This window comes from Akkermansia sp. BCRC 18949 (genome assembly GCF_045011645.1).
In the GTDB taxonomy this organism is placed as follows: domain Bacteria; phylum Verrucomicrobiota; class Verrucomicrobiia; order Verrucomicrobiales; family Akkermansiaceae; genus Akkermansia; species Akkermansia massiliensis.
Map to the genome: position 1 here is coordinate 861082 of NZ_CP123619.1, position 230686 is coordinate 1091767.

Consider the following 230686-nt stretch of genomic DNA (forward strand, 5'->3'; position numbering starts at 1 on the left):
CCGGAAAGGCGCTGGATGAAGTTGAGCGCAGTGCGTTCCGCTCCCAGGATGGAGCGGGCGGAGCCTTCAATGAGCATCACCACGGCGCCGGGCGCCACGGCCTCCCCGTCATGCAGGTAGACTTCCACCTTCAGGGAGGGGTCCACCTTGCGGAAGACTTCCGCCGCCACGTTGACGCCGGAAAGAACGCCCTTTTTCCGGGGCGTCAGAATGGCTCTGGCGGTCAGGTGTTCCGGGACGAAGTATGTGGAAGTCACATCCCCGGGGCCGAAGTCTTCGGCCAGCGCCAGATTGATCAGGGTTTCCACGTTGTCGGATACGGTTTCTGCGGGCATGAAAGAAAATGCGGCTTAATATTCGCGGTTGAGGAGATAGTTGGCCAGTTCCACCAGGCGGGTGCGGCGTTCTTCCGGGAAGATCATCAGGGCGTCCAGGGCCGCCTGGGTGCGGCATTTCGCTTCGGAACGGGCTCCGTCCATGCCTATCAGGGCCGGGCAGGTGGATTTCTGGGCGTTCACGTCCTTGCCGGCGGTCTTGCCGAGCTTTTCCGTGGAGGCGGTCAGGTCCAGAATGTCATCAATTACCTGGAAGGCGAGGCCAAGGTTGTAGCCGAAGTCCGTGACGGCTTCCAACTGGGCTTCCGTGGCGTTCGCGGACATGGCGCCGAAGCGGAGGGCCGTGGTCAGCAGGGCCGCCGTCTTCCCTTCGTACACGGCGCGCACTTCCGGTTCGGAGAGCTGCTTGTGCTCCCCTTCCAGGTCCAGAATCTGGCCGCCGATGAGCATCGTGCTGCCGCCGGTAGCCGCCAGTTCCCGGACATAATCCCGGACAGTGTAGCGCTCCGTGTCGTCCACCTGGGCGATCACGGCAAAGGCTTCCGTCAGCAGGGCGTCTCCCGCCAGAATGGCTACCCCTTCCCCGAAGGCCTTGTGGCTGGTGGGCTTGCCGCGGCGCAGGTCGTCATTGTCCATGGCCGGCAGGTCGTCATGAATAAGGGAATACGTGTGCATCATTTCCACGGCGCAGGCGGGCACCAGGGCGTTCACCGCCAGACCGCCGCAGGCTTCCGCGGCCGCCAGGCAGAGCACGGGGCGCATTCTCTTGCCGCCCGCGAACATGCTGTAGCGCATGGCCTTGTGGATGGTTTCAGGACTTTCGTCCTCTGCGGGCAGAAGCCTGTCCAGCGCGGCGTCAATCAAGGCGCACTGTTCTGTAATGTAGTCGTTCAGGGATTGTTCTTCACACATGACGTTAAGGAATGGGTGCGGGGATAGTAGATATAATTCAGCGGCCGACCAGAAGTTCCGCAATCTGTACGGCGTTCAGGGCTGCCCCTTTCCGGACCTGGTCGCCCACGACCCAGAGGGTCAGGGCATTGTCGATCGCCATGTCCATGCGCATGCGCCCCACGTAGCAGGTGTCCCCGTTGGTGCTGTCCAGCGGGGTGGGCCACACGCCTTCCGAGGGATTGTCCATCACGGCGACTCCGGGTTTTCCGTCATAGGCGCGCCGGGCCGTTTCCACATCCACGGGCTGCTCAAACTGGGCAGTCACGGAAATGGAATGGGAGCGGTACACGGGCACGCGCACGCAGGTGCACGTCACCTTGAGGTCGGGAAGGGAAAGGATTTTGCGGCCTTCATTGAGCATTTTAAGCTCTTCCTTCGTGTAGCCGCTTTCCGTGAAGGAGTCGATCTGGGGAAGAAGGTTGAAGGCGATCTGGTGCGGATAAACGTTTTTCACCACGGGATGGCCGTCCACCACGGCGCGCACCTGGGATTCCAGTTCCGCAATGCCGTGCTGCCCGCTTCCGGAAACCGCCTGGTAGCTGGAGGCGATGACGGTTTTCAGCCCGAAGCGCTGGTGCAGGGGGAAGAGGGCCATCAGCGTAATGATGGTGGTGCAGTTCGGGTTGGCGATGATGTTGCGGGGGTGGTTGAGGGCCGCTTCCGGGTTGATTTCCGGCACCACCAGGGGCACGTCCGGGTCCTGGCGGAAGGCGGAGGAATTGTCGATGACCACGCAGCCCGCGGCCGCGGCAATGGGGGCGAACTTCAGGGAAATGCCGCCGCCTGCGCTGAACAGGGCGATGTCCACGCCGTCAAAGGATTTTTCCGTCAATTCTTCCACAGTCAGCATTTCTCCCCGGAAGGCGACCTGTTTTCCGGCGGACCGGGCGGAGGCCAGAAGCTTCAGGGAGCCTACGGGAAAGTTGCGTGTTTCCAGGCAGGACAGGATCTCAACGCCCACCGCTCCGGTGGCGCCGACGATGGCAACATGGGGTGCTTGGTTCATGGTTGTGTCAGAAAATGGCGGAATTCGGTCCGCATGGGTATGATGATAAAGGTTTTTTCCCGGAAAGGCAATACGGGATCGGCAGCAGATGAACAGCGCAGGTCAATATGCAAGGTATAAACAATATTAACTATTTACTGTTAACTATTACATGCCTATTTAACCCATTTGCCCACGCCTTCCGGCAGCCTGCCGTCGGAGACAGGGCCGTAGCGGGTGGATTCCGTGTTGCCCCAGAGGGGAACGCCCACGATGCGCTTCCACCAGCCGGACATACTGGCCCCCGTGTAGCAGCCGAAGCTCCAGCAGTCGGACCGCGGGGTGAAAATGTCCCGGCGGATGCGGTTCAGGTCTGTTTCATGAATCCATTCCGTGGAGACGGCCATGATGTTGTTGCCGTAGTCCAGCATCCATGCAAAACAGTTGGAATGGCCGAAGTAGTAGAAGGATTCCACGAAGTCTCCGCGGAAGCGCGGGGAGGAATTCAGCGCCCGGATGGCCTGGTCCGCGCTGTCCACCCAGACGAGCTTGATCTTGTACTTGGAAGCCAGGTCGGCAATCCAGCGGGTATAGGGCTTGCCGTCCTCCCTGCCCCGTGTCGCATAGCCCGGACGGTAAACGATCCAGGTGATTCTGGCGGAGGGGTCCTTCTGCTGGATCTGGGCGATGCGGATGGTGGAGGCCCTTACAAAGTTGGCCCACCAGTTGTCATGCCTGTCAGGCTGTATTCTCAGTCCTTCCCATTGTCTGAGGGCGGGACCGCCGCACATGACGACGTGGACGGCCTGGGACAGTCCCGTGCCGCCCGCCAGCAGGGCCAGAGCGAGAAAAAGGCGTGAAAACATGCCCGCACCCTACCTTTGCTCCCCGTGTCTGTCAACCCGCCGGAGTGTTTTTTACCGGAACAGACGCACATGGAATCCCATGGGATGATTTCCGTTTCCCTTTAGCAATTCACCACGTTCACGGCCAGGCCGCCCTGGGCGGTTTCCTTGTATTTGGACTGCATGTCCCTTCCGGTGTCCAGCATGGTGCGGATGACCTTGTCCAGAGGGACGAAGTGGGCGCCCGTGCCGCCCAGGGCAATGCGGGCGGCGTTGATGGCCTTGATGGCGGCGATGGCGTTGCGTTCAATGCAGGGTATCTGGACAAGCCCAGCGATCGGGTCGCAGGTGAGGCCCAGATTGTGTTCCATGCCTATTTCCGCGGCGTTTTCCACCTGGTGGGGCGTTCCTCCCAGGTACTCCGCAAGCGCGGCCGCAGCCATGGAGCAGGCCACGCCCACCTCCCCCTGGCAGCCGACGTCCGCGCCGGAGATGGAGGCGTTTTTCTTGTACAGGATGGCGATGCCACCCGCGGTGAGCAGGAAGCGGTGCACGGCGTCCGGATACGGTGAAACGCAGAATTTGGTGGCGTAGTTGAGAACCGCCGGAACAATCCCCGCCGCTCCGTTGGTGGGGGCGGTGACGATGCGGCCGCCGGCCGCGTTTTCCTCACTCACGGCAATGGCGTACAGGTTGATCCAGTCCATGATGGAGAGAGGGTCTTTCAGGGCCGATTCTCCATGCACCAGAAGGGATTTGCGGAGCGTCTTGGCGCGGCGGGGCACTTGCAGGACGCCCGGCAGGTTGCCGCGCGCGCTCATGCCGCTGGAAATGGATTGCTTCATGGTGGCCCAGATCAGGTCCAGCTTTTCACGGACTTCCCGTTCCGGAAGCAGGGCGCATTCATTGGCCATGACGATGGAGGAGAGGGGGCATTCCCGTTCATCCGCCATGCGCAGCAGTTCTTCCGCGGATTCATAGGGGAGGGGGAACGGTTCTCGGTCCGGTTCCTCCGGATGCAGAAGCTCCTGCTCGGAAGCGACGAAGCCGCCCCCCGTGGAATAAAACACGGCGTCTTCCACCGGTTCTCCCTCCTGGTTGACGGCGGTGAACAGCATCCCGTTCGGGTGCAGGCGCAGGGGCTGGTAGTGGGAAAGGTCCAGGTCCCGGGTGGGGGAGAAACGGACGGTTTTTTCCTCCGTGACAGGGAGCGTTTCCTGCTGGTGCAGGCGGGCGATTTTTCCGGGAATGCTGCGCGGCTCCACCGTGTGGGGCTCTTCCCCCAGCAGGCCCAGCATGATGGCCGTGTCCGTGCCGTGCCCGTGGCCGGTGGCCGCCAGGGAGCCGTAGCATTCACAGCGGATGCCCGTAATTTCCGGCAGTCGCGGAGAATGGCGTATCTGTTCCAGAAAACGGTGCGCCGCCCGCATGGGGCCTACGGTATGGGAGGAGGAGGGGCCTATCCCGATGCTGAAAAGCTCAAAAATGCTGTAATGGTGCATGTCCGTTTTCCTGTAGCGGGGCGGGGCGGGATTTCCCGCGGAAACTCCGCCCCGTTCCGGAAGATGGGCTTACAGCCCCAGCAGGTAGCGTTCCGCTTCAATGGCGGCGCCGCAGCCCATGCCGGCGGAGGAAATGGCCTGGCGGTAATGAGGGTCCGCCACGTCTCCGGCGGCGAACAGGCCCGGCGTCTTGGTCGCCATCAGGCCGGGGTCCCGGATGATGTAGCCGGCGTCGTCCCGGTCCACCAGATCTCCCAGGAAAGACGTATTCGGCGTGTGGCCGATCGCCATGAAGACGCACTTGACGGGCAGTTCCGTTACATCCCCTTCCACCAGATCCTTCAGCATGACGGCTTCCAGTTCTCCCTTGTCGTCCGTCTTGTAGCTCACGATGGTGGGATTCCACATGGGGAAAATCTTTTCATTGGACAGCGTGCGTTCCGCCATGATTTTGGAGGCGCGGAGCGTGTCCCGGCGGTGGATCAGGTACACTCTGGAGGCGAAGCGCGTCAGGAACATGGCTTCTTCACAGGCGCTGTCTCCGCCGCCCACCACGCACACGGGCACGTCCCGGTAAAAGGCTCCGTCACAGGTAGCGCAGGCGGTGAGGCCGTGGCCTACCAGCCCTTCCTCCCCGGGTATGCCCAGGTAGCGGGCGGAAGCTCCCGTAGCCACGATGATGCTGCGGGCTTCGTAATTCTGGCCGCTGGTCTTCACGGTAAACAGCCCGGTGGCTTCATCCCTGATGACGCTCTTGACGTCTTCATACGCAAACCGGGTGCCGAACTTTTCCGCCTGCTGCTGCATCAGGAACATCAGGTCCGGCCCCATCACGCCGTCCGGAAAGCCCGGGAAATTTTCCACCTCCGTGGTGGTGGTCAGCTGGCCGCCGATCTGGGAGCCCGTAATGAGAAGCGGAGAGAGATTGGCGCGGGCGGTGTAAATGGCCGCCGTGTAGCCTGCGCAGCCTGCGCCGATGATAATGACTTGTTCGCTCATAATATGTGTAAGTGATCGCCGCAAGGTTAAAGGAACGGCGCCCGTTTTGCGAGTAGATTTTGCGCTATGCGGCAGCAGAGCGGCGGCCTATGGTCCGGCGGTTCCGGGGCGGCTTCCGGCAGAAGCGGAAAAGAGCTGTTTGCACGTATCCCTGGCGACGGTTTGCAGGATTTTGGCCCTGTCTGCGGGAAGGCTGCACAGCCGCACTCCTTTCAGGGACAGTTTGGCCGGGAGGCCCAGCGGAGACTTTCCGAACAGGGTGCAGTACATCACGCAGGCCGCCAGGTAGCTTCCCGCCTCCGTTGGGTGCTGGCCGTCCGCCTGGTACAGGGCAATCCCCGGATGGCGTCTGAGGCAGTTTTCCCAGGCAATTCCCACAGGGGCCACGGCGGCTTTTTCCTTCCGGGCGAGATTCAAATACGTGGCGAGGAGGGCTTTTTGCTCCTGCGGGTCCGGAACGCTGGAGGCGTCCTTTCTTCCCCACGTCAGCATCAGGACGGGCGTTCCCTGGGCGGCGCGTACCTGGGAGCACCATTTGCCGCCGAATTCCATGGTCCGCTCCGGGGCCACGACGGGAGTGGCGCTCTGGTCCTGGAGAATGACGAAGTCCCAGGCCGTTCCTTCCAGCTTTTCACGGGCGCGCCCGTCATTCCAGTGGGACTGGAAGGAGGCTGCCGGAGCCGCGTGCATGTGCACGTCCGGCCGCAATCCTTTGGTGTCAGCCATGGCCTTGACCATGGCGGGCATGCGGTTGAAAAACGTATAGCTGTTTCCCAGGAAAAGAATATGGCTCCCGGAACGTGCAGGGGCACAGCGCGGCCAGGGGCTTTCCCCTTGCGGTTTTTCCTGCGCCTGGAGGGTGCAGGGAAAAGCTGCCCAGGTGAAAAACAGCAGCGGGAAAATTTTCATGGGCGGCATCATGGCTTTAGCTGAATTCTAATGTTTCCGGAATGAAACTTCAAATGGATTTCATGAAGCACGCCACTTCTCTTTATGCATCAGGTAAAACGTGAATTGAATGGAGATGAAGGGGAAGCGTTCAATCCTTCCGTTTCGGCAAACCCTTGTACAGGTACCGGGCTTCAGGAATCCTGCCGACGGTCCTGTCAAGGAGGGCGGGGATATCCTTGTCGCCGTAGCCGGCCATGCGGAGGTATTTTTTAACTTCCATCGCTTTGGTCGGGAAGCACTGCATTAATTCGCGGACGAATATTCTTTCCCTTCTGGGTATGATGTTCTTAAGTTTATTGTTTCTTGCCTCGTTGGTCGCGAGCCTGTTGGCGAATTCGCCGGCTGCTTCCCGGTCGCCGGTGAGCTGGGGGGCATGGTCCAGAAGCATTTCCGAACAGATCCAGGTGGCCTCAAAGGCGTGATCGAAACTGCTCCGGAATTGCTGGAGAACCAGTGCTCTCGCTGTTAGAAAAAACCGCAGCGCTTCCTCCTTTTCCGGCAAGGTGGAATGCTTGTCCGTTAAGGCGGCTAGCGGCATGCTCCGGGACATGAAATCTTTAACTTTATAGTCCAGGTTAGTGTGGTTCATCAGCCACATGACGTTGCTGTGCCGGTTAACGTCGATGAATGGCGCGGTCGCAATCAGGCGGCACAGGAAGAGGCCGTCGGTCAATTCCTGTGGAGTGACATTTTTTTTTCTGTAAAGGCTAGCCTCCTTCAGCATTTTGTCGGCTTCCTGGTAGAAGGGAATGATGCTGTCCTCGTCGAGCAGTCTTTTAAGTTGGAGCAGTTTCGTGTTCTGCTTGTTAAGGTTCCTGGTGGCTGAGGGAATGGGCAGGCGGATATCGGAGAAAGCGGGAGAATGGAACAAAAGGAGGGCCGTCCAAGCCAGGAGAATAGGTACATAAACAGGGTTCATGGAATGATATGGAAAAGGATTATTTATGAGTTGGTATGAAGCGCTTTGCCTGCCGTACTGCGTGTCACGGTGCGGCGGAATTTGGAGACGGTTACTTTGACGTTTTGTAATCCTTTGGTTGGAGAATTCTCATCGGTTTCTTCTCCGTCATAAGTAAAATTAAAATCCTGGGGATAGGGTTTGCCATGAATCAGAAGGCAGTCCTTGTCATCGGAACGGACATACCAGCCGCATGCCCATGAAAAGGGCTTGGGAAGATTGGAAGCCTGCAATTGGGGCAATCGAATTCCGGGTTTAAACTTCCATCCGATATAGTCACTGGGAATTGCCTTGTTTTTGGCGTTGGGGCGGAACAAAACGGCGCCGGGATCATGTTCCGGTTTGAATCCTTCCGGATCATTCGCCCGTTCAATGAAGGCGATATTACTGAAACTCACTTTTAATGGATGCAGGGTTAAATCCAGGACGGTGGATGCTCCCGCATGGTCTTTTTCTCCATCTGCTGCACACTTGGGCATTCGTTTCCCCGTATGTACTGCCATGATTTCAGATGGAATAAAAATATGAAGAATCAGAGGTTTTCTCTCCGGCAGCTCTTCGTCGAGATTTGTTTTGACTCGGATTGTAAGAATCTTGTTTTCAGTAATATCCTTGTTGATGGTTAGAATTGCCTGATTATCTCCATCCTCCGATTTTTCAACGGTGGCCAGATTATCCGGTTCCATGGTCCATTCTATGGAATCCAAATCCACCTCTTTTAACCGCTTCCCGGTCAAGGTCAGTTCAACTTCTTCTCCAATACCCACATCAGTCCGTTTTTTGTCGTCTTCCTGGTTTCCTCCGTCAATCATGCATTGGGCGGACGCCACATCCGTCTTTGATTCAATATACAGGGAGCAGTCGTCCATGTCTGGAGTTTCTTCCGCATGAAGAACCGTATTGGCGCCTCCCGGAAATACCAGGAACAGCAGAAGAAATAAAAGGCGGAGAATCGGTATAAACATGGAGGATGGATGAACTATTTTTGCACTCTTATCACTCTATCTTCTTATTTTATTTATTGTCAACGGTTTATATAATATGTTAGAAAAGTAGTGAATCGTCTGGAAGGTGAATGGGTTAAGTCTGGCCGTGTTGTTGCATGACTGGGGAAGTTTTTCCGGGAGCCTTGCCGAAGGAAGACGGGTGTGGTTGGATATGGGGCATGAAGCCTGAATCGCTGACCAAGCACCGTGTGACAGGAGTGGATGATCCTCTATTCCTGGATTCCCTGGATATTTACCGGACAAGTTTTCCGGTGCACGAACAGCGGCGCGTCCAGGATTTTCCGCTGGCGTTTCAAGACCCGGGTTTTTGTTATGAGGTATTTTTAAACGGGGCAGGCCGGGTGGTTGCCATGCTGGTGAGCTGGCAGCGTGAGGCATTCGTGTATCTGGAATATTTCGCCGTGGATGCCTCCCTGCGCGGACAGGGCGCCGGCCAAAGGATTCTGGAAGAATTGAGGGACGCTTTTCCCCACAAGGTTATTCTGGAGATTGATCCTCCGGAGGACGGGATTTCACGCCGCCGCCTGGGGTTTTACCAGCGGCACGGCTTTGTGCCCAATCCCCAGTTTGATTACATTCATCCCCCTTATACGGATGAAGGGAAGCCTTTCCCCCTCCTGCTGATGACGCATGAAACCTTGCTGGACGAGGAAACGTACCGGAGCTTTGTTGATTTCCACCACAATCACGTGGTGGCGAGGTAGGCGCATTTCCGGGAAAAGGGCCCGCCGGAAAAAGAGCTGTTGAATCCGGCGTCTTCTTCCTTTCCGTTTTAGCGTATTGGTTTTTATTTCCTGATCCTGTCACATCGTTTCCGTGCGTTCAAAATGCCGGGAGGATTGAGTATGATGGGAAATGATTTGCCAACGGATAACAAATCCGGTGTCAAGCGTGTATTTTTGATAAGTAAAGATTTATATTTCTCTTTTAATAGAGCGGCGGCCTTCCTTAAAACCGCTTCTTTAAGAAAAAGAACAGGCGGTTCCTTGTTCTATTTCAATTTATTTCATCATTTACTGCTTGTTTTTTTCAAATACCGGATTTGTTATCCGTTTCAGTGGACGCATGTTCAATCCCCATGGCCATTTAACTTTCAAGGGAACGGCAGTGGCGGCAGCCTTATGCCTCATTTCCGGCGTACAGGCTTCTTCCCTGTTGTACGGACTGGATTTCAACCAGCTTGGGAGCAATCAGAATTTCATCAATCTGGGAAGCGGTTCCACTGCCATTTCAAAAACGACCGGGTACATCAATTGGAGTAATAGTATTACACCCATGACGGACGGCGGTTATTCCCACTGTCCCAACGGTGGAACGTTCAACATCACCAGCACCAATGGCATTGACGGCCTGAATTTTGCCACCGGTTTCAGCGTGGGCATCCACATGTATTACAGTTCTTCCAGTGCTGACTGGAAGGATGCTTTTTCCATGACGATAGCGGGCACGACGATCAGGGTGGAGATGACGGCCGCCAATAAATGGGTGATTTACAACGGGGGGAATATCGGATTCCCGGACGGAACCGAGTTGTTTGCTGCTTCTGATGATACATGGAACTACCTTGGACTGACGTTCAAGGGAAATGAGATGCAGGTTTACCACGATGGCGAGCTTGTCAAAACGGTCACGACGAGTCTTTCCGGTGATTCCAAGGTTACCAGCATCAAGGGGAGCGGGGATCACAATCCTGGGGCCAACGGCCTTTTCGTCGATAACCTGGCTGTGTACGACAGCGTGTTGAACGGAAACGATTTTGCCTACCTGGATACGCACGGCATGCCCTTGTCCATCCCGGAACCGGCCACCGCTACGCTGGGGCTTCTCGGGCTGACGGCGCTCCTGGTGCGCCGCAAACGTGCCTGAGCTTGGTTTTTCTGAACATTAAAAGAGCCGTTCCTCATTTCCGTGGAACGGCTCTTTTAATTTATAAACGAAGTGGGCCTTGGTCCGCAGGGCGCGGAGAATCAGCTCCATGCCCGGTCAACGGCTTCCTGTTCTTCCGGTCCAAGGCGCCTGGAAAGCCGTTCCCTCATGCGCAGCCGGTATTCGGGAATGCTCCAGGAATGGAGCGGCTGAACGGCGGAGTTGGTGAATTGCCAGGAGGGGATGGGCACCACCACATCCAGGACTTCTCCGGCCCTGGACGGCATTCCGGCCAGTACCGCTGCAATGGCGGAGGAAAGCTCCGGACGTTCGTCCAGAACATCCAGCAGCCATCCGCAGCCCAGGTCCGTGGGAATGGCTTCCGTTCCGGCCAGCAGGTCCGCGAGGCGTTCGGAAGGAAGTTTTTTGGAGATGGAGGCCAGATAAGGGGCAAACCGCATGTCGCCCAGGCTCATCAGGGCGTCCAGCGCTGGGGCCATGCTCGCTTGGCCGGGTAGCGGATTCGCACAGATGATGTCTGCCAGCCCGGCGATTCCGGGAAAGCGTTCCTCCGGTTTGGGGGAGGCCAGCGTGTAAATCAGGAAGGAGGCCTGACGGCGGATGTCCGGGGCCTCATCCGTCATGGAGAAGGGCAGGAGGGCCCGCCATCCGTCCCCCTTGCGCTGGCGGATGAAGGTGGCCAGTTGCAGCGCGCATTTGCGCCGCGCGTCCGGTGCGCAGCAGGACTGGAAGATGTTGTAAATGGTGACGCCTTCTTCTTCCCTGCCCATTTCATTGCAGGTGACCAGCCCATAGGCGATCATGGCCAGGGGCCACTGGTCCGGACCGATTTCATCCCTGCGCGAGGGATCCATGACGAGGGCGGCAAGCCGCTTGATTTCCGACAGAGAACTGGTTTGATCCTGAAAAAGGCCCATGCCCGCATGATAGCCGGCGGCAGGAGCCTGCCAAGGAAAAAAGCCGCTGTTTCCTGCCACCCGCGTTCCGGCAGGGCGTTGCGCCTTCCGGCGGCTAGCGGGCGGAGATTCTCTCCATATTGTCCGCAACCAGGGCGGCCAGTTCTTCCTCTTTCATGGAGAGGGCTTGCGCGGCGTTCCGGTAAAGCTCCGGCAAGGCCTCCGGGTGTTCGTCCGATTCCAGCGCCAGCCGATGGAGCGGGATGGAGGAAAGGAGGCCCGGGCGATCCATTTCACGAGGCCCCACGGAGAGAAGCCAGTTGCCGGAAGGGAGCTGCGCGCCGGGGTTCAGGGCACCCGTCCAGCCGTGCAGCACGGCTTTCAGCCGGGGATATTCCTTCAGCATTCCTGCCAGCGTGCCCCACGCGCGGCAGCAGTGCAGGGCGGCGGGGCGGTTCAGGCGCGCGGCCAGCTCCAGGTGCTGTTTCAGCGCTTCCCGCTGTAGGGGCAGCCCCGGAATGCCGCGGCGGCACTTGTCCAGCCCCGTTTCCCCAATGCCCGCACGGGGGAATTTTTTCAGGAAGGATTCCAGCAGGCGCATTTCCTCCTTCCATGCAGCCGGGTTCAGGCGCCAGGGATGAATGCCGAAGAAAGGCGTGACGTTTTTATCCCGTTCCGCCAGAAGGGCCACCTGCTCCCAGTCCGCCGGGGAGGTGCCGCAGATGAAGCGCGGCGCCGTGCCGGGTGCGGCAGGAGCGGGGTGGGTGTGGGCGTCCGGAAGATTCGTCATTGTTTAATGGGACAGCGTGGGCGCGTCTGCGGGTTCAATAATATCAAAGCTCAGCTTTGCCAGGCGCACCGCGGCGGCGCCCGTTTCCATTTCATCATGGATGACGTTGGCGATGCCCGCATGATGCAGGGAAGCCACTTCCGAACGGAATTTGGCGCGGGCTATCACCGTGATGTTCGCGTTGGCGCCCTTGATCTGCATGTAGGTGGACAGGGCCGGGGCGGGGTCCGGGAACGTGAAGGCGATCAGCCGTGCGGTGCGGATTCCCGCCAGGTCCATGGTGATCTGGTGCTGGATGTCCCCCAGGAAGGCCAGATGGCCGTCATTGAGCAGGGTCTTGACGGTGTCCGCGTTCAGGTCGATGATGATGCAGGGGATGCCGTACTGGGACAGGCTTTCATGCAGCCTCCTGCCTACGGGACCGTAGCCGCAGATGATGGCGTGGTTCTTGATTCCCTCCACGCGCGTGATCATGGTTTCCACGCTGAGGCGTTCCCTTTTTGTCTTCAGGCCCGGAATGCGCACCAGCAGGGGGGTGAGCTTCCGCGCCGCCTTCATCAGCAGGGGCGTCATGCCCATGGAGACGGCTGCAATGGCGTACACATTGGTGGTCACCAGCGCCGGAATGGGGGTGATTTCCTGCATGAAGGGAATGAGCACCAGGGAGAATTCCCCCACGTTGGTCAGCGCGGTGGAGGCCATGATGCCCATGCGACCGGGGATTTTCAGGAAGCTTGCGGCCACGATGCAGGCCACGAATTTGATCGCGAGGACAAAGGCGGCGAAGGTCGCCACATGGCCGATGTGCTCCCACAGGTCGTCAATGTCAATCAGCAGCCCGGCGGAAACGAAGAAGATGGTCAGGAAAAGGTCCTTGAAGGGGAGCACTTCACTGAGGACGCGGTGGCTGTAGTAGGAGCTGCTGACGAAAAGCCCGGCGGTGAAGGCCCCCAGCGCAATGCTCAGGCCCAGCAGGCTGGCGAGCATGGCGATGCCGGAACAGATGGCGAAGACCATCAGGGTGAAGAGCTCCCGGCTCTTGGTCCGGGCCACGGCCAGCATGATGCGCGGGAGCAGGTAGTGGCCGATCAGCCATGCGGCCCCCAGGAAGACGAGCCCCCGCAGGACGGCCATGCCGATGTTGAGAGCGGTTTCCCAGGAGTCGGGCGTGGCGGCGAAGATCTGCGGCATGATCGCTACCAGCATGATGGCGGCAATGTCCTGGAACAGGGCGATGCCTACCGCCATTTTTGCCCCGGAGGTGCCGCTCAGGCCGAATTCCTGGAAGGATTTCAGCGCCACCGCCGTGGAGGAAAGGCCCATGATGGCCCCGACTGTCAGGGAATGGCTCATATCCATGCCCGTGGCGTAATGGAGCCCCAGGCCGAAGGCGGCGGTGCAGATGAACATCTGAATGCCGCCGCCGACCAGGGCCGTTTTCCGCAGGTGCTTGAGCTCGTCAATGGAAAATTCCAGGCCCAGCGTGAACATGAGCAGGATGATGCCCACCTCGGAAAGGGCCTGGATGCTGACGTCGGAATTGGGGATGTGGTCCAGGATGCCGCAGTTGGCCAGAATCACCCCGCAGATGAAGTAGCCCGCCAGCAGGGACTGCCGGAAATGGGCCAGAATGAGGGCAATCGCAATGATGCCCATGAAGACGACGGTGAGCAGGGTGAAGAAGGGAGGCGCGGCGTTGGGGCCTCCGGAAGCCAGCAGAGAGAGAACCATGGCGGTCGGGAAAAGGGGCTACGGAATGGTGATGAGGTTGATTTCCGGCGGGCAGTTGAAGCGTCCCGGCCCTATGTAGCCTATGCCGCGGGTGACGAAGACCTGCTTGTCTTCATAAGGATGGAAGCCGGAGTACATCGTTTCCCCCTCTGACGTCAGCAGGGGGGTGGAAAAGAAGGGCAGTTTGATCTGGCCGCCGTGCGTATGGCCGGAGAGCATCAGGTTCCAGTGATAGCCGCCCAGCAATTCCCTCCCCTTGGGGTTGTGGCTCAGGACGATGGTGGGCATCACGGATTCTTCCCCCAATTCCCGCGGACTCATGCACCGGTCCGGAAAGAAGTCCCCCTCGCGCAGGTCTCCCAGTCCCACCAGCTTGAACTCCGCGTTCCCCAGCCTGGGGATGGTGACGAAGGCTGCGGGATTCCTCAGCAGGGTGAAACCGCCTTCCTTCAGGATGCGCTCCACGTTGTCCACCAGGGCCATGTCATGGTTGCCCAGGCACGCGTAGGCCGGGGCGATGGAAGAGAGCCGTTTCATCTGCGTGATGTAGTCTCCTGCGTGGGTGGCCCGCAGAAAATCCGTGTACAGGTCTCCCAGGAACACGATCATGTCCGGCCTGGCCTGTTCCGCCATGGCCGCCGCTTTTTCCAGCAGGGGAAGATTGGTGTGGACGTCTGACAGCACCAGGATGCGCAGTCCGGAAAGTCCCGGAACGCAGCCCGCTGGAGCGGTGTTTTCACTGAATTCCAGATGGTTGGCCTCCCAGTTCATGTAGGAGGCCAGCAGGGAACCCAGCAGAATGACTGCCGCGGCTGCGTACAGGAGTTTGCGGAGCAGGGAGCGTTTTTTGGAGGGGGTGGAGTCCGTAGTCATGATTGGGCGGGATTGAGAATAGCCAGTTCCGGCATGGTGAACAAGCCGTTGCGGCGCACCAGGACGCCGTCCAGGTAAATATCGCCTCCGCCGGCTGCTGCCGTCTGGATGCATACCATGTCCCAGTGGATGCGGGACTGGTTGCCGTTGTCCGCCACGTGGTAGGCCTGTCCCGGCGTCAGGTGGAAGGAGCCGGAGATTTTCTCGTCAAACAGGATGTTGCGCATGGGGCGGGTGATGGCCGGATTGACGCCAAAGGCGAATTCCCCCAGCCGCCGCGCGCCGGGGTCCGTATCCAGAATGGAGTTGAGCTCCGCGGTCTTGTCCCCCGCCTCCGCATGCACCACCAGGCCGTTTTCCAGCGTCAGGCTGATGTTGTCAAAGGGAATACCCTGGAACAGGCTCGGGGTGTTGAAGGAAATGCGGCCGTTGGCGCTGTCAATGACGGGTGCGGTGAACACCTCCCCGTCCGGCAGGTTGCATTCCCCCGCGCACGGGATGGCGGGCAGCCCCTTGATGGAAAAGGAAATGTCCGTTCCCGGTCCGGTGATGCGCACGTGTTCCGCCGCCTCCATCATGGCGGCCAGCTTCTGCATGGCGGGGCGCAGGGCGCCGTAATCCATCAGGCAGGTGCGGAAATAGAAATCCTCAAACTCTTCCGTGCTCATGGCGGCCTGCTGGGCCATTCCCTCTGACGGCCAGCGCAGCCCGCACCAGCGCGTGTGGCGGATGCGCCTCTGGGAGACGGGGTTCAGGGCCTTCATGGCAACGGCCATATTCTTCTGGGGAACGGCGGACAGCTCAAAGGCGTTCCCGCCGCCGCGTATTTCTATATAGGCGTCCATCTCCTCCATTTCCGCCAGGCGGTGGCGGCCGATGATGCCGTATTGCTCCTCCGTGGCTCCGGAGAGCATTTCCCGGTTCAGCCGGGACTGGTTCAGGCGAAGGAAGGGCATTGCGCCTGCGGCGCGCACCTCCCGGATAAGGGCTATTCCCATTTCCTCCGGAATATCCGTTAATTCCAGCAAAACCCGGTCTCCGGGACGCAGGGTGGTGGAATACCCTGCAAGCTGGGCCGCCAGGGCCTGAAAACGGGTGTCTCTCATGCCTTTATTAGGCGAATACCGGGGCCTTTTTGTCAAGCCGGAGACTTGCCACGGGCAAAAAACTGTGGTTTCATCCCCCGGATGTCCAAGTTGCCCAAATTAGGAATACTCGGTTCCGGTTCCGGTTCCAACTGCCAGTCCATTTATGACGCCATCCGGTCCGGCTCCCTCCGGGCGGAAATTGCCGTGGTGATGTCTGACAATCCGGACGCCTACATTCTGGAACGCGCCCGTTCCTGGGGCATCCCGGCGGAGGTGATCGACTGCGGGGGATTTAAAACCAAATTCCCGGAGGCGTCCCAGGCCGCCGTCGCCGCGCGCCTGAAGGAATACGGCGTGGACTGCGTTTGCCTGGCCGGATTCATGCGCCTGGTGAAGCATCCGTTGCTGAAGGAATTCCCTTCCCGCATTCTGAACATTCATCCTTCCCTCCTTCCTTCCTTCCCCGGCCTTCATGCCTGGGAGCAGGCCGTGAAGGCCGGTGCGGCGGAAAGCGGCTGCACCGTTCACTACGTGGATGACGGCATGGACACGGGCCCCATCCTGGGGCAGGCGCGCGTGCCCGTGCTGCCGGGGGATACGCCGGAAAGCCTGCACGCCCGCATTCAGGTGCAGGAGCATGCCCTTTATCCCGCCATGATCGCCCGCGTTCTGGAAACGCTCGCATAACCCGCTGCGTCTTTTGACCGGAGGACGTTCCGCCGCTCCTGGAGGAACGGATGACAGGATGACTGATTCTCTTGTCTTGTTCTGTGAACGGAATCCGTTAAAAAGGAGTCCTCTTTTCAAACAAAGGATAAAAAACAACCATGAAGATGAACCCTTCCATCGCCCTGTTTGCCGTTTCCGCCCTTCTGGCGGGTGTGGCGGGCGCGCAAGAAAAGGCTGCCGAAGCTCCGGCGGCCGACCAACCCAAACAAGAGAAAGAAATTACTGTGTCTCCCGAACAGATGAAAAAGGACCTGGGCTATTTTCTGGGTTTCCAGAGCGGACAGCAGCTCGGCTCCATTCCCACCCTTACCTTTGACGACCTGGACCAGGAATCCTTCCTTCAGGGCATCAAGGACGGCATGGTCCGCAAGCCCGCCAAGGACCAGGAACAGCTGAAACCCGCCCTGGACGCGTTCCAGAAGCAGATTGACGAACGCATCTCCGCCAAGGCCAAGTCCAATCTGGAAGCCAGCAAGAAGTTCATGGAGGAAAACGGCAAGAAGGAAGGCGTGACCACCACGAAATCCGGCCTCCAGTACAAGGTGGTGAACAAGGGCGGCGAAGAAAAATTTGACGAGAAGAAGTTCAAGAACCCCATGTTCAAGGTGAAGTACAAGGGCACGCTGCTGGACGGCACCGTGTTTGACGACACCAAGGGCAAATCCGTGGAACTTCCCCTCCAGGTCATCCCCGGCTTTGCCGAGGCGCTGACCACCATGCCCGTCGGCTCCAAGTGGATCGTGTACATCCCTTCCGAGCTGGCCTACGGTGAAAACACCCCCGGCGCTCCGATCGAGCCCAATTCCCCGCTCATCTTTGATCTGGAACTGGACGGCATTTCGGAAGCCCCGGCTCCCCAGGGCGGTCCCATGAGCATTTCCCCGGAACAGCTCCAGGAGATGCTCAAGCAGAGCGGCGCCCAGCAGCAATAAGGTAAGATTTCCAAGCCAGGGCCGTTCCCGTGAGGGGACGGCCTTTTTGTTTTTGCAGGTACCGCCTTCATCAGGAGGGTGAACGGTCAATCTGGGAATTTATAATCCGTTGGCAAGCCTATTTTCGTTAATGACTCTTCTTAAGCAAATCATGAAGGGGAATAAAACAGGCTTCTTTAAACTATCTCTCCATCCATTTCAAAAATTATTAATGCAATACTTTTAATACAAGCAAGATATGGAAGTTTAAAGAAGAAGAAGGATTATAAATCCGGGTATTACTGGTCATAATATCATTGATACAATATGAGACTTCATCTCCCCCCTTCTTTGCGTTCCGCCCTTCTTGCATCCCTGGTTTCCTTCTCCGGTTTTTACTCTTACTCCCATGCCGCCACATCGGCGGATTTCTGGCAGGCTCCCGCGTTTGGCGGTCCTGATTTTACGTGGACGGGGGCAGGGGAAGGCGATGCCGTAGATACGGCGGGCAACTGGGAAGGGGACGCCGCCCCCTCCCGCCAGGAGAATAAGGGCCCGCATTTGATTTTTAATGATGTAGACGTTACGGTTACGGGCACTCCTCCCAACACTTCGGATGGCGGCGGCATCTCCGTGACGGGGAACAGCAATGTGTCCGTTAGCCTGGGACAATGGGGCGGCAGTGTTTACGTAGGCGCCGGATCCACTCTTTCCAGCACCTTCAGCAACCAGATCAAGAGCATGGAGGCAGAGGGGCACGCTAATATTTATGTGGACGGCACGCTGAACCTGACCACTCCGGGAGGCAATCTCAACTTTGACAACGGTACCGGTTCCGGCAGCCACTACTGGCACATCGGGCTTGACGGGATGATCAACCTGTCAAATACCACTACAGTGACCAAGAATGACCGGACGTGGAATGTAGAGGTAGTGGTTGCGGGCGCCATGGAAGCGCTGACGGTTACCAACCGCGAGCTGGTGGACGATGCCCTGCTGACCCGCTATTTCATGTCCACCGGGGCTGATCTGGGGGCTTCCCTGGATTCCCTTCTTATTTGGAAGCAAACCGGGGAGGACACCTATGAGGCATTGACGAGAGTCGATTCCGCCGACCAGCTGGGAGCCGGCAATTTCGTGCTTGTCTCCAACGGTTCCGGCATGTCCGTGCAGTATCAGGGAACAGGCTACAATATGGAAACGCTTGTCTGGAATTCCACTACCGGCACCTGGAGCAACACTGGAACGGGCTGGTACAAGAGTGGAGATGGAGGCAAGACGGATACTTCCTTCCTGAACAATGACTCCGTTATTTTCACGGCTGCGGAAGGGGTTAAAACCATTGCGTTGACCGGCAACATTATCGCCGGTACCGTAACGTTCCAGGACGGGACGAACTACACCTTGAACATGGGAGCCGGGGATTCCCTTCAGGCGGAAGCCCTTTCCCTCGGCAGCCAGGCGACGCTTACGCTTGGGGACGCCGCCATTACGGGGGGAACCTTCACGCTCGGCAATAATGCGGGCCTCCTCGTTTCCGAAGGGAAGACCGCAGCGATCGCTTCTTCCATCACCTTCGGCACGGGCAATACCTTCACGCTGGGGAACAACGCTTCCCTGACGCTGGGAGACGCCACGCATCTCATGGAGTCCTTCTCCTCCACCGTCATGGGCGGGACGAACTCCTCCCTTTCCGTCTGGCTCGGCAATACGGACGGGAGCGTCACCCTTTCTCCTGGATCCACGCTGAAGGACATCACCGTATATGGCAATTACGCCGCCAATACGGCCAGCCAGCCTGCGGCGGACACGCTCAACGGAGCAACCCTGCATATCGGCAACGGCGCCAATTTCATCATTCGCCCCGGAGCGGGAACGATTCGTCCTTCGGACCGCATCGTCGTTGAAGGCGGCATGTACGTCCTGATGAACCACAATGCCGCGGATACGGTCACGATCGCCTCCGACATCGTAGGAGGAGCGGGCGTCACCCAGGATAGTTCAATCACCTTCCGCCGCAGTGAAAACCTCAACCTGAATATCTCCGGCAACGTTGACTATGCAGGAACCATGCAGCTGGACCAGGCTTCCGGCGGTTACGGTCCCCGTGTAACCTTCCTGAACAATACGGTTAACCTGGGCGGCCTGGCCGTCAATTACTGCATCGGGGGCTTCACCCTCACCAATTCGCAGGCCACCATCGGAACCCTCAGCATGTCGAGCAACTGGGCGAGCAGTTCCATTCAGGTCAACTCCGGTTCCGTCGTCAACGCTACGAACGTGCGGCTCCTCAAGAACGGGACCCTTTCCATCAACACCGGCGCCGAGTTGAATGTCACGGGCACCAACAGCGACCACGGAACCGGCCGCAGCTTTATCGTGGACAACGGCAGCACCCTTACTCTTAACGGGGGGCTTCTTACCGGCTCCGCTGCGCTGAACCTCGGGTACAGCGGAACGGGGACCTTCCTTGCTTCCAGCGGCACGGCCAACCTGGGCGGCCTGGACTTCTGGGCCAATGGCAATGGAGTATTCCGCGGGAGATTCCAGTTGGGAAGCGCAACGGCCGGAACGGCCCGCGTCAACTTTGGCGGCAACATCGTTAACTTTGCCAGCGGCAGTGAAATTACGCTCGGCATGGGAACGCTGGGAGCCACGGCCAACTGGTCCGTGACCTACAATAACGAGTTCACTCCCTCCTATATCACGCTGGCGGCTTCCAACGGAAGTTATGTGGATACCCTGGACGCCGGGGACAAGACAACCGGAAGAACCATTACCTTTAATACCGGCCTGACCGGCAGCGGCAAGCTCACGAAGATCGGCGCCGGCACCCTGGTGCTCAATGGAGCTGCCAAGGTTCCGGTTCCCGCGGAAGGTGAAACCGCCGCCGTTCCCGGTTTCACCGGCACGGTGGAATTGAGGGAAGGCGCGCTGACCGTGAAGGACTCCAGCGTCATCGGGCAGGGGACCCTTCTTATCAACGGCGGCCTGACCGTAGCCGTGACTTCCGCAGACGGTTATTCCCTGGATGCCGGCTCTACGCTGGGAACCATCAATCTTGACGGGGGCACCGCTACTTTGGCGGCTGCTCTGACCCTGAACGGAGGCTCCCTGAGCTTTGGAGCCCTGAGTACGGATACCGCGGCATTAACCGTCAATTCAGTGGCGGGCACCGGCGCTACGGCTCTCCAGATAGGCCTTTCCTCCGTCACCGCCAATACGGAATATGCCCTCCTGCACGGAACGGGCATGACGGATACGTCCATGTTCACGCTCGGCGGCTCCGCGGCTGAACTTTACAAGGCTACATTCACCGTCAGCGATGATACGCTGTACGTCTCCCTGTCCGACAAGGACGGCCTGCTGAGATGGAAGAGCGGCAACTGGAACACGGACACCTCCAATACCGCCTGGGACCTTGACGGCACTCCCACGGCTTACGCCGATGGACAGACCGTGTATTTCTCCGATGGTGCGGACGTGAACAAGACTGTAACGATCGTCGGGAATGTTGCTCCGGGTAAAATTAATGTTTCCGGCACGGATTTCATTTTTGCTGGTGACGGCTCCATTACCGGGGATACGACGCTGAATCTGCTGGACGGAGCTTCCCTGACCATCAACAATGCCAACTCCTATAGCGGAAACACCGTATTGTATAACGGCAGCAAGCTCGTCGTCGGCAATGCCGGCGCGCTGGGCACAAGCACGGTTCTCCTCCAGGGCAATTCCATTCTGGAGCTGACCACGGGCACGTGGAACGGCTTGGGCACGCGCCTGAATGCCAATTCCACGGGTACGCTGAAGCTGAGCGGGAATGCCTCCGGCACGACGACGGCCGCGCTGACTGGCGTCAAATATGATGTGGGCGCGGGAACTACCCTGACGCTTTCCGCCGGAACTTACGGAAACACGATCACCGGCGCCGGTTCTCTGATATCTGCTGCCGGCACAACGGTTTTACAGGGTGATGTCAATATAACGGGAAGCTATACTTTGATGGCGGGTGCGAATGCGGCTGCTTCCTGGACGCTGGATTCCGGCGCTTCCCTGACGGCTGGAAGTTTCATCGGCCGTAATGAATACAACGGGACGACGACGCTCACTGTCAAGAAGGATGCTTTCATGAACATTACCGGCACCCTGCGGATTTCCCGTGACGGGAAGGGGGTCATGAACATTGAACAAGGCGGCATGGTCCTGGCTCAGACGCTGGATCTGGGGCAGAATTGGGCCGGAGCCGCCGCCAAGGGCGCCACCATTAATCTGAATGGCGGTTCCCTGCTTCTCGGAGCGGGAGGCATGACTGCGTCCGGCAATACCAATACGATTGTCCTGAACATGAATTCCGGGACCCTGGGAACGACGGCGGCGGAAGGCTGGTCCTCCGCCTATAACATGAATCTTGCCGGCAACGTGACGGTTGATACCCGCCAATACGATGCGGGAACCAAATCATACAATGACCAGTCTTCCACCAACATCACCCTCGGGGGCGTCCTTTCCGGCGCCGGCGGTTTGACGAAAGTCGGTTCCGGCACGCTGACCCTCTCCGGACAGAATACCTACACGGGCTTGACGAACGTCCAGGCCGGCACGCTGGCATTCACGAATGCGAACGCCATGACCCTGGGCAGCATCTCCATGGGCGCGGGCGCCAAAATGACCACGGCCTCCGCCCTGACGCTGAACAGCGGCGCTACGCTGACCTTTGACATGACCGGAGTCGTGGCAAACGGCCCGATCATCAATATCCAGGCAGGGGCCCTGGCTCTGACGGATGCCAACTGCACGCTGACCATCAACAACTATGGTGAACTGGAAGCATCCGACTACGTCCTGGCCCAGTGGGCTGCGGCGGGCAGCCTGACTACGGATTCCTTCACCTGGACGCCGGACATCACCCGGGAAGGCTTTGAATACTCCGTCGTGGTGGAAAACAACCAGCTCGTGTTGAAAGTCGTGGACGTCAGCGGAGACAACGGTTTTGTCTGGGACGGCGGAACGGACCGCAAGTGGATCAATACCAGCATTGACGGCTGGACCACCAAGCTGACGGGCGTGGACACGCTGAACGACCAGGAAATCTATTTCTCCGCTGCGGAAGCGGGTGAAGTGAAGGTCTCCGGTACCGTGACTCCTAAGAGCGTCGTCTTCAACAGCGGCACTTACACGCTGGTCAGTGATCCGGACAACGCGGGTTATATTGCGGACTCCGTTGCCCCCACTACGCTCACCGTGAACGGCACGGCCAACGTCACCCTGAACCTGGCGAATACCTACACCGGTGGCACAGTGCTCAACGGAGGCACTCTTACCATCGGAGCGGACGACGCGCTGGGTACGGCGGGTGACATTACCTTTAACGGCGGTACGCTGGCTTATGCGGACTCCGCCGCCGGTAGGGACGTGACGGGATATGACGTTTCCAGCCGCGTCAAGGTTGGAGACGGAGGCGCCCTGAACGTTTCCGTAATCGGGGCAGCGGACACTGTCTCCTGGGCCGGACTGACGGCTGACGTCATGGGCGCGGGCACCACGCTGACCAAGACGGGGGACGGCACGCTGGCGCTGGGATACTCCGGGAATACCCTGGCCCACCTCACCGTGGAAGAGGGAACGCTTGCCTTCACGGGCGGAGCGACCATCGGCGTGAACCCCAATAACGCCACCATCGTCCGCGTAAGTGAAGGCGCCTCTCTGGCCCTCTCCGGCGGAACCGTCAACCTGCACGCCCAGCTTAACGGCGCGGGCACCATCACCATTGGGACGGCGGATGCCGCGGGACAGGTCAACATCTCCAATACGGGCAATACCAATTTCACCGGCCGTCTGGAACTGCTCGGAAACGGGGAAAATATGAGTACCAATGCCAACTGGGCGGCTTTCGGCGCGGGAAATACGCTGGGAGGCGGCACCATTTTCATCGACGGCAAGGGCTTCCATTTCTCCGCGGGCACGACGGCGGCCAACTTTGAAATCGGCGCAACCCACGGCACGTTGCAGAACGGTTCTTCCGGCGCCACGTACACCTTCTCCGGGAATCTTTCCGGTTCGGGCGCATGGGGCATGTCTGCGAACGTGCGGATGACCAATATCCTCACGGGCTCCCTCAAGGACTTCTCGGGAACCCTGTCCACCAATGAAACCTCCGCCAACAACAGCCGCCAGGTCTGGAACTTCGGCAACGGCGGCGAGAGCGTCACAGGCGCGGGGAATACCGTCTTTGGAGACGGCGCCATCCTGGCGGGCAACACGGGCTCCACGGACGCCTCCCTGGCCGCGCAGTACAACGTCAATTACAACAATGCGGAACTGGTGCTGAATGCGCTGGTGCAGGGCAACTCCAACCTGACGCATGCGGGCACGGGCACCCTCATCCTGGATCAGGCCAATACCGCTACGGGTGCCCTCGGCATCACGAATGCCGGCGCCGTGGTCCAGCTTGGCACGGCGGACAAGGCCGGCCAGTGGGCCGGTACCGTGCTGAACGGAGCGGGAACGCTGAAAATCGTTAACGGATCACTGACCTCCGCTATGACGCGTGGTGAGGGCTCCACCGCGGGCATCGTGGTGGATTCCGCCGTCAGCATCAATCTGGGCGGCACCAATGGTGACATGCTGAAGGGCATCACCCTGGCTGCCGGAGGCAAGCTCACCAACGTCTCCGGAGACATTACGGTGGGTGCGGGAGCTACGGAAACGCTGAACCTTACCCTGGGTGCGGACAACGTCAACCAGGGCGCGGCCGGCACGGCCATCATTGACCAGGGGGCCGGCAAACTCGTCATCAATGATTCCGCCACGGTCAATCTGGATATTGACGCCATTGTGAACACCCTCGTCGTCCACAAGGACGCCGGGGTGGAAAGCTGGCTGACGCTGACGACCGGAACGCTGGAATGCGCCAATCTGGGCGACATCCAGTTCAGCAAGATCCTCTCCAACTACGGCATCCGCGTCACGGGCACCGACGGCGGCAGCCTGGTCCTCAGCGGACAGGTCAGCGGCCTTTACATGGTGGACGGTACCGCCTCCTCCGATCCCGATACGGTTACGAACTACGGCACGCTGGGCATGTACGCCGGCGTGGTGATCGCCCAGGACAAGACGCTCACCGTCCAGTTAGCCGGCGCCCCCGGCGATACCGACGGTGACGGTGCGGTCATCAACAACCTGCTGGGCGCAACGGGAAGCACGCTGAAAGTGGAAAACACCAATGCGGACGGAGGCAACGCCGTGGTCATCCTCAACAATGAACGCCTGGAAACGGGACTGCCCGCACCGGATGATTACGCCGGGGCGGACTCCATCATGGGCGGCAGCATCGTCGGGGAAAACGGAGTCACCTTCATCAAGCAGAACACGGGCAAGCTGACGGTCAACGGCTCCTTTGTGACGGACACCCTCCGCATGGAAGGCGGCACGCTCACCCTGAACGGTGACGGCAGCAGCTTCAACCATGTGGTTCTGGCGGGCACGGCGGAAGGCGTGGTTCTGGACGTCAACCGGAATACCGTCATGGGAGACCTGACGGACAGCGGCGAAGGCGCGGACCTCAACATCGGCAGCGGGGCAACCCTCGCCATTAATGACGCCAGCAGCCTTTCCGCCAGCACCATCCAGGGCAGCGGAACGCTGGCCCTTCATGATACGCTGGCTCTTTCCGGCACGGCAGCCCTCCAGGGCGGCGTACTGCTCAACCTGGTGAAGGATGATGACTCCACGGGCACGCTTGACCTGGGCGCCACCACCGGGAATACCGTTGGCGGCATCAGCGGGCAGGGTACCCTGAAGAGCAATGGCGGCTCCCTGGCGGTCAATACCGGGAACTCCGGAAGCGGTTCCGTCTTCAGCGGAACGCTGGAAGGCCGCGGTCAGCTCAACATCTCCGGCAATGCGGGACAGACCCTTGACAACGTCATCACCGCCGCGGGCAGCAACTGGGCAATCAACAACACCGGACGCCTCAATATCAAGATGGGCGGCACGGTGGAAGACCCGAGAGCCAATACGGCCCTTACCCTCAGCAGCATGACGCTGGGTGAAGGTTCCAGCACGAACTTCACCTTCAACACGGACTACGCGGGCCCCATCATCAGCGTGACCGGAAACATCAGCATCAGCCAGGGAGCGGAAATCACCCTCAGCTCCACCGGCAGGAATGAATTGACGCTTGGCGCGGACGGCAGCTACACGCTCATGCATGCGGACGGCACCATTGACCTGGGCGGAAGCGACCGGCTGGCTATCCTGCTGGATCCCTCCTCCTCCGCTTTCAAGAAGTTTGAAAACAATGCGTACCTGGTGATGGAAAACGGCAACCTCGTTCTGGTGGCTACGGCTTCCAAGGACAACAAGTACGCCCGTATTGCGGATACCGTCAACTCCAGGGCCGGTGCGGAACTTCTCTGGAACCTGCCCGGGGACCTGGCCGCAGACTCCATCCTCAAGAAGGTGGATGACGCCGTGGGCGCCCTGACGTCTTCCAACCCCTCGGAAGCGAAGCGGGTCATGGCAGCCGTGGCCGGGGCTACGGTCAACGCGCTGGGCACGGCGCAGAAAGACGCCCTGCGCGACCAGATGGGCTGGATCAGGAACCGCACCACCCTCATGGGCGTCAACCCCGCCTACATCAACGAAGACCTCCCCTACTTCCACATGTGGATGGAAGGCACGGGTTCCTACGCCAAACTGGACACCAAGGGGGATGAAAGCGGCTACCAGCTCACCACCTGGGGTGGTACCGTGGGCATGGACGTGGACCTCAGCGACCACTTCACGATGGGAGCGGCCTTCACGGCCAACTACGGGGACCTGACGGCCAGTGCCGCGGACACGGCAGACGGCCACCTGGACAGCTACTACGCCAACCTCTTCGGGCGCTACCAGAGCAAGAGATGGGCTCACACGCTCATTCTGACGGGAGGGTGGAACGACGCCAAGCTCAACCGCACGGTCAACTACGGAGAAGGCAGCTACAGCACGCAGGGCAACACCAACGGGTGGGGCTTCGGGGCGATGTACGAACTGACCTACGACGTGTACCTCAACGAAGACAAGAGCAGCGTCCTCCAGCCTCTGGCCAACGTCTCCGTGGTGACCACGCGGATGGACGGGTACACGGAAACGGGAGCCGGGAACGCGGGCCTGAATGTAGGCAAGCAGGAATGGACGACGGGAACGGTAGCACTTGGCGGCCGCTGGATGGGGCTCATTGGCAGCAACATCTTCGGGCGTGAAGCGCTGGCGGAGTTCCGCGCCAACGTGGCCCAGGACATGGGCGACCGCCGCGGCGAGACGGGAGTGGGCTTCCTGGCCAACCCCGGCTACACGCAGACGGTGAGAGGCGCGAAGGTTGGAACGACCGCGCTTCAAATCGGAGCGGGGATCAGCGTGCCCGTGGGAACGCAGGGAACGGTGTTTGTCAACGGGAACGCGGACTTCCGCGACGGAGCCAGCTCCGTGAACGGAAGCGTGGGCTACCGGTATGACTTCTAAGGAGAGTTGAAGTTTGAGAGTTGAGAGTGGAGCGGAGACGCTCTGCTCTCCAAACCAGCAGGGTCGTTCCGGCATTGTCCGGGGCGGCCCTGCTTGTGTAAGGAAATAGCGTCCTCCGGAGTAATAGGCCGTGTGGGCTGAAAGGACAGAATGGAAAAAAGAAAATGGTGTCCATCCTGTCCATCAAGTCCATTTTGTCCACTACTCTCCCCGTGCCGCTCGCCGCCCTCCACACGGCACGCCCCTTCCGATTCTATAAAACGGCGCAGAATACTCCTGCGCGCCCTCGTCCGCTGTCTGATGTCAGAAAAATCCGGAAGGCGTGGAATAGGGCCTTTTTTATGCGATTGCGGCGGCTTTTCGCGGGGGTTGCCCCTACGCGCGCGCACGCGTTTTCTAACATTAGTCTTGCAAAAAATTAAGATAAGCGTAGTATATTTCAGTTATGTCCGAAGATACCAACGAGGTTGTTGAAACCACCGTTTCCACGACGGCGCAGCATGAATACGGCGCCGCGCAGATTGACAAACTGGAGGGCCTGGAGGCCGTGCGGAAGCGCCCCGGCATGTACATCGGGGACCCTGACGAGAGAGGCTTGCACCACTGCGTATTTGAAGTGCTGGACAACTCCATTGACGAGCATCTGGCCGGCTATTGCAGCAAGATTGACATTGTGATCCATGTGGACGGCTCCATTTCCGTGGTGGACAACGGGCGCGGCATTCCGGTGGATATCCACCCGAAGTTCGGCATCCCCGCCGTGGAACTGGTGCTGACCAATCTGCACGCGGGCGGCAAGTTCGGGCAGGGAGCCTACAAGTACTCCGGCGGTTTGCACGGGGTGGGCGCCAAGTGCGTGAACGCCCTGTCCGACTGGTTCCGGGCGGAAGTGCGCCGCGACGGCAAACGCTACCAGATCAAGTTTGAACGCGGCAAGACGATCGAGCCCCTCCGCGCGGTGGGCGCCTGCGCCTGTGAAATCACGGGTACGACCATTACCTTCTTCCCTGACGCCACCATCTTCACGGATACCACGGAGTTCAAATTTGACCGGATGACCACGCGTCTGCGTGAGCTTGCGTTCCTGAACCCCGGCCTGGTCATCGAGCTGATTGACGAACGGGAAGCCCCGGTGCGCCGGGAAACCTTCTTCTATAAGGAAGGCATTGTGGAATTCGTGCGCCAGCTGGGCCGGAACAAGGAATTGATCAATGAGGAACCCATCTCCATCTCCGGCGTCCGGAAGGTGGAAGTGGAATACGACGGCAAGAAGATGGAGGATGACGTCCTGGTGGACGTGGTGTTCCAGTACAACAATACGTATGAAACGAACATCCTCTGCTTTGCCAACTCCATTTACAACGGGGACGGCGGAACGCACCTTTCCGGTTTCCGCGGCGCCCTGACGCGCGTCATCAACGGCTACGCGAAGGCGAACGGCCTGCTGAAGGAAAAGGACCCCTCCCTGAGCGGGGAGGACGTGCGCGAAGGCCTGGTGGCGGTCATCTCCGTCAAGATGCCCAACCCGCGCTTCTCCTCCCAGACCAAGGACAAGCTGGTGAACACGGAAATTGAAGGCGTGGTGGGCAACGTCGTGTACGAAGAGATCAAGACGTACTTCGAGGAAAACCCGGCGATGGCCAAGAAGATCATTGAAAAGAGCATCACGGCCGCCCGTGCCCGCGAGGCCGCGCGCAAGGCGCGTGAAACGGTCCGCAAGAGCGCTCTTTCCATCGGCGGCCTTCCCGGCAAGCTGGCGGACTGCTCCGACCGGGACCCCGCCAAGTGCGAACTCTTCATTGTGGAAGGTGACTCCGCCGGCGGCTCCGCCAAGATGGGGCGCGACCGCCGCACGCAGGCCATCCTGCCCCTGCGCGGGAAAGTGCTTAACGTGGAAAAGGCGCGGCTGGACAAGGCCCTGGGCAGCCGGGAAATCCAGAACATGATCACGGCCATCGGTGCCGGGATCGGAGACGGGGATGATGAGGCCTCCTTCAAGCTGGACCGGGTGCGCTACCACAAGATCATCATCATGACTGACGCGGACGTGGACGGCGCCCACATCCGCACCCTGCTGCTCACCTTCTTCTGCCGCCACATGCCGCAGCTGGTGCGCGCCGGGTACCTGTACATCGCGCAGGCTCCCCTGTACCGCATCATCCGCAGGAAGAAGGAGGAATACGTGCAGGATGACGTGGCCCTGAACCGCAAACTGATTGAACTGGCCGTCAATGACGTGACCCTCCGCTTTGCGGACGGTTCCCGTTCCTTTACGCCGGACGAGCTCTCCGCCATCCTGGAAACGCTGGTCAACCTCCAGCGCTACACGGAATCCATGCAGGCGCAGGGCGGCTCCCTGGAGGACCTGCTCAACCACCGGGAGGCAAACGGGGATTTCCCCGAATTCCTGGTGAAGGTGCGCAGCGGCAATGAAGAGGAAATCCTCTTCTTCCATGACATGGAAGCCCTCACTGCCTTTTCCGAGGAAAACAGGGACCTCTTCATCTTCGGCATGCCCACGGAAGAGGAACTGCTGGAAAACCCCCTCCCGGACCGGGAAGGGCCCAGCCGCCGCTCCATCACCCATGAACTGCATGAGGCGAAGGCTATTGCGCGCGCCCTGACGCGTCTGGCTGAACTCGGCATCCCCGGGAACATGCTCGTATCCATGGATACGCCCCTGTTTGAACTGGTGGAAGGGGAAGGAGACAAGGAACGGACCACGGCCCTCTTCTCCGTAATGGACATTCTGGAATCCGTCATCACCATCGGCAAGCGCGGCGTGGAAATCACGCGATTCAAGGGCCTGGGTGAAATGGACGCCAAGGACCTGTTCAAGACGACGATGGACCCGGAACGGCGCGAGCTGCTCCGCGTCATCCTGAATGACGACAACGCCGTCAGGGCTGATGAAATGTTCACCATCCTGATGGGGGACGTGGTGGAGCCCCGCAAGAACTACATCGTGGACCACGCGCTCAACGTCCGCAACCTTGACGTTTAATTCCTACACTTTCTCCCAGAACCATGGAAAACAATAGAATCAAACCGGTGGACGTAGCCAGCGAGCTCTCCACTTCTTTCCTGGACTACTCCATGTCCGTCATCATCTCCCGCGCCCTGCCGGACGTGAGAGACGGCCTCAAGCCCTCCCAGCGGCGTATTCTGTACGCCATGAAGGAACTGAACCTGTCCCCCGGCGGGAAGACCCGCAAATGCTCCAAAATCGTGGGTGACACCATGGGTAACTACCACCCGCACGGGGACGCCGCCATTTACGGCACCCTGGTGAACATGGCGCAGGACTGGTCCATGCGGGACATCCTCGTCATCGGGCAGGGCAACTTCGGTACGCCGGACGGGGACCCCCCCGCTGCCGCCCGATACACGGAAGCCAAGCTCTCCGGCATGGGCGTGGCCCTGATGGCGGACCTGGACAAGGACACCGTGGACTTCGTTCCCACGTACGACAACGAGCACACGGAACCCACCGTGTTCCCCTCCGCCTTCCCGAACCTGCTGGTCAACGGCGGCACGGGGATTGCCGTGGGGATGGCTACCAACATGCCCCCGCACAACCTGGGGGAAGTGGTGGACGGCATTTGCGCCGTGATTGACAACCCTCTCATGACGGTGGATGAACTGCGCCAGTACATCAAGGGACCGGACTTCCCCACCGGGGGCGACGTGCTGGGCTTTTCCGGCATTGACAGCTACTTCCGCACCGGGCGCGGCTCCGTGCGCATCCGCGGGAAGATAGACATGGAAATGACGGACTCCGGCAAGGACCTCCTCATCATCCGTGAAGTGCCGTACGGCGTGAACCGCGCCGCCCTCCAGGAACGCATCGCGGAACTGTACAAGGACAAGATCCTGACGGACATTTCCGGCATCCGCGACCTTTCCGACGAGAAAACCTGCATTGAAATCGAACTCAAGCGGGACGCCCGCCCGCAGGTGGTCATGAACCAGCTGTACAAGCTCACCTCCATGGAGACCTCCTTTGCGGTGAACATGCTGGCGATTCACGACAACCGCCCCAAGACGCTCGCGATGCTGGACGCCATCAACTTCTACATCGAGCACCGCCGGGAGGTGGTCGTGCGCCGCACGCGCTACCTGCTGGGGGATGCGGAAAAGGACGCCGAACGCCTGGAAGCCTTCCTGCTGGCCCTGCACCACATGGATGACTTCATCTCCATCATCCGCGACTCCAAGAACAGGGAGGAAGCCCGCGAACGCCTCCAGAACTACACCTTCTCCACGCAGACGGCGGAAAGCCTGGGCATCCTGATCCGTTCCCAGGCCTCCGTGCAGGGGGACCGCTACATCTTTACGGAACGCCAGGTAAACTCCATCCTGGACCTGCGCCTGTACCAGCTCACCGCTCTGGAAAACGACAAGATTTCCGGGGAATACGCGGAACTGCTGGTCCGGATCAAGGACTATCTGGACATCCTGGCGAACGAATCCCGCGTGCTGGGCATCGTGAAGGATGAACTCATGGCCATCAAGGACAAGTACGCCACGCCGCGCGTCACGCGCATCATACCCTTCTCCGGGGACATGGCCATTGAAGACCTGATCCCGAACGATACGATGATCGTCACCATCACGCACAGCGGCTACATCAAGCGCACCAACTCCGCGGAATACCGCGTGCAGGCCCGTGGGGGCAAGGGCGTGAAGGCCGCCACCACCAAGGGGGCCAGAAAGGATGCGGAGGCGGACTTCATCGAGCACCTCTTCGCCGCCCAGAACCACGACTACCTGATGTTCTTCACGAACACCGGGCGCGTGTACGTGGACCGCGTGTATGAAATTGACGAGGCCGCGCGCAGCGCGCAGGGCCGCAACATCAAGAACCTGCTGGACCTCCAGCCGGAGGAAGCCATCGCCGCCATCCTGCGCCTGGAACGCCGGGTGGATGAAAAGGGCAATGACATCACCTTTGCGGAAGGCAGCGGCAACGTGGTCTTCGCCACGAAGGACGGCACGGTGAAGAAAACCAGCCTGAACGACTTTGTCAACTACCGCAAGGCCGGTATCATCGCCATCAACCTGGAGGAAGGCAACACCCTGGTGAACGCGGAACTCACCACCGGAGAAAATGAAATCGTGCTCGTCACGCATGACGGCATGAGCATCCGCTTCCCGGAGGAAGCCCTCCGCACCCAGGGCCGCAACACCATCGGCGTGCGCGGCATCCGTCCGCGTGCAGGGGACTACGTCGTGGCCCTGGCCATTGTGGACCCGCAGAAAACCCTGCTGGTGGCCTCTGAAAACGGCCTCGGCAAGCGCACCTCCTTTGACGAATACCGCACGCAGGGCCGCGGCGGCACCGGCATCAAGACCATGAACTGCACGGACAAGACCGGGAAGGTGGTATCCGCCACGGTCGTTTCCGAGGAGGATGAACTGATGCTGATGACCACGGCGGGGCAGTCCGTCCGCATCAAGGTAGCTACCGTGCGCGAAACGGGCCGCGCCACCCAGGGCGTGAAGCTCATGACGCTGAACGACGGCGAAGCCATCCAGGACATCTCCATCGTCATCCCGGATGATGAAGACGAGGAAGGCCCGGAGGGAGCGGAAGACGCGGAGGCCGGGGAAGATTCCGGTGAAGCGGAAGCCCCTGCGGAAGAATAAAAACTCAAGGAACCCCGCTCTGGAATCATGCCGGAGCGGGGTTCTTCATCCGCCTTTTTTATGGAAGAAACCCTTTCCCTGCAAAAGTGCGCCGAACGCCTGGAACGGCGCGGATTCAGAAGCTTTGTAGTTCCGGGCCTGAAGGAAGCCGCAGACGTGATGCGCAGCCTGGTGCGGGAGTTTCACCCGGCGTCCGCCTCCTACGGGGACTCCATGACCTTGAAGGCCACGGGAATTCTTGACGATCTGCGGGCCAATCCGGACATTCAATTTTACGACGGCTTTCTTCCGGACATGGACCGGGAGGAAAAATGGGAAATCCGCCGCCGCGGCATGACGGCGGACCTGTTCCTGACCGGAATCAACGCCGTCAGCATGAAGGCAACCCTGCACTGGGTGGACATGGTGGGCAACCGCGTGGCACCCGTAGCGTTCGGCCCACGGCACGTCATTCTGCTGGCCGGAGCCAACAAGCTGGTGGCCACGCCGGAGGAGGCGCGGGAACGCATCCGCCGCATCGCCCCGCTGAACGCCAAACGCCATGAAGACTTCAAGACGCCCTGCATGTACACGGGAACCTGTGCGGACTGCAACTCCCCGGACCGCCTGTGCAATATCCACATGTCCATTGTCAAATGCTTCCCCAAGGGAAGAATCACCGTCATCCTGACGGAGGAATCCGGAGGACTCTGAGCCGTTCTGCCATGCCTGTTCAATCCCGGATAGAAATCATGGCCCCGGCGGGGTCGTTTGAATCCCTGGCCGCTGCGTTGCAGGGCGGGGCGGACTCCGTCTACTTCGGCGTGGGGAAGCTGAACATGCGTTCCCGCGCCACGGCCAACTTTTCAGAGGAAGACCTGCCGGAAATCGTGGCGCGCTGCCATGAGGCGGGAGCTAAGGCCTACCTGACGCTGAACATCATCGTGTATGATGAAGAGCTGGAGGCGGTGCATGCCCTGTGCGGCGCCGCCCGGAAGGCCGGAGTGGACGCCGTCATCGCCTCGGACCTGGCGGTGATCGCCCATGCCCGCTCCATCGGGCTGGAAGTCCACATGTCCGTGCAGGCCAACGTCTGCAACATGGCCTCCGTCAGGTTCTACGCGCAGTACGCGGATGTGGTGGTGCTGGCACGGGAACTCACCCTGGCGCAAATCCGGCACATCATTGAATCCATCCGGAAGGAGGACGTGAGGGGCCCCTCCGGGGAACTGCTCCGGGTGGAAATCTTTGCCCACGGGGCGCTGTGCGTGGCCGTGTCCGGCAAATGCCACATGAGCCTGGCGGCTTACAACTCTTCCGCCAACCGGGGCGCCTGCTTCCAGAACTGCCGCCGCGCCTACCGCGTGACGGATGAGGAAACGGGCAATGAACTGGTGATAGACAACAAATACGTGATGTCCCCCCGGGACCTGTGCACCGTTCCGGTGCTGGACCAGCTTCTGGACGCGGGCGTCTCCGTGCTGAAGCTGGAGGGGCGCGGCCGCTCCTCGGATTACGTCAGAACGGTCACCTCCGTGTACCGGGAGGCCGCCCAGGCATGCCTGGACGGAACCTTTTCCGCAGCCAGGGCGGAAGCGTGGATGAAGCGGCTGGAATCCGTCTTCAACCGCGGATTCTGGCAGGGCGGGTATTACCTGGGCGTGAAATGGGGGGAATGGAGCGGTTCCGCCAACAGCCGCGCCGCCCTGCTGAAAATCCATATAGCCAAGGTGGAAAACTTTTATAAAAAGAACGGGGTGGCGGCCCTTTACCTGGAAGCCGGCGGCTTGTCCGCGGGACAGACCATCCTCATTGCAGGCCCCACCACGGGAGCCGTCCGCGTGGAAGTGGAATCCATGCGGCGGGAGACGGCGGCGGGCATGGAACCCGTGGACGCCGCTCAAAAAGGGGAAACCGTCTACCTGGCGGTTCCGGAACAGGTGCGCCGCCGGGACAAGGTGTACCTGCTGCGCCCCCGCACGCTGGAAGACTCCTGAACTTCCTATTCCGCAGGAATGTAACAACAAGGCCGCCGGAAGAAAGGCAAACGGCTGTTCCCTCTTTCTCCGGCGCTTGTTTTTCCCGGATGCCGGGGATGAACGGAGAAATGCCGCTGCTCATTCTCCCGTTCCCTGTCCGGGAAGACGTTAATTCCCGTCGTCAGGCAGTTGGAGCAATGGAGGAATGAATTCAGGCCTGCCATGAAAAAAATCCTGGGCATGGAGGACGGGGGTAGGATTCCCCATGCCGCTTTCTGCCGGAGCCGTTTTTCCACAACCTCCTTCCCTTAAAATCAGATATTGAATTCCGGAATTGAGAGTCCGGAGGGATTAAATGATGGATTCACCCTCTGCTGATTAGGTAGAAAATTAATCGGTACGGAAATTCCCGTTGAATGAAAAAGAATTTCTCCTGCGTACTAGTGTAAAACTGTACGCCATGTTTGACTCATGTTCCATCCTGCGCCTTCTCTCCTGCGGCTGTGCCGTACTGGGAGCCGGAATACTCCACGCTTCCGGACTGCAGCCCTGGCTGCGGGAATTGTCCGGAATCCCGCTCGCGGCCTCCGCAGAGGGAAGAAACCAATGGATGCAGCAGGTGTGGGCGCGGACGGCGGAGCATGTATCTTCCCTTTCCGATCCGTCTGCCGCGGATGACTGCGGGGATGCGATGGCGCTGCTGGCTCCCGTGTTCCAGGCATGGCCGGACGGGCAGAAAGCCGGGGCCGCGCTGGCGGAAATCCTTTCCGTTCCGGCGGAGCGGGTGGGAGCCGTTTCTTCCTGGGACGGCCTGATGAAGCATCAGGAAGCCATTCTGGAAAAAGTCCGCTTCCTCCGTCTGAAGAAACTGGCGGCTTATTATGATGCGGCCGCCATCCGCCGCGCGGTGAAGCGCAACCGGGAAAAATACGGGGAACGGTACCCTGATGCTGAGGTTTTCCTGTCCCGGCTGGATGAATGGGAGAAGAAGCTGGGGCCGCTGGACCGGTGGGTGGAACAGGCCGGGCCGGAGCAGGCGGACCAATTGCGTGAACTGGTGGAACTGCGGAAAAAGGCCCTTATTGAATCCCTGCCGGAACAGGACTCCCTGCGGGAATGGGTGGGCGTGCGGCGTTTCAACCCGTCCGGAAAAAGCTCCTTCAATCATGACCGCCCGGCCAACTGGCAGGGAATTTCCAGCATGCCGGGTCCGGGCCGCACGTACCGCAGCGGCATCGTGAAATTTAACGGCATCTCCTCTTCCTCCCCCGCGGCGCAGCTGCTGGGGGACGACCGCTGGATGGGGCATCTGGAAGTGGACTTTTCCGGGAAAAGGCTCATGTTCACCGGAAACCGCTTAGGCAAGAAGGAAAACAGGCCCTGGGACGTCTTTGAACTGGACCTGAAAACCGGGAAAACGGAAGCCCTCACCGCCCACATGCCGGCGGATACGGACAGCTACAACTCCTGCTACCTGCCGGACGGCCGCGTCATCTTCGTCAACACCTCCGGCATGCAGGGCGTGCCCTGCGTAACCGGGGTGGACTACGTGGGGAACATCCACCTTTACGACCGGGAGAGGAAGACGACCCGGCGGCTCACCTTTGACCAGGACAACAACTGGTTCCCCACCATGCTCCCGGACGGGCGCGTGCTGTTCCTGCGCTGGGAATACACGGAAAGCGCCCACTACTTCAGCCGCGTGCTGATGCACATGAATCCGGACGGCAGCGACCAGAAGGAATACTACGGCTCCAACTCCTACTGGCCCAACAGCCTGTTCAACGCCCGCCCGCTTCCCGGCAGGCCGGGCATGTTCGCGGGCATTGTCAGCGGGCACCACGGTGTCAAGCGGCTGGGGGAACTGGTCATCTTTGACGTGAACCGGGGCCGTACCGCCACGGAGGGCGCCGTGCAGAAAATCCCGGGCTACGGAAAACCCGTGGAAAACGTCACCAGGGACCAGTTGGTGGAGGGGTTGAAAACTCCCTATTTTGCGGAACCGTATCCGCTGAATGAGGAGACCTTCCTGGCCGTCTCCTCCCCTTCCGGCAACCAGGGCGTGACCAATGTGGTCTGGTGCGACGTGTACGACAACATCGTTCCTCTCACGGCTTCCTCCTATTTCATTTATGCGGACCCTGCGCCGCTGCGCCCGCGTAAAAAGCCGCCCGTGCTCCATGACCGCGTGAAGCCGGAGAGCAAGACGGCCACGGTCTATATCTCCGACGTGTACCGGGGCCGCGCCATGGCCGGAGTGCCGAAGGGGGAGGCAACATCCCTGCGCGTGTTCATGTCCGAGTACAGCCCCCGCAACACCGGAAGCCACTATGCCATGGGCATGGAAAGCAACTGGGACTTGAAGGTGCTGTACGGCACCGTTCCCGTGAATCCGGACGGCTCCGCCATCTTTACGGCACCCGCCAACCAGCCGCTGACCCTCCAGGTGCTGGATGGGGAAGGGCGCGCCCTGGCGCTGATGCGGAGCTGGTTTTCCGCCATGCCGGGGGAAACGTTAAGCTGCATCGGCTGCCATGAACGGCAGAACTACGCGCCGCCCGCCAAGGCGGTCATGGCCTCCCGGCAGAAGCCTGCCGCCATCACCCCGTGGTACGGTCCGGCGCGCACCTTCTCCTTCATGAATGAAGTGCAGCCCGTGCTGGACCGCCACTGCATCCGCTGCCACACCGCGGAAGACAAGGCCCGCGCGGGAGTCCCGGACTTCATGACATTGGAGGCCGTCAAGGGTGCGCCCGCTCCCGGGTCCGTCGCGTACTGGAACCTGCACCCCTACGTGCGCCGCAACGGTCCGGAGGGGAACTACCTGGGGCTGGCCCCCACGGAATTCTTCGCGGATACGTCGGAACTCTACCAGCTCCTTAAAAAGGGGCACCACGGCGTGGAGATGCCGCAGGAAGACTGGAACCGCCTGGTCACGTGGATGGACATGAACGCCCCCTACCTGGGCGAATGGCCGGGAGAGCGCAATGAAGGATTGCTGAAACGCCGCTATGACCTGCACAGGCAATTCTCCGGAGCGGAACGGAATTACGTGACCATGAAGGATTCCCTGTTCCGGAGAAACGCCAGCGGCGTCATCGTTGACGGCGGCAAGTCTGTCCCCAGCGTCAGGGAAAAAAGCGTGCCCGTCCCGGAACCGCGGAACGAAACGCTGTCCGTGGATTTGGGGGGTGGCGTAAGCATGACGTTCCGCCGCATTCCCGCGGGAAAATTCAGGATGGGAAGTGAACGGGAAACCCCGGCGGAAAAACCCGTTTCCCCGGTGGAGATTGAACAACCGTTCTGGATTGGAGAGGCGGAAGTGACGCTGGAGCAATACCGCCGCTTTGACCCGGAATACCTCAACGGATGGTACGACATGCATTACAAGGACCAGGTGAGGCCCGGCTACGACATGGACGCCAATCCGCGTTTTCCGGTCATCCGGGTGCCGTGGACCAGGGCCATGGAATTCTGCCGCTGGCTTTCCGGGAAAACGGGGAAAAAGGTGACGCTGCCCACGGAAGCGCAGTGGGAATACGCGGCCAGGGGCGGAGCGGATACGGACTTCTTCTTCGGGGAACGGGATGCGGACTTCTCCGCATACGCCAACCTGGGGGACGTGACGCTGAAGGAGCTTGCCGTCTCCGGCGTGGACCCCAAGCCGATTAAGAATCCCAACCGTTTCTGGGACTTCGTGCCGCGGGATGAAAAATACAATGACGGGAAGCTCCATCTGGCCCCCGTCAAGAGCTACAAGCCGAATGCCTACGGACTGTACGACATGATCGGAAACGCCGCGGAATGGACCCGTTCCGAATACAGGCCCTATCCGTGGAAGGAAGGGGACGGGCGCAATGAAAGCCTGGACTCCCGCGTTCCCCGTGCCGTGCGCGGCGGTTCCTGGTATGACCGCCCCCGGCGGGCCACGTCCTCCTGGCGCTGGGGGTATCCCGGCTGGCGGCCCGTGTACAACGTGGGGTTCCGCGTGATGATAGAAGACTGACTCTGAAATGGCCATGAAACTGACAAAAACGCTCTGCGCCTCCGCGGCTGCCCTCTGCTGCCTGCTGGCCTTCGCCTCATGCAGGCAGGAACCGGATTCCGTTGCCGGTCCTGCCGCTCCGGTGGATGTGAAGGTTTTTAATCATCTGGTTGCCGTGCTGGGGCATGAAAGCCGGACTCTGGAACTGGTGGACCCCGCTTCCGGAGAAAAGGTGAAAAGCATCCGGCTGGGCCAGCCGCCCAACGGCATGGCGCTTGACGGTGCCACCGCCTATGTGGCGGAAGGCGGACCGCGCGGCGTGGTGGAGGTGGTGGACCTGGAAAGCGGAGCGCTGAAAGGTTCCTTTCCGGCGGGGCACACGCCCATGGCCCCCGTGCTGCGCGGAGGTAAGTTGTATGTGGCGTGCCGGTTTGACTCCCAAATTCTGGAAATGGACGCCGCCACCGGGAACGTGCTGAATTCCTGGAACGTTCCCCGTGAACCGGTGGCGCTGGCCGTCTCTCCGGACGGCAGGAAAATATGGGCCGCCGGCCATTTGCCCGCCGGGAAGGCGGACGGGGATTTCACGGCGGCTGCGCTGACGCTGGTGGAAGACGGGAAGGCGGCTCATTTCCCGCTTTCCAACGGGACGCAGGGCGTGCGCGGCATGGCGATGAGCCCGGATGGCCGCTATCTGGCCGTGGCGCACGTGCTGAGCCGCTACCAGGTGCCCACCACGCAGCTGGACCGCGGATGGATGAACACGAACGCCGTGACGGTTATTGATACGGAACAGCCGGACAAGCCGCACCCCGTCCTGCTGGACGACCCGGATGCGGGGGCGGCCAACCCCTGGGGCGTCGTCTTTTCCGGGGATGGCGGAAAGCTGTTTGTGACGCACGCGGGAACGCATGAGTTGTCCGTGATTGATTTTCCCGGCCTGCTGGACCGCATGAAGCGGGAAGACCGGGAAAACGAACCCGTTTCCGAAAGGCTGGGCTTCCTGCATGGCCTCCGCACCCGCATTCCGTTGCCTCTGAATGGTCCGCGCGCCCTGGCTTCTGACGGGAAAAACGTTTATGTGGCCGGATACTTCTCGGACACGCTGGCGCAAGTCCCTCTCCAGGGGGAAGCGCAACCCCGGAAAATCGCCCTGAATGAAGGGTTCCAGCCCTCACGGGAAAAGCTGGGGGAACAGTACTTCAACGACGCTTCCCATTGCTTCCAGGGTTGGCAGAGCTGCGCCACCTGCCACCCGGACAGCCGGGTGGACGGCCTGAACTGGGACCTGCTGAATGACGGCATGGGCAACCCGAAAAACACGCGCACCATGTTCCTCTCCCACCGGACAAGCCCGGTGATGACGCTGGGCGTCCGCGCCTCCGCGGAGGTGGCCGTGACGGCGGGCTTCGTTCACATCCAGTTTCTGGAACCTTCCGGGGAATTGGCGGAATGCGTGAATGAATACCTGAAAAACATGAAGGAGGTTCCCAGTCCGTACCTGATGGCGCATACTCCCTCCAGGCAGCAGACGCGGGAGGCTGCCTGTGTCCAGTGCCATGCTCCCGGCGTGGAGCGGGGCGTCTTGTCCGAATCCGCACGCAGGGGGAAGGATGTCTTTAAAACGGCCGGGTGCGTGCAGTGCCACCCGCACCCGTACTTCACTACCAAGGAACTGGTGGCTGCGGGGACGGCCACGGGGCTGGATGAAGGAAAAAGCATTCTGGTGCCCTCCCTGGTGGAAGTGTGGCGGACCGCCCCCTACCTGCATGACGGCCGGGCGAAGACGATCCGGGAAGCCATTACGACGCACAATCCGGGGGATATCCGCGGGAAGACAAGTTCTTTAAATGACCGTGAGCTGGAGGACCTGGTCAATTACGTACAGTCCCTGTAAAGGAGGACACCATGGCGGCTAATTCACCGGAAAAAATGGAATGGCGCGGGCAGGGCGGGGCGGAAGAACGTTTCTTCTGCATGACGGCGGAACCGGGCGCGAGCTTTGAGGCGGAACTGCGTTCCCTGATGGACAGGTACCGTGAACTGGGCGGCGGAGGGGAAGATGAATTCCTCCTGCGCTTCCACGTCAGCGATCCGGTGCACCAGTCGGAAACGCTGCGCCGGATGGCGGGGGAGCGGAACTCCTACGTCTCCGTGGTGGGGCAGCCTTCGGCGAACGGGGCCCGCGTGGCCCTTGAAGCATGGCACATCAGCGGAATGCTGGAAAAAAGACGGAAAGAAGACCAGGGGGGAACGGTGGTGACGGCCCGGCGTCCGCATTACCGGTTGTTTCTGGCGGGCAGGAAGGAAACCTCCGCTCCGGACAGCCACGGCCAGATGCGGGAGGAATTCCGCTGGCTGGACCGCACGGCTGCCGCGCAGGGAGGAACCGTGCCGGAGCTGGTTCACCGCACGTGGATTTACTGCCGGGACATTGACAACAACTACCGCGGACTGGTGGAAGGCCGCAATGAATGCTTTGACCGTTACGGACTGACCCCGGAGAGCCATTTCATCGCCAGCACGGGCATTGAAGGCTGTACGGAAACGCCGGGGCGCCTGCTGCACATGGACAGCCTGGGAATCGTCGGGCTGAAGCCGGGTCAGGTCCGTTACATGGAGGCTCCGGATTACCTGTCCCCCACGCACCTGTACCGGGTGGCCTTTGAACGCGGCACCCGCATCGTGTACGGGGACCGCTCCCACTACTTCCTTTCCGGCACGGCCAGCATTGACGCGCAGGGAAACATTGTCCATCCGGGAGACGTGGCGCGGCAGACGGACCGCACCCTGGAAAACATGAATGCCCTGATGGAAAGGAGCGGCGGAAGCCTGTGCGACCTGAAGCAGGCTGTGGTGTACCTGCGCGACTGGGCGGACCGGGAAACGGTCGGCCGCCGCCTGATGGAATCCCCTCTGGCCGCGGTTCCGCATGTGATGCTGAAAGCCCCCGTCTGCCGCCCCGGCTGGCTGGTGGAAATAGACGGCATTGCCGTCAATGGCGCCGGAGACGGGGCTTTTGCCCCGTTGTAAAAGGGCTGTTCCGGGAACAGGCGCACCTGGCCGATTTCACTTGTTATCACATGCACGGAAATGGTACCGTACCCCCGCATGACCTATCGCCTCAATACGGACCGCCTGGTATTTTTTTCCGTTCTGTTGTGGGTGTTGCTGCCGCCGGGCGTTTTTGCCTGGGAAGGTAATCCCCCTAGCCCGGATAATGTGCGGTGGCTGGAGCAATTCTGTTCCAGTTATATGCAGTTCCTCACCATGGGCGGGGTGTTGTGCGTGGTCATTGGCTTTGTATGCGCAGCCTTCATCTGGCTGGTGAACCGCCAGGACTGGGCGCGGAGCCTGAAAATCGGAATCCTGTTTATCGTCTCCGCCCTGTGCCTGGTTTTGTACGGCGGCTCCCTCTCCTTTGCCGTGTTCTACCTCCCTCTGGCCCTGATCAATCCCGCCGTGTACTGCTTCAGCGTGAGCAAGGTGGAATAATCGTGCGGGGAAAGACGCGGTTTATTTCTCTTTTCCGTGGCGGATGTCCGTGGCTTCCTTCAGGAAGACGACGGTGGCGGCGATGGTTTTGGCAATGTCTCCGATGCGTTCAATGGAGCGGATGATGAAGAGCAGGTTGACGTTGAGGGAGGGGTGGTCCTTCCTGTCAGGGGAGACCAGCAGGGATAGTGCCTTGCGGTGGGCCTTGTCCAGCTTTTTGTCCCGCAGGCGTATTTCCCGTGCGGCGTCCGCGTCCTGCGTTTCCAGGCACCGTGCGGCGTCCCGGAATTCGGAAACGGCCATTCCCAGCAGGGGGAGCACTATATCCGGGCACAGGGGTTCCTGGCGCCTGATGGATGCCTTGGCGTGCCTGGCGATGCCTGTGACTTCCTCCATGCATTCCTGGAGCTTGTCCCCGCAGCGGGAAAAGGTGAGCACAAGCCGCAGGTCGGACCCCAGGGGATGGAACTGGGTGAGCACGGCGGCGCAGAGGGAGAGAGCCTGACGGGTTTCTTCGTTGAGCGGTTCCCCGTCCGCAATGATGCCGTTGGCTCCGTCGCTGTCCGGGCCGGAGATGACCCGTTCCAGAACGTCCATGTGTTTCAGCAGGCTGCCGCAGATGGCGTTGACGCGGGTGCGGATGGCGTTCAGGGCCGCGTCATAGTGGGGGAGGATGTGGTTGCCGGGAGGTGTCATGAGGTGAATGGCTTGGAAGTTGGGCTTTTTAGCTGAAACGGCCCGTGATGTAGGCTTCCGTTTCTTTTTCCGCGGGGTTGGTGAAGATTTGGGACGTTTCCCCGTATTCCACCAGGCGGCCCATGTACATGAAGGCGGTACGGTCCGCAATGCGCGTGGCCTGCTGCATGTTGTGGGTGACGATGACGATGGTGAGGTCTTTTTTCAGGTCTTCCATCAGGTCTTCTATTTTCAGCGTGGCGATGGGGTCCAGGGCGGCGCAGGGCTCGTCCATCAGCAGGATCTGGGGGCGGTTGGCGATGGCGCGGGCGATGCACAGCCGCTGCTGCTGGCCTCCGGAAAGGCCGTAGGCGCTTTCATGCAGCTTGTCTTTCACTTCATCCCACAGGGCGGCGCCTTTCAGGCTGCGCTCCACGGTTTCATCCAGTTCCGCGCGCCTGCTGCGTCCCGCCACGCGGAGGGGAAAGACGATGTTTTCATAAATGCTCTTCGGGAAGGGGTTGTATTTCTGGAAGACCATGCCCACGCGCTTGCGCAGGGAAATGACTTCCACGCGCGGATCGTACAGGCTGGCGCCGTCAATGCGGATGTCCCCCCGGTGGCGGACGTCCGGAACCAGGTCGTTCATGCGGTTGATGTTGCGGAGCAGGGTGGATTTTCCGCAGCCGGAGGGCCCGATGAGGGCCGTCACGCGGTTGGTTTCAAAGGTCATGCCGATGTTGAAGAGAACCTGTTTGCTTCCGTAAAAGAAGGAGAAATCTTCCACTTCAATGATGGGATCGTCGTCTGGGGCGGCTGGTTCAGTCATGGGATGGTGAAGGAGAACGGGGTTAGAAGCTGGAGGCCGCGTATTTTTTGCGCAGGCGGTTGCGGATGAGGATGGCCGTGAGGTTCATGACCACCACCAGCAGGATGAGCAGCAGCGTGGTGGCGAAGACCATGGGCTGGGCGGCGTCCGAATCCGGGGACTGGAACCCCACGTCATAGATGTGGAAGCCCAGGTGCATGAATTTGCGCTCCAGGTGGATGAAGGGGCCTTCCCCGTCAATGGGCAGGGAAGGGGCCAGCTTCACCACGCCCGTGACCATGAGGGGGGCCACTTCCCCCGCGCCGCGGGCCATGGCCAGGATGAGGCCGGTCATGACGCCCGGCAGGGCGCTGGGCAGGATGATGCGCTTGATCATCTGCCATTTGGAGGCTCCGCAGGCCAGGGCCGCCTCCCGCAGCCCGCGGGGGACGGCGGAGAGGGCCTCTTCCGTGGAGACGATGACCACGGGCAGCGTCATCAGGGCCAGCGTGAGGGAGGCCCACAGGATGCCGGAGGTGCCGAAGGTGGGCGTGTTGTCCACGGCCAGCTTTTTCCAGTAGAAGAGTTCGTCAATCGTTCCGCCCAGGTAGTAGACGAAGAAGCCGAGGCCGAAGACGCCGAAGACGATGGAAGGCACGCCCGCCAGGTTGTTCACGCAGATGCGCACGGCCTGCACCAGAGCTCCCTGCCTGGCGTATTCCCGCAGGTAGATGGCGCCGATGACCCCCACGGGCGTGACCAGCGCGCTCATGAGCAGGGTCATGATGAAGGTGCCGAAGATGGCGGGGAAGATGCCGCCTTCCGTGTTGGCCTCCCGCGGGTCATCCATGATGAAGTGGTACAGGTTGTGGAGGAAGACGCCGCATTTGCCGAAGAAGCCCAGGTCGTTCGGCTGGTAGCCGTAAACGATTTTGTCCATGCCGGTTTCCTTCTTCTCCCCGTCTCCCAGGGCATACACGAGCGTGTCCCGGCCCTGCTGTTCCCTCAGCCTGTCCGATTCTGCGGTGTACTGGGCGTATTCCGCGTTGAGCTGCTCCACCCTGGCGCGGAGCCGGTCCAGTTCCCCCGCCGGGTCATCCATGTTTGTGAGGATGGGGTTTTCCCTGGGCGTGGCCGTGCGCCGTCCGTTTTCCTCCCGGATGTCATAGGAGCGTTCAATGGCCTTGATGTCCAGCTTGGCGTCCGCCAGCCGGGTGTTGACGGCGCCGATGTCTTTGGCGTCAATGGCCTTGATGTCGTCCCGCAACTCCGCTTCCCGGTCCAGCGCGCGGCGGAAGGCCGTCATGAATTCCGGGGAGGAGGCCGGGACGGTTTCTCCGGAGGCCAGCTTGAGCTCCAGCGGTTTGACCAGGGCTTTTCCTCCCTCCATGCGTTCCAGGCACAGGAGCCCTTTTGGGGTGGAGGAGGCGGTGACGTGGTGCGCGTCCACGTAGCGGTAGGATTGCCCGTAGGCTTCCTTGCTTCCGGTGAAGAGCTGGTATTCCCGCACGTCCCTCGCCACGGAGCCGGGGAGGGCGGGGTCCGCGGGCATGTGGCGCGTCTGGTCCTTCGTGATGCCGGCGTACAGGACGAGCGGCTTTTCCCCTTGTGAAGCGGGGGCGATCGTCAGTTCATGGACGGTTTTGGGCCAGAAGGCCTCCAGGCCGTTGAAGACGATGATGCCCAGCAGGCCGAAGATCATGATGAGGCCCAGGGAGAGCCCGATGGAGGTGAGCCAGATGTTGACTTCCCCCAGGGGGCGTTTGGGGGCGGGCGGAAGGCTGAAGTCCTGTTTCATGGAAGATGGATTGGAAGAGGGGGGAAGTCTCAAACGACGTTGAAGCGTTTGCGGAGCCGCTGGCGCACGATTTCCGCCAGGGTGTTCAGGATGAACGTCATGGAGAAGAGGATGAGGCCGCCCAGAAAGAGGACGCGGTAGTGGGTGGAGTCCTGCGCCGCCTCCGGCAGTTCCGTGGCGATGTTGGCGGAGAGGGTGCGCATGCCGTTGAAGATGTTCCAGTCCATGATGGGGGTGTTCCCCGTGGCCATCAGCACGATCATGGTTTCCCCCACCGCGCGGCCCAGGCCGATCATCAGGGCGGAGAAGATGCCCGCGGAGGCCACCGGAAGGACCACGGTGCGGACCATCTGCCAGCGGCTGGCCCCCAGGGCTTCCGAGGCGGCGATGAGGGAGGGGGGACGTTGCTCAGGGCGTCCTCGGAGATGGTGAAGATGACGGGGATGACGGCAAAGCCCATGATGAACCCCACCACCAGGGAGTTGCGCTGTTCATAGGGCATGCCGAAGCCGTTGCGCCACAGGTCCGCGAAGCTGGCAGCCTGGAAGTCCCCCGCGCCCCACAGGCCCATGACGCCGCGGCAGAGGCTGATGAAGGGCTGCTCCAGCCAGTAGCCCAGGTATTCCCAGCAGAACCAGGCGCAGAGCAGGATGACGGGAGTCATGACGATGTATTCCACGCCGCGGCTGAATTTGTTGCGCCAGGCCGCGGGCCGCGTGGTCCAGAACCACGCGATCAGGGCCGCCAGGCCGGGAATGAGGACGGCCATGCAGAGCAGGGCGGGCACCTTGTCTTCCATTCTGGGGGCCAGGTAGAGGGCGCCGAAGAAGCCCAGCACCACGGAGGGAAGGGACGCCATGATTTCCATGACGGGTTTTACCACCCGCTTGACGGAGGGGGCCATGAAGTGAGCCGTGTAAATGGCGGCCATGACCGCTACCGGAACGGCGAAGACGAGGGCGTACAGGGTGCCTTTCAGCGTGCCGAAGACCAGGGGCATCAGGGAGAGCTTGGATTCATAGTCGTCCGTGCCGCCCACGGATTGCCAGAGCCATTTGGGGGAGTCATACCCTTCATACCAGATTTTCCCGGCCAGGGCTTTGGAGCCTGCTTCCGGGTGCCTGTCTTCCATGGAGAAGAAGTGGACCTTTCCCCCGGCGTCCACGGCAATGGCGGAGTTGAATTCCGTGCTGGCCGCCAGCTGGACGGGGGTGAATTCCAGCGGGTCGCTGCTCCAGCGGACGTCAGCCGTGGTTCCGTAGCAGAGCCTGAGTTCCCGCGGAGTGGAGACCAGGAAGGAACGGTTGATGCCGGAGGCGGCGTAATGCTGCACCGGGCCGTCCAGGGGGGGGAACTGCCTGGTCTGCCCGAAGAGGCGCAGGGCGGGGCCGTCCGGGCGGGGGTGGGGATACAGGCTGAAAATTTTAAGGCTTCCCTTGTCGCCGCCTATCACCAGGGACATGTCCCCAAAGAGCCAGTTGACGGAGGTCATTTTTTCTCCGCTTCCCAGGGGGGACGGAATGGTTTGGCGCTTGACCCACGTTTCCCCGTCTTCATCATAGGAGAAGTAAAGGAGTTTGTCCGTGTCCGTAGCGATGACGAGGCTGTCTCCGGAGGCGCCGGGCAGCAGGGCGGCGGGGCGGCCTTCAAGCTGGTCCGTCAGGTCATGGAAGCCGGAGGGGGCCAGCTCCCCTTCATGGAGCAGGGAGCGGGATTCCTCCAGCGTCATCAGCAGGAGGCGCGGACCCTGTTCCGTCTCCGCGGTCGCGGTGAAGATTTTCCGTTCCCCCGCGTCCGCGTAGGCTATGCGGGATATTCTGCCGGGAACGGAGCCGCTTTCCGTCAAGGGATAGAGCGGGCTGGTTTCCGTTCCGGCCTTGTCCGGGCCGTGCGCGTTCGCCTGGCCGTGGATGTTGAGCCCGGAATGGACGGAGATGAGGCCTGCCTTGCCGGATTCCGTGGCGATGGCGTAGGCCGCCAGGGATGAATCATAGGAATGGGCGCAGACGGTTTCCCCGTCCGGCAGGGATACGGGAGCGGGATTCAGGTTCCCGGTTGCCTTGTCCAGAAAGAAGACGTTTTTGCCGTTGTCATAGACGAAGGGGAGCGTGCCGGAAGGGTCCAGGCCCCAGGTTCCCTGGACAGGGGCGGACGGCGCGAGGTGCTGCCGTTCTTCCACGTCCGCGCCCTGGAAGAGGGGAATGGTGACGGCCAGCAGAAAAAAGAGGATGCCGAAAACGGCTACAATGACGGTAAAACCCCCGCCGATGATGGTTTTAGTCATGATGCGGTCAAACCACAGCGTGGTTTTTGCCACCTGGAAGCGTTCCGGAACGGGCTTGGGCTTCTTGGGGGGCGCGGGAGAAGGGACTTTGGCGCTCATGACGGCAGGCGGTGGAGAGGGGAGTTGGGGGCAGGACTCCGGCGGGAAGGCCGCAGTCCTGCCCCGGCATGTGTTGATGGCGTATGGAAGGGGTGTTTATTCAATGCTCTTGAGGACATCCGCGCTGACCTTGGCGGGAATCGGGTAATAGCCGTCCTTGGTCACGATTTCCTGGCCGTCCTTGGAGACGATGAACTTGATGAATTCCCTGGTCAGGGTGTCCAGGGGTTCGCCGGGCTTCTTGTTGACGTAAATCAGCAGGTAGCGGGAGAGCGGGTATTTGCCGCTGATGCAGTTGTCGTAAGAAGGCTGCACGGCCACCTGGCCGCCTTTTTCCGCCAGGGAGAGGGTTTTCACGCCGGAGGTGACGTATCCGATGCCGGAATAGCCGATCCCCTGTTCGTCGGAGCTGATGCCCTGCACAACGGCGGAGGAACCGGGCTGTTCCTTCACGGAGTTTTTGTAGTCCCCCTTCTTCAGGGCGATTTCCTTCACGAAGCCGTTCGTGCCGGAGGCGCTGTTACGGCCGTAGATGGAGATGGCTTTTCCCTTCATGGAGGGGACGCCCGCATCGCCCCAGTCGGAGATGTTGGAGCCCCCGCGCTTGAAGGTGGAGGAGAAGATGGAGTCAATCTGCGACAGGGAAAGGGCCTGGATGGGATTGTTCTTGTTGACGAAGAAGGCCACGGCGTCCAGGGCCACCTTGATTTCCGTCGGCTTGTAGCCGTATTTGGCTTCAAAGGCGGCGATTTCCTCCCGCTTCATCTGGCGGCTCATGGGGGCGAGCTGGGCCGTCCCTGCCGTGAGGGCGGGGGGAGCCGTGGAAGACCCTTTGCCTTCAACGCCTATTTTGACGCTGGGGTACTTCTTGCTGAATCCTTCCGCCCAAAGGGTCATCAGGTTGTTCAGCGTATCGGAACCGACGGCGCTCAGGTTGCCGGAAACGCCGCTGGTGGGCGCATACGGCTTGATGCTGCTGTCAACGGTTACTTTCTCGGCGGCCATGCTCAGGGAGCTGAGAGCGGCTGCGATGGTCAGGATTTTGGCGACAAATTTCATGGCGTCTTTTCTGTTGTGTTGCGTCTTCCGCTTCCCGGACTGTGGCGCCGTTCATGCCGGAAGACGGGGAAGTGATACCCTCCCGCCCCCATGGTGAGGAAGTGAAACCTGGTTAAGAAATCGTCACAAACTGCAAGGATGTGGTTGTGGGGGCTGTCTTTGGGGGTGATAGGGGTGATAGGGGTGATAGGGGTGATAGGGAAGGCCCCATTACCCCTATAAACCTTATAACCCCTATCTTGCCTTCCCTTCCTCCCCGGAGCATAAAAAGAGCCGCTCCCCGTGGATGGGAAGCGGCGCTGGCCGGGAAGAAGAAAAAAACTCTCTCTCTCTTTTATTACACCTCCTCGGGAGACAGCCAGCGGAAGGAGACGATGTTGAACTTCCTCCCGAACGCCTTGTTCACCGCGCTCAGCTCCGTCTCCTCCAGCGCTCCGCTCTTCATGTTGATCTTCTTGACCGGCGTCTCCGGGCTGTCCACCGGGTCCACGTAGTTGATCCCTCTCTGCACCACCGCCTCGCACCACGCCCGCGACAGCACCACACCCTCGCGGTTGGTCAGCTCCCCGTAGGCCCGGATCGTAAACGTGTCGTCGCGCGTCGTTAAAATATTGCCCAGCACCGCCAGCACGTCGGACTGGATCAGGTAGCCGGGAGCCGCCGTGTACACCGATCCCTTGGCCGCGTCCTGGTTCGGGTACCCTCCCTTGGGCGTGATGACCATGTCGGAGAGTTCGTCAAAGGTGCTGTTGATGGAGCTTTCGTCGATGGCCGCCTGAAGCGCCCCCTTCACCCCCATCTCCCCGCTCTGCAGGCGGCGGTTGACGAAGTCGGACATGTTCAGGAAGGGACCCCTCTTCTTGACCTCCTGGACCATGTTCCGGGCCAGGGACTTGATCTGCGAGTCGCTGAGCGTTCTGAGGTCGGACCACGCCATGGCCTCCCCGTCCGGGATGCCCTGGGTTACGCCCACCGAGCCGTAGTCGTCCACGTGGGACTTGTCGCTGCTGGCCACCCCGAAGCGGGAGAAGGCCGTCTGGCTGTTGTTGAGCACGGAGGGAGTCCCGCTCCGGGAGTAGAGGAGCTTGCGCTTTTTGAGCCCAAGCAGGGTGGCTTCCCAGGCGCGCTGGGAGGTGGAGTTGACGTTGAAGCCCCCGGCCACGGTGAGGTACTTGGAGGCGTGCTTGTAGCCTTCGTCGGTCTTGGAGAGTTCTTCGACGACGGCCTCGGAGGGCTTGCCCTGGAGGTCGGGCACGAAGCGCCTGTTGGCAATGCCGGCGGCCCTGTTGGAGGAGGCGTCCGTGGAGAAGGCCTGTTGAAGCACGGTTTTAAGTTCCTCCCTGCCCGTGCCTCCGATGCTGGAGGGGCGCGCGGCCAGGGAGGAGGCGAACCAGGAGTCCCAGAGGGCGTCGTTGACCATCAGGCCGTGGTCCCAGAAGTCGCCCAGGGAGGCGTCTCCCATGATTTCATTGTGAGAGAAGACCTTGTCGGGCGGGAGCATGGGGTCGGCAAAGGCGTTGCCGATCCCCACGCCCGGCACGCCGGACTGGTAGGCGAAGCGCTTGGCGACGGCCGCCTTGGAGTCGCTCCTGTACCATCCCGGGGTGAGGCGGCAGCCTGCGAAGCCGGCGAGGCTGGAGGGCTGCTGGAAGGGGAGTTCCGCGGCCACGATCTTGTTGACCTGCTCGGCGCCCGGTCCGCCGAAGGGGGAGAGCCTGGTGCCGTCGTTGGAGAGGATGTTGGAGATGGTGATGGGGAAGAAGTCGCTGTTGGCGTTTTTGACTTCAAACTGGTAGGGGCTGTAGAGGCGTCCGAGCTCAGAGGCGGTGGGCATCTGCCCACCCCAGAAGAGAGGGCTGGAGTGCTGCCATGTCTTGGCGCGGTAGTCCTTGCCTTCCGGGTAGGCTCCGATCACCGGGGGCTTGCCCCATTTGACCGATACTCCGTAGTAGGCCACGAACGTGGAATCCTGGGCCGCAGAGCCGTATTTGCCGCGGCGTTTCAGGTTGTCGTCCGGTCCTTCATTGTCCAGGAACATGTCCGCAGGCAGTTTGACCTGGTCAAGCAGGGGCTTTTCCCACGCGCCCCAGTTCAGGTTCAGAATAGAGGGCATGGCTTTGGAGAAAACATTCATGTCTGCTCCGGTGTTTGCGGTTAAATTCCCTGCTTTGCCAATTTGCTTGGGATCCATGATGCCGGAAACCATGACGATGGAGCCGAGTTTGTTGGAACTGGAGAAAAATTCGTCTGTATACTTGGTGCAGAGAACAACGCTGTTAGGCGTGTAATTGAGATCATCCAGCGTTTCCGCAAATTTGATGGACATCATGGCCGTCCCCCTGTCTTCATAACCGCTGCCGGAAAGATACTGGTACTGAATGCCGTCAGCCTGGTTGATAGCATAGGAACTGACCTGTCCGGGGCTCTGGTCCCAGCCTTCCTTGAAAGCAAAGTTGTCCACGCGCACATCGTTCTTGTTTGCCTTGGATTGCGTGACCATGTTGCCGTGTTCGATCCGTTCGACGACGGGATGGGCGAAAATGACGATTTCGCCCGCTTTGAGCGTGGAAGGCTCCCCGGCTTTTCCTACCCCTCCCGACGTTAATTGCGACGTTTTCCGGAAGGAGGCTCCAAAGTCGGCAATCTGGCGGTTGTTATAGCCGTCGTTGGGGGAATACGGGGAAAAGGGTGATTCTGAGTAGGTGGCCGTAGAGGGATCCCAGTTTTCGATCAGATTGCCTTGCATGCGGCCATAATTATTGGTCTGCATGAGCGGCATGTAGCGGTGCTCTCCGAAGAAAGAGCCCCAGGGACCGCCTTCCGCTCCCTGGAATTTCATGTCCACGTTGTACGGGTTCCACCAGACATACACCGGGATCACGGAAACGCGCACGTCAATATGGCCTCCGCGGGCTCCGTGCTGGGCCTCGCGTTTGACGTACTGAATCCCTACGAAGGAGTAGAAGCGCAGCAGGATGGGATGGCGCATGTACGTGTAGCGGTTGTCCATCATTTCCATGTTTGCGGCGGCATCAGCCGCAATCAATGTGCTGGGGGAGCGGCCGTCCCATTGCAGGGCGGCGGAAGTGTCCTGGCCTTCCCTCTTCGTGGAGGAGTCCCACACGTTGGCCCACAGGTAGAGCTGGTTCCAGGAACCGATCGGGCGGTTCTGCTCAGTTGGGCTGCCGTCCTCTGACGTGTACGGGCGGAGGCCGATATCAGAGGTGTCTCCACGGAAATCTTCAGGCAGTTTTTCCTGTGAAAACATGATGTTCAGGTCTTTTTTCAATCCACCGAATTTAGAATCCGATTTTTCTTATAAATACCATAATATAAGATTTTAAGAACTGATTATCATAAAAATGCATTCTCCCCGCTTCCTTCCTCCTTCCAGATGGTTTCTCCGTCAATTTATTCTGCCTGCAATGCGCTTGTTTGAAGCAATTTTGAGCTTGCATGGACTGCCTCTTTTTTGTATTGACTAGAGTTAAGAATTGGCTCTTCGCACCTTCGTGACAGTGGGGATTTTTATATCCTCAAACTTGAGCGGAAAAGTGCACGCCGGAACCCACCATTTTCATGAAGATTAAACATTTCACTAAACGTCCTATCAGGCATGTCAGCAAAGGTTTTGCCCTGATTGCCACCATCACCCTGATGATGCTCCTGGCCCTTCTCAGCGTTGGCCTTCTCACCATCGCATCCTCACAGGTCCGCATTTCCGAAAAACAGCTCTTTGCCGCGGAGGCCAAATCCCTCGCCAGGTTTTCCTTGGAAGTGGCCCTCGGGCAGCTCCAGTGTGAGCTGGGGCCCGACCAGCGCGTTTCCGCCAACTCGGGCATCCTTTCCTCCGGCGCCAGCGAAGGCAACGCCCCGTACATCCTGGGCGTCTGGAACAGCTGGGATACCTGGCTCAACAAGACTAACTCCCAGGGCATGAACATTTCTTCCACCTACGATACGGGAAGAAAGTCCATGTTCCGCCGCTGGCTCATTTCCGACCCGGACCTGCGCAGGCTCAGCACGCTGGAAGCGGGCAAAAGCCTGCTGGGCAAACGTTCCCTTACCAACCAAAATTTCCGCAGTGTCGCCTTGGTGGACCATGGCACGGTGGGAACGCCCGTAGGCGCCAAGAACCAGGACAAAAAGGAAATCTACGCCCGCATGGTGCGCGTGGACGATTCCTCCAAGACCATGGGGCTGAAAAAGAACGCTAACTCACGTAAATACATTGCGTGGTGGGTAACGGGAGAAAACCAGAAGGCGCGCATCAACCTGATGCCGCATGCCTCGGAAGAAAGCACGGATGCCCTGACGGTGATGCGCTCCACGTGGGACACGCCCGGTCCTGATTTGGAGCCCCTCAACCTTTCTTCCATGATGGCATCGAGTTCCGGAAACGACATGTCCACAGTCAGAAAACTCATTTCCCTTGATTCTCTGCTGGCTAACAGTAAAAACGGCCGGCTGAAAGACTTGGGAGAGGTGTACCATGACATCTCCCTGGTTTCTTCCAGCCTGCTGACGGATTCTAAATTCGGAGGTCTTAAAAAGGACCTCAACATTATGTTTTCCCAGGAAAAGCTGCCTGAGGACTTCCGCGGAGACACCTCGGATATCGGTCTCCGGCCGTATACGTCCGAGGACGGAAACCCATCGGAACAGAACCGCCCGATCGGTTCCTGGAACCAGCTCTACCTGTGGGCCAACGTGTGGGACTCCTCCACGAAGAGGGACGGACAAGATTCTTCCGCCACCCTGCAATGGAATGGGCGCTCCCCCAGCACATTGATTGCGGCGGACTCTGCGGCCAGTATGGAAATGATGGACAACCGCTACACGTACATGCGCCATCCCATCCTGCTGCGCTTTTATTCTTTCGTGGGACTTAACTATGTCAAACACGGCAACAAGCATCCCAACCGCGGTGGATGGATTGACTTCCGTATCGCCGTCATTCCGGTGTACGTCTGGTGGAACCCCTACAATGTGGATATGAAACTGACCGGAGCCGACGGCGGCGTCTGGGGCGCCTACTTCGGCGAACATCGTTTCATGCCCCTGCTGCTTTCCCACAATATCAAATTCGCATGGAACCAGCTGGATGAAGGCCAATTGTCCAATTACGGGGAATCCTGCCTGGTCCCCTACTTAAACGCTTCTTATAACAACCGCCAGGTAGCCGACTTTGGCGCCTCTTTCCGCACCACATCCAAACTCAGTGGAGATGGGGCCACGATCAAGGGAGAACCTTCTACCTTGAAGGCTGGAGAAATCGTTGTCTTTGCCCAGCCGGTCGTTTCCAACATTGCCAATGGCAATGAGGTTTATAAGACAAAACCCAACAGCGGTGATTTCAAACCGGACAGGTTCCCGCTCAAGGAAGGTTGGTCCCAGGAGCCTGGCCAGGTCAGCTCCTATGCCGTCAACCTGACGGACGGTGTTCGCTACGAACTGCTGGACGGCAGTGGATATAATCAGCAGGGCATCGCCAAGGCTTCCATTATCTTCGCGGAAGATACCAGCCAACTCAATGGTACGCCCGATAATCATGTCCTCGCCGTCAAATACGGGGACAAGGGAGCATCAAAGGCCTTGGGAACCTTCGTCATGGGGGCCGGTCTCATGAATCCCAACAAGATGAACAGCTCCTCCTCCCTGAATGGGAAAAACACGGCTGAAATCGACATCTTCGCCAAAACCATGCCGGCTATCCTCAACCTGAACTGGGGCGCGTGGGAAAAACCTCTGGTCGACCAGATTAAACTTCCGGCGGAAATGTGGGAACATAATGAAGGCACCAATGAAGAAGCCAAGAAGGCGGGCGAATACGGAACTCCCTCTTTGGATTCCACATTCATCGCCTACTACGGGGTATCGGTCAAATGGGGCAAGCCCCCGGTGATCGGAGCCTACCCGGAAGGCAAGGACTACCGCGCCAAGACATGGCAGCACTCCAGCCCTCTCTTCTGGGGTGGGCAGATGCCCACCGCCTCTGAGCTCGGACGCCTCTACAGCCCCTACCAGTTTGAAGTCAAAAACGCCAACAGCGACTTCTTCCCCATCACCATCTCCAACATCCTCTCCAACGACGGCACCAGGCTCTCCCCCTTCGGCGGACCGGGCGCCGAGCAGGTCAACAAGATCGTGGCCGCGGAACTCCCCTTCCAGCAGCCCTCCAGCCTCGCCGGCTTCGCAGGCTGCCGCCTCACCCCGGGATGGTACAGGAGCGACTCCAAGGCGGCCGTCGCCAAGCGCTTCGCCTACCAGTCCGGCGTGCCGGGCGTGGGGATCGGCAACGCCTTTGCCGACCCCATGCTCCCGCCCGACAAGGTCTTCTCTCACAATGAAATCATGGGAGACGCCTCCCTGGGCGACTTCTGGGACCACGGCCTGATGGTCAACGACGCCCTCTGGGACTCCTGGTTCGCCTCCTCCCTGGCCGCGCGCCCCTCCAGCATCGGAGGCACGGGCAGGGAGGAACTTAAAACCGTGCTTCAACAGGCCTTCTCCACGGACGCCTCCTCCAACAGGGCCGCCGGCATTGCCAACAGGCGCTTCGTGCCCGACCTCCAGGGCAAGCCCTCCGAGGCCGTCGTCGAAGAACTCTCCAAGACCGACGAAGGCTACAAGCACGCCTCCAAGTACCTCACCGTGGCCGGGGGCTTCAACGTCAACTCCACCTCCCAGCGCGCCTGGGAAGCCACCCTGCTTGGGCTCAAAAAGCGCAAGCTCCTCTACTCCCGGAGCGGGACTCCCTCCGTGCTCAACAACAGCCAGACGGCCTTCTCCCGCTTCGGGGTGGCCAGCAGCGACAAGTCCCACGTGGACGACTACGGCTCGGTGGGCGTAACCCAGGGCATCCCGGACGGGGAGGCCATGGCGTGGTCCGACCTCAGAACGCTCAGCGACTCGCAGATCAAGTCCCTGGCCCGGAACATGGTCCAGGAGGTCAAGAAGAGGGGTCCCTTCCTGAACATGTCCGACTTCGTCAACCGCCGCCTGCAGAGCGGGGAGATGGGGGTGAAGGGGGCGCTTCAGGCGGCCATCGACGAAAGCTCCATCAACAGCACCTTTGACGAACTCTCCGACATGGTCATCACGCCCAAGGGAGGGTACCCGAACCAGGACGCGGCCAAGGGATCGGTGTACACGGCGGCTCCCGGCTACCTGATCCAGTCCGACGTGCTGGCGGTGCTGGGCAATATTTTAACGACGCGCGACGACACGTTTACGATCCGGGCCTACGGGGAGCTGACCAACCGCGAGGGTGTGGTGCTGTCGCGGGCGTGGTGCGAGGCGGTGGTGCAGAGAGGGATCAACTACGTGGACCCGGTGGACAGCCCGGAGACGCCGGTCAAGAAGATCAACATGAAGAGCGGAGCGCTGGAGGAGACGGAGCTGAGCGCGGTGAACAAGGCATTCGGGAGGAAGTTCAACATCGTCTCCTTCCGCTGGCTGTCTCCCGAGGAGGTGTAATAAAAGAGAGAGAGAGTTTTTCTTCTTCCCGGCCAGCGCCGCTTCCCATCCACGGGAAGCGGCTCTTTTTGCGCTTCCGGGGAGGGAAGGAAAGAAAGATAGGGGTTATAAGGATTAGAGGGGTAATAGGGATAATGGGGACGGGATGGAAGACGGGAAGTGGGGGTGTTGCACAACTGTAATTCTGCCAATGCGTTGCTGATTGTGACGATTTCTTAACCAGGTTTCTTTTCCTCTCCTTGGGAGAGGATAGGTGCCGTTGGATAGAAGGAGGGGGCCTTCCTGGAAAGATAAAAGCGGTAGTTTATTCCACAGCCGGTTTCATATGTTGGAGACTTGCAAAGAATACCTTCATTTTTGCTTTTCTGTTCCGGTAACGGGAAGAGCGCTGCTGGAGAATGCATTTTTTATGGGCAAAGGAGTGGTGGTCAACATGCCTTTCAGAAGAATGAGGCGTCGAATGGATAACGGGATGTCCTGAAACTGCAATAAGGTTTCAAGTTTCCTTAATAGGGGAAAGCCGGAACGCAAGCCGGGTAACGGCGGATGCCGTTCAGCGTGCGGAGATGTGGCGGCTCCTGAAACCGAAGCCGACGGCAAAGGTGACCAGGGTGCCGATGGTTACGCGCCATGGAAAGGCTATTTCCGGAATATATTGCCTCCAGTCGGCGGGCAGGGGGATGAGTTCGGTCAGCAAGGCAATGACCAGGAAGCCTGCCGCCATGGCAATGATGTTTCCTGAATCGTTTCCTCTGGTGCGCGTCAGCATCCCGAGCAGGAAGATGCCAAGCAGCGAGCCGTAGGTGTAGCCGAAGATGCCCAGGGCGATTTGAATGATGCGGACTTCCGGGTGGTGCACCACGTACCACGCCGTGATGGAACCGACGAGGATGAGCAGCAGGGAGAAGCCGGCCGTTCCCCAGCGCACGCACCGGAGGAGCTGACGTTCCGTGGCTTCCGGTTTGAATACTCCCTGGTACCAGTCCTTGGTGGCGGTGGTTGCCAGGGAGTTGAGAGCGGTGGACAGGGAACCCATGGCGGTTGCCAGGAGCCCGGCGATCAGCAGCCCCCGGATGCCGTTGGGCAGTTCATGGATGATGAAGTAAGGGAAGACATGGAGCTGCGGCGTGTCTGCGGGGAGGGACGCCGGATTGTACTGGTAGAAGACGTAGAGAAGAATGCCCGTGAAGAGGAAGACGATGACGATGGGGAAGTCCAGCAGCCCGGATACGATGACTGCCCGCGTTCCCGCCTTGCTGCTTTTTGCGGCCAGCATCCGCTGCACCATGTCCTGGTCCGTGCCGTGTGTAGCCATGGTGATGAAGGTCGCTCCCAGAAAGGCTGCCCATACCGTGTATTCCTGACCCAGGACATGGGCGCATTGCTGGAGGAAGTCCAGGCCTTCCTTGGTGCCCCACGAGAAGAATTTCCAGTCGTCCCCTCCGTTCATGGCGGCTGAGATGGAGTTCCACCCTCCGGGAATGTGGGAGAAGAGAACCCACAGGGCGGAGAGCATGGAGACGCCCAGCACGACGGCCTGGAGGACATCCGTCCAGACGACGGCTTTCAAGCCGCCGATGGCTGTGTAAATAGTGGTGGCGATGGAGATGACGACCAGCGCGGCAATGTAAAGCAGGACAATTTGGTTGGCGTCCGCCGTGGTGTCCGTCATGAATTGGTAGGCAATGACCAGCAGAATGCCTGCAAAGTAAAGTCTTGTTCCACTGGCGAGCACCCGGCTGACCAGGAAGACCATGGAGGCCGTGCGGCGCGTCAGGAGCCCGAATCTTTTTTCCAGGTATTCATAGATGGAGACCACCTTGTAGTCATAGTAGGGTTTGAGGAAGAGCTTGCCGACGATGATGCGGCCCAGGATAGTGCCGATGCAGAGCTGGGCGTACGTGAAGTTGCGGGTATGGTAGCCTTCCCCCGGAGCCCCCAGAAAGGTGGCCGCGCTGATTTCCGCCGCCAGGATGGAGGCCAGAATGGCCCACCAGGGCAGGGAGCGGTTGCCCAGGGCATAGTCCGTCAGGGAGTTCTGCCTGCGTCCCGCATAGATGCCAATGCAGAAGATAGCCAGAAAGTAGACGACGATGACAAGGAGGTCCGTGAACATGCCTGGAAAGAGAAGGCCTTTTCCGGAACAGGGTTTCCGGAAAAGGCCCCGGGCTTGGTGAAGGGTCAGGAGCGGCTCTTGTGTTCCAGCGCGGCTGAAACCAGACCGGAGAAGAGCGGATGAGCCCGGTTGGGTGCGGACTGGAATTCCGGATGGTACTGGCAGGCAATGAAGAAGGGATGGGAGGGAAGTTCCACGACTTCCACCAGGCCGTGTTCATCATTAACGGCGCTGATGACCATGCCTGCGTTTTCCAGTTCTTCACGGTAGGCCGGGTTGAATTCGTAACGGTGGCGGTGGCGTTCCGTGACGCTGTCCTTGCCGTACAGCTTGTGCGCCAGAGTTCCGGGCTGGATCAGGGCTTTATAGGAGCCCAGGCGCATGGTGGCCCCCATGGCTTTGATTCCTTTCTGCTCTTCCTGAAGGCTGATGACGGGGTGGGTGGATTTCTGGTCGAATTCCGTGGAGTTGGCATCGTCCATGCCGCAGATGTGGCGTGCGTATTCAATGACGGCTACCTGCATGCCCAGGCAGATGCCCAGGAACGGGATGCCCTTGGTACGCGCATATTCCACTGTTTGTATTTTTCCTTCAATGCCGCGGTCTCCAAAGCCGCCCGGCACTAGAATGCCGTCCACGGAACCGATCAGGGCATCCGCTCCTTTTTCTTCAATTTCTTCCGCGTCTATCCGGAGGATTTCCACGCGAGTGTCATTTTCAGCACCGGCATGAGTGAAGGATTCATAGATGGATTTGTAAGCGTCCTGAAGGGCGATGTATTTGCCGACTACGGCAATCCTTACGGAGTGGCTTGGGCTGATGACGCGCCCCACGTAACGCTGCCAGTCCGCCAGGTTGGGAGCGGGAACGTCCAGCCCCAGGCGCTTGGTGACGATGCGGTCTATTTTGTCCTGGCTGAGGTCCAGAGGACATTCGTAAATGGTGTTTTTAACGTCGCGGAAGGCGATGACATTTTTGGCTTCCACGTTGCAGAACATGGCGATTTTCCTCCTTTCGTCTTCGCTCATATCGTATTCCGTCCGGCAGATGATCACGTCCGGCTGAATACCGATTTCCCGGAGCTTGGCGACGGATTGCTGGGTGGGCTTCGTTTTCATTTCCCCGGCGGCCTTGATGTAGGGGAGCAGGGTGACGTGGATGAAGCAGACATTGTCGCGGCCCACTTCCAGCGCGAACTGGCGCAGGGCTTCCAGGAAGATGTGGCCTTCCATGTCCCCTACCGTGCCGCCGATTTCCGTGATGATGATGTCCACGTCCGATTGTTCCGTGACTTCATAAAGGCGGTTTTTGATTTCATCCGTGACGTGCGGAATGTATTGAACCGTTTTACCCAGATAGTCTCCCCGGCGTTCCTTATGCAGCACGCTTTCAAAGACCTGGCCGGAAGTAAGGTTGTTAAGACGGGAGAGGTTGCAATGGACGAAGCGTTCATAATGGCCCAGGTCCAGATCCGTTTCCGCCCCGTCGTTCAAGACGTACACTTCCCCGTGCTGGAACGGGCTCATCGTGCCGGGGTCTACATTCAAGTAGGGGTCAGATTTTTGAAGGGTGACCTTGAGACCGCAGCGTTCCAGCAGAGTACCGATGGATGCCGCCGCCAGTCCTTTGCCGAGAGAGGAGACAACACCACCTGTGACGAAGATGTATTTCATGATTATGGTTCTTAATGTATGTTTAATAAGATTTGTTCCACCTGGGCCGCCTGTTCCGGCGTGTCTACGCCCACGCTGACATGGTCCGTCAGAATGACTCTGATTCTGGCGCCGTTTTCCAGCGCGCGCAGTTGTTCCAGGGATTCCGTTTGTTCCAGGGGGGTGGGTTCCCAGCGCACGTAGTTTTCAAGGAAGTCCCGGCGGTAGGCGTAAATGCCCAGATGGCGCAGCGGGGGGGTGACGCGGGGATGGCGGGCATAGGGAATGACGGAACGGGAGAAGTACAGGGCGTCGCCGTTGCCGGCCAGGACCACTTTGACGATGTTCGGGTTGTCCAGGTCTTCCTGCGCGCTGATGGGGCAGGCCACGGTAGCCATGGACAGGGCCCCGTCAGAAACCAGCGCGTCCGCCAGCCTGTCAATCAGGGCCGGGTCAATGAGGGGTTCGTCTCCCTGGATATTGACCACATGAGTGGCGGAGGGGAAGGCTTGCACCGCTTCCGCCAGGCGGTCGCTGCCGCTGGGATGGTCCGGAGAGGTCATGATCGCCTTGGCGCCAAAGGCCACGGCGGTGTCGAAGATGCGCTGGTCGTCCGTGGCGATGGCGATGTCGTCAAGGCGGGAGCAGCGGGAAACGCGTTCCCATACGTGCTGGACAAGCGGTTTTCCTGCAATGAGGTGAAGCGGCTTGCCCGGAAATCTGGAGGACCCCCAGCGTGACGGGATGAGGCCGATGATATGATGAGGAGAGTCTGCTGCCATGAGAAGAGGAAACGCATCGAAAGGTAGCAACTCCCCTTGAATTAGTCCAGCCTCAAGCATCAGATACGCCCGTTTTTCCGGAGTAGGGGCGGAACGGTCAGGCGGAAATGGCGGGCGCGGCGGCAGGCTGCGGTTTTGCCTCCGTCTTCCGGATAATGAGCGGCATGTATTCCTTGCGGATGTGGAGGGATATGTACAGGCCTTCCTTTTTGGCGCAGGAGAAGAGCACCTTGATGATGGCCAGGGAGATGATGTCCATGGAGATGGTGGTACTATCCCCGAAGATCAGCAGAAAGGTGAGCGGCTTGATGAAGTAGACGGTTGAAACGTAAAGAATGCCCAGCTTGTATTTGTGGTTGCGGTAGATTCTGCTGACGATCCATGCATAGGTCATGCCGATGACGGACAGGATGAGGTACAGGGAAAGCCCCACGTAGCCGAGCGTTTGAATGGTGGAAATGGGGCCGCTGTGCCATAGCCCGTTCCAGGCAAAGGATGACTGGTCCTGGCTGAGGTTGTAGGCTTCCTCATAGATGTTGGCTTTCACGATGCTGATATCCCGTGAAAAGCCGTCTCCGAATACCTTGTCCTGAATGAAGTGTTCGCGGTCGTCCAGAGCCCATTCCCACATTTCAAAGCGCCAGTTCATGGACGCTTCCGCGTTTACTCTGGCTTGCATGCTGACATCCAGGAAAGGAAGGGCTGAAAGTGTGCGCTGGATACCGTAAGGAAAGGAATGGAGCATTCCTGCGGAGGAGAGGAGCAGAAGCAAAAGCATTCCGAAGATGGGAACCAGGATGCAGAAGAACCATCTTTTGTAGATCAGAGATATTGTGAAAAACAGGAGCAGAAGCTGCGCAATAAAGGAGCGGAATCCGCTAAACAGGACTCCGATGGTTCCAAGGACAAGAAGGGCGCCCCACCAGGGACGTTTGATCATCTGCCATACGGAGTAGTTGATGATGAGTAGTTGAACCGCCAATAGGGAAATTTGGAGGAAGGTCGATTGCCGCGTGTCTTCGGAGGCGGCGCTTGCCGAGACTGCGGCGGCGGCCGGGTTCGCTCCGGCAGAATTCGGTGAAAGGATGCCCTGGGCGGTTGAGATCAGCGTGAAGATAATGGTCAGAAAAACGGCCCATTGAAGCACCTTTCCCAGTTCATTGCTGGTGGTTTTCAGGGAGGAGAGGCAAAGATAGGCAAGGAGCGCCTGAAGGAAGAGGACGTATCCCTTGCCCCCGTAGTAGTCTTCCAGCACATTCAGGCCCAGGCCGAAGGGGTGGCTCAGGAAGACGTAGCCCACATGCATGAACAGCACGAGAATGACAGCGTCCAGGAGAGGGGCGGCATTCCATGTCAGGGTTGAACGCTTGAGCATGGCATTCCACAAGTAGAAGGGAATGGTAATGCCGTAGGCGAAGAGGGGTGCGTAGTCCTTTAGTTCCGGTATGGGCAGGAAGAGCAGGGGAAGCCATATCCACAGGTACCATACCTTTTCCTTCATCAGGAAAAGGACGGCCAGGAGGAAGGGGGAAACAGCCAGGGCGATGGAAAAGGGGTCTCCATCCGCCGACATGACGCCGCCTATGATGGCTAGGAGAATGGCAACTACTGAAATCAGTACAATTTTAAATAAATTACCATTCATAGGGCTGCCCGTGATTCCCGCATAAAAGACAATGGCGGGAAAGAGAGATGGATGGTGGAGTATAGGGGATTCGAACCCCTGACCTTCTCATTGCGAACGAGACGCTCTACCAACTGAGCTAATACCCCGTGGAAAATACCGGGGGGAATCTATTCCATCCGCCGCCTGAAAGCAAGAGGAATTCGTCAGGCAACGCAAATAAGATGGAAGATTTCGTGTTCCTTCTCCGCATGCCGCCGTTTCCTGTCCGGCGGAAGTCTGCCGCACGGGGGAGATTCATTTTTCCGGAAAGGGCCGGGAGGCGGCGCAATACGGGAACCGGGAAAAGGAATGCCTGTATTCCCGTAGAAAGCGGACGGCAGTTCAAAGAGCGGTGAATTTGATGTTCCGGACTCTGGCAAAGGCACGTTTCAAGCGGGAGGAAAGCCATTTTCCGCATGGTTGTTCAATGCCGTAATGCATGGCGGCTCCCACGGCAATCAACAGGAGCGCGGCGCATATCCAGAAGAGGATGGGACGGGTTCCGTACCGGTCCTGCGGCCAGATGTACTGCATGAATTGCAGGAGGGGAACATGCAGCAGGAAGACGGCATAGGTCAGGAGGCTGGCCCGGTTGGTCAAATGGATGAGCACCGCTGGAATTTTAACAGCCGGCGGCTGAGGGGATTTTGCCAGTGAGCACGCGCTGGCGACGGTCAGCACGGCAATCAGCGTGTCGGGAAGGAGGAAGGCCAGGGAGGCAACTTTCCCGCCGGAGCCCCACAAGGCGCCGATGAAGGTCTGGTAGAGAAGGTAGAGCACCCCGAAGGAGAACACAGCCGGGCTCCACCGGAAGAAGCGTTCGTGTTTTTTATAGAGCCGTGCCGCGCAGCAGCCGGCGAGAAATTGCCATAAACGGTAGGGCGGGAAGAAGTAAAGGCGTGCGACGGGTTCCAGGAACGTGCAGGCGACAGCGGTTACAAGGCCCAGCGCCAGCAGCAGGGGAAGGCGTTTCCTTCCATAGGCCACGAGAGGGAAGATAAGGACGAAGAGGATTTCCAGCTTCATGTACCATAAGGCATAATTGTCTCCCGTGTGCAGGTTCATGAATTGATTGCCGCCGAAGGAAACCAGCAGGACGCCGAGCAGGTTGTCCAGCTGGAATTGCTCCTTGTAGGAGACCAGGCTGGACAGGAGGATGGCCGTGAACAGGAGCGGCCACAGCCGCGCAAATTTGGAGATGTAGAAGGAGGGCGGACTGAACGAATTTTCTTTCAGGGTGAACGTCATCAGGAATCCGGAGAGGACGATGAACCAGTCCACGCCCACGGAGCCCGCAACGGGCGACCAGCGCGCCCAGTGGAAGGCGCAGATCATCAGGCAGAGGATGATGCGGATTAATGAGATGCCTGTAATGAAGGAGGAAGGGGCGCTCATTGGAACTGGAGCATCAGCGGTCCGGTTTGTTTTTAATGCGGCTCCTGAGGTGGGCTTCTTCAAAAAGGCCCTCCATGTACAGCCCCACGGCCTGCGCTTTTCTGAGGCTTTGGGCTGCATTCCTCAGGGCCGGAAGCGCTTCTTCGTAGGAAGGGATACTTCCTTTTTTGAGGGGGGAGGCTTCTACAAGGTGCCATCCCCACCGGCTTTTAAGAAGCACCGGCTTGTTGTCGGGAACGTTTGCCAGCTCCAGGCCCAGGGTTTCCCGTGCGCGGGCTGGGCTGACCCAGCCAAGTTCCCCGCCTGCGGGCGCGGAACGCTCGTCCTCACTGAATTCCCTGGCAAGCCGGGAGAAGGTTTCCCCGCCTTGCAGGCGCGCCAGCAGCGTTTCCGCCGCCTGTTTGACCTGGCTTTCATCCTTGTGCAGGGTAGCCAGGAAGATGTGCCTGGTTTTCCGGAGGTCAGGGGTTTTAAGCTGGTCCCGGATCAAATCATAATAGGTTTTCAGGTCTTCGTCGGACGGCTCTGCCGCCTGGGCGGTCGCCCGGTAGAGCTGTTCCGTCTGCTTGAGCCGCGCCGCTATTTTTTCCTGGAATTGCTGCTGCGTGAATTTCTGGTCATGCAGGGTTTTCAGGTATTGTTCCGTGTTCCCGTCAAAGCGGGAACGGATTTGTTCCGCGGCGCGCGCGGCTTCCGCATTGCGGTTGGGAAGCTGAAGGTCGTTGACGCTGGTTTTCAGGCGCAGGAGGGAGGAGCCGATCAGATCGTACCTGGCCCGCGGAGCCAGGTCTCCGGCTACGTCCAGTTCATGGGTGAGCCTGATGCCTCCGTCCATGTCCAGCACGGGAGGCTGGCGCAGGAGCCGGAGTTCCGCAACCCTCCGGGAGAGCTGGTTGGCGGTGACGGGTTCGCCGTAAACTTCCGCAATCCGGGCGGAGTTGTCTCCGGGCGGTCCCGGCATCGGTTTCAGGTAGGCGTCCATCCTGCCGGCCAGGAAGCCGTGCCAGAGAAACAAATCCCCCACCAGATAGAGCAGGAATGCTCCATAGATCACGAGCTTGAACGTGAATTTTCCAGTGGGGAACATGGGAGGGACAGGGAAGGAGCAAAGGGCCTAGTTTCCACCGCCGGAGTCTGCCAGACGGACGGATTCCGGGGGAAGGAAGTTGCGGAACCTCTTCTTTTCAATGCACTTCATGTAGGCTTCCTCCGGAGAGACGACGCCCTGCTGGAGTTTTTGCCAGATGGCGTCATCCATGAATTGCATGCCCATGGCCTTTCCGCCGACGATGACGTCAGGGATTTTCTGCGTGGCGCCTTCACGGATGATGGCCGCCACGGCGGGCGTGGCAAAGAGGATTTCATTGACGGCTACGCGTCCCGGCTTGTCGCTGCGCTTCATCAGGAGCTGCGCCACGACGCCGCGGAGGGAGCCCGCAAGCATGGTGCGCACCTGGGACTGCTGGTCGGACGGGAATACGTCAATGATACGGTCAATGGTTTTGCTGGCGTTGTTCGTGTGCAGGGTGCCGAATACCAGAAGGCCGGTTTCAGCCGCCGTGAGCGCCAGGGAGATGGTTTCCAGGTCGCGCATTTCACCCACCAGCACGATGTCGGAGTCTTCACGGAGGGAAGCCCGCAGGCCGTCTGCGAAGGAGGGTGTCTGGAGGGGCACTTCCCTCTGGGTGACGATGGATTTTTTATTGGGGTGAACGAATTCGATAGGTTCCTCCACTGTGATGATGTGCCTCGCCTGGTTGCTGTTGATGTAGTCAATGATGGCGGCCAGGGTGGTGGATTTACCGGAGCCCGTGGGCCCCGTGACCAGCACCAGCCCTGATCTCATGTGGGCGAATTCCTTGACGACCGTGGGCACGCCCAGTTCTTCCAGCGTGGCGATTTTTGTGGGAATGAGACGGAAGACGGCTCCCAGGCCGTGCTGCTGCCTGAAGTAGTTGCAGCGGAAACGGGAGGTTTCATCCATTTCATAGGCGAAGTCCAGATCCCCTTCTTCCAGGTATTTCTGGAAGGCCTGGGAGTCGCATATTTCCGCGAGAAGGTTTTTGAACGACTGGCCTTCCAGGTTTTCGTCGGAGATGGCGGAGATGGTCCCGTTGACGCGGATTTTCGGAGGCTGGCCTTCGCTGAGGTGAAGGTCGGAGCCGCCCGCTTCTACGAGGTATTTGAAGTATTGGTCGATAACAGCCATAACAGGAGTGTGTCAAAGTTAAAGGTTACTTGATTCCCAGGAAGGATTTCATGATGGTTTTGTCTTCCGCGCGGAAGATGCAGTCTTCCGTGGTGATGAGACCCGCCTGGTGCAGCGCCCGGAGGGAGTCGTCCATCAGGATCATGCCCTGGGCCTTCCCGGTCTGGATGCAGCCGGGAATCATGAATGTCTTTCCTTCGCGGATGCAGTTGGCGATGGCGGGTGTATTGACCAGCATTTCAATGGCCAGGGCGCGGCCGTTGCCGTCCGCCCTGGGAACGAGCTGCTGGGAGATGATGCCGCGCAGGGATTCACTGACCATGATGCGGATCTGGTCGCGCTGCTCCACCGGGAAGACGTCCAGCACGCGGTCCACCGTGCGGGCTGCGGACCCCGTGTGCAGGGTGCCGAGCACCAGGTGGCCGGTTTCAGCCGCCGTGAGCGCCAGGGAGATGGTTTCCAGGTCGCGCATTTCACCTACCATGATGACGTCCGGGTCTTCACGGAGGGCCCCGCGGAGGGCGCGCGCGAAGGATTCCGTGTGCTTGTGCACTTCACGCTGGTTGACGTGGCAGTTTTTGGAGGGAATCAGGTATTCGATGGGGTCTTCAAGCGTGATGATGTGGTCGTGGCGGTCCTGGTTGATGAAGTCCACGATGGAGGCCAGGGTGGTGGATTTACCGGAACCCACGGAGCCCGTCACCAGAATGAGGCCGTTGGTGTAGCGGGTGAGGGGCACCACGTATTCCGTCGGCAGGCCGATTTCCTCCATGGTGCGCACCCGCGTGTTGATGATGCGGAAGCAGATGTCATAGCCCAGGCGCTGCTTGACCACGGAAGCGCGGTAGCGTCCGAAGTCGTTGGCATAGGCAAAGTCCACGTCCCCCTTTAATTGAAGGCGGTTCCATTCCGGGTCTTCCAGAAAGCCCCTCGCCAGAACTTCCGTGTCCTGGGGCGTGAGATTGGGCGCTTCCTCCCAGATGGGGAGAAGCTGGCCGAACCGGCGCCAGGTGGGGCGGCTGTTGACGGCAAGGTGGATATCGGAACAGTCAAAGTCCTGTCCAAGCTTAAGATATCCGTCGACGTGGGGCAAAATGTATTCGCTCATGTTGTGAATGCAGCAAACTGATAAAGCTACATACTAACGAAAACGGGGCTTTTTTGACCAGCAAAAAATGTTTGGGAAATGATTTCTGTGCAGGCGGCCCTGTGCCGTCCCGTGGCGGGGGAGGATTTTTGGAGAGAAGCCTTGAGGAAGGCTCGCAAAAGTTTATTTCCGGGAGCGGGAAAGAGCATTTATGTTTTTCTGCCGTTTCGGGAACCGGACCCTGAGGAATCGCGGTTTTTCACGGACTTTCCCGGCAGAGGCATACGTTTGGCATGGCGGAAAGAGCCGACAGCAATCCCGCTGCTGTTTTCATGGTTAAATGTGAAATGGCGGCATTGAGGACAAGTCTATGGCGCGGTTGCATTTTTGCCTCCGGGGGAAAGGTCGGGATATTGTTTTAAATGACTTTCTTCATCAATTTTTCCTGTTCCTCCGAACGGGGACACGGACGGAACATTTCCAAATTCCCCGCCGCCGCGATGACTGGGAAGGCCATGTTTCCGCCATGATGGTCGTCTTCCTATATTGGGGCCTCCCTTTCATGGCCAGGTAGCTTTTTTCCTGATTGCGCCCTGTTATTTTTGGCAGGAATTGTTCATGGCGGAAAGCGCTGGAAAGGGGAATTGAGCTGCCGATGCCTTTTTGGGGTCAGGCATGCCCTGGTCTCCTGTTTCATTCCAATATCGCCGCATGGACCATGCCGAAATGCCTGTCCAGCCTGGCGAGGTACGTATGAACAAAGGGGCGTTGTTTTCTTTGGCGGCAGGTCGTTATTTTATGAGGTATCGCGGCCGTCTGCATGAAGAGTTGTCCTGCAGGGGGGGACGATATTCCCGGAACGGCGCGCATCTGACGCCGCAAGGATATGAAGACATTTCTCCCGCAACAGCGGAATTCCTGAGTTCTTTTTTAAAGCAGCGGCTTGAAAAGGCTGCGCCGCATCGACCGGAAAATCCTGTTACTTGAACAGGTTGAAGAATTTCTTGCCTGCCAGGTCGAAGCCCATTTTTTTCAGGGACGGGAAGGCGAGGGTTACCAGGATTTCAATGATGAAACGGAAGATAGGGGAATTGATCCAGCTTCCGGAAACATGCGGACGCGGGGGCGCCGGATGGCTTTTTTTCCCCGTAAACATGCGGATGAGCAGAATGCCTCCCACCGTGCCGACAATGGAGCCGATCACAGGCAGGGACATGGCCTTTTTTTTCAGCTTCCGGAAGTGGTCGGCCTGCTGCTGCGTCTTCTGGACCAGGGTATCCGTCTCATTGACGATATCCAGCCGGGAGGAAGCCACCCGCATCAGGAGTGCGAGCTTTTCTTGAGAGCCATTTGCAGACATGATAAATCCGTTTTAAGTTCTTCCGCCGTCGCCGGGGCGATGGGCGTTACATGGGTTCGGCTGAAAAGGATGAGCGCCACGGCAGCCGCCACCAGATGAATGCCGGTGGTTACGGCAAGTCCGGCAATGATTCCCCAGAAGTGGGCCATGACCATGGTCAGGAAGCACCACAGGAACAGATAGCCGAAGATGGCCATAAAGGCGGCCAGCAGGAGCAGGGCCATTTTCCTGCCCAGCCTTTTGGACGCTTCCTCCAGTTCCAGCTTGAGCAGCGCGGCCAGGGCTTCCACATGGTCAAGCGCCGCCGCTCCGGTTTCCCGGAGGGACCGGACCATGGCCGCTCCTTCTTCCTTTTCCTCCACAATGGGGGCGACGAAGGTGCGTTTGAGTTTGTCAATCAGTCCCATGGCTCGGTTTGAAGGGGTGAGGGCGCCATGCGCTTGATGCGCATGGCGCGGAATGAGGGTTAACGGCGGCGGATGAGCATGCCGATCAGAAGGCCCACGCCCATGGCGATCAGCACGGACTGGGTGGGTTTTTCCTTCACGTATTCTTCGCCCGCTTCATGGAACTTCTTGGCCTTGTCACGGATGACTTCTCCTTTTTCCTGGGCGTAGTCACGGATGGTGCTGGCCTGTTCCGTAGCCGCCTTGCGGATTTGGTTTACTTTGGCCGCGGCGAAGGCCCTGGCCTGTTGAAATCTGGTTACGGCAAGCTCGCGGGCGGAAGGGCAGGAGCAGGCGGTGTCGTTTGCTGCTGCGGTCGGTTCAAGTTCGGTTTGGTTGTCTTGCATGGTTGATTAGAGTGTTAAGGGTTGGTTCCTGTTGAAAAACATGTCGGCTTACATGTTTTCGCCTCTCACATTGGGAATTATTTAGCACGCTTCCCTCTATTGGCAAGTGTGTAAAGCGGCTTCACCCGGAATTGTGCGCGTTCCTCAGCGGCGGCTTCCTGAAAAACCGCCGCGGGGGTCTGGTTTGGCCTGGGGCTCGTTCGGGTTCCGGTACCGCAGAATTCCGTAGTCCCTCAGGTTACGGATGAATTCCTGGGCATTGGCGCGGAAGCGCGCATCGTACATGAGCAGCCCCAGGAAGCCCTGGTTTTTCCGGGCGTCCGCCGTGACGGAGGCGATTTGCTCGGAAGCCTTGCGCAGGGCGGTCAGCGTGGGGGGGATTTCCTTGATGGCGGGGTCCAGGCTGTTGAGCTTTTCTTCCGCTCCGGCGATGATTCTGCGGGCGTCACTGACGGTGTCTTTCATGGCCGCCATCGTCGCGGGGAGCTGTTCGCCCGCTTTGTTCATTTGAGCCAGCACGCTGTTGAGGTGCCGGAGGTTTTCCCGGCTCAGGATGCCTTCATTGATCAGCTTGGTGGTCTGGGCAAGCCCTTTGGCCGCTTCCCCGATGTTGAGGATGGCCTCGTCAATGTTGTCCGAATTTTTTTCAATCTGCTTGAGGATTTTCAGTATTTCCTCCGTGGCGCCCACGGCGTTGTTCTTGATCTTGCTGAAATCGCTTTCAGGCTGCCCGATGATGGTGGCATGGGGCGGGATGTATTCGTGCGTGGGGCGTGCCGGGGGAACGATGTCGATGTACTTGTCTCCCAGGATGTTCTGCATGTCCACGCGGAAGACGGAGCCTTCCTGGATTTTCACGTCGCTCAGGATGCTGGCTTCCAGCATGACTTCATTGCCGGAGGGCAGGAGTTCGGGCGCCTTGGTGACCTTTCCCACCGTAACGCCGCCCAGGCGGAGCTGGGAGTCCTTGATGAGGCCCGCCGCGTCCTTGAAAATGATGTTGATGGGGTAGGTTTGCTCCTTGGAGGTCTTGATGTTGCCGAACCCCAGGATGACGCCGATGATCATCAGGATTCCGGCAATCAGGAAGATGCCCACCCAGGTTTCCGGCTTAAGTTTCTGCTTCATGGCTCTGTGGTAAGATGGTTATTGTTTCCGTTCACGTTCCGCCCGTTCCAGCAGAACCCGTTGAAAGTTTTCATGCCTGCCGGTCAGGGAGGCCCAGTCTTCCCCGGAATCCCCGTACAGGAACCTTTGCAGGTTTTCATCCCTGGAATGCAGCAGCTCCTCCGGGGTTCCCGTCCAGTAAACTTCCCCGTTCCTGAGATAGACGATTTTGTCCGCAATGCGGATCACGCTGGGCATGTCATGGGAGACGATGACGGTCGTGATTCCCTTGTCCTTGCAGATTTGCCGGATGAGGAAGCTGATGCTGTCCGTGACAATGGGGTCCAGGCCTGCGGTGGGCTCGTCATACAGCAGGCATTCCGGCGTGGTGACGATGGCCCTGGCTACGGCTACGCGCTTGATCATGCCTCCGGAGAGGCTTGCCGGCATTTTTTCCTGCTGCCCCAGCAGGTCCACGGAGTCCAGGGCGGCGGAGATGCGCGCGTCCAGCTCCTCTTCATTCCGGATTCCTTCCTCGCGCAGCGGGAAGGCGACGTTTTCCCCTACGCTGAGGGAGTCGAAGAGTGCCCCCTGCTGGAACATGAAGCCTATTTTACCGCGGATTTGCTTCTTGATTTTTTCCGGCGCTCCGCTGATGCGCCTGCCGTCTATTTCCACATAGCCGTCCAGCGGGTCCATCAGGCCGTCCAGATGTTTCAGGATGACGCTTTTTCCAGCCCCTGACCCGCCGATCAGAGCCATCAGCTCTCCCTTTCCCACGTCAAAGCTCACGCCTTTCAGCACTTCCTGGGTGCCGAAGCTTTGCTTGAGCTGGTGGACGCGGATGAATGGCTGCATGGCGGCGCGGAAGGGTTATCTCATGAATCCCATGGGGAAGATGGAATTGAGAATCATGGTCAGAATGAAGTTGGCGATGAGCAGGGCCACGGAGGCATACACCATGGCCTGCATGGTGGATTTGCCGACGCCAACGGCTCCGTTCGTGGTGTTCAGGCCTTCCCGGCAGGAGATGGTGGAGATGATGAGGCCGAAGACCAGGGCTTTGACCAGGGCCACGATGATGTCCCCCATGGTGACGAATTTGCTCATGAAGTGCATCCAGTAAGCCTGGTCCACGTTAAAGGAGGTGATACTGACGATGTAGGCGGAGGCGATGCCCACCAGCACGGCTTCCATCATCAGGATAGGCATGGAAATGAGCATGGCCTGGATGCGGGGCTTCACCAGGTAGTCCACCGGGTCCACGTTCATGGAGTTAAGGGCGTCTACCTGTTCCGTGACTTTCATGGTCCCGATTTCCGCTGCCATGGCGGACCCGACGCGGCCCGCAAGCATCAGCCCGGTAATGACGGGCCCCAGTTCCCGGAACATGCCCACGGCGACGACGGCGCCCCCCATGGTTTCCATCCTCACCGTCTGGAGCTGGAACAGGGTCTGGGCTTCCAGCACGGCTCCGGTGAACGCGCCGGTGATGATGACCACCGGCTGGGACTGCACCCCGATTTTTGCAATTTGCTCCACAAGAACGCGCATCCGGAATTTGCCGGACCACATGCATGAGGTCACTTGGTAAAGCAGCAATCCGATTGACCCCAGGCGGTCAACCAGCCTTAGAGCGGCGCGGCCGATCATGGTGGCTACATAGAATTGCATGGCTTCTACTAATCACTTCTTCCACTTCAAGAGCAAGCGCAATGTACGCCACGGGAAGAAAAGCAACGCGCCGCGTCAATCCGTCAGCCGGTGGACATAAGGCGTTTCCGGTGCACCGGGAATGGAGCGCAGCGTGAGGCGCGGCGGCAGTTTCCGGCGCATCCATTCGGAGGCGCGGGCCCGGCGTTGCCAGCGGCGGATTTCAAGCTCCGATTCCGGGAAGAGGCCTGCCAGCGGCGTGGCGGATTCATGCGCGCGGTGCAGACGGATGAGGAGGCTGTCGCGCATGGCCGCATCCGGCGCGGGAGAAAGGAAGCCGGGGAACAGGTCCGCCAGTTCCGTTTCATATAAATCCCCCAGCGGCATGAAGTCAGCGGCCAGGGCCGGCGGAAGGAGGCGGGGAGCGGTCATGATGTCCGTTCCGGTCAGGGCGGACAGCAGCAGGGCACCTTCCTCCTGGGTCCATTGGCGCATGAGCCATGCGGCCGTGAACAGGTCATCCGGTCCTCCGGCCGCCGCATCTGCGGGGAGAGGCAGCATCCGGGCCTGAATGCCCAGCTTGTCCGCACAGGCTTGCGCCCGGGCAGTGTCTTGTTCCGGAATGCCGGGGAGGCGGGGGATAAAGCCCGTCAAGGGCAGGGAAGGCAGTTCCTCTTTTAACAGTTGAGCCAGCAGGAGGGATGCGGAGCTTTCCAGCAGGTTCAGGCAGGCGGCGCCATGCCCGCTTTTCAGGATGAAGTCCGCCGTGCCTTTCCGGAGGGCGTGCCGGAGCTGTTCTTCCGGAGCGGGAAGCGGAGAAGACGCCTCCATGGAATTTTCCGGAGAAATGACGGCGGAATCCCGTTCAAAAAGACGCAGCCGTTTGAGGAGAATCCCGTGGGCGGACCATGCGGAAGACGCGCCGGGTAACAGAAACGGGCCTTCTCCCCCGGCCAGGCGGGCAGTGAGGACCGGCAGCCTTGTTTCCCGCGCCAGCCGGCAGGCTTCCTCCTCATCCTGCTCCAGCAGTCCTTCATGCCACGCGCCGGAATGGGTGCGGAGCAAGAGGCAGGGTACGGAAGAGGAGGCCGGGGAAGATTCCGGCCATGAAATGATGGAAAAACCCGCTTCATCCGCCGTCCGGCAGATGCCGAAAACGGGAACGGCCTCCGTTCCGTGTGCGGCTGGGGAAATAACGGCTTGCCGTGGAAAGGAAAGGCCGTTCCGGAGCATGTGGAAGCGGCTGCCGTCCGCGTCCGCCGCTGCCAGCAGCAAGGGGACGTCCGCTATTTCCCGGGCCAGGTAGGCCAGGGCCGCCTTGTGCTGGGACCGGAAACCGCTGCGCAGGGCCAGTTCCCCGGTGTGCGCGCCACTGAGGGCCAGCGGCGGACAAAGAACGAGCTCCGCCCCGCCGTCCACGCAGGAACGGTACAGTTCCACGATGGTTCTGAGGTTCCTGGGGAAATGGCCGGGGATGGTCTCCGGCTGGATTAATCCTGTCTTCAGCATGCGCCGGCAGGGTAGACCATTCCGGGGAGGCGGGCAAGCCGGGATGCCCGGCGGCTTTCCCTCCGGGCGTTTCCTGAGGAGTTTTTATCGCAAGGAGCTTGTCATCCGCGGTCTTCATGGTATGATCTGCACCGATTGCGCGCCGTCCGTTCCCGGGCGCATCAATCCGGAATTACTTATGAGGAAACAGTCAACAGAGGGGCAGGAATCCTCCATCCAGCGTGCCGTAGCATTATGGCGCGAATATCTTCTCCCCTATAAGGGCACGCTGGTGTGGGCTGTGATCGGCGGCATGGTGGCCGCTGTTTCCAGCGGCTTCGGCATACCGGTGATTTTACAGGAAATGTTCCCCGTGATCTTTGACGGGAAGCCGCTGCCCCCGTGGGCGGAGCGCGTGCTCCTCTGGTACGTGAGTCCGGAAAACCTGCCCTGGGTGACGGTGTGGGCCACGGCGGCCATGCTCCCGATGGTAGTGGTGGTGCGCGGCCTCTCCTCCTTCGTCAATGTCTACCTGCTTTCCAAAATAGGGCTGGGCGTGCTGGAAACGCTGCGGCTCAAGGTGTACAGAAAATACCAGGATTTGTCCCTGGCCTTTCATGACCGCCAGCAGAAGGGAGACCTGCTGAGCCGCCTGATGCAGGACACGCAGTTCCTGCAGGGCGGCCTGGTGCAGATTGCCAATGACCTGATTATCCAGCCCCTGACCCTCCTGGCCGCGCTGGGATTCCTGATTTACAGGGCGTCCGTCAGCCAGCAGTTCCTTATTTTGCTGGCGAACATGCTTCTGGTGGGCGTTTGCGTGATTCCCATCCGCTATATCGGCAAGAAAATGCTCGCCCGCGCCCGCGTGGTGCAGTCCAGCCAGGGGGATCTTTCCTCCACGCTTCAGGAAAACTTTTCCTCCCAGCGGGACATCCGGGCCTTTGAACTGGAAGAGCAGCAGACAAGTCTGTTCAGGAACAGGATTCACCGTTACATCCAGGCTTCCATCAGTGCGGTCAGGTGGCAGAGCCTGCTGACGCCTTTGATTGAATTCGTCAGCGCCATCGCCATGGCGGCCACTCTCTTTGTCGGCAACATGAACGGCATGAACATGGGGGACTTCGCCGCGCTGGCTACGGCCATGTACCTTTGCTATGAACCGGTCAAGAAGTTGGGGGCGGTCCACAACAAGGCGGAAACCCTGAATGCCGGGCTGGAGCGCATCAACCATGTGCTGGACGCTCCGGACGACGTTCCGGAACCGGAAAACCCGAAGAGTCCGGAATCCTGGAAGGGGGAAGTGGAGTTCAGCAATGTGTGCTTCGGCTACCAGCAGGATGCTCCCGTCATGAAGAACATTGACATCCGCATCCCGGCTGGCCAGGTGGTGGCCCTGGTAGGCCCCAGCGGCGCCGGGAAAACGACCTTCATCAATCTGCTGTGCCGTTTTTACGACGTACTTTCCGGCAGCGTGAAGGTGGACGGCATCGACGTGCGGGAGATGGCCAAGAAGGACCTGCTTTCCCATATCGCGCTGGTTTCCCAGTATCCCGTGCTGTTCCGCGGATCCGTGGCGGACAATATCCGCATCGGCCGTCCGGACGCTTCCGACGCGGAGGTGGAGGAAGCCGGGCGCATGTCCGCCGTGGACAGCTTCATCAATGAGACGGGGGAAGGCTATTCCCGCATGATCGGAGAAATGGGGGAAGGGCTTTCCGGCGGCCAGCGGCAGCGCGTTTCCCTGGCGAGGGCCTTTCTGAAAAACGCGCCTATCCTGGTGCTGGATGAAGCCACGGCTTCCCTGGACATGAAGAGCGAGGAACTCATCCAGAAGGAGATTGAAAAGCTTGCTTCCGGACGCACGGCCTTCATCATTGCCCACCGGTTCAGCACCATCCGGATGGCGGACCGAATTCTGGTTCTGGAAAAAGGGAGCGTCATTGCGGATGGCACGCATGAGGAGCTGATGGCCTCCTCCCCCCTGTACAGGGAACTTTACAACAAGCAGCAGATGGTTGCGGAAGAGGAAGGAGGCGCTTCATGTTAAGACAGTTTTTTGAGTACGCGCGGTATTTGAAGCCGGTGATGAAGCTGTTCATCGCCGCGCTGGCCGCCGGGGCGCTGGCCGCCGCCGCCAGCGGTTTCGGCTTCCCGCTGATGATTGCCAAGGTGTTTCCGGTGGTGTTTGACAATACGCAGATTCCCCCGGAGCTTCAGAACATCATCGCCCATCTGGTGGCCCCGGAGCACATGCACACCGCTGTGCTCGTGGCCGTATGTTCCCTGCTGCCGCTGGTTTTTGCCATCCGGGGCATAGGCACGTTCTTCAATGTGTACTGGATCAGCATCGTCAGCATGAAGGTGCTGGAGGAAATCAGGCTGGACGCCTTTTCCAAACTGCAAACGCTGCCCCTCTCCTTCATTGACCGCCAGAAACGGGGGGACCTGATCAGCCGCCTCATTAATGACGCGGCCAACGTGCAGGGAGGCCTGGTAATAGCGGCCAATGACATCATCAAACAGCCCCTTACCCTGCTGACCGCACTCGCCTTCCTGGTGTACAAGGTCTTTGTTGACCCGAACACGGCGGTGGTGCTGATGAATCTGGGGCTGGTTGTGCTGGCGATATGGCCCATCCGCTTCTTTGGCCGCCGCGTGATGAAGAAGGCCAAGCAGGCTCAGGACGAGCTGGGCAATATCACGGCCGCCGCCCAGGAAAACCTGGCGGCCCAGCGTGAAATCCGTTCCTACGGCATGCAGGAACAGCAGGTGGGGCTTTTCCTGGGGCTGATCCAACGCTTCTTCAAGATCAATCTGAGAACGGTGAAGTACAGGCACTTCCTGGTGCCGGTGCTGGAAATGGTGACGGCGCTGGGCCTGGGCATTCTGCTGGTGAGGGGTCATGAAATGGGAATCACCAAGGCTGACTTCACGGCCCTGGCCGCTGCCCTGTTCATGTGTTACGACCCCCTCAAGCGCCTGGGCGTGACGCTGACCAACCTGAAAAGCGCGCATGCCTCCCTGGAACGCATCAACTACCTGCTGAAGGAGCCGGACACCATGCCGGAAGCCGCCAATCCCGTTCCCCTGGGGCGAGCCTCCGGGCGTCTGGACTATGACGGCGTTTCCTTCTCCTACGACGGCGCACGCAAGGTGCTGGACGGCATTGACGTTCATATCAGCCCCGGGGAAGTGGTGGGCCTGGTAGGCCCCAGCGGCGCCGGGAAAACCACGTTTGCCAGCCTTCTGCCCAGATTTTACGACGTCAGTTCCGGCACCCTGCGCATGGACGGCGTGGATGTGAGAGACGCCTCCCTGCACGATGTGCGCAAGAACATTGCCTTCGTTTCCCAGCATCCCGTGCTCTTCCACGGCACCATCATGGAAAACATCCGGCTGGGGCGGCAGGACGCCACGGATGAGGAAGTGATGGCGGCGGCGCGCGCCGCCGCCGCGGACGGCTTCATCATGGGGATGCCGGACGGCTACCAGACCATGCTTGGCGACGGCGGCAGCGGCCTGTCCGGCGGCCAGCGCCAGCGCGTGGCGATTGCCCGCGCCTTCCTGAAAGACGCCCCCGTCCTGATTCTGGATGAAGCCACCGCCTCCCTGGACGCGGAAAGCGAGGCCCAGATCCAGCAGGAGCTGGACCGCCTGGTGGAGGGAAGGACGGCTCTCATCGTAGCCCACCGCTTCAGCTCCATCCGCGTGGCGACGCGCATTCTGGTGTTTGAGGGCGGCCGCATCATCGGGGACGGCACTCATGCGGAACTTTATGCCTCCTGCCCGCTGTACCGGGAATTGTATGACCGCCAGTCCCTCTAGGTGAAAAGGGGACGGGGACGGAAGGCTTTTCCCGCGCCCGTGCCGGGGCGCACATGGCGGTTTTTCTCAGGCCATGGTGGAAAGAGCTATTGTCAAACAAGGGCCATGATGTACTATTCCGCCAGCATGAATACACTGGATGAATCCCTGACGAATGCCGTTAAAGAGGGGGAGCTTTTGGAGTCTTCCCTGACCAATATCCGCCTTTTGCTGGCCGGAACCAAATCCCCCATAGCGCGTGAGGCCGTAGAGGAACTGGCCGCCGCCGGGGAGTGGCAGGAATTGAATGACCGTTTTTACAAGACCCTGGCCTTCGGTACGGGGGGGCTGCGCGGCCGCACCATCGGCAGCATCGTGACCCGGGCGGAGCAGGGGAACGGCGGCGTGAACGGCCGCCCGGAATATCCCTGCGTGGGAACCGCCTGCATGAACTACTTCAATGTGGGGCGAGCGATGCGCGGCCTGATCATTTACGTGAAAAAGCATGTGGAGGCCACGGACCCGGGCAGGAAGCCCCGGCTGGTCATTGGCCATGACACGCGCCACTTCTCCCGTGACTTCGCCGAATTCTGCGCGAAAATCGGCACGGACCTGGGCTGTGACATTTACCTGTTCGACAGCCCCCGGGCCACCCCTGAAGTTTCCTTCGCCATCCGTGAACTCAATGCGGATTCCGGCGTGGTGCTGACCGCCAGCCACAACCCCTCCCACGACAACGGCTTCAAGGCCTATTTCAACGACGGAGCCCAACTGGTGCCTCCGCATGACAAGGCCGTGATTGAGGAAGTGAACTCCCTGACCTCTGAGGAATATGAACCGCTGCCGGAAGACCGGCGCGGCACCCTTCACGTGCTGGACGCCTCCTTTGACCGTGTCTACATGGACCGCCTGAAAACCGTGCTGCTCCGTCCGGAGCTCTTCAGCAAGGGCGGCGCCAAAATCGTTTACTCCAACCTCCACGGCACGGGCGGCCATATCATCGTTCCCCTGCTGAAGGAACTGGGCTGCAACGTGCAGACCGTGGCGGCGCAGGACGTGCAGGATGGCCGCTTCCCGACGGTGGCCTCCCCCAACCCGGAAAACCCTCCGGCCCTGGCCCTGGCCATTGAGCAGGCGGACGCTTCCGGCGCGGACATCGTCATCGCCACGGACCCGGACGCGGACCGCATGGGTGTGGCCGTTCGCGGGGAAGATGGGAAAATGCACCTGCTGACCGGCAACCAGATCGGCTCCCTGCTGGCGTGGTACCGCTGCATGAGCATGTCCGGGCTGGGCATCATCAATGACTCCAACCGTTCCCGCGCCGTGATGGTGAAAACCTTTGTGACGACGGGCCTTCAGGACGCCATCGGCCACCACTTCGGCTATGAAGTGGTCAACGTGCTCACGGGCTTCAAGTACATCGCCCAGAAGCTCGGCAAATATGAAGAAGCCATTCCTGCGGAAAAGCGGGAAGGCTACCGGAAGATGAGCGAGGAACAGACGCGCGCCCTGCGCCTGGAATACAGCCGCTACTTTGTCTTCGGCGGGGAGGAAAGCTACGGCTACCTGGCCCAGGACTTCGTGCGCGACAAGGACGCCAACTCCGCCGCCATCATCTTTGCGGAGCTGGCCGCCTATGCGGAAAGTGTCGGCAAGAGCCTGCTGGAACTGCTTCATGAACTCTTTGAACAATTCGGCGTGTACCTGGAAATGGGCAAATCCCTGGTCATGGAAGGCGCGGACGGCGCGGCAAAAATCGCCGCCCTCTCCGCCTCCTATTCCGCCAATCCTCCTACGGAACTGGACGGCGTGGCCGTCAGCGGCATCCGGGACTTTTCCAAGGGTGACATGGTGGATGCGGAGGGCGACCCCATTCCGGCGGAAAAAATGATCTTTGTGGATATGGCGGACGGCCGCAGCTTTGCGGTGCGCCCCTCCGGAACGGAACCCAAGATCAAGTACTACCTCTTCGGCCACGGGAAACCGGGCGCTCCGGTGAAGGAAGCCCTGCCGGCGGTCCAGGCCTCCCTGGACTCCCTGTGGGCTGCCGTGGAGAAGGACGCCCTCGCCCGTTCCAACGGCTAAATGTTGTTGATTTCTTTCCCCCGTCTACCATGTAATGTGGACGGGGGAAATTTATTTTCTTGCCAAGGAGGCCGGAATTCCGCAGTTTATAATTCTTATGACATTTGCGGTCCACAAAACTCTCTCCGTGGCCGGTGCCCTTTTGGCCGGTCTTCTTCTCTCCTCCTGCTCCTCCACCTCCCAACAAGTGGAAGCCCCGGCACGGCTCCCGGCCTACCACTTTGTTCCCGGCAAGACAGCCGTGCTGCACAACGGGAAAGCCATTCCCCCCAGGAATGCCCCCCCGCAGGTCAAGCGCGCCATTGCGGCCGCCAATTCCCTGGTCAACAAGCCCTACCGCCTGGGCGGCGGCCACAGGAAACACTATGACTCCCACTATGACTGCTCCGGCAGCACCTCCTTTGTACTGAAGGAAGCCGGCCTGCTCACTTCCACCCGCCATTCCAAGCTGTTCCTGAACTACGGGCAGAAAGGCGCCGGGGACTGGATTTCCGTCTATGCCAAGAACGGGCACGTATTCATGGTCATCTGCGGCCTCCGGTTTGACACCACCGGAAGCGGCCGCCGCGGCGAAGGCCCCCGCTGGAGGGTGGACGGCCGCAATGCTCGGAACTTCCTGGTGCGCCACCCCACGGGTCTCTGATCCGGGCCTGCGCGACGGAAAACCGCGTTTTTTGCGTATGTTCGCGCAGGCTTTCTTGAACAATGGAAAGTAATGTGCTATCAGGTGCGAGGACGTTGATAGTTCCTTGACTTTCATGGCTAAGACAAAAATTCACGTAGGGCTTGAGATAGGGACAAGCAAGACTTGCATGGTTGTGGGCGAAGTGAAGCCCGACGCAACCGTGACGATCATCGGCGTGGGTGAGGTTCCTAGCGAGGGCGTGGTCCGCGGCGAGATTGAAGACACCTCCAAGGTCATCCAGTGCATTTACGATGCCTGGAACATGGCCCAGGACCATGCGGACGTGGACATCATGACCGTCTATCTGTCCGTGACCGGAGCCCACATCGTGGGGCAGAACAACCGCGGAACCTTCCGCCTGCCTCCGGATGAAAGCATCATTTCCCAGGAGCACATGGACGAGGTGACGGAAATCGCCCGTGACATCGCCCTGGGGCCGGAACAATTCGTCCTGCACCGCGTGCCCGGCCTTTTCTCCGTGGACGGGCAGGAAAACCTGACCAATCCCGCCGGGCTGACCGGCAGGACCCTGGACATCGACTGCCACATCATCCACGGCATCAAATCCCGCATCACCAACTCCTTCCGCTGTGTGCGGGAAGTTCCCCTGGACATCGCGGACGTGGTCTTCGCCCCGATTGCCACGGCCCAGTTCGTGCTCAACAGGCAGGTCAAGCAGGCGGGAGCCCTCCTCATAGACATGGGGGCGGGCACTACGGATTACGTTCTCTACCTGGACGGCCAGCTCGTGGCCTCCGGATGCGTGCCCCTGGGCGGCGACCACATTTCCAATGACATCACGCTGATGACCGGCATTCCGCTGGCACAGGCGGAACTGCTCAAGAAAACGGAGGGGGATGCCAACAGCTTTTCCGGAAAGACCAATGAAATGGTGCGCGTGCGCGGGGAAGGAAACATGAAGGATGCCGCCATCGAACGCAATGTTCTGAATGAAATCATCCGTTCCCGCCTGCTGGAAATCTTCAATCTGGTCAAATCCTCCCTGCCCAAGGACACCTTCAAGGGCAACCGCTGCCACGGCGTCTACCTGTGCGGGGGCGCCAGCCTGATGCGCGGCGTGGGGGAACTGGCCTCCCACGTGTTCGGCGTGGCGATCAGCCGTCCCACGCTGGTCAAAAACGGAGCGCCTTCCTATCTGGATGACCCGCGTTACTGTACGGCCATCGGGCTGATACGGTATGCCCAGATTCTGGATGCCGAACTGCCGCAGCAGCGGAGCTGGCTGGGGCGCGTGCTGGGCCTCTTCGGCAGGAAGAACTCCTGATCAATCTCTACCCCAATTAAAAACCATGCTGGAATTTTCTCCCCAGGACCCGTCCGGGCTATCCGGAAAAATCTGCCTGTGCGGCATTGGAGCCGCAGGCGCCAAGGTGATGGAGGAGGTTCTGCTGCTGGCTCCGCAGGCGGCTTCCGTGTGCGCCATGAATCTGGATGCCCGTTTGCTGAACGCCTCCGCTGTTCCGTGCAAGGTCCATCTGGGGGCCAGGCTTACCCGGGGGCTCGGCTCCGGAGGGGATGCCTCCGTGGGGGCACAGGCCGCCTGTGAAAGTGAATCCTCCATCCTCCGGGCCCTGGAAGGCAGTGCGCTGACCGTCCTCGCCGCCGGGCTGGGAGGCGGAACAGGCTCCGGCGTGGCGCCGGAGGTGGCGCGGCTGGCCAAGGAGCAGGGCTCCTACGTCGTCAGCGTCGTCATCCGCCCCTTCCGGTTTGAAGGGGACCGCCGCGCCGCCCAGGCGGACGAGGCGCTGTCCCGGCTGGCCCTGTATTCCGACATGGTGCTGCGGTTTGACAATGACGCCATGGAAAGCCTGATTGATCCCGACAAGGGAGTGTTGGAAGCCTTTTCCGTGGTCAATGCCCTCATTGCCCGCGCCGTGCTCATCGTGCCCTCCCTTCTCAACTCTTCCGGAAGCCTGCTCCGCGTAGGGCTGGATGACCTGCTCCGCGTGGCCGGAACGGGGAAGGGAATTTGCTCCTTCGGCGTAGGGGAAGCGTCCGCGGACGTTTCCACGGCGGACATGCTGGACCAGGTCCGGCACTCTCCCCTTTTCCTGGAAAAACGGCTGGGGGAAGTGGACGACGTTCTGGTGCTGGTGCGCGGCGGCAATTCCCTGACCCTGAAACGCCTGGAAGCGCTGGCTGGCGGAGTGGCGGAAATCCTGGGGAGCGGCGTGCGCCTCCATATCGGCGCTTCCGTGGCGGAACAGCCGGAAGACCGCCTGTCCCTGACCGTGCTGGGCGTTGTGCCCGTGAATGAACCGGAAATTTCTCCTGCTCCCGTTTTCCGTAGGGAACCGGAGCTCCAGACAGTTCTTGTGCCGGAGGAAGAATCCTTCATCGGGGATGGGAAAACCATCATTCAGCCTGTGGCTCCCGCCGTGGTTCCCGAACCGGAACGGCGTCCGGAGCCGGAACCTCCCGTTTCCATTCCCTCCGTCAGAAGGGATGACCATGAACTGGAAGAGGAACTGGTGCCTGTAAGGCCTGTTCCCTCCGTGCCGGACGTGGAGGAAACGTTCCCGGAACCCGCGCCTGCAGCGCAGGAACTCGGAGCGGATGCGGAACAGGAATTGGACCCGGTTCCCGACATCAAGGAACTGGAAGAAGGAACTCCCCCGGAAGAAGGAGAGGAAGAGCGCGCGGGACACGGACTCTTTGCCCATGTACGCCCCCTCATTCTGGACGGGGAAGACCTGGACCTGCCCCCGGCGCTGCGGAAGAAGAAACCGGACCCGAGCTGATGCCGTCTCCCCGTACGTCCAGGGTATGGTTTTGGGCGCTGGTTGCAGCCGCCCTGCTGTATGTGGCGTTGCTTAGCTGGTGGAGCCCCTTCACCTCAGACACGTACCATCACGCCTTGACGGGCATGGAACACCGTTTCTCCCTCAGCCTGGTCTGGGAACGCTGCGTGACCTCCTACATGAGCTGGAACCCCAGAATCGGGGAATACCTGGCCTTTGCCGTGGCGACAGCGGGCAAATGGCTCTTCATTCTGCTCAACCCCTTTGTACAGGTCTGCCTCGCGCTGATGATGTTCTATCTGGCCTCCGGGCGCAGGGTGGACCCCCGTTCCTGGCCGGACGTGCGACTCTTCGGATTGGCGCTTCTCCTGCTCTTCACCTGTACGGCCCGGCCCGGCGTCACGATTTACTGGCTCTCCGGCGCTACCAACTATTCCTGGGGAGCCGCCCTCTGGCTCGGTTTCCTGTGCCTGTACCGGGGATTGCTGGAAAATCGGGAAAACGGGGAAAAAGGAAAGCCTGCTAAAAAGGGTTTCGGGCAGTGGGCTGGCGTAGTGGTACTGGGATTGTTGGCAGGCATGACTAATGAAAACAACATTCCGGGAACCTGGCTTCTGCTGGGAGCCTTGTTTGTCTTCGTCCGCCTGGTCCGGAAGGAAAAACTTCCCTTGTGGTTTTATGCGGGCGTTGCGGCGCAGATAGCAGGTTCTCTGTGCATGTTGCTTGCGCCCGGCCTCTCTGCGCGGATGCACTCCGCCACTCCCGGCTGCGCGGAACCCCTCTCCGGCGTTTGGGACAGATGGGAAGCGGTCCCCGCGCTCCTGCTCCGGATGCATGAATACCTGGTCCTTCCCCTGCTGTTGGGTGCGGTGGCTGCCTGGATGCTGTGGAGAAGCTTCCGCAGGAACCGGAATGCCTTCCGGCCATGGAAAATTTTCATCGGAACAGCGGCAGCATACATTCTGACGGCGTATGCCATGGCTCTTTCCTTTGCCGCCGCCGTCGTTCCGGCGGACCATGCCATGTTCTCCGCCACCCTGCTGTTCGGCATTGGCGTTTTGGCTCTTCTCCGTGTGTGGTACGGCATTCCCGCCGCGGAGCCCCGTCCGCGGATGACTGTGGCTGTTTTTCTGGCGCTGTCCGGAATATGCGTTCTTTCCACCCTTCACGATCACCTGCTTCTGTTCCGGCAGCATGAAAAGCGCGTCCGCCTGATTCTGGAACAGAAAAAGGCCGGCTTTCGGGAAATTGTGGTTCCTCCCCTCGTTCCACCCTCCCCGTGGTGCTCCTTCATCTTCTGGGTGGACCTGTCGCAAAACCCGGAAGACTACGTCAACCGGGGCGCGGCTGTGTATTACGGGGTTCACAGCATTCATCTTCTATAGGTTCCTCACTTTCATACCACGTATTTTTTTGCCGTTGGTGGCAGAAATACGATGAAGGGAAGATATTTTTCTGCCTATGGAATGTACTGACGTCTGACAGGTGATTTATTGTTGATTTTGGAGAAATATTTCATTATGCTGTAAGGAGAAGGCAATGTGAAATTTTTATCAATACCCTATGATAAAAAAGGTGGCATTCTACACCGTTCACAACCAACAGTATCTGATGCCATGATCGGAATTTCCAATGATTTTTTGTCCAACGTGCTTCATTGCACCGCCCTGATCTCTGCAAAGTCTTGTGAAGGTGCGGAATTCACGGCAACAGGATTTTTTTATACCAGTGCAACCAAAGGGTTATTACTGGTTACAAACGCACACGTCTTGGAAGGTGTTGAGAAAATGAACATCACCCTGACGCCTAAAAATGAAATGGGGTTTCCTGATTTTGGATATAAGGAGGAGGTAGTTGTAGATTGCTCGGCGGAGAATATCTTCTTTCATCCTGACTGGAAAAAGGACAAGGGGCGTTCTGTTGATTTGGCCGCTGTAAGAATCAATGAACCTCTGGGGTTGAAATTTTATATATCATCTACCAGTAAAGATTTTATTCTCCAAGAGTCGGAGAAGGAATTCGTAGGATGCATTGAGGATGTACTAATGTTGGGATATCCCAGAGGCCTCATTGACGTGGAAAATAATCTTCCGATAGTCCGAAGGGGAATTACCGCAACATCAATCCATGTGGATTATTGCGGAGTGCCCTCATTTCTTATTGATGCAGCATGTTTTCCGGGGTCCAGCGGATCACCTGTGTTCATCATTGTTCCTCCTTTGCGCGTAGATGCCACCAGAATGAGTATCAATACCCAGGGGACAGTCAAACTTGTGGGTGTTCTTTCGCAGTGGATTCCAGATGTTAGTGAGTACCGTGGGAATGTTTATATTCTTCCTGATCCTCCCCCCGTTCCTGTAGCCGGGGGACACGACGCAAGAAGCGAGATGTGTGTTAGAGTGGGGATTCCTCTTAATTTGGGGAAAGCCGTTAAAGCTAAGGAAATCATAGAACTTGAAAAGCAAGCGGCTCATGATGGAAGAAAAGTCTCCTGGTCTCTCTGAAAGTCAGGAAAAGGAAAAGCTGGCGGTTCCCCTTTCGCGCAGGAAGAATATCCTGTACGCAGGAGCTGATGATTTAGACAAAAGCCGGGAGATTAAACTGGAAGAAATCGATCCTAAAAAGTTGTTGGAAAAGGCTCAGCTCGTCCGGTTGTCAGACTCCAACAAGAAAAATTATGTTGTCATTAAATTTTCCTATGTTCTTTATGACGTTGCTGCCGGGAAAGTAGGATTATTCTCTAGAGAAGACGTCAACCATCATTTTGAAAAAGCCAAGCACTCTTTATTGCTTTCTTCGGGACTGGAACAATTTTATGGAGCCATTTACAGTGGGAAGAAGATTGTTTTAAATGCGTATCACCCTTTTACACAAAAGATAGGAGCTTATGTGAACTGTTTTTGGTTGCCGTTCGTTTCCTACCGTGAATTTCCCTTTCCGGTAAGATTCAACGCGTTGGCTTTCCGTAAAAAAGAGGGGAGGCATTACGCCTTTTATATTCATTATGCGGTATTGAAACCGAATTCCTTGTTTCCCAGACGTCCATTTGAACTTCATTATCCTGGTTTTAGACCTGTCAAAGATAAATTCCTTGGATTTTATTCACTGGCCCAAGCCGAAAAAAAGTTAAAGGGAAGCACACTTGAGGCTGATAAATTTGCATTACGCCTTCTTTTAGGAAAAGAAGATCATTATACTGTTAGCTCGGATCATTTTTTTGGGAGAGGTTTTCATAAGGGCTCCATTTCTTCCACGTCGGAGGGTGTTATTTCATTGTGAGAGGAATTATCCCTCTCTATGTTTTAATTCATCGGAATGGCGTAAGAGTGCAGTTTTTTGAATTCGCTTCCTTGCGGGCCTTGGTCCGTGATGCCGTTGTTGGGGGCGGCATAGGTGTCCAGAGTCATGGAGTCCGGGTAGATGTTCAGGATGTAGTAGGCCGTGATGCCGGAGCGGTATTGCAGGGTTTTTACGCGGGATTTTGCGGGCAGAAGGAAGGGGATGGGCAGCACCTTGTTGCCCGCGGGGGCGCAGATGAGGGAGGTGAGGGTGTTTTTCCCGTCCGGGGATGTAATCATGTACAGGTCGTGGGCATGCAGGTGCCCGGTGACGACGAACCGAACGCCGGCGTCCCGGAGGTTGCGGTAAAAGATGTTCTGCTGTTCCGCCGCGCTGTCGTTGTAGCGGCCCCACAGGCATTCCCGGAATTGCATGGGAGTTTGCAGGGTGCGGTGGGTGAAAATTAGGCAATGGAGCGGAACGGTGTTGGCCTTGCTCCTGTTACGTTTAACCCACGCGCTGAAGTCTACGAGCTGGTCCGGGGTCAGGTCAATGTCCATGAAGTACAGGGAGGCGTTTTTATGGCGGATGCCGTAGTTCAGTTTTCTGGTGGCCAGCCCTTTGGCGCCCTGTTTCCGGGTAGGCAGGAAGAGTTCCCTGAATTGTTCCGCGCGGAAGGGCAGCGATTCATGGTTGCCGCGCACGGCGTAGAAGGGGATGCCTTTTTCCTCCAGCATCTTGTTGAGTTCCTTGCGCTTGGCGAGTCCGTTGACGGGGGCGCTTCCTTCAATGTCCGCCATGTCCCCCACCTGGACGACCATGTCCACCTGGTGCTTCAGGATTTCCCCATAGAGGGTTTTGATGAAGTTGACGGCTACCCCTTCGCTTCCTTCCATGCGTTTGGGGGAGTCATGCGTGTCGCCGATGATGGCGATTCTCCACGGAGCGGGTTCCTCCGCGTGCGCCGCTTGAAACAGAAAGATGAGAAATAGCGCAAGATATTTCATGGCACCTCGTTTTTACCGCCCGCCTGCTTTCCAGGCCAGAAAATTATGCATGCGCCGGAAGAAGGCCGGACGGGTGCTTCTCTTTTTCCTTTTAAAGGTGGCAGTTCGGGGCTGGCCAGAAAAGCTCCACAGCAGTTAGAATCATGAGAGGGATACTCTTTTTCACCGGAGAAACAGGTCCTTTGACGGATTTTATTGGCGGAGGAATGAGCCATTGTGAAGATCGGCTTGCCGGGCTTCCGGAAGGTTTTACCCTCTTTTCAGTGAAGAGGCGTTTTTCTATTCCGGTTGCCGCTGCCCGGAGGGGAGGGCCGTCATCCCCTTGCAGGGAATGCTTTTCCGTTTTTTCCCATCAGTGGGAAACGGAGTTGGAAAAGATATTGATTACCAATACTCCGGCAATGATGAGCGCCAGACCTGAAATCGCCGCCAAGTCCAGGTGCTGCTTGAATGCCACCCACCCGATGGCGGAGATCAGCACAATGCCCATTCCCGACCAGATGGCATACGCAATGCCCACAGGGATGTTTTTCAGCACCAGGCTGAGGCAGTAGAAGGAGCCTGCATATCCGGCTACGGTTATGATGGTGGGCAGGAGCCTGGTAAATTGTTCGCTCTGCTTCAGGAAAGAGGTGGCGATTGTTTCCAGAACAATCGCCAGCAACAGGATAAGATATGCTTTCATGGATTCGTTCCTGCTAAGGCATCGCCCGGGAACCGCCAATGATTATGGGCATCGTGAAGATTTGAGAGAGTAAAAGCCAGGCATTTGAGAAGTCAATGCCCGGCTTTTGATGGAGCGGACGGCTTCGGCCGGAGGCTGCTGTCAATGGACTTGCAGGGCTTTGGCCTGTTCTTCCGTGAGTTCCACGCAGTGCCAGGGAAGGCCGCGCTTGTTGAGTTCGTCCATGAAGGGGTCCGGATCGTTCTGCTCCATGTTGAAGACGCCAGCGCCGGACCATTTGCCCGTAAGGATCATTTCCGCGCCGATCATGGCCGGAACCCCCGTGGTGTAGGAGATGGCCTGGGATCCAACTTCTTCAAAGCATTTTTCATGGTCGCAGATGTTGTAGATGTACACGGCCTTGAATTGGCCGTCCTTGGTTCCGGTGATGACGTTGCCGATGCAGGTTTTTCCTTTCGTGGTCTTGCCCAGGTCCCCCGGGTCCGGCAGCACAGCCTTGAGGAATTGAAGCGGAATGATTTCCACTCCATTGTACATGACCGGGTCAATCCGGGTCATGCCCACGTTCTGGAGCACTTCCAGGTGCTTGAGGTAGTTCGGGGAGAAGGACATCCAGAATTGGGCCCGGCGGATGGTGGGGATGTGCTTGACCAGGCTTTCCATTTCTTCATGGTACATGCGGTAGATTTCATAGGTGCCCACTTCCTGCGGGCAGGTGAAGCTCCGGTGCATGCTCATGGGGGCGGTTTCCCGGAAGGCGCCGTCTTCCCAGTGGCGGCAGGGGGCAGTCACTTCCCGGATGTTGATTTCCGGGTTGAAGTTGGTAGCGAAGGCCTTGCCGTGATTGCCGCCGTTGACGTCAATGATGTCCAGCGTATGGATTTCGTCAAAGTGGTGCTTGAGCGCCCATGCCGTGAAGATGTTGGTGACGCCGGGGTCAAAGCCGGAGCCCAGCAGGGCAAAGAGTCCGGCCTTGCGGAATTTGTCCTGGTACGCCCATTGCCAGGAGTATTCGAATTTGGCTACGTCCCGGGGTTCATAGTTGGCGGTGTCCAGGTAGTTAACGCCGGTTTCCAGGCAGGCGTCCATCAGGTTCAAATCCTGGTAGGGAAGGGCCACGTTGATCAGCAGCTGCGGCTTGACTTCCCGGATGAGGGCCACGGTGGCGGGCACGTCGTCCGCGTTCACGGCGTGGGTGGTGATATTGACGCCCGTTCTGGCGCGTACATCGTCCGCAATGGCGTCACATTTGCTTTTCGTGCGGGAGGCCAGATGAATGTTTTGAAAGATGTCCGGCAGTTGGGCGCATTTGTTGGCTACCACATGTCCGACGCCGCCTGCTCCAATGATTAAAACCGTGTTCATGATATGCCCAGTACATAAGTGAAAACAGTTTGAAAGGCAACCCCGGATTTGGTGCAATAATGACACTGCCTTCCCACGGTCCAAATGGCCGTTCCTGTCGGCTGCCGGACGGCGTTTTCCTTGCGGAAGGCGCGGCCTTTTGGAAATTTTCCAAAAATGATTGAACAAGAGATTGACGCTGGATGTCGGACTCTTCAATATTGAACTGTAGATATGATTAGACAAATTCTGCCAATAGTTGTTGCCGCCTGCGTCGCTCCCTGTTTTGCCGCGGAAGGATGGATTACCGATATGGATGCCGCCAAGAAGCAGGCCGCCGAACAGAAGAAGGACCTCATGATCGAGTTCACCGGTTCCGACTGGTGCCCGCCCTGCATGCAGCTCCGCGCCAACGTGTTCAGCAAGCCTGATTTCCAGAAGGACGCCCAGAAGAATTTCGTGCTCGTGGAGCTGGATTATCCGCGCGGCAAGGAACAGTCCAAGGAAATGAAAGCCGCCAATGACAAGCTTGCCCAGCAGTACGGCGTGCAGGGATTCCCGACGATCGTGTTTGCGGACGCTTCCGGCAAGCCCTTCGGGGGATTTGTGGGCGGCCGTTCCAAGGATGACGTGATGAAGGCCATGCAGGACGCCTTGAAGAACAAGGAAGCCCTGAACGCCGCTGAGGCAAATGTAGCCAAGGCCACCACGGATGAAGCGAAGGTTGCCGCCCTGATGGAAGTGCTCAAGCTGGCGCCCCAGGAGTATGTGGACAATTTTTACGGCGACGTGAAGGCGGAAATCAAGAAGCTGGACAAGGATGACAAGTCCGGCTTGAAAGCCGCTGACGCGCACGCCGACCAGCTTAAGAAGGAACAGAAGGACGTCCAGGATTATCTTGCCGGCAAGCTGACGGACAAGACCACGCCTGCGGAAGCTCTCCAGGTGGTCAAGGCTTATCCCGACCGTGACAAGCTTCTGCCGGAAACCCAGCAGGATTTGCTGATGATGGAGTTCGGGACCTACCTGAATTCCACTGGTGACGTAGACGGTGCCGTGCTGATTCTGGACAAGGTGGCCGAATTGATGCCGGGTACGGAAGCCGGGCAGCGTGCTCCCCGCATCAAGGCCGGCATTCTTGCCAACAAGGACCAGATCAAAACTCAGATTGAAGCAGCCAAGAAAGCCCAGAGCAAGTAAGTAAAAGCTCCCTTTCCTTGATCCCCTGATTTTGGAAAACGGCCCCGCAGCGGTTCATGCCGTTGCGGGGCTTTTCTTTTTTTCGCCATGAGCTGCTCGCTTAAGCGGCTTCCGTTGAGAGGGTGCCCGTCAGTTCCCGCCGGGTGCAGCCTGCCTTGAAGGCGTCTGTTCCTCTTTTACACGCGGCTGCGGAGAAGGGAGCATCGCGCCGCGCCGCTCTTTCCGCCAAGCCCGGTTATGGAAGAGAAAGAAATCCTGTGGAGCATGCATGCCTGTTTTGCGGAATAAAAAAACCGGCTCCGGCATGATGCCGGGCCGGCTGGCTGCATGCTCTCTCCGTGGGAGAAAAAGGGCGTTATTGAAGCTTGATGACGGTGTCCAGGCTGTCCCAGGCCACGCCTGCGGGCAGCGTGATTTTGTATTGGGCGCCTTCCTTTTCAAGCTTGGCGGCTTTTCCGTTTCCACTGCCGTTCACGATGACGGTCGCTTTTGTGAATTTCTCGCCGATGTCCTTGATGAAGAGAGGTTCGGAGCCTTTCAGCTCTTTTCCTTGTTGAGCAATCAGCGGGCTGACATGCAGGTAGACGGTTTTTTTGCCGCGCCGGTCCGTCTTGTAGCAGCTGCCGCCCCAGGGCTGGTCCTTGTAGGGACCTCCGCGGGTGTTGTAAATGGCTTCCCGGTAGGGGGCGATCCACTTGCCCATGGCCAGGAAGGTTTCAGCCTGTTTCGGGTCGAACGTGCCCAGCGGCGTGGGTCCGATGTTGTAAAGCAGGTTGCCGTCCTTGACGGTGTTGTTGATCAGGAATTTGATGGAGGTTTCCACGGGCTTGGCCTTCGCCTTGGAGGTGTAGGACCAGTTGCCCGTCCAGCGGGTGCCGGGGATGTCCGCCACGGTCATGCAGCTTTCCCAGGGCGTTTTGTCATTGAACGGCCCCAGCTTGCATTCCGGCGTCAGGAAATCTCCTTTCAGGTCGTCGGGCAGCGGACCCTTGTTGCCTCCGCGGGTGCCGTTCATGCGGTTGTTGACCAGAATGTCCGGCTGGTACTGCTTGATGCGGCGCATCATGGTGCGGGGATCCCACTGGTTGAGGGAGCTGTTGCCCAGGCTGTCGAACCACAGCACGTCCACCTGTCCGTAGCGGGTGAGCAGTTCACTGATCTGGCCGAAGTAGTATTCCAGGTAGCGGTAGTGCTGGTCGGTCAGGTAGTAGGGATTGTACCAGTCCCGCCCGGAGTAGTAGAAGCCCAGCCTGAGCCCTGCCGCATGGACCGCCGCCGCGAATTGCCCCACGATATCCTTGCCGTAGGGGGTATTGGCGATGGTGAAGGTGTCGTAGTCGGAGGGGAAGTTGGAGAAGCTGTCGTGGTGCTTGGTGGTCAGCACGGCATATTTCATGCCGCTTTTTTTGGCGACGGACATCCACTTCCGGGGATCGTATTGTTTGGGATTGAAGCGGCGGTGGGCGGAGTCATATTCAAAGTCCATGATGTTTTTATGGCCGCTTGCGCTGTCTTTGGGGCGCGCCGCATTGCGTTCCCAGCTGATTTCCCGTTCCAGCAGGGAAGAGGGGTTCCAGTGGACAAAGAGGCCGAATTTGGCGTCCCGGAACCATTTTAACTGTTCGTCACTGGCCTTGAAGTCGAAGAGCCTGTTGACGGCTTCATTGATCAGGTCGCGGTCCGCGACCGGGGAAAAGACGTTTTTTTCAGGGGAAAGAACCACCAGTCCTTCCGCCATGGGCTGCATGCGGAAGTTCGGGAGGGGAGCCTTTTCCTTGTCTCCCAGCCAGAGGTTGAGTTTCAGCGCCCTGGCCACGTTCCCTATTTCGTAGGCCTTCTGGCCGCCCGCTTCCTCCATGATTTCGTCCGGCAGCTCCTTCTTGAAAACGGCCTGCACAAAGGGGTGGTTTACATAGATTTTCCCGTTTTCCCGGAAGGGCCTGATGTCTTCCGGCAGGGCTATCCGTTCGTTGGCCGCCATCGCGTAGGGGGCACCGTGGAGTTTGTCCGTGTCCACGGTGAAATAAACGGCGTCCTTGAGCTTTTCAGACAGCTCCTTCTGGAGTGCGTCCACGTTTTCCTGATAGCTTTTTCCGGGGTCAAAACGATTGTTGATGCTTTCCGCCTGCTTTTCCGTAATGACCGGGCCTATCCACGGGCTGGCAATCGCATCCTTCGTGCCGCCGCCCACGATGATCCGGAAATATTTTCCGGCGTCCTTGTCCGTCAGGGTGTAGGATTCCGCGTCCTTGCCCTGCTGCACCAGCACGGGCTTTCCGGTCCGGGAATCCGCTTTTTCCCATTGGATGACAGGGCTGGCGGGTTCGTCCTCAGGAGTGCTGTAGCGGCTCTCCAGCGTGGTTCCGACCACTTCCTCCCCGTTAATGTAGGCTCTGAGCCACGGAGCTACGGGCTCTCCCCAGGCCGGAGTGAGGAGCATCCCCCCAAATGCGGTCAGAAGACAGAAGGCATGGTTTTTGAGTTTAAACATGGGGGAAAAATTAAGGGAGGAACAGTTGGGAAAACAGGATAAAAAAGACTGTTTCAGAAAAGACCAGTGGAGGCGGTTTCCGGGATTTCCTTCCGGTAGAATCCTGTGGGGGATGGGAAGGCGGCACGTCATGCATCTGAGGCGGGGGAGGACAGGCGGCGTATTTGCCCAGGCTTCCCGGCGCGCAAGCGTCTCTTTTAGACGGTTTTTGTGAAGATATCCTGCGGCGGCCGGTTTTTCCCTCGGGAAGTGTTTCGTGCCCGTTGTTGGTTTGGTTCAGGAGAGGAACCGCCTCCCTGCCGGCAAAGGAATGTCCACAAGTACGGGCCGGCCGTGAACGGAGCGGCATGATGCCCGGCAGTAGCGGAGGGAGGGATTTCCGGGAAGATTCCGTGAGCCGCGGAGCGGCGGTTGTATTTCTTGAGGTGAAGCCTTGCGCGGGGGAAGGAAACCTGACAGAATCCCGCCATGCGCCTGTTCATGATGTTCTGTGTGATGCTGCTGCTCGCCGGATGCGATACGCGTACCAGCGTGGAACGGGCGCAGGAGGAAGGAGTGCTGATCGTGGGCAATAATGCGGAACCGCAGAGTTTTGATCCGCATATTGCCACCTCCGTTTCCGATTTCAAGATTATCAATGCCGTGATGGAAGGGCTGCTGCGCGGGGATTCCAGGGATGACGCCGTTTTTCATCCAGCCGTGGCGGAGTCCTGGACGCATAATCCGGAGGCGGACAAGTGGCGGTTTTCCCTGCGGAAGGACGCCGTGTGGAGCGACGGCGTTCCGGTGACGGCCCATGATTTCGTTTATGCCTACCACCGCCTGCTTCATCCGGAGTTTGGCGGAAGGTATGCGGACATGCTTTATCCGCTGAAGAATGCGGAGGCTTACAACCGGAACAGGCGCAGCCTGCTGCTGTGCGGCCCCGGTTCCCGGCTGGCCGGGGAAGCGGGTCTGGATGGAGAGGCTCTGGCACGGGTGGATTGGGAGAGGCTGGACGGCATGGGCGCCCGGGAGCTGGAGGCGCTGCGGAAGGATATTTCCCGGATGGAGTGGCCGGACGGAATGCCGGAGGAAGGCGCGCGGAGAATCGCGGCCCGGATGCTGGAGGATGTCCGGGCCGGAAGACCGGATTTGTGGGAGGAGGCCCGTGTGGGCGTGCGCGCCGCGGACGATCATACCCTGGAGCTGGAAATGCGTTCTCCGATGCCCCAGCTTCCCCTGCTGCTGCTTCATTGCACCTGGTTTCCGGTTCCCCGCCATGCGGTGGAAGCCCACGGCGGCATGCTGGACAGGACGGGGGGCTGGACGCGGCCCGGCAAGGCTGTGGGGAATGGTCCTTTTCTGATGGCGGAGCACCGTTTCAATGATTATGTGGAGGTGCGGCGCAATCCCCGCTACCGGAACGCCTCCTCCGTCCGGCTGAACGGGGTCCGTTTTCTACCCACCGTGAACGGCTTTACGGAAACCCGCATGTTTTTCAACGGCAAGCTCCATGTCACCAATAACGTTCCCCCGGAAATGACGGCGTACGCGCGGGAGCGCGGCGGCGGTGATTTCTGCCAGGATGATTATTACGTGACTATTTTTTACCGGCTAAATACGTCGCGCGCGCCGCTGGATGACGCCCGCGTCAGGCGTGCCCTTTCCCTGGCCGTGGACCGGGAGACCCTGGTGCGTGACGTGGTGTGCGGGGGCGGCCAGCCGTGCTTCGGCTTTACGCCGGACGGCGCAGGCTACAAGACGCCGCACGGGGTGGAGTTCAATCCGGAGAAGGCGCGCGCCCTGCTGGCGCAGGCGGGTTTCCCCGGCGGAAAGGGGTTTCCGCGGCTGGAGTTGATGACCACGTCCAGGGAGGTGCAGAAGACGATGGCGGAAGCCATCCAGGGCATGTGGAAGAGGCACCTGGGCGTTCACGTGGATATCCGTTCCTGTGAATGGACGGCCTACAAGTTCGCGCAGAATTCCATGCAGTATGATTTCAGTTCCTCCTCCTGGTCCGGGGATTATCTGGACCCGTCCAGTTTTCTGGATTTGTGGAGCTCCGCCTCCGGGAACAACAACACGGGCTGGTCCCGCCCGGAGTATGAGCGCCTGCTGGCGGAGAGCCGCGCCACGGGAGACCAGGAGAAGCGCATGGCCCTGCTGGCCCGTGCGGAAGCGCTGATGCTTTCGGAGTCTCCGGTGATTCCCCTGTACTGGGCCAGGCGGTCCTATTTGAAGAGTCCGGAGGTGCGGGGATGGCATCCCCTGCTGCTGGACAACCATTTGTTTGAAGACATCAGCCTGGGCGCGCCCAGGGAGCAGGGGAAGGAGGCCGCGCCTTGACCAGGATGATTTTGAAACGCCTGGGGCAGGGGCTTCTGGTCCTGCTGGTGCTGGAGACCGTGACGTTTTTCCTGATACGCCTGCTGCCGGGCCACCCCTTCATGGGGGAGAAGAAGCTGCCGGAGCACGTCCTCCAGCAGCTCCAGACCAGCTACGGGCTGGACCAGAGCTCCCTGGTCCAGTACGGGCGCTACTGGTGGAACATGCTGGTCCATGGCGACCTGGGGCCGTCCCTGGTGAAGGAGGGCATCAGCGTGGCGGACATGATCGGCCAGTCATTCCCGGTATCCCTCCAGCTTGGCGTCATAGGCATGGTGATTTCCATTCTGGTGGGCATTCCCGCCGGGATCGTGGCGGCCCTGTACAAGAACCGGTGGATGGACTGGTGGGTGATGCTGGTTTCCATGGCCGGCATCTGTATTCCCGCCTTCGTGGTGGCTCCGCTGCTGGGTGTGGCGCTGGGCATGCATGTGCCCGGCCTGAGCGTTGCCGGATGGGATTCTCCCGGCTGCGTGGTGCTGCCTGCGCTGACGCTGGGATTGGTGAATGCCGCGTACCTAGCGCGCCTGACGCGCGGAGGCATGCTTGAGGTGCTGGGACAGGATTTCATCAGGACGGCCCGCGCCAAGGGGGCGGGCCCCTTCCGCACGGTCTGGAAGCACGCCCTGCGCGGCGGCCTGATTCCGGCCCTTTCCTATCTGGGGCCGGCCTTTGCCGCCATGATTACCGGCTCCTTTGTAGTGGAGACCTGCTTCCAGGTTCCCGGCATGGGCCAGCATTTCGTGAACGCCACCACGGACCGGGATTATTTCCTGATCCAGGGGCTTGTCCTGTTTTACGGCATCCTGATCGTAGCGGCCAACCTGGCCGTGGACCTGGTGCAGATGGCCGTCAACCCCAGATTGAGGGCGGAGTCATGAAGAACAGGGAATGGAACAGCATGGAGGAGCAGGGCTCCTCCCTGTGGAGAGACGCCTTTCTGCGGCTTTCGCGCAACCGCGCGGCCATGTTTTCCCTGCTGGCGCTGGCGCTGATTGTGGCGGCCTGTTTTCTGGGTCCGCTGCTGCCGTGGCTGCCGCACCCGAATGTGCAGGACCTGTCCCGCATTGCGGAAAGTCCTTCCTGGCAGCACTGGTTCGGCACGGACCAGCTCGGGCGGGACCTGCTGGCGCGCGTGCTGTACGGGGGCCGCATTTCCCTGCTGGTGGGCGTGGTGGCCACGGGCGTTTCCCTGGTCATCGGCGTGACGTACGGGCTGGTTTCCGGTTATGCCGGGGGCAGGCTGGACGCCCTGATGATGCGCCTGGTGGACGTGCTTTTCGCCCTGCCGTTCATCGTGCTGGTGATTATTTTCTCCCTGTCCGTGGAGGAACCCGCCCAGCAGCTGACGCAGTGGGTTTCCGGCGTCACGGGCTGGTCCGTGGAGATGGTGAGTCCCATGACCGGATTGATTCCCCTCTTCATCGCCATCGGCGCGCTGGGCTGGCTGACGCTGGCGCGCATCGTCCGCACGCAGACGCTGGAGCTGAAGGGGCAGGAGTTCGTGGAGGCGGCCCGCTCCCTGGGCATCGGGCACATGAAGATTCTGTTCCGCCACATTGCGCCGAATTTGTTCGGGTCCGTCATCGTGTACACGACGCTGGCCGTTCCCGGCATCATGCTGCTGGAGGCTGTCCTGTCCTTCCTGGGCCTGGGCGTGAAGGCTCCCAATTCTTCCTGGGGCACGCTGATCAAGGAGGGGGCGGACCGCATGGAGGTGAGCCCGGAACTGCTCCTGTTCCCGGCACTGCTGTTTTCCGCTACCCTGCTGGCGCTGAATTTCCTGGGGGACGGGCTGCGTGACGCCCTGGACCCCAAGTCTTCCAAGGATTGACGCTTTTGAATAAAAGACAATGAAGGTTGCTTTAACGATTTCCATGCTGGTGGTCTCCAACGTTTTTATGACGTGGGCGTGGTACGGGCATTTGAAGAAGGGTTCCGCGGCGGACGACAAGCCCCTGCTGCTGATTATCCTGATGAGCTGGGGCGTGGCGTTTTTCGAGTACTGCTTCATGATTCCCGCCAACCGCCTGGGCAATGCGGGAGGCCTTAACGTGGCCCAGCTCAAGATCATGCAGGAGGTGATCACCCTGTGCGTGTTCATCCCCTTCGCCCTGTTCTACATCGGGGAGAAATGGAAGTGGGACTACCTGTGGGCTTTTTTATGCGTGCTGGGGGCCGTTTTCTTTGTCAATAGGGAGCGTTTGCTCGGGTGACAGACTTTTTTCGTTCGCATTCCTCTTTCAGGGTGGTCTTACCATTTAGAAAGATGAATATGAAAATAATACCTATTCTTGCAGCATCAGCCGTAGCCGTCCTGGCCGCAGGCTGCCACCATCGCCATAATAATAATGATTATTACCGCCCCGGTCCGTCGCACCATTATAACCATAATGATTATAACAACGGCTGGCATCACGGGCAGAACAGGCCGGGTCCCAAGCCCCGCCCGCATTACGTGACCGCCAACCAGGCTTCCTATCCCCGCCTGTACCAGCTCATGTAGTTTTTGCGGTTCCGCAGGAACGCCGCCGCTTGCGGAAAAGGGCAGCGTAAACCATGGAGCGGCGTTGGCGGGAAGGGCGTGTGAAGGGACGCAGTTTTGGCATGCCGTTCCCTGCGTGGCACGGATACCACCTCCGGGCCGCCCGCTTCCCGGTACCGGCACGGGCTCCGGAGGGCCCTTTGCCGGGCCTGATGCTTCGCGCACAGGATATAAGCTTGAAAAGGCGCGGTGCCCCCGGCACTCTATGCGCCAGATCAATGACTATAGATGAGCAATTAGACATATTGATGGGCGGTACCGCCGTCGTGATCAGCCGTGAAGAGTTGAAGGAGCGCCTCAAGCTGGGCCGTCCCCTGCGCGTGAAGCTGGGTGTGGACCCCACCGCGCCGGATATTCACCTGGGCCATACCGTGGCTATTGAAAAACTGCGCCAGTTCCAGGAACTGGGCCACCAGGCCATTTTGCTCATCGGGGATTTCACGGCCACCATCGGGGATCCCTCCGGCCGTTCCGTCACGCGGCCCCCTCTTTCCCGTGAACAGGTGCTGGAGAATGCGGAGACATACACCAAGCAGGCGTTCAAGATTCTGGACCGGGACAGGACGGAGATCGTCTACAACGGGGACTGGTTCCGCAAGATGACGTATGAGGAAGTGCTTAAGCTCAATTCCCGCGTGACCATGCAGCAGATGCTGGCCCGGGAGGATTTCAAGGCCCGCGTGGAGGGCGGCAAGGAGGTGCGCCTGCACGAAATGCAGTACCCGATCATGCAGGGCTGGGATTCCGTGGAAATCCGGTCGGACGTGGAACTGGGCGGCACGGACCAGCTTTTCAACATCCTGGTAGGGCGCGACCTCCAGAAGGAGGAGGGCATGCTGCCCCAGATCGCCATGACGATGCCCCTGCTGGAAGGCCTGGACGGCGTGCGCAAGATGTCCAAGTCCTACGGGAATTACGTGGGCGTGGATGAAGCGCCGGAAATGATGTTCGGCAAGATGATGAGCGCCAGCGACGAGCTGATGGACCGCTATTACCAGGTGCTGCTGGGCGAGAAGCGGGACATGGGACTGCACCCGATGGAAGCCAAGAAGCTGCTGGCCTGGAAGATTACGGCCCGCTATCACGACTCCGCCGCCGCGGACGCCGCCCGCGCGGACTGGGAAACCCGTTTCTCCAAGAGGGACCTGGCCGCCGCGGATTTGCCGGAAGTGGAGATCGCCTCCCTGCCTGCCGGCATGAATGCGCTGGCCCTGGTGGCCTTCCTTTTTGAGAACGTTTTCCAGGTGAAGAAGTCCAACGGCGTTTTGCGCAAGGAGCATTTCACGCCCGGCGCCATCCAGTTGAACGACGCCAAGGTGACGGACCCCGCCGCCGTGCCGGAGCTGGCCCCCGGCAGCGTTCTGCGCCTGAGCAAGAAGCACGCCGTGCGCTTCAAGTAGGGAGCCGGAAACGGCGTTCACCTTTCTTCCTTCCTCCATGCCGGGATTCCTTTCCAAATTGGACCGCTTTACCGTCGGCCTCATCGTCAGCGTGAGCGCGGGGATTCTGATTCCCTGTTCCGGCGTGTGGGATACGGTGTTCAGCCGCTTGAGCGATGCGGCCATCATCCTGCTCTTTTTCCTGTACGGGGCCAAGCTTTCCCGCCGCTCCGTATGGGAGGGGCTGATGCACTGGCGCCTCCAGGGCCTGGTGGCTGCAAGCACCTTCGTGATTTTCCCCCTGCTGGGCATTCTGAGCATGCCGCTGTGGAACAGCGTGCTGGGGCCGGATTTGTGCATGGGCATGCTGTACGTGTGCATGCTGCCTTCCACGGTGCAGTCCAGCATAGCGTTCACCTCCATGGCGGGCGGGAATGTGGCCGCGGCCATCTGCTCCGCCTCCGTTTCCAGTCTGCTGGGAGTGTTCCTCACGCCTCTGCTGGTGGGGCTGGTGTGGTCCCGCGGAGGGGAGGGAGGCGTGGATTTTTCCACCTTCCTGAACATCTGCTATATTATTCTGGTGCCCTTTGTGGCCGGGCAGGTTGCCCAGCGCTGGATCGGCAAATGGGTGGTCACGCACCGGAACATTACTTCCTGGACGGACCACAGCACGATCTGGCTGGTGATTTACACGGCGTTCAGCCATGCGATGATTAACGGCGTGTGGAAGAACCTGCCCTGGCTCTCCCTGGTGGAGGTGCTTGTCTTCTGCGGCATTCTGCTGGCCGCGGCCCTGTGGCTGACGGCCTTCCTTTCCCGCAAGTTGCATTTCTCCCGGGAGGACCGCATCGCGATTATTTTCTGCGGCTCCAAGAAGAGCCTGGCCACCGGCATCCCGATGATGAACGTGATTTTTGCCGGAGCGCCCATCGGGCTGCTGGTGATTCCCATCATGGTTTTCCACCAGCTCCAGCTGATGGTCTGTTCCTTCCTGGCCCGGAAGTGGGCGAAGGACGTGGGAAAGGGAGACAAGCTGTAAGGCAGCCTCCGCTTGCCGGTCAATGCCCGGCCAGGCGCAGGACTCCGTCGCACTGCATGTCCCGGCCAGGAACGACTACATGGCTGCCGTAGGAGGGGATTTTGGCCGTGACGGGCTTGTTGCGGGATTTGGACATGAACCGCTGGAAGGGCTCCATGTCCTCCGGGATGATCTTCACTTCCGTATAGGCGGGGTTGGACGGCATGTCCGTGATTTCCACCCGGAAGGAGCCTACGCCGTTGCCGTCCGGCGTGTAGAATTCCAGGGATTCCTCCGGGGTGGAGGGGTGCATGAAGAACAGGAAGAGCATGATGCCCAGGGCCGCCAGGGTGACGACGGTCAGCGGAATGTTTTTTCTGAGGGGACTGATGTGCATGCCTGCTTTTCCTTTCTTCCATAAGATTATGGGTTTTACTGGGACGTGTCAACCCCTCCGGAGGAAAGCCATGACGCGGAGCCGCTCCATGTTCTTTTGGCGGAACGGGTTCCGGCGGAGCAAGGGTGGACGGAAAAAGGATTGCGTCCGCGGGACAATGTGGTAGCTTGTGCGGACAAAGGGAGCCCTATGACCGTGCCCGTAAAGATACTGTCCGTATTGACAGGACTGAGCCTGGCCGGAAGCGTTCAGGCGCGCATCTGGACGAATGACCGGGGCGCTACCGTCGTAGCCGTGCTGGTGGCCGTCCGTGATGCGGAGGTGGACCTGAAGCTTCAGGACGGCCGGATAGTAGCCGTTCCCAAGAACGTTTTTTCCGGCGCCGACCAGGCGTATATCCTGGAATGGGTGAAGTCCGGCGGCACGCTTCCGGATACGGATGTGGGGGCGGAGAACCCTCCCGCGCAGGGTGCGTCCGGCGGACGTTACGTTCCCCTGGAGCCGAATTGGGACGCTCCGTGGCCGGAGAGGGCGGCCGCGCCCGGCTATCTGCTGGTGAAGGCCGTGCAGGAGACGGATGAGCTGAGCGTGTATGAAACGGACCATTTCGTCATTGAGTCCCCCGGAAAATTGCCGGAAACGGAACATATGGCCCTGGCGCGGCGTTTTGAAACCATTCTGTCCGCCCTGGCGGCCGTTCCCATGAATCTGGCGGTGGCCCGCCGCCCCTCCCGCAAGTATCTGGTGAGGGTATGTTTTCAGGAAGAGGATTTCAACAAGGCGCCGGGCCTGCGGAACGGGAGGCTCAAGTTTTCCCCCACCAGTTTTACGGCCCTGCTGCTGCGGGATAAAAAGGGAAAGCCGCTGAAGCTGGACGCGGTGGATCCGCGCTTTGCCGTCACCCACTGGGTGGCGCAGTCCATGGATTTGGAACACTGGCTGGTGGACGGTTTTTCCGCGTACATGGCTTTTCTTCCCATGGAGAAGGAGGCGATGGTATTCCGGAAGCTCCCGGGAAGGCTGGCTGCCATGCTTCCCCGCGCCGTGCGCACGGGCAGGGAGCCGCTGCCTGCCCTGGCGGACCTGCTGGCGCGGGATTCCGTTCATTCCGCCGCAGGCCATGGCCTCCCTTCAAAGGGGGACGCGTCCCGGTACTGGGCCGATCTGTTATGGACGGTGTACTGGTGCCATCTGGAAGGGGACGGCAAGGCGGAACGCCTCAGGCGTTACCTGGAAGCCTGGGATGCGGAGGACGTCAACGGGGCGCACGCCGTTCTGCTGGACGGGAAGGCTCCGGAAGAGGTGGAGAGGGAAATGGCCGCAGCCTGGAAAAAACTGGGCGTGAAGCTGAAGTTTTCACCGTCCGCCCCTTCCGCTGCGGACGGGAAAAAGGCGGCGGAGAAATGACGGAAGGAGGGGTGGAAAAGCCTCCGGTTTCCGGAAAATCCGGAGCGCACCGGGTCAGATGGTGCCGTTGAGTTTTCTGCCTATCCAGAACAGGGTGAGCAGGAAGAGAAGGGCCGCGAGCGTGTACGGGCTGCACCAGAGCAGGATGCGTGTTTCCATGGGCGGCGGCACGGGCAGCTCCTTGATTTCCTTGATGAGCTGCTGTATTTCCTCCGCCTTCACCATGCGTCCGCGCGTGATGGAGGTCATTTCCTCCATCAGGGCGGTATTGACGGGCTGGCCGGTTTTTTCCAGCGTCTCGCCCATGGTGATGACCGGAAGCGTGACGGATTTGTCCGGTTCCGCGGAGGATGAGGCGGTCAGCTTCCAGGTGCCGGGGCGGTTGATTTTGACGGAGGCGGTGAAGGAACCCCAGGTGTGGTCCATGTTGTCCATCTGCACGCGGCTGGTGGTGCCTTCCGGGGCGGTGATGTCCAGGAAGACTTCCCCGTTCTGGAGAGGCGCCCCCAGTTTGTCGGAGACCATGGCGTTGACGGTCAGCGTATCCCCCAGGCGGGGGCGTTCCGGGTTGGGAATCAGGCGGATTCTTTCCCCGGCGGCCATGTTGCGCTGGTAACTCATCCAGCGGGCCACCTGGCTCCAGAAGCGGTAGTGGTATTTGTCCTCCACGCCGCGCCGCCAGCGCCAGGCGGAGTCCGTCCCCATGAAGAGGACTTTTCCGTTGCCGTAGGACTGGGTGACGATGAGGGGAATGCGGCCGTAGGCGTTTTTGTCTGCCGCATGCACGGCCAGGACGGTGGTTCCGGCCTTGGGCCGTTCCACCGGGGCGTACCAGTTGAAGCCCGGCAGGTTGCGCCACACTTCCTCGTTTTCACCCTCCGTATCCGCCAGCATGGTAAGGAGGGAGCCGCGCCCCTCCGGCGTCAGGATGAGGGGGGAGGGGGCTGGCTGGGTGGTTCCCTCCGGCTTGGCGGTGAGGAACGTGACGGGCATCAGGTCTCCCAGCTCGGATTTCAGGAGTTCCATCTGCTTGCCCTGGTAGCCGGGCAGGAAGACGATGCCGCTGGCCTGGTTTTTCACCATGCCCTTGAGCAGGGCGGCCTGTTCCTCCGTCAGCCCCTTGGGGCCCAGCCCCACGTCTCCGATGAAGATGACGTCATACTGGGCCAGGTCTTCCATCCTGTCCGGGAATTTGACCAGGTAGCCGGGGCCTTCCCCCATTTCCTCCAGCCCCGGGTGAAAGAGCAGGGTATGCACGTCCACGCCCGGGTCGCGGTACAGGGCGTTCCGGATGAAGCGGTACTCCCAGCGCGGCAGCGTGTCGATCACCAGCACCTTGATGGATTCCCTCCTGCCGGCGATGCTGAAGGAGGAGGCGTTGTTGTTGTGCATCCGTTCCTGGGGCTGGACGGGGAGCTTGAGCTCCAGCGTTTCCGCCCCTTCCTTTTCTATCTTCCACAGGACGGCGTCGGACACTTCCCCCTGGGCCGGGATGGTGACCGTGCGGGTGACGGTTTTTCCGGTGTCCCTGGAGGCCAGGGTGAGCGTGGTGCGCGTTTCCTTGCCCAGCGTGCTTTTAATGGTGAAGGGGATCTGCACCGTCTCCCCGATGATGCCGTAGGTGGGGGCTTTCACGTCCTGGAGGGCCAGGTCGGGCAGGGGGTACGGACTGCCGGCGGGAATGATGAAGAGGGGAATGCCCCTGGTGCGCATGCGCTGGGCCTGCGTCAGCACGGAGGAGGAGGCGTTGTGGCCGCCGTCCGTGAACATGATGACCGCCCGCAGGTTGTCCGAGGATTGCATGGCGTCCTCCAGCGGCTTGGCCAGGTCCGTGCAGGCCATGGCGTAATCCGGGGAATCCGGCGGAGGGGGGGAGCCGAAGGCGGCGGATTCCACCACGTGCGTGTCTTTCAGGGATTCCGTGCTGTTGCCCTTGATCAGCTCCTGCGCGTAGGCCGTGCGGGTAACGACGTGCTGGGGGGTGATTTCCACGTCCTGCGTTTCCATGGAGCCGGAGCGGTCCTCCAGGATGGAGACCTTGGGCTTCTCCTGCGGGGCGGAGGTGACGACCCATTCCGGCTGGAAGAGCAGGAAGCAGATGGCCCCCAGAATCACCAGGCGCAGGAGTTCCAGCTTGAACGTCAGCGGACGGCGGTTGCGTTTGCAGGCGGTGCGGCTCATCCAGACGCCGGCCGCCATGACCAGGACGGCCAGGAGGACGCTTAAAGCGGTAGGTTGAAGGCTCAGGCTCATGGGCGGATGGTGGGGGAGGGACGTTTGGCCGTGTGCCTGGGCAGGCACAGGAAAGCTTCCAGCAGCAGGCAGGCGAGGGAAATGATGAGAAAGAGTTTCCAGGCCTCCTGCACCAGGGAGGGCGTTTCCGCCGTGCTCTGCATGGAGCTGATGGAGGCCTCCGGCAGAAGGAGGCGGAGCTTTTCATCCGTAATCTGGTCCGGATTGTCTTCCGACCAGGGGCGGTTCACGGCATAGGTCTGCGCTCCCAGGCGGTACACGCCTGCCGTGTCCGCCGGAGAGCCGGAGGGGTGGCTGCCCTGGGCGTTGTCCATGCGCACGGGGATGTCCGTGGCGGATTGCGGCAGGGCCGGGTCATTCACCCGGAGGGAGATGGAAGTGGAGAAGCGTTCCGCCCCGCGGTCCGCCATGCGCTGGAGCAGGGGGAGCAGCAGGTGGCCGTCCGCCAGGTTGGACCAGGAATATCTGGGCAGAGTCCCCAGGAACAGGGCGGAACCCGTTCCGGCCCTGACCTGGGCCAGGGCGCAGGTGCCGTCATCCCAGGAGGCCAGGGTGCGGTATTTGCCCAGCAGGGGCTTCCGGCGCACGGCGCGGAGCCGGTTGGCGGGAATGGCCGCCTGGTCGGAACCGTCCCGGAGGAATCCGCGCTGGCGGTCCCATGTTTCCAGGCGGTAGTACTCCTCGGGCGGGGCCGTTTCCATCGCTCCCCAGGAGACGCCCAGGAACGGATGCCGCGTGCCGTGGGCCGTATCGTCCGGCAGGAAGAGGACGATTCCCCCTTCTTCAATAAAGGCCAGTAGCTTTTCTTCCATTTCCGCGCGCGGCGGCGGTCCGTACCAGGCGACCATGGACTGGGAGGCCAGAGCGGCCTGCGCCGCCCGCGTGTTGCCGGGCATCGTGGCCTTCCTGTTGGGCAGGCCGGGAGGGGCGGACATCAGGGAGAGGGTTTTCCCCACTTCTCCGGAAGGGCCGCAGATCAGGATGTTGGCGAGGGGCCGGGGGGCGAAGGTGAAGAAAGAAATGTCATCCCTGGTGAAGTCGTCATGAGGCAGGGAAACGAAGCCGAAGCCGGATTCCTTCCCCTGCGGCAGCGGAATTTCCTTCCTGATGGCGGTGCTTTCCCCGGCCAGTTGCAGCGTGGCGGAGGCGGCGGCATTATCCACGGAAAGGTGTACCGGCACGTCCTCCGGCTGGTTGGGGTTGAAACCCTGGCGCAGCACCTCCAGGTCCAGCACCAGCCTGCCGTTGTTCACCTGGGCCTGCCTGACCCTGATGCCGCGGTTGCTTTCCGGCCTGTCGCGGAGGGCCATGATGCGGATGGAGGGGGGAATGGCCAGAGCGGCCAGCCGCTGGCGCACGCCGGGCCAGAGGGGGGAATCCGGCCTCCAGGAGGAGGCCTGCATGTCTGAGGCAATCCAGATTTCCGTCTTTCCGGAACCGGACTCCTCCAGATACGGGATGGCTTTTTGCAGCAGGGCCGGAATATCTGCGCCGCCGTCCGTGGTTTTGCTGACAGTCAGGTCCGCCAGGGCTTCCGGGGCGGGAATCTGGGTGACGGTTCCGGTGGCGGAATCAAGCAGGGACAGGCGGCAGTGGCCAAGCTGCGCAAAGGTGGATTCCACCAGCGGCGGGATGGCGTCCCGCAGGGAGTTGGTTTTGTCCGGCCGTGCGTCCATGGAGGCGGAACGGTCCAGAACCAGCAGGACTTCATTCAGTCCGGAACTCCCCCAGCCGAAGAAGCTGCTGAGCAGGGGCCGCGCAAAGGCCGTCACCAGCGCCGCCACGGCCAGGACGCGCAGCGCCAGAATCAGGTAGTGCAGCAGTTTTTTCGTCCCGCGGGTTTCCCTGGCGGCGCGGAGCAGGAATTCCATGGCCGCCCAATGGACGGAGCGGTGCCGCCACCTGTTGACCAGGTGAATGATGATGGGAATGGAGGCTGCAAAGAGGGCCCATAGCAGCCAGGGAGAGGTGAAGGACATGGGAGGATAGGGGTAGTTGGGGATTCAGGCCTGGTTGTCAGGTAGAGGGCGGGTCGGGCAGCAGCTGGCGGAGGATATGCAGGGTCATTTCTCCGGTTTGCTTGAAGGATTTCTCACCCAGAATGCCTATGTTGTCCTTGGACGTGTGCCACCAGTTGCCGTCCTGAAAATCGTCGATGATGTTCAGCGTATCCATGCCGAGGTCCATGAAGGGGACGTGGTCGTCCAGAATGGCGTAGCCGGAGACCCCCCATTCCTCCGGTGAATAGCCCAGTTCACGAATGGCGCGGGAATAAACCCGGTACATGGACTGGGGCGTCATGACCGGGATGCGTATCTTTTTTCCCTGCCGCCCCACCATGTCCAGGTTGATCATCCACTTGGGCAGCGGCTTCCGCATGGCGGCGGCATAGTGCTTGGAGCCGTACAGGCCGTCGTCACTGTCCATGTGTTCCGCAAAGCTCTCTTCTCCGTCAAAAAACACCAGCTCCAATTTCCCGGCGCGCGCGGGTTCCCCGGCCAGGATGCGGGCCGTTTCCAGAATGGCCGCTGCGCCGGAAGCCCCGTCATTGGCCCCGGTGAAGCCGGCGATGCCCTGCTTGGTGTCGATATGGCAGGTCAGCAGTCCCCGGACCGGAGCCTGGAAATCCGGCGCCTTGCTAAAGCGGGCCCGCAGGTTGACGAACTGGATGGGGCCCTTGGACGTTTCCTGTTCAAAGGACTGCTCCTGACAGATCCAGCCGTGTTTGGCCAGTTCCTTCTTCAGGTAGTCCAGTTGCTGGCGGTAGCCTGGAGTGCCGGAACCCCGGTCCCCCATCTCCGTCATCCGGGCAGCGTGGAACATGGCGTTTCCTCCGTTGAAGTGGGTTGTTTCCTGGAGCCGGGCGGGAATGGTTTCCGCACCCGGAAGGGGCGTTTCCACGGGATTTCCGCACTGCATCAGCAGGGCCGTGAGCAGGATGAGTCCGATGCGGGGCGTCATGGGAAAAAGACGGAGTGGAAGGTTTACTTGGAAGCGGACCATTCATCCTGGCCCAGAAGTTCAAGAATGCGGACGAATTCGGCCTTGCTGGAAAAGGTGATCTCAATGGAGCCCCGGCTTCCCTGTCCGGAAATATTTACCGGCGTGCCGAATTGTTTGGCGAGCACGCTGGAAATCTTCTTGTACTGCGGGGAGGAGGGCTTTCTGGCGGGAGCCGCCGGTTCCGGAGGATTGAGAAGCTTCTGGATAGCTTTCTCCGTCTGGCGCACGGTGTAGCCCTTGTTGACGATGTCGCGCCCGAGCTGGATTTGCTGGTCCTGGTTCTTGAGGGACAGGAGCACCTTGGCATGCCCCACGCTGATGAAGGCGTTGCCCAGCATGTCCTGGACCGCCTGGGGAAGATCCAGAAGCCGCATGCTGTTGGCTACGGCGGCGCGGGATTTGCCTACCCGCTTGGCGATGTCCCCCTGCTTCATGCGGAATTCCGTTTTCAGGCGCATGTAGCCGGAGGCCTCTTCCAGCGGGCTGAGGTTTTCACGCTGGAGGTTTTCAATCAGCGCCAGCTCCAGCACGTCCTTGTCGGAAGCCTTCCGGATGATGGCGGGCACGGTGGACAGGCCCAGGATGCCGGAAGCGCGCCAGCGCCTTTCCCCGGCAATGAGCTCATACTTGCCGCTTTCCGTTTTCCGGACGATCAGCGGCTGGATGATGCCGTGCTCCTTGATGGAGTCCACCAGCTCCGCCAGTTGTTCCGGGGTAAAGATGGCGCGCGGCTGGAGGGAGCTGGGAATAATAGAGGCATGGGATAATTGATGCACAACGTCTCCCGCCTGGGGAGCCGCCAAGGATTCACGAGACAGATTTTGATTGATAAGGGCGTCAAAGCCTTTCCCCAGAGCCGGTTTTGCCATAGCAGGGAAGAAACTAGCATGAACCGGTTCCGTTTTCAACAGGGTATTTGTTATCCGCAGCGGAAATTCCCGCGTGTGCGGCCGGTTTCATCCTCCATGTTCCCGGACGTGTCAGGCGTGTTGCGCCCCACCCCGCGGGCAGGTCAAAGATGGCGGTGCCTTGAACGGCCCGCTGCCGCCGCGCTGGTTTCCGGCAGGCTGCGGATATCCTGTCCTGTGCAGGGCAGGGGGCGTTTCAAGGCCATGAACCAACAAATGAACGAGATGAACAGCAATGAACAATCCTGCCATGGCGCGGGCTTTCCCTGTGGAACCGCTGCGGCGCAGCGCGCACCTGAATTCCTTGAACCCCTTGCCCCCGCCCGCCGATGAAGCTCAATCTGACGGAAGAACAAAAGAAAGCCGCTCTGGAAGCGGGAAAGCAGGGCATGAAAAACGCCTATGAGAAAAGCAAGTACCGGCCCGGATTGACGTGGTGGGAACGCCTCCTGTGGGTGGTTCTGGCGGGAGCGGCCTATGCGGCGTCCTCCCTCCTTTCAGGCTGCGGGCATACCATAGACGTGACTGCGGAGCGGACGGAGATATGCAGGGACGGCGCGTGCCTGGTGCTGGAACCGGGGCGCCTGTCCTATTCCCAGGCCCAGCCGGAGACGGAGGTACAGCCTGTGATCCAGAGAATCCGGAAAGGCAAATGATTCCGTGCCGTCCGGTCCGCAACCTGTCGGGACAAGCGGTTCTGCATGAGCCGTCCCGGCGGGAATTGCGGAAGTGAATGGCCTGTGGCGAAAGGGGGATGGCATGAACGCTTTATCAGCCGCCGCCGCCTATTATCTGGCTGCGGGCAGGAGGGAAGAAGAGATGGATGAGGATGGGCGCTGCCAGGATGTCTATGTCCGTACCCCGGAGCTTGTCCTGATGGCGCGCCGGGTGGATTCCTCCGCTCCTTTCGGCAGGATTATCGATGTCCGCTGCCGGTTTGAACCGGAACGGTGCGACGCCTGGCATCTCCATTTTCTGGCGGGAGAGGTGCGGGAACTGTTGACTTATGAACGGGAAATTCTTTCCCTGCCATGGATTCTGACCCAGCATGGCAAGCGCGGGGACGGGCGGCTGATGAAGTTGTCTTCTTCCCGGTTCTGCCGCCTGCTGGCGGCGTCTGCGGTTGCCGGACCGCTCTCCTGACCCTGTTGAAGAAACGGAAGCATCCATGCGGAAAACCGCATGGATGCTTTTGTTGCCTGCTGGAGGACGCCCTGATGAAAGCGTGCTAGGCATTCAAAGGCGCCGGCCGCTTCCCGGTTCGCGGCATTTCTGGTGAAAGTCCTGCTAGGCCAGGGCGGCGGCGAACTCGTAGGCATTTTTACAACGGTTCCGCCAGCCATTACCGAAGGTGCTGAACTGCCTGCATGAACAATAAAACGACTCGCGTCGCTCGTAAAGGCTGTCAAGGAGTTTGCGTTCTCCGGATTCTGCAAGAACGGTTTGCAGCGTTTGCCGGGTTTGTTTTCCGGGAATGCCGTCCACGGCAATTCCGGCGCCGTGGTCGTTCAAGGCTCGCTGCAATATCTTCCCGGTGTTCTTGCTGCCGGAATTGAAATAATGGTCCCGCAGGAAGAACTCAATGCCCGGATGGGCGTCAGAACCAATCCAGGAACGGACGGCGGCGGTATTGTCCAGAATATATTGAAGACAGCCTTCCCAGGCTTCTTCCTGTTTTCCGGCGTCAAGCAAGGCTTTGAGGCGGTTGAATACGGCAGGTTCAATGACGTCGCAAATGCCGCAAATTTCCCACTTGCCGCCCTTGTCAGCGGCAGGGAGGCGGGAAACGCGCAGGGAGGCCGGCCCGGTGACGCGATCGTCTTCAAAGCGGAGAATGGCCGCAGCCATCTTTTTTTCTGTAGTATTCATAGGTTCCAATAATGGTGGAGGTTCGGCGGACCTGCAATGAATGCGTCTTCAAGGGGAAAAATGGCTTTTTGACCTGCCGTTTTCCATCAATGAACGGTCCGCCGCTTGAGCTGCATGCACGGCTGCCGGGAATAAATGAGGCGTCTCCGGAGCGGTTTGATGCGTCCCTGCATGGGGGTGCCGTTCTTTCCCCGGCGGCGCTGGGCCCTTTATTCCTAGGCTATTCATGAACCATTGAAAACAAAAAGCATAACGCCTGAAATTCACAAAACCCGGTGAGGGATAGTGATTCCTTCCATTTCCGGAGATTGGCGGCATTAAAGACGCCGTGGAATCGTTTCCGGATATTCCCCGGACTCTGGGAGCCATTCAGGAAAGTGGCGCTCCTCTCCGAAGCATGGCACAGGGGTTTTCCGCGACTGCTTCGGTGCACCCGGAATTTATTATGCGCAAAAAGGATGATTAAGTCTTGCGTCCCGTTGGGAATGGTGCCACAGTCAAAGGACTTTACGTTAGGATACTTCGCCCCTTGGCCTCCGTGCCAGGGGGCTTTTTTATGAATGCGGCCCGTCGTGTTCCGGATACTGCGGGCGGTATGAACTCCTGCCTCCGTTTCCGGTTCAGGATGGGCGTAATCGGAAACGGCATGCCGCGCATTCCCGTTTCAGGACAAATCCGGAGGGAACGGCCTTTTCCGTTTTGACGTGCGGCCTGACGTGGGACTGGGTTCTCCCTGGCAAGAAAAAGAAAACCCCTCAAGCGGTGAACTTGAGGGGTTTATAATGGAGCCGCTTGTCAGATTTGAACTGACGACCGTCCGCTTACAAGGCGGGTGCTCTACCACTGAGCTAAAGCGGCGTGGTGAATGAGGTGGCCCATATCTACAGAAGATGGCCCATGGTGGCAAGCCGAAAATGGGGTGGCAGGCATGGCGCGCCTCATTTTAACCGCTTCAGGAGTCAAACAGGGAGCCCTGCTCCAGTGCCGGTCCGGCAGGAGGTTCCTCCGGTCCGGGAGATGTTCCGGCCTGCGGCGTCTCCGTATCCGGAACGGACGTGTTTTCCGCCTGTTCCGTGGCAGCGGAAGGGGAGGGCGTTTCTTCCTCCGTTTCCTCGTCTCCGGTTTTCGCCGGGGGCATGATGCGGGAGACGCGCTCCACGGGATGTTTGGTAATGATGTTGCCTTGGACCCCGCGGTTTTTAATCCTCAGGTCCGCGAAGTGGAAGGGCCTGACCAGGTTGCGGAGCTTCAGCACGGCCTTCAGATAGACGTTCACGCTGATCTGGGAGCTGTTTTCCTCCGTTTCATGCACGGAGAAGTGGAAGATGCGCGTTCCCTTCGCGCCGCGGGTGAGCGGGTATTCCTTGTCCCTGGTGAAGCCGCCTATGCGGAAGCGCTTGGCGTACACGGGGCCGTCCCTTCCGTCCCGGTAGATCAGGTTGAACACGGGGTCATCATCCTTCTTGATGACGGAAATATAAAGGGGGTTCTTACCGGCGAAGAATTTGTCCTGAATCCGCACGATCTTGAGCACGCCCGCGCTGTCGATGACCAGCACGTCGTCCAGCGTGGAGCATTTGCAGACGGGGTTTCCCTTCTTGACGCCGTACCCGGCGAAGCCTTCTTCGTCAATATACAGCGTTTCATTGGCCACGGCCACCTGGGCGCGGTCCACGGAGCCGAAGGAGGAGATTTCCGTTTTCCTGGGATAGGCCGCGCCGTACTTCTTGCGCAGGGCTTCAAACCAGCGGATGGTGAATTTGGTGAGCTGGCTGAGGTTCTTCTGCGTCTGTTCAATGTCCGCTTCAAGCTGCCGGATGTGCTGGTCCGCCTTGAACGCGTCAAACTTGGAAATGCGCTTGATTTTAATTTCCGTCAGCCGCACCAGGTCGTCCCTGGTGATGGGCGCGCGCAGCTGGGCGGCAAACGGCTGCAATTCCCGGTCAATGGTGCCGAGGACTTCCTCCCACGTCTCGGAATCTTCAATGGAGAGGTAAATGCGGTTTTCAATGAAAATCTTTTCCAGGCTTGCCTGGTGCCATGCCTCGTTCAGTTCCTTGAGGCGTATTTCCTGTTCCTGGCGCAGGATTTCCCTGGTGGAGTCCGTGTTGTAGCGCAGGATGTCGCTCACGCACATGAACCGGGGCTTTTCCTCCACGATGACGCAGGCGTTCGGGGAGATGCTGACCTCGCAGGCGGAGAAGGCGAACAGGGCTTTCCTGGTCTGCTCCGGGTCCGCTCCGGCCGGGAGATGCACCAGGATGTCCACGTGCTGGGCCGTATTGTCCTCGATGCGGGCTATTTTGATCTTCCCCTTTTCCGCGGCGGAGACGATGGTATCAATCAGGATTTCCGTGGTGACCCCGAACGGAATTTCCGTGATGCGGAGAAGCTTCTTCGATTCCGTGAGGATGCGCGCCCGGATGCGGACGCGCCCTGTGCCGCGTTCCCCGTCCCGGTAGTTGGTGGCGTCCATCACGCCTCCGGTCGGGAAGTCCGGCAGAAGCTGGAAGGGCTGGCCGCGCAAGTGCGCGATGGAGGCTTCAATCAGTTCGTTGAAATTGTGGGGAAGAATTTTGCTGGAAAGGCCTACGGCAATGCCTTCCGCTCCCTGGGCGAGGAGCAGGGGGAATTTGACGGGAAGGCTGACCGGCTCCTTGTTCCTGCCGTCATAGGAAAGCTGCCATTCCGTGACCTTGGGGCTGAAGACGACCTCACGGGCGAAGGAGGTGAAGCGCGCTTCAATGTAGCGGGAGGCCGCCGCGGGATCCCCGGTCAGGATGTTGCCCCAGTTCCCCTGCGTGTCAATGAGCAGCCCTTTCTGTCCCAGCCCCACCAGCGCGTCCGCAATGGAGCGGTCGCCGTGCGGGTGGAATTTCATCGTGTCCCCCACGATGTTCGCCACTTTACTATAGCGCCCGTCGTCCAGCCGGTCCATGGCGTGCAGGATGCGGCGCTGCACGGGCTTGAACCCGTCATTGATCTTGGGTACGGCCCGTTCCAGGATGACGTACGAGGCGTAATCCAGAAAGTAGTCGGCATACATGCCTTCCACGGACTGGCTCGCGGGAGCAATGTGGGCGGGTTGAGTCACGGGCGCAAATATTAAAGGAATTGTTCCGGAGGGGCAAGTGCGATCTCCGGAAAGAAAATAACCGGCCTTCCGTTAAGGAAAGCCGGTTACCGGAAAAAGGAATGGCTAAACGCAATCAGGCCTGTTTGGCCGTAAGTCTGTTTTTGAGTTCCTCCGCTTCGGCGCGTAGGGTGTCGAGCTTGGTTGTCTGGGCTTCAAGGTCGGCGATTTCTTCCAGGACTGCTGCCAGGCGGCGCAGGTCCGCGGGCTGGGCCGCAGCGAGAGGCTGAGCTTTGGGAGCGGCTGTATTTTTGGTGCCGGGCTTGCGGCCGCGCTTGGCCTTGGTGGCCTTCATCCAGCTTGAAATGGTTACCGTGCTGATGCCGAAGCGTTCAGCGGCTTCCTTCTGGGCGCCTCTTTTGTTCTGAGTTTTCCGTTCAGCGATGAAGTCAAGAACGGATTGTTTTTCTTCAGGCGTATAGCGCCTCTTGTTTTTGGTGCTGTCGTTGGAGTTCATGATATTGACGAGTGGCTATTTGTTTAATCAAAGGTCCGTAGGGTAGCAAGCAAAAAGAGCAAGTATTTTGACATAATTTAAAAGACTGTTTAAATATAGGGGGCATATTGTTGACGTTCAGAGGTAATATGCTTATTTTATTCATGATTTTTATTATTTAAAATTTGAATTGTTTAACATTCCGTGCAAGGGCGCTTGCGGGATGTTTAAACGCTTTTTCATTTTCTGCGCCGCATGAAGTCTTTTTCCCTGAATTCCTTGTTGAATCAGGAGTTCCGGAGAATTTCGCGTCCCTTCGTCAGTCCGGATTTTGAGATTGCAGGAGCCGGAGGGATCGTGTAAAATCACCCCAATCTTCCAGCCATTTTATCATCATGACCGACCAGCCAGAAACCCCGTCTTCTCCAGAGGCTCCCAAATTACGCCGCCGCCTGGTAACGGCAGCCCCTGCGGCAGCGCCCAAAGTAAAGTTTGCTTCCCCCGCCGCGGAAGGCGTGGAAGTTGCCAAACCGCGTTTCCTCACTCCTGAATTGCAGGCCAAGCTGGCCCAGGAACAGGAGGAAGCCGCGCGCCGTGCCGCAGAACAGGCGGAGGCGGACAGGATTGCGGCGGAAAAGGCGGCAGCCGAGCAGGAGGCCGCCCGCATCGCTGCGGAAAAAGAGGCGGCCAGAATAGCCGCCGAGGAGGAAGCCGCCAGAATCAGGGCGGAGCAGGAGGCCGCGGAAGCCGCTCGCATTGCCGCGGAGAAGGAAGCGGCCCGTGTGGCGGCGGAAGAGGAAAGGGCCCGTCTTGCGGCGGAACAGGAGGAAAAGGAAGCCGCTTCCCAACCATTGCCAGATCCGGCGGTGGATGCCCAGATTCAGGATGCCCTTGCCAAGGTGGCGGAGGCCCAGAAAGCCCTGGCGGACGCGCAGGCCGCTGCCCTGGCGCAGGCCGCCGGCGTGGCTCCCGCTGCCGTTCAGGCGCCTGAACCGGCTGCTCCGGCGTCTGCCGCGGCTTCCACAGGCTCCATTCCCAAATTGAAAGTTTTAAAGACTTCCCCGGCTCCTGCCCCGGCGGAGGAAGCTCCTGCCGCCGCCCCGGCGGAAAGTGCCGTGCCCCGGTTGAAGGTGCTGAAATCCCCTGCGGGGACCGCGCCCGTTCCTTCCGTGGCGTCTGCCGCGGCTTCCCAGCCCGTGGCTGCCGCATCCGTTTCTCCCACCGCCAGCGTTCCCCTCGCGGGCACGGGCGGCATCCAGCCGCCTGCCGGCACGGAAACCACCCGGGAAATGGTCGCCTCCGTGGATAAATCCAAATCCCTGCTGAGGGGCGTCATTTACGGGGTATGCGCCCTGGTGCTTGCCGCTGCCGGGGTAGGGATTTATGCTTGGCATACCAACAGCAAGAAAGACCAGGTGGAAGGGGAAAACGCGCGCCTGAATGCACTGGTGGTGGAAGGCGGCAAACTGGGCCGCAGCCGCCTGTTTGATTCCAAAAATCTCAGCCGCGTTCCGGACGTGAAGGTGGTGCCCAATGCGGAGGATGCCGCCCTGCTCCTAGCCAATGTGAGGGGAGCCAAGGGAAACCGGGAAAACTGGCCCGGCGCCGCCCACCTGGTTTCCATCATGGCCCAGATGGATGACAACATCGCACGCCAGGTGGTGGAAGACATGAAGAAAAACGTCGGCAGGTACAGCAAGGAGAAATACTCCATGATGGTGACGCTGCTGGCCAAATCTTCCAGTCCCGCCATGCGCGACATGCTGAAAGACCTGTACGCCTCCATCAGTGATAGCAAGAACAAGAAAATTCAGGACAAGCAGGCCGTGGTGCTCAAGTACATGCGCTTTGCCATGAAGCTGGACGACCTGGACGACGTCATGAAGATTCTCCAGCAGAAGGATGCTTCCCAGGATCTGGTTTCCTCCGCCTTCCGCACGGCCCGCTACCTGATTGACGAAGCCCCCCCGGCCAAGCGCATGGCACTCTCTTCCAAGCTGCTCCAGTACCAGAAGAACATGCCGGAGGAAAACGTCAAGGTCCTCTACAAGCTGCTGGCCCGCACCGGCGATCCCAAGGTGCTGGACATGATGGAAAAGAGCTACAAGGAAGACCCCAAGAAGGCGCTCGCCATCATCACCGCCTGGGGGGACTGGAACACGGATGACGCCGTTCCGTACCTGTTCAAGGCGTGGAAGGATGAATCCCTGCATGAACGCGTGCGTTCCCAGGCCCATGATTCCATTCTCCGCGTGCTCTCCGTGGACCGTGACCGGGATGACAACGCCACGCTCAAGCTGTTCGAGCCCCTGATAGCGGACGCCAAGACGAGCGAACGCCGCCAGTTCCTGGTTTCCGCCTTCAAGAGGCTCAGCAACCGCCCCTATGTGATCCGCCTGCTGGGCCGCATCAAGCAGACGGCGGAAGACCACAGGAATGTGGTGGAACCCAAGTTCCAGGCCGCAGAGGAAGCCCTGTTCAAGGCGGAGGACAAATTCAAGGCCAACCCGAACGATGCCGCCGCCAAGGCTGATTATGAAGCCAAGGAAAAAATCTATAATGAGCTGGCCAGCCAGAAAACCGGGGAAGACAAGGTAATTACGGCGGTGGACAAGGCCCTGGAAAAGGTCAGGAAGACGCCTGTGCCCACCAGGAAGGCCGCTTCCTCCGATGACAGGGAGGAGGACGAATCTTCCGTCATCAAGACGATTTAAACGGCTTCATTAGCCGTATTCGGAACCGGAGGGAGGACATCCCTCCGGTTTTTGTATGTAAGGGAATTCCCTTCGCTGCCGGAAACGAGGTTTCCTTGTTCCCGGTACACGATGGGCTCCTCCCTGGGAACAAGTGGCTCCTGCTCCTTGCCAGCGGTGGCAAAAAACGGAAGAAGGAAAGCTCTCTTCCGTTGACTGTGGAGCCAGACCGAATCCGAAGGCCGGATGGCCTTCGCTCCCAGGAGGGGGGGCAGTAGCGTTGCCGGGAAGGGACGGACTTTCCAGGGGCGTATGGCATTTCCCCGCCATTCCGGCCTGCCGGAAATATTTCCTGCCGCCGTTTTTTCCGCATCCGGCTCTTACAGGAACAGTCCTGTTTGGTACACCAGCGTAGCTGTCAGAAACCCCAGCAGGGTCAATCCACCGAATTGCGCCAGAGCAAACCACCAGGTGCCAGCTTCCCTTTTGGCGACGGTGACGGTGCCGATGCAGGGGAGGGCGATCAGGCAGAACATCATGATGCTGATGCCCTGGAGGGGGGTGTAGCTGGCTTTAAGGCGGGCGTTCAGGGTCTGCTGGGCTGCCGGGCCGGAGTCCCCGTCCTGCACCGCATAGAGAATGCCCATCTGGGTGACGAAGATTTCCTTGGCCGCAAAAGCGCCCAGAAGAGCGGAATTGATCTTCCAGTCAAATCCGGCCACTTGCGTGACGGGTTCCATCCAGTGGCCTATTTGTCCGGCGTAGGAATGTTCCATGGCCGCTGCCGCATTCGGCGCGGTTCCTTCCTCCGGCCTGGGGTAGGTGTTCAGGAACCACAGGATGATGGAGGCCCCCAGAATGAAGGTTCCCGCCTTCCGGACGTACATGAAGGCCCGCGACCACATCAGGGCGCCCACCTTCCGCAGGGAGGGGAGGCGCAGGCGCTTCATGTGGTGGAGAGAGTCCCTCTGGGCGGTCTTGAAGAGCGTGTTTTTCAGGAGCCGGGCGCAGCACAGGGCCAGAAGGACGCCGCTGGCGTAAATCCCGAACAATACGGTGGCCTGCAGGCGGGAGGGAAACAGGGCGGAGACGAACATCATGTAAATCGGCAGGCGACCCGCGCAGCTCATCATGGGCAGGACGGCGATGGTGACCAGGCGGTCGTTGCGCGCTTCAATCCTCCGGGTGGACAGGATGGCGGGAACCGAGCAGCCGAAGCCCAGCAGGAGGGGGGCAAAGCTGCTGCCGTTCAGGCCCATGATTTTCATGATGCGGCTCATGAGGCGGGAGACCCGCATCATATATCCGCTGTTTTCCAGCAGGGTGATGGCTCCGAAGAGCAGCACCACGTTGGGAAGAAAGGCCAGCACGCCGCCTACGCCGCCCACCACGCCTTCCCCCAGCAGGGATTGCAGGCGGGGCCACGGTTCCAGCATGCGGCAGGCCCAGATGCTGAACATCTGCGTGCCTGTCTGGATGAGCCTGACCAGAGGGTCGCCGATGGCGAAGCTCAGGAAGAAAATGATGTAAACGATGCACAGGAAGATAAGGGAACCCCATATCCTGTGCATCAGGACGGCGTCCAGCCTGGTTCTCCACCTGTTGTCCTGCGCCTCTGCCTCCCGTTCCATAAATTACCGGGGAGTAACTTAGAACCTGCGAATTTGACAGGCAAGCTTAAAATCCCGGATTTGCGGGAAGGCGGCCGGGCCGTTTGGCCGGCTTTGAGCCGGTGCCTGTTCCGGATTGTTTCCCAGGGAACTGCGGAAGCCCGGCTTCTGCTAGCGGCGCATGGCCGCAAGCCCCTGAATGAACAGAATGGCCGCCGTGCAGCCGAAGACCATGGAGGGCAGGCGCTGGAGCATATATAGCGGGTCCGTGGAGTCGTTCCCGTAAGAGGGGAAGATGAAAGCCATGACCAGTGCAATCAGGGCCAGGCCCCATGCCAACCAGGACACGGCGGGGACGGCAGTGCCGGAGCCAGCGGCAGTGAGCCGGGAGCGGCTTGTTTCCCTGAGGTCGCGCCCATCCGCGTCCCGTCCGGAAGAAGCCGGCTGCTTTTTCTTGACGGGGGGCAGGGATGCCGGTGTTTTTACGGCGTTTTCCGGTTTCTGCCCGGAGGGGGAAGAGGGGGCTTCCCCAAAGGGAAGCCCCGTTTTAACGTGAATCAGTACGCCGCACGCCGTGCAGTGCATGCCGGCTTTTTCATCCAGCCCGGCCGGGTAGGTATACCCGTGCCCGCACAGGGAGCATGTGGCGGATTCTCTCATGATTCAGGCTGAATGGGTGTTAGTCGTCCAGCGGAAGGAGGTCCGCCCTGTCGGCCTTGGTTTCCGGCCTTTGGCGGATTTCCTGGAGCTTGGCTTTCATCTGCTCGCAGATGTCCGGATGCTGGGCTGCTACGTTGTTGAGTTCCTTCGGGTCCTTTTCCAGGTCGAACAGGCTGCCGCCTTCCGGGGACTTGGTCATTTTCGCTCCCAGTCCGTTGATCCCGTCGCGGATGGCTACGCCGGCGGGAATGAACTTCCACTTGCCGTGGCGGATAGCCAGAGCCTTGCCGGTGCTGTTGATGACGTGGTAGTCGCGTCCCTTGGCGGATTTGCCCAGGAGGGCGGGGATCACGTTTTCAGAGTCGCGGAAGGAATTGGCCTTGCCGGGTTCCAGAAGCTGTTCCAGGGAGGCGGCCAGGTCCATTTGGTTGAACAGGGCCTTGCTCGTCGCTCCGGGTTTGACTACTCCGGGCCATTTGACGATGAACGGAATGCGGGAGCCACCTTCCAGAATGCTGTATTTGCCGGCGCGGAAGGGGCCTGCCGGGGAGTGGGTGGCGTTGTCCCGGACGGCAAAATCCTTGTAGCCGTCGTCCAGCACGGGGCCGTTGTCGCTGGAGAAGATCACCAGGGTGTCCTTTTCCAGTCCGGCTTTTTGTAGGGCTTCCGTGATGCGGCGGACGCAGTCGTCCAGTTCCACGGTAACGTCCCCCCGCACGCCATGCTGGCTCTTGCCCACAAAGCGTTTTTCCGGGCAGCGCGGCACGTGGATGTCATGCGTGGCGAACATCAGGAAGAACGGTTCCTTGGCCTTGGCGCTCTTCTGGATGTATTCAATGGCCTTGTTCGTGATCACATCCGCGTTTTCCTCATCCTTCCACAGGGCGCTCTTGCCGCCCTTCATGAAGCCGATGCGGCCGATGCCGTTGATGATGGCCTGGTTGTGCCCGTGGCTCCACATGAGCTTGAGCTGGTCCTTGTTGTCCTTCCCGTTCGGAAGACCGGGGAAGTTGTGCTGGTAGGACACTTCAATGGGGTCGTTCGGGTCCAGGTTGCGGACGTTGCCGTTTTCCAGAATCACGCAGGGAACGCGGTCGCCCGTGGCGGCGAAGATGAAGCTTTCATCAAAGCCGATTTCGTTAGGGCTGGGGGCGATGTGCTTGTTCCAGTCAATCTTCTTTCCCTTTTCCCCCAGGCCCAGGTGCCACTTGCCCACCATGTAGGTTTTATAGCCGTGGGATTGGAGCATCTTGGGCAGCGTGGGCTTCTTGGTGTCAATAATCAGGGCGGCGTCCCCCGGCAGAATGCCCGTGCCTTCCTTGCGCCAGGGATATTCCCCGGTGAACAGGGCATAGCGGGAGGGAGTGCAGACGGAGGTGGTGGAATAGGCGTCCGTAAAGCGGACGCCCTGCTTGGCAAGCTTGTCAATGGAAGGGGTGGGAATCCCCTTGGCTCCATAACAGCCTACGTCTCCATAGCCGAGGTCGTCAGCGTAAATCATGACGATGGCTTTGGGCGGCTTGACCTGGGGCGTGGTGGCGGCCGGGCAGGCCGCCGCCGCCGCCAGGGCAAGCATCAGGTGTAATGCGGGTTTGTTCATGTTGTCAGGTGTGTGTGTTGTTGCGGTTGATCAAAAGATGGTTGGAAAAATGCCGGGATTCTGCCGGGGGAAGGGCCGCGCGGTCTTGGCTGGCGCTTTTAATGAGGTTCCTCCGGCGGCGGCAGGGGCTCCGTCATGGGGCGCATGCTGGCATTCTGCCAGATGTAACGCTTGTAGAGAACCTTGATGGCGGCCGTCAGCGGGACGGCCAGCAGCGCGCCGATCAGGCCGCCCAGGATAAGCGTCCAGATCAGCACGGAGAACATGACCGTGAGCGGATGAAGCTCCACGGAATCCCCCACGATTTTCGGCTGGATGACCCATCCGTCAAACTGGTTGACGGCCAGGAAGATGCCGGAAACGATCAGCACGTGCTGGAAGTCTCCCCACGTAAACCAGGCCAGCAGGACCGCGGGAATGAAGGCGGTGATAATGCCCAGGTAGGGCACGATGCCCAGCACGCAGACCGCCGCGCCGATGGTGACGGCGTACGGCAGGCCGAGCAGTTTCAGGCAGATGGCGATCAGGATGCCTTCAATGATGCTCACCAGCATCTGGCCGCGGAAGAAGGAAATCAGGTATCCGTTGATTTCCTCCATGGTGTCCACCACGTCCTTTCTGAATTTGGAGGCCTTCAGCGGCAGGATGCTGGGCCATTTCTCCCTGATCTTATCCGCTTCCAGCAGAAAATAAAAGGCGAAAATGGGCGTGATCAGGATGCTCACCATGATGCCTATGGTGCTGTAAAGGGCCCTTCCGCCGGAAGTGAGCCAGCTCATCAGCTTGTCCTGGTAAAAGGAGGAATTGATGGTCATGTACGCCCCCAGTTTTTCCCGGGCGGTCCGGGCGTTTCTCAGGTCGTGGACCTCCGCGTCCGTATAATGGCCGGTATTCAGTTCCCGCAGGCTGGTGCTGTAAACGCTGTCAATGGTGCGGGAGATGAAGGGAATTTCAATGGTGGAGTCAATCAGCTCGGAGGTCTTGTCCCAGAGCTCCATCCGGTTGTCGATCAGCTCATCCGTCTGCCGGATCAGGGGAGGGAGGATAGTGGCGCCGAAGCCCACCAGGACGGCCAGAGCCGCGAACATGACCGTGACCACGGCCCAGGGGCGGGAGAATCTGAAGTGCACCAGCCAGGAGACGATGGGTTCCAGCAGGTAGGCCACCACGGCGGCAATCAGGATGGGCAGGAGCACCGGTTCCAGAAAGCCCAGGAGTTTCACCACTTCAAAGATGACGAAGGCCGCGATGCACAGCATCACCAGGATGGCGACGCCCGTCAGGGCGTACCAGCAGGTTTTTTTCTGGAAGGGTGAGGGAATGCGGCAGTCGCCGGCGGCTTCCTGTGAATCCTGTTGTTGTGCGTCGTTCATGCCGGTGGTAGAGAGATGGCTGGATAGGGGCTGGCTCAGGCCGCGGGGGTCTTGTCCGTTTTCCCGTCAGGCGCGGGGGCGGCCTCCTCCGGAGTTTCCGTCGCAGCGGGCGCGGGCTGCTGGTCTCCCGCGGCATCCTGGGGCTGTTCCTTTTCCTCCTGCTGCTTGACGTGGTTTTCAAACTCCTGCTCCGTAATGGCCTGGGGCGTGGGGTAATAATCCCCGGCAGGGGGCGCGGCCGGAACTTCCCAGTGAATGCGCACCAGTCTGTTCCTGCGCTGGACCACAACGCTTGCCTGTGCCCCCCGCTGGGTGGTGACATATTCTACGAGGTCCGGATACGGATTCTTTCTCCCATTGATGGAAACGAGCACGTCCCCCGTTCTGAGGCCGGCGTCCCACGCGGGCGACCATTCGGCTACGTAAGCCTTCATGGGGCCGTTCCCGCTGCGGTCCTGGATGAAGGTGCCCCCCATCAGGTTGAAGGAGGAGGGCGCGGGCATCCGATGGCTGGTGGAGCTGAAATAAAGGGCATTCCCCGGGCCGTCCAGCCAGAACTGGCGCGCGGCCAGCGCGCCGTAGCCCAGGATGATGTCGATGTCGTCGGGAATGCCCATCACTTCCGGATTGGCGAAGCTTTCACAGAGCAGGATGTTCTTCAATTCCAGGGGGCCGAGCTGGAAGGAGCTCACGTGCATGCATTCATGGGCGTAAAAGCCGCCCGCGGCGGGGCTGTAGCCGGAATAAACGCTGACGAACGCGTCCGGGTAGGCCTGCTTGATGGCGTTCCAGCGTTTCTTGGAGATGTAGACGGCATGGGGCGCGCCCGTATCCAGAATGATGCGCCGGCCGTGCTTGTCCGCAATCTGCGGGTAGTCGGAACCGGGTATCAGGGAAAGCTTGTGCCAGCTCCGTATTTTGGAGGGCAGTTTGTTGAAAAAGCGGTGGGAGCGTTTGGGATAATTGATGTTCCACACGTACTTCCGGATGCACTCCCAGCCCAGCAGTCCGTCATACGGCGCCTGGTCCACCATCACCACGTCCTGCTTCCGGGAAATGGGTTCTCCGTCATCCTTCAGGGAAACGGGCACATTGGCCGTGCGCATGGCGCCCCTGCCGCGCAGGCGGGCGCCGATGGATTCCACCGCGGGAGAGAAAAGCAGGGACGTCTGGACCGCTCCCGTGTCCACCCCCATCATCAATTGCGTTCCGGAGCTCCACGCCAGGGCCACGGGGGTGCCGTCCAGCGGGTTGGCCGCGTCAATGGGCGGAGAACTGCTGTCCTGGATAGGCCGGTGCGATACGCAGGAAACGCACAGCATGGTTGCCAGAAGCATGATGGAGGAACGAAACATAAAGCATTCCATTCATAACAAACGGACCAGAGGCTGGCAAGGTTTCCTTCCTGCTTATGGAGCTTTTTGGCGGCATCAGTCCGTAAAACTTGCCACGATGTATCTATCTGATAAGGTAGAAGTATGATATTCAGGTCTTTGGCATATGTGTTTCTTCTGGGCTCCGTGTCATGGGCGGATATTCCGCCTGCTCCGTCTCCCGGTGTTTCCGCTCCTCCGGAGCTGCGCCTGTTCCGGGCATGCATGGAGAAAAGCGGCGGCAGTGTCATGATTTCCCCTTTTTCCCTGTATGAAGTTCTCCGTTACATGCTTCCGGGAGCGGCGGGGGAAACGGAGAAGCAGATGGCGGCCGTATTGCCCGGAGACGGAAAAACCAGGAGGGACTGGACTTTTCTGTCTGGTGATTTTTCGCGCTCGCTGCGCTGTTATTCCGCCAACCGCATTTTTGCAGACCGGTCCGTGGAATTGAAAGACGCCTATAAAAAGGCCGTGGGGCCGGATGCCGTGGCTCAGGCGCCCTTCCGGGAAAACATGGCGGAAGCCGTGCGGCAGGTGAACGCCTGGGCGGCAACGAATACGGGAAACCGCATCAGGAATCTTCTGAATCCGCAGCGGATGAGTGACCGGACGGTGCTTGTGCTGGTGAACGCCATGTATTTGAGGGCGTTCTGGGACAGTAAATTTGAAGGGCGGGACACCGCGCTGCGGACCTTTGTCCGGGAGGACGGCGCTGCCTGCCAGGTGCCCATGATGAAGCAGCAGGTATTCACGGAGGGGAGGTCATGGCCCCGGCAGGGAGGAATGTATTATGAAAAGGACGGCGTGCGGGGGGCAAGCCTGTTTTTTACGGGAGGGAAGGGCGCGCCCGTTTTCATGGCCGTTCTTCCTCCGGAGGGGAGGAAGATGAAGCAATTCATTGACGGGATGACCGCAGAGGACTGGAACGGCATCCTGTCCTCCCTGTCCGCCCGGGATGCCGCGGAAGAAACGCGGAAGCCCGGCGGAAAGCCCCTGGAGCAATATTCCAGATACCATCTGCGGCTGCCGCGTTTCTCCCAGTCTTCCCCCACGCTTTCCCTGAAAAAGGCCCTGGAGGCGCTGGGAATGGAGGACGCGTTTACCGGCCGCGCCGATTTTTCACGGATGGGGAGCTGCGCGCCGGAGCCGTTGAAAATCCATGGCGTGTACCAGAAATGCGCGGTCAGAGTGCGGGAGGAAGGGCTGGATGCGTCCGCTTCCACTGCCGGGGAGATGGATCCATTTGCCGGCGCTCCTCCCCGCGGCAGGGGGCCGGAGATCGAATTCAACCGTCCTTTCCTGTGGCTCATTTACAGCCCGGAGGACCGGGCCGTGCTGTTCATGGGAACTTATGAAGGGCCGGAATGCGGGAAAAAGGAAGGAAAGCCGTGAAGTTTGCGCGCTCCCAAAAATCTTGATTTTCACAGGGGCCCGTATAGGGTAGGGGTGAGCCGTTATGACCACCCCTACGTTTGAAGATGCCGTGAGCCGCATTGTGCGGAAGGATCCCCGTTTTGCGGAACGGGCGTATTCCTTTCTGAAAGATGCGCTGGATTTCACCATGCAGCGCATTGAAGAGCAGGAAAACGGCTCCCAGCGGCATGTCAGCGGGCAGGAATTGCTGGAAGGCTTCCGGGATTACGCCCTCGCCCAGTTCGGCCCCATGGCCTCCACCGTATTAAAGGAATGGGGGCTGAGAAACGGGAAAAATGTGGGAGAGATGGTTTTCCTGCTGATTGAGGAGGATGTGTTTTCCAAGCAGCCGGAGGATTCCCTGGACGATTTCAAGGGGTTCATGAGTTTCCGCAAGGCCTTTGAAGAGCCTTACGAATTCCAGGAGCAGCCCAGTTGACCCCCCGTACCGCCATGAGCAAGGAACCCGATGTACGCTGGCCCGCTGAATGGGAACCGCAGGACGCCGTCTGGCTCTCCTGGCCCCACCGCAGGGATTTGTGGCAGGGCGGCCTGGATGAATTGCAGCAGACCTACGGGCGCGTAGCCGCCGCCATTGCCCCGCATGCCCGCGTGTGCGTGAATGCCGCGGAACCCCTTCATCCGGGCATCAGGCAGGCGATGCAGGCCGCCGGGGTGCGGGAGGACCAGTACCGCCTGTTCAATCATCCGGCCAACGATGTCTGGTGCCGGGACCACGGCCCCGTCTTCGTGCAGGGCGTGGAGGACGGCTCCCTGATGCTGGCGGACTGGCAATTTAACGCCTGGGGCGGCAAATTTGCTCCGTGGGACCTGGACAACGGCATTCCCTCCCTGATCGGCGCTTCCCTGGGGCTTCCCGTGCGCAGCTCCTCCATGGTTCTGGAAGGGGGCGCGATTGAAGGCAACGGGGACGGCCTGCTGGTGACGACGGAATCCGTGCTGCTGAATCCCAACCGCAACCCGGAATGGAGCCGCGCCATGATTGAGGAGGAATTGCGGCGCATGCTGGGCGCCAGGTCCATTTTCTGGCTCGGTTCCGGCATTGAGGGGGATGATACGGACGGGCACATTGACGACATGGTGCGCTTTGTGTGCCGGGATGCCGTGGTCTCCATCGTGGAGACGGACTCATCCTCCCCCCATTACCGCGCCCTGGCGGAAAATAATGAACGCCTGCAGGATTTGAGGGGCGTGGACGGTTCCGGCGTGGAGGTGATTCCCCTCCCGATGCCGGACCCCCTCCATGCGGAGGACTGGCGGCTGGACCAGCTCCCGGCCAGTTACGCCAATTTCCTCATCGTGAATGAAGCCGTCATCGTTCCCGTGTTCAACCAGCCCCGGAATGACGACCGCGCCCTGGGCATTCTGCGGGAATGCTTCAGCGGAAAACAGGTAGTCGGCGTGGACGCCCGCAAGCTGGTGCTGGAAGGCGGAGCCATCCACTGCATCACGCAGCAGCAGCCTGGGCCGAGGAAGGAGGCCCCATGAACGGAGAGGAAGGCGTAACGGTGGATGTGATTCTGCCGATGGAGAAGGCCGGCGACGACCGCGCGCGCCGCGCCGCCGTGGCGGAAAAGCTGGGCATTTCCCCCTCCCGCATCAGGGAATTGCGGCTGGTGAAGGAATCCATTGACTCCCGGCAGAAAAACATTTTGTTCCAGCTCCGTCTGCTGGCGGGGGTGGACGGCCCTCTGCCTCCGGAAGAACCTCTTTCCCGGGACTATCCTCCCGTCAGGCCCGGCGCCCCGGTGGCGCTGATTGTGGGATTCGGACCTGCCGGAATGTTCGCCGCGCTCCGCTGCCTGGAGCTGGGGATGAAACCCGTGGTTCTGGAACGGGGGAAGGACGTCTCCTCCCGCCGGTTTGACCTGGCCCCCATCCTGCGGCAGGGCACCGTGATGGAGGATTCCAATTACTGCTTTGGGGAAGGCGGCGCGGGCACGTTCTCGGACGGCAAGCTGTTTACGCGCGCGACCAAGCGCGGCCCCGTGCGGGAGGTTTATGAAATTTTCGTGGCCCACGGCGCGCCGCGGGAAATCCTGACGGACGCCCATCCGCACATCGGCTCCAACCTGCTGCCCAACGTCGTGAAAGCCATCCGGGAATCCATCCTGAGCGCGGGCGGGGAAATCCATTTCAACGCGCGGGTGGAGCATTTGCTCCGTTCCGCGGACGGCCGCCGCATACGCGGCGCGGTCTGTGCGGATGGCCGGGAATTTGCGGCGGACGCCGTTCTGCTGGCTACCGGGCACAGCGCGCGGGACGTGTACCGCATGATGCTGGCGGAGGGGCTGGCCCTGGAACAGAAGCCCTTTGCCGTGGGCGTGCGCATTGAACATCCCCAGGCGTTCGTGGATGCCCGCCAGTACCATCTGCGCCCGGACCGGAAACGCCCGGAACAGCTTCCGGCGGCGCGCTATTCCGTGACGACCACCATTCGGGACCGCGGCGTCCACTCCTTCTGCATGTGCCCCGGAGGCTTCATTGTTCCCGCCGCTACGGAAAATGACGAGGTGGTGGTCAACGGCATGTCCCTGGCCCGGCGGGATTCCCCGTTTGCCAACGCCGGCTTTGTGGTCAGCGTGCATCCGGAAGATACGGAATCCTTCCGCAGGGAGCACGGCGTGCTGGCGGGCGTGGCGTACCAGAAGGCGCTGGAGACCGCTTCCAGCCGCGCCGGCGGAGGCATGCAGAAGGCCCCGGCCCAGAAAGTGGAGGATTTCCTGAAAGGGCGCGTCTCCTCCTCCCTGCTTCCCACCAGCTACCACCCCGGCATTACATCCCACCCCCTGCATGAACTGCTTCCGGGGGAAATCGTCTGGCGCATGCGGGAAGGGCTGCGGCAGTTTGACCATAAATGGCGCGGTTTTGCCGGGGCCTCCGCCCAGCTCATCGGCTGCGAGACGCGCACCAGTTCCCCCGTGCGCATTCCGCGGGACCCCGCCACGCTGGAGCATCCCGGGCTGGAAGGGCTGTATCCCTGCGGGGAAGGGGCCGGGTATGCCGGCGGCATTGTTTCCGCCGCCCTGGACGGCCGCCGCTGCGCGGAGGCCATGGCGCGGCAGATGTCCCGTTGAGGGATGCGGCGCTCCATGAATCCCTTTTCAAGCTTTGCCGTGCAAATTCCGGCATCCCCGCCGTTGGCCTTGTAAAAACAGCCTTTCGTTCCGGAAATGATTGGGGCGAGCAAGACGGTGGGGAAGCGGCTGGAGGAACGGTATTGCCGGAATACATGTTTGTGGTATGGTGTCTTCATGGGTAAGATGGTTCGTTTTCTGATCGTTTTAAGTTTATCGGGAATGGCGGCCGCCCAGGATATTGCTCCTCCCGCCGTGCCGGACTTGAACCGGGATACGGAGGAAGGAAGGGTGCGGGAAAGGAATCGTAAAGAAATTCGGAGCTTTCTTGCCCAGTTGTGCCTTGTCCGGAACCTTCCTTCCTTTGAAGTAATAATCAGAGGCGGCAACGGACTGGCTACGGAATTTTATCAGGTAATCCTGGAGGAATTCCCGGAAAATGCCCTGAAACGCTGTCCTGCGGATTTTCAGGAACTGGTCGTTGTAAAAAAGAGCAAGATACAGGAATTCCTGGACGGGCTTGAAAAGAATATTGTCTGGCCTTACGTGGCGGATGAAGAAGTGGCCGCCTTGCTGTTCAAGTACGGCTTGAAGGATGAAGAGGAACGGATTGCACTCTGGGTAACTTCCAGGCTCGGTTTCAGGAAAAGTGACACTCCCGCGTTTAAAGCCCGGCGAATCCGTGAACTGAAAGAGGAGATGGAGGCCGGGAAAGTCGTGGTTCCCGAAAATATTGGCGAGGCTGAGGAAATGGAGGACGGGGAGGTGATGGAAGATGTTTGAGAAGAAAGCCGTTATCTTCCGTTTTGCCTCCTGCCCGGTGGCGGAATCTGCCCCTGGTGGAGCGAACGTGCGGAAAGCCGTGGAAGGGATTGATTGCTTTCCGCGGCTCCCATTCCGCAACGTGGAGGTTTTAAGTTTTCCCGGTGAAGACGTCCCGGAAACGTAAAATATTAAAGGAACAAGGGATTACCGCAGATTTCGAACGATCGGGAAGCCCCGCTGTCCAAAAGTGAACCATGAGAATGCCCCTGAACTTTTTATTGCTGTGCCCCGTGCTGTTTGCGCTGTCCGGTGCCGCCCAGGATGTCGGGGCGCCCGGAATGCCGAATGTGGATTTGGAAACGCCTTCCGGGCAGAAGCTGGCGGCGGAGAAGGCGACTATCCGCAAATTCTTCGTGCTGCTTTATTTAGCCGTTCTCCTGCCGGTCGTGGAAAACCAGGGCGAGGTATTCAGGGAAAAGGACCTTTATCCCCTGATACTGGCGGCTTTTCCTGAACAGGAATTGAAGGAATGCCCGCAAAAGCTCCAAAAGCTGATGAATGCCAGGGTTCAGGCTCTGAAAGAGGCGGCGGACGGAAAAAGGGATTTGCAGTCCGAGCCGTTTAATCCGGAAGACCCGGAGGTTCTGGCCTTTCTGGCGGAATACGGCATGGAGGACATGTGCCGCCAGGCCTTGAACTGGATGGAGCGGGAAGTCAACGCCCGCGGCAACATGGACCAGGACTCGTTTGCCCAAGCGTTCAAGCAATTTCGCGATCATGTCCGTTCAGGGCGCCTCGTCATGCCGGAGACGGTGGAGGAATAAGTCCGGTAGTTGTTCCGCTCCGGCGTTTTTCCGGAAGAAAGGGCAAGCCTGTTGCGGCGGATGCCCGGAATCCACGGCATCCGGCGTATGGGCGGCTGTGCGGGAAGGTCCATGAATGGGAAAAGAAGCGGCCCCGGCACGGAATGGCGGAAAACTTATTGCCCGCGGACGGTCCCGTGGTATGCTGTGAATATGGCTGGCATGAGTCGCTTTTTATTGATTGTTTTATTATTATGCGGGGCGTTCCCTCTTTTCTCCCGTGCTCAGGATATTGCTTCACCGGGAATGCCTGTCGTTGATTTGGATTCCGAGACCGGGAAAAAAATTCAGGAGGAGCGTGCCGTCATATGCGGTTTTATGGTTGTACTGGTTTTGAATCAGATGATTTTAATGCTGGAAGAGGATCCTGCGGAGAAAATGGATGATGAACAATTCGACAAGGTTTTTAAGGAATATTGCAACCGATGCAATGAAATGAATGCTCCCATGATGGAAAAATACCGTTTGAGGGAACGCAGTTCTCTTTTTTTCCGGATGCTGGAAAGCAAGGTGATAGGATTGAACAGGGAGGAGCGCATGAAGGCGCTTCAACGAATGAAGGACGACCTGATTGCCGGAAAGCTGAAAAATTCAGGGGAAAATGAAGGAATGGAAGAAGAAACCGGATTGATAAGATGATGCTGAATGTAGTTTTCTGTGCAGTTCTGGCATGGGCATGCTGGCTGGGAATGGTGCGGGGGCAGGATGTTGCTTTTACGCAGGAACCGTCCGTGCGGGAGGCGCAGAGTGCGGAGGAAAAACTGTTCAGGGACCGGGACGCCATTATCCGGCTCATGATGTGGAGCATGCTGTATCTGGAGAAAAGGGCGCCGCTGCTGGACCGGATGCCGATGGAGGGCGTGCACCGCGCTTTTTTGGAATCGTACATAGCCGTTCCCGTCAGACTGGTGGAGGAATGCCCCCCGGATTACCGCAAGGTGTTTTGGCTGGTGGATGCCATGAGCAAGGCCTTTCTTCAGCGTATGGAAAAAGAGAAGCTGGCGGGAAAGGAATTGATCCGGGAGTACGGCGTTTATGTTAAGGCATGCAATGAATTGCTGCTTCCCGTCGTTTCCCGGTATCCGCTTTCCGAAAGGTTTCAGCAGGTGGACCGGGAGCTCAGAAGGCAGATGAAAGCGGCCACAGACCGGGAAGCGCTCATCACGGCCCTGATGGAGCAGATGGAGGATGTGGAACGCAGTCTTCCTCCTCCGGAAAAAGAAGGGGCTGTCTCTCCGGAGAAAAAGTGTGGGGAGAAGGTGGAATAAGGATGGACTTTATCCCCGGCAGATGCTCTTATCAACTAATGATCAAGCTGATTTTAGCCGCAGGCTTGGCGGGCTGCTGCCTGGGAATGGCGCAGGGGCAGGATGTGGCGTCACCCTTCATGCCGAATGTGGACGGGTACCGGCAGACGCCGGAATTTGCCCGGGAACGTGCCGCCGTTGCCAGGTACATGTTTTTCTGGACCTTGTGCGGGCGGATTGCCATCCTGGAATCTGATATTAAGGGAAATGTTAATGCGGGGCTGCTTTGCAAGCGGCTGCTGAACCTGCTTCCTGAAAATATTTCAGCCGGGTGTCCGGAGATGTTCCGGAAAGAATGGATGGAGCATGTGGAAAAAATAAAAGCCGCGTTGAATGAAAATCCCGAATGGATGGAGACGCCGCAAGGGAAAAAGGAATGTGCTGCGATAGAGGCTGTGATGAAACGCCTGGATGAGCGGTATGGAATAGAACGAGCGATTTATTTGTCCAATGAATGGCTTGATAAGCGGTTGGAGACCGGGAAAAGGAATGATGCCCCTGAAATATTCCTGAAGGATTTGCTCCGGTTGAAGAAGGACTTTGAGTCCGGGAAACTGGCTGTTCCTGTGGAGTTTATATCCCAAGAGAGGAAGGAAGGATGAGAAGGCTGAGCTTGTTGCTGTTTCCGGTGCGGGAAAGAAAAAAGGTTTTCACCGCTGAAAAGGCGATGAAATTATTCAAATGGTTTTCCCTGGCGGGTATGGCATGGGGATGCGGTTGTGGCGTATTGAGCGGACAGGACGTTGTGGAACCGCTCATGCCGAATGTGGATTTGGAAGTGCAGCAGTTCAGGAAAGCCAGCGCGGCTATCCTCAAGTACCGTGTCATGCTTGAATTGTGCTGTGAAATTATTTCCCTGGAACGGGGAACTCCGTCCGGCGACAGGAGTAAAAGCATGTTTGACCTCATGCCGGAACGGTTTGAGGCGGAATGTCCGCCTGATTTCCGGGAGTCGTATATTGACGTCCTGAAGATGGTGGATGAATACTGGAAGGGAGATTTTTCCCGGAAAGACATATCCGTTGTGCAGAATCTCATGGCCAGTCTGGACGAGGCCAGGGAACGGTTTGACCATCAATATGATTTGGGCCGCTCCATGAATGCGTTGATTGACTGGCTGGACCGTGGGACGATGAAGAGGGAGGGGGAAAGCGCCCCTGACCTTTTGAAGCGCCTTTACCAGTGGAAAAAGGACCTTGAGTCAGGCAAGGCGGTTATTCCGGAGGATGCGGGAGACCCTTCCGGAAGCTCCGGGCAGTGGAGACGCGGAACAGGGGAAGAGGCGGTTTCACAGGCAGACCATGAAAGAGATGGGTGAAATGGGGGAAAAGGCGTGTGCCCGGTGAGGCCGTTCCGGAGTTTTGGCGCCTCCGTCCGGGCATCCTTCACGCCCGCGGCCCCCGCCGTTTTTTTTGAAGGTTAAGTCTTGCCAGGGCAGGGGGCTTGGGGCCATAATCTGCAAGTTTCACAACCGCACACACAGCCATGAAAGTCATCGTCATCTACGGCAGCCCGAATGATAAGCCCTTTATGGAACCCGCCCGCGAGTATTTTGCTCAGGAGAATGTTCCGTATGAAGAAACCGTCCTGTCCGCCCACCGCGACCTCCCGGAGCTGGTCAAGTTCCTGGGTGAGCTGGAAGCCAGCGGGGAAAAGGCCGTCATTCTGGCTGTGGCCGGGCTGTCCGCCGCCCTTCCCGGCGTGGTGGTGATGAGCTGCTCCCTTCCGGTCATCGGCGTGCCCGTTCCCGGAGGCCCCCTGAACGGCATTGACGCCCTGCTGGCGATCGCCCAGTGCCCGGGCGGAGTGCCCTGCACCACGGTGGGCCTGCACAAGAAGACCCCCGTCAACGCCGCCATGGCCGCCCACCGCATCCTGAAGCTGGCCGGCCTGTAACGTTCACTCCTTTCCCATCAGATGACTCCTCCTCCGTCACAGGAAATCGTGTTGGACGGCCCGGGGATTTCCCGTGCGCTGGAGCGCATGGCCCACGGCATCGTGGCCCGCTTTCCCGGGGAACCGCTCGCCATCGTCGGCCTGCTCAGCCAGGGGGACGTCATCGCCCGGAGGCTGGTGGACAAGGTGAAGGAGCTGGGCGTGGAAGCCCAGTACGGCGCCATTGACATTTCCCTGTACCGGGATGACATTTTCAAGCTGGAGGTCCGCCCCTCCCTCCGTTCCTCCAACCTGCCGTTTTCCACGGATGACATGAGGGTGGTGCTGGTGGACGACGTCCTCTACACGGGCCGCACCGTGCGCGCGGCCCTGAACGCCCTCTTCGACTACGGCCGCCCGGCCCGCATTGAACTGGCGTGCCTGATTGACCGCGGAGGGCGGGAAGTGCCCATCCAGCCGGATTACACGGGCCATGTGCTGGACCACGCCGGAGCCAAGGTCATCGTGAGCATGAAGGAGGCCGACGGCGAGGACCGCGTAATCATCTCCTCCCACTAGACACTTTTCAATCCATTACCCGTTTTCCATGAATCCCCGCAAGGACCTTCTCAACATCTCCTCGTTGACTGACGAGGAAATTCATACGCTGCTGGATTCGGCCGGTCCGATGAAGGAGCTCTTCACCAAAAGCGTTAAAAAGGTGCCTGCCCTGAAAGGGAAGTCCGTTTTGACGCTTTTTTATGAGCCCAGCACCCGCACCCGCTCCTCCTTTGAGGTAGCGGCGGAACGCCTGTCCGCGGACGTGACCAACTTCACGGTGTCCACCTCTTCCGTGGTGAAGGGAGAATCCGTGCAGGACACGATCGCCACACTCCAGGCCATGAAGGTGGATTACGTGATCGTGCGCCATTACAACAGCGGCCTGCCGAATGTGATTGCGCGCCATACCTGCGCCAGCGTGATCAACGCCGGGGACGGGGCCCATGCCCATCCCTCCCAGGCGCTGCTGGACTCCTTCACCATCCGGGAGGTGTTTCCGGAGGTAAGGGGCAAGCGCGTGCTCATCGTGGGGGACATCCTGCATTCCCGCGTGGCGCGTTCCACCTCCCTGCTGATGAAGAGGCTGGGGATGGAAGTGGCCTACCTGGGGCCCGGCTCCCTGGTGCCGCGCACGGAGCACTCCGGCATCCCGCGCTTTTCCGATTTCAATGAGGCGTTCGCCTGGAAGCCGGACGTGATTTACCTGCTGCGCGTGCAGAAGGAGCGGCAGGACGCCCCCTTCTTCCCCAGCGCCCGGGAATACAACAAGATTTACGGCGTCACGGAAGAACGCCTGAAGCGCATTTCAGATGAAGGCCTGTATATCATGCACCCCGGCCCGGTCAACCGCGGCGTGGAAATCTGCGACCTGGCGATGGATTATGAGCGCTGCCTGATCAACCGGCAAGTGGAAAACGGCATCGCCTGCCGCATGTCCATCCTTTACCATCTCACCCCGCAAACCCAGCACTGATTGCTCATGAAAACTTCCGTACTTATTCGCAATGCCCGGACGGCGGACGGTTCCGCTCCGGTGGATCTTCTTGTTTCCGGAGGGGTAATCGCCGCAAAGGCCCCCGCCGGGACGCTCCCGGAGGATGCCGCAGAAAAGGTGCTGGACGCCTCCGGAAAGCTGGTTCTGCCCGGCCTGTTTGACCTTCACGCCCACCTGTGCCAGCCCGGCCGTGAGGACAAGGAACGCGTGGCCACGGCTACCGCGGCCGCCCTGCATGGCGGCGTGACCGGCCTGATGGCCATGCCGGATACCGATCCCGTGATGGACAATGCCGCCCAGATCACCACGTTCATGGAAATCTGCCGCACGGATGCGCTGGTGGAGGTCATCCCCTCCGGTTGCCTGACCAAGGGGGACGGCGGGGAAGAGCAGGCCTCCTATGACTCCCTGCGCGCCAAGGGCGTGCGCTTCATCACAGACGGGGACCGCGCGCCGGACAACATGCTGCTGCTGTACCGCGCCATGCAGTACGCCAGCAACCTGAATCTTACCTTCGCCCTGCGGGGGGACGTGCCGTCCCTGACGGCCAAGGCCACCATGCACCCGGGCACCACCTCCTACCGCCTGGGATTGACGGGCTCTCCCTCCTGCGCGGAGGAAATAGGAATGGAAACCATCATCCGCCTTTCCGTGGATACGGGCAACTCCCTGCACGTCCAGACCGTTTCCACCGCCGGCAGCGTGGACATCCTGCGCCGCTGCAAGCCGGTGACCGCCGGGCTGAGCGCGGAAACGGCGCTCCACCACCTCCTCTTCACGCATGAAGACGTGGGCCGCTACGATACCAGCTACAAGACGCTCCCGCCCCTGCGCGGGCAGTCGGACGTGGACGCCCTGATCGCCGCGGTGAATGACGGCACCATTGACTGCATCGTCTCCGACCACACGCCCTGCACGCCGTTCTCCAAGCTTCAGGACTTCGTCGTCGCGCCGCAGGGAATGATTGCGCTGGATACGTTCCTGCCCGCCATTTACCAGTATCTGGTGGAACCCGGGAAAATGTCCTGGCAGACGGTGGCGCGCGCCTGCAGTGACGCTCCCCGCAGGCTCATGGGGCTGGCTCCCGTTTCTTTGGAAGAAGGCGCTCCGGCCAATCTGGTGGTGTTTGACCCGGAGGGTGAAACGCCCGTCACGGATGAAACGCTCCGCAGCCGCGCCCGGAACACCCCTTTCCTGGGCAAAACCCTCAAAGGGAAGGTGGAAGCCGTAGTGCTCGGAGAACAGCTCCACTGCTTCTGACGAAAGCGTAACGCAGAAAGACCGGAGACTGTTAATTATTAACTATTAGCTATTAACTGCCGCTTGCATCCTGTCGCCCGCGTCAGCACGTGTTATCCGGACAAGTTCGGCGTACCGCGCCAGAGCGGGCTGGTTCCGGGTGCGCGTGCGCGGCTGGTATTTGAGCCGCCGTTCCGTCATCCGGATGCCGTCCGCGGCCTGGAAGGGTTTTCCCACCTGTGGCTGATCTGGGTATTCAGTGAAAACGTAAACGAGGGATGGAGCCCTACGGTCCGGCCTCCGCGGCTGGGGGGCAACGTGCGCATGGGCGTGTTCGCCACGCGCGCGCCGTTCCGTCCCAACCCCATCGGCCTGTCCGCTGTCAGGCTGGAAAAGGTGGAACTGCACCCGCAGGATGGCCCGGTGCTGCACCTTTCCGGCTTGGACCTGGTGGACGGCACGCCCATTCTGGACATCAAGCCATATGTTCCGCTGGCGGACTGCATTCCGGAGGCTTCGGAAGGATTTACGGCTGTTCCCTATGAACGGCTGGACGTGGAAATCCCCGCCGCTCTTGGCGGCACCATGACCCCGGAGGAACGGAAAGCGCTGGCGGATACGCTGGCCTTGGATCCGCGCCCGCAGTACCAGGACGATCCGGAACGGGTTTACGGCCTCCTGTTTTCCGGCTGGGAGGTGAAATTCAGGGTGGAAGGCAGCCGGCTGCTGGTGCTGGCCCTTCATGAAATCAAAGCTGGGTGAAGTACGGCGCGGGAGGCATGATGCGAGCAGCATGCCATCGCTGGAAGGGGGAAATAGTATGGAAAAACTGCTTCTTCTCCCGTGTCTGATGCGCTTTTTCTTTTGCCTGCAACTCCTCTCCCTTGATGCCGGAGTGGCTGGCCCCGGAGGATTCAGGAGGCTGCGCCCGGAGGAAGTGGAAGATGCAAGGTACCGGAAAACTTTCCTTCTGCCGCGTTCTATGGGCTCCCGCCCTCTGTTTCAGGGGTCTTTTTCAAGGCAGGGCCGGGGCTTGCTTTACATGACCGGGGGGAGTAACCTTCCGCCCGGACTTCGGAGGTAGCGCCGGGGTGTTTAAGGGGATGAACAATGACCGTCAGATAGTTGAAGCGTTTGAAAGGAACTTCCGTGACTACGGGGAACTGGGCGCCTCCGTTTCCGTCTGGAAGGACGGAAAGGAAATCGTTTCCCTTCATTCCGGGTTTGCCGTAGCGGATGAAACGCGCCCGTGGACGGAACACTCGCTGGTGCCCGTTTACTCTGCTACCAAGGGAGCCTCTTCCGCCGCCCTGCTGCTGGCCCTGCACCGGCAGGGAGCCTCACCGCAGATGAGCATGGGGGAACTGTGGCCGGAATTCCCGCTGCCTTACGCATCCATCGCGCAGATGATGTCCCACCAGTGCGGCCTGGCGGCCTTTTCCCGGACGGCCAGCGTGTTTGACCATGAGGACTGCGTGCGCGCCCTGGAGGAAACCGTTCCGGCGTGGCGGCCCCCGGAGCACGGCTACCATCCGCATACCTACGGCGTGATGCTGGATGAACTCATGCTGCGCCTGACCGGGAAACGCCTGTGGCGTTACTGGGAGGAATGCATCCGTACGCCGCTGGACCTGGACTTTTACATCCGCCTGCCGGAATCCGAATTCAGCCGGGTGGCGACCTTGTACCCCGGCAAGATGGACATGTCCAACATGGGCACGCCGTTTTATCAGGAATACATGAAAAAAGGCACGCCCGTGAACCGCGCGTTCAACACCCTGACAGGCCTGAACAGCGTGCGCCAGATGAACACGCCGGAAGCGTGGACGTCCGGAGCCCCGGCATTCGGTGGCGTGGCCTCCGCCCGCGGCATGGCGCAATTCTACCAGGCCTGCCTGGGGCTGGATGAACTACGGATATTCCCTTCCGCCGTGCGCGGCTGGATGCAAGACATTGTCATTGACGGCCCGGACCTGACCCTGAAAACGCCCACTGCCTTTTCCTGCGGCTTCATGCACGATCCTGCGGATCCCGTCACGGGCCGCAAGCTGCGCCGCCTGTTCGGTTCCGGCGGCTTCGGGCACGCCGGGGCGGGCGGCTCCCACGCCTTTGCGGACCCGGTCTGCGGCCTCTCCTTCGGCTACGCGATGAACCGCATGGACCTGAACGTGCTGCCCGGCGTGAAGACCCGGAACCTTATCAGTGCAGTGATGAAGGAAATGGAGGAGAGGCCGGAGGCCTGACCTTTCTCCCGGAAAGAGCCGGAGGGCGGAGGAAGAAAAACCGTTCTTCCTGAGTAGGAGGGAGATTTTCCGTATGCGCCGTCTCTTTCAAGTACGGTTGTTTTCGGGAGCCTGCGCCGCTCCCTCTTCAATGGTCTCATTGGGTATCCAGCCTTTCTCCCGGTCGCTTGTTCTCCGGACCCACGTCCACCCGTTCAGCGTCCTGATCTTGACGATCTCTTCCCCCGGGTCTACGTTCAATTCCCTAGCGCTGTAATCTTCCAGCACCGTTCCCCGCGTTCCGTCTCCCGGAAAGTCAATCAATTGAACGGGAACCCAGCCTCCTGTCCCTTTACTGTTTTCCGCCCATATCCAGTCCTTCCAGTTTTCCTCCGGAGCTCTTTCCCCCAGCGTAACGCTTTCCCCCTTTTTCAATTTGATGGGATGTTCATATTCCGTCCTGTGTGAAGCGATCGTTTTAAAGATTACCTGGGGGGCGCCGTTTGTTTTCATGTGGTGATGATTTTCCGTTTTCAGTGAGATGGCCTTTGTTGGAACCCGTGTGCCGGATTCCGGTTCGGTTCTCCCCTATCCTGCCTGTAGTCCCGTCATCCTTCAATCCTGTATTGAAGCTCCGCCGCCGGGAACGGGTCATTATGCCCGGGAGGCCTGTGCAATTATTGGTGATCGGAAGAAAGTATGGACCCTATTTCCCCGGATCCCGGGCGCTCCGTACTTCCGCGGCGTTCCATGGCATCTCCCGGCAGGTAAAAAAACTTCTCCCTGCGCCATCCGTCATGGAGGAGCGCAGGGAGAAGAAGTGTTTTAAAGATGAAGAAGCCGCTGTTTTAACGGAGAAAGCGCGTCCGGCTCCGGAAAGCCGTCTTTTACCACCCTCCGCCCAGGGCGCGGGCGAGCTGGACGACGGCCTTGCGGATGTTCTGCTTCATGGTGACCAGGGATTCCTCCGAGCTGAGCCAGGAGCGCTGGGCCGTGATGACGTTCAGGAAGTCCGTCTGGCCGTTGATGTACAGGGTGCGGGAGAGCAGGAAGGCTTCTCTGTTGGCGTTGTTTTCCTTGTGCAGGTATTGCATCTGGGAGGTGTAGTTGCCGTAGGCGATCAGGGCGTCCTCCACCTCGGAGACGGCGGTGATGAGCGTCTTGCGGTAGGTTTCCGCGGCTTGTTCCGCCGCGGCTTTCTGGGCGCGCACCGTGGCTCTCAGGGCTCCGCCCTGGAACAGGGGCTGGAGCAGGTTGCCGCCCAGGGACCACGCGTTGTTGTTTTCCCGGAAGAGCTGGCCGAAGTCTCCGCCGCGGCTGGAGAGGGATCCCGTCAGGCTGAAGCGGGGGTACAGGTCCGCCACGGCTACGCCTACGTTGGCTACGGCCACGTGCAGGTCCGCTTCAGCGGCGATGACGTCGGGCCTGCGCCGCAGGAGTTCGGAGGGGAGGCCGACCGGCACGACGGGCGTTTTTTCAAAGACGGAGGCTTTGGGGAGCGTCAGCTCCACGCGGGAGTTGTACGTGCCCAGCAGCACGGAGAGCTGGTTTTTGGCGGAGGCCACCTGTGCTTCCAGCGCCGGGATGCGGCTTTCCGTGGAGGCGACGGTGGAGGTGGCCTGTTCCACGTCCAGGCGGGGGGCGAATTCCGATTTGTAGCGTTTTTCCGCAATGGTGAGGGTGTTGCGTTGGATTTCCAGCTGTTCCCGGGCGATGCGGAGCTGTTCGCAGGCGGTGATCCAGTCAAAGTAGGCCGTGGCGACGTCCGCCAGCAGGGCCGTGCGCACGGCGCCCGCGGAGGCTTCCGTAGACATGAGGGAGGCGCGGTAGGCCTCAATGGAACGCCGGTTGCCGCCGAAGAGGTCCAGCTCCCAGGAGGTGGACGCCCCCAGGGTGAAGTCCTGGGAGGTGGAGCTGCGGAAGCCCCGGTCCGGGGACAGGCTCCAGCCGGCGCTGGCGTCTGCGGAGGGTAGCAGGGAGGCCTGGGAGACGCGGAGCCTTTCCCTGGCTTCCCGGATGCGGAGCAGGGCTACCTTCATATCCGGATTGTTGTTGAGGGAGGTGGAGACCAGGCGGTTGAGCTGGGGGTCCCCGAAGATGTTCCACCAGGAGCGCAGGTCCTTGTCAGAGCTGCGGGGGGGCCTGCTCTCCGCCCAGGCGGCGGGGAGGTCGTTGGCTGGCGGCCGGAAGTCCGGGCCTACCATGCAGGAGCTCAGGCAGCATGCGGCCAGGAGAGGGAGATGTTTGAACATGGATGACATGGGAAAGGAAGAAGTAAGGTGTTATTCGTGTCGCAGGGCGTCGATGGGGTCCATCTTGGACGCCTTCCAGGACGGGTACCATCCGAAGGCCAGGCCGATGAACACGGAGACGCCCACCGCCAGGGCCATGGCTTCCGGGGAGGAGGCGGTGGCCCAGTTCATGGTGCGGCTGACGATGATGGAGATGGCCTTGCCGAGCGCGATGCCCAGCGCGCCGCCCACCACGCAGAGCAGAACCGCTTCCAGCAGGAACTGGCGCATGATGTCCTGCGGACGGGCGCCCACCGCCATGCGCAGGCCGATTTCCTTGGTGCGCTCCGTGACGGAGACGAGCATGATGTTCATGATGCCCACGCCGCCTACGACCAGGGAGATCATGGCCACGATCATCAGCAGGTTGGTCATTACCTCCGTGGTGCTGCTCATGGCGCGGGACATTTCAGCCATGTCCCATACCCGGAAGTCGTCCAGCTGGCCGTCCTTGAGGTTGTGCTTGGCGCGGATGACTTCCGTGATCTGGTCGATCGCCTCGGAGGAGCGCTCCGGGTCCGCAATCTGCGCCATGATGGAGTCAATGTTGTTGAAGCGCCGCGGGTGGGGGGCGTCCGTGTAGGGCTGGTCCGTGGTTTCCGTGTAGTAATCCACGGAATTGGCGGTGTATTTGTCCGCCCGGTTGAAGGTGGTGGTGGATTTGCCGGAGGAAGTGGAGGCGGAACCGCCGCCCAGGCCCTGGAGGCGGTAGCGGATGCTCGTCCAGGGCAGGATGATGGAGTCGTCCTGGTCGCGGCCCATCATGTTGGCGCCCTTTTTCTGGAGGATGCCGATGACCTTGAACATGACGTTCTTGATGCGGATGTCCTTGCCCAGCGGGTCTTCATCCCCAAAGAGCTCCCTGGCTACCGTCTGGCCGATGACGCACACGCGCCTGGCCTGCTCCACGTCTTCCTCGGAAAAGGGCTGGCCGCGGTCCATGTCATACCAGCTCTTGATTTTCAGGTATTCCACGGAACCGCCTTCCACGGTTTCCGGGCTCCAGTTCTTGTTGCCGTAAATGACTTGGCCGCTGGCGCGCACTACGGGCGTGGCACGCAGGACCATGGGGCAGTCCTTCGCGATGGCCTCGCAGTCCGCGTTGGTCAGGGAGGCCCGGCCGCCTGCGCCGGTATTGACGCCGCTCTTGGAGATGGCGCCGGGGCGGATGTTCAGCGTATCCGCCCCCATGGAGGCGATGGTGTTTTTAATCTGGAGCGTGGACCCCTGGCCGATTTCCACCATGGCGATCACCGCTGCAATGCCGATGATGATGCCCAGGATGGTGAGCGCCGCGCGCATGGGGTTGCGCACCAGGGCCTTGATGCAGGTTTTAAGGAGAGGAAGGAATTTCATACGTCGTCCTTGCTTAGCGTGTCGGAAATCCCTTCGCAGATGAGGCCGTCCGCCATGTTGATGGCCCGGTCCGTGAAGGCGGCTATTTTGGGGTCGTGCGTCACCAGGATGACCGTGATTCCCTGGCGGCGGTTCAGGTCCTTGAACATGTGCAGCACTTCCTTGGAGGTGGTGGAGTCCAGGTTCCCCGTGGGTTCGTCCGCCAGCAGGATGCTGGGGTTGTTGATGAGGGAGCGGGCGATGGCTACGCGCTGCTGCTGGCCGCCGGAGAGCTGGGCCGGGGTGTGGTCCATGCGGTCGGAAAGGCCCACCAGGTTCAGCAGCTCCACCGAACGTTCGCGCATGGCCTTCATGCTGAGGGTGGGGTGGGCGTACACGGCAGGCATCATCACGTTTTCCAGCGCGGTGGTGCGGGAGAGCAGGTTGAAGTTCTGGAAGACGAAGCCGATGCGCTTGTTCCGGAGCGTGGCGCGCTCTGCGGCGTTGAATTTGGCTACGTCTTCCCCGGCGATGTAGTAATGGCCGGAGGTGGGGCGGTCCAGGCAGCCCAGGATGTTCATCAAGGTGGACTTTCCGGAACCGGAAGCCCCCGTGAGGGAGACGAATTCCCCCTCCTTGATGTCCAGGGTGATGCCCTTGAGCACTTGAAGGTCTATTTCCCCCAGGTGGTACACCTTGGTTATGTCACGTAAGCGGATCACGTTGTTGTAGTGCTTGAAGCGGTAAAAAGGAATGGTTGAGCGGGTGGATGGAGGCGTTTCCCCGGATCAGGGAGGCGGGGGCGGCCCGCCGTTGCCGGAGGCGGAGGGAGCCTTCGTGTTGCCCGTGCTCGGCTTGCGGCGCGGCGGCATCTTGGGCGCGAACGGATTTTCCCCGCCGGCGGAGGCGGAAGCTCCGTCCTCCGAGTTGCCGGAGCGGTTCAGTATCTGCGCCGTGGAGACGATTTCCATGCCTTCCCGGAGCGTTTCTCCCGTGATGGCCGTCAGCATGCCGTTGCTTTCCCCCCTGGTAACCAGGTGGGGGTAAAGAAGATTGTCCCGCAGTTCCCAGACCACGGCTTTTTTCTTCTGGCCGTTTTGGGCGGGAGCGGCCAGTTCCGGCTGCATCCGTTCAAAGGCCGCCTTCTGCTCGGCGCTGACCAGTTCCGTTTCCGGACGGAAGCGGAGCGCGGCATTGGAGACGAGGAAGGCGTCCCGGATGTCCTCCACCACGAATTGAACGTTTGCCGTCAGGTAGGGGATGAGGAGCTTGTCCGGGTTGGGCACGTCAATGTCCACGATGTAGGTGACCACATTGGAGGTCATGGTGGCGTCCAGACGTATCTTGTCCACTGTTCCCTTGAATTTGCGGCCGGAGAAGGCGTCCACGGTGAACAGGACTTCCTGCCCCTTGCGGATGCTGCCGATGTCCGCCTCATTCACGGCGGCCCAGATTTTCAGCTTGGAAAGGTCCGTGGCAATGTAAAACAGGCTGGAGGCGCTCATGCTGGAAACCACCGTCTGGCCTATGTTGACCAGGCGCTTGACCACCACGCCGTCCACCGGGGACTGGATGGTGGTGTATTCCAGGTTGCGCATTTCCTTCTTAAGCGCGGCTTCCGCCTGTTTCAGGGAGGCTTCCGCTTCCTGCAGGGAGGCTTCCGCCACAGCCACGTTGGCGCGTGCGGTCTCTTCATCTGCAATGTACTGGTCGTAGCTGGACTTGGAAAGGGCATCCCCTGGCCCCAGCTTTTCCGCGCGTTCGCGGTCCAGCCTGGCCTGCTGGTGCTTGGCCTTGGCCTGCTGGATGTCCGCCTTGGCGCGGGCGATTCCGGCGATGGCCTGCGCCTTGGAGGCTTCCGCACGCTGAACGTCCAGCTGCACGGGCAGCTTGTCGATTTCCGCGAGCATCTGGCCCGCCTTCACCGGGCTGGAATAATCCACCACCTTGCCGTCCAGATCCTTGCCGAACTCCATGATGATGCCGCTGACCTGGGCGCCCACGTCCACCAGTTCATCAGGTTCCGTGACGCCGGTCGCGTCAATGGTGATCATCAGGTCCCCCTTCTCAAGAGGCTCTGTCTGGTAGTCCACCTGGATCGCTTCGTTCCCCTTCCACTGTTCCCAGGCGAACCAGATGCCTCCGAGAACGGCAATGACGATGATGAGTTTGATGAATCCCTTCACGACTATAATATACTTCGCAATAATGAAAAAGTTGCACAGATGTTAAAAACTTTTTCGCAACAGGGCGTGATCCTACCATGATTTCAGGAAATGTCTAAGGGTTTATTTTGTTCGTTAACAGTTGTTATTTATAAACTAACAATATTACATTATCGTAATGGGCTGTCCCTTTTTTACGGATTTGTAAGAATATGGAGGAAGGCCGTTTCCGGAATGGTCCCAGGAATGAATTGATAACCATCGTGTTTCATCCATGGGTAAAAATTGGCACGCTTCTTGCTGGATACAAGATGAAGGATCGCACGATCCGGAAACAACCAATCAACCATATGTACAAGAACGATTTATTTGACCTGATGTTCAGGCTGCTTCATTCCTTCTGCCGCTCCTCCCGGCCGCCCCGGAAGGAGAAGGAGCGGGAGCGGAAGGCCCGGAAATATTTGAAGGCCATGGTGGCGAACGCGCGCATGCGTTCCTTTTAAGCGCGCGTGCGCTTCCTGCCAGGAAATGCCGTGGGGCGCAGAGGTGCGGGGAAAAGCAATAAAAGCAACCGTGCCGGAATGCTTTGATTCCGGTGCGGATTCAAGAGGGGGCCATCGGGAAAACAGGCCCCGGCGGGGTTCCCGGCTGCAAGGGAAAGAGAAAGACACCGCTGCACCGTCTCTGGCTGTGAGCCACGTTCCCGTGCCTCAATAGAGCGGGGACTTCCGCCGCTGTTTTGACTTTTCCGGTATAGGACGTAGTCAGCCCTGCGTCGGGGCTGCCCCCATTAGGTTGTAATATCGGTTCGGGCCACTTTGCCAGGTAATGACGAGTGCAGCAGCCACCACCTTATATACCCCAGAAGGGGGAATGATCCAAGGTGTTTTTGGAATCTTTTCAGACATGCGCAGGCAATCCTCCGCGGAGTGGTTGAAGCTGAACGGGCTGCCGTTTTGTCAGCGGTTTTCTTCCATCCACTGCCTTAAAACGGGGAGGTCTGCGGGAGCCCAGGGCAGTTTTTCCAGCATGCGGCCGGAGAAGAAGCCCAGGCTTTCGTGTTCCAGGGGCCGGGGCAGGGCGCAGGGCTCCAGACGGCACAGGAAGGGGATGAGGCGGATGATGCGTTCCCATTCCCGGTGCCGGACGGGGGTGAGCATGCGGACGGGATGGACGGCGCATCCCAGTTCCTCCCGTATTTCCCGGATGATGGCGTCCCGGGCGTTCTCTCCGGGTTCCACCTTTCCGCCGGGGAATTCATAAAGAAGCCCGTTGGACTGCCCCGCTTTCTTTTTTGCTCCCAGGAGAAGGGTTCCTTGTGCGGAGGGCAGTTCAATCAGGGCGCAGCAGACGTCCAGGATGTTCATCATGCGTTGAAATCCAGAGAATGCAGGTTCATGATGCGGGAATCCGTGTCCAGAATGCCGAAGCCGATGCGGCCGGTCCTGCCCTGGAGTTCCCCCGGATTGGCCAGCAGGCACCCGCGGTACATTTCCCGCACGGCCTGGTGGGTGTGGCCGTACAGGGCGGCGTCCACACTGCCGCTGCGCGCTTCCTGCATGGCGTATTTGGGATAGTGGGAGAGGGAGAACTTTATGCCGTACCTGGTGAGCAGGACGTGTTCCGGGTGCAGGCGCGCCGCCGGGGAGCAGGCGGCCAGTTGGCGCATGATGGCAAGCTCGTAGTCGTTGTTGCCCGGAACGGCGTCCAGAGGGAGGCCCCCCGTCAGTTCAATCAGGCGCTGGAAGCTCTCCGGGGTGGTGCAGTCGCCCAGGAACATGAAATGTCCGCAGTCCAGCAGGCGCATCTGGCGCATCGCAAGCTCCAGGTGGTCCGTGCGGTCGTGCATGTCGGAAAAAACGCCTATCTTCATGGTGTTGATCGGTTCATGGCATGGATGGGCCAGGCCTTCAATTCGTCCGGCAGGGGAGGCAGGGGCGCATGCTCTCCCTCCCGGCGCAGCAGGCAGGTGAAGCCGCCTGCGCCCGCGCCGTGAAAAGGCATGAGCCGGTAGCAGGCCTCCTGAGTCAGGGCGGAACGGAAAGGCTCCAGCTCCGGCACGGCTGCGGTCCGCAGGTCCGGACAGCGTTTCAGCAGGTACAGGACGTTCCGTTCGTTCTCCTCCGGGGCGTAAGTGCATGTGGTGTACAGCAGATAGCCTCCGGGCGCCAGGCACTGGAGGGCCGCCAGCAGAATGCCCCGCTGCCGCTTGGCGTTGCCCCCGGTGACGGAGGGGTTGAAGCAGCCGGGGTTGGGAATGCCCTTGGCCAGCAGGGATTGACCGCTGCACGGGGCGTCCGCCAGAATGAGGTCAAAGCAGCCCGGGGCCAGCTCCGCCCACTGGTCCGGGCGCAGACGCTGGGTATATACGCCGGTGAAGCCGCAGCGCAGCAGGTTGTGGCGCAGAATGCCCAGGCGCTTCGGGTGCACCTCGTTGGAGACGTGCTCCCGCGGGGCGGTCCGCGTCTGGGCCAGAATGCTTTTCCCGCCGGGAGACGCGCACATGTCCAGGCAGCGTTCCGGCCGGAACGGCAGATGCGCCAGCGGAGCCGTCTCCCAGACGGAAGAGAGGTCCAGGGGATAGTAATAGCCGCGTTCGTAGTCCGGCAGGGAGCCGGGTCTGGCCTCCGCTTCTCCCGCCGGGAGCGCCAGGATGGAAGGGTGGCCCCAGTCCCGCGGCGTTTCCTCCGCCGGCAGAGGCGGCAGGTAGCCTTCCGGAGCTTTCGGGGTGATGACCAGCGCGCTTCTGGAACGGTCCCCTGCCTGCATGGCGTCCAGAAAATCCTGCTCCTGTTCCGCTGTCAGCTCCAGCTTGCGGGTGAGCCTCAGTATTTGGGAGGTGGACACGAGATCAGGCCCGGAACGTTTCGCCGAAATGGGTGTTGAGCGCCAGATGGGCGGACCCCAGGATACCCGCCTCCGTGCCGAACTGGGCGGGGAGGATTTCAAGATGCTCCACCAGCGGAGCGGCAAGCTGGGTCTTCATGATCTCCTGAAGGGGTTGGAAGAGCAGGGTCTTGGCCTTGGCCACGCCGCCGCCGATGATGATGGCCTCCGGGTTCAGGAGGTAGCAGCAGTTCATCAGCGCGCAGGAAAGCTTTACGGCCAGGTCGCGCCAGACCTGCGCGGCTACTTCGTCCCCTGCCAGCGCGGCCCGTTCCAGGGCGATGGGGTTGCAGTCCACAATGGCCTTGTCAACGCCGTGGCTGGCGTACAGGGTGCGGGCGTCCGCCGCTATTTCCCGGTTGCCCACGTAATCCTCCAGGGAACCGCGGTTGCCGTAATGGCCCAGCCGCCCCCGGTAGTCGATGCTGGTCTGGCCCAGTTCCCCGGCGGAGCAGGTGGCCCCGCGCAGGAGCTCCCCGTTCACGATGAGTCCGCTGCCCACGCCGGTGCCCAGGGTCAGGCAGACCAGGTGCCTTTTCCCCTTTCCGGCTCCCAGCTTCCACTCCGCGTAGGCCATGCAGTTGGCGTCGTTCTCCACGTACACGGGCAGTCCGCAGGCGGCCTGGAGCATGTCCCTTACCGGAACGTTGTTCCAGCCGGGCACGTTGGTGAGCGTATAAACGGTGCCCTGGTAAAAATTGACGAAGCCGGGCATCCCCATGCCGATGGCCTGCACTTCCGGATGGTTCAGCCGCAGCATGTTCACGAACTGGGCGATGGCTTCAATCAGTTGGTCGGGATTGCCGTATTCCTGGGTGGCGATGGAAGGCGCGTGCGCGATCACTTCCGTGCCTTTGACGACCCCCAGCTTGATGGAGGTGCCCCCGAAGTCAATGCCGATGGAGGGAATGGTTGAAGCTGTCATATGGTACCAATATAGAATTTTGCCGGGCATTGAAAAGGTTAAAAGAAGTATGCTTCCGTTAAAAAAACGGCAGGCGGGGCAGCGGGAAAAATGACTTGTTTCATAGCTGAATTTTCTTGAATGAACATTTGAGCGCTTGTAGTGTCTCATAGTCTAGTCAGTTGGGCGGTTTCGCCCGCTGTTCGTGAAACATCGTCAACCTCAGCCCATAGAGACACCTCCTATGCCTACTCCCAAGAAAACCGATAGCAAGACCGTCGCCAAGGAAGCTCCGGCCCCCAAGAAAAAGACCTGCGGGAAGTCCGCCTGCAAGACCGCTGTAGAGCAGGAGGCGCCCGCCAGGAAAAAGTGCTGCAGGAAAAAGGCCGTTGAACCGGAAAAAGCCGCCAAGCCCGCCAAAAAGGCCGCTGCCCCCGCGGCTGCTGTGGAAAAGAAGACGGAACCGAAAACGGCCCGGAAGGCCCCGGCCAGAAAAACCGCTTCCTCCCCCGCCGCCCCGGCTCCCGCTGCCGCAAAGAATGAATTGACGGATGAGCAGACGGAAGCCATCGCCGCCGCCAAGGCTGAACTGGCCGCCAATCCGGAATGGGAACCCTTTGTGCAGATGCAGCGCCAGCATCTGATGGACCTGCGCGACAGGGCCCTGGACAACATGAGCGGCGTGGCCCGCGACACCCTCCGGAACCATCCGGAAGGCAGTGAAGCCTCCGGCTCCGGGGAACACCAGGCGGATGCCGGGAGCGACGCCTATGACCGCGACTTTGCGCTCAGCCTGCTTTCCAAGGAACAGGACGGCCTGTATGAGATTGAACAGGCGCTCGCCCGCATTGACAACGGAACGTACGGCATCTGTGAAATGTCATACAAGGTCATTCCCATCCTGCGGCTGGAGGCCATTCCCTTCGCGCGGCTCACGGTGGAATGCCAGGCCCAGTGGGAAAAGGAAAAAGGGCAGAACGCCCGGTTCCGCCCCAGAGTGGCCCTGGGCTTTGCGGGAGGACAAAATGATGTAGATTTATCTGTTTCTCTTGACGATGACGAAGAATAGTGTATAAATCCTCCCCCGTAACACATTTTCATCATGCCAAGAGACATCATCATCCTCGAATGCACCGAGGCTAAAGCCGAAGGAAAGCCTACGTCCCGCTACGTCACCACGCGCAACAAGAAGAGCCTGCGTACCCCCGGCCGCCTGGAAAAGGTTAAGTACAATCCTTTCCTGAAGCGCCGCACGCTTCATCGTGAAATGCGTTAACCGCGGTCCAGCTCATCGATTATCTTTATTACTATGTCCACTGAACCCAAGACTGTAGAACGTCGTATTCGTTTCCGCACGTGCAATCGCCAGATGCCGCGCCGCCGTCTCGACATCCCGATGGATCAGGTCGATCTGCTCAACCCCGATTTCCTGTCCAAGTTCACCTCTGAAACCGGCAAGATTCTTCCCCGCCGCGTGACCGGGCTGTCCGCCAAGATGCACCGCAAGGTGACCCGTGAAATCAAGCGGGCCCGTTCCATCAACCTTCTGCCGTAACAAGCCCCAAGGAAATCTCTTTCGGTAGAAATTGTCTTTGCAGGCGGGAGTTTGTCCGGTAACAGGGCAGACTCCCGCTTTATTTCCAGCCAACATCCTCCTTCCGCATGCAGGAACTGAAAGATACCCAGTCCGAGACGGATACGCGCAATATCTCCATTGACCGGGTGGGCGTCAAGGGACTGCGCTTTCCCATCCAGATCCAGGACAAGCTCAACCGCATCCAGTCCACCGTGGCGACGGTTTCCCTGGCGGTGGACCTGCCGGAGGAATTCAAGGGCACGCACATGAGCCGCTTTGTGGAGGCCCTGCACCAGCACGGCCCCCTGCTGGACGTGCATACGGCCCTGGCCATTCCCCGGGAACTGCTCCGCCGCCTGTCCGCGCGCCGCTCCCATGTGGAAATGGAGTTTCCGTTCTTCCGCGCCAAAAACGCCCCCGTAACCGGAATTGAAGGACTCATGGACTACGTGGTCCGGTTTGAGATGGAGGCGGAAGCGGACAACAAGCTGGCGGACTTCAAGCTGACGGTGGTCGTCCCGGTGACGACGCTCTGCCCCTGTTCCAAGGCCATGAGCGCCTATGGGGCCCACAACCAGCGCGGGCTGGTCACCTACTCCGTGCGCTTCGCCTCCCGGCCCGTCTGGATTGAAGACCTGATTGACCTGGTGGAATCCTGCGCCAGCTGTTCCCTGTACAGCGTGCTGAAAAGGCCTGATGAAAAATGGGTGACGGAAAAGGCTTATGAAAACCCCGTCTTTGTGGAAGACCTGGTGCGCAACGTGGCGCTGAAAACGCAGAGCCACTCCGCTTTCAGCTGGTACCGGGTGGAGGCGGAAAACTTTGAATCCATCCACAACCACCAGGCGTATGCCGTCATTGAACGGGACCTGCGTTCCTGAGCTGCTTTCCGTACAGGACTTATGAACGACAACTGGTGGGCCATTGCATCTCTCGTCCTGTCCCTGGCTTTTACGGGGCTTGGCTGGCGCCTGCTGGCCTCCGGCCGCCGGTTTTTATACGCCCACCTCTGGATGGCGTGCCTCTTTGCGCTCCAGACGGGGGCGCTTTGCGTCAAGGCGTACCAGACGGGGATGTGCCCCATCCGCGGCGCGTCGGAGGTGCTCTTCTTCCTCTCCTGGACCATCAACCTCTTTTACCTTCTTCTGGGGCGCGCCTACCGCATGTCCGTGCTGGGCATCTTCACCGCTCCGGCCATTGCCGTGCTGACGGCGCTTTCCCTGCTGATCGGCCTGTACGGCGCGGATGTGCAGGGCACGCATGACTTCTGGGTGACGGCGCACGTGGGCGTAGCCATGATGTCCTACGGAGCCGGAGGCCTGGCCGCCGCTGCGGGCGTGGCGTTCTGCATGCAGAACGAATGCCTCAAAAGGCGGCAGATACCCGGCACCTGCCGTCTTCTGCCCCCTATCCGCACGCTGGAAGCCAGCATGAAGCGCCTGGTTCTGGTGGCGTTCCTCCTGCTTCTGGCCGGGGAATGGCTCGGCTGGCAGAGGCATCTCCCCATCAACGGGGCCAAAACCTCCATCGTCATTCTGCTGACGCTGGGCTATAGCATTCTGCTGTGGTTCATCTACCGCCGCGGCATGCCGGGGCGCGCCCTGGCCTACTGCTGTGTGGCCCTCTTTATTGCATCCATGAGCATTTTCCTGGTAAGCTGATGAGAATGGTTTGTTTAGGCTTGAATCACCGGACCGCTCCCGTGGAAATACGGGAGCGCTTTGCCGTGCCGTCCCACAGGCTCCAGGAGGAGGGGCGGCGCATCCGCTCCCTGCCGGACGTGGACCAGTGCGTGGTGCTTTCCACCTGCAACCGCATGGAAATCTACTACTGGTCTGACAGGCCGGAAAGCGCGCAGGAACACATCCTGTCCCACTTCCTGGGAGCGGGCCGCGGGAACGTGGACATGGCCTCCCACTTTTACAGCCATCTGGGGGCGGATGCCCTGGAGCACCTGTGCCGCGTCCTGAGCGGGCTGGACTCCATGGTGCTGGGGGAAACGGAAATCTTCGGGCAGGTGAAGACGGCCTACCAGATGGCGCTGGACGCCGGAGTGACCGCGGCCTGCGCCAACAAGACCTTCCAGAAAGCCTTCACCATCGGCAAGAGGGTGCGGACGGACAGCCAGATTCACGCCGGAGCCACCTCCGTGGGGTCCGTGGCCGTGGAGCTGGCGGAACAAATCTTCGGCGACCTTTCCGGCACCCGCGTCCTCATCCTGGGAGCCGGGGAGATGAGCCGCGTCACGGGCCGCGCCCTGCACGCCCGCGGGGCGGAGGGCATCTATGTAGCCAACCGTTCCTTTGACCGGGCGGTGGAACTGGCGGGCATGATCGGCGGCCAGGCCATCCGGTACGACGTGTGGGGGGACTACCTCAGGGACATTGACGTGGTGGTGGCCGCCACCGCCGCCCCCCACTGCATCATCACCCGGGAGACGCTGCTGCCGCTGCGCGCGCCCCGCAAGTACCGCTCCCTCTTCCTGATTGACATCTCCGTGCCGCGCAACATCTCTCCGGACGTGGCGGATATTGACGAGGTGTACCTCTACGATATCGACACCCTCACCCAGCTGGCGGATGAAGCCAAGCGCAGCCGGGAGCAGGAAGTCTCCCGGTGCGAGGCCATCATCCAGGACAACATCTCCAAATACTTTCCGGACTCCGCGCTTTATGACCAGTAAAAACACCCTTATCATCGGCACCCGCGGGAGCGCCCTGGCGCTGGCCCAGGCGGACATGGTCCGGGCCGCCCTCTCCCTCCGTTATCCGGAACTGGACGTGCGCCGGGAAATCATCCATACCACCGGGGACCGCCGCACGGACGTGCCGCTGGCGGACGTGGCCCGCGTTTCCGGCATCGTGGACAAGGGAATCTTCATCAAGGAACTGGAAACCGCCCTCCTGGAAGGCCGCATTGACGTGGCGGTGCACAGCCTCAAGGACGTGCCCAGCGAGCTGGCCCCCGGTTTCACGCTGGCCGCCGTGCTGCCCCGCGCCGCCGTAGAAGACGTGCTCATTACGAGGGAGCCAGACTGGAACGGCTCCGGCACGCTGGCTACCGGAAGCGTGCGCCGCCGCCTGATGGCGCGCACGTACTGGGGTTCCGGCCTCCGGTTTGAAGACCTGCGGGGCAACGTGCCCACGCGCCTGGCGAAGCTGGCGGAGCATCCCGGCTGGGACGCCGTAATTCTGGCCAGGGCCGGACTGGAACGCCTGGGGCTGTATGCGCCGGAAACCCTTGTGGAGGGGAGGAAGCTCTACATGCGCCCCCTGCCGGTGGAAGCCTTCATTCCCGCCGTGGGGCAGGGCATCGTGGGCATGGAATGCCGCTCTTCCGACCGGGAGACGATGGAAATGCTGGCAGGAGTCAGCGATCCGGAAGCCTTCGCCTGCGCTCTGGCGGAACGCGCCTTCCTGGTGCGCCTGGGAGCGAGCTGTTCCACGCCCGTGGGCGTTTACGCCCGTTTGGAAGGGCATGAACTGGTCCTGCGTGCGGCGTACTACGCGCCAGGCAGGGAAGAACCTTTTGCCGTGGTGGTCCGCGGGGACCGGAAGGAGCCCGGGGTCCTCGGCCTTCGTGCGTTTGAAGAATTGGACCTGCGCTGACGGGGTGCGCTCTTCCGCTTTTTCCGGAGCGGACAGGGATAAAAAAAGGTTCCGGACCAAGTCCGGAACCTGAATTAAGCAGAGAGCTCACGGGGAATTAATGTTTTTCCTTGGAGCTTGAGCCTTTATCGCTCATAAACTGCCCGGTTGAAGCATCGCGCTTGACGCGCTGCCCGGTTTTGTTCGTGGTGGTTTCGGAGCGCTTCTTGGAAGAACCGCCTTTGTGATTTCCACCCATGTGGGAACTACTTGCCATGTTGTTTCACCTCCTTTCCATTTTCTTCGCCTGTTCATGAACGAGAGAAGAAATCCGGCCATATCATAGGTCCCTGTGACAGCATTTGGGCCTGTAAACGGCGCTTGTTCAAAAATGCGCGCCTGCTTATGAAGAAGACCGCTGCATAAGATAATCCCTCAGGGCCGCCGCTTCATTGTGCTCCGTATTTCTGGCGGAGTACAGCAATGTAAGCTTCCCTTTCCGCGCGAGCTGGAGCAGATGGGAAACGGCCTCCTTGTTCCCGTCCAGTTCCTCGTCATACTTCCGGCGGAAGGCGTCCCATTTGGCCGGATCATGCGCAAACCACTGGCGGAGCGCCGTGGACGGAGCCACATTTTTCAGCCATTCATCCCAGGAAGCCTTTTCCTTGGAAATCCCGCGGGGCCAGAGACGGTCCACCAGCACGCGGTAGCCGTCTCCGGTTTCCTTCGGGTCATAAATTCGTTTGATGGTTATATTCATACGAAAAAAGTCTGATGAAGGAATAGAGCGGGCAAGGCTTGCTTTTGTTGAGCTGCGTCGGGACATGCGCCGCCCGATGCCGTGAATGGAAACGGCCTGGTGATGGGGAAAACGGCAAAAAAACGGCACCGTTCCGGAGAGGGAACAGTGCCGGAGAACATGTGGCTGAAGACACTTAAAATCCCATCATAACGCCTGCTCTTCCGCTCTGGTTCAGCTGCCGGTTGCCGGCTTCCAGACTGTAATCCACGCCCGCGCTCCAGTTGCCGGACAGGCTGACATGGAATCCGGCGGAAGCCTCCAGGACGGTACGGCCAGGGTTGACGGCCATGGCCGTCCAGGAGCGGGAGGTTCCACGTACGGAAACATGCGGCGTTTTCCGGTCCAGATCGTGCGCGATTCCCGTGCGGACGTAGCCTGCCGCTTCCCGTCCCAGCAGGGAGCCGTTCCGGTGGAACTCCACCCCCAGGCGGCCGCGCAGGACATTCGCGGAGCTGTCTTCCAGATGGTAGGCATGGCGTTCCCCTGCGGCGGTGGAGGCGCTTTGAACGCTCCCCGCGTACTGGAGGCCGGAATAAAGGCCCAGCCGCGTTTTCCGGTTCAGCCTCCTTGTCCATGCTCCCTGTACGTCGAGCAGCCAGGTTCTGTCCTTCCATGAGCTTTCCAGGCGGTCTCCGGCCAGGTCCGGGGAAATAACGCCCCCCTTGCTGCGGGCGGAGCCATAGCCCCCCTGCACGCCCAGAAGCAGGGAATCTTCCGCGTTCACCTGCACGGACCGCGCCAGTTGGAAAAGGGCCATGACGGCGTCCTGGTCAAAGCTGCCCAGGTCATTGTTCACATCGTTCGTCCCGAAGCTCTGGCCGAAGGCTCCCCCCGCCGTCCAGACCGGGGAAAGATCGTAACTCCCGCCCACGGAATACCCGTGGGAGCGGAAGCGGTAGCCTTCCGCCGCGGCCTGGGAGGCCTGGGTGAAATAATCCCCCGTGGCCGTGATCCAGAAAGCCGCGCGCCCGTCCGGCTTCAGCCGTTCTCCCTCCCTGGTTCTGGCGGCCTCTGCAAAACTGCGGAGGCTGCGCACGGCGGTCCACTGGGAATTGCCCTGCACGCCTCCCACGCCGGACGGGGGCCGCCAGCCCCCCGTGTCCGGTCCGGAAGGAACAATGCCTCTATTCTGTCCGGAAAGGTAATCGAAAAAGGAACCGTCCACGCTGTAGCTCCACCCGTCGGCATCCACCAGCCGCACGCTTTTGGCTCCGTTGACGCTGTCCATCAGCTCCTGCGTCTGCCCCTCATGGGAAAAAATGAAGGGGTGCAATTCATCATAGGGAATGCTGAGGCGGCTGACGTCCAGAACGAACTCCAGGGAACCCGCAAAGGCGGCGATGGAGGAACCTTCCGTAAAATTCCATACGGGATTCTCTTCCGTGGCCGCCGCCATGGAATCGGTCATCCTGACGAGCACGGTATGGGCGGCACCCGGCTTCACGGCATGCACGCTGTACTGGCCGTCCATCGTCGTAAAGCCTTCAATGATGAAACTGCTTCCCTGCCATGCATCCAGCGAGCCGCGGATGGCCGTTCCCTCCCCCATGCACAGGCTTCCCTGGTACAATTCCGTGTTGAATCCGTCAATGGAAGCTCCGTCCTTGAAAAAGACGGTTCCGTCCACGGGATAGCCTTCCGCACCGGGCTTGTTGATCGTCAACATGTTCCTGTCGTTCTCCCCCCGGATGCCGTCGTAAAAGACCAGGGAGCCGCCGTTCCCGGCGTAAAGGGCGATGCCGGTGGAAAACAGGGAGTGGATGGCATTGGAAGCGCCGCCGCCCCCCAGTGCCGGAACGTGGTCCCTGTTGCCTCGGAAAATGCTGTCCCGCCCGTTGGCGATAATCCGGAGCCGCCCTTCATTCGCAATGGCTCCCCCCTGCGCCAGGGACGCATCTGCGGAAGAAGCGTAATTATCGTAAAAGGAACAATTCACCAGCGTCAGCGTGCAGCCGATAAAATTGTGGATGGCTCCCCCTCCTGATGCCGTCTCCGTCATGGAAGAAGCATGGTTGCCGTTAAAGACGCAGGAAACAAGCGTGCCCGTGGACCCGGATTCCAGGTTGAGCGCGCCTCCCCACGCACGGCCTGCGCTGGTGGAATTAGCCGTGCAGAAGGCATAATTCCCCGTAAAAGCGGCATTGCTCAGCTTGATGGAGGCATTGTTATTCAAGTTCACGGCTCCACCGGAGGCTGCATAGCCCATGGCGTAATTCCCGTGGAATTCCAGGGCATCCCCTTCCAGGCGCGCCCCGTACGTGGCCATGGAGACGGCGCCTCCCGCCGCCGTGCTCATGCCATTGGCCCCGGCATTCAGGTAAGAAGTGTAATTACCGGAGAAACGGCAGTTGCTCAGGGTAACGGCGCCAAAGCTGGCAATGGCGCCGCCGTACTGCTGGGGGCTGTTCAGACACGGTTCATGGAAGGAGACGTAATTATTGGTGAAATCGCACCCCTGGATACTCATCACGGAACCTGCCGCCCCGGCAAGCGCGCCTCCTTCTCCGTCTGTCTGGGAAACCATTCCGTTATTGGAAAAGGAACATCCGGAAAGAATCAGCCTGGCGTTCTCACCGTTGGCGATGGAGCCGCCGGAGGAAGAGGAAAACCAGCTCACGGCGGTATTGAAATTGCCGGTGATGGTGCAGTCGCTGATTTCCAGTGTGCCGCGGTTGTCAAACGCCCTGCTGGTGAAAACCTGGGCGCTCTGCTTGGTGGAGGAGATGGTGTGGTGGCCCCCATTCAACGCCAGGGAAGTTCCCTGGGAGACGGTGACGGCGCCCCCGTTGCCTGTCACCTCTGCAACGGAACCGTCCCCGCTCAGGTCAAGTACCGTTTCAGTGATGGACTCGTCCTGCCAGTCCCGAACGAGGTCATCCCAGGAAATGGGGCTGGAAGCGGCTGCATGGGGCACGGCCTGTGACAGGAGCAGGGCGGCGAGGAGGGGGAGAGGAAGTCTCGGAGTCATTGATTTGGAATTTGTTCTTGGATTGGGTTTTGCGGCTGTGTCCGCAAAACTTCCCGAAGCCTGGGGGATTTTCAATCCGCAGAGGCAGCGTTATGAACTTGAAACCAAGGGTTTATTTCTCTTTCATCCTATTTCTCCTCCTGTCCGGAAAAAGTGAATAAGCGTACCGGATAAGGCTTAAAAAATCTTGCCTTAAATGAATTATTGTTGACAACGGATTGAAAATCCGATGAATACAGAAATTTTATAAAATTACCCTGGAGAGATAAGCTGCTGGACCGGAAGTAACATTGAAGGCCTGCTCCAAAGCATGGGCTAAATGAATGAAGGGCGCGGGTTTTCCTTCTTCGTCAGAAACTGTCCGGGGAATTCAAGGGAAATAAACTGGCGCTCCGCGCGGGATAATTGCTTGATTCACACGATTATCCAGTCGCCTGTTTCATTTCAGGAATAGTTCACCGGCATAAATCCTGAAACTCTTTATTTAATATTCCTCTTTTTATATATTTGTGTTCTGGAACAATGCACAAGGCATTTCAGGCGGGTGCTGCATCCATATATGTTAACGATCTCATCTCTTGAAACAGAGATGCTCCAAATTTTACCTTTAAGAACTTTTCTCTCGCAAATATTGACACAAGCGCTGCACCTTCCGCACTTTGGAAATGGAGGTTCATGTAATACCGTTTCCAGTGGAGCATCAGTTAAAACCGTACCGAGACATTGTGCTGCGCCATATTCGGGAGTAATTAACAGGTTGTTTTTTCCAATCCACCCTAATCCGCCAAGTAGCGCGACTGTTTTATGAGGTAATACTGACTCTTTGGTTTCATCATTGAATACGTCATCAGCCACCAGCCCCGTATCGGATTGCGATATGGCTTTATAACCCTTTCCGGCAATAAACCCGGCTAAATCGTCTGCTATTTCCCCCGCCTTATGTTCAGTTTGTGAAAATTCATCATCATCGAAATCGTAATTGTTATCTATCCGCGCTTGTACGTAATCGGGAGTATCAAATACCGTCCTGACATACTCTGCGGTCAGCGGGAGTACAAAGACAATGGCGTTCGGGAGTTGCCTGTTTTGCTTTTCGTCTAAATGGAATATGCTGACAAAACGTATCAATTCCGCTCCCCGGTTTCTTAATTCGTTTTCTATTTCTTGATTCAAGTATTTCATATTTCTTTTTATCAGAACTTCATTTTAGAAAACGCAGGAACGGGGTTGGCCTGAAAATATCAGGACGCCCCTACTTCCGCCAGGAGGCATCGGGTACGGCTCCGCGGTATTGCAGCGTCAGGATCAGCATCTTGAGCTCGCTGAGGCGCAGGTCGTGTTCCTTCCTGACCTGGGGATTCAGAGAGCCGTGAAACAGCCATTGATCCGTCTGGGCGGACATCAGGCGCTGGGCCGTCAGCGCCATGGACAGGGCCTGCCCCGGAGACTGGGCCGCAATGGCCGCGCTCCAGGAATACAGCATATTACTGTAAATGGTGGTCCAGGCGAACATGCGGTCGTCAAACCTGCCGGGACTCTCCACATAGGGGCGCAGCAGCCTCTCCGCCTCCGCAAGGCGCCCCTGGCGGATGTAAAGCAGGCTTTTGGCCGCTGCCAGGCCGTGATTGCCGGGACTCCGCAATTCCGCCTCTTCCTCCTGCCGTTCCAGTTCCCTGAGCCGCGCCTCGTCTGGAGCGGCAGGACTGCCCACGGCATGCAGGATGCTGCGCCGCACCAGGTCCGGGTCCAGGCTGCTGGAAGCGGCCTCTTCCAGCATGGGAAGCCGTTCGTTGGAGGAAACCGGAACGGCCCGGAGGGAGGCCTTCCAGACCGGGAAAGCCCGGAACGCGTAGCACAGGGCCAGCGCCGCCAGCAGCAGCGCGGCAGAGGCCTGGAACCAGCGTCCGGCGCGCCGGGAGGCCTTCACCCGGGAAAGGGAGGCGGTGCAGGTAATGCCGCAGCACAGGGCGCTGGCGCCCAGCAATGCCGGATTGTGCCAGATGAACTCCCCATAGGCATGGAAGGCGGCGATGCACAGCACGCAGAAGGCCGCCGGCCCCAGGGGATTGGCGCGCTGGCGCTCCCCCCCCAGCTGGAGCACGCTCCAGAAGCCGGAAACGAGGAACAGGGCCAGCAGGGCCAGCATCAGCCCCAGCCCGGCATAGCCGTAGTCACAGGCGGCCTGCGCGTACTCATGGTGGGCGAAATTGGGGAGGCTGGCCCCGGCAAAAAATTCCGTGGAAAGGTTGGTGAACATCCGGCTGCCGTGGCCGAACCATGGGGCCTGGTCCGCCAGCGCCCACGCCAGTCTGGACAGGTCCAGACGGCTCCCGAAGGAGAACGTATCCAGCAGGGAGGCCAGCTTTCCGGCTCCGTTGGCCAGGTCCAGCACGGCATAAGCCGCTCCCAGGAAGAGAAGCAGGATGAACAGGATGGCCGCCGTATAAAATTTTCTGTTATTGCGGAAAACGCTGGAGGTATAAATGAAAAAGCACAGGGTGACGCCAGCCAGCGCATTCGGAAAGGCGGCGCGGGAACTGCAGGTGAAGGAAATGAGAATGAGCGCCAGACCCGTGAACAGGCTGATGCTCCATTTCCTGGCGGAAGCCATGCTGTACGCGCAGAGGAAAAATCCCGTGACGGACAGGAAATGAGCGGAAAAATTCTTGTACCCGAACAGCCCGATGTTGCGCAGCTCCGTTCCGAACAGGGAATAATCCGGCCTGAACCAGGAGGCCTCCGTCCCCGTTATGTTCTGGTACCCCCACAGCAGGGCGTTCAGCAATCCCAGCGCCGCCGCCAGCACGGGAAGAACGCTCCTTTCCCCATTCCCGGCTCCGGCATACGCCCCCGCCATGAACATGGCCATGGCCGTGACGATGAGGCCCAGGTCCGCCACTCCCTCATAGTAAAACCAGGGTGAAAACCACGCCCGCAGGAGGAAATAGCCGCCTCCCAGCCCCAGCGCCAGCCATCCCGGCAGTCCGGGGCTGGGAATCTTGTACCCCCGGAGGATGCAGAAGCAGAACAGCAGAAGGGACGCCGCCAGAAGGCAGGCGGGAAGAAAAAGGGTGTGCCATTCCCCTCCTGCCGCCGTTGTCGCCAGGAAAGTGTAAAAAAGGGCCAGCAGGGCCATCAGGGCTTTTCCGGCGGCGGTTTCAGCAATGCGTGGTGCGGAAGGCTTGCTGGGGGCGGGGTCTGGCATGGCTGGGAACGGGCTGGATGACGACAGGGAAGGTAACATTATAAACGCGGGAACCCCCCCTTGCCAAGAGCAAGCTTCCGTACAGGACGGGATGGATGCGGCAGCCCGCGCGTTAAAACCGGATGGGCCGGAAAAGGGGGAGGAAAGGGAGATAAAAGGAATGGAGTGAAAAACGGCTTTCATGGAAGGATGGCATTTACCCCCTGTTTTGAAAGAAGGCTTTCAGGAAGCGCCGCATGCTTCTGAATGAATGCACGGACAAAGGCCGCACTTTCAAAAACCGTATTCCTTCATTCTCTTGAACATTCCTTCGCTGGCTCCCGGTTTCCTTTCGGCTGCGGCAAAGGCCTGCTGCTCTTCTGCGCGGCCTTCCGTTTCAAATGTGGAGCTGAAAGACCAGGTATCCGGCCTTCCGCTTTCCCGGCCCGTTACGCCTGGATGCCGAATTTGCGCTTGATCTCCGGAATGGAATAATTCACCAGCGTGGGCTTGCCGCCCGGGGTGCAGTACGGCACTTCGCAGGCCAGCAGTTCCTTCAGGATGGCCGGAGCGCGGTGCGGGGAAATACGTTCCTTCCAGGCGGATTTCCTGGCGATTTCCCCGATGAAGGTTTCATAAGCCATGCGTTTGGCGTTCCGGCTGAATTCGGACTGGGTGAGGCGGTCCACCAGCTCCAGCAGGAAGGTGCGGACATTCTCCAGTTCCAGCAGGGCGGGGAGGGATTCTATCCTGATCGTGTTCTGGCCGAAGGGCGTGACGGTCATTCCGGCCTGGTCAAAGTGGGGTGCGAACTGCTGGATAACGGCAAAATCCCGCGGGTCCAGGTCCAGCATCACCGGGTCCAGAAGCTGCTGGGACGGCATGGGCGCTTCCCGGTGCGCCCGCAGCCGTTCAAAGATGATGCGCTCCCGCGCGGCCCTGGGATGCATCAGCACCAGGCCCTCCGGCGTTTCAAACAGGGCGAATTGCTGGCGGAGGGTTCCCATATAGGTGAACCCGGCGGTGGCGTCCCTCTCCGGAGCGGCCTTTCCGCAGGCGTCCCTTGCGCCGCCGCCCTCCGCCTGATGCTGGAAATCCAGTTTCCCCTGGGTGGCGGGAACCTGCTTCAGGGGAATGGGGCGCAGGGGGGGAAGAGGAACAGCCTCCCGTGATTGCCTGCTGGGGGCGGGGGAAGAAAGGGAAGGGAGTTTGGAGGAAGGAGCGGGGGCCGTGCGGGGTTTTGCCGGAGGGAAGGCCTGGGAATTGTCCGCCCGGGAGGGTGTTTCCCCATGCGGCGCGGCGGAAGGCGGTTCCGGAGGGTCGCCGTCCGTCTCCGGCACGGCGGCGGAAGCGTGAATTTCCTGCCGGGCGTGTTTTTGGAGGGTGTTGGCAATCGCCTCCACAATGGTATTAACCACGTCCGCGGAACGGCGGAACCTCACCTCCTTCTTGGCGGGGTGCACGTTGACGTCCACCAGCGCGGGCTCCACCTCCATGTACAGGAAGAGCGCCGGATGCAGCCCGGTGGGAAAACCGCCGTAGCCGTCCCGGATGGCCCGGTTGATGAGCTGCTCCTCCACGGGGCGGGTGTTCATGAAGACGTACTGCCCCTTTCTGGTGCGCCTGGCCTCGGAAAGCGGGAGCAGGAAGCCCGTGACGGAAATGCCGGGCCCGATGGTCGTTTCTATCGGAATCAGGGCTGCCGCCGTAGCCGCATCCGTCAGCGCGGAGATGCGGACGCGCAGGTCCGCCGTGGCCGGAAGGTCGAAGACGAGCTGGTCATCCCGCTTGTAGGTAAAGCGCACCTGGGGATAGGCCAGGGCATGCAGGCGTATCTGGTGCTCCACATGGGAGGCCTCCGTCTCCGCGGATTTCAGGAACTTGCGGCGGGCCGGGGTATTGTAAAACAGGTCGGAGACCTCAATGGCGGTGCCGGGGGAGACGCCGGAACTTCTCGGCTCGTGCTCCAGCCCGCCGTCGATGCGTACTTCCCAGCCCTCCAGCGCCTGCTGCTGCCTGGTGCAGAGCTTGAAGCGGGAGACGCTGGCAATGCTGGGAATGGCCTCCCCGCGGAAGCCCAGGTGAGTGATTTCAAACAGGTCCTCCAGGGAGGAAAGCTTGCTGGTGGCGTGCCGCTTGGCGCACAGGCACGCGTCTTCCCGGGACATGCCGCAGCCGTCGTCCGTCACCTTGATCAGGCCCACGCCTCCGCGGCGTATCTCCACCCGCACGGATCTGGCTCCGGCGTCCAGGCTGTTTTCCACCAGCTCCTTCACGACGGAGGAGGGGCGTTCCACCACCTCGCCCGCCGCCACCTGGCTGGCAAGAGTGGGGGACATGACGTGGATGGAGGGCATGGCGGTGACGGATTGGGAAGGGAAGTAACGGAAAAAGGGAGCCTAGCCGCCGGCGACGATGGAGACGATTTCCACCCGGTCTCCGGGAGAAACCGTAATCCGGGAAAAATCCTGCGGCAGGAGCGCGGAGCCGTTGTGCTCCACGACGACGGGTTTGCCGTTCATGTTCAAGAGTTCCAGAAGCCGGGAAACGGAACAGGGTTCCGCCAGTCCATACGGGGCTCCGTTCAGCGTAATTTCGTTCTGGGCTGCCATGGCGGAAGTAACCATACCACAACGGGTGGAAAAATCCAGAAACATACCGGGGGGATGGCGTAAAAAAGATTCCGGTTCAAGACGGAAGGAAAAGAAAAAACTGGCATCGCGTACGGGACTCGAACCCGTGTTGCCCGCGTGAAAGGCGGGAGTCCTAGACCGCTAGACGAACGCGACATTAGGTTTGCAGGGACTGCGCGACGGAGTAAACACAACCACCGCGCAAAAGGCAAGAACTATTTAACCAAGGCCGCAAAAAAGCGTATTTACGGGAGTTCCCTCCCTCATTCTTGAAAGTGTGAAAACAACCTGATTCACCAATACCAAGCCAATACAAAAAACTTGCATGCCAAATAATGCCAATATATAACGGCGGTATCTGCTACAAAAACTATGCGCTATCTGCTATCCATCCTTACTATCCTAGCCATCATTGGAACAGTATGGTACAATAACCATTTGACAGTACAACACGACCAGAACGTAAATGAACTGAACTCTCAACTGGAAAAGCTACAACTCACTACAGAGCCCAAAATCAATAATCTGGAGAGAAAGCTAAAGGAATCTTATGACACTCTTGACCTGGAAGAAGAAACATTCCGGAACAAGAGGGATGCGTTAGAAACTATCCTCAAACAAACACAAGCACAACAGGAACGAACAGCACAACAGAACGCGGAACGGGCTTTACGCCGCAAAAAGGCCGCTGTGGAAACAGCACTAGCTAACCGTGAATTAACTGCTAAGGAATGGGAAGTCACGCTGGCGACTTTTAAAACACGACGGGCAGAAATAGCTAAATTACTTGATAAAAATAAACAACAGATAACTCTTAATAATAAGAAACTTGCTGACATCATTAAACGTGATACGGAAGACATAGCAAGACGGGAAGACGCTATGAGGTCCGCCGCCCGCGCATCAATGGCAAGCGGAAGGGCTGGAGGCCGCGGAACCTCTTATGCGATCATTGAAGCCAAGGAAGCCATGGAAAAAAAGCACAGGAACATGAACAAAGCGGTTGCCCTGCAAAACAGAAAACTCATGGAATCCATAGATACTATGGAAAAAGAATTGGTCCAAATGGACCGGGCGGAAGAAAAATTTATGCAATTGAACTCTCCGCATAATAAACCAGTTGCACACCTTGAACACTCTGAAGAATTCATGGCAAAAGTGCCCGTAGGAGAAAAAGCACACCAGGACCTTCTAAAACTCCACGAAGAACACAAACTCTCCGTTAAAAAGCTTCAGAACACAATTAACGACCTACTGGAAGCAAAAAATTCTTTAGAAACCAGGCTTAGCGACGTCCGCCGTGACATCAACAAGCAAAAAATGGATATTCAAGATAAGCATCAGCAAAGACTGAGAAACGCTCAATTCACAGGATACGCAATCATTGGAATTTTAGCAATTCTTACGCTCATTTCTTTTTCTTTTACAAATAGATACGCCTGATAAGTCACATTGCCTTCCCCTCTCTAGTCGTGTCCTCACAGGGTACGGCTTTTTTGTTGTCTAAACTCTAACTCTAACTGTCACTTTTGCCAAGGAGTGCAGCACTTCCTGTGTCCGGGCAGCAGCTTGAGAAGCCAAGGGGCGGCGGCCTGGCGCAATGGCGGAAGCTACCGAATGACCATTAGCCGGCCGTCAATGCATTCTTGGGGGATTGCGGTAGAATGGACCCTGACCATAACGGCCTAAAAGTTCATCGGCCGCAGGCACGCCTTTCCGGAACGGATTATGATGCCTTTTGGGAGTTCGTGGAAGATGAAGGCGGCGTGTCCCTGGGGCGGGAACGGGATTATGACTGGATGCACTTTCAGTTTGCGCGGTTGTAAATAAATTGTAATAAAGGGGATATTCCTGTATATCCGCATTGCCGGGTTGGTCCCGGACTAAAGAAAGGAGGTGTAACATGTGATACTTAACCCCGAATTAGTAGTACGGCTGATGGAACTTATTATTGTTCTGACTAGCTAAAAGAAAGCCCCGGCCTGGTGACGCAGGCTGGGGCGATTTTTTAGAGGTGTATGCGATACACGAACTAGTAGTAATGCCAATATGTGCCAGAACCACTTTTTGTCAAGATAAATATTATCAGCTTATCAGCTTTTATCAGCTTTTATCAAGTAATTTGGAAAGTGTATTTCTTACTTCGCTTTTTTCCGCGGGAGTCCCATTTGACGGTGCGGCCGTCATTTAACTGGAACGTCTTGCCGCCATAAGTGGAATTGAGCAGGAAGGAAAAGCGTTTATTGGAAGCTTGGGTGAGCTTATAGCGGGGTATCTTGCTTTCGTGTCCATCTTCGTCCTTTTCCGTTACAGATCAAGGTTGAGTTCCGGGTGTTTGCGGGTGCGCGGTTTGGGGGCGTCCTGCTTCTTTTTTTTGCGGGATTTCTTTTGAGCCTTCCGGCTGGTCCAAGATACTTGTGCAAGCTTGCGCAGGGCAGTCTTCCCGTATTTCCCGATAAGAGCTTACGCTTGATCGGGTGTTAAGGAGTCAAGGAAATCGTTGCAGGCGTGCGCCCGCATGGATGATGCGGAAATGGTATCACTGGTCAGGAGAGCAAGGTCAGAATGCGACAAGTTTTCTACGGATTTTGGACAGTAGAGTTTGGCAAGCTTGTAAACGTTCCGGGTAACGCGTTGCGGGTGATGACCGTTACGAAAAAGGATAGTGAAAATACCGATAAGGATATGCAAACGGGCATCCGCTATTTCTTCTTTTACCACGTCAAGTTGATGGTGGTTTAGACCGCATTCATAGAGTGCTTTTGAGAGTTCCGGGAGGATGGGCGTGGCGTCAAAAGGCGCGCTCCATTGCTCCTGTGTTTCTCCGTGCGCATGCAACAGGTAGTCAAGCGCGTCTCCTTGAGCGTGGATAACAGAGGGGCTGGAACTCATACCGTACCCCCCCTTTCCGGGACAAGACTTGCTCCGAATGTGGAGCTAAAAACAAGAGGTTTACTACGTTTTTTGCTACGCTAAAGGCGTAAACGTTTGAAAGTAAACATGGAGGCGGGAGCGGGAATCGAACCCGCGAATAACGATTTTGCAGACCGTCGCCTTACCACTTGGCTACCCCGCCGCTGATGTTGTGCGCGGATACTAGGGGAAAGAACCGCGGGTGTCAATCTCGTTTTTGGAAAAGATGCTCTGTTTCTGCGGAAGGCTGTCCGGGAATCCGGCCACCTTCCGGATGGGGCGGCATTGCTTTCAAGGCGTCTTCCCGGGAGACGGCGGCGTTGATGGGTAAGTTCCTGGTTTCCTGCTTTTCCGCATAGTGAATGACAAGGCGGACGCGATCATATTTTTCCGGGAAAGTGCAGGTGAACGGGTGGAATTCGATCGGCCCCGAACGGCATCGCGCCATTTCTGTTTTCACGGGGATCCTGTGTCTCTCCCGGTCAAGGAATACCATGCCGGCATAGGGGAAGCTCACAGGATAAATGAGCCCGATGCTCCATGTGTTGGTTTCCGTATACGGATTCACCCTTATGTCCAGATGCGGGCATTTTTCCAGATTGGCTACGTCCGTCCCTTCCTCAAGAAAGGAGGAGATGCAGAGAGGGATGGAATACGCGGCGTTCGGACGGAGATCGATTTCCGTTTCTGGCAGAGTGGCCAGCCGCGCGCATTTCACCGGCACCTTTCCCTTGATCTGGATTCTTCCGTCTTGGGGGAAGGGGCGGTCCTTAACCAGAAGGCCCAGGGAGAATATGCCTTTGCCTGTTTCCTGTTCATAGGAATGATGGGAAATGCTGATGGACGTGTCTTTCAAAGAAATTCCATTTCCGCTTCTGATGCTCAGTCCTGTTGGACTGGCAGCTGCAGAGAGTACGGCGCGGGGGGAAGTGTAACTGCCGGTGAATAGGAAATAACGGTATTTCGGAAAGAAGCTGGTTAGTTGAAGCTTGATGGCCTTTCTGCAGAATGTTTCATGCCGCTCCCCCCTTGAAAGGGCGGGAATGAGCAGGAGGAAAAGGACCGGAAGAAGCTTCATGGATGGCTGATGAACGAAAAGGGGGAGGGATACGGAGGCGCCTCCCGTGCAAAGCCGGAGCCGGAAAGATGGTTTATGGCGGTTTTTAACGGTTGGACAGCAGCTGCTTCATTTCCGGAAGACGGAAGTGCAGCGGAGGAAGCTCCTCCTCAAACGCGGCTGATTTTTCTTTCCTCAGGGCTTCCGCCCGTTCTTCCAGTTTCCGGGCTTCAGCCAGGATTTTGCGTATTTCCTGCCGGCCGCGGCCTATGTGGGAAACGGCCCGGGACGGGTCCGGCGTGAATTCCGGACCTCCCTTGAGGTATTTTTCAAAGTATTGCTGGTAGCGTTCCGCCAGTTCCCGCCCTCTGGCAAAGAGCTTGCGGTCTTCTTCCACATAGGCCGCCACGGCGGGGTCCACTTCTTTCGTGCTCAGGTCCGCCAGTTCTTCGTCCCGCTCCCGCAGCAGGTCCGCCGCGTCCCTGCTGCTTTCCGCCAGGCCGGGAAGGGTGGGATTCCTTTTCAGCTTCAGGAGGCGCTGCACCAGCGCATCGCTTTTTTCCGAGTATTCCGTATTGATGTCCGCCGCCTTTTTCCAGTAGGAGACGGTAGGGTCACCGCAGGAGGCCATCAGGAAGGCAGCCAGAAAGGGGAGCGTGCGGCGCAGGAAAGTAAGGGAAGTCATGTTCCTTTTGTAGCATTCCCGTGACGGGAATCAAGGCTGTTTTACGGGTCCCCGGCTTCTGCTTCTTATGAAAAGATGCTGAATCTTAATCGGTTCCGTTTCTGGAACGTTTCTTTTCCGCCGGAGGCGGCATTTCCACCACGCCGCTGCTGTTTCCGGGCGTCAGCAGGATTTCCACCTCCAGGGGCAGGGACGTATCCGCCAGCAGGCCTTCCGGGATGGAGATGCCGATGGGGGCGGAGCTTTTGCCGGGCAGCACTTCCTGGGGGGAGATGATGTCCAGAATGAGGCGTCCGTGCTGGAGAATGTTGATTTTGCTGATGGAGAAGGCGTCCTTCATGCCCGTGTTATGCAGCGTGACGCCCTTGAGCTGGGATGGGGCGAACGGTCCCGGAACGGTGAAGCGCAGGATGGTGGATTCCCCCCTGGCAAGCGGCAGGGGGAGCCAGTACGCCGCAATGGGCGCCTCCGGGTTCAGGCTATCCGTCAGGTAGGCGGATCCGTTGAGACGTTCCATCATCAGGCCGGAAAGCTCCGGGGAAGCGGGCACGCCCCAGCCCTGGGAGTACATGAGGGAGAGCAGGTACAGGGCTTCCTGGTCCCGGTACTGGACCGCCATTCTCAGGAACCGCGCCGCCTGGGCGTAATCCCGGGAGGCCAGAGGGGGCTGCTGTGGCAGGCGGGGAAAATAGGAGGGGATGTCCATGAGCAGGATGCCCAGCTCCTTCATGGCCTCATAGCATCCTCCGGTGGCGGAACGGTAGAGCCATTCCACCCCTTCTTCCGGCCTGGGGCCGCCGGGGCAGTCAGGAGACATGAGGAGTTTCCCCAATACCTGCTGGGCCACCGGGTAGCCGGCTTTGGACAGTTGTTCCAGAGCCGCCAGCATGTCCGGCGTGGCGTTCGCCAGGCCGAGAACGTTCCCGTGCCCCGGGGAAGGCGTGGTGACTGCCGCCACGAGCCCCTTGTAGGCAGGGTCATGCATCAGGGCCGGTTCCGGCGCCGCGGGGGCGATGATGAAGCGGATTTTAGGGAAGGCCTCCTCCGTGCGTTCCGTCTCGCTTTTGAAGCACGCCATTTGCATGGGGATGGCCTTGTGGGCGGCGGTTTCAAAGGCGTATGTGTAGGCGCGGTCCGTGGAGAGCTCCGGCAGGGCCGGGAAGAAGAAGGTGGAGGTGGATTGCCCCGGCACCGTGAAGGAGGGGACGGAGTTGACGGAACGGTCCACCAGGGCTCCGTTGGAGTCCCGGATGGTGAGGTGCAGTTCCTCCCCTCCGGTGGCCGGAGGGATAATCTGGAGGTAGATGCAGGAGATACGCAGCTTTTCCGGCAGGATGGAGGGGATGCCGGAACGGGTCAGAATCGTATCGTCCAGGCGCAGCTGGAATTCCTTCAGCGTCCGCGGTTCCAGCGCCGCGTCTTCCGTCATTCTGAGCTCCGGGATGCGGATGGATGCCAGGTCCCGGGGCGGGGGGGCCAATTCCTTCCCGTTGGCGGCAGGCTGCTGGATGGCCTCCTTGATGGTATTGATGGTGGTGCCCATGGGGGCCTTTTTCAGGTAGTCCATCAGGTAGAACGCCGCTGCGCCCAGCAGCAGGGTGCAGACGCTCCCCACCATCAGGAACATCATGTGGCGGTTGCGGCGGAGGGTGCGCGCGGACAGCCTGCGGGAGGCGGAATGAAGTCCGCCCGGCCCGGCGGTGGCCTTTTTGTTCCCGGAATTCTTCTCCGCACAGGGATGCGGCATTCCTTCCGGATGAATGTGGCGGATGTCCGCCGGGGATACCTGGATGGTGGCGGAGGATTCTTCCCCGGAAATGGCGCAAATGTCGTGAATCCATTCACGGGCCGTCTGGTAACGGCAGCTGGTCTGGGGAGCCAGCGCCTTGTCCAGCGAAAGCAGGAACTGCCGCGAGTAATAGCGGGTGAGCACGGGGTCGCTGTGCAGCGGCGGCATGCCGTCTTCCGTCAGGCGCACTTCCGCCCGTTCCGGCGGGTGGCCCGTGAGCAGGGCGTAAAAGGTGGCGCCTACGGAATAAAGGTCGCTCCAGGGGCCGATGTTCGTTTTCCCCAGCGCCTGTTCCGGGGAGGAATACCCCTGGGTAGTCAGGACGGTGGCGGCATGCAGCTTCAGGGCATGGCGCGCCGCACCGAAGTCGATCAGCACGGGCGTGCCTTCCTCCGTCAGCAGGATGTTGCCGGGCTTGATGTCACGGTGGTAGATGTGCCTGGAATGGAGGTAGTCCAGAATCCGCAGCAGGCGCGTCAGCAGGCCCTTGAGTTCGTCCTCCGTGTAGCGGTGCCCGGTGCTGTGGAGTTTCTCCCCCAGGTAGTCCAGGGAAAGCCCGGTGATGTTCTCCATGGCGAAGTAGGCGGTGCCGTTGGCTTCAAAAACGGACAGGATTCTGACGATGCCGGGATGGTTGAGCTCCGCCAGCGTCTGGGCCTCGCTCAGGAAACTCTTCAGGGCCCAGGTGTAATTTTCCAGGTCGTGTTCGTTGTTGGGGCGGATGTGCCCGGTCAGCGGGTCCCGGTAGGAACAGCTGGAGGGAAAGTTTTCCTTGATGACCACGTTGCGGTTCAGGAACAGGTCCTTCGCCAGATAGGTGATGCCGAAGCCCCCGCTGCCCAGGACGCGGATGATTTCATACTGTTCCAGGCGTGTGCCGGGGGCCAGCTCTCTCTGGTAAACGAAAAAGGCGCCTTTTTCTTCCGCGTGGGGAAGAGGGGGGCGTCCGGGCAGAATCTGTTCCAGGCCTGTCGTTGGAGCGGGAGGCGGGACTTGCCCTGTCGTCCGGGGCTGGTCGTCTGGCTGGCCTTCTTCTGCTGGCATGAGGGAAAGTTCCTGAAACGGAAGCTGCGGGCATTCTCATATGCCGGGTGCGGCAAGTCAAGGTGAATGCCTGTTTTCCTCCGTATCAGGACTGCCGCCTGTGCGTAGTATCTAAAACGGCGCAAGTGGAATGGAAGGAATAAACCTAAAGGGAGAGATGAAGGCGGGGGATTCTTTCTGCCTTGTCCTTCCTGTACGCCATGTTCATGAAGTCCGTTCCCGTGAAAGCCGTTCCTTCGCGTTTTCAGGACTTGTGGCGCCTGATGAATTCCCGTGCGGCTTTCAGGTAGGCTTCCGCCGCCGTGCCGGAAGGATCGTGTTCAAAGATGGTGTGGCCGAAGCTGGGCGCTTCCCCGAGCCGGATGGAGCGGGGAATGACCGTCTTATACAGCATCTGGGGCAGGTGCTGTTCCACCTGGTCAATGACCTGGCGGGAAAGGTTGGTGCGGCCGTCGTACATGGTCATCAGCACCCCTTCATGCCTGATGCGGGGATTGGCTCCGCTGGCGCAGATCTGCGCCGTCACGTGCAGGATTTTGGCCAATCCTTCCAGCCCGAACCATTCGCATTGCAGGGGAGTCAGCACTTCGTCGCAGGCGGCCAGGGCGGAGGTCATCAGAACGCCCAGGGAGGGCGGCGTATCCATGATGCAGTAATCATAGGCATCCGACTCCCGCAGGGGAGCGAGCGTTTCCCGGAGCCGGGTCAGGTGGTTGCCGGAGCGGGCCAGTTCTATTTCCACGCCGGCCAGGTCCATGGTGGAGGGAATGATGTCCAGCCGTTTTCTGCCGGAAGGCAGGATGCACTCTTCCGCCGCAAGCTGGCCGAGCAGGGCCGGGTACAGGCTGGGCATGTCTTTTCCGTCAATGCCCATGCCGCTGGTGGCATTGGCCTGCGGATCCAGGTCAATGACAAGGATTTTCTTCTTCAGCTGGGCCAGGGCGGCGGCCAGGTTGATGGCCGTGGTGGTTTTTCCCACTCCCCCCTTCTGGTTGGCGATGGCGATGATTTTCATTCGGGAAAAGGGTGCGGGGAAAAGGTAGCATAACGGGAGGCCCTTTCAACCATTTTCCCGGAGAGGCGTGGCGGCCTGCGGGCTGCGGCGGCCCTTTCCCCTTCCGGAACGGCCTGTTGCGGGGAATGGCGGAGCCGGGAAAGCCGCCGTTCCGGAGGCTGGAGCCATCGGAATCAGGGGGGCGTGGGAACGGCGGGGCGGTCGGAAGACAGGATGAGGCGGAAGCCCAGCGCGTCATCCCGCGTGTTTTCCGGCAGGGGGGTGCGGATGGAGGTGGTGAGCTGCTTGGGGCGGAAGGAGAGGTAGCTGCCTCCGCGGGCCACGCCGTAGTTGCGTATGGGGAGGGATTCCGGCCCTCCGTAGGAATCGTCCACCCATTCCATGACGTTCCCCTCCAGGTCGTACAGGCCCAGATGGTTGGGCGGGAAGGTCTTCACAGGGGCCGTGTACGGCTGCCCGTCCTCATACCCCACGATGACGCGGGAGGAAGGAAGGTAAATCAGGGCGGACTGGTCCGCAAAATTGCCTGTTCTGTCCGGCGGCGGCCAGGAGAACCCCCACGGGAACACCTCCCGGGAGTTTTCATGGGGCAGCGTCTTTTCATAGGGGGAGGACCCCTTTTCATCCGTCAGGCGCACCCAGGAGCTCCATTCCTCGTCTTTGGGCAGGCGGTAGGAGTCGTGCTGGTCGATCAGGCCCTGGGCCCGCTCCTTGTTGGTGAGCCATTTGGCAAAGGCGCGCGCGTCCTGCCTGCTGACGTTTACCACCGGGTGGTTTTCCCCCTGGGGGAAGCCGGGCCGGGCCGGAGCCTTCCTGCCCGTGGCTTTCAGGAACTGCTGGAAGTCCTTCACGCGCACCTCATGGGACATGACCAGGGCGTTTCCCCCTACCGGGGCCATCTGCATGCCCAGGCTGTTGGTCCAGGGCGAGCCGAAGACGACGGACTTGTCCGGCTCCAGCTGGAGGGAAAGGTATAAATCCTGAGGGTCCAGCCCTCTGCGCCGCATGGTGGCGTGCCCCGGCAGTTTGATTTCAATCACGTAGGGCACCTGGTTGACGTATTCCTCAATGGGCGTGCGTCCGATCAGCCTGTTGTTGAAAAAGACGCTGGCTCCCGGCGGATTGGTGGTGACGGTGATGGGGACCTGGAACACGCGCGTGACGTTCAGGACGTAGGCGCTGTGGCCGTCCGCGCTGCCGGACGTCTGCGGCAGTGGATCCGCATTAATGGAAAACTCCTTGCCGAGCAGTCCCTCCCGTTCGCATTTCTTGTTCAGCCACGCCAGGTAGGCCGTGATGCCGTCCTGCGTGAGCAGGGCCACGTCCTTTTCCGGATGGCCCGGTTCCGCCTGCTCCCTCTTCATCTGGTAGTTTCCCTTCTGGTGGTCCTCCTTCAGGAACTTGTTGAACAGGGCGGCGGTGAGAGGGCCTTGCGCCACATGGCGCGTTTCCGCGGGAATGTAGGTGACTCCCTCCGTATCCTTCCACGGCTGGCTGTCCGTGGGGGGATGGTATTCCTTCAGCACGCCGCCCAGGGCCAGCGTGGAGCCGCCCTTGACGGTTCCCGCCTCCTCCTTGTCCGCAAAGCCCGATTTCTTGATGGTGTAGGCCACGGAAGTTCCGGAAGGCAGTTCAATGGGGCCGTAGGGCGTTTCATCCAGGTAATTGCCGTCCGCATCATAAACGGACGCTCCCGCCGGGGAGCTGGTCACCAGCACGTAACCGGTCCGGGACTCCTCCTCCGGTGCGGAGGAGTGGGTTTCCGGGCGCACGTCCGCGGCAGGTTCCTCCGCGGGATGCTGGCTATTGTTGAGCCACAGGGCCCCCCAGTAGGCGGTCAGGGCTCCCGCGACGGCGGCGGCCAGCAGCTGGAGGGTGCGCCTGAGCTTGCGGCGCTTCTTTTTCTTCTGGAGGCGGAAGCGGGTAGGCACTTCATACCCCCGCAGAACGTCTATTTTCTCCGCCAGCTCTTCCGCGGAATCAATGGCGCACTCCTCCACGCGGGGTTCCGCCGCCTGGCAGATGATGGTGTTGAACGCCTGCCACTTCTTGCGCACGGTGCCTTCCGGCAGATCATCCGGAAGCGCGGGAAAATCCATGCGGTCCTTTCCCGTGCTGATTTCATATAAAACCTTGGCCAGCGCGTAAACGTCTGCCCGCCGGGTGCCGGGGCCGTCCGGGGGGATGAACCCCTCCGTGCCTACAAAGCTGCGCTGGTCCAGATGGGCCACTAGGCCGATGTCCGCCAGCTTGGGCCGTCCGTTGACGAAGATGACGTTCGCCGGCTTGATGTCCCGGTGCGTCAGGTTCTTGCTGTGCAGGTACAGCAGGGCGTGGGCAAGCTGGCTGCCTACCTCCAGGCAGTAATCCAGGGGCAGCGGCTTGTTGCCGGAAAACTTCTTGTCCGTCTGGAGCGTGCGGGGAATATACTCGTCCGGCGTGATGTGGACCCCGGTGCGGGCGTCGTCGCCCAGCTCCATGACGTAATAGTAAAACGGGGAATCCTGGTCGTGCCTCCCCACGTGCAGGATGTGGACCAGCCCCGGGTGGTTGCGGGCAATGGGCTCATATTGCAGGATGCCCTCAAACTCCCGGTTGAAGGTGCGCTCATCCTCAAAATCCTCACGCCAGACGATTTTCACGGCGCGCCACGCCCCGGTCAGGGAGCGGGCCAGCCAAACCTCGCCGTAAGCGCCGCTGCCTATCTGGCGCACGACCTCATGGTCCGGAATGGAAGGAGTGGGACGCACCACCCGTTTGACGGGCAGCGTCGGCAGATTGCCGCCGGGCATGGGTGATGCGTCCGAAGTCATGGAGAGTGCGGGAATCAGGAAATAACTCCCAGGTTTTTGCCCACCTTGCAGAAGGCTTCAATCGCCTTGTCCAGTTGTTCGCGGGTGTGGGCGGCGGAAATCTGCGTGCGGATGCGGGCCTGCCCCTTGGGAACGACGGGGTAGAAGAAGCCGACGGCGTACACGCCTTCGTCCAGAAGCTGGGCGGAGAATTTCTGGGACAGCACGGCGTCCCCCAGCATCACCGGGGAAATGGGGTGGTCCTTGCCGCCGATGGTGAAGCCCGCGGCCGTCATGGCGTCGCGGAAATACCTGGTATTCGCTTCCACGCGGTCGCGCGCTTCCGTGGAACCTTCCAGCAGGTCCAGCACCTTGATGGAGGCGGCCACGATGGCCGGGGCCACGCTGTTGGAGAACAGGTACGGGCGCGCCTTCTGGCGCAGGATGTCCACCACTTCCTTCGGGCCGGAAACGTAGCCGCCGGAAGCGCCGCCCAGGGCTTTTCCCAGAGTGCCGGTGGTGATGTCTATCTTGCCGAACAGGCCGCAGTGTTCATGCGTGCCGCGGCCCCTCTTGCCCAGGAAACCCGTGGCGTGGCAATCGTCAAAATGCACGATGGCGTTGTATTTGGCGGCCAGCTCATGAATCTTGTCCAGCTGGGCGATGATGCCGTCCATGGAAAACACGCCGTCCGTGGAAATCAGCTTCACGCGCGCTCCGGCGGCGTCCGCTTCCTGGAGCTTGGCTTCCAGGTCCGCCATGTCGTTGTTGGCGTAGCGGAAGCGCTTGGCCTTGCAGAGGCGCACGCCGTCAATGATGGAGGCGTGGTTCAGGGAATCGGAAATAATGGCATCGTCCGCGGTCAGGAGGCCCTCAAACAGGCCGCCGTTGGCGTCAAAGCAGGAGGGGAACAGAATCGTGTCTTCCGTGCCCAGGAACTGGGAAAGGCGTTCTTCAAGCTGGCGGTGCAGGGTCTGCGTGCCGCAGATGAACCGCACGGAAGCCATGCCGAAGCCCCATTCGTCAATGGCTTTCTTGGCGGCCTCCATCACTTCCGGATTATTGGCCAGGCCCAGGTAATTATTGGCGCACATGTTGATGACGGAGCGTCCGTCCTTCAGCGTCACCTGGGAATACTGCTGGGAGGCGATGAAGCGTTCTTCCTTGTACAGACCTTCCGCACGCAGTCCGTCCAGGGTGGAAGTGAGGATGTTTTTGAATTCAGGGGTATACATGTCGAATAATGGAATATGAATTGAAATAGCCAGCAAGTGGACGATCAAGGATCACACGGTTGCTCCCGCACCTTTATCATTATTGAGCCGTGAAGAAAAGCTTAAAGAACACAAATTGAAGGCAGGGAGAGGACGGAACGGAGAAGCGGAACCCCTCCGCTTATCCTGCGGTGACGGGAAAAACGGGAGCTGGTCAAAGGGGTGCGTTTCCTGAAGAAAAAGAACAGGAAAAATACTCACCGGTCCGGAATGCATGAACGGCAGGCGGGAACGGGAAAGGAGGAGTTCTCCGGAGTATGGGAAATGCATTTGATACACAAAACAAGTGTCAGCGTGCGCTTGAAAAAGTGAAGGCCGGTTTCAACCTCCGGCCATTAAACCCATCATACCCGATCATGAAACTATCCCGTATTTCCTTATGGAGCCTGATCCTGGCAGGGTGCCTGCCTGCCGTGCGCGCCGAATCCTGGAACCAGTTCCCGGAAAGCGGTCCGGAAACCACGCTGGATTCCATGTGGGCGTCCGCGGCCTATGTGCAGACGCTGGTGGAAGCCTCCTCCGCCCAGATAAATATCTCCCGTTTCCGGCAGAAGGGGCCGTCCAACCTGTGGGCGGGCGCCCTGGGCAGCTTTGGCGATGCCGGAATCCGGAACAACCAGCCTTCCTTTGACTACTCAGCCGCCGGCTACGCGCTGGGGTATGACTACGGAACGTATGGAGAAAAATCCGGTTCCCTGCTGGGTCTGGCGTTCGGGCAGATGTTCGGGCACCAGAACATTCAGGAAATGCCGGACTATCCGGACGGCCCCATGGAGGGGGACCGCTTCCGGCAGTCAGCGTGGATGGCCAATCTGTACGGCGCCTTCTTCCGGGAAACGGGGCCGCGGTCCAGCCTGCTTCTTGCCGCGAATGCGGCCTTCGGCAGTACGGAAAACAAATGCCGCCACAGCGATGCGTGGGGAAACGCCTCCAAGTGGGACTCGGAAACGTTCCAGGTGGGGTTTTCCGTCTCCTGGCGCTATCAGGTGACGAACTCCTTCAGCGTGACCCCCTTTATGGGAGTAACGTATGTGCACGGAGCCAACAAGGTGAAAAGGGATGACCGGGGCGGCTACGGCGATTCCTCCTGGTGGGGGGATTACTGGTGGGATGACGACGACTGGGACGACGATGATGATTACAACCAGCGGCGGGACAACCGGGGCACGTTTGACAACGTGTCCATGGCGATGGGAGTGACGCTGGAACACGTTCTCCGTCTGTCCGGAAACACCGTATGGATCAATGCCCTGTCCGGGAGCTACTGCCCGGACATCTACCGGAACGATCCCCATTACACGTTCCGGGACGGCTGGTGGGAAGGGGATGAATACCGGGAATCCTGGTACAAAGGGAAGGGTTATTCTCCCGGAAAGCAGTCATTCAAGGTCAAGCTGCTGTCCAGAATGGTCTTCAATGACAGATGCTCCGTCTTCGCCTCCTACCAGGCGCACTTCAGGGAATCCTTCCTGGAGCACCAGGCGGCGCTGGGCGTCTCCGTCTCTTTCTGAACATTAATGCCGCCGGGGGAAAGCCGAATGGAAAAGAATTAGGCTTTCTCCCGGATGGCTCAGAGGGAAGGGGAGGCGGAGGGCGCCTGTTTTTCCTTGCCGGGGCAATCCCCGGTTTTCAGGGAAAACTCCAGCATCCGGTCCCCCTCAAACGTGAAAAACGCCTCAAACCGTTTCCCGTCCAGCATGGCGGGAAGCCAGAACCGGTCGTCCTGCCACATGAGATCGTAGGGAATCCCGTCCACCGGGCACCAGAAAGGCTCCGCCTCCGGCGTTTCCGAAGGGGTGCCCTTGAAGGAGGAGGCCATGAACACGTGGCAGCGGATTTCCGGAATGGTGCCGCACGTGAAGGAAAAATTCAGCACGCCCATTTCCCGGGCGTCCGCAACGTCAATGCAGAGTTCCTCCCGGACCTCCCGCAGCACACACTGGAGGGCCGTTTCCCCCGGCTCAAACTTCCCTCCCGGTCCGTTGACCTTCCCCGCGCCGATCCCCCTCTTCTTGCGTATCAGGAGAATCCTTCCGTCCTGCACCACAAACATCAGGGTGGCGAGGATATCGGGGGTCCACTGGGCGGGCCATTGAAAGCCGCTGCTTCTGTCTTGCATGAGCGCATGTTACAGGATGAGAGGGAAATCATGAAGAAAAATGCGAAACAAGCCCGGTAGAGGCCGGTTCCGGCGGAATAGGCCGTACCGGTAAGGTAGAAAGCCCATCCGTGCTGTGAATCCAAGAGCATGGGAACAAGGTCTCCGGATGGAACCGGACGGGGCCGGTCTTATTCAGTCCGTTCCTTCCAGCAGGTCCTCTTTCCTGACGCGGGAACCCGCAAGGGCATAGGCAAGCATGACCAGCTCACAGAGGAAGACGAGCATCCATGACCAGCGCCAGCTTCCCAGCGCGTCCGTCAGAGCTCCCTGGAGGAAGGGGAAAACGGCGCCGCCGAACACGCCCATCATGAAAATGCCGGAAGCCTTGGCGGTGTATTTTTTCAGCCCCACGGTGGCGAGCGTGAAAATACAGCCCCACATGACGGAATGGAACAACCCTACGGAAACCAGCACCCACAGGTTATGGGTGTAAATGGCGACCAGCGTCAGGATGGCCGCCGCGGAGGTTGCCACCGTCAACTGGACGCGGGGGGAGATATGGTTCAGCCAGCTGGAAACGATGCGCCCCACCATCAGGCCGCCCCAGTACAGGGAGGCCAGCAGAGCCGGAATGCCCAGGTCCACTCCCCACACCACCAGGTTGCTGGAGCCCAGGAACAGCAGCGGTTCATCCGAATTGCTGAGCTCCAGGGCGTGCAGGTTCACGTTGATGCCCACGGACACCTCCGCGCCCACATAAAAGAAAATGGCGATCACGCCCAATGTCAAATGCCGGAAGGACCAGATGCTGCGTTCCAGTTTTTCTCCTTCTCCGGCCGTGGTGTCCCGGATGTTGGGCAGGTAAAGGCGCTTCGTCATCAGGGTGACCAGCGCAATGAGGACGCCCAGGATAAGTAGCGGAAGCATCAGCTGCCGCACGTGGACGCTCTCCATGGGCAGTCCGGCGAACAGGATGCCGGTCACGAAAAACGGCGCGATCGTCGTTCCGAAGGAGTTCACGGCGCAGACGATGTTGAGGCGCTGGACGGGCTGGGTTCCCTTCAATTCATAGGACGTCACGTAGGGGTTAATGACGACCTGCAAGACCGTGGCGGAGGTGCCCATGGCATAGGACCCCGCCAGAAAAATAAAATAGCCGTAGGGAATGCTGGCCCCGGCGATCGTCGTGCGCAGGTCCCCGAACTGGACGGTGAACCATGCGGACAGGAAAAAGACGGCCAGCCCGAGCACCATGAACAGGAGGCCCCGTATCAGTGTGGTCTTGTAGCCGTAACGGTTGATCCAGCGGGAGGCGATGTTTCCGTTCACCAGGTACGCCAGGAAAAAGAAAAAGGGAATCAGCGTGATGAACGTGTTTTTCAAAGCGCCTGCGTCCGACAGGAAGGCGCTTTGCAAAGGCCCCTGGAATTGGCCGTTCACGGTGGACAGGAACCCGACAAGGAAATAAATGAAGGTTAGGGCAAGAAAGGGGCCCAGGCGTGAATGCGGTTGTGTTTCCATGAGGAGGGTGAGAGGTGAAAATGCAGAAAAAGGAAGAGACCGGAAAGGTTTCTTCATGCCGCCCGGAACAGGGTCCGGAAGGCATGAAGAATTGTATGACTACGGAAGAATCAATTTTTCCAGAACGGGGAGCACGCCGTCTTTTTCAAGCTTCTTCACCATGTCCAGGTACTGGCTGACGAACTTGTCCGTCGCCTTCAAATCCGTGCTCCGGAAGGGGGAGAGGGCAAGGAAATCCAGCGGGTCGCCGCTGGCGATCAGCTTCCGGTCCTCCTTGGTCAGCCAGGGCTCGTTCACTTCATAAGCCTGGCCCCGGTCGTCCTTCCCGTGCTTCAGGTAATGGCGGTAGGCGGCCACGAAAAACGCCAGGCGTTCCAGGTCGGCGTCGTCCCTGATCATCTTCGTTAAAACGGGCATCACATACACGGGAATCTTGGAAACGCCGTCAAAGCACAAGCGGCTGATCTGGTCGCTCACCGCCTTGTTGCCGAAGCGTTCCAGCAGGGTCTTCTTGTACAGCTCCAAATCCGTATTCCCCGGAGGCGGAACGTAGGGGCCCGCGTCCCGGTCCATGAAAAGGCGCAGGTAGCGGGCGAACCGTTCATCCCCTACCGCCTCGTCCACCCGGCGGTACCCGGCCAGAAAGGCGGGGTAGGACAGCAGGGAGTGGGACGCGTTCAGCAGGCTGAGCTTCATATTCTCATAAGCGGAAACGTCATCCGTAAACTCAACGCCCACGGCTTCCCAGTCCGGGCGCCCGGCAATGAAATCATCCTCAATCACCCACTGGATGAAATCCTCCGAATAGACGGGGGCGGCGTCTTCCACGCCGCTCTGCGCGTCCAGCCGCTTGACGTCCTCCGGCGTGACGGCGGGCGTGATGCGGTCCACCATGCTGTTGGGGAACGTCACGTTCTTCTTCACCCACTGTGCCAGTTCAGGGTCCTGTGCCTTGATAAAAGAGGTGAACGCCTTCCGGGCCGTGTCTCCGTTGTGCTGGAGGTTATCGCAGGATAGAACGGTTACGGGGCCTGCGCCGTCCTTGCTCCTCTTCCGCAATCCGGCGGACAGGAACCCGAAAACCGTCCGGGGATGGCCGGGGTGTTCCAGGTCATGTTTCACGTCCTTGCTGTCGAGCATGAACTCACCGGTTTCCTTATCCAGATTGTATCCCCCTTCCGTAATGGTCAGCGTGATGATTTTAGTGCGGGGGTCCGCAATCCTGTCGATGACCTTTCCGGGATCCTTCGGCCCCCACGCCAGATCCACCAAGGAGCCTATCTCATAAAACTCGTCCTTGCCGTCGCGGCCGCAGACTGTCAGCGTGTAAAGGCCGTCCTGGCTCTTCAGCGCCTTGTAAAGGGGTTCGTCCTGAGGCAGCAGCGCCACTCCGGAAATTCCCCATTCGTCACGGCCGCCCATGCCCAGAAGCTGGTTCGTGTAAAACTCTTCATGCGCGCGATGGAAGTTGCCCACTCCTATATGGACTATCCCCGGCTGAATGGTTGTCCTGTCATAGGGGACGGGAGCCCCCGGAATCTTCGCCTTGCCCTGTCGTTTCAGTTCCTTCTTCATCATCTTAAAATGAGGTATGGTATTTGCCGTCTCATACTAATGGGCATTTCCGGAGAGGCGGGTGTTAGGGATATGCCAGACTTTTTCCCTATCCGGCGGATTGATCACGCGCCGCAAGGGACCGTTCACGGAAAAATCCCGGATTTTTTTACGGGCACGGTTTCCACAGGGCGTGATGGGACCCCGGCAATACGTCCTTTGCCGGCATGACTGGAATGAACCTCTTTTTCCTTTCCTGGAACAGGCGGCGCGTTCTATGCTTTACTATCTCTCCCGGCTTTCCTTTATGCCGGAAGGACCACCTTCAACATTTGGAAAAGCATGTATGACGTCGTAGCCCTCGGAGAACTGCTGGTGGACTTCACCCCCTGCGGAGTGAGCGCCCAGGAACTGCCCGTTTACCAGGCCAATCCGGGGGGAGCCCCCTGCAATGTCCTCTCCATGCTGTCCCGGCTGGGGCGCAGGACCGCCTTCATCGGCAAGGTGGGGCATGACATGTTCGGGAAAATGCTCCGGCGCACGCTTCAGGAGGAAGGCATTGACGATTCGGGGCTGGTCTCTTCCCGGGAAGTCAACACCACCCTGGCCTTCGTCCAGATTGACGAACATGGCGACCGTGATTTTTCCTTCTACCGCAATCCCGGCGCGGACATGAAACTGACCTCCGGGGAGGTGGACATGGCGCTGGTGGAAAACACGCGCGTATTCCACTTCGGGACCATCTCCATGACGCATGACGACGTGCGGCGCGCCACAAGGCACGCCGTCAGCCATGCCCGGGAGAAGGGTGTCCTCGTCTCCTTTGACCCCAACCTCCGGCCTTCCCTCTGGCCCAGCCTGGAGCTGGCCCGGGAACAAATGCGCTACGGCTGCGGCGCGTGCAGCGTCATGAAAATAGAAACGGAGGAACTTCTGTTCCTCACCGGGTGCTCCTCCATGAAGGAAGGGCTGGATGCCCTGAAAAGAGAATTCGGCAATCTCCGTCTCATCCTCGTGACAGGGGGCAGGGAAGGGAGCTGGGCTTCCTATGGAGACACGCTGGTTTACCAGCCTACGTTCCTGAAGGTCAATACCATTGACACGACGGGCGCCGGAGACGCCTTTTTTGGTTCCTGCCTGGACTGGATTCTGGAAACAGGGCTGGAAAACCTGACGGAGGGACAGTTGGCGGACATGCTTTTATTCGCCAACGCCGCCGCGTCCATCGTGACGACGCGCAAGGGAGCCATCCGCTCCATGCCGAACCGCGTGGAAGTCCTGGCCCTGATGGCAGGGGGCGTTTGAAGGGCGTCGTAAATACACAACTTCCTTCATTGGTTTTTACCTGAACTGTTTCCAGCGAGTAAACAAGAGGGAGGACCTTTCATTTCTTGCAGCACATTCCCGTTTCGTGTTGATAAAAGTTGTATAAATATACTGCGGTTTGTCTTGCAATTGTCGATAAACAAAAACCGCAAGCGCTTATGAACAGCAACTTGCGGTATAAAAGGGATGGTGCTCGAGAGGGGACTCGAACCCCTACGTCTTATCGACACTAGATCCTTAGTCTAGCGCGTCTACCAATTCCGCCACCCGAGCATGGGTGCCTTAAGGCGGGGAGTTTTTAGCGCAGAGGAACGAAGATATCAAGCTTTTTCTTCTTTTTTATCCTTTCGATTCCGTTTTTTGAAGAGGGATTTTCTTAGCGGACCGGGAGGGAGGTAGCCACGGGCATGATGGCCGGGCGCAGGGTGACGGCCTTGGTGTCATATTTTTCCGAGGGTTTGAAGAGCCAGCCGGGATCGGTGCTGACAGCTTCAAACCTGGTCGGCTTGAAGATGGGCAGCCTCAGGTTGGAGTTGGGCTCGTAGCCATATTTGCCCGTGTACTTGCCGTAGACCCTGTATTCATAGTTGTTGTCATAGGCGTAGCGCGGGCTCCCGGCGTATTCCGGCAGGCGGTCCGGGGTCCGGCAGGAGCTTTCATCCATGATGACGAGCTGGGCCGTTCTCCAGGTCTGGCCCGGCTGGCGCAGGTACCCCCAGAAACGCGTTGCCGGTACATGGTAACGGCGTCCGACGAAGTAGTTGCCCCTGGGTTCGCGGGCGATTTCCGCATTGCGAGCGTTGATGCCGGCGATGTCTTTTTCCAAGGAGTTGCACTGGGTCAATGCGGGAAGGAGGACGGCCCCCAGCAGGGGAAGCAGGAGTTTGTTCATGGCTGTGATGGTGTTTTTTTCTTGTTTAAGAGCGTTTGAATGGCGGCGGAAGCCGCGAAGAAGCCGAAGGTGCCCGTGATGTGGGCGATGGAGCCGAATCCGGAGTCACAGCCCATTTTCCCCTGGAATTCCGGGTCGCGCGTGCAGGAGGTTTCTCCGTCGCAGGTGGGGTAGACGGGAGTTTCCTGGGAGAAGACGCAGGGGATTTTCAGTTTCCGGGCTTTTTCCCCCAGCGGTAGGCCGTAGTCTTTTTTGAGCTTGTAGCGCAGGCTGGAGAGCAGGGGGTCTCCCTTGGTGCGGGAGAGGTCGCCTATTTCTATTTTGGCGGGGTTGACGCGTCCTCCCGCGCCGCCGCAGGTGACCAGCGGCTGTTTGCTGCGGTAGCAGGAGGCAATAAGATGGGCCTTGGGAACCAGGGAGTCAATGGCGTCAATGATGACGTCCGGTTTCGTCTCCAGCAGTTTTTCCGCATTGGAGGCCGTGTAGAAGCTGTTGATGGAGATGATTTCCGCCTCCGGGTTGATTTGCCGGAGGCGGGCGGCCATGGCTTCCGTCTTGGACTGGCCGATGGTGGACGCCAGCGCGTGGATCTGCCGGTTGGTGTTGGTGATGCAGAGGTCGTCCAGGTCCATCAGGATGATGGTGCCGACGCCCGACCGCGCCAGGGCTTCCGCCGCCCAGGAGCCTACGCCGCCAATGCCGACGACGGCCATGCGGGAGTTCCTGAGGATGTCCAGCCCGCTCCTTCCATACAGGCGGCCTATGCCGCCGAATCTGGCTTCATAGTTCATGGCTGCGTGTTTGAACCGGAGTGGGGAATTAAGGAGAAGACGGGTGCCAGAGGGCCCTTCCGTTTTTCCATCGTGAAGATATAATAGCGGGGGGAAGCCGTTTGTTCCGGGCGGCAGGAGGCGGGAAGGCCTGCGCCCCGGTTCCAGCAGATGAGGCAGGTGTTTCCATGCACAGCAATCAGCATGTCCCATCCACCCCCGTTTTGCTGGGGGATGCCGTCTTTTTTATCCTGGTAGCGTACGATGCCGTCCTGCCGGACGGTAAAGAGGACCATGCGTCCGCAGGAGGGCATGGCGATGGCAGCCGTATTTCTGCATGCTACGGCCAGTTTTCCGTTGTTCCAGGAAAGGGTGACGGGCTGCCGGTTACCCCGCTTTTCCGTGAGGGTGAGTGAGGGATGCTGCCGGAGCAGGCTGTACTGGAGCGCCGGCTGTCCGTCCGGTGTGAGGAAGCAGGATGCGGGAAGCCGATGCCAGCCTTCCCTGTGGGCCATGTTTTGGTAGTCCCTCACGGCGTTTCCGTTGTGTCCGGAACATCCGCAGAGCGCCGTCAACAGGCATGATAAGAGGAAGGCGGTGGCAGTCTGCATGGTCAGGAGGCCGGTTTTTCCACGATTTTGCTGATGCGGGCGATGTTGAGGGCCCTCCCGGTGGCTTCATCCACCTGCACGACGGCTCCGCAGAGGCGCACGGGCCAGTTCGCCACGGGGAATTTGGCCGGCATGGAGGTGCGGAAGCGTTGGATAATGGGTTCCCGTTCCCGGCCCAGCACCCCGACGGCGGGGCCGCACATGCCGGCGTCCGTCAGGTAGGCGGTGCCGTGTTCCAGAATGGTTTCATCCGCCGTCTGCACGTGGGTGTGCGTTCCGATGACGGCGGAGACCAGTCCGTCCAGATTGTAGCCGGTGGAGATTTTTTCACTGGTGGTTTCCGCGTGCATGTCCACAAAGATGACCTGCACGCCTTCTTCCTCCCTGAGTCTTTTGGCTTCCGCTTCCGAGATGAGGAAGGGGTTTTCAAGCGGCGGCTGGATGAAGGAACGTCCCTGCACCTGCATGACGGCTATTTTTCCCCTGGGCGTTTCCACCACCACGCTTCCGTGTCCCGGTGTCCCCTGCGGGTAGTTGACGGGGCGTAGCACGCGCGGTTCGGAGTCCAGCCAAGGAGCCAGTTCCGCCTGGTCCCATACATGGTCCCCCGTCGTGATGACGTCCACTCCCGCATGCAGCAGTTCCTGCGCCAGACGGGGCGTAATGCCGCGCCCTGCGGCCGCGTTTTCACCGTTGACGATGACAAAGTCCGCCCCATGCTCCTTTTTGAGTTCCGGCAGCATGTGCTTCACGGCGGTGCGGCCAGGTTCGCCGACCACATCGCCTATAAAGAGTATGGTAATCATGAAGTGGGACGGGACTGGTGCGGATGGCGGTTTTTACTGCTCTTCCTTGGTGACGGGAACCACCAGCACGGGCACGGGGGATTTCCGCATGACGGAGCTGGCTACGCTGCCCAGAAAGACGGTGGAAAGGAAGCCGTGGTTGTGCTTGCCCACCACGATCATGTCAATGTGGTGTTTTTCAGCATAGTTGATGACCGCTTCGCTGATTTCAAATTCGTCTTCCACAGCCTGGATGATGGTTGCGTCCGTCAGCCGGGAGAGTTTTTCCGCCGTTTTTTGCAGATGGTTTTTTGCGATGGAGATGACTTCGTTTTCCTCCGTCTGGTCCATCACGGGGACAGGCACTTCATCCGGCAGCACGCCGGAGACTTCATAACAGATGCTGGGTTCCACAATGTGGAGCAGATGGATGATGCTGTCGTTGGGGCAAGCCAGTTTGCCGATCTGATGAATGACGGCGTCCGTGGCGTTGGAGAAATCAATGGCTACCAGAATATTCTTCATATCTTCCTGTATAACATTCCGTGCTTTTCCATGCCACTAAAAAACGTGTGCTGTCCCCGGTTCTCCCGGCATTCCATTCCCGGTTCAGATCAGGCCCACGGCCCGGCGCACCCTGTCCAGCACTACGGAGGCCGTTTCCCGAGCCTTGCGGGCCCCTTCTTCCAGCGTCCGGTGCACGTAGTCCTGGTTGGCTTCCAGTTCCGCCCTGCGTTCGCGCGCGGGACGGAAGTATTCCCAGTAGGCGTCAAAGAGGCGTTTTTTGAAGTCGCCATAGCCGCAGCCTCCGTTTTTGAAGTCGCGGACCATGTCTTCATAGCCTTCCGCAGAGGCGAAGAGCTTGTAGAGCTGCAGGATGACGGAGCCTTCCGTGGGCTTGGGGTCTTCCACAGGGGTGGAGTCCGTGGGGATTCTCATGATGAGCTTGCGGACGGCTTTTTCCTCACCGAAGATGGGGAGCGTGTTGTTGTAGCTTTTGCTCATTTTTTGCCCGTCCAGCCCCGGCACGATGGCCGTGCTTTCCGCAATGAGCGCATCCGGCAGCTTGCAGGTGCCTTCGCCGAATTGTTCGTTCATTTTGCCTGCCAGGTCGCGGGTGACTTCCAGGTGTTGCTTCTGGTCCTTGCCTACGGGCACCAGGTCGGAGTCATACATCAGGATGTCCGCCGCCATGAGGACGGGGTAGGTGAAGAGGGCGTTGCTGGGGGAGAACCCCTTGGCGATTTTGTCCTTGTAGGAGTGGCAGCGTTCCAGCAGGCCCACCGGGCAGACGGTGCCGAGTATCCAGGCCAGTTCATTGACTTCCGGCACGGAGGACTGGCGGAAGAAGACGCATTTTCCAGGGTCCAGGCCCACGGCCAGAAAGTCCGTCGCCAGGTTTTTGCAGTTTTCCCGCAGGGCCTCCGCGTCGTGAACGGTGCTCATGGCGTGGTAGTCCGCCAGAAAGTAGTAGGATTCTCCGCGTTCCTGCATGCGGACGGCTGGTTCCATGGCTCCGAAGTAGTTGCCGACATGCAGCTTGCCGCTGGGTTGAAGTCCTGTGATGATACGCATTGCGCGCAGGATTTTGCCTGTTCGCGCCCGGCAAGTCAAGAAAGGGGAGAGTCAAAGACTGGCGGGGAGGCTGGCCGGGCGCCTCGCCTGTTCCGGTATGCGTCCTGCGTTTGTTCTCTCTCTTTTTCATGCCTGCCCGGAGCGTTTTCTTGGGCATGAAGAGAAGAAGCGGCGGCGGGAGTTTATTCTCCCCCCGCTTCCAGCGCTTCCAGCACGTTGTGCACGCCGTCCGCAAAGCTTGGGTAGAGCGGCTCCCAGCCCAGGGCCAGAAGGCGGGAGCAGGAGATTCTCTGGCTGGAAAAGCCGCGGCGCGCTTCCGCCTGGAGCGGTTCGGGCTGTGGCGCGGGCATGCCCAGCAGTCCGGAGAGGTAAGAGTAGATTTCTCCCAGCTGCATGGGGGTGCGGTCCGTCAGGTTGTAGATGCCGGTGGGCGGTTCCCGGAGCGTGCAGAGCAGATGCAGGGCGGCCACGGCGTCATCCCGGTGGATGTAGTTGATCCACCTGTCCATGTTTCCGGGGAGGGCCGCGCCCTTCTTGCAGTATTGGGAGACGAGCACGCAGCGGTCCGGCCCGTAAAGAGCTCCCAGCCGGACGACGGTGCCTCCCGCGGCCAGAACCGCCTGTTCCGCCTGAATGAGGAGGCCGCTTTTTCCGGAGGCGGGGTAGACGTTATGTTCCTCTGTGATCCAGCGTCCGTCCGTGATGCCATAGACGGAGGTGCTGGAGCAGAAGATGACCGGCGTTCCGGGGAAGGCTTCCAGCGTGTTCTGCGTTCCGCGGATGTAGAGGCTGCGGTAGGCTTCCTCTGAGCCTCCCCGCGTGCTGGCGCACATGACGATGATGTGGGGGGAGGGGATGCGGGCGGCCAGGCTGTGCATGGAGGCTCCCTCCGTGACGTCCGCTTCATAAATGGCTTTCTGTGCGTCAATGTCCGCCGTAAGGGCCGTGTGACCGGCTTGCCGCAGGCTCTCCGCCAGCGCTTTTCCCAGGTAGCCCGTTCCCAGAATGAGGACGGAGCGGGGTTCTGTACACAGGAGGCCGGTCATGAGTCTTTGCGGAGGTGTTTGAGTTCCAACAGTGTTTCAGCGCGGGAGACATCTTCCGGCCAGGTGATTTTGGGATTTGGCTCATGGTTGTGCACCAGCCGCGTGGGATGGCCGATGAGCTGCAGGGCGGTTACTTCATCCGTCACCTGCATGTTCCGTTCCGTGACTTCCACATACGCATCCAGCAGGAGCGGGTATTGGAAGACCTGCGGGGTTTCCATGCACCACAGGCCGTCCCGGTCCACCTGCTCCGGCAGGGTGAAGCGTTCTTCGTCCGCGCGCTTCAAGGTGTCCGTCACGGGATGCGCGGAAGCGGCCGCTCCGCATTCCCTGGCAGTCTGGATGCAGCGGGAGATTTGCTCTACCGTGATGAGGGGGCGCGCTCCGTCGTGCACGGCCACAAGTTCCGGCGTGTAGAGAAGGGCTGCCAGGCCGTTCTGCACGGATTCATGCCGTTCCGCTCCTCCGTCCACGCGGGTGACGGGTATTTCCGTCTCCAGGTCCGCAGCATCAATGGCGCGGAAGCGCTCTTCCGGGCAGACGACCACGATTTCCGTGATTTCCCGGCAGTTGGCAAAGGCCCGGATGCTGCGTTCCAGCACCTTGACGCCGTGCAGGGGGGCCAGCAGCTTGTCAAATCCGGCGCGCCGGGAGGACCCGGCCGCTACAATGATGGCGGCACAGCATTTCATGATAGTCTGGCTGACACCATGCGGGCCAGTTCCTTGCCGTTGACCCTGCCGGCGGTGCGTTCCTGCATGAGTTTCATGACCTGTCCCATGTCTTTTTTGGTGGAGGCTCCCGTTTCCTTCAGGACGGCTTCCAGCATGGCTTCCGTTTCCTCTGCGGTGAGTTCAGCAGGCATGAATTGCTTGAGGACGGCGATTTCCGCTTCTTCCTTGTCGGCCAGTTCCGGGCGTCCGGCGGAGCGGAATTGTTCCGTAGAGTCTTCGCGCTGCTTGATTTGCTTGCGGACCACGGCCAGCTCTTCCGCTTCCTCCAACTGGGTTCCCAGGCCTCCCTTGGCGATGGCCGTGTTCGTCAGAGCCGTCTTGAGGGCGCGCAGCGTGTTGAGGGTGACGGAGTCTTTTGCTCTCATGGCGGTTTTCATCCCTTCCATGATTTGGTCTGAAATCTTGCTCATATCCCCATTAACTAAGCGCATCCCCACGTGTACTTCAAGCCGTAAATTGAAAAAGGCCGCCAGCGCGGGAAATGCCCGCCGACGGCCCGGAGAGGGAGTTGAAGAGCGGAACCGCCCGGTTTATTTTTTCCCGCCGATGGGCATGATGTGGATTTTCTTTTCCGCCATGCCCGGAACCACGATCATGGAGTCATACAGGATAAAGTCCGCCGCGCCTTCAATGGGACCGGTGGCTACCGGCGCGGAACGCCCCGTTTTCAGGTCCAGCCTGCGGATGGCTTCCGGTTTTTTGTCCTTGGACCAGTCGCTGTAGTAAAGGGCGTTGTCACGGTACACCAGGCCGTCGTATTGCCCCCGTTCCTTGGAGAGTTCCGTGACTTCCCGGGAGACGGGGTTGATGGAGAGCAGGCGGCCGCTGGGCTTGCCTTTTTCATCCGTGGCGTATTCGCAGAGGTAGATGACTTTTCTTTCCGGGTCCCAGGCCAGGCCGTTCGGCTTGTAGATGGGCTGCTTGGTGACCAGCTCCCCGTAGGAACTGGTGTTCGTGTCCACGTAGAAAATCTGGTCGGTATCCGTGGAGGAGACCATGAGCCTGCCGTTGATGAACGCCAGGTCGTTGAGGAATTTCATGCGGGAGGGGGACAGGTCCACATACCCCTCAATGGTGCCGGTTTTGGCGTCTATCTTGTAGACCATGTCCACATCCGTGCAGTACAGGAAGCCGTCCTGGTACAGGAGCCCCTTGGGAGCGTCCAGGGTGTCCACGTCCGTGATCTTTTTAGGTTCCGTGGAGCCGTGCGGGATAACGCCCAGGTAGCCGTCCTTGTCCTTTTCCGTGGGCGCCAGTTTGGCGCCGATGCAGGTGAAGTAGATGTTGCCCTCCGCGTCCGCAGCCACGCTTTCCGGGTGGCCGTCAATGGCAATGGTGGCTTTTTCCAGCGGAGGCAGCGGTTTGGCCGGCTCCGGCTGTTTTTTGGTTGGAGGAGCTGCCAGCGCGCTGCACGCCAGGCAGAGAAGGAGTAGTGTTGCTTTCATGGGGTTGTACGGTGTAAAAGGCTTGGAATTTATGGCACGGAAGCAGGAGAAAAGCAAGCCGTAGGAGCTGTCCTGCGGACGCCGTGCGGAGGTGCGCCCCGTTCGCGCATGCGTACCGGGGCGCACCGGGTCAGATGGTTCCTGCGTCCAGATTGTTGGGCTGGGGCATGTTTTCCATGCGGATGGAGCGGTTGACCGCGTTCAGGTAGGCCCGGGCGGAGGCTTCAATGACGTCCGTGGAGGCTCCCTTGCCCACGATGGGCTTGGGCTGGCCGAAGTCCACGTGCACCGTGACTTCCCCCAGGGCGTCCTTCCCTTCGGAGGCGGCGTTGACGCTGTAGCCTTTCAGCGTGCCTTTGCGCTTGGTGATGCGTTCAATGGCCTTGATGACGGCGTCCACCGCTCCGTTGCCCGTGGAGCTGTCTTCAAATTTTTTGCCTTCCTTGAGCAGTCCTACCGTAGCCGTGGGCCGGGCGTGGCTGCCTGCCACGAATTGCAGGAAGTCCAGCTCCCACAGGCCGGAGGAGGCGTGCAGGGAGTCGTCCACAATAGCGGACAGGTCATCGTCATAAACGAATTTCTTGGAGTCTCCCACTTTCTTGAAGCGCTCAAAGACGGCGTTTACTTCCTCTTCCGTGAGCACATGCCCCAGTTGTTCCAGCCTGGCCTTGACGGCGGCGCGGCCGGAGTGCTTGGTGAGCGGGAGTTCCGTGGCTCCCCACCCGACCGCTTGCGGATCCATGACTTCATAGGTTTCCCGGCAGTTGAGAATGCCGTGCTGGTGGATGCCGGAGGAGTGGGCGAAGGCGTTTTCCCCCACAATGGCCTTGGAACGCTGCACCTGCATGCCGCTCATGCGGGCCACAATGCGGGAGGTGCGGACGATTTCACGCGTGTTGATGTTGTCCGTGACGTCCCCAAATTGCCCGGCGCGGGTGCGCAGGGCCATGATGACTTCTTCCAGGGCCACGTTCCCGGCGCGTTCGCCAATGCCGTTGATGGTGCCTTCCACCTGCCGGGCTCCGGCGCGGACGGCGGCCAGGGAGTTGGCTACGGCCAGGCCCAGGTCGTTGTGGCAGTGGACGGAGATGACGGCTTTGCCGATGTTCGGCACGTTTTCCTTGAGGTGGCGGATGATGCGGTAGAATTCGTCCGGCGTGGTGTAGCCCACGGTGTCCGGAATGTTGACGGTGGTGGCTCCGGCGTCAATGACGGTTTCCACCACCTTGGTCAGAAAGTCCAGGTCCGTGCGGGAGGCGTCTTCCGGGGAGAATTCCACGTCCTGCACGAATTGCCTGGCGTAGGAGACGCCTTCCGCGGCCATGCGCAGGATTTCCGTTTCCGCCTTTTTCAGCTTGAACTGCATGTGCAGCTTGCTAGTGGCCAGAAAGATGTGGATGCGGGCGCGGTCCCCGGCGGGTTCCAGGGCCCTGGCGGCTGATTCAATGTCCGCCTTCACGCAGCGGGCCAGTCCGGCGATGCGGCATTTTTTGATTTCACTGGCGATGGTATGCACGGCTTCAAAATCGCCGTCGGAAATGCAGGGGAAGCCGGCTTCGATCACGTCCATGCCCAGCCGTTCCATTTGACGCGCCACTTCCAGCTTTTCGCGTAGGTTCATGGATGCTCCGGGGCATTGTTCTCCATCGCGCAGGGTAGTGTCAAAAAAGTATATTTGGTCGGACATGGGTTGATGATATTAAGTCCCGGTATAATAATGTTTTGCTCCGGCAACGCAAGCCCTACGCGCTGCATGCCCTCACGGAGGGGGGAATGAACAGGGCGTAAGGCCGCTGCGGGTGAAGAATGACGGAACCGTTCTTTGCCTGAAAATGGAAAAGCTGTAGGATGAGAGGGTGAAAATCAGATTTTACCTGAATGACCAGGCGGAACGCATCATGGCCCTGTGGAGTGAAAGCCGCGGGGAGTACCTGGTGGCGGATTCCGTGTTTGCGGAGGTGGATGCCTGCATTTGCGGGGAAACGGATTCCAGCGGAGAGGAGATGAAGCGCATCGCTGCGTTTCTGGATAATCCAGCCGCCAAGGCTGTAAATCCTGACTGGATGATTGATACCGCGCTGCCCTGTTCCCCCTCCAAGCTGGTGTGCCTGGGAAAGAGCTATGCGGACCACGCTAAGGAGTTTGACGGCGATCCTGTGCAGGAGCCCGCTATTTTCCTGAAGTCCCCTTCCGCCATCACCTCTTGCAGTGACGTCGTTTTATATCCCCCCGGCTGCGACAAGCTGGATTATGAGATTGAACTGGCCGTAGTGATTAAGAATGTGCTGAAGAACGCTTCCCCGGAGGAGGCCGCGCGGGCCATCAGCGGCTATACCCTGATGTGCGATTATTCGGAAAGGGCCAACCAGCTGGAACATGGCGGCCAGTGGACCAAGGGGAAGAGCTACGACAGCTTTGCCCCGATGGGCCCCACTTTTATTTCCGCGGAGGAACTGGGGGACGGCTCCGGTATTCCGCTTGAATTGAAGGTGAACGGGGAAGTTCGCCAGCAGGGCAATACGGACGGCCTGATCTGGCCCGTTCCTCGCCTGATTGCCTATATTTCCCGTTTCATGACCCTGTGGCCGGGAGACGTGGTTTCCACCGGCACTCCGGGAGGCGTGGGCATGGGAATGAATCCTCCGGGTTATTTGAAGCCCGGGGACGTGGTGGAGTGGGGAAGCCCCGCTTTCGGCTATGCCTCCCAGGCTGTGGTGATTGATGACGAGGAGTAGGCCGGACGTTCAAGCCTTTCAGGAAGTGGAGAAGGGAAAGGCTTCTCCGCGCGTGGACTGTGTTTTCTCCTGTCGCCGGAGCATCGTTTTTCCGGAGGACGGCCCCGCCGGTGTGGAGTGGGCAGCAAATACTGGCGGCATCCGGAAGAAAGGCATTGTTTTCTCTTGATTCCTCCGCCATGGTTTAGTGAAGTGGATGCGTGAAAAACGTGGTTCTGTACGTGGTGATGGTGACCGGGCTGACGGCCCTCTTCGTCTGGCTGAAGGGGAGGAATACGGAACGTGCTCCGGCTTCCTCCGCCATGGTGGTGTCTCCGGAGGATGACGCCGCGCACGATGTCGTGCTGGTGGATGTCCGTACCCCGGAGGAATACCGCGCGGGCCACAAGGAGGGAGCCTTGAATATTCCGGTGGATGAGGTGGAGCAGCTGGCTCCTCAACTGCTTCCGGACAAGAATGCCGTAATTCTGTTATATTGCCGGACGGGCAAGAGGGCGGACAAGGCGATGGAAACCCTCAGGAAAATGGGGTATTCCCATTTGGAGAACCTGCACCGGTTTGAGATGTAGCCCTCGGCCCGTTTTGCCGGTGCGCGGAGCCCGGAATGCGTACGGCCATGCCGGTTCCGGTTTGCGGAGCATTGTTTGATGTAAAAAGCACAGGCCATGAAATCCATCCATGCCTGTCCTGTAAATAAATCAAGCTCCGGACGCCCTGTAGAAGAACGGCCGGAGCTTGATGAAAATGAGGCAGGGTTTATGCCCGTTTGCGGCGCATCAGCAGAGCGCCCAGGCCCAGCAGTCCGAGGCTGGCCGTGGCCGGTTCCGGAACGGAGGCCAGCGCCAGGGCATTGATGCTGCCGCTTCCGCCCTGGGACTGGATATTGAGCTGGGTTCCGTCGGCAGCCACGTCGAATGTATAGGTCACCACCATCCAGTCTCCGGTATGCGTGTTGCCCGTGACGGTGGCGCCGTTCAGCGTAGCGCCGGACCCGGTGGAGTAGTCGTCCAGGCTGGCGGAAATGTTAGAGATTCCGGTGCCGTCAAGGCTGAAGGAAGAAGTGTTGCCCGCACCGTAGTTGTTTCCGCGTCCCACCAGCATGGTCAGCGTGTAAGTGCCGGCGGACAGGTTGTTCAGGGACATCGTGAAGTTGCCGTTGGCACTGTTTCCATTGATGACGCCGCCCATCGGGTTGCCGGTGGTCATATCCTGGCCGAAAACATCGTAAAACTTGTTGCCCTGGCCCAGGGCGGAGTCTTTGGCGGAACCATCCGTCAGAACGCCTCCGCTCCCGCAGCAGACGCCGCCGGTCGTCAGGGTGATGCCGGTAGCGTCCCCTCCGCTGGTTACCAGTGTTCCGGAAGTGTAGGAAGAGGAGCTGCCCGTGGAGATTTTGTTCACTTGTTGTCCGGATTCCCCCAGATACGTGCCGTCCACAACGGAGGTGCCATTGCCCGAATTGATCCCGAACGAAATCAGAACGGTGGAGGCTTCAGCCGCAACCGCCGCTGCCGCCATGGTTGCCAGAATGAATAATGTCTTCTTCATGCTATCAATGAGATACGTGATTGGAAATGATAGAACACCCTTCCTAGAAGTAGATAAATAGCGAATTTATAATCCGTTATGAATTAAAATCGAATGAGGGGAATACACCCTGTGCCCATCTTCAATTCCGGAACGGCCATTCCATGGAAAAAATGGAAAATATTTGACCGCGTCAGCAGAGCCGCAGGCCGCTGCGGCATTTGAATAGGAACTTGAGCGTCAGCGAACTTTACTTCTTAAAAGCAAGTACTTCCTGGCGGATGTATAAATTCCGGTTGCAGCAACGGCATGCGGTGCTCCTGCACGGTTGTGCCAATCAAAACAACCTTTCCTTCCGGAAAAAGTTTAAGTAATGAAACGACCGTTTAACACAAGTGACTTGCTTTTAGAACTGAAGCTTGACTCCGGATTATAAATCCGTGACGTTTAAAAATCAAAATCAAGATTTATTCAATAAGTAAAAAGGCTTTTATCCCAGCCCTGGAAAGTGCTGTTCCACCGTTGCCGGATGAGACTGTTTTTTCCCGGCAATTCTGGACAATGCCGCCCGGGCAGGAACCGTTCCTCTCCCTTTCCTGACGGCAAGCCCATAGAAGGGAGCGGGATGAAGATTCCTCCCGTTCCGGCGGGACGGCATTTCCTTCAAAGAAGAAAACCCCCCGCATGGAGTCATGCGGAGGGTTCCTGTTTAATTGTTGTCCGTAAGGTTATTCCGCCTTCGGCTTGCGGGGAGTCCTTTTACGGGGAGTTTTGGTTTTCGGAGCCGCCTTGTCCTTGACGTGCAGGAAGGTGAGCGTTTCCGTTCCGTCCGTTTCCACGGCTTCAATCTTGTCGCCGGGTTTCACGTCTCCCCTCAGCAGGGATTCCGCCAGGGGGTCTTCCAGCAGCCGTTCGATGGCGCGGCGCATCGGGCGCGCGCCGTACTGCGGATCGTAGCCGTTTTTGATGATCAGGCTCAGGGCTTCCGGGCTCAGGGCCAGCGTGATGTTCTTGGTCTTGAGGCGGGAGATGAGCTTGTCCGCTTCCAGCTGTACGATGCGTTCCAGGTCGTCCCGTTCCAGCATGCGGAAAACGGAGATGTCATCAAAGCGGTTCAGGAATTCCGGGCGGAATTGCTTGCGCGCCGCTTCCAGAATCTTTTCCTTCATGGCGGCGTAGTCCGCATTGTCGGCAGACATGGCGCCGAAGCCCATGGCGCTCTGCCGCTTGGCGGAGGCGGCCCCCACGTTGGAGGTCAGGATGATGATGGTGTTGCGGAAGTTGATCTTGCGTCCCAGGGAGTCCGTCACGCTGCCTTCCTCCAGAATCTGGAGAAGCAGGTTCATGACGTCCGGGTGGGCCTTTTCCACTTCGTCAAAGAGGATAACGGAGTAGGGCCTGCGCCGGACGGCTTCCGTGAGCTGGCCGCCTTCGTCATGGCCTACGTAGCCGGGAGGCGAGCCGATGAGGCGGGACGTGGTGTGTTTTTCCATGTACTCGCTCATGTCCACCTGGATCAGGGCGTCCGCGGTGCCGAACATGATTTCCGCCAGGTTGCGGGCCAGGTAGGTTTTGCCCACCCCGGTGGGCCCCAGGAAGAGGAAGGAGCCGATCGGGCGGCGCGGGTCTTTGATGTCCGCGCGGCTGCGCCGCAGGGCGCGGGCGATGGCGGAGGCCGCCTCGTCCTGGCCGATGACCTTGCTTTTCAGTTCTTCCTCCATGCGCAGGAGCTTGGTGGTTTCCTTTTCCTCCATCCGGGCCAGCGGAATGCCGGTCCATTTGGCGAGCACGCTCATCACGTCTTCATCCGTTACGGGGACGTAGTTGGTCTCGTAGGAGTTGCGCCAGGTGTCCAGCATGTTCTGGAGTTCCGCCTTGGCCTGTTTTTCCTCGTCGCGGAGGCGGGCGGCTTCCTCAAAGAGCTGGCCGTCCACGGCCTTGTCCTTGCGTTCCTTGATTTCCTCAATGCGGACTTCCATCTCGCTGATGTGGTCTGGGCGGGTCATCTGGGAGACGCGCTTGCGCGCTCCCGCTTCATCCAGGATGTCAATGGCCTTGTCCGGCAGGAAGCGGCCCGTCAGATAGCGGTGGGAGAGCTTGGCTGCGGCTTCCACGGCCTCTTTCGTATAATGAACCTTGTGGTGTTCCTCATACTTGGGCTGGATGCCGGCCAGAATCTGGATGGTATCCTCCACGGAGGGTTCCCCCACCTGCACCTGCTGGAAGCGGCGTTCCAGGGCGGCGTCCTTCTCAATGTGTTTTCTGTATTCATTGAGCGTGGTGGCGCCTATGGCCTGGAGCTCCCCGCGGGAGAGGGCGGGCTTGATGATGTTGGAGGCGTCCATGGAGCCTTCCGCGGAGCCCGCGCCCACGATGGTGTGCAGCTCGTCAATGAAGAGGATGACGTTGCCTTCCCGGCGTATTTCATCCATCACGGCCTTGAGCCGTTCTTCAAACTGGCCGCGGTACTTGGTGCCCGCCACCATCAGAGCCAGGTCCAGGGAGATGACTCTCTTGCTGCGCAGGAGTTCCGGAACGTGGCCTTGGGCTATTTCCTGGGCCAGCCCTTCCACGATGGCGGTCTTGCCCACCCCGGCTTCACCGAGCAGGACGGGGTTGTTCTTGTTCCTGCGGCACAGGATCTGGATGACGCGCTCAATTTCGGAGGCACGGCCGATCACGGGGTCCAGCTTGCCGTCCCGGGCCAGCTGGGTCATGTCCCGGCCGAAGGCCTGGAGAGCGGGAGTCTTGGATTTCTGCTGCCGGGAGTAGGTGGGGGAGGAAGGTTCGTCCGTCGGGATGGCGGGGGATTCGTTTTCCTCCTCGTCGTCATCGTCGTCCGGGATGATGTTGTCTTCATCCGCGTCCATCTGGTATTTGGGCGTCAGTACGTCCAGCAGCTCGCGCCGCGCCTGTTCCAGATCCACGCCGAAGTGGCGCAGAATCTGGCCGGCCACGCCGTCGCCGTCCCGGATGAGGCCCAGGAGCAGGTGCTCCGTGCCCACATACGTGTGGTTGAGTTCCTGGGCTTCCCGGTTGGCCATCGCCAGGACCTTGCGGACTCTGGGGGTGTACGGGATGTTGCCCTCCGCCTGGGGCTCCGTGCCCCGGCCTATTTGTTCCTCCACCTGCCTGCGCACGGCGGTAAGCTCCACCCCCAGGTTTTCCAGGATGGTGACGGCTACGCCCTTGCCCAGCTTGAGCAGCCCGAGGAGCAGGTGTTCGGTCCCTATGTAATGATGATTGAAGCGGTCCGCTTCCCGGCGCGCATGCGCCAGCACTTGTTGCGCCCTAGGCGTAAAATTGTTCATGTATTGTAAAGAAGTTTTGTTGTTGCATCAGTTTCCGGAAAGTTCCTTCCGGATAATGTCCGCACGGATCTGGTCCCTGTCTTCGGGAGTTGTCTGGTCCGTAGTGGACAGGCGGGCCAGGTGGGCCGGCTGAATGTTCAGTATGGTTTTATTGACGTTTTTTAATGCCTGGTGGGAAAAGATGTCCAGGGATGCTCCCATCCGGAGGAAGGAGAGCAGCGCCAGCGCCTCCTGCGTGGATAGCAGGGTGGCGTTGGTCAGGAGGCCGTAGGCGCGGGAAACGCGGTCTTTTACCTGGAGCGAGGAAGCCTGGAGCAGCCGCCTGCGGGCGTTCCATTCCTGGTGGGCCAGGTCGGAGGTGAAGCGGGTCATGCGTTCCACGATCTGGTCCTCGCTGTCTCCCAGCGTGGTCTGGTTGGAAATCTGGAAGAGGTTGCCGGTGGCTTCCGTCCCTTCTCCGTACAGGCCGCGGACAGTGATGTTGAGCTGCACGGCCGCCTGGACGACCTGTTGCATCTGTTCGGAGATGACGAGGCCCGGCAGGTGCATCATCACGGAGGCCCTCATGCCCGTGCCCAGGTTGGTGGGGCAGGCGGTGAGGTAGCCCAGCCGCGTGTTGTAGGCGTACGGGAGCCTGGCTTCCAGTTCGGAGTCTATTTTGGAGATGGCTCCCCATGCTTTTTTAAGCTGGATGCCGGGCAGGATGTACTGAAGGCGCAGGTGGTCCTCCTCATTGAAGAGGATGCTGGCGTTCTGGCTGCGTGAGATGAGAACGGCGCAGCCTTCCGAGCGCGCGGCCAGTTCCCGGGAAATGAGGTGGCGTTCCACCAGCAGCTGTTTTTGCTGCTGGGTGAGTCCGGAGAGTTCCGCGTAATAGCCTCCCTTCATGACGGGGATTTGGCGCGCTTCACCGGAGGTGAGCTTCAGCGTTTCCTCCCTCTGCTGGCGCGTGGCCCAGCCGGGAAAAGGGGTGGCGGTCAGATTGCGTGCCAGGCGGATGCGGGAGGTGAGAACGATGTCGTGTTCATCCCGTGATTCCACCATCCATTTGGCGGGGTTGTTTAGTAAGTCGTCAAAGAGCATGTACGTTAATTGGTCGGCGTGCGCAATTGCTTGATTTGATCGCGGAGCTTGGCCGCGCGTTCATAATCCTCTCTTGCCACTGCCAGGGAAAGTTGTTGTTCCAGATCACTGATGGTATGGGTTTCCGTTTCGCGCTTTTCCGCCCGTTCGGGCGTTTTTCCGTGATGGTGGGAATCAGGCTGAATCTGGGTGAGAAGAGGGAGTATCTCTTCTTCAAAGACGTTGTAGCATTCACTGCAGCCCAGGCGTCCTACATTTTTGTAATCCTGAAGGGTGAAGGAGCAGATCGGGCAGCTTGTGAGCGGTAGGGACTGCAGGGCCGGAATGGGGGCGGCGGGGTCCGCCGCGCCTTCCTTGCCGAACTGGCCCTGAAGGTTCGGGAACAGTTTCTCCGCCAGATCAAAAGCGTCCGGGTCCAGCAGGCCCCGCTCCTGGGCGCATTTGGCGCAGAGGCAGAATTTGGTGGATTTCCCGTTGATGATCTGTGTCAGGAACACCGTTGCCGGTGCAGAGCATATCTCACATTTTTTCACAACCCGCATTATAATGGCGACCCCCACGGCGGACTAGTAGTCTGCGTGTCATGGATTGTCATGAAAACGGGCCTTGTTATTGTACGGAGGAAGAATTCTTTCTGCGCTGTTTTAGAAGCCCGCACCGTGATGAATACAAGTAGGCTGCGCAGAAGAAGGTTCCCAGCACCAGAATGATGGTTGCGCCCAGGTGCCAGCCCAGCGGAAAGGACAGGTAAAAGGCCAGCAGGGAGCCCAGTCCGCCGATGATTCCGCCGCCCCAGAAGAGGTGGGAAGGCTTGTTGGTGAGCATGTACACCGTGGCGGCCGGACCGACGAGAAGCCCCAGCGTCAGGAACGCCCCCACGGCCTGGAGGGAGGAGACGAGCACCAGGATGATGAGGGTGAAGATGCCGTAGCTGATGAGGCGGGAGGGAATGCCCAGCGTGGTGGCGATGTCCGGGTCAAAGAGGTAGATCAGGATGGGGCGGCGGAAGAGAAGCAGGATCAGGACGCTGACGGAACTGATGGCGAAGGCGATCCACAGGTCGGAGTCGGACAGGCTCATGATGGAGCCGAACAGCCAGTCGTCAATTTTCTGCTGCAGGCCCAGCCGCACCAGTACGATGAAACCCGCGGCGAAGGCCGTGGTGTGCAGGATGGACAGGGCGGTATCCTGGTTCAGCCGGGACGTGCGGGAGACGAATAAGGAACCCAGGCCCACCAGCAGGGCGGCCACCACGGCCCCCGTCAGGAGGCTCCAGCGGGTGAGGCCGAAGAGGAGCACCGCCACCGCTATGCCCGGCAACAGGGCGCAGGAGAGCGTGCCGATCTGGAGAGCCGATTTTTTCAGGATGACCAGCCCGCTGACGAAGCCGTTGGCAAAGCCGATCATGACGCATGCCAGCAGGGATCGCTGCGCGATGGGTTCGCGGAGGAATTGAAGAAAGTCGTCCATCATGAAACTTGGGTTTCCGGTTGAGGTTCCATTCCATACGTCTCCCGGATGCGTGAGGGAGCAAGCACTTCCCCCGGGGGGCCGAAGGCGACCAGCTCGCGGTTCATCAGCAGGATGGTGTCAAAAATGTCCGCCGCCGTGTTCAGGTCGTGATGGGAGGCGATGACCAGCCGTCCTTCCGCCGCCAGGGAATCCAGCAGCCGCCCCAGGGACTGGCAGGCCGGGGCGTCCAGCCCTGTGAAGGGTTCGTCCAGCAGCAGGACGTGGGCTTCCTGCGCCAGGGCGCGCGCCAGGAATGCCCGCTGCTGCTGTCCTCCGGAAAGTTCTGAAATCTGGCGGTCCGCCAGGGATTCCATGCCCAGCGCGTGAAGGGATTTTTCTACGATGTCCCGGTCATGGCGCCCGAATTTTTTCCACAGTCCCAGGGACGGATAGCGGCCCATTTCCACCAGCGCGCGGACGGTGATGGGAAAGGACCAGTCCACGTCGGAACGCTGGGGCAGGTAGGCGATTTCTCCCGGCGTATCGTGAAGAGGGCTGCCGTTCCACAGGATTTCCCCGGAATCGGGACGGAGCAGTCCGGCCAGGGCCTTGATCAGCGTGGATTTTCCCGCGCCGTTGGGGCCCATCAGGGCCAGCGTGTGGCCGCAGGTGATGGAAAAGCTGATGCCGTCCAGGGCAAGAAGGCTCCCGTAATACACGCTGAGGTTCCGCACTTCCAGCCGGTGGCGGTCCGGGTGGCTGGCATGCGCGCCCCAGCAGATGTGGTCCTGGGAGCAGTGGGGGGCTGGACTGTTTATTTCCATGAGAAGGAGTAGCTGTCGTTCAGGGAAGGGCCGAAGGACCAGCGGGTGGCGGAGGCGGACGGCCTGCCCTCCGGTTCCAGTTCCAGCGTAACGGGGGTGTCCGGCGTGCCTTCCGGCCAGCGGGCGGAAACGGTGAGCGTCACGGAGCCGTCTTCCAGCGGAAGGCCGCATTCCACTTCTTCATGCAGGCCGGGCGTCCCGGATTGCCAGAGGACACGGCCTCCATGGGAGATGGAAAGAAATTCCGGACGGTGGGCGCACCTGACCGTGATGACCGTGGGAACGTCCGCGGCCTGCGCCGCGGGGGCGGGGAGGTCCGCTTCCTGTGCTCCGGGGGTACCTGCCGTCATGTTATAAAGGAAGAACCCCAGCAGGATGACGACTCCCAGAGTAGGGAAAAACTGGCGCAGGGGTGTGCTGGTCATGGCCTGGGGGACGGGGAAAGGGCTTCCTTGATGATGCCGACGTTTTGCTTGAACATGGACTCGAACGTATGGCCGTCCGGAGCCAGCCCGTCGGTATTGATCGGCTTGGCAACGGGGATGTTCAGGGATTTGGCGATCTCCGTGAGGCTCTTGGGGTTGGAGGAATATTCCGGGAACAGGGCCTTTACCCCGGCTGCGCGCAGCTTCTTCAGCGTGGAGGCCAGTTGGGCGGAATTGCCTTCGTCTTCACGGCTCACCCCCTGGATGCTGATGCTGCGGAAGCCGAATTCCTTGCAGAAATGGTTCATGGCCGCGTGCCCCGTCACCAGGATGCGGTCCGCTTCCGGAATGTCCGCAAGCTCCTTCCTGGCCCAGGAGGAAAGCTGGTCCATTTTTCTGTTCCACCGGGCCAGTCCGGCCTTGTAATCCTGCTCATGGGCCGGGTCCATCCGCGTGAGCGCGGCGGCCAGGGCGCGGGCGGCGCGTTTCATATTGGCCGGGGTGTGCCACCAGTGGGGATCGTTGGGGCCGTGGGCGCAGCAGTCCCCGTCGTGCCCATGGTCATGGTCTGCGGTGTCCGCCGCCACGGGAACGTCCGGAATGGAGGCCCCCAGGTCCAGAATTTGCGCCCTGCCGCCCAGCGCGTCTTTCAACTTGGGAAGGTACGGCTCCAGATTCTTGCCGGAGGCCAGAACCAGGCGCGCCTGCCCTGCGGCGGCGATATCCTGCGGAGCGGGTTCAAAGCTGTGCAGGTTGCCGTTGGGGCGCAGCAGGTCCGCCACCTGCACGTGGCTGCCGCCGATGGCGCGGGCCATATCCCCCAGAATTGGGTGCAGGGCCGCGATTTTCAGGGCGGGGGCGTCCTGGGCCTGAAGAGTGCAGAACAGGCCCAGAAGACACAGAAAAGGAATCAGAATGCGCCGGAGCATGTTCCGCATTATGAACCGCCCTTCAAGTGATGCAATGGTCAAATTTGTCTTCCAAAGTGAGATGACGCTAACTTTTCGGGGCCTCTCCCTGGCTCTTCTTTTTGTTCCTCAGCTTCATGGTGAACTTCTGGTACAGGAAGGAGGAGATGAGCACGATGACGGCCAGCCCCACCAGGGCTCCCACGCGGTACAGTTGCCCGAGGCTGGAAATGTCATAACAGACGACTTTCAGCAGGGTGATGCCCAGCAGGGCGAGTCCCGCCATGCGCACCCTGGAAGACCTGATGTCAAACCCCGTGGCGATCAGGCCCAGGGCAAAGAGGCTCCAAGCAATGGAAATGGTGAGGTCCTGCGCCACGCTGCTCCCGAACTGGATCATCAGCGGACGGTCTCCCGGCGCGGCGAAGCCGCAGGATATTTCCGTATTCATCCAGATGAAAAGCAGGATGGCCCCGAAAATATTCAGGGCCGCGACAAGAACGCGGAGGCCGGAGCTGCGGCCCCCCGGCAGGCGTGGCGTCACTTTCTTCTGGACCCACCAGGCTCCGGCCATGCAGCAGAAAACCATGGTGGCGAACATCGTGCGCAGGGCCGGCATTCCGGCAGGGTCAAGTTGCACGAAGGCTTGCGACAGGCCGTTGCGGACGAACAGGAAGGCCAGCAGGAAAAATCCCGTCCAGGCCAGTCTGGGCAGGGGAAATTTGCCGCACAGTAGCAGAAGGGCCAGCCCTTCCAGGGACCAGGCTACGGTCAGGGGGGCGCCCGTCCATTGGAGGCCGATGGCCAGCGTCAGCATGCCGATGGCTGCTCCATAATAAAAGCAGAGGATGGCGGAACGCTTCAAAAGCGTTTCCTCCGGCAGCCGCCGCAGGGCCAGGGCCGCCAGCAGCGGAGGCGCCGCACAGGCAAGCGCGACGGTGGAATCCCATAAATGGGTGGCCTCCGGATGGTGGGCCGTTCCGAAGAGCCACCAGGAAAGGTAGAAGAGGGGGAATGCCAGGGCGGAGGCGCTCCAGGCCAGCAAGCCGCTGCGGAACCGCCGGACCAGCAGCAGGGGCAGCAGGAAGATCGCCAGGAAAATCACCGCGGAACCGGCAGGGTGGATGTCCTGATAGGACGCCGCAATCGTGTACCCGGCCGCCGCGGCCATCAGGGCCTGCCCTCTCCGGTGCCATACCGCCATTCCGCAGAACGTGGCCGCCGTCAGGAAAACGTAAAAGGGGGAAGGTGAAAGCGGGTGCATGACCAGCAGCCACGCGAGAGCCGCCGTGGCGAAGCAGGAAATCCTGACGCCGGGCTGAAGCTCCGCCAGGTAGGCCCCTCCGGAAGGCGTGCGTGCGGACAGCACCGCATAAGACGCCGGAATCATGAACAGGCAGAAAAGGCCCTGGAGCTGGGAGGATATCCAGAGGGCAGATTGCGAGGCTTCTTCCGCGGAAGACTGGTAAAAATAGAAAATGGTGAAAAGCCCCATGGGAAGAAAGCAGGACCAATACGTGCTTTTGGCGCGGGCCAGCGGGAGCAGGGCGATCATGGGGAGCATGCCCGCCAGCAGGAGAAGCAGGTGGGAGGAAGGGGAAAGGAACCGGAAGCTGCACTCCGCCTGAAGGCGGAATGCCGTCAGGCAGGTGACCGCAATGGCGCAGAAGGCCAGCAGGAAGGGGCCTCCCTTCCGGTCCGGTTCAGCCTGCCGTGTGCCGGCATAAAGGCCGTAGCCCCCGTACAGGAGCAGGGTGCAGATGGACAGGATGACGACGGCGAGAATATGGGAGGGGCCTCCGTATTCGTCAAACCAGCCCATCAGCAGGATGGTATAGGCAGCCAGTCCGGCTCCTCCGGCTCCTGTCCACCTGGTTGCGGCTACGACGGCGAGCAACCCGGCGTTCAGGATGGTCATGTACAGGAACAGGGAGGCCGTATGGTCCTGGCCGGTGGACAGGATGACCGGGGTCAGAAAACCGCCGATGATGCCCAGGAAGGCGATTACGCGGAACCGCAGGCGCACCGCCAGGATGAAGGCCGCCGCCGTGGTGGCCGCCAGCAGAACGGTCGCGATGGCCGTCGTGAAGAAGGGAAGCTCGTAAAACATGCGTCCGGCGCAGGTAGCCAGGTACAGGACCAGGATGCCCGTGGAGGTCAGCGTGCCGGAAAGGATGGGGTACTTCTTCCTCAGCCGCGACAGGCCGGCGCCCAGCAGGCCGGCGGCAGCCAGATACGTGAGGGTTACCCTCCATTCCGGAGAGATCAGATCATTGTCAATGCTGTACTTGACGAAGAACCCGGTTCCCAGAAACAGCACAAACCCTCCTATCCAGGAGAGCAGCTTGGCGCCGATGAAGTATTCCCAGGAAAAGGACGCGGGGCGCGACGGTGCGGGCCTGGCGTTCCGGACCGGCTGCAGGCTGTGCCGGGAGGGAAGGGCGCAGGCGGGTTCCCGTACCGGGGCGGCGGCAGGAAGCGTACGGATGGGCTGCACCGGACTTTCCACAGGGGGCGGAAGGCTCTTTCTGTTTTCCGCGGGGGGTCTCTGGGGGGAGGAACGGGAATTCAGACGTTCCTTTAATCCGGCGACTTCCGTTTCCAGAGTGCGGACTTTTTGTTCCAGAAAAACGACCTGGCAGGCCTTCACAAAGGTGAAGACCATTCCGGAAAGCAGGCCGAGGACCAGCAGAAGAATGAAAAATTCCATGGGGAGGGAAGGGGTAGGGAAAATGTATTCTACACCGGAAGAATGGGACTGCAAGACGCAAAAAGGTACATGGCCGCCTGTCCTGAAAGAGCCGCACGGAACCGTTGGCTGAGAGCCGTCCCGGCGGTGGATTTCATGCGGGGGGCGGAATGGGCCAAGGCGGCACAAGAAACGTTCGCGGGGAAGAGACCGGAAGGCGCGCCGCCTGGAAGCCCCCTTCCGCGCCTTTCCCGGGTTGACATATTGAGGAATGGGTGCGGACGGTTTTTTCTTGAGGTGGAAAGTGTTTTCTGATTCCATTATCGCGCATCATCATGAATGGTTTTCAACTTCTTCAATGTGGTTTGAGCGTGGCTGCCCTGCTGGGCGGCTCCGCCCTTGCGGCGTCACCTGCCGTGTACCCGGTTCCCCAGCAGTCCAAGCTCTCCTCCCAGACGGTTGCTTTCTCCGGAAAGCCTTCCGTGGTGATTCGCTCCGCCAAGACGGCGGCCAGCAAGCTGCTGAACGGCGTTCCGGAAAAATCCGGGGCCTACAAGCTGGTCGTCTCCCCGCAGGGCAAAGTGGCCATAGGCGCCCATGACGAGCGGGGCGCTTTTTACGCCATGCAGACGCTGCGGCAGCTCGGCACGAAGGCCGGCGGCGAAGGCGTGACCTTGCCCGTAGGGGAAATCACGGACTGGCCGGACATCGAATTCCGCGGAACGGTGGAAGGCTTCTACGGCACTCCATGGAGCCATGAAGCCCGTCTGAGCCAACTGCGCTTTTACGGCCAGAACAAGATGAACACATACATCTACGGGCCGAAGGACGATCCCTACCACTCCTCCCCCCACTGGCGGGACCCCTATCCCGCGGACCAGGCCGCTCAGATCAAGGAACTGGTGAAGGTGGCGAAGGAAAACCACGTGGACTTTGTCTGGGCCATCCACCCCGGCAAGGACATCAAGTGGACGGAAGAGGACATGAACAACGTCATCAAAAAATTTGAGATGATGTACAAGCTGGGCGTCCGGTCCTTTGCCGTGTTCTTTGACGACATCTTCGGCGAGGGAAAGAGGGGGGACATGCAGGCGCTCCTGCTCAACAAGATCAACAACGAATTCGTCAAGGTGAAAAAGGACGTCACCCCCCTGGTCATGTGTCCTACGGAGTACAACCGCGGCTGGGCGGACTCCAAGCCGGGAACCTACCTGGACATTCTGGGCGACCGTCTGGACCCCTCCATCCACGTCATGTGGACGGGGGACTCCGTCTGCCATGACATCACGCTGGAAGGCCAGCAATGGGTGAACAAGAGAATCAAGCGTCCCTCCTACGTCTGGTGGAACTTCCCCGTAACGGACTACTGCCGCTCCAACCTGTGCATGGGCCGCGTGTACGGCGTTGCCACGGAACCGGGCGCGAAGGAATCCATGGGCGGCTTCGTCTCCAACCCCATGGACAAGCCGGAGGCGTCCAAGGTTTCCCTCTTCGGCCTTGCGGACTACACCTGGAACATCAACGGCTTTAAATCGGAGGAAGCCTGGAAGGAAGGCGTCAAGCGCCTGTTCCCGCAGGCGGCGGAAGCCATGCAGGTCTTTGTGAACCACAACTCCGACCAGGGCCCCAACGGCCACGGCTACCGTCGTGAGGAATCCGTGGAAATAGAACCCGTGGTCAAGCGCGTACTGGAAGCCGCGCGGGAAGGCAGGATCGTGAAGGCGGATGCGGCCCTGCTCAAGAAGGAATTCGCACGCATGGCCGCCGCCGCGCCCGTTATCCGGGCCAAGGCGGACAACCCCCGGCTGATGAAGGAAATCGGCGCCTGGGTGGACGCCTTTGAACAACTGGGCCGCGCCGGGCAATATGCCGTAGCGGCGCTGGAGGAAAACAACACCAGGGACGCCGTGACTCAACTGGTGCAGGCCACGCAGGCGCTGGCGGCCATGGACGGCATCTCCCGCCGCCACAACCAGGAAGGCCAGCTATACCGTTCCGTGGTGAAGACCGGTTCCCGCGTGATGACCCCCGCCGTCAATGAACTGACGGACATCGTCTCCAAAAAGGTCTTCCCTTCTATTGCGGGCACTCCCGCTCTTTCCCCCAAGCCCCTGGTCAAGGGCGGCAGCATGGAGAAGGCGGAACTCTTCTGTGACGGGGACCGCGGCTCCTTCTGGCACTCCGGCGCCTACGGGCAGCCGGGAGACTGGTATGGCGTGGACTACGGCATGCAGATTCCCGTGCGGAGCGTGGAAGTGCTCATGGGCCGCAATGACAAGGACGGCGACTACGTAGCCAGGGGGCAGCTTGAAGGTTCCCGGGACATGAAAACATGGAAACCGCTGGGACCGGAAACCTCCGGCATGCAAGTGGTATGGCAGGCTCCCAAACCCGTCTCCCTCCGTGCCGTGCGCTACCGCGTCATTGAACCCAAGAAAACGGACAATGGCCGCGCCGTCTGGACCGCCGTTCGTGAAATAGCCGTCAACACGCCTCCTGCCGCCATGGCTGCCTCCAATGTGGCGGGGCTGGAAGGGGTTTCCGTGCAGAAATCCGACAAAATCGTGCGCATCAACCGCGTGATGGAAACGCATAAGATGAAGCCCGGAGAATTCATCTCCCTGCAACTGGAAGGCCCCACGGACGCCACCTGGCTGGAAATCAACCTGGAACGGGATGACGTCAACTCCTGGGCTGAGGTTGAGCTGGACGTGGAAGGCTCCGCCAAGCCCGTGGTGCAGAAGCTGGACAAGCAGGGCAAAAACTTCATTGCCAGGGCAAACCAGCTCCCCAAGGGAATCAAGGGTATGAAACTGGTCAACAAAAGCGGCAAGGAACAGGACATCATCCTGAGCATGTTCAAATTTGACGTTCCCCCGTCGGACCCCGGCACCAGCCTGGTCTCCCTGACTGACAGGAACCTGAAAACGGTTTACCGCGCCGACAAGCCGCTGGACGTGATCGTCCCCAATCTGGACAACCCCAAGGCTGCCAAGGTAGTCGTGGTAGGGTCCGCCGCCTTCGCCATCCAGGCGCGCCGCGGCGAGGGATCCTGGACGCCGGTGGGCAAGCGGAACGCCGGACCCGGAGCTTCCGAGTTTGCCATTCCGGCCGGGACCACTGCCGTGCGCCTGACCTACAAGGCCCCCCAGCCGGACGCGATCATCAATGAGGTGATCTTCTCCTCCCGGAAATAGTTGTTTCAGGCGCTGATGCCTGATGCTGCGGCTCCGTCCGGATTTTCCCCGGACGGAGCTTTTCTCTTTGAAAAGATGGAAATGCAGCGTGAAGGCCGTTTCCATGCATCATGGGGGAAGGAGGAACCCGCATTCCGGCGGGAACGGCGGCCATTCTCCCGGAAACAGGTTAGGCACCTTCTTCTTCCCGCTTTGGCAGCTTGTTGTGGAAACAACCTTGACCCTGTTGGATGCGGGGCTAAAATACTGCCATGACACCGGGCTTTCATTGGACTCTCCGCCCCTCCGTCAGGGAGGATGATCCGGTCTTGAAAGCGTTTCCCGCAGAACTGCCCCTGCTGGTCAAACAGCTTCTGCTGCAGCGCGGATTTACCGGAGGAGCGGAAACTGACCTCTTTCTGGAGCCCAGGCTCTCCCATCTGAGCGACCCTTTCCTGATGGGGGAAATGAGGGCCGCCGTGGACCGCATCTTCCAGGCGGTGGATGAAGGGGAAACCGTGTGCATTTACGGGGACTATGACGTGGACGGGGTCACCTCCGTGGCGCTTCTCCGGGCCATTCTGATGTCCTATGACCTGGACCCGCAATACTTCATTCCCGTGCGCTCGCGGGAAGGCTACGGGCTCAGTGAAGCGGGCATAGAACGCTGCCTCTGCGAATGTGCGGAAAAACCCAGCCTGCTCATTACGGTGGACTGCGGCACCTCCTCCGTAAAGGAAGTGGAGATGCTCAACAGCCTGGGAATAGACGTCATCATTCTGGACCACCATGAAGCGGGGCCGCTGGGCCGTCCGGACGCCGTGGCGGTGGTCAATGCCAAAATTGAGGAAAACAGCCCGTATACCTACCTGTGCAGCGCGGGCGTGGTCTTCAAGCTGGCGCACGCCCTGCTGAAGGACCGGAAGCTGAAAACCTTTGACCTGAAACTTTATCTGGACCTGGTGGCCGTGGCCACCGTGGCGGACATCGTCCCCCTGGTGGATGAAAACAGGATTCTGGTGCGCCACGGCCTGGGAAGGCTGGCGCACAGCCGCCATACGGGCCTGAAAACCCTGACGGAAATAGCGGGCATCCGCCCTTCCGACTCCGCCAACCACGCGGGCTTTCTGAATGCCGCGCATGTGGGCTTCAGGATAGGCCCCCGCATCAATGCCGCCGGGCGCATGGACTCCCCCATGGACGCCCTGGAACTTCTGCTGACCATGGACAACAGGCGCGCCGTGCAGCTTGCCCAGATGCTGGACTCCCACAACCGCAAGCGGCAGGAGGAAGAGGAGGCCATCCGTACGGATGCGGTGGAAATGCTCCACAACTCCTTTGACCCGGAACGGGACAACGTCATTGTGCTCGGTTCCCGCGCCTGGCATCCCGGCGTGGTGGGCATCGTAGCCTCCCAGCTCATGAGGCGGTATCACAAGCCCACCTTCGTCATCGCCTTTGATGAGAGCGGCGTAGGGAAGGGGTCCGGCCGCTCCATTCCCGGCGTATCCCTGGTTCAGGCCATCCACCACTGTGCGGATACGCTGGTTTCCGGCGGCGGCCATGACATGGCGGCGGGCCTGGTGATTGAGGAAGCCCGCATGGACGACTTCCGCCGGGCCTTCAATCGGTACGTCTCTGAAACCACGACGGAGGAACAGCGCAGCCCCGTGCTCAACATAGACATGGAAGTCTCCTTCCAGGCGCTGACGCTGGACTTGCTGGACAGCTATGAAAAGCTGGAGCCCTTCGGCAACTCCAATCCCCAGCCTCTCTTCATGAGCTCCGACGTCTTCCCCACGGAGCCGCCCAAGCGCGTGGGAACCAACCACCTGAAGCTCTTCATGCGGCAGGGGATGGTGGAACGTGACGCCATCTTCTTCAACGGGGCGGAGCGTGAACTCCCCAATCCACCCTGGGACATCGCCTTTACGATTGACCGGAACGTGTACCGGGGCCGCGCCTCCCTGTCCATCTCCATTCAGGAAATACGTTCCCACCGGGAAATGTAGCTTCTCCTCAAGGGGGACGTGCACGGTTTTTTCTGCGGAAAAAGTCATGCATCCCGCCGTTCTTGACAAAACCGTGTCAAAAATGCATCGTCTGCCTTGTTCCCCCATTCAGGGCGGAGTTATGGTAAAAATAAGCAAGATGAACACCCTGTTCCTTCAAGGTCGTCTATTGCTGCTTCTCGGACGGTAGTCCGTGAAGATATCTTGATATGCGCCGGTGAGCCGTTCCGGCGCGAAGGAAGTAAACGGCTGGTCTTGATTTGCGCCAAAGGAATGATTCCATAACAGGAACGTTTTCCGTGCGCAGTTTCCGAAGGAACGAACCCTTAACATTTTTACTGTAATGAAAGAACACATACATATTTTTGATACGACGCTGAGAGACGGAGAACAGTGCCCCGGCGCGGCGATGACCGTGGAGCAGAAAATACAGGTTGCCATGCAGCTGGAAGCTCTGGGAGTGGACGTAATTGAGGCGGGCTTCCCCGTCATCTCGGACGGCGACTTCCACGCTGTCCGCACCGTGGCGGAACGCACGGAAAAAAGCCGCGTCTGCGGGCTGGCACGCTGTGTGGAGAAGGACATTATTGCCGCCCATGAGGCATTGAAGGCTGCCGGAGACCGGGAGCGCATCCATCTGGTGGTGGCTACGTCCCCCATCCACCGGAAATACAAGCTGGAAAAAAGCCGCGGGCAAATCAGGGAGATGGCCGTCAAGGCCGTCGCCATGGCTTCCGGATTATGCGGGGAAGTGCAGTTTTCCGCGGAGGACGCCTCCCGAACGGAGCCGGAATTCCTGGCGGAAATGGTGGAAGCCGTGATTGATGCGGGCGCCGCCGTCGTCAACATTCCGGATACGGTGGGTTACACGATGCCGGAGGAATACTACCGCCTGATTTCCTACCTGAAATCCAATGTTCCCAACGTGAGCCGCGCCAGGTTGTCCGTCCACTGCCATGACGACATGGGAATGGCCGTAGCCAATTCACTGGCTGCCATCCGTGCCGGGGCGCAGCAGGTGGAGGGCACCATCAACGGCATCGGTGAACGGGCTGGAAACACCGCTCTGGAGGAAGTCGTCATGGCGCTGCATTCTCGCCCGGATTTCTTTTCCGGCGCGGGGACCGGAATCCGGACGAAGGAACTGGTGAGGACCAGCCGCATGGTGGCCGCCATGAGCGGGTTGCCCGTCTCGCGCTCCAAGGCTGTGGTTGGGGCGAACGCCTTTGCCCACGGTTCCGGCATTCATCAGGACGGCGTTCTGAAAAACCGGAGCACTTATGAAATCATGGATCCGGAGGAAATTGGCTGGGGAGCTACGGAACTGCCCCTGACCAAGCATTCCGGGAGGCATGCCGTGAAAATGCGCCTGGATGCGCTGGGCTTCTCCGTTCCGGATACAGACATGCCGCGCCTGTTTGAACTGTTCAAGCAGCGTGGGGATCAGTGCAAGTTCGTGTATGACGACGACCTGGCCGCCATGGTGAACACCATTCATGCGTAAATCTCCGCCGTCCGGAAATTCTCCTCAGGATTTCCGGGCGGCGTTTTACAGGAAGAGGGAATTCCATGTAAAAACACGAGTTCTATTATATGAGGCACGGAGAGATGGCAAGGTTGGTTGTTCCATCAATAACAGGTGGACTGAATTTGGTATTTTATGGTCGGTGAACCTGCTTTTTTCAAGAGGAAATATACTATGAGATTGTACGGCTCCCTGATGGATTTAAAAAGCTTGCATGGAATATATGAGGATGTTGAGTCTGTCTTCGTTCAGATTGACTAGCTTACATGGGACTGTATAATGCCCATCAATTTGAGAAACAGGGAATGAAAGTAAAAATCGGGTTTATGCAGGGCGCTGAGGAATGGCAGATTGATGGTTTTCTATGCCGTTTCAGGAAGATATAGACAGGGACAACGCAGATTTTCTTATTGCCTTCCCTTGGTTGTATACCTCTTCCAAAGAGACATATCTTCAATTTTTACAGGATTCCATAGGAAAAATTACGATCATGGATGTATATGGAGAAGCCCTCGCTCCAGATTTGAATTTGTTCGATTATCACATAGGGTTTGATTCCGCCGATCATGGGGGGCGCGTTCTGGAGATGCCTTTTTTATCCTCCTACCGTGTCCAGGCGGATCAGCTGCCATTGGAAAATGTGGCTGATGTCCTGAACCGGAAAAGCGGATTCTGCAATTATATCTACTCCCATGGAGAAGGGCATCCCTACCGCATCCAGTTGTTTTCCCGGCTTTCTGAATACAAGAAGATCAATTCCATAGGAAAGCATTTGAACAATACACCCTGTTCCGTTCCCAGGGAGTCCGATGACTGGCTCAAGGGAAGTATTCTGTTGAAAAACCCCTATAAGTTTTCCTTTGCGTGTGAAAATGCCTGGTACCGGGGTTATTCAACAGAAAAAATAATCACGAGCTTTCTGGCCCGCTCCATCCCTATTTACTGGGGAAATCCATTAATTGAGGAGGACTATAATCCCAGGGCATTTATTAATTGCCACCGGTATTCATCTCTGGACGAAGTTGTAGCGGAAATCAAAAGAATTGATGAAGATGATGAATCATGGCTCGCCATGATGGCTGAACCCAAACGGCTCCCCTGGCAGATTGAACGGGCTCAGGAAAAGGAGGCCAGACTGAAGGCAGCTCTAATTGAGATATTTACTTCTCCCGTGGAACAGGTGAGGAGAAGGGGAAACGGATTTTGCGTCAATAACTACAGGGATTTTTTCATCCGCAATTTGAGTGGCAGGAAGAAAACCCCCAGGGAAAAATTAGAGGCAGGTTTGAAAAAGTGGAACAAAAAACTGTTTCACCGCTCCTAGCCCGGAATGCTTTATGTGAGCATTGGTGCATTCAGCCATCACATGGTGCATCAGTTATTTTGGAACCATTATAAACTGAAAAAGCCGTGCGTGGCGGAAAGCATGACAAAATCTGAATGCCATAAGAACCGTTTGCGGTGGAAAATCTTGCAAAATAGAGGCATAGGTAAGGCCACTCAAGAAAAAATGGTAGGCCCGGTAGGGTTCGAACCTACGACCAAGGGATTATGAGTCCCCTGCTCTAACCGCTGAGCTACGAGCCCGTTGAAGAACAACGTGGAGAAACGATAGCAGAATTTGACGGGAAGAGCAAAGTTTTTATGCAGGCATCACGTTTTGGATTTGCACGCGTCCGGGAAAGGCGTCCGGGAGGTTAGACTTGCAATTTTGTCCAGCTCCGGCCCTTGACGATTTTATAGAGGATGGTGGACTGGACGGCCATTTCAAAGGCGAAGAGCAGCCAGATGCCCCACAGGGTCATGGTTTCCGGAGCCAGCTTGAACCAGACCCATGTGCAGACGACGCGGAAGAAGCCCATGATGCCGTAGGAGATGAACATGACCCTCCGCGTGTCGCCCGCGCCGCGCAGGGACATTTTCATCACGATGCAGGCGGCGAAGAAGGGCTCCACCAGCAGCATGGTGCGCAGCACGGGAATGCCGGTGTCAATGAGCGTCATGTTGCCATTGGAGAATATCTCCATGAAGAGGGAGGGGAAGGCGCAGAAGAGCACGCCCAGCCCCGTCATGAAGATGATGGCGTACCGCATGCATTTCCAGATGGTGATGCGGGCCATGAGCGCGTTCCGGGCTCCCAGGTACTGCCCCACCAGGGTGGAGGCCGCCATGCCGATGGCGAATCCGGGCAGGAAGCTTAACGATTCAATGCGGACGGCGATGTTGTGGACGCCCAGCACGCCCTTGATGGGCAGTTCGCTGATGATGGAGAGGCAGAACATCTGGATGCCCCACATGCCGAAGACTTCCACGGCCTGCGGCAGCCCGATTTTCAGGATGCGCTTCTGCATGCCCATGTCCGGCCGCAGATGGGAGAAGCTGAGGTACAGCGGCGGAGCATAGTGTTCCCCGCGTTCCTTGACGAGTTCTTCCAGGGATTCGTTTTCTCTTCCCGCGAATATTTTTTTCCTGCGCCGCAGCATGATGAAGAGGAGCGCGCACATGCTGATGCCGTAGCCGCAGACCGTTCCCGCCGCAATGCCTCCGATGCGCCAGCCGCCCAGCGGGGCGTCCGCAAAGACGAAGGTGACGCTGAAAATGACGTTGAGGATGCCCACGCCCATCATGATCCAGAAGGGCAGCCGCGTGTCTCCGGAGCCGCGCAGGGCGGCATTGATGGCAAAGACCACGCCGCTGAAGGGGGCCGCGAAGGCGGCCACATAGACGTATTGCAGGGCGTAGGCCCTGGCGGCTTCATTCATGGTCAGCACGTGCGTGACCAGGAAGCCGCTGCATGCGAAGAGCAGCCCGCAGGAGATGATGCCGGCCAGCAGCCCCAGCATGGCGGCCTGGTGCAGCCCGTGCTGCGCCTGGGGGTAATCCCTGGCTCCGGTCATGCGGGAGACGATGGCCGTGGCCCCCATCATGATGGACCCCTGGATGACGAAGCCGAACCACATGAGGAAGACGACGGCCCCCATGCCGTCGGAGATGTTGATGGTGTCCTGCGCGTTCAGCCCGATTTTGGTAGCAATGAAGAGGTCGGAGGAGGTGACGAAGAAGCTCAGAAGCTGTTCCAGGAAGGGCCAGAAGGCAATGACGGCGATCTGGCGGGGCAGGGACAGTCCGGCAAGTTTACCCCCCAGGCGGGCGCGCGACGCCCTGCCGCGGATAATGCCCTCTCTCGCGTCACCCGCACTCATCGCTGGGCGGTGTAGATGCTGGCGATTCCCCCGTTCAGGGGTTCTGCCGTGATGTTGCTGTAGCCGCAGTCCCGGAGCAGGTCCTGCATGGCCTGGCCGCTGGGAAAGGCTTCAATGCTTTCCGCCAGGTAGTCGTAGGCTTCCCGGTGGCCGGTCATCCAGCCTGCAATGACGGGGAGGATGCGGTGCAGGTAAAAACGGTAGGGGCTTTTCAGCAGGTTTTCAGGCAGGGAGAAATCCAGAATGAGCAAATGGCCCCCCGGCCGCAGCATGCGGCCCATTTCCCGCAGGGCGTCCGGATAGCTGGCCATGTTCCGCAGGCCGAAGGCGACGGTGACTGCATCATAGGAGGCGGAGGAAAAGGGCAGGTTCATGGCGTCCGCACAGACCAGGTTGTCCAGTCCGCGTCTGGCCGCTACGTCCAGCATGGGCTGGCAGAAGTCGGAACCGGTCAGCCGGATTTCCGGCATGGCGTTCAGGATGGCTAGGGCCAGATCCCCGGTTCCCGTCGCCAGGTCCAGGAGGCGTTCCGGCTTCCATTCGGAGACGAGCTGCACGACGCGCTGCCGCCAGAGCAGGTCCACGCCCATGCTCAGTACATGGTTGGTGGCCACATAGCGCGGCGCAATGGCGGAAAAAGCGGCTTTGACGAATTCTGGATTGCGCATGCGGATGGATAGTAAAAAAGAGCACCATAAGTGCTCTTTTTCATGAAGGAAAGGGGATGGGGTGTCGGACGGGGCTCGAACCCGCAACAACCAGAATCACAATCTGGGGCTCTACCATTGAACTACCGACACCATTTAATGTTGTGGTGCGGCAGACATTACCCGTCCTCTTCCGTTTTGGCAAGAAGAAAATAAGTTTGATGAGTTTTTTAGACGGAATATTTTCTCAAAAATAAAATAAGGGACGGGTAAAGCAATTATTTGTTTCCCATTTGGAAAGTTACGGGGTGTTTGCGTGGTCTTCTATTGAATCCTCCTGGATTTGATGTAGACTTTTTTATTGTGGGAATTGATGTAATACACACCGCCTTTCGGGCCAACCCGGTAGGTTCTGTTTTCCCGTGCCTGGAGGGCGCGGGGGGAGGTGTGTTTTCCGGGCACCATTCCGGCACACAGGGGCGTGTATTCCGGAAGGAGCGGCTTGCGGCTGCATTGGGGCAGAGAGAGGAGAAGAGGAAGGATGGCCGCCGGGAGGAAAAGAGAGTGCTTCATCAGAGCGTTATTATCTTTTCCAGAAGGTTGTTTTGTCAAGTTGGAGAGTCGTGCTGAACGGTTTTTTATGAGAAGAATATGATTTTTTCTGCATTATTTGAAAACGAATGTTTGAATTTATTTTATTTCCAATTATTGTTGCCACAGTCACAGATGCCTTTGAGTCGTTAACCAGCCAGTTGTCCCTATCCAAGCCATGAATTTCTTTCCTCACATTCCCATGTTGTCCACTGTGTTCAGCAGTATCGGCTGCTATTTACTGCCTTTTGGCGTCGTTTTGCTGTGGCTTCTGTATGAATCAAGAAAAGTAAAGGCCATCCTCCTTGCCGGGCTGGTGATTCTGAGCATGGTGTGCATGTTTTTTCATGAGGCATGTGCTCCCAGCAGGGAATATCCGTGGGACTGCATGGTGGAGCACATATTTACAGGAACGCTTCTCCCGTTCCTCTGTCTGCTGGGATATATTCTGTACGTGTTTCTTTGCGCCTGCATCCCGGTGTACAGGAAGGTGTGGAAGGGCATCGGCTTTTTTGCCCTTGGAGTAATGAGCCTGGCTTTTGAGTACGTGAATGTTTCCTTTCCGGTGATGCTGCTGGCGGGTTATTTGTTCCGTTTCTTCCTCTTCCGGAAGTTCCGGAACCACATCCCCTTTGTCAGGAAGTGCCACGGAGTGCTTGCGATAGGAGTGGTGCCCGGAATTTGCCTGATCAGCGTTGTCAGCGCCATTTTGTTTCCCCCGCCGGAGAGTTTTATTTGTGAGAAGATCAATGAGGAAATGGCGCGTGACATGGCCCTGTGGAATTACCAGAGCAACCTGGTTCTGCTGTCCAGCCGTTTTCTGAATGTGGAACGCAAGAAGGACTGCATTACCGTAAAGTATTATTGCGAGACGAATATGGGCCCTGCCGTGTACAAGGCATTCTGCAACAATTACGGCGGTTATGTAAAGGCAGAGTGTTCCCTGCTGAACAGGCATGCTCCCTGATGACGGAGGACAACGGCGTTTTTCCGCGAGGAGCCGGTCAGAGTTCTATGTCTCCGGTAAAGACGAGGTCCGCCGGTCCGGTCAGCGTCACGCTGGTAAAGCGGTCTCCCGTGCGCTGGAAGCCTACTTTGAGCGTGTCCCCTCCCGCTACGTCCACTTGAATGGGTGAAGGGGCATCCGTCAATACGGCGTGCAGCAGCGCGCTGGCGGTCATGCCCGTTCCGCAGGCAAGCGTTTCATCCTCCACGCCGCGTTCATAAGTACGTATGGCGATGTGCCCCGGAGACAGGATCCTGGCGAAGTTGGCGTTGGTGCCTTTTGGAGAGAATGCGCTATGGTAACGCAGGTAGGCGCCCAGACGGGGAACGTCCAGGCCGTCCAGCTTGTCCAGAAACGCTACGGCGTGCGGAACGCCTGTATTCAGGAAGTGGACGTCCGCCCCCACCGCCGGGTCCGCATTCAGCACAAAGAGCTGCAGGGAGTGGGGATCCGTCAGGTTCACGGTGACATTCCCGTCCTTTTCAAAGGTGGCGGTCACGATGCCGGCCATCGTTTCAAAGGGGAGGGGAGCGGATTTGTCGTGATGAAGCAGGGCCGCGGCGAAGTTGCCGAAGCAGCGGGCTCCGTTGCCGCACATTTCCGCTTCTCCGCCGTCGGCATTGTAATAGCGCATGCGCACGGTTCCCCCTTTGCCCCGGGACGGTTCCACGGCAATCAGGCCGTCCGCCCCGATGCCGAAGCGGCGGTCGCACAGGGCTTCAATGGTCTCCTTGTCCAGCACGGAGGAAAGTTCCAGGTCACGGTTGTCCACCATGACAAAGTCATTTCCGGCGCCCGTCATCTTGTAGAAATGAAGCAGCATAATAGTAAGTTGTGTTGTGCCGGGATTTTAATGCGGCCGTCCGGATTTGGCAAGGCGGCTTACATGAATGACATGGCGTCCACGTCGATCACGGCGGTCAGGTCGTCCCCCAGCCCGGCTTCCTGCACCAGCTTCCGCAGGGTGCGGGAGAGGATGCGGGCGGACGGCCCCTTGACCGTGATCTGGAATCTGAACTGGCCGTGTGCGCGGGGAATGGGCGCCGGCATGGGGTCCGTCATCGTGGCTGGAGGGGGCAGCATGCCGCGGAGGCGCGCCGCGAGCGTGCGCGTGGCGAATTCCGCCATGTTTTCATGCTGGGAGCGTATGGTCAGCACGGCGATGTGGGTGAAAGGCGGCAGGTCGAAGGAGCGGCGCATTTCCAGCTCCTGCGCCGCAAAGCCGTCCGTATCGTGATGGCGGGCGTACTGCAGGGAAGGGGACTGGGGGGTAAAGGTCTGGATGATGACCTCCCCGGAAAGGTCGCCGCGGCCGGCGCGGCCCGCCACCTGCGTCAGAAGCTGGAAGGTGCGCTCTCCCGCGCGGGGATCCGGGATATGGAGACCCAGGTCCGCGTTCAGCACGCCCACCAGCGTCACGTTGGGAAAGTCCAGCCCCTTGGCAATCATCTGGGTGCCAAGGAGAATATCTATCTTATGGGCGCGGAACTGGTTCAGAATGGTTCTGACGGCGTTTTTGCGCCGGGCCACGTCCGCATCCACGCGCGTGATGCGCGCCGCAGGAAAGGTGCGCCGCAGGATTTCCTCCACCTTCTGGGTACCGTACCCCTGGAGCATGATATTGGCGGACCTGCACTCCGGACAGGTGCGGGGCGGCAGGGCCTTGAACCCGCACAGGTGGCACATGAGGCGGTCCTCCGTACGGTGGTAGGTCAGGGGCAGGGAGCAGTGCAGGCACGTCACCACGTGGCCGCAGTCCGGACACTGGATGGAGCGTGCGAATCCGCGCCTGTTGAGCAGAAGGATGACCTGTTCCCCCTTGTCCAGCCGCCGGTCGATGGACATTCTGAGCCGCTCGGAGATGACGTTGGGGCCGGATTTGTTTCTGCCCTCCGTCTTCATGTCCAGAATGCGGATGAGGGGGAGCTGCTGGCCGTCCGCCCTTTCCGTCAGCTTCACCAGGGAATATTTTCCGGTCAGGGCGTTATGGATGCTTTCCAGGGAAGGGGTGGCGGAGCCCAGGACCACGGCGCAGTCTTCCAGATGGGCGCGCAGCACGGCCAGGTCCCGCCCGTGGTAGCGGGGGGAGCTTTCCTGCTTGTAGGACGCGTCATGCTCCTCATCCACAATCACCAGCCCCAGGTTCTGAAGAGGGGCGAAGACGGCGGAACGGGGGCCGATGACGATGCGTGCCTTTCCGGAACGGATGGCGTGCCATTCGTCAAAGCGTTCTCCGTCCGATAGGAGGCTGTGCAGCACCGCCACGGAAGAGGGCAGTTCCGCAAAACGGGATTTGAAGCACTGGACGGTCTGGGGCGTCAGGGAGATTTCCGGTACCATGATCAGGGCGGATTTTCCGGATTTCACCATTTGGGAGACGGCCTGAAGGTAAACCTCCGTTTTGCCGGAGCCGGTGACTCCTTGCAGGAGCATCGGTTTTTTGTGCTCCGCCGTGCACATGGCCGTGATTTCTTCCAGCGCCTTCTGCTGCTGATCGTTCAGCTTCATGGGCTGGCTGGGGACGAACTGCTCTCCAGTGCTGGGGTCGCGGTGCACGGATTCCTCCTTCAGGGAGATGAAGCCCTTGGCCGCCAGGCTGCGGGCGATGTTCAGAGCCCCCGTGCCGAATGCGGCCAGAGGCGCTTCCATCTGTTCCGCAGATGAAAAATAATCCAGCATTTGGGCCTGCCGGGGCGCTTTGCGGTACAGGGCATCCAGCTCCTCACGGGACGGACGTTTTTCCAGATACACCATTTTCCGCATTTTTTCCGCCGTGTTTTCCTGACGGACGGTTTCCGGGAGCAGGCAGCGGATCATTTGGTCCAGCGCTACGGAATAATAGTCCGCCGCCCAGGAAGCCAGATTCATCATGACCGGGGAAATCAAGGGTTCCGGGTCGATCAGTTTCAGAATGGGCTTGAGCCTGTCCTTCCAGGCAGGGTCCGGCTCGGACAGCGTAAGAACAGTGCCGGTGGCCGTCCTGTTGCGCAGGGGAACCTGCACGCGGCAGCCCGGCCTGACGTCCCCAGCTTCCGGCGGAATGCCGTAGTCCAGCACCAGATCGCTTTGTCCGTCAACCAGAATGCGCGCCGCCTGCATGGAGTGAAAGGGGGGAAGGAATAATTGTTAATGATAACCGAAGGGGAAGCGGGCTACGCCGCTCATGTCTTTCAGCACTTCAATGTAATTATAGCCGTAGCCGTCCATGATCTGAGTCACGGCTGCCGCCTGGTCATGTCCGATTTCCAGGGCTACGAAGCCGTTTTCATTCAGGTAGTCCCGGGCGCGGGCCAGAAAGCGTTCAATGATTTCCCAGCCTTCCGGGCCTCCGAACAGGGCCGTATGGGGATCTTTCATAACTTCCGGGGCAAGCTCCTCTCCATCCGCAATGTAGGGCAGGTTGGCCACGATGACGTCAAAGCGCATTTCCCGTCCGGCATCCTTCTCTTCCTCCTCAGGCACGGAAGCGGAAGAATCCGCTCCTTCCGGGCGCAGGACCGGTTTTTCCAGGTGGATGTTTTCAAACAGGTCCGTCTGGACGGTGGAGACTCTGGCTCCCAGCCGCATGGCGTTTTCCAGCGCCAGGTCCAGAGCCTGCGGGGAAATGTCCGCCAGAACGACTTCCTTCGCGCGCTCCTTGAGTTCCAGAGCCAGCGTGACGCCGATGATGCCGGAGCCGGTACCCATGTCCAGCACGCGTACCGGACGGTCTGGGATTTTCTTTAACACCATTTCCACCAGTTCTTCCGTTTCCGGGCGGGGAATCAGGGCACGCGCGTCCGTCAGGAAATCCCTCCGGAAAAATTCCGTGAACCCCAGCAGGTGCTGCAGCGGTTCTCCCGCCGCCCTTCTTTTCAGCAGCTCGCGGAGGGGAGCCAGTTCCGCTTCTTCAACAGGCCTGTCAAACCGGGAGTAAAGAGCCGTGCGGTTGCAGTGCAGAACGTGGGCCATCAGGTGCTGCATGGTGGCGCGCGCCTCGTCACAGCCCTGGCGCGCCAAGTAGTCCGTGCCGGACTGAAGAACTTCCAGTAGGGTTTTCATGAAAGGAAAAGGGGGTTAGGACATGCCGGCTTCCGCCAGGCGTTCCTGCATTTCCGCATGCTGGAGAGCCATGATCAGGTCTTCCATCTGCCCCAGCAGGATGCCGTCCAGATTGTGGGACGTATAGCCGATGCGGTGGTCCGTCAGGCGGTTTTGCGGGAAATTGTACGTCCGGATTTTTTCTTCACGGCCGCCGGAGCCAATGAGGTTGCGGCGTGCGGCGGAATATTTTTCCGCCTCTTCCCGCTTCTTGGCTTCAAAGAGCTTGGCGCGCAGAATCTTCATGCCTTTTTCACGGTTCTTCATCTGGCTGCGCTCTTCCTCGCACCGGACATAAACGCCCGTGGGGATGTGCCAGATCTGCACGGCGGATTCCGTCTTGTTCACGTGCTGGCCGCCGGCGCCGCCGGAACGGCACACTTCAATGCGGAGGTCCTCCGGGCGGATTTCTATGTCCACTTCCTCCGCTTCCGGCATGACGGCCACGGTGGCGGTAGAGGTGTGGATGCGCCCCTGCGTTTCCGTGGCGGGCACGCGCTGCACGCGGTGCACGCCCCCTTCATACTTCAGGAAACGGAATACTTCTTCCCCGGCAATGCGGCAGACGACTTCCTTGAAGCCGCCCACGTCTGACGGGCTGCTTTCCAGATGCTCAAAGCGCCAGCCGCGTTCTTCCGCAAAACGCTGGTACATCCGCAGCAGGTCTCCGGCAAACAGGGATGCTTCATCCCCGCCCGTTCCGGCGCGGATTTCAATAATGGCGTCCCGGTCTTCCGTCGTGTCGCGGGGAAGCAGGCTGTACTGCACGTCGCTGCGCAGTTTTTCCAGCGCGGCTTCCAGTTCGGGAATCTCCATGGCGGCCAGTTCCGCCAGCTCCGGGTCATCCGTCTTCGCCAGCTCCTGATTGTCTGCCAATTGCTGTTCCGTGGCGTTCAGGGAATCCCACGTTTCCATCAGGTCCTTCAGGCGGCGGTGCTCCCTCATGGTTTCCGAGGCCCGCTTCTGGTCATTGAAAAAATCCGGTTCGGCAATGACCGTTTCCAATTCTTCCAGGCGCTGGCGGCGTTTTTCAATGAGAGGTGTGTAATCCATGGCGTTTGCGTATAAGGAATTCTAAAAGATAACAGGGCTTTCTGAAAGCCAAATCCGGGGGATGTAAGACATGTTCCGGCATTTGAAAAGGAGGGGGATACCGCTTCCTGCCGTCCTGTCCGCGCTTTCCTGATTCCGGAGGAACCGGACCAAAAGAAAACCGCAGCCATTACGTCTTTCCAATATGCCTTCCCTGGTAAGGAGGGGCGGAAGCATCGTAACTGCTGCGGCGGTAAAGCTGGCATCGCGTACGGGACTCGAACCCGTGTTGCCCGCGTGAAAGGCGGGAGTCCTAGACCGCTAGACGAACGCGACTTTTAGGTTTGCAGGGACTGCGCGGCGAAGTAAATACTACCGGAGGCCGAAAGGCAAGAATTATTTGAATCTGAATTTAAAAAAATCGTTATTTGCCTTCCGGAATGTGGGAATCGTCATAATCGTCCAGCCTGTGCTGCCAGAGGTAGTACCGCGTTTGCTGGACAAGCACTCCGGAAAGGGCCAGCAGTGAAATGAGGTTGGGAAGGGCCATCAGGCCGTTGGCGCAATCCGCAAACACCCATACCAGGTCTATCTTGGAAACGCAGCCGGTAAAGACCGCCGCCACCCAGATGACGCGGTAAGGCGTGATCAGCCGGATGCCCCCCAGGTACTCCAGGGCTTTTTCCCCAAAGTAGGACCAGCCCAGGATGGTGGAGACTACAAAGGTGACCAGGCTGACCGTCAGGAGAGGAGAGCCCACATAAGGAATTTTACTGAATGCCAGCGTAGTGAGCCGGGGGCCGTCACTGGACGAAATATCCGGATGGGCGAGGATGCTGGTAGTCAGCACAATGCCCGTGAGTGCGCAGATGACCACGGTATCCCAGAACGGTCCGCTGGAAGAGATGAGCGCCTGCCGTACGGGGTTGCGGTTCTGTGCGGCGGCGGAGGCGATGGCGGCGGAGCCCAGCCCGGCTTCATTGGAAAAAAGGCCGCGGGCCACGCCGGTCCGCATGGCCGTCATGACGGCCGCTCCCACCACGCCCCCGGCGGCGGCTTCCCCGGTAAAGGCGCAGTCCAGAATGTACCGGATGGCCGGAAGAATGTAGTGGGATTGCACGGCCAGGATGTAGACACAGCCTATAATGTAAATTACCGCCATGAACGGGACGAAGAAGGCGCATACCTTGGCAATGCTCCGGATGCCGCCCAGCATCACCAGGGCCGTCAGGATGGTCAGCACCGCAGCCGTTCCCCAAGAGGGAATGGCAAAGGCGTGGTGGAGCTGTTCCGCCGCGGCATTCCCCTGCGTCAGGTTGCCGATGCCGAAGGCGGCAATGGCCGTGAATACGGCAAAGGCTACGCCGAGCCATTTGCATTTCATGCCGCGTTCCAGTACAAACATGGGGCCTCCGCTCATGTTGCCGTCCTTGTTTTCCACCCGGTACTTGATGGCGAGCAGCCCCTCGGAATACCGTGTAGCCATGCCAAGAACGCCCGTCAGCCAGCACCAGAAAATGGCCCCCGGCCCTCCGGCGGCAATCGCCACCCCCACGCCGATGATGTTGCCCGCGCCGATGTTGGCGGCCAGGGCCACCATCAGGGAACTGAACGGGGAAATGTCCCCCTTGTCCGTATGGTCCTTCACAAAATACAGTTTCAGGGCCTTGAACAGGTAGCGCTGCGGAAAGCGCAGAATGACGGTGAGGTACAGGTGAGTGCCCAGCAGCATGATGAGCAGAGGCCATCCCCACAGGAAACTGCTGAAGGCGGACAGCCAGGTTGTGAGCGCGTCCCCGGTCTGGAAAAAGGCGTTTTGCAGGGCTTCAAGCATACCGGAAAGACTCTAAGGAAAAATGCTGTGGTGGCAAGTCCTTAAAACACGGGAAGGGCACGGAAAAACAACTTCTGCGGTTCCGGCGGCGGAAAGCTTTTTACAAGAGCGCGCTGGTTTCATCTGCCATGGATAACAGCACGGGCTGGTCCGGAAGCCAGCTTCCATGTGGTCCATGTGGAGGAATGCCTCAGGCGCCTCCGGCTTTCCTCATGCTGTTTAATGAAGAATGAAGGAATGGATGATCGTTGCTTGTCTCCGGGGTCTGCGGTCTTTATCATAAGGCCCATGGCCTGGCATGCGGACGTCACGCCGCGTTCCGGCCATCAGCTTGAACCAAGAGGGAAAATGATTGTTTTTACGGAAGAAAAGAAGTTTACCAGGGAAAAAGTGCAGGAGCTGTTCCTGTCCGTTGGATGGATTTCCGGCCAGTATCCGGAACGGCTGTACAAGGCCCTGATGAATTCGTCCACGGTATTTACCGCGTGGGACGGCGACCGGCTAGTCGGGCTGGTGCGGCTGCTGGACGACGGCGAGCTGGTAGCCTATATGCACTATGTCCTGGTGCATCCCGACTATCAGGGCAGGGGAATTGCGGGAAAAATGATGGAAATGGTCAAGGAGAAGTACAAGGACTACCTGTACATTGAAATCATGCCGGAGGAGAGCAGGAACGCCGCCTTTTATGAAAAGCACGGCTTTCATGCCATGGAAGACGGCGTACCCATGCAGCGGTGCAATTTTTCAAACAGGACTTGACGCCCGCGGCTGGACCGCCAATTTCCGGCAGGCGCGGAAGGCGGGCGTTATTTTGTGTGTCCGGGATACAGTAAACCCGCGGGAATCCTTTCGGATCTTGGCTCCGCGGGTTTACCTTCTCATCCCGGATCAGCTCCGGAAAAGGTTCAGATTCAATTCCTTGATAATGGATTGAAGAGCTGCCTGGCCCTTCACAGTGTTTCCGGCAGGGTCCAGGGGCGGGGAGAAGGCCGCCATGGCCAGCTTGCCGGGGGCTACGGCTACCAGGCCGCCGCCTACGCCGGACTTGGCCGGAAGGCCGGCCTTGTACATCCAGTCCCCTGTGGAATCATAGAGGCCGGACATGCACATTTCCGCCAGAATTGGAGGAACGTTGACATCCTGCACCACCCGCTTCTTGCTGACGGGGTTGACGCCTCCGTTGGCATAGCAGGCGCCCATCAGCGCCAGCTGGGAGGTAGTGATGTTCAGGGAGCACATGCGGGTGTACAGGTCCACGATCATGGGCGGCGTATTGTAAAAATAGCCGTAGCTGTCAAGCAGCCATGCGATGCCGCGGTTGTGCTGGTTGGTAGCGCTTTCCGACTTGTAGATCTCCTGGTTCACGGTCAGGGCCGTGTTGGCGAAGTTGTTGAAATTATGAATCATGTTGGACCATATTTCATCGGAGTCCGACCCGTTGACCAGGCTGACTGTCGCCATGGCTCCGGCGTTGACCAGGGGGTTGAGGGGCTTGCCGCCATGCAGTTCAATCGCCATGACGGAGTTGAAGGGCTCCCCGGTGGGGTCTGCCCCGATCTTTGTGCGGAGCTCCTTCATTCCGATCAGATCCATGACGTAGGCCAGGTTGAAGGCCTTGGAGATGGATTCAATGGCAAAGGGGGTGTCCGCGGAGCCTGCGGTCAGCAGGTCTCCGTTGACAGTGACCACGGCAATCGCCAGCAGGTCGGAGGGAACTTGGGCCAGAGCGGGAATGTAGGAGGCGTTTTTGCCTCCCTGGACGGTTTTGGCGTAGGCATACGCGTTGTCCAGAGCCGTCTGTATTTGTTCATTGGAAGGGACGTTACTCATGGGATATGGTATGGATTGGGGTTGATGTAGAATGGGTTCCATTGGTTTTTTCCCATCCGAAGGGTTCGAAGGCGTCTTCAGGATCCACAGGCCGTTTCCAGGAGGGCTTGGCCATGGCATGGATGATGAAAGGAATGCCGGCGAAGATGAAGGTGCCTATCACCAGAAGCATGATGTACATCGTATTGCTGCCGACGGTAATTTGGTTCGGCGGGATGAAGCTCACCAGGAAGGCCGCCAGGCTGGCCAGGAAGCCGAGGCCGCCCACAATCCACATGCCGAGGGTCTTGCCTCCGGGAATGCGGAAAGTGCGGGGCGTATTCGGTTCCCGGTAGCGCAGATAAATGCCGGAGGCGAACATCAGCATGTACATGATGAGGTACAGGATGATGGTAAGCTGGGAAATAATCTGGTAGGCGGACTGCACGGAAGGCATGATCACGAACATGATGGAAAGCAGGGTGACGATGCAGCCCTGAATGAGCAGGATGCCCATCTGGACGTTGTTCTTGTTCCGCTTCTGCATGACGGGCGGCAGGTTGCCAGCCAAGCCTACCTGGTACAAGCCTTTGGAAGGACCTCCCACCCACGCTGTTACCTGGGCCAGAACGCCTACGGCCAGCGCAAGCGCCAGAATCCAGTTCATCCAGCCGAGGCCGAAGAAGCTGAAGTAACTGTCATAAGAAATCAGCAGGCTCTGCACCAGGTTGATCTGGGAGTTCGGAATGATGAAGCCGATGGCCAGCGTGCCCAGAACGAAAATGAGTACCGTAATGATGGCGGAAATCAGAATGGCCAGCGGATAGTTGCGGCCGGGGTCATTCACGTCCTTCACATGCACGGCGGACATTTCCATCCCTGCGTAGAACAGGAAGATGCTGGCGGCCAGAACGAGGTTGTTGAAATTGCTCATGTCCGGTATCAGCTTGTCCCAGCTCATGTCCAGCAAAATCGGGTTGCCTCCGGCCCAATAGCTCAGGCCCAGCAGAATCAGGATGGCGCCCGGAATGATGGTTCCGATGATGGTGCCCCATTTGGTAACGCCTGCGGAAGTCTTCATGCCGCGCAGGTTGAGCAGGGTAGCTGCCCAGTATACACACAGCACCACGATGAGCACATACCACTTGTTGGCGGCAAGAGCTTCATCCCATCGCTGTCCGGGTCCCATGAAAGCCAGGGAAACGGCGGCGAAGGTCAGCACGGTCGGAAACCAGATGGTGCTTTCAATCCATTGCAGCCAGATGGCCAGGAACCCCCATTTTTTGCCGAAGGCTTCGCCTACCCAACGGTAAACGCCGCCTTTCTGCGGCCATCCGGTGGTGAGTTCCGCGGCTACCAGGGAGACGGGCACCAGGAAAAAGACCGCTGCAAAAATATAGTAAAAGACGGAACTGAGTCCGTACGTGCTTTCCGCAGGCATGCCGCGCAAGCTGACAATGGCGGAAACGTTAATCATGGCGAGCGTAAATACCCCCATGCGAAGGACGGATTTTACCGCCGGAGCGTTATTGGTTGTAACGGGACCTGTTGGAGAGGTCCCTGATTGAGTCGTATTATTCATTGGTTTATTCCGGGTTGAGAATTGGGACGGCGTATCGAAGTGCCGACACCGACCTTATCTGAACGACCATCAGGAAGGCTCTTTCGTTGAAAGGATGGTGTAAATGGATTTGTAAAGTCTGTCTTACTGAGTTCTCTTTTTCTTAGTATGATGAAAGATAGAGAAGCTACTAATTAAGAATGCATCTAAAAGGTTAAAAACTGTTAGAAATATTTTTTATTTCTTTCTTGTTTTTCTATGGATTTTTTTTAATATAAAGAAAATAATAAATTTTATGAATACTCGTGATATAATTCTCATTTTTGCTATGAGTGAAGAATACCTTTTATTCAAAGAAGCTATAGCAAAATACACACATTTCACAATTAGGAATGAATGTGTGGAATGTAGCATAAACGGTACAGGAACTCTTTATTCTTTGTCTATTTTATATGGTGGTGAAAGTGATTACCATATAAAATGTCTATGTGTTGAAAGTCAGGGAAGTATAGACATGAAAGCCGCATTAATTAGGATGTCCGATCTGATTAAAAATAAAATTAATAATGGCTATCTCATAAACATTGGAATTTGTGGACTAGTAGATGAAGATAATAAGTTGGGAGATGTGCTAATTCCACATGTGGCATATGATATTACTGTACACGGTAAACAGCTTGATAAAAACCGAGATTTTGCACCCGATCCATATCGTATCGATAATGAAATTTTTCAAGAGATAAATCAGCAGTATATAAACATTGTAAATAAAGAGTTGGAGAAAACCCATGAAATAGCAAAAGAAAATCTTTCATCTATAGTTGTAGGAGATTCTATATTGAAAAAGTATATATCAAAAAATTATTACAATAAATTGATAGAAGAATCTCAAATTGCAACTGGTGGAGATGTTGGACAAGGAGATTCTTTTGTAAAAGATTTAAAGAAACAAGTCCATCGGCATTTGACAGCTTATGATTGTGAAACAGCTGCTGTCTACAGTTTTGCTCATCAAGAAAAGTTGAAAGTTCTTGCGTTTAGGGCTTTATCCGATCCTTGCGATTCCAATAAACAATATGTAGAACAAAAAACTAAGAAGGAATATAGGAAAATTGCTATGTACAATGCCGTAATAGCATTTGGTACGTGGTTTGAGATGTATTGTTATGATTCGCTGAATGTCTTGAAAATAAAAAATTTAGATTTTTTACAATTTCCATATAATAAGAACACCTATTCCGCATCTAATTTGTTGGAATATTCTAATATTTTTTCTATTCGTAATAATTGCAGCGCCACGATGAATATATATGATATTTGCTGCAAAGTGAAAAGTATCTTAAATGATAATAAAGCTAAGACGTGGCAAGAACGTACTTTTTCGATCATTGGAGATGCGCATTCTGGAAAAACCGCTGTGTCTTCTGTAATCTATCATTTATTGAATATGGAAAAAGAACTTATTCCTGTATTTATAGACTTAAATTCTTCTTCCATAAGCTATTCTTTACTTATTCATATGAAAAGAATAGTTCAATCTGATAAATTATGTAAATTTATTATACTGTTGGATGTGAATATGAGTGAATATGAGTTAGATAAATTTGATCCAAGAGAAATAACTCAATTGATCGAGTCTTTAGGCTGTCATCCCGTATATATAATTCATACTTCTAAATCATGTACATTACATCCAATTGATCATGAATTTATTTTGGAACGACAATTTAAAATTGATGCAAAAGATAGAGTAATTTCAAATCGAATAAAAAGTGTAGAATTTTTATTAAAAGATGAAATTAAAAATCCTCCAAGAGCAATGTTGATTTTTTGGATTGCGATCATGACAGAAATAAAAATTACATCATTTCCTGAAGCAATTCAAAAATTCTTATCCAAATACTTCCAAGAAGAGGATTTAATTAGTTGGGCAGAAAAAATATACAAAGATTGGATTATAATAACTAAAAAATGGATTAAAGCGAACTCTAATAGAATTGAGTTTTCATGCGAAAATGCATATAAAAATTTATTTAATCATGCTGATATACAACATTTTCTAATAGCATATCATTTTTATATTTTATTAAAAGAGGAAAAAGATCTCCCGGATATTGTGCTTCCATGTTATATTAATAAATATATTAAATTTTTAACAAAAAACGATGATTCAATTCAGGAAAATATTCTCAAAAAAGCAAAGAGTATTGATTTTAAAAATAGTGTGATGAAAGGAATCATGCTACCAAAATTGACTAATATTAGTTATATGTTGGGAAGAATAGAGCAGCCTTCATTATTATCTGATGCTAAGTCGATTTTAATAAAATGGGCACATATGCTTAATGAGATATTGAGTAATAAAAAGAGTCATTTGAAAAATCAAAAAGAATTTTTTGAAAAGAATCAAATAGAGTTGTTATATCGTTCTATTCAAATAAGCTGTGCATATTTAGGAGATGAGGATAAAGCTTGTGAATATGTAAGGAGAATACTTGAAAATAGTACTGCTGACCAGGTTAATCGCGGTTTCCACTTACAATATTACTGTGATCAGCCATTAAACCTTTCCTTAGGATACTGTGGGAAGGATGAAGGGAAATCAATAACCAATACTTATATTGAATTAAAACAAAGAATATTAAAAAATTCTTCATCAGATTTAAATGAAAGATCTAAATCCTACAATATTGAAATAGCAACTTTGACGTCTTTAATATACTCAAGATGTCTAAGGAAAAATATTGATAGCCTTGATGAAGAGCTAAAGAACGAAATATATGATTTTGTCAATAACGTAATTCCGGTTATATCCCGTGATTTTTCTGTTATTCCAATATTGTCAAACTTTGTTAAAGAAGTAAAAAACCACATAGATGGGAAATACGTTCATCCCAATGATTGGTTATTGCAATTAACTAGATTAAAATCTATGCCAAGGCGTGGATGGTTACTGCCAAACACACGCACAAGTATACAGTTTGATGAGGAGAAACTCCCTGTCGAGTCGGTCGATTCTCATGCCATGAGTTGTATGCGTTTAGCTCTATTTTTACTTCCCTCTGAGCTTGGCGAGAAAAAGGAACGTATTATTAAGATGTTGTTTGTTCATGACTGGGCGGAATGTGAAATAGGAGATTTGTTACCTCATGAAAAAACTGATGATACAAAAGATGCCGAGCAAAAGTATTATGATATGCTTATGTTAAAAGGTAAATATTTTGAAGGTGAAGAAGAAATAATTGAATTATGTCAATTATGGGAAGAATTTAATGAGGGGCGTACAGAAGAAGCGCTGATAGCAAGGGATATTGACCGTTTTGAAAATCTTTGGCAATTACATTGTTATAAAAATGATAATATAGATATTCAGGATAAAGAATGGGAAGGTGATTTAATTCGTCAATTAAAAACAACCAAGATGCAAGATATTGTGAAGAAAGAAATTCTGCCTTATTTTTCTTTTCTTGCCCGTGTATATAAATAAAAAAACTTGCCTTAATAAGGCAAGTTAAAAAATGGAGCGGATGATGGGATTCGAACCCACGACATCAACCTTGGCAAGGTTGCGCTCTACCCCTGAGCTACATCCGCTTTGGATGACCGGAGCCTTGCGGCATCCGTGTGGCAGAAAATATATAGGGTTATCCGGATTTGGCAAGATTTTTTTAGAGAAAAATTCATGTTCACCGGAATAGGGCCATGCTGCCGTACCTTTTAAAGAGGACTAATGGTTCTGTGGAAGGAGCGGGGAGGACGGGAAGGTGCCAGGCTGCTTTTTCCGGTTGTTCCCGTTTGACTTCGGGGAAGGCGGCGTTTTGTTGCTCTTTCAGTTCCGCGGCCGTTTTGGCTCCATGTTCCAGCAACAGTTTTTCCTTGGCGGCGTCATGGCGGTTCCTGGCGTGGTCCAGCATGGAAATCGTTCCCCTATGTACGGCATTGACGTTGGCTCCCTGTTCCAGATAAAATTAACCTGCTCCGTATTGCCGCGGCAGATGGTATTCTTGAGCGCCGTATCTTCGTTAACCGATCGTTTGCAGTGTGGTTCCGTAGGTTTCAGCAGTTGCTGGGCCTGGGGCATGCGGATGACGGTAAAGGCGTACGGGGTGAATTCATCCGGCTCCGGGGCCAGGCGGTTTTCCGCCACGGCGCGGACGAGCCGCTTGACGTTTTCCGCCAGCAGGCCTTCCGAGTCCAGGCCGGTCTGCGCTTTCAACCGGGCGAAGGCCAGCAGGTTGTCCCTTCTGTCCCGCCATCAGGAGACGCAATCCTCCAGAGGATGACTGTGGTCGGCATCTCGGGGTGGTCTTAACCGGAAGAGCATGTATTTATCCCTTATAACGGCGGAATGGCGTCGGTGTCCGAAATGAAGCGGTTTTTGCGGAAAGAATGTGTAAAATCTTGAAGAACTCCCTGTTTCCATAAAAAACGGGGCTGTTCCGGAAGGCGCGTTTTCCGTGCCCTGGAACAGTCCCGTGAAGAAAGGGAGTCAATGGAGGAGATTAGTAGCTTCTGGCCCAGAGGACGCGGCGTTCCGTCATGCGGCCGGTGAGGATGCAGGGAGCGGGTTCCCCGCGGCCCAGTTCGCCGAGCGGGATGCAGCGTATGGAGATGCGCAGGCGCTTGGCGAGTTCCTCTTCCTCTTCCGGGGAGCCGTCCCACGGCACCTGGAGCCAGTCGGCGTCTCCTTCTCCGGAGAAGTTTTCTTCCAGCTCCCGCAGGGTGGAGGCGGGGCGGATGTGGGC

General features: G+C 59.1%; 184 protein-coding genes and 9 tRNA genes (2 of these 193 running past the window's edge). 72 read left to right on the plus strand and 121 right to left on the minus strand.

Annotated elements, in window-relative coordinates:
• From nadC to P8A25_RS03640, 9 genes are all read right to left on the minus strand, one after another.
• Positions 1-335 carry the start of a carboxylating nicotinate-nucleotide diphosphorylase gene (gene nadC / locus P8A25_RS03600; RefSeq protein ID WP_102728376.1) on the minus strand. Its footprint begins 529 nt before the window's first position, so only the first 335 of its 864 coding nucleotides appear in the window; its start codon is at positions 333-335; its stop codon lies beyond the left edge, outside the window.
• 15 nt (positions 336-350) lie between these two features.
• Positions 351-1247 carry a polyprenyl synthetase family protein gene (locus P8A25_RS03605; protein ID WP_022396021.1) on the minus strand — a complete coding sequence of 299 codons (897 nt, stop codon included), beginning with the start codon at positions 1245-1247 and terminating at the stop codon, positions 351-353.
• Positions 1248-1284: 37 nt separating this feature from the next.
• Positions 1285-2295 (minus strand): aspartate-semialdehyde dehydrogenase, encoded by a 1011-nt coding sequence (locus P8A25_RS03610; RefSeq protein WP_022396022.1) that lies wholly within the window; start codon positions 2293-2295, stop codon positions 1285-1287.
• A gap of 155 nt (positions 2296-2450) precedes the next feature.
• On the minus strand, positions 2451-3140 hold the full coding sequence (locus P8A25_RS03615; protein ID WP_102722767.1) for a hypothetical protein: 690 nt from the start codon (positions 3138-3140) through the stop codon (positions 2451-2453).
• Positions 3141-3241: 101 nt separating this feature from the next.
• Positions 3242-4621, minus strand: a complete 1380-nt coding sequence (locus P8A25_RS03620) for an L-serine ammonia-lyase (RefSeq protein WP_102722766.1) — start codon at positions 4619-4621, stop codon at positions 3242-3244.
• Between the two features lie 69 nt (positions 4622-4690).
• Positions 4691-5620, minus strand: coding sequence for a thioredoxin-disulfide reductase (gene trxB, locus P8A25_RS03625; RefSeq protein WP_404838764.1), 930 nt, complete (start codon positions 5618-5620; stop codon positions 4691-4693).
• An 87-nt stretch (positions 5621-5707) separates the two neighbouring features.
• Positions 5708-6529, minus strand: coding sequence for an SGNH/GDSL hydrolase family protein (locus tag P8A25_RS03630; RefSeq protein WP_215443645.1), 822 nt, complete (start codon positions 6527-6529; stop codon positions 5708-5710).
• 130 nt (positions 6530-6659) lie between these two features.
• A complete protein-coding gene (locus P8A25_RS03635; RefSeq protein ID WP_215443647.1) occupies positions 6660-7490 on the minus strand; it encodes a hypothetical protein in 831 nt (276 codons plus the stop codon).
• A 23-nt stretch (positions 7491-7513) separates the two neighbouring features.
• Positions 7514-8494 carry a hypothetical protein gene (locus tag P8A25_RS03640; protein ID WP_215443649.1) on the minus strand — a complete coding sequence of 327 codons (981 nt, stop codon included), beginning with the start codon at positions 8492-8494 and terminating at the stop codon, positions 7514-7516.
• A gap of 200 nt (positions 8495-8694) precedes the next feature.
• On the opposite strand from P8A25_RS03640, the gene P8A25_RS03645 reads away from it, so the two are divergent.
• Positions 8695-9240, plus strand: coding sequence for a GNAT family N-acetyltransferase (locus P8A25_RS03645; RefSeq protein ID WP_180971724.1), 546 nt, complete (start codon positions 8695-8697; stop codon positions 9238-9240).
• Between the two features lie 361 nt (positions 9241-9601).
• Positions 9602-10402, plus strand: coding sequence for a LamG-like jellyroll fold domain-containing protein (locus tag P8A25_RS03650; protein ID WP_404838765.1), 801 nt, complete (start codon positions 9602-9604; stop codon positions 10400-10402).
• A 101-nt stretch (positions 10403-10503) separates the two neighbouring features.
• Here the strand turns inward: P8A25_RS03650 and P8A25_RS03655 are convergent, their stop codons facing one another.
• From P8A25_RS03655 to P8A25_RS03675, 5 genes are all read right to left on the minus strand, one after another.
• Entirely contained in the window at positions 10504-11340 is an 837-nt protein-coding gene (locus P8A25_RS03655; protein WP_102749493.1) for a hypothetical protein, read from the minus strand.
• 94 nt (positions 11341-11434) lie between these two features.
• Positions 11435-12109: a TatD family hydrolase gene (locus P8A25_RS03660; RefSeq protein ID WP_022396031.1), complete on the minus strand. Its 675-nt coding sequence runs from the start codon at positions 12107-12109 to the stop codon at positions 11435-11437.
• Between the two features lie 3 nt (positions 12110-12112).
• Entirely contained in the window at positions 12113-13840 is a 1728-nt protein-coding gene (locus P8A25_RS03665) for a cation:proton antiporter (protein ID WP_022396032.1), read from the minus strand.
• Positions 13841-13858: 18 nt separating this feature from the next.
• The gene (yaeI, locus tag P8A25_RS03670) at positions 13859-14713 is read right to left on the minus strand and encodes a phosphodiesterase YaeI (protein ID WP_404838766.1); all 855 of its coding nucleotides are present in this window, start codon (positions 14711-14713) and stop codon (positions 13859-13861) included.
• Positions 14710-15819, minus strand: a complete 1110-nt coding sequence (locus tag P8A25_RS03675; protein ID WP_022396034.1) for an aminopeptidase — start codon at positions 15817-15819, stop codon at positions 14710-14712. The genes yaeI and P8A25_RS03675 overlap by 4 nt, the downstream gene beginning before the upstream one ends.
• Positions 15820-15900: 81 nt before the next feature.
• Here P8A25_RS03675 and purN point away from each other — a divergent pair, with 81 nt between their 5' ends.
• From purN to P8A25_RS03730, 11 genes are all read left to right on the plus strand, one after another.
• Positions 15901-16488: a phosphoribosylglycinamide formyltransferase gene (purN, locus tag P8A25_RS03680; RefSeq protein WP_102726386.1), complete on the plus strand. Its 588-nt coding sequence runs from the start codon at positions 15901-15903 to the stop codon at positions 16486-16488.
• Between the two features lie 140 nt (positions 16489-16628).
• Complete coding sequence (locus tag P8A25_RS03685) at positions 16629-17462, plus strand: FKBP-type peptidyl-prolyl cis-trans isomerase N-terminal domain-containing protein (protein ID WP_022396036.1); 834 nt, start codon at positions 16629-16631, stop codon at positions 17460-17462.
• A 306-nt stretch (positions 17463-17768) separates the two neighbouring features.
• Entirely contained in the window at positions 17769-26945 is a 9177-nt protein-coding gene (locus P8A25_RS03690; protein ID WP_215443651.1) for an autotransporter-associated beta strand repeat-containing protein, read from the plus strand.
• A gap of 445 nt (positions 26946-27390) precedes the next feature.
• Entirely contained in the window at positions 27391-29949 is a 2559-nt protein-coding gene (gyrB, locus tag P8A25_RS03695; RefSeq protein WP_102731838.1) for a DNA topoisomerase (ATP-hydrolyzing) subunit B, read from the plus strand.
• A 23-nt stretch (positions 29950-29972) separates the two neighbouring features.
• Positions 29973-32594: a DNA gyrase subunit A gene (gene gyrA, locus P8A25_RS03700; RefSeq protein WP_215443653.1), complete on the plus strand. Its 2622-nt coding sequence runs from the start codon at positions 29973-29975 to the stop codon at positions 32592-32594.
• Positions 32595-32654: 60 nt separating this feature from the next.
• Positions 32655-33287 (plus strand): lactate utilization protein, encoded by a 633-nt coding sequence (locus P8A25_RS03705; RefSeq protein WP_102726389.1) that lies wholly within the window; start codon positions 32655-32657, stop codon positions 33285-33287.
• An 11-nt stretch (positions 33288-33298) separates the two neighbouring features.
• A complete protein-coding gene (locus P8A25_RS03710) occupies positions 33299-34570 on the plus strand; it encodes a peptidase U32 family protein (protein ID WP_102731835.1) in 1272 nt (423 codons plus the stop codon).
• A gap of 442 nt (positions 34571-35012) precedes the next feature.
• Positions 35013-38558, plus strand: a complete 3546-nt coding sequence (locus tag P8A25_RS03715) for an SUMF1/EgtB/PvdO family nonheme iron enzyme (RefSeq protein ID WP_215443655.1) — start codon at positions 35013-35015, stop codon at positions 38556-38558.
• A gap of 13 nt (positions 38559-38571) precedes the next feature.
• Positions 38572-40434, plus strand: coding sequence for a multiheme c-type cytochrome (locus P8A25_RS03720; RefSeq protein WP_215443657.1), 1863 nt, complete (start codon positions 38572-38574; stop codon positions 40432-40434).
• An 11-nt stretch (positions 40435-40445) separates the two neighbouring features.
• Positions 40446-41570 carry a Rid family hydrolase gene (locus P8A25_RS03725; RefSeq protein ID WP_215443659.1) on the plus strand — a complete coding sequence of 375 codons (1125 nt, stop codon included), beginning with the start codon at positions 40446-40448 and terminating at the stop codon, positions 41568-41570.
• A gap of 78 nt (positions 41571-41648) precedes the next feature.
• Positions 41649-42032: a hypothetical protein gene (locus P8A25_RS03730; protein ID WP_215458451.1), complete on the plus strand. Its 384-nt coding sequence runs from the start codon at positions 41649-41651 to the stop codon at positions 42030-42032.
• A 21-nt stretch (positions 42033-42053) separates the two neighbouring features.
• On the opposite strand, the gene P8A25_RS03735 is transcribed toward P8A25_RS03730, so the two are convergent.
• The 7 genes from P8A25_RS03735 to P8A25_RS03765 form a co-directional block, all read right to left on the minus strand.
• The gene (locus P8A25_RS03735; protein ID WP_215443663.1) at positions 42054-42728 is read right to left on the minus strand and encodes a phosphate uptake regulator PhoU; all 675 of its coding nucleotides are present in this window, start codon (positions 42726-42728) and stop codon (positions 42054-42056) included.
• A 28-nt stretch (positions 42729-42756) separates the two neighbouring features.
• Positions 42757-43536 carry a phosphate ABC transporter ATP-binding protein PstB gene (pstB, locus tag P8A25_RS03740; RefSeq protein ID WP_102721748.1) on the minus strand — a complete coding sequence of 260 codons (780 nt, stop codon included), beginning with the start codon at positions 43534-43536 and terminating at the stop codon, positions 42757-42759.
• 22 nt (positions 43537-43558) lie between these two features.
• A complete protein-coding gene (pstA, locus tag P8A25_RS03745) occupies positions 43559-45313 on the minus strand; it encodes a phosphate ABC transporter permease PstA (RefSeq protein WP_215443665.1) in 1755 nt (584 codons plus the stop codon).
• Between the two features lie 29 nt (positions 45314-45342).
• Positions 45343-45663, minus strand: a complete 321-nt coding sequence (locus P8A25_RS03750) for an ABC transporter permease subunit (RefSeq protein WP_343207171.1) — start codon at positions 45661-45663, stop codon at positions 45343-45345.
• Positions 45609-47696 (minus strand): hypothetical protein, encoded by a 2088-nt coding sequence (locus tag P8A25_RS03755; protein ID WP_404838767.1) that lies wholly within the window; start codon positions 47694-47696, stop codon positions 45609-45611. The genes P8A25_RS03750 and P8A25_RS03755 overlap by 55 nt, the downstream gene beginning before the upstream one ends.
• 96 nt (positions 47697-47792) lie before the next feature.
• On the minus strand, positions 47793-48755 hold the full coding sequence (locus P8A25_RS03760) for a PstS family phosphate ABC transporter substrate-binding protein (protein WP_022397214.1): 963 nt from the start codon (positions 48753-48755) through the stop codon (positions 47793-47795).
• A 337-nt stretch (positions 48756-49092) separates the two neighbouring features.
• Positions 49093-52023: a hypothetical protein gene (locus P8A25_RS03765; protein ID WP_404838768.1), complete on the minus strand. Its 2931-nt coding sequence runs from the start codon at positions 52021-52023 to the stop codon at positions 49093-49095.
• 311 nt (positions 52024-52334) lie between these two features.
• Here P8A25_RS03765 and P8A25_RS03770 point away from each other — a divergent pair, with 311 nt between their 5' ends.
• The gene (locus P8A25_RS03770) at positions 52335-56234 is read left to right on the plus strand and encodes a hypothetical protein (RefSeq protein WP_404838769.1); all 3900 of its coding nucleotides are present in this window, start codon (positions 52335-52337) and stop codon (positions 56232-56234) included.
• A 553-nt stretch (positions 56235-56787) separates the two neighbouring features.
• Here P8A25_RS03770 and P8A25_RS03775 read toward each other — a convergent pair.
• The 9 genes from P8A25_RS03775 to P8A25_RS03815 all read right to left on the minus strand — a co-directional run bounded on the left by P8A25_RS03775 (position 56788) and on the right by P8A25_RS03815 (position 67162).
• Positions 56788-58350, minus strand: a complete 1563-nt coding sequence (locus P8A25_RS03775) for a sodium:solute symporter (protein WP_022397537.1) — start codon at positions 58348-58350, stop codon at positions 56788-56790.
• Between the two features lie 65 nt (positions 58351-58415).
• Positions 58416-60023 carry a CTP synthase gene (locus tag P8A25_RS03780; protein WP_404838770.1) on the minus strand — a complete coding sequence of 536 codons (1608 nt, stop codon included), beginning with the start codon at positions 60021-60023 and terminating at the stop codon, positions 58416-58418.
• An 11-nt stretch (positions 60024-60034) separates the two neighbouring features.
• Positions 60035-60784, minus strand: coding sequence for a 3-deoxy-manno-octulosonate cytidylyltransferase (gene kdsB / locus P8A25_RS03785; protein ID WP_102721039.1), 750 nt, complete (start codon positions 60782-60784; stop codon positions 60035-60037).
• Positions 60785-60881: 97 nt separating this feature from the next.
• Positions 60882-62357, minus strand: coding sequence for an O-antigen ligase family protein (locus P8A25_RS03790; RefSeq protein WP_404838771.1), 1476 nt, complete (start codon positions 62355-62357; stop codon positions 60882-60884).
• 124 nt (positions 62358-62481) lie between these two features.
• Positions 62482-62557 (minus strand) — tRNA-Ala (locus P8A25_RS03795).
• 235 nt (positions 62558-62792) lie between these two features.
• Complete coding sequence (locus P8A25_RS03800; protein ID WP_215442784.1) at positions 62793-63845, minus strand: acyltransferase; 1053 nt, start codon at positions 63843-63845, stop codon at positions 62793-62795.
• A gap of 13 nt (positions 63846-63858) precedes the next feature.
• Complete coding sequence (locus tag P8A25_RS03805; protein ID WP_215442783.1) at positions 63859-64932, minus strand: peptidylprolyl isomerase; 1074 nt, start codon at positions 64930-64932, stop codon at positions 63859-63861.
• A gap of 27 nt (positions 64933-64959) precedes the next feature.
• Entirely contained in the window at positions 64960-66054 is a 1095-nt protein-coding gene (locus P8A25_RS03810) for a type IV pilus twitching motility protein PilT (protein WP_022397531.1), read from the minus strand.
• A gap of 25 nt (positions 66055-66079) precedes the next feature.
• Positions 66080-67162 (minus strand): type IV pilus twitching motility protein PilT, encoded by a 1083-nt coding sequence (locus P8A25_RS03815; protein ID WP_022397530.1) that lies wholly within the window; start codon positions 67160-67162, stop codon positions 66080-66082.
• 690 nt (positions 67163-67852) lie between these two features.
• Between P8A25_RS03815 and P8A25_RS03820 the strand changes: the two genes are divergently transcribed.
• Positions 67853-68128 carry a hypothetical protein gene (locus P8A25_RS03820; protein ID WP_146017948.1) on the plus strand — a complete coding sequence of 92 codons (276 nt, stop codon included), beginning with the start codon at positions 67853-67855 and terminating at the stop codon, positions 68126-68128.
• Here the strand turns inward: P8A25_RS03820 and P8A25_RS03825 are convergent.
• From P8A25_RS03825 to P8A25_RS03855, 7 genes are all read right to left on the minus strand, one after another.
• Positions 68121-68501: a hypothetical protein gene (locus tag P8A25_RS03825; RefSeq protein WP_146017947.1), complete on the minus strand. Its 381-nt coding sequence runs from the start codon at positions 68499-68501 to the stop codon at positions 68121-68123. The two genes, P8A25_RS03820 and P8A25_RS03825, sit on opposite strands and share 8 nt — an antisense overlap.
• Entirely contained in the window at positions 68462-68908 is a 447-nt protein-coding gene (locus P8A25_RS03830) for a phage holin family protein (RefSeq protein WP_022397528.1), read from the minus strand. Before P8A25_RS03830 ends, P8A25_RS03825 begins: the two co-directional genes overlap by 40 nt.
• A 59-nt stretch (positions 68909-68967) precedes the next feature.
• A complete protein-coding gene (locus P8A25_RS03835; RefSeq protein ID WP_022397527.1) occupies positions 68968-69294 on the minus strand; it encodes a YqjD family protein in 327 nt (108 codons plus the stop codon).
• Between the two features lie 144 nt (positions 69295-69438).
• On the minus strand, positions 69439-70422 hold the full coding sequence (locus P8A25_RS03840; protein WP_022397526.1) for an MlaD family protein: 984 nt from the start codon (positions 70420-70422) through the stop codon (positions 69439-69441).
• Positions 70423-70440: 18 nt separating this feature from the next.
• Positions 70441-71259, minus strand: a complete 819-nt coding sequence (locus tag P8A25_RS03845) for an ABC transporter ATP-binding protein (protein WP_102721045.1) — start codon at positions 71257-71259, stop codon at positions 70441-70443.
• Between the two features lie 15 nt (positions 71260-71274).
• The gene (locus P8A25_RS03850) at positions 71275-72075 is read right to left on the minus strand and encodes an ABC transporter permease (protein WP_215442782.1); all 801 of its coding nucleotides are present in this window, start codon (positions 72073-72075) and stop codon (positions 71275-71277) included.
• Positions 72076-72150: 75 nt separating this feature from the next.
• Positions 72151-73563 (minus strand): hypothetical protein, encoded by a 1413-nt coding sequence (locus P8A25_RS03855; protein ID WP_215442781.1) that lies wholly within the window; start codon positions 73561-73563, stop codon positions 72151-72153.
• 178 nt (positions 73564-73741) lie between these two features.
• Here P8A25_RS03855 and P8A25_RS03860 point away from each other — a divergent pair, with 178 nt between their 5' ends.
• From P8A25_RS03860 to P8A25_RS03900, 9 genes are all read left to right on the plus strand, one after another.
• The gene (locus tag P8A25_RS03860; protein WP_215442780.1) at positions 73742-75592 is read left to right on the plus strand and encodes an ABC transporter ATP-binding protein; all 1851 of its coding nucleotides are present in this window, start codon (positions 73742-73744) and stop codon (positions 75590-75592) included.
• Positions 75586-77370 carry an ABC transporter ATP-binding protein gene (locus tag P8A25_RS03865; RefSeq protein WP_022397519.1) on the plus strand — a complete coding sequence of 595 codons (1785 nt, stop codon included), beginning with the start codon at positions 75586-75588 and terminating at the stop codon, positions 77368-77370. The genes P8A25_RS03860 and P8A25_RS03865 overlap by 7 nt, the downstream gene beginning before the upstream one ends.
• A gap of 126 nt (positions 77371-77496) precedes the next feature.
• Positions 77497-79437, plus strand: coding sequence for a phospho-sugar mutase (locus P8A25_RS03870; RefSeq protein ID WP_251828044.1), 1941 nt, complete (start codon positions 77497-77499; stop codon positions 79435-79437).
• A gap of 127 nt (positions 79438-79564) precedes the next feature.
• The gene (locus P8A25_RS03875) at positions 79565-80080 is read left to right on the plus strand and encodes a peptidoglycan endopeptidase (protein ID WP_240454340.1); all 516 of its coding nucleotides are present in this window, start codon (positions 79565-79567) and stop codon (positions 80078-80080) included.
• Between the two features lie 115 nt (positions 80081-80195).
• Positions 80196-81407: a cell division protein FtsA gene (gene ftsA, locus P8A25_RS03880; RefSeq protein WP_102713795.1), complete on the plus strand. Its 1212-nt coding sequence runs from the start codon at positions 80196-80198 to the stop codon at positions 81405-81407.
• 25 nt (positions 81408-81432) lie between these two features.
• Positions 81433-82884, plus strand: coding sequence for a hypothetical protein (locus P8A25_RS03885; RefSeq protein WP_215442778.1), 1452 nt, complete (start codon positions 81433-81435; stop codon positions 82882-82884).
• Entirely contained in the window at positions 82884-84269 is a 1386-nt protein-coding gene (locus P8A25_RS03890; protein WP_215442777.1) for a DUF6056 family protein, read from the plus strand. Before P8A25_RS03885 ends, P8A25_RS03890 begins: the two co-directional genes overlap by 1 nt.
• A 156-nt stretch (positions 84270-84425) precedes the next feature.
• The gene (locus P8A25_RS03895) at positions 84426-85388 is read left to right on the plus strand and encodes a serine protease (protein WP_215442776.1); all 963 of its coding nucleotides are present in this window, start codon (positions 84426-84428) and stop codon (positions 85386-85388) included.
• Complete coding sequence (locus tag P8A25_RS03900; protein WP_215442775.1) at positions 85357-86163, plus strand: hypothetical protein; 807 nt, start codon at positions 85357-85359, stop codon at positions 86161-86163. Before P8A25_RS03895 ends, P8A25_RS03900 begins: the two co-directional genes overlap by 32 nt.
• 23 nt (positions 86164-86186) lie before the next feature.
• Here the strand turns inward: P8A25_RS03900 and P8A25_RS03905 are convergent, their stop codons facing one another.
• From P8A25_RS03905 to P8A25_RS03915, 3 genes are all read right to left on the minus strand, one after another.
• Complete coding sequence (locus P8A25_RS03905; protein WP_215442774.1) at positions 86187-87170, minus strand: metallophosphoesterase; 984 nt, start codon at positions 87168-87170, stop codon at positions 86187-86189.
• 352 nt (positions 87171-87522) lie between these two features.
• Positions 87523-87855, minus strand: coding sequence for a multidrug efflux SMR transporter (locus P8A25_RS03910; RefSeq protein WP_022397508.1), 333 nt, complete (start codon positions 87853-87855; stop codon positions 87523-87525).
• 141 nt (positions 87856-87996) lie between these two features.
• A complete protein-coding gene (locus tag P8A25_RS03915; protein ID WP_215442773.1) occupies positions 87997-89220 on the minus strand; it encodes a saccharopine dehydrogenase family protein in 1224 nt (407 codons plus the stop codon).
• Between the two features lie 213 nt (positions 89221-89433).
• On the opposite strand from P8A25_RS03915, the gene P8A25_RS03920 reads away from it, so the two are divergent.
• Positions 89434-90399, plus strand: a complete 966-nt coding sequence (locus tag P8A25_RS03920; protein WP_022397506.1) for a thioredoxin family protein — start codon at positions 89434-89436, stop codon at positions 90397-90399.
• Positions 90400-90754: 355 nt separating this feature from the next.
• Here the strand turns inward: P8A25_RS03920 and P8A25_RS03925 are convergent, their stop codons facing one another.
• A complete protein-coding gene (locus P8A25_RS03925; RefSeq protein ID WP_215442772.1) occupies positions 90755-92890 on the minus strand; it encodes an alpha-L-fucosidase in 2136 nt (711 codons plus the stop codon).
• Between the two features lie 468 nt (positions 92891-93358).
• Between P8A25_RS03925 and P8A25_RS03930 the strand changes: the two genes are divergently transcribed.
• The 7 genes from P8A25_RS03930 (at position 93359) to P8A25_RS03960 (ending at position 100220) form a co-directional block, all read left to right on the plus strand.
• Positions 93359-95218, plus strand: a complete 1860-nt coding sequence (locus P8A25_RS03930) for a peptide ABC transporter substrate-binding protein (RefSeq protein ID WP_215442771.1) — start codon at positions 93359-93361, stop codon at positions 95216-95218.
• Between the two features lie 5 nt (positions 95219-95223).
• Positions 95224-96138, plus strand: a complete 915-nt coding sequence (locus P8A25_RS03935; RefSeq protein ID WP_102729144.1) for an ABC transporter permease — start codon at positions 95224-95226, stop codon at positions 96136-96138.
• Complete coding sequence (locus P8A25_RS03940; RefSeq protein WP_250715176.1) at positions 96135-97091, plus strand: ABC transporter permease; 957 nt, start codon at positions 96135-96137, stop codon at positions 97089-97091. Before P8A25_RS03935 ends, P8A25_RS03940 begins: the two co-directional genes overlap by 4 nt.
• 19 nt (positions 97092-97110) lie before the next feature.
• A complete protein-coding gene (locus P8A25_RS03945) occupies positions 97111-97473 on the plus strand; it encodes a DMT family protein (RefSeq protein WP_102721059.1) in 363 nt (120 codons plus the stop codon).
• A gap of 59 nt (positions 97474-97532) precedes the next feature.
• Entirely contained in the window at positions 97533-97763 is a 231-nt protein-coding gene (locus P8A25_RS03950; protein ID WP_404838772.1) for a hypothetical protein, read from the plus strand.
• A 257-nt stretch (positions 97764-98020) separates the two neighbouring features.
• Complete coding sequence (gene tyrS / locus P8A25_RS03955; protein ID WP_102721061.1) at positions 98021-99202, plus strand: tyrosine--tRNA ligase; 1182 nt, start codon at positions 98021-98023, stop codon at positions 99200-99202.
• Between the two features lie 37 nt (positions 99203-99239).
• Positions 99240-100220, plus strand: coding sequence for a bile acid:sodium symporter family protein (locus tag P8A25_RS03960; RefSeq protein WP_022397496.1), 981 nt, complete (start codon positions 99240-99242; stop codon positions 100218-100220).
• 19 nt (positions 100221-100239) lie between these two features.
• Here P8A25_RS03960 and P8A25_RS03965 read toward each other — a convergent pair whose 3' ends face one another.
• Positions 100240-100596: a hypothetical protein gene (locus P8A25_RS03965; RefSeq protein WP_404838773.1), complete on the minus strand. Its 357-nt coding sequence runs from the start codon at positions 100594-100596 to the stop codon at positions 100240-100242.
• A 189-nt stretch (positions 100597-100785) separates the two neighbouring features.
• On the opposite strand from P8A25_RS03965, the gene P8A25_RS03970 reads away from it, so the two are divergent.
• Entirely contained in the window at positions 100786-102003 is a 1218-nt protein-coding gene (locus P8A25_RS03970; protein ID WP_022397494.1) for a hypothetical protein, read from the plus strand.
• A gap of 54 nt (positions 102004-102057) precedes the next feature.
• On the opposite strand, the gene P8A25_RS03975 is transcribed toward P8A25_RS03970, so the two are convergent.
• Genes P8A25_RS03975 through P8A25_RS03990 form a run of 4 tightly spaced genes read right to left on the minus strand, consistent with a single transcriptional unit; the run spans position 102058 to position 108128 of the window.
• Positions 102058-104256 (minus strand): hypothetical protein, encoded by a 2199-nt coding sequence (locus P8A25_RS03975; RefSeq protein WP_215442769.1) that lies wholly within the window; start codon positions 104254-104256, stop codon positions 102058-102060.
• Positions 104253-106235, minus strand: a complete 1983-nt coding sequence (locus P8A25_RS03980) for a BatA and WFA domain-containing protein (RefSeq protein ID WP_022397492.1) — start codon at positions 106233-106235, stop codon at positions 104253-104255. Before P8A25_RS03980 ends, P8A25_RS03975 begins: the two co-directional genes overlap by 4 nt.
• 37 nt (positions 106236-106272) lie before the next feature.
• Complete coding sequence (locus P8A25_RS03985; protein WP_215442768.1) at positions 106273-107217, minus strand: M28 family peptidase; 945 nt, start codon at positions 107215-107217, stop codon at positions 106273-106275.
• A gap of 23 nt (positions 107218-107240) precedes the next feature.
• Positions 107241-108128 (minus strand): ParB/RepB/Spo0J family partition protein, encoded by an 888-nt coding sequence (locus P8A25_RS03990; protein WP_102721066.1) that lies wholly within the window; start codon positions 108126-108128, stop codon positions 107241-107243.
• Between the two features lie 368 nt (positions 108129-108496).
• Here P8A25_RS03990 and P8A25_RS03995 point away from each other — a divergent pair, with 368 nt between their 5' ends.
• On the plus strand, positions 108497-108823 hold the full coding sequence (locus P8A25_RS03995) for a hypothetical protein (RefSeq protein WP_022397489.1): 327 nt from the start codon (positions 108497-108499) through the stop codon (positions 108821-108823).
• A 103-nt stretch (positions 108824-108926) separates the two neighbouring features.
• Entirely contained in the window at positions 108927-109310 is a 384-nt protein-coding gene (locus P8A25_RS04000; protein ID WP_022397488.1) for a hypothetical protein, read from the plus strand.
• 144 nt (positions 109311-109454) lie between these two features.
• Here the strand turns inward: P8A25_RS04000 and P8A25_RS04005 are convergent, their stop codons facing one another.
• The 4 genes from P8A25_RS04005 to P8A25_RS04020 all read right to left on the minus strand — a co-directional run bounded on the left by P8A25_RS04005 (position 109455) and on the right by P8A25_RS04020 (position 113626).
• Positions 109455-110036, minus strand: coding sequence for a putative peptidoglycan-binding domain-containing protein (locus P8A25_RS04005; protein WP_251828043.1), 582 nt, complete (start codon positions 110034-110036; stop codon positions 109455-109457).
• Positions 110037-110819: 783 nt separating this feature from the next.
• A tRNA-Thr gene (locus tag P8A25_RS04010) sits at positions 110820-110894 on the minus strand.
• Between the two features lie 94 nt (positions 110895-110988).
• A complete protein-coding gene (locus P8A25_RS04015) occupies positions 110989-113130 on the minus strand; it encodes a DNA gyrase/topoisomerase IV subunit A (RefSeq protein ID WP_022397486.1) in 2142 nt (713 codons plus the stop codon).
• Positions 113131-113245: 115 nt separating this feature from the next.
• Positions 113246-113626, minus strand: a complete 381-nt coding sequence (locus P8A25_RS04020) for a hypothetical protein (RefSeq protein WP_022397485.1) — start codon at positions 113624-113626, stop codon at positions 113246-113248.
• Between the two features lie 374 nt (positions 113627-114000).
• Between P8A25_RS04020 and P8A25_RS04025 the strand changes: the two genes are divergently transcribed.
• Positions 114001-116319 (plus strand): hypothetical protein, encoded by a 2319-nt coding sequence (locus tag P8A25_RS04025; RefSeq protein ID WP_215458422.1) that lies wholly within the window; start codon positions 114001-114003, stop codon positions 116317-116319.
• Between the two features lie 359 nt (positions 116320-116678).
• Here the strand turns inward: P8A25_RS04025 and P8A25_RS04030 are convergent, their stop codons facing one another.
• The 5 genes from P8A25_RS04030 to P8A25_RS04050 all read right to left on the minus strand — a co-directional run bounded on the left by P8A25_RS04030 (position 116679) and on the right by P8A25_RS04050 (position 122896).
• Complete coding sequence (locus P8A25_RS04030; protein WP_022397483.1) at positions 116679-117929, minus strand: ferrous iron transporter B; 1251 nt, start codon at positions 117927-117929, stop codon at positions 116679-116681.
• A 150-nt stretch (positions 117930-118079) separates the two neighbouring features.
• Complete coding sequence (locus tag P8A25_RS04035) at positions 118080-118568, minus strand: hypothetical protein (RefSeq protein WP_102729135.1); 489 nt, start codon at positions 118566-118568, stop codon at positions 118080-118082.
• A gap of 19 nt (positions 118569-118587) precedes the next feature.
• The gene (locus P8A25_RS04040; RefSeq protein WP_102726820.1) at positions 118588-120168 is read right to left on the minus strand and encodes an arylsulfatase; all 1581 of its coding nucleotides are present in this window, start codon (positions 120166-120168) and stop codon (positions 118588-118590) included.
• Between the two features lie 98 nt (positions 120169-120266).
• A complete protein-coding gene (locus P8A25_RS04045; protein WP_022397480.1) occupies positions 120267-121541 on the minus strand; it encodes an AI-2E family transporter in 1275 nt (424 codons plus the stop codon).
• A 35-nt stretch (positions 121542-121576) separates the two neighbouring features.
• Positions 121577-122896 (minus strand): PDZ domain-containing protein, encoded by a 1320-nt coding sequence (locus tag P8A25_RS04050; RefSeq protein WP_215442766.1) that lies wholly within the window; start codon positions 122894-122896, stop codon positions 121577-121579.
• A gap of 123 nt (positions 122897-123019) precedes the next feature.
• Here P8A25_RS04050 and P8A25_RS04055 point away from each other — a divergent pair, with 123 nt between their 5' ends.
• The 8 genes from P8A25_RS04055 (at position 123020) to P8A25_RS04090 (ending at position 130321) form a co-directional block, all read left to right on the plus strand.
• On the plus strand, positions 123020-124306 hold the full coding sequence (locus P8A25_RS04055; RefSeq protein WP_286011368.1) for a serpin family protein: 1287 nt from the start codon (positions 123020-123022) through the stop codon (positions 124304-124306).
• A gap of 64 nt (positions 124307-124370) precedes the next feature.
• Positions 124371-124766 carry a Minf_1886 family protein gene (locus P8A25_RS04060; RefSeq protein ID WP_022397477.1) on the plus strand — a complete coding sequence of 132 codons (396 nt, stop codon included), beginning with the start codon at positions 124371-124373 and terminating at the stop codon, positions 124764-124766.
• Positions 124767-124780: 14 nt separating this feature from the next.
• The gene (locus P8A25_RS04065) at positions 124781-125836 is read left to right on the plus strand and encodes an agmatine/peptidylarginine deiminase (RefSeq protein WP_102726817.1); all 1056 of its coding nucleotides are present in this window, start codon (positions 124781-124783) and stop codon (positions 125834-125836) included.
• Positions 125833-127425 carry an FAD-dependent oxidoreductase gene (locus tag P8A25_RS04070; protein WP_215442764.1) on the plus strand — a complete coding sequence of 531 codons (1593 nt, stop codon included), beginning with the start codon at positions 125833-125835 and terminating at the stop codon, positions 127423-127425. The genes P8A25_RS04065 and P8A25_RS04070 overlap by 4 nt, the downstream gene beginning before the upstream one ends.
• A gap of 177 nt (positions 127426-127602) precedes the next feature.
• Positions 127603-128208 carry a hypothetical protein gene (locus P8A25_RS04075; protein WP_215442763.1) on the plus strand — a complete coding sequence of 202 codons (606 nt, stop codon included), beginning with the start codon at positions 127603-127605 and terminating at the stop codon, positions 128206-128208.
• A 236-nt stretch (positions 128209-128444) separates the two neighbouring features.
• Entirely contained in the window at positions 128445-129014 is a 570-nt protein-coding gene (locus tag P8A25_RS04080) for a hypothetical protein (protein WP_146021208.1), read from the plus strand.
• A 9-nt stretch (positions 129015-129023) separates the two neighbouring features.
• The gene (locus P8A25_RS04085; RefSeq protein WP_404838774.1) at positions 129024-129692 is read left to right on the plus strand and encodes a hypothetical protein; all 669 of its coding nucleotides are present in this window, start codon (positions 129024-129026) and stop codon (positions 129690-129692) included.
• Entirely contained in the window at positions 129689-130321 is a 633-nt protein-coding gene (locus tag P8A25_RS04090; RefSeq protein WP_102726812.1) for a hypothetical protein, read from the plus strand. Before P8A25_RS04085 ends, P8A25_RS04090 begins: the two co-directional genes overlap by 4 nt.
• Positions 130322-130352: 31 nt before the next feature.
• Here the strand turns inward: P8A25_RS04090 and P8A25_RS04095 are convergent, their stop codons facing one another.
• Positions 130353-130544 (minus strand): hypothetical protein, encoded by a 192-nt coding sequence (locus P8A25_RS04095; RefSeq protein ID WP_215442761.1) that lies wholly within the window; start codon positions 130542-130544, stop codon positions 130353-130355.
• A 97-nt stretch (positions 130545-130641) separates the two neighbouring features.
• Between P8A25_RS04095 and P8A25_RS04100 the strand changes: the two genes are divergently transcribed.
• The 8 genes from P8A25_RS04100 (at position 130642) to P8A25_RS04135 (ending at position 137272) form a co-directional block, all read left to right on the plus strand.
• The gene (locus P8A25_RS04100) at positions 130642-130962 is read left to right on the plus strand and encodes a hypothetical protein (protein WP_146019225.1); all 321 of its coding nucleotides are present in this window, start codon (positions 130642-130644) and stop codon (positions 130960-130962) included.
• A gap of 65 nt (positions 130963-131027) precedes the next feature.
• Entirely contained in the window at positions 131028-131678 is a 651-nt protein-coding gene (locus P8A25_RS04105; protein ID WP_215442760.1) for a hypothetical protein, read from the plus strand.
• Between the two features lie 167 nt (positions 131679-131845).
• Positions 131846-132256: an AIR carboxylase family protein gene (locus P8A25_RS04110; RefSeq protein ID WP_022397467.1), complete on the plus strand. Its 411-nt coding sequence runs from the start codon at positions 131846-131848 to the stop codon at positions 132254-132256.
• A gap of 21 nt (positions 132257-132277) precedes the next feature.
• The gene (gene pyrR, locus P8A25_RS04115) at positions 132278-132814 is read left to right on the plus strand and encodes a bifunctional pyr operon transcriptional regulator/uracil phosphoribosyltransferase PyrR (protein ID WP_022397466.1); all 537 of its coding nucleotides are present in this window, start codon (positions 132278-132280) and stop codon (positions 132812-132814) included.
• A 28-nt stretch (positions 132815-132842) separates the two neighbouring features.
• On the plus strand, positions 132843-133769 hold the full coding sequence (locus tag P8A25_RS04120; RefSeq protein ID WP_022397465.1) for an aspartate carbamoyltransferase catalytic subunit: 927 nt from the start codon (positions 132843-132845) through the stop codon (positions 133767-133769).
• A gap of 6 nt (positions 133770-133775) precedes the next feature.
• Positions 133776-135050, plus strand: a complete 1275-nt coding sequence (locus P8A25_RS04125) for a dihydroorotase (protein ID WP_215442759.1) — start codon at positions 133776-133778, stop codon at positions 135048-135050.
• Between the two features lie 63 nt (positions 135051-135113).
• Entirely contained in the window at positions 135114-135791 is a 678-nt protein-coding gene (gene tsaA, locus P8A25_RS04130) for a tRNA (N6-threonylcarbamoyladenosine(37)-N6)-methyltransferase TrmO (RefSeq protein WP_215442758.1), read from the plus strand.
• Between the two features lie 341 nt (positions 135792-136132).
• On the plus strand, positions 136133-137272 hold the full coding sequence (locus tag P8A25_RS04135) for a serine hydrolase domain-containing protein (protein WP_215442757.1): 1140 nt from the start codon (positions 136133-136135) through the stop codon (positions 137270-137272).
• An 87-nt stretch (positions 137273-137359) separates the two neighbouring features.
• On the opposite strand, the gene P8A25_RS04140 is transcribed toward P8A25_RS04135, so the two are convergent.
• From P8A25_RS04140 to P8A25_RS04160, 5 genes are all read right to left on the minus strand, one after another.
• Positions 137360-137764 (minus strand): SH3 domain-containing protein, encoded by a 405-nt coding sequence (locus P8A25_RS04140; protein ID WP_215442756.1) that lies wholly within the window; start codon positions 137762-137764, stop codon positions 137360-137362.
• A gap of 374 nt (positions 137765-138138) precedes the next feature.
• A complete protein-coding gene (locus tag P8A25_RS04145; RefSeq protein WP_180971771.1) occupies positions 138139-139503 on the minus strand; it encodes an efflux transporter outer membrane subunit in 1365 nt (454 codons plus the stop codon).
• A 30-nt stretch (positions 139504-139533) separates the two neighbouring features.
• Positions 139534-140898 (minus strand): ABC transporter permease, encoded by a 1365-nt coding sequence (locus P8A25_RS04150; protein ID WP_022396970.1) that lies wholly within the window; start codon positions 140896-140898, stop codon positions 139534-139536.
• Positions 140895-141599 (minus strand): ABC transporter ATP-binding protein, encoded by a 705-nt coding sequence (locus P8A25_RS04155; protein WP_022396971.1) that lies wholly within the window; start codon positions 141597-141599, stop codon positions 140895-140897. Before P8A25_RS04155 ends, P8A25_RS04150 begins: the two co-directional genes overlap by 4 nt.
• A 66-nt stretch (positions 141600-141665) precedes the next feature.
• Positions 141666-143063, minus strand: coding sequence for an efflux RND transporter periplasmic adaptor subunit (locus P8A25_RS04160; RefSeq protein ID WP_022396972.1), 1398 nt, complete (start codon positions 143061-143063; stop codon positions 141666-141668).
• Positions 143064-143392: 329 nt separating this feature from the next.
• Between P8A25_RS04160 and P8A25_RS04165 the strand changes: the two genes are divergently transcribed.
• On the plus strand, positions 143393-143545 hold the full coding sequence (locus tag P8A25_RS04165; protein ID WP_180975926.1) for a hypothetical protein: 153 nt from the start codon (positions 143393-143395) through the stop codon (positions 143543-143545).
• A gap of 456 nt (positions 143546-144001) precedes the next feature.
• Here P8A25_RS04165 and P8A25_RS04170 read toward each other — a convergent pair whose 3' ends face one another.
• The 4 genes from P8A25_RS04170 to P8A25_RS04185 are packed head-to-tail and all read right to left on the minus strand — an operon-like array spanning position 144002 to position 146853.
• Positions 144002-144412, minus strand: a complete 411-nt coding sequence (locus P8A25_RS04170; protein ID WP_215442755.1) for an NUDIX domain-containing protein — start codon at positions 144410-144412, stop codon at positions 144002-144004.
• Entirely contained in the window at positions 144409-144915 is a 507-nt protein-coding gene (locus P8A25_RS04175) for a metallophosphoesterase family protein (RefSeq protein ID WP_102726803.1), read from the minus strand. Before P8A25_RS04175 ends, P8A25_RS04170 begins: the two co-directional genes overlap by 4 nt.
• Positions 144912-145889 carry an RsmB/NOP family class I SAM-dependent RNA methyltransferase gene (locus tag P8A25_RS04180; protein ID WP_102726802.1) on the minus strand — a complete coding sequence of 326 codons (978 nt, stop codon included), beginning with the start codon at positions 145887-145889 and terminating at the stop codon, positions 144912-144914. Before P8A25_RS04180 ends, P8A25_RS04175 begins: the two co-directional genes overlap by 4 nt.
• A 4-nt stretch (positions 145890-145893) precedes the next feature.
• Positions 145894-146853 (minus strand): ROK family protein, encoded by a 960-nt coding sequence (locus tag P8A25_RS04185; protein ID WP_022396977.1) that lies wholly within the window; start codon positions 146851-146853, stop codon positions 145894-145896.
• A 223-nt stretch (positions 146854-147076) separates the two neighbouring features.
• Between P8A25_RS04185 and P8A25_RS04190 the strand changes: the two genes are divergently transcribed.
• The 7 genes from P8A25_RS04190 to hemC all read left to right on the plus strand — a co-directional run bounded on the left by P8A25_RS04190 (position 147077) and on the right by hemC (position 152016).
• On the plus strand, positions 147077-147901 hold the full coding sequence (locus P8A25_RS04190; RefSeq protein ID WP_215442754.1) for a TraR/DksA C4-type zinc finger protein: 825 nt from the start codon (positions 147077-147079) through the stop codon (positions 147899-147901).
• A 33-nt stretch (positions 147902-147934) separates the two neighbouring features.
• Positions 147935-148108, plus strand: a complete 174-nt coding sequence (gene rpmG, locus P8A25_RS04195) for a 50S ribosomal protein L33 (RefSeq protein ID WP_022396979.1) — start codon at positions 147935-147937, stop codon at positions 148106-148108.
• A gap of 33 nt (positions 148109-148141) precedes the next feature.
• Positions 148142-148387 carry a 30S ribosomal protein S18 gene (rpsR, locus tag P8A25_RS04200; RefSeq protein WP_022396980.1) on the plus strand — a complete coding sequence of 82 codons (246 nt, stop codon included), beginning with the start codon at positions 148142-148144 and terminating at the stop codon, positions 148385-148387.
• A 107-nt stretch (positions 148388-148494) separates the two neighbouring features.
• Positions 148495-149289 (plus strand): GTP cyclohydrolase FolE2, encoded by a 795-nt coding sequence (gene folE2 / locus P8A25_RS04205; protein WP_102721342.1) that lies wholly within the window; start codon positions 148495-148497, stop codon positions 149287-149289.
• A gap of 21 nt (positions 149290-149310) precedes the next feature.
• Positions 149311-150069 carry a cytochrome c biogenesis protein CcsA gene (gene ccsA, locus P8A25_RS04210; RefSeq protein WP_022396982.1) on the plus strand — a complete coding sequence of 253 codons (759 nt, stop codon included), beginning with the start codon at positions 149311-149313 and terminating at the stop codon, positions 150067-150069.
• 20 nt (positions 150070-150089) lie between these two features.
• The gene (gene hemA / locus P8A25_RS04215) at positions 150090-151091 is read left to right on the plus strand and encodes a glutamyl-tRNA reductase (protein WP_240454337.1); all 1002 of its coding nucleotides are present in this window, start codon (positions 150090-150092) and stop codon (positions 151089-151091) included.
• Positions 151081-152016, plus strand: coding sequence for a hydroxymethylbilane synthase (gene hemC / locus P8A25_RS04220; RefSeq protein WP_180973721.1), 936 nt, complete (start codon positions 151081-151083; stop codon positions 152014-152016). The genes hemA and hemC overlap by 11 nt, the downstream gene beginning before the upstream one ends.
• 97 nt (positions 152017-152113) lie before the next feature.
• On the opposite strand, the gene P8A25_RS04225 is transcribed toward hemC, so the two are convergent.
• The 8 genes from P8A25_RS04225 to P8A25_RS04260 form a co-directional block, all read right to left on the minus strand.
• Positions 152114-152272 (minus strand): hypothetical protein, encoded by a 159-nt coding sequence (locus tag P8A25_RS04225; RefSeq protein ID WP_180971526.1) that lies wholly within the window; start codon positions 152270-152272, stop codon positions 152114-152116.
• A 126-nt stretch (positions 152273-152398) separates the two neighbouring features.
• Positions 152399-152755 carry a DUF488 domain-containing protein gene (locus P8A25_RS04230; RefSeq protein ID WP_022396987.1) on the minus strand — a complete coding sequence of 119 codons (357 nt, stop codon included), beginning with the start codon at positions 152753-152755 and terminating at the stop codon, positions 152399-152401.
• Positions 152756-152930: 175 nt separating this feature from the next.
• The gene (locus P8A25_RS04235) at positions 152931-155765 is read right to left on the minus strand and encodes an autotransporter domain-containing protein (protein ID WP_404838775.1); all 2835 of its coding nucleotides are present in this window, start codon (positions 155763-155765) and stop codon (positions 152931-152933) included.
• A gap of 480 nt (positions 155766-156245) precedes the next feature.
• Positions 156246-156947, minus strand: a complete 702-nt coding sequence (locus P8A25_RS04240; RefSeq protein WP_215442752.1) for a hypothetical protein — start codon at positions 156945-156947, stop codon at positions 156246-156248.
• A 70-nt stretch (positions 156948-157017) separates the two neighbouring features.
• Positions 157018-158970, minus strand: a complete 1953-nt coding sequence (locus P8A25_RS04245; RefSeq protein WP_215442751.1) for an O-antigen ligase family protein — start codon at positions 158968-158970, stop codon at positions 157018-157020.
• Positions 158971-159398: 428 nt separating this feature from the next.
• A complete protein-coding gene (mutL, locus tag P8A25_RS04250; RefSeq protein ID WP_215442750.1) occupies positions 159399-161306 on the minus strand; it encodes a DNA mismatch repair endonuclease MutL in 1908 nt (635 codons plus the stop codon).
• Between the two features lie 42 nt (positions 161307-161348).
• On the minus strand, positions 161349-161561 hold the full coding sequence (gene thiS / locus P8A25_RS04255) for a sulfur carrier protein ThiS (RefSeq protein ID WP_180971774.1): 213 nt from the start codon (positions 161559-161561) through the stop codon (positions 161349-161351).
• Positions 161562-161662: 101 nt separating this feature from the next.
• Positions 161663-161738: transfer RNA gene (locus tag P8A25_RS04260), tRNA-Glu, on the minus strand.
• Positions 161739-161954: 216 nt separating this feature from the next.
• Between P8A25_RS04260 and P8A25_RS04265 the strand changes: the two genes are divergently transcribed.
• The gene (locus P8A25_RS04265; RefSeq protein WP_215442749.1) at positions 161955-163025 is read left to right on the plus strand and encodes a hypothetical protein; all 1071 of its coding nucleotides are present in this window, start codon (positions 161955-161957) and stop codon (positions 163023-163025) included.
• A gap of 1020 nt (positions 163026-164045) precedes the next feature.
• Here P8A25_RS04265 and P8A25_RS04270 read toward each other — a convergent pair.
• From P8A25_RS04270 to kbl, 8 genes are all read right to left on the minus strand, one after another.
• Entirely contained in the window at positions 164046-164474 is a 429-nt protein-coding gene (locus P8A25_RS04270; protein ID WP_215442748.1) for a hypothetical protein, read from the minus strand.
• 109 nt (positions 164475-164583) lie between these two features.
• Positions 164584-164658: transfer RNA gene (locus P8A25_RS04275), tRNA-Cys, on the minus strand.
• Positions 164659-164700: 42 nt separating this feature from the next.
• The gene (locus P8A25_RS04280; protein ID WP_146019433.1) at positions 164701-164955 is read right to left on the minus strand and encodes a hypothetical protein; all 255 of its coding nucleotides are present in this window, start codon (positions 164953-164955) and stop codon (positions 164701-164703) included.
• A 703-nt stretch (positions 164956-165658) separates the two neighbouring features.
• Positions 165659-166237 (minus strand): hypothetical protein, encoded by a 579-nt coding sequence (locus P8A25_RS04285; protein ID WP_215442746.1) that lies wholly within the window; start codon positions 166235-166237, stop codon positions 165659-165661.
• Positions 166238-166322: 85 nt separating this feature from the next.
• The gene (locus P8A25_RS04290; protein WP_215442745.1) at positions 166323-169070 is read right to left on the minus strand and encodes a protein kinase domain-containing protein; all 2748 of its coding nucleotides are present in this window, start codon (positions 169068-169070) and stop codon (positions 166323-166325) included.
• A gap of 244 nt (positions 169071-169314) precedes the next feature.
• Positions 169315-170085, minus strand: a complete 771-nt coding sequence (locus P8A25_RS04295; protein WP_022397001.1) for a ParA family protein — start codon at positions 170083-170085, stop codon at positions 169315-169317.
• Positions 170086-170258: 173 nt separating this feature from the next.
• Positions 170259-172898 carry an SUMF1/EgtB/PvdO family nonheme iron enzyme gene (locus P8A25_RS04300; RefSeq protein WP_215442744.1) on the minus strand — a complete coding sequence of 880 codons (2640 nt, stop codon included), beginning with the start codon at positions 172896-172898 and terminating at the stop codon, positions 170259-170261.
• Between the two features lie 14 nt (positions 172899-172912).
• Complete coding sequence (kbl, locus tag P8A25_RS04305; RefSeq protein WP_215442743.1) at positions 172913-174112, minus strand: glycine C-acetyltransferase; 1200 nt, start codon at positions 174110-174112, stop codon at positions 172913-172915.
• 395 nt (positions 174113-174507) lie between these two features.
• Between kbl and P8A25_RS04310 the strand changes: the two genes are divergently transcribed.
• Positions 174508-175662, plus strand: coding sequence for an autotransporter outer membrane beta-barrel domain-containing protein (locus P8A25_RS04310; protein ID WP_215442742.1), 1155 nt, complete (start codon positions 174508-174510; stop codon positions 175660-175662).
• Positions 175663-175721: 59 nt separating this feature from the next.
• Here the strand turns inward: P8A25_RS04310 and P8A25_RS04315 are convergent, their stop codons facing one another.
• From P8A25_RS04315 to P8A25_RS04325, 3 genes are all read right to left on the minus strand, one after another.
• Positions 175722-176270 carry an 8-oxo-dGTP diphosphatase gene (locus P8A25_RS04315; RefSeq protein ID WP_215442741.1) on the minus strand — a complete coding sequence of 183 codons (549 nt, stop codon included), beginning with the start codon at positions 176268-176270 and terminating at the stop codon, positions 175722-175724.
• Between the two features lie 174 nt (positions 176271-176444).
• Positions 176445-177773, minus strand: a complete 1329-nt coding sequence (locus P8A25_RS04320) for an MFS transporter (protein WP_102726786.1) — start codon at positions 177771-177773, stop codon at positions 176445-176447.
• Positions 177774-177872: 99 nt separating this feature from the next.
• Positions 177873-179351 carry a mannitol dehydrogenase family protein gene (locus P8A25_RS04325; RefSeq protein WP_215442740.1) on the minus strand — a complete coding sequence of 493 codons (1479 nt, stop codon included), beginning with the start codon at positions 179349-179351 and terminating at the stop codon, positions 177873-177875.
• Between the two features lie 318 nt (positions 179352-179669).
• Here P8A25_RS04325 and P8A25_RS04330 point away from each other — a divergent pair, with 318 nt between their 5' ends.
• Positions 179670-180632 (plus strand): carbohydrate kinase, encoded by a 963-nt coding sequence (locus P8A25_RS04330; RefSeq protein WP_215442739.1) that lies wholly within the window; start codon positions 179670-179672, stop codon positions 180630-180632.
• Between the two features lie 208 nt (positions 180633-180840).
• On the opposite strand, the gene P8A25_RS04335 is transcribed toward P8A25_RS04330, so the two are convergent.
• The 12 genes from P8A25_RS04335 to P8A25_RS04390 form a co-directional block, all read right to left on the minus strand.
• Positions 180841-180926: transfer RNA gene (locus P8A25_RS04335), tRNA-Leu, on the minus strand.
• Between the two features lie 103 nt (positions 180927-181029).
• Positions 181030-181545 (minus strand): hypothetical protein, encoded by a 516-nt coding sequence (locus P8A25_RS04340; protein ID WP_022397011.1) that lies wholly within the window; start codon positions 181543-181545, stop codon positions 181030-181032.
• A complete protein-coding gene (locus P8A25_RS04345; protein ID WP_215442738.1) occupies positions 181542-182336 on the minus strand; it encodes a ThiF family adenylyltransferase in 795 nt (264 codons plus the stop codon). Before P8A25_RS04345 ends, P8A25_RS04340 begins: the two co-directional genes overlap by 4 nt.
• Positions 182333-182926 carry a hypothetical protein gene (locus P8A25_RS04350; protein ID WP_102729594.1) on the minus strand — a complete coding sequence of 198 codons (594 nt, stop codon included), beginning with the start codon at positions 182924-182926 and terminating at the stop codon, positions 182333-182335. Before P8A25_RS04350 ends, P8A25_RS04345 begins: the two co-directional genes overlap by 4 nt.
• A 2-nt stretch (positions 182927-182928) precedes the next feature.
• Positions 182929-183732 carry a TIGR00282 family metallophosphoesterase gene (locus tag P8A25_RS04355; RefSeq protein WP_102721361.1) on the minus strand — a complete coding sequence of 268 codons (804 nt, stop codon included), beginning with the start codon at positions 183730-183732 and terminating at the stop codon, positions 182929-182931.
• A 33-nt stretch (positions 183733-183765) separates the two neighbouring features.
• Positions 183766-184236 (minus strand): universal stress protein, encoded by a 471-nt coding sequence (locus P8A25_RS04360; RefSeq protein WP_022397015.1) that lies wholly within the window; start codon positions 184234-184236, stop codon positions 183766-183768.
• Between the two features lie 84 nt (positions 184237-184320).
• The gene (trpS, locus tag P8A25_RS04365) at positions 184321-185286 is read right to left on the minus strand and encodes a tryptophan--tRNA ligase (protein ID WP_215442737.1); all 966 of its coding nucleotides are present in this window, start codon (positions 185284-185286) and stop codon (positions 184321-184323) included.
• Positions 185287-185468: 182 nt separating this feature from the next.
• A complete protein-coding gene (locus P8A25_RS04370; RefSeq protein WP_215442736.1) occupies positions 185469-186332 on the minus strand; it encodes an NAD-dependent epimerase/dehydratase family protein in 864 nt (287 codons plus the stop codon).
• Complete coding sequence (ispD, locus tag P8A25_RS04375) at positions 186329-187024, minus strand: 2-C-methyl-D-erythritol 4-phosphate cytidylyltransferase (RefSeq protein WP_102726756.1); 696 nt, start codon at positions 187022-187024, stop codon at positions 186329-186331. The genes P8A25_RS04370 and ispD overlap by 4 nt, the downstream gene beginning before the upstream one ends.
• Positions 187021-187476 (minus strand): GatB/YqeY domain-containing protein, encoded by a 456-nt coding sequence (locus tag P8A25_RS04380; RefSeq protein ID WP_022397019.1) that lies wholly within the window; start codon positions 187474-187476, stop codon positions 187021-187023. Before P8A25_RS04380 ends, ispD begins: the two co-directional genes overlap by 4 nt.
• Positions 187477-187596: 120 nt before the next feature.
• Positions 187597-188511, minus strand: a complete 915-nt coding sequence (locus P8A25_RS04385) for an SMP-30/gluconolactonase/LRE family protein (RefSeq protein ID WP_102752970.1) — start codon at positions 188509-188511, stop codon at positions 187597-187599.
• A 130-nt stretch (positions 188512-188641) separates the two neighbouring features.
• Complete coding sequence (locus P8A25_RS04390; RefSeq protein WP_215442735.1) at positions 188642-190198, minus strand: 2-isopropylmalate synthase; 1557 nt, start codon at positions 190196-190198, stop codon at positions 188642-188644.
• 169 nt (positions 190199-190367) lie between these two features.
• Between P8A25_RS04390 and P8A25_RS04395 the strand changes: the two genes are divergently transcribed.
• Together P8A25_RS04395 and P8A25_RS04400 are read left to right on the plus strand one after the other, a co-directional pair.
• Positions 190368-191246, plus strand: a complete 879-nt coding sequence (locus P8A25_RS04395; protein ID WP_215442734.1) for a fumarylacetoacetate hydrolase family protein — start codon at positions 190368-190370, stop codon at positions 191244-191246.
• 200 nt (positions 191247-191446) lie between these two features.
• Positions 191447-191815, plus strand: coding sequence for a rhodanese-like domain-containing protein (locus P8A25_RS04400; protein WP_215442733.1), 369 nt, complete (start codon positions 191447-191449; stop codon positions 191813-191815).
• 187 nt (positions 191816-192002) lie between these two features.
• Here the strand turns inward: P8A25_RS04400 and P8A25_RS04405 are convergent, their stop codons facing one another.
• The 9 genes from P8A25_RS04405 to P8A25_RS04445 form a co-directional block, all read right to left on the minus strand.
• Positions 192003-192794, minus strand: coding sequence for a PEP-CTERM sorting domain-containing protein (locus P8A25_RS04405; RefSeq protein WP_022397024.1), 792 nt, complete (start codon positions 192792-192794; stop codon positions 192003-192005).
• A 707-nt stretch (positions 192795-193501) separates the two neighbouring features.
• On the minus strand, positions 193502-196084 hold the full coding sequence (locus P8A25_RS04410) for an ATP-dependent Clp protease ATP-binding subunit (protein WP_215442732.1): 2583 nt from the start codon (positions 196082-196084) through the stop codon (positions 193502-193504).
• Positions 196085-196111: 27 nt separating this feature from the next.
• Entirely contained in the window at positions 196112-197167 is a 1056-nt protein-coding gene (locus P8A25_RS04415; protein ID WP_102721370.1) for a protein arginine kinase, read from the minus strand.
• Between the two features lie 5 nt (positions 197168-197172).
• Positions 197173-197664: a UvrB/UvrC motif-containing protein gene (locus P8A25_RS04420; protein WP_102721371.1), complete on the minus strand. Its 492-nt coding sequence runs from the start codon at positions 197662-197664 to the stop codon at positions 197173-197175.
• A gap of 112 nt (positions 197665-197776) precedes the next feature.
• Positions 197777-198640 (minus strand): metal ABC transporter permease, encoded by an 864-nt coding sequence (locus tag P8A25_RS04425; RefSeq protein ID WP_022397028.1) that lies wholly within the window; start codon positions 198638-198640, stop codon positions 197777-197779.
• Positions 198637-199443 (minus strand): metal ABC transporter ATP-binding protein, encoded by an 807-nt coding sequence (locus P8A25_RS04430; protein ID WP_251828041.1) that lies wholly within the window; start codon positions 199441-199443, stop codon positions 198637-198639. The genes P8A25_RS04425 and P8A25_RS04430 overlap by 4 nt, the downstream gene beginning before the upstream one ends.
• Positions 199434-199868: a hypothetical protein gene (locus tag P8A25_RS04435; RefSeq protein ID WP_215442731.1), complete on the minus strand. Its 435-nt coding sequence runs from the start codon at positions 199866-199868 to the stop codon at positions 199434-199436. Before P8A25_RS04435 ends, P8A25_RS04430 begins: the two co-directional genes overlap by 10 nt.
• Entirely contained in the window at positions 199865-200797 is a 933-nt protein-coding gene (locus P8A25_RS04440) for a metal ABC transporter substrate-binding protein (RefSeq protein WP_215442730.1), read from the minus strand. The genes P8A25_RS04435 and P8A25_RS04440 overlap by 4 nt, the downstream gene beginning before the upstream one ends.
• A 67-nt stretch (positions 200798-200864) precedes the next feature.
• Positions 200865-203486: a DUF2339 domain-containing protein gene (locus P8A25_RS04445; protein ID WP_215442729.1), complete on the minus strand. Its 2622-nt coding sequence runs from the start codon at positions 203484-203486 to the stop codon at positions 200865-200867.
• Between the two features lie 314 nt (positions 203487-203800).
• Here P8A25_RS04445 and P8A25_RS04450 point away from each other — a divergent pair, with 314 nt between their 5' ends.
• From P8A25_RS04450 to P8A25_RS04465, 4 genes are all read left to right on the plus strand, one after another.
• Positions 203801-206662, plus strand: a complete 2862-nt coding sequence (locus P8A25_RS04450) for a beta-N-acetylglucosaminidase domain-containing protein (protein WP_215442728.1) — start codon at positions 203801-203803, stop codon at positions 206660-206662.
• A 251-nt stretch (positions 206663-206913) separates the two neighbouring features.
• Positions 206914-208653, plus strand: coding sequence for a single-stranded-DNA-specific exonuclease RecJ (recJ, locus tag P8A25_RS04455; protein ID WP_022397034.1), 1740 nt, complete (start codon positions 206914-206916; stop codon positions 208651-208653).
• A 343-nt stretch (positions 208654-208996) separates the two neighbouring features.
• A complete protein-coding gene (locus tag P8A25_RS04460) occupies positions 208997-210157 on the plus strand; it encodes a 2-isopropylmalate synthase (RefSeq protein WP_102728010.1) in 1161 nt (386 codons plus the stop codon).
• A gap of 385 nt (positions 210158-210542) precedes the next feature.
• Positions 210543-211502: a glycosyltransferase family 10 domain-containing protein gene (locus P8A25_RS04465; RefSeq protein ID WP_404838776.1), complete on the plus strand. Its 960-nt coding sequence runs from the start codon at positions 210543-210545 to the stop codon at positions 211500-211502.
• A gap of 187 nt (positions 211503-211689) precedes the next feature.
• Here the strand turns inward: P8A25_RS04465 and P8A25_RS04470 are convergent.
• From P8A25_RS04470 to P8A25_RS04490, 5 genes are all read right to left on the minus strand, one after another.
• Positions 211690-211765 (minus strand) — tRNA-Ile (locus tag P8A25_RS04470).
• Between the two features lie 110 nt (positions 211766-211875).
• Positions 211876-213381, minus strand: coding sequence for an MATE family efflux transporter (locus tag P8A25_RS04475; protein WP_102728012.1), 1506 nt, complete (start codon positions 213379-213381; stop codon positions 211876-211878).
• Positions 213378-214049, minus strand: a complete 672-nt coding sequence (locus P8A25_RS04480; protein ID WP_102721379.1) for a ubiquinone/menaquinone biosynthesis methyltransferase — start codon at positions 214047-214049, stop codon at positions 213378-213380. Before P8A25_RS04480 ends, P8A25_RS04475 begins: the two co-directional genes overlap by 4 nt.
• A gap of 57 nt (positions 214050-214106) precedes the next feature.
• A tRNA-His gene (locus P8A25_RS04485) sits at positions 214107-214181 on the minus strand.
• A 171-nt stretch (positions 214182-214352) separates the two neighbouring features.
• The gene (locus P8A25_RS04490; protein WP_022397041.1) at positions 214353-214601 is read right to left on the minus strand and encodes a hypothetical protein; all 249 of its coding nucleotides are present in this window, start codon (positions 214599-214601) and stop codon (positions 214353-214355) included.
• Positions 214602-214797: 196 nt separating this feature from the next.
• On the opposite strand from P8A25_RS04490, the gene P8A25_RS04495 reads away from it, so the two are divergent.
• Complete coding sequence (locus P8A25_RS04495; RefSeq protein ID WP_102726744.1) at positions 214798-215586, plus strand: hypothetical protein; 789 nt, start codon at positions 214798-214800, stop codon at positions 215584-215586.
• A gap of 37 nt (positions 215587-215623) precedes the next feature.
• Here P8A25_RS04495 and dapF read toward each other — a convergent pair whose 3' ends face one another.
• The 6 genes from dapF to P8A25_RS04525 form a co-directional block, all read right to left on the minus strand.
• Positions 215624-216448: a diaminopimelate epimerase gene (gene dapF, locus P8A25_RS04500; protein ID WP_022397043.1), complete on the minus strand. Its 825-nt coding sequence runs from the start codon at positions 216446-216448 to the stop codon at positions 215624-215626.
• 59 nt (positions 216449-216507) lie between these two features.
• Complete coding sequence (gene priA / locus P8A25_RS04505; protein WP_215442723.1) at positions 216508-218724, minus strand: primosomal protein N'; 2217 nt, start codon at positions 218722-218724, stop codon at positions 216508-216510.
• Between the two features lie 27 nt (positions 218725-218751).
• Positions 218752-219666, minus strand: a complete 915-nt coding sequence (prmC, locus tag P8A25_RS04510) for a peptide chain release factor N(5)-glutamine methyltransferase (RefSeq protein ID WP_215442722.1) — start codon at positions 219664-219666, stop codon at positions 218752-218754.
• Positions 219667-219681: 15 nt separating this feature from the next.
• Positions 219682-220758, minus strand: a complete 1077-nt coding sequence (gene prfA / locus P8A25_RS04515; RefSeq protein WP_215442721.1) for a peptide chain release factor 1 — start codon at positions 220756-220758, stop codon at positions 219682-219684.
• Between the two features lie 239 nt (positions 220759-220997).
• A tRNA-Glu gene (locus tag P8A25_RS04520) sits at positions 220998-221073 on the minus strand.
• A gap of 88 nt (positions 221074-221161) precedes the next feature.
• Complete coding sequence (locus tag P8A25_RS04525; RefSeq protein ID WP_215442720.1) at positions 221162-222571, minus strand: sodium:alanine symporter family protein; 1410 nt, start codon at positions 222569-222571, stop codon at positions 221162-221164.
• Between the two features lie 348 nt (positions 222572-222919).
• Here P8A25_RS04525 and P8A25_RS04530 point away from each other — a divergent pair, with 348 nt between their 5' ends.
• The gene (locus P8A25_RS04530) at positions 222920-223330 is read left to right on the plus strand and encodes a GNAT family N-acetyltransferase (protein WP_215442719.1); all 411 of its coding nucleotides are present in this window, start codon (positions 222920-222922) and stop codon (positions 223328-223330) included.
• 129 nt (positions 223331-223459) lie between these two features.
• Here the strand turns inward: P8A25_RS04530 and glsA are convergent, their stop codons facing one another.
• Positions 223460-224401, minus strand: coding sequence for a glutaminase A (gene glsA, locus P8A25_RS04535; protein ID WP_215428401.1), 942 nt, complete (start codon positions 224399-224401; stop codon positions 223460-223462).
• Positions 224394-225962 carry a putative glutamine/gamma-aminobutyrate antiporter GadC gene (gene gadC, locus P8A25_RS04540; RefSeq protein WP_404838777.1) on the minus strand — a complete coding sequence of 523 codons (1569 nt, stop codon included), beginning with the start codon at positions 225960-225962 and terminating at the stop codon, positions 224394-224396. The genes glsA and gadC overlap by 8 nt, the downstream gene beginning before the upstream one ends.
• A 274-nt stretch (positions 225963-226236) precedes the next feature.
• Here gadC and P8A25_RS04545 point away from each other — a divergent pair, with 274 nt between their 5' ends.
• Entirely contained in the window at positions 226237-229428 is a 3192-nt protein-coding gene (locus P8A25_RS04545) for an HD domain-containing protein (protein WP_215442718.1), read from the plus strand.
• A gap of 32 nt (positions 229429-229460) precedes the next feature.
• Here P8A25_RS04545 and P8A25_RS04550 read toward each other — a convergent pair.
• The 3 genes from P8A25_RS04550 to proS form a co-directional block, all read right to left on the minus strand.
• A tRNA-Gly gene (locus P8A25_RS04550) sits at positions 229461-229535 on the minus strand.
• Between the two features lie 235 nt (positions 229536-229770).
• Entirely contained in the window at positions 229771-230157 is a 387-nt protein-coding gene (locus tag P8A25_RS04555) for a hypothetical protein (protein WP_215442717.1), read from the minus strand.
• A gap of 286 nt (positions 230158-230443) precedes the next feature.
• Positions 230444-230686, minus strand: the end of a protein-coding gene (gene proS / locus P8A25_RS04560) for a proline--tRNA ligase (protein WP_215442716.1). 1278 nt of this gene lie beyond the right edge of the window; 243 of the gene's 1521 nt are visible here — the last part of the coding sequence; the start codon falls outside the window, past its right edge; its stop codon occupies positions 230444-230446.

Bases quoted from the DNA above. Each gene is read 5' to 3' on its own strand.
- P8A25_RS03605 (WP_022396021.1), bottom strand. From the start codon at position 1,247: ATGTGTGAAGAACAATCCCTGAACGACTACATTACAGAACAGTGCGCC.
- P8A25_RS03610 (WP_022396022.1), bottom strand. From the start codon at position 2,295: ATGAACCAAGCACCCCATGTTGCCATCGTCGGCGCCACCGGAGCGGTG.
- P8A25_RS03615 (WP_102722767.1), bottom strand. From the start codon at position 3,140: ATGTTTTCACGCCTTTTTCTCGCTCTGGCCCTGCTGGCGGGCGGCACG.
- P8A25_RS03620 (WP_102722766.1), bottom strand. From the start codon at position 4,621: ATGCACCATTACAGCATTTTTGAGCTTTTCAGCATCGGGATAGGCCCC.
- trxB (WP_404838764.1), bottom strand. From the start codon at position 5,620: ATGAGCGAACAAGTCATTATCATCGGCGCAGGCTGCGCAGGCTACACG.
- P8A25_RS03630 (WP_215443645.1), bottom strand. From the start codon at position 6,529: ATGAAAATTTTCCCGCTGCTGTTTTTCACCTGGGCAGCTTTTCCCTGC.
- P8A25_RS03635 (WP_215443647.1), bottom strand. From the start codon at position 7,490: ATGAACCCTGTTTATGTACCTATTCTCCTGGCTTGGACGGCCCTCCTT.
- P8A25_RS03640 (WP_215443649.1), bottom strand. From the start codon at position 8,494: ATGTTTATACCGATTCTCCGCCTTTTATTTCTTCTGCTGTTCCTGGTA.
- P8A25_RS03645 (WP_180971724.1), top strand. From the start codon at position 8,695: ATGAAGCCTGAATCGCTGACCAAGCACCGTGTGACAGGAGTGGATGAT.
- P8A25_RS03650 (WP_404838765.1), top strand. From the start codon at position 9,602: ATGTTCAATCCCCATGGCCATTTAACTTTCAAGGGAACGGCAGTGGCG.
- P8A25_RS03655 (WP_102749493.1), bottom strand. From the start codon at position 11,340: ATGGGCCTTTTTCAGGATCAAACCAGTTCTCTGTCGGAAATCAAGCGG.
- P8A25_RS03660 (WP_022396031.1), bottom strand. From the start codon at position 12,109: ATGACGAATCTTCCGGACGCCCACACCCACCCCGCTCCTGCCGCACCC.
- P8A25_RS03665 (WP_022396032.1), bottom strand. From the start codon at position 13,840: ATGGTTCTCTCTCTGCTGGCTTCCGGAGGCCCCAACGCCGCGCCTCCC.
- yaeI (WP_404838766.1), bottom strand. From the start codon at position 14,713: ATGACTACGGACTCCACCCCCTCCAAAAAACGCTCCCTGCTCCGCAAA.
- P8A25_RS03675 (WP_022396034.1), bottom strand. From the start codon at position 15,819: ATGAGAGACACCCGTTTTCAGGCCCTGGCGGCCCAGCTTGCAGGGTAT.
- purN (WP_102726386.1), top strand. From the start codon at position 15,901: ATGTCCAAGTTGCCCAAATTAGGAATACTCGGTTCCGGTTCCGGTTCC.
- P8A25_RS03685 (WP_022396036.1), top strand. From the start codon at position 16,629: ATGAAGATGAACCCTTCCATCGCCCTGTTTGCCGTTTCCGCCCTTCTG.
- P8A25_RS03690 (WP_215443651.1), top strand. From the start codon at position 17,769: ATGAGACTTCATCTCCCCCCTTCTTTGCGTTCCGCCCTTCTTGCATCC.
- gyrB (WP_102731838.1), top strand. From the start codon at position 27,391: ATGTCCGAAGATACCAACGAGGTTGTTGAAACCACCGTTTCCACGACG.
- gyrA (WP_215443653.1), top strand. From the start codon at position 29,973: ATGGAAAACAATAGAATCAAACCGGTGGACGTAGCCAGCGAGCTCTCC.
- P8A25_RS03705 (WP_102726389.1), top strand. From the start codon at position 32,655: ATGGAAGAAACCCTTTCCCTGCAAAAGTGCGCCGAACGCCTGGAACGG.
- P8A25_RS03710 (WP_102731835.1), top strand. From the start codon at position 33,299: ATGCCTGTTCAATCCCGGATAGAAATCATGGCCCCGGCGGGGTCGTTT.
- P8A25_RS03715 (WP_215443655.1), top strand. From the start codon at position 35,013: ATGTTTGACTCATGTTCCATCCTGCGCCTTCTCTCCTGCGGCTGTGCC.
- P8A25_RS03720 (WP_215443657.1), top strand. From the start codon at position 38,572: ATGAAACTGACAAAAACGCTCTGCGCCTCCGCGGCTGCCCTCTGCTGC.
- P8A25_RS03725 (WP_215443659.1), top strand. From the start codon at position 40,446: ATGGCGGCTAATTCACCGGAAAAAATGGAATGGCGCGGGCAGGGCGGG.
- P8A25_RS03730 (WP_215458451.1), top strand. From the start codon at position 41,649: ATGACCTATCGCCTCAATACGGACCGCCTGGTATTTTTTTCCGTTCTG.
- P8A25_RS03735 (WP_215443663.1), bottom strand. From the start codon at position 42,728: ATGACACCTCCCGGCAACCACATCCTCCCCCACTATGACGCGGCCCTG.
- pstB (WP_102721748.1), bottom strand. From the start codon at position 43,536: ATGACTGAACCAGCCGCCCCAGACGACGATCCCATCATTGAAGTGGAA.
- pstA (WP_215443665.1), bottom strand. From the start codon at position 45,313: ATGAAACAGGACTTCAGCCTTCCGCCCGCCCCCAAACGCCCCCTGGGG.
- P8A25_RS03750 (WP_343207171.1), bottom strand. From the start codon at position 45,663: ATGGTCCGCACCGTGGTCCTTCCGGTGGCCTCCGCGGGCATCTTCTCC.
- P8A25_RS03755 (WP_404838767.1), bottom strand. From the start codon at position 47,696: ATGAGCGCCAAAGTCCCTTCTCCCGCGCCCCCCAAGAAGCCCAAGCCC.
- P8A25_RS03760 (WP_022397214.1), bottom strand. From the start codon at position 48,755: ATGAAATTTGTCGCCAAAATCCTGACCATCGCAGCCGCTCTCAGCTCC.
- P8A25_RS03765 (WP_404838768.1), bottom strand. From the start codon at position 52,023: ATGTTTTCACAGGAAAAACTGCCTGAAGATTTCCGTGGAGACACCTCT.
- P8A25_RS03770 (WP_404838769.1), top strand. From the start codon at position 52,335: ATGAAGATTAAACATTTCACTAAACGTCCTATCAGGCATGTCAGCAAA.
- P8A25_RS03775 (WP_022397537.1), bottom strand. From the start codon at position 58,350: ATGTTCACGGACCTCCTTGTCATCGTCGTCTACTTTCTGGCTATCTTC.
- P8A25_RS03780 (WP_404838770.1), bottom strand. From the start codon at position 60,023: ATGAAATACATCTTCGTCACAGGTGGTGTTGTCTCCTCTCTCGGCAAA.
- kdsB (WP_102721039.1), bottom strand. From the start codon at position 60,784: ATGGCAGCAGACTCTCCTCATCATATCATCGGCCTCATCCCGTCACGC.
- P8A25_RS03790 (WP_404838771.1), bottom strand. From the start codon at position 62,357: ATGTCGGCGGATGGAGACCCCTTTTCCATCGCCCTGGCTGTTTCCCCC.
- P8A25_RS03800 (WP_215442784.1), bottom strand. From the start codon at position 63,845: ATGAGCGCCCCTTCCTCCTTCATTACAGGCATCTCATTAATCCGCATC.
- P8A25_RS03805 (WP_215442783.1), bottom strand. From the start codon at position 64,932: ATGTTCCCCACTGGAAAATTCACGTTCAAGCTCGTGATCTATGGAGCA.
- P8A25_RS03810 (WP_022397531.1), bottom strand. From the start codon at position 66,054: ATGGCTGTTATCGACCAATACTTCAAATACCTCGTAGAAGCGGGCGGC.
- P8A25_RS03815 (WP_022397530.1), bottom strand. From the start codon at position 67,162: ATGAGCGAATACATTTTGCCCCACGTCGACGGATATCTTAAGCTTGGA.
- P8A25_RS03820 (WP_146017948.1), top strand. From the start codon at position 67,853: ATGGACCATGCCGAAATGCCTGTCCAGCCTGGCGAGGTACGTATGAAC.
- P8A25_RS03825 (WP_146017947.1), bottom strand. From the start codon at position 68,501: ATGTCTGCAAATGGCTCTCAAGAAAAGCTCGCACTCCTGATGCGGGTG.
- P8A25_RS03830 (WP_022397528.1), bottom strand. From the start codon at position 68,908: ATGGGACTGATTGACAAACTCAAACGCACCTTCGTCGCCCCCATTGTG.
- P8A25_RS03835 (WP_022397527.1), bottom strand. From the start codon at position 69,294: ATGCAAGACAACCAAACCGAACTTGAACCGACCGCAGCAGCAAACGAC.
- P8A25_RS03840 (WP_022397526.1), bottom strand. From the start codon at position 70,422: ATGAAGCAGAAACTTAAGCCGGAAACCTGGGTGGGCATCTTCCTGATT.
- P8A25_RS03845 (WP_102721045.1), bottom strand. From the start codon at position 71,259: ATGCAGCCATTCATCCGCGTCCACCAGCTCAAGCAAAGCTTCGGCACC.
- P8A25_RS03850 (WP_215442782.1), bottom strand. From the start codon at position 72,075: ATGCAATTCTATGTAGCCACCATGATCGGCCGCGCCGCTCTAAGGCTG.
- P8A25_RS03855 (WP_215442781.1), bottom strand. From the start codon at position 73,563: ATGCTGAAGACAGGATTAATCCAGCCGGAGACCATCCCCGGCCATTTC.
- P8A25_RS03860 (WP_215442780.1), top strand. From the start codon at position 73,742: ATGAGGAAACAGTCAACAGAGGGGCAGGAATCCTCCATCCAGCGTGCC.
- P8A25_RS03865 (WP_022397519.1), top strand. From the start codon at position 75,586: ATGTTAAGACAGTTTTTTGAGTACGCGCGGTATTTGAAGCCGGTGATG.
- P8A25_RS03870 (WP_251828044.1), top strand. From the start codon at position 77,497: ATGAATACACTGGATGAATCCCTGACGAATGCCGTTAAAGAGGGGGAG.
- ftsA (WP_102713795.1), top strand. From the start codon at position 80,196: ATGGCTAAGACAAAAATTCACGTAGGGCTTGAGATAGGGACAAGCAAG.
- P8A25_RS03885 (WP_215442778.1), top strand. From the start codon at position 81,433: ATGCTGGAATTTTCTCCCCAGGACCCGTCCGGGCTATCCGGAAAAATC.
- P8A25_RS03890 (WP_215442777.1), top strand. From the start codon at position 82,884: ATGCCGTCTCCCCGTACGTCCAGGGTATGGTTTTGGGCGCTGGTTGCA.
- P8A25_RS03900 (WP_215442775.1), top strand. From the start codon at position 85,357: ATGATGGAAGAAAAGTCTCCTGGTCTCTCTGAAAGTCAGGAAAAGGAA.
- P8A25_RS03905 (WP_215442774.1), bottom strand. From the start codon at position 87,170: ATGAAATATCTTGCGCTATTTCTCATCTTTCTGTTTCAAGCGGCGCAC.
- P8A25_RS03910 (WP_022397508.1), bottom strand. From the start codon at position 87,855: ATGAAAGCATATCTTATCCTGTTGCTGGCGATTGTTCTGGAAACAATC.
- P8A25_RS03915 (WP_215442773.1), bottom strand. From the start codon at position 89,220: ATGAACACGGTTTTAATCATTGGAGCAGGCGGCGTCGGACATGTGGTA.
- P8A25_RS03920 (WP_022397506.1), top strand. From the start codon at position 89,434: ATGATTAGACAAATTCTGCCAATAGTTGTTGCCGCCTGCGTCGCTCCC.
- P8A25_RS03925 (WP_215442772.1), bottom strand. From the start codon at position 92,890: ATGTTTAAACTCAAAAACCATGCCTTCTGTCTTCTGACCGCATTTGGG.
- P8A25_RS03930 (WP_215442771.1), top strand. From the start codon at position 93,359: ATGCGCCTGTTCATGATGTTCTGTGTGATGCTGCTGCTCGCCGGATGC.
- P8A25_RS03935 (WP_102729144.1), top strand. From the start codon at position 95,224: ATGATTTTGAAACGCCTGGGGCAGGGGCTTCTGGTCCTGCTGGTGCTG.
- P8A25_RS03940 (WP_250715176.1), top strand. From the start codon at position 96,135: ATGAAGAACAGGGAATGGAACAGCATGGAGGAGCAGGGCTCCTCCCTG.
- P8A25_RS03945 (WP_102721059.1), top strand. From the start codon at position 97,111: ATGAAGGTTGCTTTAACGATTTCCATGCTGGTGGTCTCCAACGTTTTT.
- P8A25_RS03950 (WP_404838772.1), top strand. From the start codon at position 97,533: ATGAAAATAATACCTATTCTTGCAGCATCAGCCGTAGCCGTCCTGGCC.
- tyrS (WP_102721061.1), top strand. From the start codon at position 98,021: ATGACTATAGATGAGCAATTAGACATATTGATGGGCGGTACCGCCGTC.
- P8A25_RS03960 (WP_022397496.1), top strand. From the start codon at position 99,240: ATGCCGGGATTCCTTTCCAAATTGGACCGCTTTACCGTCGGCCTCATC.
- P8A25_RS03965 (WP_404838773.1), bottom strand. From the start codon at position 100,596: ATGCACATCAGTCCCCTCAGAAAAAACATTCCGCTGACCGTCGTCACC.
- P8A25_RS03970 (WP_022397494.1), top strand. From the start codon at position 100,786: ATGACCGTGCCCGTAAAGATACTGTCCGTATTGACAGGACTGAGCCTG.
- P8A25_RS03975 (WP_215442769.1), bottom strand. From the start codon at position 104,256: ATGAGCCTGAGCCTTCAACCTACCGCTTTAAGCGTCCTCCTGGCCGTC.
- P8A25_RS03980 (WP_022397492.1), bottom strand. From the start codon at position 106,235: ATGTCCTTCACCTCTCCCTGGCTGCTATGGGCCCTCTTTGCAGCCTCC.
- P8A25_RS03985 (WP_215442768.1), bottom strand. From the start codon at position 107,217: ATGACGCCCCGCATCGGACTCATCCTGCTCACGGCCCTGCTGATGCAG.
- P8A25_RS03990 (WP_102721066.1), bottom strand. From the start codon at position 108,128: ATGGCAAAACCGGCTCTGGGGAAAGGCTTTGACGCCCTTATCAATCAA.
- P8A25_RS03995 (WP_022397489.1), top strand. From the start codon at position 108,497: ATGAAGCTCAATCTGACGGAAGAACAAAAGAAAGCCGCTCTGGAAGCG.
- P8A25_RS04000 (WP_022397488.1), top strand. From the start codon at position 108,927: ATGAACGCTTTATCAGCCGCCGCCGCCTATTATCTGGCTGCGGGCAGG.
- P8A25_RS04005 (WP_251828043.1), bottom strand. From the start codon at position 110,036: ATGAATACTACAGAAAAAAAGATGGCTGCGGCCATTCTCCGCTTTGAA.
- P8A25_RS04020 (WP_022397485.1), bottom strand. From the start codon at position 113,626: ATGAACTCCAACGACAGCACCAAAAACAAGAGGCGCTATACGCCTGAA.
- P8A25_RS04025 (WP_215458422.1), top strand. From the start codon at position 114,001: ATGACCGACCAGCCAGAAACCCCGTCTTCTCCAGAGGCTCCCAAATTA.
- P8A25_RS04030 (WP_022397483.1), bottom strand. From the start codon at position 117,929: ATGGAACGGGAGGCAGAGGCGCAGGACAACAGGTGGAGAACCAGGCTG.
- P8A25_RS04035 (WP_102729135.1), bottom strand. From the start codon at position 118,568: ATGAGAGAATCCGCCACATGCTCCCTGTGCGGGCACGGGTATACCTAC.
- P8A25_RS04040 (WP_102726820.1), bottom strand. From the start codon at position 120,168: ATGAACAAACCCGCATTACACCTGATGCTTGCCCTGGCGGCGGCGGCG.
- P8A25_RS04045 (WP_022397480.1), bottom strand. From the start codon at position 121,541: ATGAACGACGCACAACAACAGGATTCACAGGAAGCCGCCGGCGACTGC.
- P8A25_RS04050 (WP_215442766.1), bottom strand. From the start codon at position 122,896: ATGTTTCGTTCCTCCATCATGCTTCTGGCAACCATGCTGTGCGTTTCC.
- P8A25_RS04055 (WP_286011368.1), top strand. From the start codon at position 123,020: ATGATATTCAGGTCTTTGGCATATGTGTTTCTTCTGGGCTCCGTGTCA.
- P8A25_RS04060 (WP_022397477.1), top strand. From the start codon at position 124,371: ATGACCACCCCTACGTTTGAAGATGCCGTGAGCCGCATTGTGCGGAAG.
- P8A25_RS04065 (WP_102726817.1), top strand. From the start codon at position 124,781: ATGAGCAAGGAACCCGATGTACGCTGGCCCGCTGAATGGGAACCGCAG.
- P8A25_RS04070 (WP_215442764.1), top strand. From the start codon at position 125,833: ATGAACGGAGAGGAAGGCGTAACGGTGGATGTGATTCTGCCGATGGAG.
- P8A25_RS04075 (WP_215442763.1), top strand. From the start codon at position 127,603: ATGGGTAAGATGGTTCGTTTTCTGATCGTTTTAAGTTTATCGGGAATG.
- P8A25_RS04080 (WP_146021208.1), top strand. From the start codon at position 128,445: ATGAGAATGCCCCTGAACTTTTTATTGCTGTGCCCCGTGCTGTTTGCG.
- P8A25_RS04090 (WP_102726812.1), top strand. From the start codon at position 129,689: ATGATGCTGAATGTAGTTTTCTGTGCAGTTCTGGCATGGGCATGCTGG.
- P8A25_RS04095 (WP_215442761.1), bottom strand. From the start codon at position 130,544: ATGGCAATCCGCCCGCACAAGGTCCAGAAAAACATGTACCTGGCAACG.
- P8A25_RS04100 (WP_146019225.1), top strand. From the start codon at position 130,642: ATGTTCCGGAAAGAATGGATGGAGCATGTGGAAAAAATAAAAGCCGCG.
- P8A25_RS04105 (WP_215442760.1), top strand. From the start codon at position 131,028: ATGAAATTATTCAAATGGTTTTCCCTGGCGGGTATGGCATGGGGATGC.
- P8A25_RS04110 (WP_022397467.1), top strand. From the start codon at position 131,846: ATGAAAGTCATCGTCATCTACGGCAGCCCGAATGATAAGCCCTTTATG.
- pyrR (WP_022397466.1), top strand. From the start codon at position 132,278: ATGACTCCTCCTCCGTCACAGGAAATCGTGTTGGACGGCCCGGGGATT.
- P8A25_RS04120 (WP_022397465.1), top strand. From the start codon at position 132,843: ATGAATCCCCGCAAGGACCTTCTCAACATCTCCTCGTTGACTGACGAG.
- P8A25_RS04125 (WP_215442759.1), top strand. From the start codon at position 133,776: ATGAAAACTTCCGTACTTATTCGCAATGCCCGGACGGCGGACGGTTCC.
- P8A25_RS04135 (WP_215442757.1), top strand. From the start codon at position 136,133: ATGAACAATGACCGTCAGATAGTTGAAGCGTTTGAAAGGAACTTCCGT.
- P8A25_RS04140 (WP_215442756.1), bottom strand. From the start codon at position 137,764: ATGAAAACAAACGGCGCCCCCCAGGTAATCTTTAAAACGATCGCTTCA.
- P8A25_RS04145 (WP_180971771.1), bottom strand. From the start codon at position 139,503: ATGTTCAAACATCTCCCTCTCCTGGCCGCATGCTGCCTGAGCTCCTGC.
- P8A25_RS04150 (WP_022396970.1), bottom strand. From the start codon at position 140,898: ATGAAATTCCTTCCTCTCCTTAAAACCTGCATCAAGGCCCTGGTGCGC.
- P8A25_RS04165 (WP_180975926.1), top strand. From the start codon at position 143,393: ATGTACAAGAACGATTTATTTGACCTGATGTTCAGGCTGCTTCATTCC.
- P8A25_RS04170 (WP_215442755.1), bottom strand. From the start codon at position 144,412: ATGATGAACATCCTGGACGTCTGCTGCGCCCTGATTGAACTGCCCTCC.
- P8A25_RS04175 (WP_102726803.1), bottom strand. From the start codon at position 144,915: ATGAAGATAGGCGTTTTTTCCGACATGCACGACCGCACGGACCACCTG.
- P8A25_RS04185 (WP_022396977.1), bottom strand. From the start codon at position 146,853: ATGACAGCTTCAACCATTCCCTCCATCGGCATTGACTTCGGGGGCACC.
- P8A25_RS04190 (WP_215442754.1), top strand. From the start codon at position 147,077: ATGCCTACTCCCAAGAAAACCGATAGCAAGACCGTCGCCAAGGAAGCT.
- rpmG (WP_022396979.1), top strand. From the start codon at position 147,935: ATGCCAAGAGACATCATCATCCTCGAATGCACCGAGGCTAAAGCCGAA.
- rpsR (WP_022396980.1), top strand. From the start codon at position 148,142: ATGTCCACTGAACCCAAGACTGTAGAACGTCGTATTCGTTTCCGCACG.
- folE2 (WP_102721342.1), top strand. From the start codon at position 148,495: ATGCAGGAACTGAAAGATACCCAGTCCGAGACGGATACGCGCAATATC.
- ccsA (WP_022396982.1), top strand. From the start codon at position 149,311: ATGAACGACAACTGGTGGGCCATTGCATCTCTCGTCCTGTCCCTGGCT.
- hemC (WP_180973721.1), top strand. From the start codon at position 151,081: ATGACCAGTAAAAACACCCTTATCATCGGCACCCGCGGGAGCGCCCTG.
- P8A25_RS04225 (WP_180971526.1), bottom strand. From the start codon at position 152,272: ATGGCAAGTAGTTCCCACATGGGTGGAAATCACAAAGGCGGTTCTTCC.
- P8A25_RS04230 (WP_022396987.1), bottom strand. From the start codon at position 152,755: ATGAATATAACCATCAAACGAATTTATGACCCGAAGGAAACCGGAGAC.
- P8A25_RS04235 (WP_404838775.1), bottom strand. From the start codon at position 155,765: ATGACTCCGAGACTTCCTCTCCCCCTCCTCGCCGCCCTGCTCCTGTCA.
- P8A25_RS04240 (WP_215442752.1), bottom strand. From the start codon at position 156,947: ATGAAATACTTGAATCAAGAAATAGAAAACGAATTAAGAAACCGGGGA.
- P8A25_RS04245 (WP_215442751.1), bottom strand. From the start codon at position 158,970: ATGCCAGACCCCGCCCCCAGCAAGCCTTCCGCACCACGCATTGCTGAA.
- mutL (WP_215442750.1), bottom strand. From the start codon at position 161,306: ATGCCCTCCATCCACGTCATGTCCCCCACTCTTGCCAGCCAGGTGGCG.
- thiS (WP_180971774.1), bottom strand. From the start codon at position 161,561: ATGGCAGCCCAGAACGAAATTACGCTGAACGGAGCCCCGTATGGACTG.
- P8A25_RS04265 (WP_215442749.1), top strand. From the start codon at position 161,955: ATGCGCTATCTGCTATCCATCCTTACTATCCTAGCCATCATTGGAACA.
- P8A25_RS04270 (WP_215442748.1), bottom strand. From the start codon at position 164,474: ATGAGTTCCAGCCCCTCTGTTATCCACGCTCAAGGAGACGCGCTTGAC.
- P8A25_RS04285 (WP_215442746.1), bottom strand. From the start codon at position 166,237: ATGACTTCCCTTACTTTCCTGCGCCGCACGCTCCCCTTTCTGGCTGCC.
- P8A25_RS04290 (WP_215442745.1), bottom strand. From the start codon at position 169,070: ATGCCAGCAGAAGAAGGCCAGCCAGACGACCAGCCCCGGACGACAGGG.
- P8A25_RS04295 (WP_022397001.1), bottom strand. From the start codon at position 170,085: ATGAAAATCATCGCCATCGCCAACCAGAAGGGGGGAGTGGGAAAAACC.
- P8A25_RS04300 (WP_215442744.1), bottom strand. From the start codon at position 172,898: ATGACTTCGGACGCATCACCCATGCCCGGCGGCAATCTGCCGACGCTG.
- kbl (WP_215442743.1), bottom strand. From the start codon at position 174,112: ATGTATACCCCTGAATTCAAAAACATCCTCACTTCCACCCTGGACGGA.
- P8A25_RS04310 (WP_215442742.1), top strand. From the start codon at position 174,508: ATGAAACTATCCCGTATTTCCTTATGGAGCCTGATCCTGGCAGGGTGC.
- P8A25_RS04315 (WP_215442741.1), bottom strand. From the start codon at position 176,270: ATGCAAGACAGAAGCAGCGGCTTTCAATGGCCCGCCCAGTGGACCCCC.
- P8A25_RS04320 (WP_102726786.1), bottom strand. From the start codon at position 177,773: ATGGAAACACAACCGCATTCACGCCTGGGCCCCTTTCTTGCCCTAACC.
- P8A25_RS04325 (WP_215442740.1), bottom strand. From the start codon at position 179,351: ATGATGAAGAAGGAACTGAAACGACAGGGCAAGGCGAAGATTCCGGGG.
- P8A25_RS04330 (WP_215442739.1), top strand. From the start codon at position 179,670: ATGTATGACGTCGTAGCCCTCGGAGAACTGCTGGTGGACTTCACCCCC.
- P8A25_RS04340 (WP_022397011.1), bottom strand. From the start codon at position 181,545: ATGAACAAACTCCTGCTTCCCCTGCTGGGGGCCGTCCTCCTTCCCGCA.
- P8A25_RS04345 (WP_215442738.1), bottom strand. From the start codon at position 182,336: ATGAACTATGAAGCCAGATTCGGCGGCATAGGCCGCCTGTATGGAAGG.
- P8A25_RS04350 (WP_102729594.1), bottom strand. From the start codon at position 182,926: ATGCAGACTGCCACCGCCTTCCTCTTATCATGCCTGTTGACGGCGCTC.
- P8A25_RS04355 (WP_102721361.1), bottom strand. From the start codon at position 183,732: ATGATTACCATACTCTTTATAGGCGATGTGGTCGGCGAACCTGGCCGC.
- P8A25_RS04360 (WP_022397015.1), bottom strand. From the start codon at position 184,236: ATGAAGAATATTCTGGTAGCCATTGATTTCTCCAACGCCACGGACGCC.
- trpS (WP_215442737.1), bottom strand. From the start codon at position 185,286: ATGCGTATCATCACAGGACTTCAACCCAGCGGCAAGCTGCATGTCGGC.
- P8A25_RS04370 (WP_215442736.1), bottom strand. From the start codon at position 186,332: ATGACCGGCCTCCTGTGTACAGAACCCCGCTCCGTCCTCATTCTGGGA.
- ispD (WP_102726756.1), bottom strand. From the start codon at position 187,024: ATGAAATGCTGTGCCGCCATCATTGTAGCGGCCGGGTCCTCCCGGCGC.
- P8A25_RS04380 (WP_022397019.1), bottom strand. From the start codon at position 187,476: ATGAGCAAGATTTCAGACCAAATCATGGAAGGGATGAAAACCGCCATG.
- P8A25_RS04385 (WP_102752970.1), bottom strand. From the start codon at position 188,511: ATGAAAGCAACACTACTCCTTCTCTGCCTGGCGTGCAGCGCGCTGGCA.
- P8A25_RS04390 (WP_215442735.1), bottom strand. From the start codon at position 190,198: ATGTCCGACCAAATATACTTTTTTGACACTACCCTGCGCGATGGAGAA.
- P8A25_RS04405 (WP_022397024.1), bottom strand. From the start codon at position 192,794: ATGAAGAAGACATTATTCATTCTGGCAACCATGGCGGCAGCGGCGGTT.
- P8A25_RS04410 (WP_215442732.1), bottom strand. From the start codon at position 196,084: ATGAACAATTTTACGCCTAGGGCGCAACAAGTGCTGGCGCATGCGCGC.
- P8A25_RS04415 (WP_102721370.1), bottom strand. From the start codon at position 197,167: ATGCTCTTTGACGACTTACTAAACAACCCCGCCAAATGGATGGTGGAA.
- P8A25_RS04425 (WP_022397028.1), bottom strand. From the start codon at position 198,640: ATGATGGACGACTTTCTTCAATTCCTCCGCGAACCCATCGCGCAGCGA.
- P8A25_RS04430 (WP_251828041.1), bottom strand. From the start codon at position 199,443: ATGGAAATAAACAGTCCAGCCCCCCACTGCTCCCAGGACCACATCTGC.
- P8A25_RS04435 (WP_215442731.1), bottom strand. From the start codon at position 199,868: ATGACCAGCACACCCCTGCGCCAGTTTTTCCCTACTCTGGGAGTCGTC.
- P8A25_RS04440 (WP_215442730.1), bottom strand. From the start codon at position 200,797: ATGCTCCGGCGCATTCTGATTCCTTTTCTGTGTCTTCTGGGCCTGTTC.
- P8A25_RS04445 (WP_215442729.1), bottom strand. From the start codon at position 203,486: ATGGAATTTTTCATTCTTCTGCTGGTCCTCGGCCTGCTTTCCGGAATG.
- P8A25_RS04450 (WP_215442728.1), top strand. From the start codon at position 203,801: ATGAATGGTTTTCAACTTCTTCAATGTGGTTTGAGCGTGGCTGCCCTG.
- recJ (WP_022397034.1), top strand. From the start codon at position 206,914: ATGACACCGGGCTTTCATTGGACTCTCCGCCCCTCCGTCAGGGAGGAT.
- P8A25_RS04460 (WP_102728010.1), top strand. From the start codon at position 208,997: ATGAAAGAACACATACATATTTTTGATACGACGCTGAGAGACGGAGAA.
- P8A25_RS04465 (WP_404838776.1), top strand. From the start codon at position 210,543: ATGCCGTTTCAGGAAGATATAGACAGGGACAACGCAGATTTTCTTATT.
- P8A25_RS04475 (WP_102728012.1), bottom strand. From the start codon at position 213,381: ATGAGTGCGGGTGACGCGAGAGAGGGCATTATCCGCGGCAGGGCGTCG.
- P8A25_RS04480 (WP_102721379.1), bottom strand. From the start codon at position 214,049: ATGCGCAATCCAGAATTCGTCAAAGCCGCTTTTTCCGCCATTGCGCCG.
- P8A25_RS04490 (WP_022397041.1), bottom strand. From the start codon at position 214,601: ATGAAGCACTCTCTTTTCCTCCCGGCGGCCATCCTTCCTCTTCTCCTC.
- P8A25_RS04495 (WP_102726744.1), top strand. From the start codon at position 214,798: ATGAATTTCTTTCCTCACATTCCCATGTTGTCCACTGTGTTCAGCAGT.
- dapF (WP_022397043.1), bottom strand. From the start codon at position 216,448: ATGCTGCTTCATTTCTACAAGATGACGGGCGCCGGAAATGACTTTGTC.
- priA (WP_215442723.1), bottom strand. From the start codon at position 218,724: ATGCAGGCGGCGCGCATTCTGGTTGACGGACAAAGCGATCTGGTGCTG.
- prmC (WP_215442722.1), bottom strand. From the start codon at position 219,666: ATGAAAACCCTACTGGAAGTTCTTCAGTCCGGCACGGACTACTTGGCG.
- prfA (WP_215442721.1), bottom strand. From the start codon at position 220,758: ATGGATTACACACCTCTCATTGAAAAACGCCGCCAGCGCCTGGAAGAA.
- P8A25_RS04525 (WP_215442720.1), bottom strand. From the start codon at position 222,571: ATGCTTGAAGCCCTGCAAAACGCCTTTTTCCAGACCGGGGACGCGCTC.
- P8A25_RS04530 (WP_215442719.1), top strand. From the start codon at position 222,920: ATGATTGTTTTTACGGAAGAAAAGAAGTTTACCAGGGAAAAAGTGCAG.
- glsA (WP_215428401.1), bottom strand. From the start codon at position 224,401: ATGAGTAACGTCCCTTCCAATGAACAAATACAGACGGCTCTGGACAAC.
- gadC (WP_404838777.1), bottom strand. From the start codon at position 225,962: ATGAATAATACGACTCAATCAGGGACCTCTCCAACAGGTCCCGTTACA.
- P8A25_RS04545 (WP_215442718.1), top strand. From the start codon at position 226,237: ATGAATACTCGTGATATAATTCTCATTTTTGCTATGAGTGAAGAATAC.